Here is a 189,387-nt window from a genome sequence, read left to right on the forward strand (position 1 = left end):
AAACGCTGATGATCCTCCGGCGTTTCAATTCGCTCGGCCAACCAGCGCACCGGGTAGTGGGACAACTGTTTGCGATAGGTGAGCGCCTGATGAAAAGGGGTTTTCTCCACATCCACTTTGATGATGGATGCCATACGCAACAAAGGTTCCCATTCGGGCTTGAACTCAAAATCGTCCAGCGCAAAACTGAATCCGCGCTGGTGCCAACGCCGAACCGCTTCGATCACTTGCGCGTCCGGGTCGATACGCTCCACCAATTCCACCACGACCCGACCCGGGTCAATGGGCAGAAACGCACCGGAACACAAAAAGCTGCGGGACACGTTGATAAAAGCCGGGGCCTTGTAGCGCTTGATCTGATCGCTGACGCCCGTACAGAAGTTGAACAACAGTTCGTTGGTCGCGTTGCGCTCACCGACATCAAAGGCGGTCTGGCCCTCATCGTTTCGATACAGCAGCTCCACACCGGCCACTGCATTCTCTCGGTCGTATATGGGCTGCGCGGCCAGAAGAACATTCAGTTCACTGTCGGAATCGTCTGCCGGCAAGTCGGGGCCATTCGCCATTGGGAAACTCTAATGTAATCGTTGTCTTGACGATGTGAGTATACGTGCCAGACCCACCCCTGTCGCCCCGGTGTCGGTAAGTTTAACAGGGGTGCCCTCGAGGTGCCCCGGACCACCCAGCACGACTAGATCGTCACGGTGATCTTGCCAAAATGTTGGCCCGACTGTTCATACCGAAAGGCGTCAGCGATATCTTCCAGAGCAAATGATCGGTCAATCACTGGCTTGAAGCTGAGCACTTCCAGCGCCCGGACCATGGCCTGCTGATCGGCGCGACTGCCCACAATCAGGCCCTGCAACCGGGCCTGCTTCGCCATCAGCCGTGCGGTCGGAATATCCCCGGCCACGCCAGTCAGCACACCGATCAAAGCAATATGCCCGCCAATCGCTACCGCGTTAATGGATTGCGGCAGGGTTCCCGGACCACCCACTTCGATGATGTGGTCGGCGCCGTGACCGTCGGTGAGCTTGCGCACCGTTTTGCCCCACTCGGGATCGTTCCGGTAGTTGATCACATGATCGGCACCGAGGGCCTTGAGCTTTTCCAGCTTGGCATCGGAGGACGACGTTGCAATCACCTGCGCTCCCATGGCCTTGGCCATCTGCACCGCAAAGATCGATACCCCGCCCGTGCCCAGGGTGAGCACCGTCTCGCCCGCTTTCAAGCCACCATCGACGACCAGAGCGCGCCAGGCCGTGAGGCCGGCAGTGGTCAGGGTCGCCGCTTCTTCGTGGCTGTAGCCCTTGGGGGCCAGGGTGAAATAGTGCGCCGGGCGCACCACCGACTCCCGGGCATAACCGTCAATGCCGTCGCCGGGGGTGGTGGAGAAGTCACCAATACGGGGTGGACCCGAGAGCCACTGAGGAAAGAAGGTGGACACCACATGATCGCCCGGTTGGAACTCGGTGACCTCCGGCCCCACGGCATCCACCACTCCCGCGCCGTCGGACATGGGGATACGGCCATCCTCGGTGGGAATGATGCCGGTGACCACGCTCAGGTCGTGAAAGTTGAGGGAGCTGGCGTGCAGGCGCACGCGGATTTCACCCGGGCCGGGATCGCTCGGGTCCGGGCGGTTTTGAAGTTCCAGAGATTCGAGCGTGGCAGGGTTGCGTACCGCGATGGTTTTCATGGGGCACTCCTTCGATTTGAAATGAATGATCCCAGTGTAGCGTATGGGGAGGTGGGTGTGGTTGGGAGATGGAGGAAGTGTTGGGTGACGGCGGATGCGGCCTTTGGCCTTATCCGCCCTACGGGTACCTCGGAGCCAGGCGTAGGGCGGATAAGCCGAAGGCGCATCCGCCGTTACCGTAAGTGAACCTACGCCGTGACAGCTTCGGCTTTCGCCGTTGCCGCCGCATCATCTTCCTCTTCCACCGAACTGCGAATCAGGTGATCAAAGGCACTCAACGCGGCCGTTGCACCGGCGCCCATGGAAATCACGATCTGCTTGTACGGCACCGTGGTGGCATCCCCCGCGGCAAACACGCCGGGCATGGAAGTCGCACCGCGGGCGTCGATCTCGATTTCACCAAAGCGGTTCAACGCCAGGTCGCTGCCCTTGAGCCATTCAGTGTTGGGCACCAGGCCGATCTGGACAAACACCCCGGCCAACTCAATGGTCTGGCTCGCGCCGGTGAGACGGTCGGTGTAAGTGATGCCGTTGACCTTGTTGCCATCGCCGTTGATCTCTGTGGTCTGGGCACTGGTGATGATGGTCACATTCGGCATGGATCGCGCCTTGCGCTGCAATACCTCATCCGCCTTGAGCGTGTCGGCATATTCGAACACGGTCACATGCTCGACAATGCCCGCCAGGTCAATAGCTGCTTCGACGCCGGAATTACCGCCGCCAATCACCCCGACATGCTTGCCTTTAAAGAAGGGGCCATCACAGTGCGGGCAATAAGCGACGCCCTTGTTCCGGTACTTGGCTTCGCCGGGCACGCCCAGCTCGCGCCAACGGGCACCGGTGGCCAACACCACGGATTTGCTCGACAGAGTCACGCCGCTTTCCAGTTCCAGATCAATCATCTTGTGCCGGGCGATGCTCGCCGCACGCTGTTCGGTGATGATGTCCACGCCATATTCCTTGACGTGCTGCTCCAATCCGGCGGACAGTTTCGGACCCTCGGTATAGGGCACCGAGATAAAGTTTTCAATGCCCATGGTATCCATCACCTGGCCACCAAAACGCTCGGCCAGCAGAGCGGTGCGCACGCCCTTGCGAGCCGCGTAAACGGCCGCGGCGGCACCGGCGGGGCCACCACCGACGATCAATACATCATAGGGATCGCGCTCACTCAGCGCAGCGGCTTTCCGATCGGCCGCGCCGGTGTCCAGCTTGTTGACGATCTCTTCCAGGGTCATACGGCCCTGACCGAAGTGCTCGCCATTGAGATAGACAGCGGGCACCGCCATCACCTGGCGCTCTTCCACTTCCTCCTGAAACAGACCGCCATCGATCATCTCGTGGGTGATGTTCGGGTTCAGGGTCGCCATCAGGTTCAGGGCCTGAACCACATCCGGGCAGTTTTGGCAGGACAGGGAAATGTAAGTTTCAAAATGGAACTCGCCTTCCAACTGACGCACTTGTTCCAGCACCTCGGGGTCGGCCTTGGACGGATGACCGCCGGCCTGAAGCAGCGCCAATACCAGCGAAGTAAATTCGTGCCCCATGGGAATACCCGCGAAGCTTACCCGGGGTTCTTCACCGGCGGGGGCAATCGCCATGGCCGGACGGCGCTTGCCGTTACCGGGTTGCTGTTCAATTTTGGCGGACAGCTCGGCGATTTCACTCGCCAGGCTTTCCAGCTCGGAAGACTTGGGGGTTTCATTACCGGACACACGAATCTCGATCGGATTGACGATCTTCTGCAAGTAGGTGTCCAGTTGCTGTTTCAGCGTTGCATCCAACATCAGTGTGTCCTTAAAAAATTCGGTCTAACGGATTCGGTAAAAAAGGGCCCATCCGAAGATGGGCCTAAGGCGTGATTAAGCAATGATCAAACAATGAACGGGTCGGGATTAAATCTTGCCGACCAGATCCAGTGACGGAGCCAGAGTCTCCTCACCTTCTTTCCACTTGGCGGGGCACACTTCGCCCGGGTGAGCGGCGATGTACTGGGCGGCTTTGATCTTACGCAGCAGCTCGGACGCATCGCGGCCGATACCACCTGCAGTAATCTCCACGATCTGGATCTTGCCCTGGGGGTCGATCACAAAAGTACCGCGATCGGCGATGCCTTCCTCTTCAATCAGCACGTTGAAGTTGCGGCTGATCTGACCGGTCGGGTCGGCGATCATCGGAAACTGGAGCTTGCCGATGGTTTCGGAGGAGTCGTGCCACGCCTTATGGGTGAAGTGGGTGTCGGTGGACACCGAGTAGATCTCGACACCCAGCTTCTGGAATTCAGCGTAGTTGTCCGCCAGGTCGCCCAGCTCCGTGGGGCACACAAAGGTGAAGTCGGCGGGGTAAAAGAAGAATACGGCCCACTTACCCTTCACATCATCATCAGAAACCTTGACGAACTCACCGTTGTGGTAAGCCTGGGCGTGAAAGGGTTTCAGGTCGGATTCAATATAGCGAGACATTCAAAGCTCCTCGTTGAGTGGATTTAAGGGAAAACCTAATACGAGGCTTATGCTATTAAAAAATGTCTTTTAATAGAAATTCTATATATTAATGAGTGTGATAGCTATTGGCAATATGGGTTTAATAGTTAATAAATATGGCTTTGTGTCGCCCTGGTTACGGCGGATGCGCTGCGCTTATCCGCCCTACGCGACCTGCCGTGCTACCCGCATTCTGCGCGGCCATGTAACCTGCCGAAGTTGGCGTAGGGCGGATAAGGGCGAAGCCCGCATCCGCCGTAACCACACGTTGGGCAACCACGAACAAGCCTTCAACTCCGAAAAACATCCGACCACCCTACCCCCATTGGCTGACTCCCCTTCAAACCACGGAGCCGCTACACTGTGGCAATAGCCACAGTCACGGAGTCGTTCATGGTTCGCAGTCCCGTTCTGGTGATCAATTCAGGCAGTTCATCGCTAAAATTCTCGGTGTTTGATATGCACACGGGCCGCGAAGTCCTCGCCGGTCTGGCCGAGCGGTTGGGATCACCGGAGGCGCTGATGAGCTGGCAAGGCGAGGGCGCCAAACAGCACCGGGCGATTCCGGACCAGGGCCATGACGGTGCCTTGCGCGAGGTGCATTCGCTGCTGGATGACGTCGGCACCCTGGTCGCCATCGGTCACCGGGTGGTTCACGGCGGCGAAGCGTTTTCCGGCTCGGTGGTCATTGATGAGGCGGTCATTGAGGGGATCGAGGGTTGCGCCAGCCTTGCGCCACTGCACAACCCGGCCAACCTGCTGGGTATCCGGGCCATGCAGCGACTCTACCCGTCGGTTCCCCAGGTGGCGGTGTTCGATACCGCCTTTCACCAGAGCCTTGCGCCCGAAGCCTATCTCTACGCCATCCCCATTCGCCTGTACCGGGAGCAGCGCGTGCGCCGCTACGGCTTTCACGGCACCAGCCATCAATACGTAGCGGGCGAAGCGGTTCACCGCCTGGAACTCGACCCGCAGGATCACGGCCTGATTACCGCCCACCTGGGCAATGGCTGCAGCGCCGCCGCCATCCACAATGGTCGGTCGGTAGACACCACCATGGGCATGACCCCGCTCGAAGGGCTGGTGATGGGCACCCGTAGCGGGGATGTGGACCCGGGCCTGCATGAATTTCTGGCCGAAAAGCTGGGGCTGACACTGGCGGAAATCACCGCCATGCTCAACCGGGAAAGCGGGCTGCTGGGCCTGTCGGCCCTGTCCAACGATATGCGCACTCTCACTGAAGCGGCCCAGTCCGGCAACGGCGATGCCCAGCGGGCCATTGAGGTGTTCTGTTTCCGGTTGGCGCGGCAGATCGGTGCGCTCGCCGCGAGCCTGCCAAGATTGGATGCGCTGGTCTTTACCGGGGGCATTGGCGAAAACGCCGCCCCGGTGCGCGAGCAGGTACTGAAACGCCTGCCCCTGTTCGGCTTTGAATGTGATACTGCCCTTAACAGGCAGCACGGCGACGACCGGGGCCGCATCAACGCCCCAGGCACCACCACCGCGGTGGTCATTCCCACCCGCGAAGAGTGGATGATCGCCAACGATGCTTTTCAACTCACTCATCTGTCATCAGGCGTGGGGTAACCGCTGTGCAGCACACCTTTTTCATTACCGCCACTGGCGTCGGTACCGGCCTGACCTCCGTGTCCCTGGGTCTGGTTCGGGCACTGGATCAGCTCGGCGTCAAAGTCGCCTTCTGCAAGCCCATTGCCCAGCGCTCCGGTAACGATCGCGGGCCCGAGCGCTCCACCCATATGGCCCAGGCCACACTGGGCCTCAAGCCAGCCGAGCCGCTGCGCCTGAGCGATGCCCAACAGAAGCTCGCCCAGGGCGATGCCGATGCGTTTATGGAAGACGTCATTCAGGTATATCAGCAATCCGCGGGCGATGCCGAAGTGGTGATTGTGGAGGGGCTGGTGCCGCTGGCGGACAACAACTACATCGATCGACTGAACCAGGACATGGCCAAGGCGCTGGATGCCGATATCATCCTGGTGGCCGCCAAAAACGCCGACAGCACGGCACAGCTGAACGAGCGCATCAAAATGGCGGCCAGCCTGTTCGGCGGCTTCAACAATCCCCGGTTACTCGGCTGCGTCCTGAACAAGGTGGGTGCGCCGGACCTGGAGTACCAACAGGTGGTGGCCACCGAGGAGCCTACCAGCGAAGAGCCGGAGAACATCGGACTGGAGCGCATCATTGCCTCGCTTCCGGTGTTCTCCCAGCAGCACTTCCGCTGCCTGGGCGCGATTCGCTGGCAACCCCACCTGGTGGCACCCCGCACCCGGGATGTGTGTGATTACCTCAATGCCGAAATCATCAACGAAGGGCAACTGCTCGAGCGCAGGGTGCAGAACATCACCGTCTGCGCACGCACCATGAAAAACATGCTGCAGACCCTCAAGGCCGGCACCCTGGTGGTGATTCCGGGGGACCGGGAAGACATTCTGGTGGCCAGCTGCATGGCCGCCCTGAACGGGGTGCCACTGGCGGGCATTCTGCTTACCGGCAGCCTGCATCCCGACCCGAACGTCATGGCGCTGTGTCAGGCCGCCCTGAAAACCGGCCTGCCAGTACTGCTGGTGGGCGGCAACACCTTCAAGGTGGCGCAACAACTGAACAGCATGAACACCGAAGTACCGCCGGACGATATCGAACGCATCAACAATGTGATGGACAGCACCGCCGCCGACCTGGATGCCCGCTGGCTGATTGAGCGGACCCATGTCCGGCTGGAAAAGCGACTGTCCCCTCCGGCCTTCCGCTATCAACTGGTGCAGCGTGCCCGCGCCAACCCCAAGCGCATTGTGCTCCCGGAGGGCGACGAGCCGCGCACGGTTCAGGCCGCCGCCCTCTGTCACCAGAAAGGCATCGCCCGCTGCGTACTGCTCGGCAAAACGGATGAAGTACACCGCGTGGCGGCCAGCTACAACGTGGTGCTGCCCGAGGATATCGAGATCATCGACCCCGAAACCGTGTACCGCCATTACGTGGCACCCATGGTGACCCTGCGCAAACACAAGGGGCTGACCGAGCCCATGGCCGAGGCCATGCTGGAAGATACCGTGGTGCTGGCCACCATGATGCTCGCCCAAGGCGATGTCGACGGCCTGGTCTCCGGTGCGGTGCACACCACGGCGAACACCATCCGCCCCGCGTTGCAGTTGATCAAAACCAAACCCGACGCAGCGCTGGTGTCCTCCATCTTTTTCATGCTGTTGCCAGATCAGCCGGTCATTTACGGCGACTGCGCCGTCAACCCGGACCCCAACGCCGAAGAGCTGGCCGATATCGCCATCCAGTCTGGCGACTCAGCGATCGCCTTCGGTATTGAGCCGCGCATCGCCATGATCAGTTATTCCACCGGCAAATCCGGCTCCGGCAGCGACGTGGAAAAAGTGCGCGAGGCCACCCGCCTCGCTCGGGAAAAACGCCCCGACCTAGTGATCGACGGCCCCCTGCAGTACGACGCCGCCAGCGTGCCCTCGGTGGCCAAGAGCAAAGCCCCGGACAGCCCGGTGGCGGGCAAGGCCAACGTGTTCATTTTTCCCGACCTCAACACCGGCAACACCACCTACAAGGCGGTCCAGCGCAGCGCCAACCTGGTGAGCATCGGCCCCATGCTCCAGGGCCTGCGCAAACCGGTGAACGACCTGTCCCGGGGGGCCTCGGTGGACGACATTGTGTACACCATCGCCCTGACCGCCATTCAGGCCAGCGCCTGATTCCGCCAGCCTGGCGTCCCGCCCCGGCAAATCCGCTTGGGCTGGGCGCCCGTATCCGGTAGACTGCGCTCCTTTTGCGCCCTCCCTACCGCGCTTGCGGCGCCCACACCTCCCAGTTGGACCCCTTTGTGATCTCTACCGCCAATATTACGATGCAGTTCGGGGCCAAGCCCCTGTTCGAGAACGTCTCGGTCAAATTCAACAACGGCAACCGCTACGGCCTGATCGGCGCCAACGGCTGCGGCAAATCCACCTTCATGAAAATTCTCGGCCGCGACCTGGAGCCCTCCGGCGGCCAGGTGATGCTGGAGCCCAATGTGCGCATGGGCATGCTGCGCCAGGATCAGTTCGCCTTTGAGGAATACACGGTGCTGGATACCGTAATCATGGGCCACACCGAACTGTGGAAGGTGAAAGCCGAGCGCGATCGCATTTACAGCCTGCCGGAAATGAGCGAAGACGACGGCATGAAGGTGGCGGAACTGGAAGTGCAGTTCGCCGAGCTGGACGGCTACACCGCCGAAGCCCGCGCCGGAGAGCTGCTGCTGGGCCTGGAAATTCCGGAAGAACAGCACACCGGCCCCATGAGCGCCATCGCCCCCGGCTGGAAGCTGCGGGTGCTGCTCGCCCAGGCACTGTTCTCCGATCCCGACGTGTTGCTGCTGGATGAACCTACCAACAACCTGGACATCAACACCATCCGTTGGCTGGAAGGCATTCTGACCCAGCGCAACAGCACCATCATCATCATTTCCCACGACCGGCATTTCCTGAACAGTGTCTGCACCCATATGGCGGACCTGGATTTCGGCGAGCTGCGCATTTATCCGGGCAACTACGACGACTACATGATCGCCTCCACCGCCGCTCGCGAACGGCTGCACAACGAAAACGCCAAGAAGAAAACCCAGATCGCCGATCTGCAGTCCTTCGTCAGCCGGTTTTCTGCCAACGCCTCGAAAGCCAAGCAGGCCACCTCGCGGGCCAAGCAACTGGAAAAGATCAAACTGGAAGACATTCCACCCTCGAGCCGGGTCAGCCCGTTTATCCGCTTTTCCCAGGACAAGAAGCTGCACCGTCTGGCGGTGGTCATGGAAAAAGCCAACAAAGCTTTTGACAAGCCACTGTTCGAAGATCTGAGCCTGAGTATTGAAGCGGGCGAAAAGGTCGCGATCATCGGCCCCAACGGAGCAGGGAAAACCACACTACTGCGCTGCCTGTACGGAGACGTATCTGCCGACTCGGGCACCATCAAGTGGGCCGAACAGGCCGACGTGGGCTATGTGGCACAGGACCACTCCGATGATTTTGCCTACGAGGCAACACTGTTTGAATGGATGCAACAGTGGACCACCGGTGATGAACAGGTGGTGCGCGGCGCCCTGGGGCGCATGCTGTTTTCCAACGACGACGTGAAAAAATCGGTAAAGGTGATTTCCGGTGGTGAACAGGGTCGGATGCTGTTCGGCAAACTGACCCTGCTCAACCCCAACGTCATGCTGATGGACGAACCCACCAACCACCTGGATATGGAATCCATTGAGGCGCTGAACCTGGCGTTGGAGAATTATCCGGGAACGCTGATTTTTGTCAGCCATGATCGGGAATTTGTGTCTTCACTGGCGACCCGGATTATCGATATGAAGCCGGATGGACTGGTGGACTTCCACGGCTCCTATGAAGAGTATCTGCGCAGTCAGGGATTGTAGGGCACCCACGCGGTGCCACCGCATCCATCAAAAAGAGCACTCCAGAATATTATCCTCGCGCCTTATAGCGATACAGTATAAACAGGACGTAACTCGCCGTCTGAAGCATGATATAACGTTGCCCAAGACGGCAGTCTTCCGGTTGAATACAGACACACCCTACCTGAGGGAATCAGGCAATAAAAAAACGGATGAAAGTGCATTTTCATTCACTCTCAATAATGAATATACACCACAAAAGGATCTGGCCATGCTGATCAAGCTACCCTGCATCAAACTACTTTGCGCAAGCCTGTTTCTTCTGGCAAGCCACACCAGCTTTGCCGACAATGACAGTATCACCCAAGCTTTGCGACATGAGGTTCGCACGGAAGAGAACAAAGCACGGGATTCAGCGCGCAAGCCCGAACAGGTACTGACGTTCTTTGAAGTTACGCCGCAAAGTACCGTCGTTGAAGTGTGGCCGGGCTCTGGCTGGTATACCGAGATCCTGGCGCCATTATTGGAGAAAGAAGGCAAACTTTACGCTGCCCACTTCTCTGACGAGTTCAGTCTTCTGGACGCCGAATATATGCAGAAAGCACGGAGTGAATACCAGGAAAAACTTGAGTCGCACCCGGTTTACGACAATGTGATACTCACCGAGTTTGCCCCACTGGCCGATATCGCTATTGCGCCGCCAGCGAGCGCTGATGTGGTGCTCTCTGTTCGCAACCAGCTTTATGTATTTGAAGGCGAGAAATCAATGAATCACGCCTTGGCCAACTTTTATCAGGCGCTCAAACCCGGCGGAGTATTGGGAGTTGTGGCGCCGCGCCTGCCAGACGACTCATTGGATACGGATTGGGAGAAATCAGGCTACGTCCCCGAGCAACTATGGTTAACTTTGGCCGAGAAAACCGGATTCAGCTTTGAAGGCAAAAACGACCTGCTGCTAAACCCGAAGGATACTGCCGATCATCCGCAAGGAATCTGGTCTTTACCTCCCTCCTTGATGGGAGATGAAAAAGACAAAGAAAAGTATCTGTCCATCGGCGAAGCCAACCGGATGGTGCTGAAGTTCAGAAAGCCAAGCAATTAGAAGGTCGGAGTTTGTAATCCCGCAGGGCACCCATTGGGTTCCGCTACTCGGATTTATGCCTACGCCCCAAACCGGGAAAACGGGCTTCGCACCGCATTGCCTTCTGAACCGCTGTCTCATCAACATCCTTGACGCGCAGGCGCACCGTTTCCATCAACCGGAGACCGCTGCCGTACATCAGAGCAGCGGGCAGGAAATAGTCCGCATTGATAGCGTCGAACAGCCGGCCAACCTTATCCTCTGTCAACACAACCGGAAGCTTTCGAGGCCGCTGACTCTTCACGAACGTCAAATTGCCCGAGTGCGGTCGATCCAGTATCTCCTTGTAGAGAAAGCATAACGCATTCAATACCAACCCCTGCGTGCTTCCAGCAAGCTCGCGCTACAATACCAAATGGTCAAGAAATGCCTCTACCTCAGCATCCCCCATGGTTTCGGGGTGTCGCTTCTGGTGAAAAAGAATAAAGCGTCTGATCCAGTGTATGTAAGTTTCAATGGTGCGCTTGGCATACCGGCGACGCATCATTTCATCGCTGACTTTTTGTAGAAAAGGAGAATGGCGCACTAAACATCCTGTAATTGATTGTCAACTGGTTATCCAACCAGTATGGTTCCATATAATATCGCACACGAGGAAATTTTCCGCATTTTATGCTACCGTTTTTATTGCTATACGTTCTAAGTCATGAGTGACGCGACCTGTAGAGCATGATATAAAAACAGCCAAATGTGATAGACGGAAAGTTTCCGGGTTTAAATAGGGAAATTTTCCGTCTAACAATACTGTTAGCACTACTTAGTAAAAATCGGAGAGAACAATGATAGAAGCACTATACGGAATCGAATTTGTTTCAAACTCGAATGATGGTGGTTTTGGGGTTGCCGTACTTGAAACAGGGAGAGTTTTTGGGGGAGACTCATCATTTGTCTTTATAGGCTCATATGAATCCAGCAACGGAAATGTTACAGCCAGAATAAAGTGCACGAATGATAGAAAGCTGCTCCAGTCTATTTTTGGGGATATTAACGAATTTAATTTGGAACTCTCGGGAACTCCGGACAAAGAGCATAAAGAGTTCATCTTGCAGGGGCACATGGTTGAAAATCCGTCTATGAAAATAGGTGTAAAATTGACTCGTAGGGCCGAGCTCCCATAATCGCTAACAAGCAAATTATGTTCGCGCGTTACACGCGCCGGACGCCCTCCTGCGTCAGGCTCCGCATATTTGGACGTTAGTTGAATCATGAAACGTATAGTATTTCTGAGTTTTACCTTCATTCTGGCTTTGGGTTGCTACTCAACACGGCTAAACCCATACCAGGTTTGGTCGTCGCTAGAAACGCCCGCCGCTTTTAGTGAGAGTGAGCTATGGGTATTTGTCGTCCTCGATAAGAACGGTGCCATAAAGCAAAGGCTTACATTGAAATTCGCTGACGCAGTCGCTGAGACCTGTGCTTCGGATGAGTGGAAGAAAGTCGAAATTGTTGATGAGCACCCTCAAAGAAGCGGTAGTTTTTTGGGGGAGCCCGCATACTACCTAAACGGGGCAGCCCTAATAGTCGACTTGTCTGCCAACTTATGTGACGCAGGTTATGAATTGAAAGGGCAGCTTACAGAGGTTGGCATCCATGGCGAGCATTACCCTGTCAGTATGTTTGGTGGTGAAATACAAGGTAGTTTTTATGGGGTGCCGGTCAATGACAACTAACAAAAACAGTCAAGGCGACGCCAAAAAACGGCGCGCTTGCTGTTGGCGTTAATTGCACGTCAAAATTACTAGTAACTTTACAGCGAGGAGAAGACTATGGAACAACAAGCAGCAGGTAGCCCAGTCGTTACGTTGGTAATGTATCTCGTACTTTCAGTGGCGCTTGCAGTAGTAGCGAACCTACTAGCTCGGGAAAAGGGTCGTAATGTGACGCTTTGGACCATTCTGGCGGTAGTCCCAGTTGTAAACTTTTGGTGCATAGCATTCTTTGTCGGGGCAGCAAACTTGCGTCTTGAGCGGAAAATAGACAAACTATTAGAGTTAAGAGGAAAAGGCAATTAACAAGGCGTGCCAATACACCGCCGCAAGCGGCGGTGGGACGCTCGTAAACTCGCGCCCTTGCACGCGGCGTTAGCGACCCGAGTTCCCCAAGAAAAGTAGACACCTAATCCCCACTTAACGGAGGGTGTCATTATGACCAAGAAGACGAAGAACAAGTACAATCACTACACCGAGGATTTCCGGCGTGAGGCGGTTCGCCGCGCCGATGATCCCAACACCAGTGCCGCCGAGGTAGCGAAAGAGCTCGGTATTCACCCCGGCCAGATCTATAACTGGCGTCGGCAGTATAAACGCCTGTCCGATAAGCAGTTCAATAGCGTCCAGGGGGTGGATTACTCCATGAAAGAGAGCGAAGAGGTTCGCAAGTTAAAGCGACAAGTGGCGGATCTGAAAGAGGAGAACGAGTTCCTAAAAAAGGCGACGGCGTACTTCTCCAAAGACAAGTGGTGAGGTACGCTTTCATTGAGTCGCTTCGAGGGCAGCACACGGTCCAGAAGATGTGTCGTTGGGCGCGTGTTAGCCGCTCTGGCTACTACAAGTGGCGCTCTCGGGCGCCCAGCGCGCGCGAGCTGAGACGATTGAACGCGGAGCGAATGCTCACCGCCTTGTTCAACCGCTTTAAAGCGCGCTACGGCTCGCCGAGAATGACGGTGGAGCTTAACGAGAGCGGCTTTCCCATCAGTGAGAACACGGTGGCTAAATTGATGGAAAAACAAGGGCTTAAAGCAAGGAACGGAAAGGGCTACAAGTACTTTCCTGATGTGCTGGCCAGGAACCACGTCAGTGACAACCTGCTCAGGCGCAATTTCTCCGCCAGCAAGCCTAATGAGAAATGGGTGTCGGATATCACTTACATCAAAGTCGAAAAAGGCTTCGTGTACTTGGCGGTTATCATGGACCTGTTCTCGCGCAAGATTATCGGCTGGTCACTCGATACCACCATGACCAATCAGCTCATCATGGATGCCTTTAGAATGGCCGTAGCCTCACGAAAGGTCGAACCTGGGCTGATATTGCACTCCGACAGAGGGGTTCAGTACCGGTCAGGCGAATACCAGGCGCTCTTGCTGAACGAGGGTATTCGCCCTAGCATGAGTCGCAAAGGCAACTGCTGGGACAACGCCGCAATGGAGTCGTTCTTCGCTCGGTTCAAAGTTGAAGCGCTATACGCCGAAGATATCAGCACTAAACAGGAGGCGTATTCCTGCGTTTTTGATTACATTGAGCTATTCTACAATAGCCACCGGCGACACAGCTCATTGGGCTACAGAAGCCCAAGGGCTTATGAGAATGAGTATGCACAGATGTGCGCTTAAATCAGTGTCCACTTTTGGTGGGGAAGATCACGACGAAAACATGGAAGATTTATGATTCTTACGTTTATTATTGTGGTGCCGATATTAGGGATAATTTTGTGGGTATTCTTTCGCACTTCTCCTGCCACAAACAACGCCCAGCGCCTCCGCCTTGTGAACGCCTTCATTGTGGTTCTGGCCATTCTTGGCTCTATAGCTGTTACGTTGTGGGTTCGTATTAGCATGGCTGGCACGGGAGACGCCCCTTGGTGGCCTGTCATATCGTTTCTGTACTGCGCCGTTCTCACCCCCTCGGTTATTGTTCTAGGCGCTCTTATTAGAAACTTTGTAATTTTTCGGTCAAGGTAATTGATCGTGTTTTGGATATTATTGAAAGCTAGTGCGCCAGCCAGAGCCGCTTTGGTCTTTACGGTAAAATGTGCCCTAGCGTCAAGTTTGAAGTGCGATAGAAGTAGCTAAGCATAGTATAACTCCGAGGGTGAACGATATTGATGACGCTTGCGGGGACGGGAGTTCAACTCGTTGGCAATATGATCGCATTGTTGTTGAGTTAAGTGCTCCATGGACGTTCCTTTAGGGATATATTGTCGAATCAGACCATTGACGTTTTCGTTGCTTCCCCTTTCCCAGGAGTGGTAAGGATTCGCAAAGTAGAACTTGACCGAGCTGTGCGCCTCAATGTTCTTGTACTGATGCAACTCGGTGCCGTTGTCGGCGATGATAGTCTTGAAAAGCAGGGGGTCTCGACTGATCAACCGCTTGGTCTTTTTATTCAAGGAACGTGTAGACCGATCTTGAAGCTTTCCAATCATGAGAAATCCGGTTTTACGTTCCACCAAGGTGACAATACAGTCGGTTGACCCTTTACCCATGACGGTGTCGATCTCCCAGTGACCCTTATAGCGGCGGGTTTCTACAGTTCTAGGTCGTTCTGTAATGTGACGCTTGTCAGCCAGTCGACCCCTGTTGTCGTAGGCTTTGTAGCGCTTTCGACGAACCTTGGGAGATTGACGAAGATGTGTCCAAAGGTTGCCGCCGTTGGCCTTGTCACGCCAGATGTACAGGTAAATTGTTTCATGGGAGAAGCAGGGCTGGTTCAAGCGACGAAGATAACCCGTAATCTGCTCGGGACTGTACTTCTTCCTAAGTAGCTTGCGGACCACTTTGAAGTCGTCGTCAGAGTAGTGACTGTTTCGTCTTGAACGCCTCCTCCTGGCGATTGTGCGGCGCTGAGCCTTGCTGGGCCGGTAGGCCCCATCAATATGAAAGCAACGGTTTCGGTCCAGCTCGCGATAAAGAGTGCTTCGGTGCCGACCCATGTGATCGGCAATCTTTTGCATGGAGAGGCCTTGTAATTTCAGTGTGGAAAGGACTACCCTTTCCTCTGAGGTAAGCTGTTGGTATTTCATAGGCTTTTTCAACTTCTTGGCGGGAGTGAAAAAAGACTGATACTACAGCTTGCCTCTCTTATTTTGTAGATTGTCGCACTTAGTATATGAATTCGGGGAGCTTAACAAGTCACAGCACCGGACGCTCGCAAGCTCGCGCCGGTGTGCTCAGCGTTAAGCCTACAAAGGAATATCAAGCATTGAGTAAGTACGTCGGCTGTATTATCAATGAGCTCGATGAATCAGATAGGATTGGCGACGATTTTGAATTGTTCGTGATTTCACTAAGAATTGATGATTCTGGTGCAATCACATCAACTGAATCTATAGATCCAATCGGTAAAATCGGCTTCGATATCGAGAATGAAGAGTGCCTTTTCTATGTGAAGCCTGGCGAAGAGGCTGTGAAAATTTCCGAGGCATATGCGGAAATAGAAACGATAGATTCTGGGTTTTCACTGGCAGCGGCATTAGAGCAGGAGTTTGATGACTCTTGGGTAAGAATAGATAATCCAGTGATTGGATTTGGGGAAAATGTTGATGAAAAGCGATTCTTCATCGTGTGCAGGGCTTAACAAGCGGGAGAAATCGCTCCCTGCGGTCGCTGGGACAGCCAAAACGCTGCGCTTGTTGGTCTGCCCTTGTGCCGGGCGCTAACTGTAGACCGCTAATGAAGCTAGATATTTTCGGAAAACAGGAAATGGAGGTCGTTCGTCATAATGGTGAGTGGTTAGCTTTCTATTGTGGAAATGAGGGCAAGAAGAGGAAGGCTCAGGGGGTCATTATTCCCGAATCGTTGAGCGAGCGTGAAGTTGTTGACTACATTGATGATCTTTTTCATGAGTGGGCGACGCCGGATAAATCATCAGTTAAGGTTATTTCTGAAGTATAGACAAGTGATGTGCAATCCTGAGAGCGCGCTACAGTTAATCAACCAAGGCAGCGGAAAATCAGATGGAAGCAAGGCCGTTCAAAGAAATCGACAGGGCCCAGGTAATTGAGCTGTGGAAGACCTGCGGTCTTACTCGCCCCTGGAATGATCCTGACAAAGATATATCTAGAAAACTCGCAGTACAGCCCGAGCTATTCTTCGTTGGCGAGATAGAAGGCAAAATAATCGCCTCTGTCATGGCGGGGTACGACGGGCATCGCGGTTCCATCTACTATTTGGCCGTATCGCCACAGCACCAAGGCCGAGGATTTGGAGCGGCGTTAATGCAGAAAGCGGAAGTCGCCCTCTTGGCAATGGGCTGTCCAAAGCTCAATATCCTCGTTCGAAGCTCCAATGAGGCGGTTCTCGCCTTCTACAACCGGCTTGGCTATGCCGCTGACGATGTTGTCTGCATTGGCAAAAGATTGATACCCGATACGTAAACAAACTGTAAAACGGCGATCGTCTTTACGCAGCGGCGGGATTTTCGCTTCATGCACACTTCGCTATGACTATTGGTCGTAATGGCCCCCAATAGCAAAAATATAGACATAGTCATCGTCAAACTTGTAAATCACACGATCCTTATGGGAGATTCGCCGGGACCAGAAGCCGGACAGGCTGTGCTTTAGTTGTTCAAGCTTTCCCCCGCCCGTTGCCGGGTCGGCGCGGAGCATTTCTTTTAGCTGCTTGCAAAGTGCCTTGTGCAACTTTTTGTCCTTCTCCCGGAGCTGCTCATAGGTAACCCAGGTACAGCCTTCAAAGACGAGTGATCTCATTGATTTCCTCGTCCTTGGGGGTATATCCAGTGCCTTGGGTATGGGTAGCGGCAGACTCTGCCAGTTGGCGCATCAGGCTGCTGCTCTGAAGCACATACAGGGTTTCTTGCTCACGCTCCCAATCGTCGGCGCTCATCACCACGAACGCTTCGCCGGAGCGCCGAGTTACTTTCAGCGGGGTATGATTGCTAACTGCCTGTTCTACAAAGGCTTTCAGGTTGTCTCTGAACCTGTTTACACTCACAGAGTCCATATGGCTCACCTCAAACGTACGGAAATACCGTACATTATAGGAGCGCAATCCGCAGCAACCAAGAATGTTTGCCACGGCAAGCTATGGTCGAAAAACCCATGCGTCGCTTGTGCTCCCACAGAATTACTGCCTATTGAGGCCTTTGTGCTGCTGGAACCGGGGTAGCAAAACGATAAAATATGACCCATAATAAGCCCTATTTATAGGTCATATTTTGGTGATTTATGCGTCAGATTCTTGCTGATTTCTCCGTAAGTATCTCAGAATTAAAGAAAAATCCGTCTGCACTGCTCTCTCAGGCTAGTGGTTCAGCGATCGCCGTTCTGAACCACAACAAGCCTGCGGCCTACCTGATCCCTGCGGAGACTTACGAGGCCATGATGGATATGATTGAGGATTACGAGCTAGCCAAGCTTGTCGAGGAGCGTCTAGGGGATAAGGACCAAGCTGTATCGGTGTCGTTGGATGACCTATAAGCTCAAGTTCTTACCGGTTGCGCTAAAAGAATGGGAGAAATTGGGAGCTTCGGTCAAAAGCCAGTTTAAGAAGAAGCTGGCGGCCAGGCTGGAAAATCCAAGAGTGCCAGCGGATAAACTAAGCGGTTACGAGTCGGTTTATAAGATCAAGCTTCGTTCGGCTGGGTATCGGCTGGCTTACGAAGTGGTTGACGATGAATTGCTTGTGTACGTTCTGGCTGTAGGAAAACGGGATAAAGGTAAAGTTTATTCCGTGCTCAAAGTACGAAAGTAAGTTGTACCAATAAAACCGCCTAACAAGGTTTGGCTTTAATCCGCCGCGAGTTGCGGCAACCGCACTACCGCATCCCCCACCGTCATCCGGCCGCCTTGAATAATCCGGGCACAGAGTCCCCCATAGCCAAACATCGCTGCAGCGCCCCCTGCGCCCAGGGCTTCGTCCATTCGGGAACAGGGGTGACAGAGGGCGGTGGTTTCCAGTACGGCTTCGCCAATCTGTAGGCGCTGGTGGCGCAGCAGGTTCATGTTCATTCCGGAGATCACCAGGTTGCGCCGTAATAGCGCCGGGTCGATCTCGGAGTGGCCGGTATGACGAGCGATGGCCTCGATAAATTCGCGGCTTATCAGGGTCACCTGGCGAGAGGAGCCCGGGGTTTTGCTCATGCGGTGATCGCCTTCCAGGCCCAGCCCCTCTACCGCCCGGGCGCTGTCCACCACGTGGATGTCGCCTCGCCGCTTACTGCGCAGGCCGATCCATTCGAGCCGCCCCTCTGGCAGGCTTTGGCACAACTTGTCGAGTAAGCGGGTTTGGGCTGTCATATTGTCACCGGGATGCGTTACGGGTTCAGGCCACTAAAGAAGTTTTTGGCGTTGGTCGCCAGGGACTCCAGGTGGTAGCCGCCTTCCTGTATCACCAGGGTGGGCAGGTTCATGGCGTTGATGCCTTCGCCCATGTGCCGGAAGCCTTCGCTGCTGACCGAGACTTTGGCCTGCGGGTCTTCGTGGTACACGTCGAAGCCCAGAGCGACGATCAGTACGTCCGGCTCGTACAGGCGGATGGCGTCGGCGGCGTCGGCCAGTTTTTCGAAGAAGGTGGACTCGGGGGAGCCGTGGGGCATCGGCATGTTGATGTTGTAGCCATAGCCGGGGCCCGCGCCCCGCTCGTCTTCATAGCCGCTCACCACCGGGTAGAAGTTGGTGGGGTCGCCATGGATGGAGATGTAGAGCACGTCGTCCCGATCGTAGAAGATTTCCTGTATGCCCTGGCCGTGGTGCATGTCCGGGTCCAGGATGGCGACTTTGTCGTAATGGTCCAGCAGGGCTTCGGCGGCGATGGCGGCGTTGTTCAGGTAGCAGAAGCCACCGGCGGCGTCGCGGCGGGCGTGGTGGCCGGGCGGGCGGCAGAGGGCGTAGGCCCGCTGCTGTCCGGTAAGAAGCTCATCGGCGGCGGACAGGGCGCTCTGGGCGGACCAGTAGGCGGCCTCCCAGGTGTGGGGGCCGATGGGGCAGCTACCGTCGGCCTGATAGCGGGCACATTCCGCCAGGATACCGCGCATGGGGTTCGGTGAACGGACGAAGATGTTGGACATGACTTCCCCGCCCCAGTCTTCCGGCCAACGCCGGTGGGCGGACTCAAGAAAGCGCAGGTAGCCCAGGTCGTGCACCCGATTGATCACATCCATGCCGTGATCGGTGGCCTGTTCCGGCCGGACGCCCAGGGCTTCCAGGCCCTTGACCAGCTCCGGGGTGCGCTCGGGCAGCTCTTGAGGCGGGCGCATCTGGCCGCGGGTCAGATAGGATTGCGGGGCGTGTTTGTCCTGGGACGGATGAAAAAACGCTTTCATGGTCTCTCCTGTCTCCGGTGATCGTGTGTGTTTGCCTCTGTTGAGACTAGCACATACCGGGCCGGGTTCACCCTGGCTTTGCCCACGGACCCAGGTGCGCTAGACTAGCGGCATGAATCGCCACTTGTTCCGTCATTGGTTGTTTGCGCTACTGCTGTTTCTGGCAGGACCGCTGGGCGCCTCGCATCCGCCGATGATGGCCGAGACGGCGCCCGAACCCTGCCATGACACCATGGAGATGGCGATGGCCGACGGTGGTGCCATCCACAGTCATTCAGAGCATGACTCTACGCACCACACGGCCGCCCCGGATCACGACTGCGACAGCCAGTGCGCCTGCTGCCCCGGCTCCTGCTCCGGTTTTGTCGCCCTGACGGCGCAAGCGGTCACGCCAATCTCAACCCCGAACCACTTCCTCTCTTCAGCCACCGACGCCGTGCCCACGCGCGCGCCGCTAGAACTGCTCCGCCCGCCCAAATTCGCCTGACCACAGGATAGGTGCGCCTGACGATCGCACCCCCTTGGCCCTCCGCGGCCGTTTTTCTGTTGTGGTATTACCTTGTGGACAGGTGTTATGAACAAATCCGTATTTTTTGTGGCGCTGCTTGGGGCCTTTGCCCTGGGTGTCGGCAGTCAGTGGCTTTGGCCCGAGCCTTCGGACAACGCCGAACAATCAAAGACTAGCGACGAGAAGGAGCCCCTTTACTGGGTGGCCCCCATGGATGACAGCTATCGCCGGGACGGGCCGGGCAAATCCCCCATGGGCATGGATCTGGTGCCGGTGTATGAGGAGGATCAGAAACGCGCGCCCGGCGATGTCCGGATTGATCCGGCGGTTGCCCAGAACCTCGGGCTGACGCTGGCGGAAGCGACCCACGCGCCGGTGGGCCAGACCATTGAAACGGTCGGACTGGTGGAGGTGAACCAGCAACAGGTGCAGCACTTTCACGTGCGCGCCTCAGGCTGGATTACCGAGCTGGCTGTGGCCACCGAGGGCGACCCGGTCAAAGCCGGTGAAAAACTGTTTGAGTTTTACTCGCCGGAAATCATCAACCTGCAACGGGAATACCTGCAAAGCCTGAGAGACCAGCTTCCGGGACGGGCGGAGGGCTCCCTGTCTCAGATGCGCGCCAAAGGCGTGAGCGAGCGGGAAATCGAGCGACTGAAACGCGAACGCAGCGTACGGGAGAAGCTGCGCTACTACGCGAGCCGGGACGGCTATGTGGTGCAGCTCGGTGTGCGTGAGGGCAACTTTGTGGACCTGCCGCAGAACCTGATGTCCATTGGCAGCCTTGAAGACATCTGGGTCAATGTCGAGCTGTATGAGGCCGATGCGGGTCGTATCACCACCGGCCAGCCGGTCACCCTGACCACCGCCAGCTATCCCGGTGAAACCTGGGAGGGCACCGTCTCCTACCTCTACCCCACCCTGAACAGCGACACTCGCACGCTGCGCGCCCGCCTGGAATTTGCCAACGAGGAGGGTCGGCTCAAACCGGGCATGTTTGTCCGCGCCCGGATCGAACCCGAGGACGAGCAGGCCGTGCTATCCATTCCCCGCAGCGCCCTGATTCGCACCGGCGCCGGAACCCGCGTAGTGCGGGAAGTGGAACCGGAGGTGTATCGCTCGGTACCGGTGAAGGTTGGACAGGTCGGCCGCGAGCGCGCCGAAATTCTGGAGGGTTTGCGCCACGGGGATCGCGTGGTTGAAGACGGCGTGTTCCTGATCGATTCCGAGTCCAGCCGCGAAGCGGATTTGGGCCGAATCGAAACCCGAACACCAGAAAGGGACGCAATGGATCACGGAGACATGGACCACGGTGAAATGAACCAAGACGATATGGATCATGAAGAGATGGACCATTCCGAAATGGATCACGACACCATGAACCACGACAGTGAAGATCAAGACGCGCAGAACTCTCATGAGCATCACGACCACGGAGGAAGCGCGCCATGATTGCCGCGATCATTCGCTGGTCCATTCACAATCGTCTGCTGGTGGTACTGGCCACCTTGATGCTGTTGGGCTGGGGGCTCTACTCGGTGCGCAACACACCGGTAGATGCCATCCCAGACCTGTCCGATGTGCAGGTGATTGTCAAAACCTCCTACCCCGGGCAGGCGCCCCAGGTGGTGCAGGACCAGGTGACCTACCCGCTCACCACCGCGCTTCTGTCCGTCCCCAAAACCCAGACCGTGCGGGGCTTTTCCTTCTACGGTGACTCTTACGTTTATGTGATTTTTGAGGAAGGTACGGACCTCTACTGGGCCCGCTCCCGGGTGTTGGAGTATCTGAATCAGGCCGCCCAGGATTTACCCGAGGGCGCTCGCCCCGAACTCGGCCCGGACGCCACCGGGGTGGGCTGGGTATTCAACTATGCGCTGGTCGACCGCACCGGCCAGCACAACCTGGCGGAACTCACCACGCTGCAGAACTGGTTTCTGAAATACGAGTTGCAGGCGCTGGATGGCGTATCCGAGATTGCCACCATTGGCGGCATGAACCGGCAATATCAGGTGGAGGTCGACCCGCAGAAGCTGCGCGCCTATAACCTGCCACTGCAACAGGTGCACGCCGCCATCGTCAACGGCAATGCCGAAACCGGCGCGTCAGTCATCGAAATGGCCGAGGCGGAGTATATGGTGCGCGCCACCGGTTATGTGCAGAGCATAGAAGACCTGGCGCAGATTCCGCTGGGCACCAACGAGCGGGGAACCCCGCTGCAGTTGAAAGACGTCGCCACCATCCAACTCGGCCCGGAAATGCGTCGGGGCATTGCCGAGCTGAACGGCGAAGGCGAGGTGGTGGGTGGCATCGTGGTGATGCGCTCGGGCGAAAACGCGGCGGAGGTGATTGACCGGGTGAAGGCCCGGCTGGATGAACTGAAGCCCAGTCTGCCCGACGGCGTGGAGGTGGTCACCACCTACGACCGCTCGCAACTGATTCGCAATGCGGTGAGCAACCTGTACGAAAAGCTCGGTCAGGAACTACTGGTAGTGGTCCTGATCTGCGCCCTGTTTCTGTTTCACCTGCGCTCATCCCTGGTGGTGGTGTTCAGCCTGCCGCTTGGCATTCTCATCGCGATGATCGTAATGCAGATCCAGGGCATCAATGCCAACATCATGTCCCTCGGCGGCATTGCCATCGCCATTGGTGCCATGGTCGATGGCGCGGTGGTGATGATCGAAAATTTTCACAAGCACCTGGAGCGCCACAAAGGCGAGCTGAGCAACGAACAACGCTGGCAACTGGCGGCCCGCTCGGCATCGGAAGTGGGCCCGGCCCTGTTTTTCTCGTTGCTGATCATTACCCTGAGTTTTCTGCCGGTATTCGCCCTGGAGGCCCAGGAAGGGCGGATGTTCTCCCCGCTGGCCTTTACCAAAACCTACGCCATGGCGGCCGCCGCCGGATTGGCCATTACCCTGGTGCCGGTATTGCTCGGTTACTGTGTGCGCGGGCGCATCCTGCCCGAGCGGAAAAACCCGATCAACCGGGTGCTGATCGCAGGCTATCAACCGCTGCTGCGCGGCGTGTTGCGCTTTCCCAAAACGACACTGCTGATCGCCCTGGCGATCATGGTCATCGGACTCTGGCCCGCACAGAAACTCGGCACGGAATTTATGCCCACGCTGGATGAAGGCGACCTGATGTATATGCCCACCACCTACGCGGGCGTGTCCATTGGCGAGGCGCGGCAAATTCTGCAGCAGACCGACAAGCTGATCAAAACCCTGCCGGAAGTGGAGACGGTGTTCGGCAAAATCGGTCGGGCCGATACCGCCACGGATCCGGCCCCGCTGACGATGATCGAGACGGTGATTCAGTTCAAGCCCAGAGACCAGTGGCGGCCCGGCGTCACCCCGGAATCCCTGCGCGCCGAGCTGGATCAGTTGATCGACTTTCCGGGCCTGACCAATGCCTGGGTAATGCCGATCAAAACCCGGATCGATATGCTCGCCACCGGCATCAAAACACCGGTGGGGGTAAAAATTGCGGGGCCGGACCTGTCGGTGATTGAACAGCTTGGTCGGGAGCTGGAAACCGTGATTGGCGAGGTACCCGGTGCGAGCTCCGTGTACGCGGAACGCGTGGCCGGGGGGCGCTATCTGACCGTGGATATCGACCGCGCCAGCGCCGCCCGTTACGGGCTGAATATCGCCGATGTGCAGTCGGTAATCCGCACCGCCGTGGGCGGTGCCAATATCACCGAAACCGTCGAAGGACTGGAGCGCTACCCGGTCAACCTGCGCTATCCCCAAGCCTATCGTGACTCGCCGGAGGCGCTGGCCAATTTACCCATTGTCACCCCCAATGGAACCCACATTCCTTTGAGCGAGGTCGCCCGTGTGACCATCGAAGATGGACCGCCCGCTATCAAGAGCGAGAATGCCCGGCTGAACGGTTGGGTGTTTGTCGACATCACCGAGCGGGATCTGGGCTCCTTTGTGGCCGACGCGCAAGCGGCGGTGAACGAGCACATTGAGTTGCCCCCCGGCTACTCGCTGCGCTGGGCCGGTCAGTACGAATACATGGCGCGCGCTCAGGAAAAACTGGCGCTGGTGATGCCGATTACCCTGGGCGTGATTGTGTTGCTGCTGTACTTGAACTTCCGACGCTTCAGCGAAGTGGCGATGATCCTCATGACATTACCGTTCGGGTTGCTGGGCGGCGTCTGGTTGCTGCTGGCGTTGGGCTATGACCTGTCGGTCGCGGTGGCCATGGGTTTTATCGCCCTGGCCGGGGTGGCGGTGGAAATTGGCGTATTGATGCTGGTGTATCTGAACCTGGAGTATCAGGCCGCCGAGGAGCGCTGCAAGGAGGCCGGTCGGCCCTTCACCCGCGCGGACCTACAGCAGGCGGTGATGGAAGGGGCCGGGCTGCGCCTTCGGCCGATTGTTATGACCGCCGCCACGCTGTTCGCGGGCCTGCTACCCATCATGCTCGGCGGCGGCACCGGTTCGGAGGTGATGCAGCGCATCGCCGCGCCGATGGTGGGCGGCACCTTCACGACACTGATCCTGACCTTGTTGGTGCTACCGGTCATCTATTACCTGTGGCGCTCGGTGGGTAAGCCGGCGACTTGATCGCCGGCTTAGCTGCGCAGAATGCTCTGGATCGTCGTAAACAATAACGCCGTCAAGAGCAGAAAGCTGTAAGCAGTGGCAGTGAGTAAAAATTTAAGAACCGATTTCCACCATCCCTGACGATAAAACGTTTTGTGGCTCAGTAGCAGGTAGAGAGGCACCGACCAGAACAGCAGGCTACTGAGCACACTCAATGCCTCGGGCACCACAGGCCAGGCCGCGATGGCACCCTCAAGCATGGCCAAGCCCACCACCACCACAGCCAATTGCAACCCGAAGCTGTGGGTGTGGAGGGCAAGTATCAGGTGCTCCATATAATAGTGATGTCGTCGCCAGTAAATCAATTTCAGAACCAGGGCAAACAGCGGTAATAGCAAGAACATTACCTGGGGAGCAAGGGAAAAAAACTGATTGATGCCGATCTGAGGGTTCTCGGCAATACGACCAAAATTATATTCGAGTCGGCGATTGATTTCGTCGCTGACCAAGGGCAGCTCAAAGTGCACATCCCGGCCCGGTATGGGTGGCGCAACCAGACCGCTCCTCGATTCTGACCCCTCACCCGAGGCTCTCTCGGTCGTCTCCTCCGGTGGATTCAAGTTGATCGAATCCACCGGTATCGCCTGAGCGAACACCAGAAAAGCCACAATGGAGGTAAAGATGTACAGGCGCAGCGGCGGAACATATGGGGCTCGGTGCCCCTGAACGTAACGCAGACTCAGAAACCCCGGGCGGACCCACAGTGGCCACAAGGTCCGCCAGAGACGATTGTCCCAGTTGGTGAACTCCCCCAGGAACTCGGTGATGAGTCCGAAGGCGCTGCGTACATAATTCTTGTTGTCCTGCCCACAGCGATGGCAATAATCGCCCTGAAGCGGCGTATCGCAATTGGCGCAGAGCGAAGGCTGAGTCATGTCATCCCTGTCGGCCATTGCGCTAAGCCACCACCCGGTCGCGCCCTTCAAGCTTGGCTTGATACAGTTTTCGATCCGCGCTCTCAATAAATTCCGCCAGCTCACACTCGTGATCGGGAATAATACTGGCGACGCCGACGCTGATGGAAACCAACTGACTGGCATCGGAAGCGGCGTGGGGAATCTGCAACTTCAAAATGGCCTGGCGGCATCGGTCGGCCACCGCATGAGCGGCCTTTCCATCCGTTTCCGGGAGCACCAGCATGAATTCCTCGCCACCGAACCGGGCCAGGAAATCCCGGGGGCGGGAAGCCACAGTATCCAGGGTCTGGGCAATCGACCTCAAGCAGTCATCGCCCTGCAGGTGTCCGTACCGATCGTTGTACTGTTTGAAATAATCGATGTCGATCAGCAATACCGACAGCGGCTGGCAGTTGCGCCGGGCATTCAACCACTCGACATCGAGAATGGAGTCAAGCATGCGCCGATTGGCCACGCCGGTCAGGCCGTCCTGGTAAGACAGCGTCTCCAGCTCTTTCTGCAGTTTGATCAGTTCCTGCTCGGTTTTCTTGCGCTCACTGATATCGAACATGAAGCCGATCAGCGCTTCCACCTCGCCTTGCTCATTGCGGGCGACATGGACCACGTCCCGAATCCAGACGTAGTCGCCGTCTTTGGTCAGTGCCCGGTAGTCCGCCTCATGGTCCACACCGGACTGGGACTGACTCACACAAAAGTTCACCACCCAGTCCCGATCTTCCGGGTGCATCCGGGTCGCCCAGTCCTCTACGCTGACCCAGCTTTCCGGCGTCCAGCCCAGGAGCGCTTCAATCTGGGGGCCGATGTAGGCGAATTTCATGGTCGCCCAGTCGATTTTCCAGGGGATGGCCTTGGTGGATTCAAGCAGGGTTTTATAGACCGCGCTATCAGTTGCGTCGGAAATGGGGGAGCTCATGAATAGGTGGCCCGGTGCTGGTTGGTCAAAGCCGCTCCTCTGCCGGGAGCGATCACGCTGCCTCAATATACTCCGAACCGCCGGGGCGGCCAACACCCGCCCACCTGACTACACCTCGAAATGGGCCACTTTGCGCGACAACTGCTGAGCCAGCTCGGACAGCTCCCGACTGGACCCCGCTACCTGATCGGCGCCAGCGGAGGACGCCAGGGTCGCTTCGCTGATCCGGTTGATGTTCTGATTGACGCCCTCGGCCACCTGACTCTGCTCCTCGGCGGCGCTGGCAATCTGGTGGTTCATATCGGTGATGGATACCACCTCCTGACGAATGGTGGACAGGGCGCTCTCGGCCTCCCGGGTTTTTATCACGGTTTTCTGGGCCAATTGATGGCTGGTTTCCATCACCTCCACCGCGTCTCCGGCCCCGGTCTGCAGGGTGCCGATCATCTCCCGAATCTCCCGGGTCGAGGCCTGGGTGCGGGTTGCCAGCGAGCGCACCTCATCGGCAACCACCGCAAAACCCCGGCCGTGCTCGCCGGCGCGGGCCGCTTCGATGGCCGCATTCAGGGCCAGCAGATTGGTCTGCTCGGCGATGCCGTTGATCACATCGATGATTTTTTCAATATCGCCACTCTGGGTCGATACCGTCTGCACTTTGCTCACCGCGTCTTCGAGGGTCTGCGCCAACTGCTCAATGGCGGAAGCGGTTTCCTGCACCGTCTGATTGCCCGTATTCACTTCCCGGTCAGCGCTCTGGGTGGCGTTTGAGGCATTGGCCGCGCTGCGGGAGATCTCCACCACCGAAGCACTGAGCTGATTGATGGCGGCGGCCATCTGCTCGGTCTCCGAGGACTGCAGGCGCACCTGCTCGCTGTTGTCATCCGAAGTCCGGGTCAGCTCTTCCGACGAGCGGGCCAGGGTTTCCGCCGCCGTACGGACATCGGTAATCACGCCGGCGAGCCGGCGCAGCGTTTTGTTGATATTGGCCATGACGCTATTGGGGTAGCGAGAGTTTTCGGTCACGGTCAGTTGCCCAGAGGCGAAGGCTTCGATCACCTCGGACAGGGCTTCCGGCTCGGCCCCCAGCGTGGCTTTGATGTTCCGGATGATCACCACGGCCACCACCGCCCCGACGATCAACGCCAGAAGCAGAAACGCCACCATGACCTTGGCAAAATCACCGGCCACCGCCTGCACATGATCCACGTCTCGGCGGATATCCGCTTCCTGATAGTCAATAAACGCATTCACCCGAGCCAGCCATTCGGTATAGGCCGCCGAGACGTCGGACAACAGAAACTGGCGGGCCGCCTCGATGTTGCCGGCCTGGCGCAGGGCGATCAACTCAGAGGTCAGGCTCAGGGTTTCCTGCTCGATCGTCTGGATCCGGTCCAGCAGGCGCTGCTCTTGATCCGTCACGTTCTGGGTGTCGAAGAGCGCGTCCATCTGCCGGGCCGAGTCCTGATAAAAGGCATCCAGTTCACGCACGTCCTGCAAGTGAGCCTGCAGGGCGCGGTCGTTCTCGACCAGCACGGCATCGCGAATGGCGATGGCCCGGTCGTGGACGCTGCCCCGGAAATTGATGGCAAACCGTTGCTTCTGGGAGGCCCCCTCGTTGACAGCGGACAGGGTCCGGTCCATGACGGTCACCCGCTGGATCCCCAGAACGGTGACCACGGTAAACAGTAAAAGAATCAGTCCGAAACCCGAGCCGAGGCGCTGGGCGATGGTGAGCGATCTAGCCATGATAAGTACTCTGTATGCGGGGGTTTGCCCCGGAAATGTCCTTGGCTCTACGGCCAAGTGTTAATTTTCTCGACAGAGTACGTGTCAGCGTGTCGCATAGATCAACATTGCGATCAATGGACTGAGAATTGTTGGATTACGCGCGTTGCGCTAATCCAACCTACTCAAGTTGTGACGCTATGGTTTCCAGTGATTGCTGTAGTGCGTGAGCGAAGGCCTGGGGCTGCTCGAACTGGGGGAAGTGGTGGGTGCCCGGCAGGACGGTTTCCTGCACGTAGGGCGCACAGCGCTTTTGCGCCGCCTCGGAAATGTGCTCACCGTTCAGCGCCACAATGGGCCCTTTGATAGCGGCAAAAGCCGCGTCCGGGGACCAGCGCAACAGGTTGTGCCAGATGGGCAGTAGGCGCTCCGGGTCACCCGCGGCCATTCGGGCTTTGATCCACTCGCGGATTTCAGGGTCCAGCTCCACCACCGTGGTATTGTCCACCAGCCCGGCCATGGCACCGCGAAAATCCGCCTTGAAGGGCTCTTCAATGAAGGCAATGGTCTCGGCATCCATATCCCCATAGGGCAGCCCGAAACTGTCCACCAATACCACGCCCACCGGTCCGGACCAGCGCCGGGCCGCTTCCAGCGCCACACAACCGCCCATGGAGTGGCCCACCAGTATCAGTCGGCGGGCGCCCTTCTGATCAGCCACCTCGGTTACGGCTTTGGCCAGGCCCTCGATCGTCCAGTCATCCCAGGGTTTATCCTGCGCCTCGCCGTGGCCGGGCAGATCCAGTGCCAGGCAGTGACGATCCTGGGGCATGGTAGCCAGCGTTTGCGCCCAATCGGTGCGCTGGCAGCTCCAGCCGTGAATCAGGATGACCAGGGGTTCGCCCTGGCCCTGCTCGGTCACACAATCGTCATGGTGGTCGGACATGGTTGGCTTCTCGTTGGAATGAGTCGTGCTTGAATTAGTCATTGCAGGTTGGCGTATTTCAACGCAGACTTGTTTAAAATAAGCGAAAATCGCGCCAGAGTCGATGATTTGATCTCCCGCTGCCCGCCACATCCTCTGGCGGCGGCCTTACGGAACCACGGTGCCATGCCAGACGATACACTGCGGAAACGCTTTGCTGAGCATAACGAACAACTCCTGGGAACCCTTTACGGCAGTGCGCTGAGCAACGGCCAGTGGGGGCCGTTTCTCAAGCGGATGATCGATTTGACCGGGTCCCGCTCGGCCCGCTTACTGCTGTTGAATCAGGGCGCGAATACCGTTCAGCGCAGCATCAAGGTCAACATCGACGATAGTGCGCACCAGCGCTATGTGGAACACTTCGTCAATTTGTGCCCCTGGCGCACCGAGCTGGGAGAGAAGCCAACCGGGCAGTTGTATTCCACCTACCTCGATTTCAGTTGCCGACAGCCGACGTTTTACCAGACCGAATTCTTCAACGACTGGGCCAGAGGCCTGGATATTCATCACGGCGTGTGCGGCACGGTCTACAGCACCGAGCAGCATAAGGTGCAACTGTTGATTCAACGCACCGGCGGGCAGGGGTATTACTCCCGGGAAGAGACCAACCTGATCAACAGCGTACTGCCCCATATGCGCCAGGCACTGCGGCTCAGCGCCCAAATGGCCGACCGAGAGGCGCGCCTGACGTCGGCCCTGAATGCCGCCCAGAGTCACCCGCTGCCGTTCATTCTGTTCAACGCGAGCGGCCAGATCCGCTATCTCTCGCCTCAATTGGAGCAGGCCGCCCCGATGGGACTGCGCTTCACCTCGGACGGCGTTGAATTCACCGACCCGAATCTGAATCCGCCTTTCAAAGCGGCTCTGCAGCGCCTGACCGGCCAGGCGGCCCACTGCCAGAGCCTGGAGTGGCGCTTTGAGGTGCCCCGCCCCCACTGCCCGCCCCTGTATTGTCTGTTGACGCCGGTGTTTCCCGGCGCCGAACCCGATCTGCCGTTCTGGCAGACCGATATCCACGCCGCGCTCTATATCCGGGACCCATTGGCTCAGACCGGCCGACGCCACCAGCAGTTGGTGACCGCCTATGGCCTGACCGACACCGAGGCCAGGCTGGCTCTGGATATCGCCCTGGGGCTGGAGCTGAAAGCCATTGCCACCCGGGACCAGCGCTCGATTCACACCCTGAGAAGTCAGTTGAAATCCGTGTTCCACAAAACCGGCTGTTGCCGACAGAGCCAGTTGGCGGCCATGGTCAACCAGCTGCCGGGCCGATAGCCCGGCAGTGGCCCTGGTGCCACTTTTGCCCAACCCTGTGATATATTCATTCCCGACCCGGCATTTGGCCCCACACCCAGCGCCGGGTTTGCCATGTAACGGCAATCGCACACAGAGCCATAACAACAGAGGCCGGTAACAGGCCCGGGACTTTCGGTGTATGAAAGACGACAAGCCCACCTCGTTCGATATTGCCTATCGGGCCGGGGTTTCCCAATCCACAGTGTCACGCGCCCTGCGCGACAGCCCGTTGGTCAACGAGGCCACCCGCAAGCGGGTCCAGGCGATTGCCCGGGAGCTGAACTACAAGGTCGACAAAAACGCCCGCAACCTGCGCTCCAAGCAGACCCGGACCATCGCCCTGCTGCTGTGTGAAGATCAGGGTATTGGCGACTCCATGATCAACCCTTTCTTCCTGTCCATGCTGGGCAGCATTACCCGCGCCTGCGCCAACCGCCAGTACGACCTGCTGGTGTCCTTTCAGCAGATGAGTGATGACTGGCACGCGGATTTTGAAGACGCCCACCGGGCCGACGGAATCATTTTCCTGGGGTATGGCGATTACGTGACCTACGTGGAAAAGCTGATCCACCTGAACGAAGCGGGCGCCCACTACATTACCTGGGGGCCGGTACTGCCAGGCCAGCCGGGCATGTCCATTGGCTGTGACAATTACAATGGTGCCTACAAGGCCACCAAACACCTGTTGCAGCTCGGTCGGAAACGGATCGCGTTTATTGGGGATGCCAGCGAGCACTCCCCCGAGTTCCGGCGCCGCTATGAGGGCCACGCCCGGGCACTGAAGGAATTCGGGATTGAGCTGGACCCGGCGCTTCAGGTCGCGGCGGAAACCTCGGAAACCGACGGTAAGGCGGGCATTGAAACCCTGCGAGCGCGGGGCGTGGAATTCGATGCGGTATTTGGTGCGAGCGACCTGATCGCCATCGGGGCGATTCAGGGAATTGAGGCCGCCGGTCTGATCGTACCGGATGATATTGCGGTGGTGGGCTTTGATGACATTCCCACCGCCTCCTACACCCATCCGCCATTGACCACGGTGCAACAGAACACCCGACTGGCGGGCGAGCTGCTGGTAGACAACCTGCTGAAGATGATCGACGGTGAGAAACCGGAATCTTTCCTGCTGCCCACCGACCTGATCGTGCGAGGCTCCTGCGGCGCCCCCAAATCGAATTAAACCGTAGGCCGGATTAAACCGTTGGTCGGATTAGCCTCGCAGAGGCGTAATCCGACACTCCCCGACCAGCTCAACTAGAACGCCTGCAACTCCACCAGACGCTCAGCCAACTGGGCGTTATTCACCTCACCATCAAACAGCAACACTCGCACACCATTCCCTGGCACACCCAGGGTAAGCTGATCGCGGACGTCGAACCGCTCACCGGTATCCGCATCGCGCCACTCACCCTCGTTCAACCAGCGATCGACACTGATGCTGGCGGCGGCGTCACCCTTGTTCAGAAGCACCAGCGCGGTCTGCGCCTGATGTTCATCCTGATACACGCGCAGGAAGGAGGCGGTGTCACCGTCGAACTCCAGGTTCGCCTGCAGACCTTTCTGCAGCGCCACGGATTCCTGACGGATATGGGCGATGTGACTCAGGTTCTCCGCAATCGGGTGCTGCTTTGCCTGGTCGATTCCCGCTTCGCCAAAGTAGTTGCGGTTACCCTCATGCTCTTTGGTCCCGGGCATAAAACCAATTTCCGAGCCGTAGTAGATGGAGGGAATACCCCGTGAGGTAAACAGCCAGTTATTGGCATTGATGTACGCCTTGGTGTCCCCGTCCATACGCCGGATATCGTGGTTTTCATAGAAGGACACCAGCTCGTAGGGGTTGTGGTACGGGCTGTCCTCCAGATGCAGGTAGCTGAGAATGTCCGAGTAATCGCTCTCGGGGTTTTCAAACACCTTGGTCAGGGTTTCCTGAGCCGGGAAGTCCAGCAGGCTCAGGCCACCGTTCTCGGGCTGAGTATGTTCACCCAGAAACTCCGCGTCGAACACAAAGCTTTCGCCGAACATGAAAAAGTCCGGGTGCTCCTCGCGAATCCGATCGGTAAACTCCTTCCAGAATTCATGCGGTTTATGCCGCAATGTATCGATACGGAAGGCCGCCGCACCCTGATCAATCCACTGCAGGTAAGCACCGACCACGTAGTCCATAACCGCCGGATTATCCGCATCGAACTTACCCAACTGAGCCAGATCCTTCTCCCGCTCATAAAACGCGTGTAGCGGATTGTTCGGATTCAACTGTTCCGGCTCCAGGTTCTCGTGGTCGGCAATCAGCTCTCCATTGGGGCCGTAGACCTCGCCGAACATCGGCTGATCCTCTTCCATGGAATAAGCCGGCGAGCTGTGATTGGCCACAATATCGAGCACCACTTTCATGTCGTGTTCTTCCCGCAAACGACGGGTCAGGTCGGCAAAGGTCAGTCCCTCGGACTCCCAGTGCTCATCCACTTTGTAGAAGTTAGTGCCCCAATAGCCATGAAAGCCGGTTTTCCCGCCGTCTCCCGGTTGGGCAAAGCCCACCGGATCACCGCCGTTAAAGGCCTGATTGGGGTTATCGACAATCGGGGAGATCCACAGCGCGGTGACACCCAGCGACTTCAGGTACTCCGCGTTATCAAGGATGCCTTTGAAGTCCCCGCCCAGATAACCGACGTTGGCCTCTTTGCCATCCGGCCCCGGCATGGGCACATCAAAGGTGGGAAACTCGCCACCCTGATCTTCGTGGTTGTTGGCCGGGTCGCCATCCACAAAGCGGTCGGTCAGCAGAAAATAGATGGCCTCCTCGGCAAAGGCCTCCTGGGTGCCGTAGTAATGCGGCCGCTCTTCGGTGGAGGTAGAGGCACAGGCGGCCAGTGCCACCGAAGTGACGAGAATACTCAAACGGGTTGTCAGTGCGCGCGTCATGCGTCGACTCCTTCATCATTCACAATCAGGGTAGCGGCGGCGGCCACCAGAAACGATACGCCACCGGCCACGAGCACCCAGATGGCCTCGCCGCCGAACAGCTTGTTCAATATCAGCCCCAGCAGGCTGCCGGCAATAATCTGCGGGATGACAATAAAGAAATTGAAGATCCCCATATAGACGCCCATTTTGTGCGCCGGCAGCGAGCAGGAGAGAATCGCGTAGGGCATGGACAGGATGGACGCCCAGGCAAACCCGACCCCGATCATGGACACCAACAGCCAGACCGGATCGCGGATGATCACGAATGAAATCAGGCCCGCCGCGCCCAAGCACAGGTTCACGATATGCGCCCCCTTGCGGCCCAACTTTCTCGCCAGCACCGGAATCACGATCGCCGCCAGAGCCGCAAAACCATTATAGGCACCGAACAGAACCCCCACCCAGTCGGCGCCGTCGTTATACAGTTTGGAGGAAGTGTCGAGCGTTTCGTAGTGATAACTGGTCACCGCACTGGTGGCGTAGATCCACATGGAAAACAACGCAAACCAGGAAAAGAACTGGACAACCGCCAACTGGGCCATGGTTTTGGGCATATGAAACAGGTCGTGCGCCACCTGATAGACACCGTTCCCGGTTTTTCCCCTGGAGAGCATATAACCGGCCACCAATTGCAGTACACCGACGCCGCCCAGAAGCCCGGCCAGAACAATCACCTCTTTCTGTAAACCGAAGGCATACACCGCAATGGCCACCAGAGCGCCAGCCGCCACAAAAGCCGATCCCCAGGCGCCGTAAGAGGCGGCAGAACGGGTTTCAACCTCTGCTGGTGCGGCCTGCTTTTGCTGCGCTTTGAATTCCTCAAACGCCGCCAGCTCTTCCGGGCTGTATTCACGAGTTTTGAACACGGTCCAGAGCACCGCCAGCAACAGGATGGCGCCACCGATCCAGAACGAATAGATGACCGAATCCGGAATGATGCCGGGCTCGGCGGTATTACTGATGCCCAACCAGTTGGTCATGATCCAGGGCAGGAAAGACGCCACCACAGCGCCGATACCGATAAAAAAGCTCTGCATGGCAAAGCCTTTGGTGCGCTGTTTGTCCGGCAACATATCGCCGACAAAGGCTCGAAAGGGTTCCATGGAAATATTGATCGACGCATCGAGTATCCAGAGCATGCCGGCGGCAACCCACAGCGTTGGGGAGTGCGGCATGTACAGCAACGCAAGGCTCGCGAAAATGGCGCCGAACAGAAAATAGGGACGGCGGCGGCCCAGCCGGTTCCAGGTCTTGTCACTCATGTACCCGATGATCGGCTGCACCAGCAGGCCGGTTACCGGCGCCGCCAGCCAAAGAAAGGCCAGGTCATCAATGGGGGCACCGAGGGTCTGAAAGATACGGCTGACATTGGCGTTCTGCAGGGCAAAACCAAACTGGATGCCCAGAAATCCGAAACTCATGTTCCAGATCTGCCAAAAGGTAAGTTGCGGTTTTTGATTCATGTCGATCACTTGTTATCTGTTATCGGGTGCCTTCTAGCTTAGCATGTTCACACCCATGGGAAGCCAGCCGTTCAAATTAAGGAAGCAGGCCCGACGCGGCAATAGGCTGCATACGTATTCATCCCGATCTGTCCCTTTTTTGAGCGTTTTTTCGGTCCGACAGACAATGCATACGTATGTAGCGTATTGCTGACGATTCCGGCGCTAACGTATATTGGCTCAACACTGAAAAAGGCCGGGCATTCGACGATCCCGCCCACATAACGAACACAATAATGTGTCAGGGCTTCTCGCTATGAACTTTTTACTGACTTTTGCAAACGGCTCCTACCGACCGGGCCGGCGTGAACTTTCCGCGGAGGTAACCCATGCAAACTAACCCATGGTGGCGTGGTGCCGTCATTTACCAGGTGTACCCCCGCAGCCTGATGGACAGCAATGCCGACGGCATTGGTGACATTCCGGGCATCATCGACAAGCTCGACTACATTGCCAGCCTCGGGGTGGACGCCATCTGGGTATCCCCTTTCTTCAAGTCACCCATGAAAGATTTTGGCTACGACATCAGCGACTACCGGGATATCGACCCCATCTTTGGCAACCTGGACGATTTTGACCGCCTGATCGAACAGGCCCACGCCAAAGGGATCAAGATCATCATCGATCAGGTGCTGAGCCATACCTCTGACCAGCACGCCTGGTTTGAAGAGAGTCGCCAATGCCGGAACAACCCGAAAGCCGATTGGTATGTCTGGGCCGATCCGCGAGAGGATGGCACGCCGCCGAATAACTGGCTGTCCATCTTTGGCGGCTGCGCCTGGGAGTGGGAGCCGCGCCGCGAGCAATACTATCTGCACAACTTCCTGAAAAGTCAGCCCGATCTGAACTTCCACAACCCGGAAGTGCAGGCGGAGATTCTCGATGAAATCGAATTCTGGCTGAAAAAAGGCGTTGACGGTCTGCGCCTGGATGCGATCACGTTCTGCTTTCACGATCAGCAGCTGCGCGATAACCCCGCCAAACCCAAAGAGGAGCGCAAAGGCCGCGGCTTTTCCGAGGACAACCCCTACGCCTTTCAGTATCACTGGTACAACAACGATCGTCCGGAAAACCTGCAGTTTCTGGAGTCAGTGCGCTCCCTTATGGACCGCTACCCGGGCTCGGTCACCCTGGGGGAGATTTCCTCCGAAGACTCTCTCGCCACCATGGCCGAATATACCAAGGGCGACAAACGACTGCACACCACCTACAGCTTTGAGCTGCTGGTGGAGAAATTCAGCACTCAGTACATCCGGGAAACCGTGGAAACCCTGGAATCTCGACTGGGTGGAGGTTGGCCGTGCTGGTCCATTGGTAACCACGACGTGCGCCGAGTAATGACTCGTTGGGGCGGCACCGAGAAGCCCGATGCGCTGGCCAAACTGTTCAATGCCATGATGCTATCCCTGCGCGGCAGCGCCTGCAGCTATCAGGGCGAGGAGCTGGGTCTGACCGAAGCCGACATTCAGCAACACGAACTGCAGGACCCCTACGGCATCACCTTCTGGCCACGCTTCAAGGGGCGCGATGGTTGCCGAACCCCCATGCCCTGGCAGCGTGAGCAGCACCAGGCCGGTTTCTCCGCCGCTGAGACCACCTGGCTCCCGATTCCCCAGGAACACAAAGCCCGGGCGGTGGATGTGCAGGACGACGCCCCGGAATCGGTGCTGAACGCCTACCGCACCTTTATCCAGTGGCGCAAGGACCAGCCAGCGCTGCGTTTGGGCGACATTGCGTTTCTGGACGCACCGGAAGGCCAGATGCTGTTTACCCGGCACCATGATGACCAGTCGCTTCTGGTCGCCATGAACTTTACTGATCGGGAAACCACTCTGGAACTGGGCGATTTGTCCGTCGGTGCGGAATTGGAGGGACACGGTTTCAGTGGCGCACGAATTGAGGGTCAACAGGTCATCCTACCGGCCTACGGCGCGGGGTTTTTCCAGCTGACCCCATAAGCCTGCAAGACGGTGAAACTCGCTAAAATGCTACGCACAGCACTCAGCGCCGACTATTTTAAGGTAGTCGGCGTTTTTTATGGGGGTATCCAAACACCCCACGCCCATGCGCATTCCCTAAATGGATTCACTCTGCATACGTATTCAATTGGCTGGCGGCGGAATTCCGGGTTTGAATACGTATGCAATGAATTGCCCGCCTATACCCGATGGGATAGCCTGAGTTTCAGCAGGAAATTAGCGGAACATCGCTGGAACTGGAACCGCCCGCGCTGAAATCATCAGTGACTGGCACCAACGTTTTATCACTGCTCAACCATAATAACCTATGAAAGGGGATTGTTAGATGATGAACACCAAGAAGCTTATTCTGCCTTCCGTGATCGGCTGCCTCGCCGCCGGAATGACCGTTGCTCCCGCCTATGCCCAGGATCAAGAAGCCGGCATGCTCGAGGAAGTGGTGGTAACCGGTATTCGCCGCAGCCTCATGAACTCCATCGCCATCAAAGAGAACTCCTCTTCCATTGTGGAAGTGGTCTCCGCCGAAGACATCGGTAAACTGCCCGATACCAGCATCGCCGAATCACTGGCACGCCTGCCCGGTCTGGCCGGTGAGCGGGTCAACGGCCGCACCAGCGGTATTTCCGTGCGCGGCTTCAACGAGGACTACGTCGCGACCACCATGAACGGTCGTGAGTTGCTCGGCATCGGTGACAACCGTGGCGTTGAGTACGATCTGTACCCCTCCGAAATCATTTCCGACGCCGTTGTCTACAAAACCATGCAGGCGGACCTGGTAAACCAGGGCCTCGGTGGTGTCGTCGACCTGCGCACTCTGCGTCCGCTGGAAAACGACCGCATCATCAGCTTTAACGGTAACTACGAAGTGAACGGCATGGAGTCCGCCAACCCGGACTACGATGACACCGGTCATCGCCTGGCCTTCACCTACTCGGACACCTTTGCTGACGACACCATGGGCTTCGCCTTGACATTGGCCTCCATGGAGTCTCCCAGCCAGGAAGAGAACGTCCGCATCTGGGGTTACCCCGAGATCGAGCAGGGTTTCATCTTCGGCGGTCATGACTCCTACGTTCGCTCTGCCACCATGGAGCGCGACACCGTTTCCAGCGTATTCCAGTGGGAGCCCAACGAAGACCTGAGCGTTACTGTTGATGCCCTGTTCATCGACTTCCTGGAATCCAAAGTCTTCCGTGGCTTTGAAGAGGGTGGCCCGGTCTGGAGTGGTGCCAACTACACCGCCGGTGACGTTGAAGATGGCCTGGTCATGAATGGTCAGTTCGACGGTTTCCACAGCGTGATCCGCAACGACGGTGAAGACAAAGAGGGCGAGCTTTACACCTTCGGCTTCAACGCTGAATACCAGATCAATGACACCTGGTCAGCCGAACTGGATTTCGCCACCAGCGAATCCACCAAAGACCTGATCAATATCGAAAGCTACTCCGGCACCGGTCGCGCAGGCACCACCCAGCAGGGTGACCCGGCGGCTCGCGCCTGGCAGCAGGTGTCTCCCGAAGGTGTCATGTTCAGCGACCACCCCACCATCGACATGCCTGACTACACTGATCCGGCAGCCATTCGCCTGGCTGGTCCGCAGGCCTGGGGTGGCGCCATTGCCCAGCGCGTCGGCGGCAAAGACAATGCGCAGGACGGCTTCGTCAACTATCCGAAGTTTGAAGAAGAGCTGGACACTCTGCGTCTGTCCACCACCGCAGCAATCAACGGTGACTTCTTCCAGAGCGTTGAGCTGGGCCTGAACTACTCCGATCGCACCAAGAGCAAGCTCAACTACGGTGCCTTCCTGGTCGCTCCGGGCTTTGACGCCGATGAAGCGCGTGAAGATCAGACCGCCCTGTCATTCACTGACGCGGCGCTTGAGCCTTACTATGTCGGCACGACCAACCTGAGCTTCCTCGGCCTGGGCGGCATGGTGGCCTACGACGGCGTGGGCATGTACCGCGACGGCGTTTACACTGAAATCGATGCGACCGAATTTGAAACCGCTCGTCTGGGTGATACCTACACGGTCACTGAAGAAGTGGTTACCGCTTACGCGAAGGCCGACTTCGAAACCGGCATCCTCTCCGGTAACTTCGGTGTCCAGATCATCGATACCGACCAGAGCTCTAACGGTTTCGCCAGTGTTTCGCGTGAAGACGAAGACACCGGTCTGGTCAGCGTAGTCGCCACCCCGGTCAGCGGCGGTGATGACTACCTGAAGATCCTTCCGAGTCTGAACATGAACTTCCAGATGACGGACAACCAGATCGTTCGCTTCGCGACCTCCAAGACCCTGTCGCGTGCCCGTATGGACGACATGCGCGCAAACAACACCATCAACTTCAGCTTTGATAACGGCCGTCGCGAAAGCGCCGATCCCGAATTCAGCGCCTGGAGCGGCTCTGGTGGTAACCCGAACCTGCGTCCGCTCGAAGCGGTTCAGACTGACCTGTCCTATGAGTACTACTTCACTAACGACGGTTATGTGGCGGCTTCCTGGTTCTACAAGGATCTGCTCAACTGGCACATCAGCCAGGACGTGATCACCGACTTCGAGCCCTACTTCATCGAAGGCTATCACGATGCCGGTGTGGACAACTTCCAGTCTTTCCAGGGTCCGACTACCTCTATCGCCGAACTGGGTAAAGGCAAGGTGGAAGGTATCGAACTGCAGGGCAGCTTGCCGTTCTACACCTTCAGCGAAGCGCTGGACGGCTTCGGTCTCATTGCCGCGGCGACCTTCCTCGACGGCGCCATCGAGTATGACGGTGAACAGCAGGAAATCCCCGGTCTGTCCGAAGAGTCCTATCAGCTGACCGTTTACTACGAGAAGAACGGCTTCGAGTTCCGCGTCAGTGGTCGCAAGCGTGACGAGTTCCTGACCGAAACCCGCGGTCTCAGCCTGGCGCTGACTCCGACCACGGACCAGGGCTCTGAATTGTGGGACGCACAGATCGGCTATGACTTCGGTGCCGGTGGTTTCGACTCACTCGACGGCCTGAGCGTCACCCTGCAAGCGCAGAACCTGACCGACGAAGAGACCGTAGCAGCGGCAGACGATGATCCGCGCCGGATCACGTCTTACCAGACCTTCGGTGCTAACTACCTGCTCGGTGTGAACTACCAGTTCTAATCAGGGCATGAAGGAAAGCCCCTGCTATAGTGAAGAGCTGTAGCAGGGGCTTTTTTTTGGCTGGAGATAAAGACGTGAATCATTCCATAAAAAACGTACTGATTGTGGGCGGAGGCTCATCCGGCTGGATGGCAGCCGCGGTGCTGGCCCGGTTTTTCAGCAACCAGATACAGATTCAATTGGTGGAATCGAGCGAAATCGGCACCGTGGGTGTTGGCGAAGCCACGATTCCCCCCATAAGAACCTTCAATGACGTATTGGGTATAAAGGAAGCCGACTTCCTGAAACAGACCATGGGCACCATCAAGCTCGGCATTCAGTTTGAGAACTGGAACCAACCGGGCGATAGCTATATGCACGCCTTCGGTGAAATCGGGCGCAACCTCGGCATTGCCGGTTTCCATCACTATTGGCTGAAAGCCCGACAGGCCGGTGTGGCCGAAGACTTCTGGCGTTACTCGCTCAACGAGCAGGCCGCTCGGCATAACCGCTTTGCTCCCATGGAAACCATTCCCGGCACTCAGTTTCCGGGGCTTACCCATGCGTATCACCTTGATGCCGGACTGTACGCACAGATGTTGCGCGCCTACAGCGAAAAGCTCGGCGTCAAGCGCATTGACGGCAAAATTCAGGCGGTCGACAAGGATTCCGAGTCCGGCGATATCGCCGCCGTTCAGCTCGAATCCGGTGAACGCCTGGAAGCGGATCTGTTTATCGACTGCTCGGGTTTTCGCGCACTGCTCATCGGTGAAGCGCTGGACGTCGACTTCGAGGACTGGAGCCACTGGTTGCCCTGTGATCGCGCTCTTGCGGTTCCCAGCGAGGCAGCAGAAACCATCACGCCGTATACCCGGGCCATCGCCCACGAGGGCGGCTGGCAATGGCGAATCCCACTTCAGCATCGCACGGGTAACGGCCTGGTCTACAGCCACCGCCACCTGAGTGACGACGAGGCGACGCATACCCTGTTGTCCAACCTGGACACCCCCGCCCTGGCGGACCCTCGCCCCATCCGTTTCAAAACCGGACGCCGGGTTCAGCAGTGGTGCCAGAACGTCGTGTCCCTGGGCCTGTCCAGCGGCTTTCTCGAGCCTCTGGAATCCACCAGCCTACACTTGGTTCAACAGGGGCTGACCCGCCTGATCAAACTGTTCCCCCGCAACGGCATACAGCCGAGCGATATTGAAGAATACAACCGGCAGTCACAGATCGAGTTCGAAAAAATCCGGGACTTCATCATTCTGCACTACCACCTGAACAGCAAACCCGACAGCCCGTTCTGGCGCATGTGCCGTGAAGCGCCCAAGCCGGAATCACTGCTTCGGCGCATTGACCTGTTTGCCGGTTCGGGAAGGGTGTTTCGCGAACAGGACGAGCTGTTCAGTGAAACCGCCTGGGAGCAGGTCATGATCGGCCAGGGCATTACGCCACAGGACTATCACCCACTGGTGGACAACCTTGAAGATCATCAACTGCGCGAGTTTATGAATTCCTGGCAGCGGATAGTCGACAAAACCGTCGCCCAGATGCCCTCCCACAACGACTTTATTGCCTCTCTCAAGTAGTGGATACCTCATCATGATACGTCTGACATTATTCCTCACCCTGCTCCTTGGAATACCCGCCGCGCTTGCCGATCCCATTGACCGCATCGATCCGCCGTTCTGGTGGGCGGGCATGCACAATCCCAACGTACAGCTGATGATTCACGGAGACCGGATTGCTCAGTGGTCCGTGAGCCTGGAGCATTCTCAGGTTACAGTGACCGAAGTACACCGCGTCGAAAGTGAGAACTACCTGTTTGTCGATCTTGACGTTCGCAGCGCCTTTCAGGGCGGGACTGTCACCCTGCAGTTTGCCCATGAAAACGGCGACAACTTTCAGCATGACTATGCGTTCCACAGCCGCCGAAAAGAGTCCGCCGACCGAAACGGCTTCAACACCACCGATGCCATTTATCTGATTACCCCGGATCGCTTTGCCAATGGCAACCTGAGCAATGACACCGTCCCCGAGCTCAAAGAGGCCGCGAACCGGGACAGCAGCGTCGGCCGCCACGGCGGTGACCTGGACGGCATGATCCAGCATCTGGATTACATTGCGGACATGGGCTTTACCGCCATCTGGCCAACCCCCATGCTGGTAAATGATCAGCCCGAGTATTCCTACCACGGCTATTCCATTACCGATTTCTACCGGGTAGACCCGCGCTTTGGTGACAATGAGGACTATCGCCAGCTCAGCCTGCAAGGCAAAGCCAAAGGCGTCGGTCTGATTCAGGATATGATTCTCAACCACATCGGGTCGGGCCATTGGTGGATGGACGACCTGCCCACCAACGACTGGCTCAACTTTCAGGGCGAATTCGTCCCCACGACCCATTACCGGACCAGCGTTCAGGACCCTTACGCGGCCGACATCGATAAACAGGAATTTGCCAACGGCTGGTTTGTGAAATCCATGCCGGACCTGAACCAGCGCAACCCACTGGTCGCCAATTACCTGATTCAGAACAGCCTCTGGTGGATCGAGTACGCCGATCTCTACGGCATCCGTACCGATACCTATTCCTACTCCGACAAGGATTTCCTGACCGAGTGGACCCGCCGCATTATGGCGGAATACCCCAACTTCAATATTGTCGGTGAGGAGTGGAGCACCAATCCCAATGTGGTGTCCTATTGGCAGCGCGGCAAAGACAATAAAGACGGTTATGTGTCCTATCTTCCCAGCGTAATGGATTTCCCCATGTACGACGCCCTGCGCACCGCACTGACGGAAGACGAAGCGTGGAATCGCGGGTTGATTCGTGTTTACGAAACCCTGGCGGATGACAACCTCTACGCGGACCCGATGAGTCTGGTCATTTTTGCCGAGAACCACGATACCAGCCGACTGTACAGCCTGATTGATGAGGACGTCGAGCGGTTCAATATCGCCATGACCTTGCTGGCCACCATGCGCGGGACCCCTCAATTCTTTTACGGCTCGGAAGTGCTCGCCACCAGCCCGAAGACCCGGGACGACGGCGCCGTGCGCAGTGACTTTCCCGGCGGTTGGGCCGGAGATACACGCAATGGGTTCACCGGCGAAGGTCTGACGGATACCCAACGCTCTGCACAGGAATACCTTCGTCAGTTACTCAACTGGCGGCAGGAACAGGAAGCCATTCACCACGGCGACCTTCTGCACTATGCCCCTCACGATGGCGTTTATGTGTTTGTCCGCTACACCGAGGAACAGCGCATTCTGGTGGCGATCAATCACACCGGGGAAACCCGCCAGCTCTCCAACGAGCGTTACGCACAGGCCATTGATGGTCACTTTTCAGGTACCGATGCCCTGAGCGGCGAAACCCTGTCCCTGGATAACGACCTGACACTCGAGCCAATGAGCGCCCGAATTCTGGAATTACATTGAGGGACCACAATACTGAGCGCGCTTGAGAGGCGCACCCAGCGGACTGGCGGGGGGTGCAATCCGCTGGGCTCCCGAGATCACTGATTCGCTAGTTGATCTCAAAGATAAACCGCAGCGGAATATCCAGCCGGGCGCGCCACGCCGCTTCACTGTGGGGCGCGCCATCAAAGCGAAGACTCTGCCAGTCTGCACCACGCCGATAGCCTTTGGCCGCCATGATCCGGTCCATGTCCCGCTGATAGGGACCGTAGGCCGCATCCAGCGTTTCAGTGCCGTGATCGAAGTACCAACGGTGGACGCCCGGCTCCGGCAGATGGGTTTCAAGATACCGGACCACGGCACCGTCGCCGGCGGGCCAATGGCTCGACAGGCAGGCCGCGGCGCCAAAGACCTCCGGGTACTCGGCAACGGCATAGGCCGACAGCAAGCCCCCCATGCTGGAGCCCATGATGGCGGTATGCTTGAGGTCCGTTTTGGTCGCATAGTGCCGGTCGATAAACGGCTTCACTTCTTCAACGAGGAAACGCAGATAAGCATCGGCCCGCAACGCTGACTGCGCCACATCCGGAACACCGTGAATGCCCATGGACACCGCGCCTTGAGTCTGCGCCTGTTCAGGCATGTATTCGGCAAATCGCTCCGGCGTGTTCCAGATGGCCACTACAATCGGAAGCGGGATATCAAACTCATCCGACAGACGCGCCAGGGTTTCATCCAGCCCCCATTCCTCACCGCCGTAAGATTCATCCGCTCGAAGCAGGTTCTGACCGTCCTGCGCGTAGATGACCGGATAACGTCGGTTCGTTTGCGGGTCATACCCTGGCGGCAGCCAGACATCGACCGTGCGTGCGGGAACCTGGTCGGACGGAAAGGCTTCATAACGATGAAGCGTCCCGAACGAAAGATCGTCATCAATCAGCCGGTGCTCGGGCGCGGCGGACACGCACCCGGTCAGTAGCATTACAAAGCACCAGAGCGGTAAAAATACTTTCATAAGCGACCTGATATTTATCAAAAGGAATTATGGCAATGGGCCATTTTTAGAACCAAATGCGGTAACGCCGGTTCAAGGCACCCGAAGGATAACTCGAAATCCCCGCCGCGCAGAAAATGCATACGTATTCATAACGGTCCGACAACCTGCATACGTATGCAAGCTATTGAGCAGTCCGTCGCCCCGTTCTACGATGAATTCATGGTTTGGGAACTCTCCTTCCTTGCCAGCCCGGGATCACTCCCGGGCCGCTTTTTGAAACCTTACGGTTTTACCCTACTCTCTCATTGCTTTGTGTTGGGAAACTTTGGCGCAGTCTACTGCGCCTTTTTTTTACCCGGCCTTTCGTGCTGTCGATCCTGTCCGGTCGGGTACCAATAAACATAACAGTAACCAGTAAGCTTGGAGATACAATAATGAACGATAATACCCGCAACGGCCGGGCTATGCCCCGGTGGTTAATGCATAGCGCACGCGCCCTACCCGTGCTCGCTCTGGCGATCGGCGCTCAAGCCGACCATACCCCAGACCCCTCAAGTGTCAGCATCCCGGGTGATCTCAACCCCGCGATGGGCTGCCCGGGCGAGTGGCAACCGGACTGTACCGATGCCGCCCTTGACGCAGGCGCGGATGGTATCTGGCGCGGCAGCTTCACGCTTCCGGCCGGGGATTACGAATACAAGGCCGCCATCAATGGCGGGTGGGATGAAAACTACGGTGCGAATGCCACCTCTGGCGGTGACAACATTGCACTGAGTGTGTCTGAAGAGCAGGACGTCCGTTTTTACTACAGCCACGAGAGCCATTGGGTCGCCGATAGTGTCAATGACGTCATCGCGACCGCGGTGGGCGACTTCCAACAAGCATTGGGCTGCGAAAGCAATTGGGCGCCGGACTGCATGATTGCCTGGGTTCAGGACATCAACAACACCGGTATCTATCAATACACCACCACTGACATTCCGGCCGGCAATTACGAGGCAAAAATCGCCCTGAACGAGACCTGGACTGAAAGTTATGGCGTAGACGGTGGCAATGTGCCTTTTACCGTTGAGGCGGACGGCGACGAAGTCACCTTTACCTACAACAGTCTGGACAACAGCGTGTACGTGGGCGATGTGATTTCCGCTGGTGACCTGAGTCAATCCAAGGCCTACTGGCTGAACGAGAACACCATTGCCTTCGCGGTCACACCGGACGCCAATGTCCAACTGCACTTCGATGCTCAGGCGGACATGACCAGCAGCCCCGAGGGCGTTTCTGGCGGCGAAGCCATCACGCTGACCCACGATGCCAATGGCATGAGTGATGCGCTGGCCGAAAAATTCCCCCACCTGGCCAACTACCCCGTGTTCACCATTGCCGAGGCGGACCTCGAACAGATCGGTGACATTCTGAAAGGGCAGATCGCCGTGTCGGCCAGCAACGAAGACGGCAGCCTGGTCGATGCCACCGGCGTGCAGATTCCGGGCGTGCTGGATGACCTGTACACCTACGATGGCGACCTGGGCCCGGTGTATGACGGCGATGTTCCCAGTGTGCATCTGTGGGCACCGACCGCCCAGAACGTCACCTTCCTTCTGTACCCCGACAGCCACACGGATACCGCGCCCACCGAGCTCCCCATGACGTTCAACGCGGAGACCGGCGTGTGGAGTATCACCGGCGATGCGAACTGGGATCGGCAGTACTATCAATTCGACGTGGAAGTGTACGTCCCGCAGACCGGAAACATTGAAACCAACCGCGTCACCGACCCGTACACCCTGAGCGCCAGCACCAACGGTCAGCGCAGCCAGTTGGTCAATCTCAACGATGACGATCTCAAGCCCGAAGGCTGGGATACTCTGGCAAAGCCGACCTTCACCGCCCCCGAAGATATGGTGGTGTACGAAGTGCATGTGCGCGACTTCAGTGTTAGCGACAGTGAGGTGCCGGAAGATTATCGCGGCAAGTTCAAGGCCTTCACCGTCGCGGACAGCCTGGGCATGACTCACCTGAAGTCCCTTCAGGAAGTCGGCCTGAGCCACGTGCACCTGTTGCCCGTCAATGACTGTGCCACCATCGAGGAAGATCCGGCCGATCAGGCCACACTTCAAGACGACCTGTCCCAGTACGCACCGGACAGCACTGAGCAGCAGGCGGCAGTCAATGCGATTCGCGGCAGCGATGCCTTCAACTGGTGTTACGACCCGCACCACTTCAACCTTCCGGAAGGCAGCTACGCCACCGATCCGGATGGCGTGGCCCGCATTGTCGAATTCCGCGAAATGGTCCAGGCGCTGAACGAAGCCGGACTGCGGGTGGTGGTCGATGTGGTCTACAACCACACCAGCCAATCCGGCCTGGGGGCCAAATCCGTTCTGGATAAAGTGGTACCCGGTTATTACCACCGCCTGAACAGCAGCGGCAACATCGAGCGCAGCACCTGCTGCGAGAACACCGCCTCCGAGCACGCCATGATGGAAAAATTCATGGTGGACTCACTGATGACCTGGGCTGAACTGTACAAAGTCGACAGCTTCCGCTTTGACCTGATGGGCCACCACAGCAAAGCCAACATTCTCAAGGTCAAGGAGCAGCTGGCCACACTGACCGAGGAAGAACACGGTGTGAACGGTGAGCATATTTATCTGTACGGCGAAGGCTGGAATTTCGGTGAAGTGGCCGACAATGCGCGCTTTGAGCAGGCCACCCAGATCAATATGGCCGGCACCGGTGTGGGCACCTTCAACGATCGCTTCCGCGACGCGGTACGCGGCGGCAGCCCGTTTGACAGCGGCGTCAATCATGTCATCAACCAGAGCTTCATCAACGGTCTGTATTACGATCCCAATGCCGAAAATGACGGTAGCGCCGATGAACTGGAGCGGTTGATGACCAGCACCGACCGCATCCGCATTGGTCTGGCCGGCAGTCTGAAAGACTTTGCGTTTATCGATTGGCAGGGCAACGAGGTGACCGGTGATTACGGCGCGGCCGTGGGCTACACTCTGGACCCGCAAGAGTCGATCAATTATATCGAGAAGCACGATAACGAAACCCTGTTCGACATCAACCAGTACAAGATCCCGCTGGATCGTACGCCGGAAGATCGGGTACGGGTGCACAACATGGGTACCAGCCTGGCGTTGCTCGCTCAGGGCGTTCCGTTCGTGCAGGCCGGCCAGGAGCTGATGCGCTCCAAGTCCATGGATCGCGACAGCTACGATTCCGGCGACTGGTTCAATCTGCTGGACTACAGTTATCAACAGAACGGCTGGGGCCGTGGCCTGCCGCCGGCCCACTCCACAGAGGCGAGCTGGGATACGATTCAGCCCCGGCTGGCGGATGAGACTCTGGCGGTGGACGAGGCGCATATCCTGAGCAGCCTGGCGCACTTCAAAGAAATGCTGGCCATCCGTCACAGTTCAAAACTGTTCCGCCTGGAAACCGGCGCTGCGATTAACGAACAGGTGAGTTTCCACAACACCGGCGCCGAGCAGAAGCCGGCACTGGTCGCCATGCACATTGCCGATGGCAGCGATGACGTCGACCCGGAGCGGGAGGCGGTGATGGTATTGTTCAATGCCCATGTGGACGCTCAGACGTTGAGCTCCGAGGACTGGGCCGACGCTGAATGGGAACTGCATCCGCTGCAGCAGGCGTCCGACGATGAGACGGCTCAGGGCGCTACCTTTGATGCCGACACTGGAACCTTTACGGTGCCCGCACGGACCACCGCGGTGTTCCAGATTGCCCAGGCCGATACCGGCGACGATGACGACACCGACGGCGGCAATGACGACGATACCGATGGGGACAGCGAAGCTCCCGAACCGGATCGCGGCAGCAGCGGCAGTGCCAATGCCGGATTGCTGTTGATGTTGCTGGCGCTCGCCGGGATTCGCCTGGTATCCCGCCGGAGCTGATCTGACGACGCTAAAAAAAATCCGGGGGTGACACCACCCCCGGATTTTTTTTGGCTTACACTCCCGGTGATCAGTCGCAGATGTCGCCGGTCACTTCAGGGGTTTCAGCACTGCCGGTACCCTGGAAGCCAAACTCCACCGAGCTTCCCGGCGCAATACTCGCATTCCAGCTCATATTGCTCGCGGTGTACGGGCCCGACCCCGACAGTTCGGCACTCCAACCATTGGTCACCTGGGTGTTGCCGCTGTAATCCCAGGACACTTCCCAACCGTTGATGGTCTCGGAACCGTTATTGGTAATCACAATACCGGCCACGAAACCGGAGCCCCAGTCGCTATTGATGACGTACTCGCAAGTAGCGCCGCCGTTTCCGTTGTCACCACCGTCACCATTGTCGCCATCGTCCGCTTCGTCCACCTGCAGGAAGGCGCCGCTGTAGGCGGACGGCACTTGCGCGTACACACGGTTTTCCGTGGCGCTCTGAGCCGGCTCGACGTCACCGTCATCGTTCAGCACACCAACCCGTACATCGGTGTTTTCCCCATTGACGGCCTGAGCGAGCTCATAGGTCCAGACGGCGGCGTCACCATTGTCGACCACAAACGGTGTGCTCGGCAGGTAAACATCCGTCCCCTCATTGGTCACCAGACGCAACTGCACTTCGTCGCCCGCACTGAGCGTTTGCGCCGCGTTGGTCAGCGGTGCCACATCTTCCCAACTGGTGCCGGTGGAGGGTACGTGGGTGAAGCTGAAGGCGTCGGTGTCCGAACCATCGGCATTGCTGACCTGAACCCGGACGGTCACGTCGCTCTCAGACTGCGGCTCGGCCAGAGTCAGTACCGTGCTGGCGTCCGAAGTACTGCTCAGGGAGTACAGAGCGCTGTTGCTGGCTTCGACGCTCCAGTTATAGCTGAGGTTGCTGCCGGATGAGCCAGAGGCACTGAGCTGAATCTCGCCGGCACCTGCAAACACGCTGTTTGCCGGCGAAGCGGTCAGATCAGCCACGACCGGATCCGGTTGCGGATCGCCCCCGTTGTCACCATCGAACTGCACGTCAATACAGCCGTGGAAGCGCTCGTAGGTATAGTAGTTACGCCCCCATTCCCCGTAGATCACATGCCGCCCGGTACGCTCCGGCACCACACATTCGGTATGGAACAGCGAGCTGCCCTTCTCCGGTGTAATGTTCGGCGTGGCGCCGGGGTTGGTATCGTCATAGCCGGTGAGATCACAGAAAGGCTCACTCTCAAAGTCGTCCCAGGTCAGCGGCTTGCCCACCTCGTACTGGAAGTCCGGCTTGGTGATGTAGTAAACGAATTCTTCGGTGTCATCAAAGTGCGGGCCCCAGGAAATGTCCCAGGTGATGGTCAGAGGCCCGGGGCTGATTTCATTGGTGGGCCAGTCAATGGGCTTGTCCCACGGGGTGGCGCCGCCCTGCCAGGTCTCACTGTCGAAGCCACAGACATTGTCCGGCAACGGAGACACACCTTTACGACCCAGATCGTGAGTGAGCACACTCATGAACTGGTAACCGCCCTGGAAATCACCTTCAAATGCTTCAGCACAGGCACTGCCCGCCGGAGCTGTATCAGGTTTGGTGATGGCGCCACAGGTCCAGTTGCGTGACGCCGGCTCCGACATCACGCCATGCCCCATCACACTGGCGGACAACATCAGGGTAAATGAACCGAATAACAACGATTGGTACCGCATAGATAATCCCTCTTATAGTCAATTATTAAATAACGATTTCGGGTACAACAATCCCACAAAGCCTCACGGCTTTGGCGCCGAAACGGGTTGGGATCGCGGGTAGCTTCGTGTTTTTGGCGGGAAAAAAATATGAAGCCGGACACATCTCATACAACCCGTGACCGACATTTCAACAAGTGGGCACAAAAGTCCACAGGCCAACGAGGCTGGCATAAAACTCAACCCATCATCCGGCACGACAGGGGCGCGCTAAAGGCTTTACAATTTCCCGAGCCCAGACCACCGAGAGAGGTACTCGCTTGCCAACATCCTACAACGACTGGCAACCACTGCTGGACGACGTTCGCCGCTGCACCCTGTGTGCCCCCTCGCTCCCCCTGGGGCCCCGGCCGGTCCTGCAGTTTCACCCGGACGCCCGTATTCTGGTGGCCGCTCAGGCGCCCGGACGGCGGGTGCACGACACCGGGCTGCCGTTCAATGACCCCAGTGGCGACCGGCTCCGGGACTGGATGGGCATCGACCGCGAAACCTTTTACGACCCCACCCAACTGGCCATCATCCCCATGGGCTTCTGCTACCCGGGCAAGGGCCGCTCCGGCGACCTGCCGCCGAGACCTGAGTGCGCCCAGACCTGGCACCACCACCTGCTGGCGCAACTGCCCAACCTGGAACTGACCCTGGTGATCGGCCAATACGCCCACGCCTACCATCTGGGCAAGAGCCGGGAAACCCTGACCCGGCGGGTGGCCAACTGGCGGGACTACTGGCCCGATAAGCTGCCCATGCCCCACCCCAGCCCCAGAAACAACCTGTGGTTGCGGCGCAATCCGTGGTTTGAGGCGGAGGTGGTGCCGGCACTGCGGGCGCGGGTGTCCGACCTGTTACACCCATAACCATGGAAATTGGCGCTAAATTGCCTTAGCCTTGAACCCATTCGACGTGCGGAGTTCTAACCGCCTGAGTTACCGGCTTCATCATGATGAGGATTACCATGTTCGATCAACTTCGTCCGGACTTTTACCGTCAGACTCTCCGTGTCTTGAGCGGCTCGTTGCTCGCCCTGCTGCTCCTGAACACTTCCGCTATGGCCGAGACCGAGTCAGCCGCCGTTCCCATTATCAAAAGCCACGCCTTCGCCGCCCGGGGTGAGCCCAAATACGGACCTGATTTCGAGCACTTTGATTACGTCAACCCCGATGCACCCAAAGGGGGACAAATCGTTCTGGCCGAGATCGGCACCTACGACAATTTCAATCGCTATGCCCAACGGGGCGACCCGGCGGCCATGAGTGGCGATCTGTACGACCCGCTGATGGTCTCCAGTGATGATGAAATTGGAGTCTATTACCCGCTGATCGCCGAAAGCCTCGAATACCCCGAGGACTACGCCTGGGTGATTTTCAATATCAATCCGGAGGCCCGGGATCAGGCCGGGAAACCGATCACCGCCAAGGATGTGGCTTTCACGTTTGACAAGCTGATGGACCAGGGCGTGCCCTTTGTCAAAAACCATTACAAGAATGTGATTCGGGCAGAAGTACTGGACGAGCACCGGGTGAAGTTTCATTTTGAAAGCCCCAGCCGGGAAGATATACAGAACCTCGTGGATTTGCCGGTATTCCCCGCTCATTACTGGCAGGATCGGGATCTGTCCGAGCCGCTGGACAAGCCACCAGTGGGCAGTGGCCCCTATCGCATCAGCGAGTACAAAATGGGCCAGAGCGTCACCTATGAGCTGGTAGACGATTATTGGGCGGCCGATCTGCCCAGCCGCAAGGGCCTCAACAACTTCAAAACCATGCGCTACGACTACTACCGGGACACCAATGTCGCCCTGGAGGCCTTCAAGGCGGGTGAATACGACTTCCGCCAGGAGAATGTGGCCAAGCAGTGGGCCGAAGATTACGACGTGGCGGCAGTGACCCGCGGGGATATTCAGCGAGACGAGCTGGCTCACGATATTCCCCAGCCCGCCCAGGGGTTTGTCTTCAATATCCAACGCGAGCTGTTTGCCGACCGACGCGTCCGTCAGGCGATCAACTATGCGCTGGATTTCGAATGGATGAACAAGAACCTGTTCTACGATCAGTATCAACGCACCTACAGCTTTTTCCAGAATACGCCCTACATGGCTGAGGGCGAGCCTTCGGAACGGGAAATGAGTATTCTGGAGCCGTTCCGTGATCAGCTCCCGGAAGAGGTGTTCGGCAAGGTATGGGTGCCCAACCAGACCGATGGCTCGGGCAATATCCGCCCGGCGCTGCGCAAAGCCATGGCGCTGCTCAAGGACGCCGGCTGGGAGCTGAAAGACGGCAAAATGGTGCACGGGGAGAGTGGTAAACCGTTTGAATTTGAACTGCTGATTTACTCCTCTACGGGCGAGCGAATCGGTCTTCCATTCAAGCGCAACCTGGAACGTCTGGGCATTACCATGAACCTGCGTCAAGTCGATAGTACCCAGTTTCTGAACCGATTGCGCTCCCGGGATTACGATATGATTTTCCAGGGCTACCGGGCCAATCCCTACCCGCACCCGAATATGCGCATTACCTGGCATTCCGACTATGTGGACTCCACCTACAATCAGGCGGGCGTTCAGGACCCGGTAATTGATGCCCTGATACGAGGCATCGAAGAAAACCAGCAGAACGACGATAGGCTGCTGGCCTACGGCCACGCCTTTGATCGGGTGGCACGCTGGAATTTCTATTTGGTTCCCCACTGGCATTCCAGCTATTTCCGCATTGCCTACTGGAATCAGTTCGATCGGCCGGAAAAGCGGCCCGAGTATGCCATCGGCCTGAGTACCTGGTGGTTCGACGACGAAAAAGCGAAGAAACTCACACGCTAGTGCGTCGTTCAACGCGGAGTAAGCTGTTGTGACCGCCTACATCATTCGCCGGCTGCTGTTGGTTGTACCCACTCTGCTGGCCATCATCACGCTCAATTTTTTTATCGTTCAAGCCGCCCCCGGGGGGCCGGTCGAGCAGATGCTGGCCAGCGCGCTGAATGTTCAGGGTACAGACCTGGATCGTGTTAGCGGCGCCGCATCGGGCGAGGTGGCCCAGAACTCTGGAGATAGCCGGGGGGCCCGAGGCTTGAACCCGGAGGTGATCGCCGAAATCGAACGGCAGTTCGGGTTCGACAAGCCGCTCTGGGAGCGTTACGTCATCATGCTCAAGAACTATCTGGTGTTTGACTTCGGTGACAGCCTGTTTCGGGCCCGCTCGGTGATTGAGCTGGTCATCGAACGCTTACCGGTCTCTCTGTCACTGGGGCTGTGGAGCACGCTATTGATCTATGCCATCTCCATTCCGCTGGGCATCCGCAAAGCCGTGCGACATCACTCCCGGTTTGATGTCTGGACCAGTTGGGTGGTGGTCATCGGCAACGCCATCCCGAGCTTCCTGTTTGCCATTCTGTTGATCATCCTGTTTGCCGGCGGCTCCTACTTCAACTGGTTTCCACTGCGTGGCCTGGTGTCGGAGAACTTTGACGAACTGCTCTGGTACCAGAAAATCCTCGATTACTTCTGGCATATGGCATTGCCCGTGCTCGCCTTGACCATCGGTGGTTTCGCCAGCCTGACGATGCTGACCAAGAACTCGTTTCTGGATGAAATCAATAAGCAGTACGTCATGACGGCCAAAGCCAAAGGTGCGACCGAAAAACGTATTCTGTACAAGCACGTATTCCGCAATGCCATGCTGATTGTGATCGCCGGATTCCCGGCCACTTTTATCAGTATGTTTTTTGCTGGATCACTGCTGATTGAGGTGATTTTCTCCCTGGAGGGTCTGGGCCTGCTCGGGTTTGAGTCCACCCTGCAGCGGGACTATCCGGTAATGTTCGGCACCCTCTATATTTTTGGCCTGCTGGGTCTGCTGATCGGGATTATCAGTGACCTGGCGTACACCTGGGTGGACCCCCGCATTGATTTTGAATCCCGTTAGGAGTTGCGCTTGACCATGACCCCACTCAATCAAGAGCGCTGGCATCGGTTTCGCAACAACCGGCGCGGCAACTGGAGCCTGTGGATTTTTCTGGCACTGTTTGCCGTAAGCCTGCTGTCCGACCTGATTGCCAATGAAAAGCCCATCCTCATCAGTTTTCAGGACGAGCTGTATTTTCCGCTGTTGAACGACTACACCGAACTGGAATTTGGCGGTGACTTCGCCGTCAACGCCGATTACCGGGATCCCTACATCGCCGGTTTGATCAACGACGGAGGCTGGATGCTCTGGCCCCCGATCCGTTTCAACTACCGCACTATCAACTACGACCTGCCCACCCCGGCGCCCAGCCCTCCGACCGGTGAAAACTGGCTCGGCACCGACGATCAAGGAAGGGACGTAGTTGCCCGTCTGTTGTACGGCTTTCGCATCTCCGTGGTATTCGGTCTGATCCTGACCGTACTGACCTCCATTGTCGGCATTGCCGCCGGCGCCGTGCAGGGTTTTTACGGGGGAAAAGTTGATCTGTTCGGGCAGCGCCTGCTGGAGGTCTGGTCCAGTGTGCCAACACTGTTCGTGCTGATCATCATTGCCAGTTTTGTCCCACCCAGTTTCTGGATTCTGCTCGGCATTTTGCTGTTGTTCGGCTGGATGGCGCTGGTAGGCGTGGTGCGCGCGGAGTTTCTGCGAGCCCGTAATTTTGACTACGTACAGGCGGCCCGGGCACTTGGGGTATCGGATCGCGCCCTGATGTTCCGGCATTTGCTGCCCAACGCCATGGTGGCCACGGTCACCTTCCTGCCGTTCATCATGGTTGGCTCGATCACCAGTTTGACCGCGCTGGATTTTCTCGGCTTTGGCCTGCCACCCGGCTCGCCCTCTCTGGGCGAAATGGTCAGCCAGGGGAAAAACAATCTGCACGCCCCCTGGATCGGGCTTTCGGTGTTTGTCGTGCTGTCCGTGTTGCTCACCCTGCTGGTGTTCGTCGGCGAAGCCGCTCGCGATGCCCTCGACCCCAATCGGACCCGGTGACGCCATGACCGAAATACTACTGAATATTGACCGACTGTCCGTCCAGTTCCGCACCGGAGATGCCTATAAAACCGTCGTCTCCGGCGTCAGCCTCGCCATTGCCAAAGGCGAAACGCTTGCGCTGGTGGGGGAAAGCGGCTCCGGCAAATCCGTTACCGCTCAATCCATTCTCCGGTTGCTGCCGGAGCACAGCGCCCGCTACACCGATGGCGCCGTCTATTTTGAAGGTCGGGATTTGCTGCGCCTGGAAGAACGGGACCTTCGCCCGATTCGCGGCGCGCGCATCAGTATGATTTTCCAGGAGCCGATGACCAGCCTCAGCCCGCTGCACAGCATCGAAAAGCAGCTGGCCGAAGCCCTGTTTCTGCATAACGGCACTGCCCGCAAGAATGCCCGCCCCACGGTGTTGAAGTGGTTGCATCGGGTCGGCCTGCGCAATCCCGAGCAACGACTCGATGCCCTGCCTCACGAACTCAGTGGCGGTGAACGCCAACGGGTGATGATCGCCATGGCCCTGATCAACGAGCCGGACCTGCTGATCGCCGATGAGCCCACCACGGCGCTGGATGTCACCATTCAGGCCCAGGTGTTGAAGCTGATTCAGGATCTGCAGCAAGAACTGAATATGGCGGTACTGTTCATCACTCACGATCTGGCCATTGTCCGCCAGCTCGCGGACCGGGTCGCGATCATGCAATCGGGTGAAGTGGTGGAAACCGGACCCACCCGGGACGTCTTTCAACAACCCAAACATGAGTACACCCGACGGCTGCTCGACGCCGAGCCAAGAGGCGAGCCCGAACCGGTTCCCGATGATGCCCCGACGATTTTAAGCGCCGATCAGATGCGCGTCTGGTTCCCCATGACCCGCGGCGTTTTCAAACGTGTGTATGATCACGTCAAAGCGGTGGACGATATCAGCCTGTCGATTCGCGCCGGGGAAACCCTGGGCATTGTGGGTGAAAGTGGCTCCGGAAAAACCACGCTGGGCCGCGCCCTGCTGAGGCTGATCGGTAGCCGTGGCGATATCTGGTTCAATGAGGAAGGCGAGCAGCGCTTCAATCTCAACGCTCTGGACCACAAGGCGATGCGACCACTGCGCCGACGCCTGCAGATTATTTTTCAGGACCCCTACGGCAGCCTGAGTCCGCGCATGTCGGTCAGTCAGATCATCGCCGAAGGTCTGCGGGTACACACCTCAATGAACGCCGACGAGCTGGACCGCGAGGTGGTACGCGCCATGGAGGCAGTACAGCTGGACCCCGCGACTCGCCACCGCTACCCGGGGGAGTTTTCCGGCGGCCAGCGCCAGCGCATTGCCATTGCCCGGGCGCTGATACTCGACCCCAAGTTACTGATTCTGGATGAACCCACCTCGGCGCTCGACCGCTCGGTCCAGAAAGACATTATTGATCTTTTACGCCGCTTGCAGCGCGAGCGACGCCTGAGTTACCTCTTTGTCAGTCACGACCTGAGTGTGGTGCGGGCCCTGAGTCATCGGGTAATGATCATGAAAGCCGGCAAGATGATTGAATCAGGCGATGCAAAAACCGTATTCGAAGCACCCAAAACCGAATACACTCGCCAATTAATGGCGGCAATCCCCACGCTTTGAGCCACCCGGGAACACCCGGGATCGACAAACGTCCAAGAACAAGGCGCTATCTATAGGGAGAGGCGGTTATGTCTGAACAGATCGAGAAAAACATCCACTGCCCGTATTGCGATGAAGTGATCACCCTGTTGATCGATCCGTCGATCAGCGAGCAGTCTTATGTGGAGGACTGCCAGGTATGCTGTCAGCCCATCAATGTGGATGTGGTGATTGATGAGACCGAGGCGGTGGAGGTGTACGCGCGGCAGGAGAATGAGTGAAGGGGAGGAGCTTTCGGTGCTGCCTCGGCTTGGGTAACGGCGGATGCGTTTCGCTTCGACGCGCCGGTTTGGGTAACGGCGGATGCGCCTGCGGCTTATCCGCCCTACGGCCGAGCGCAGCGGTATAGATTCGCGTAGGGCGGATAAGGGCGAAGCCCGCATCCGCCGTTACCACAACCGAAACACCTTACGACCCTTTGGACTTGAACTGCTCCATGATGTTACCCAACATATCCACCGGCAGCGGGAACACAATGGTGGAATTTTTCTCGCCCGCAATATCGATCAAGGTCTGTAGATAACGCAGCGTCATCGCGTTGGGGTTCCTGGACAGCTCCACCGCCGCATCGGTCAGCTTGGCCGCCGCCTGGGATTCACCCTCGGCGTGAATGATTTTCGCACGACGGGAGCGCTCGGCCTCAGCCTGACGGGCAATCGCCCGGATCATGCTCTCATCCAGGTCGACGTGTTTGATTTCCACGTTGCTGACCTTGATACCCCAGGTATCGGAGCTCTGGTCCAGAATTTCCTGAATATCCTGGTTCAGCTTGTCACGTTCGGAGAGCATTTCATCCAGCTCGTGTTTACCCAGTACCGAGCGCAGCGTGGTTTGGGCCAACTGACTTACGGCTTCGTAGTAATGCTCCACATTGATGATCGCCTTCTCCGGATCAACCACTCGAAAGTAAACCACTGCATTCACCTTCACCGAGACGTTGTCCCGGCTGATCACGTCCTGACTCGGCACGTCCATTACAATGGTACGCAAGTCCACCTTCTCCATGGTCTGGATGAAAGGAATGATGATTACCAGACCGGGGCCTTTGACCTTCTGAAAGCGACCCAACATGAAGACCACGCCCCGTTCATACTCGCGTAGAATGCGAATCGCATAGGCGAGCAGTAACACCACAAACGTGATGAGTAGACCAAAGAAATATTCGTATAACATAGGGTATCTCCGTTCTTGGATAAAAGTGCCAGCCGCCCTTTACTGACCGGTAGGGCGTACCCTCAAGTGCAAACCGTCCTGCGACACCACCTCCACCGTGTCGCCAGGTTTCAGCGGTTGATCGCTGGACACCGTCCAGAACTCGCCATCAATACGAACCGTTGCATGCTCTTCACCTACCTGGGTAACGTCGGCAACCCGACCCTCCATGGCGTGGCTGACATCCTTGCGCGGCATCCGCAAGCTACGACCGACCATGGTGACAATGCCCAGCACAACCAGTGATCCCACGGCGGCCACCGCACCCACAATTTCATAGGACACTTCCATACCCGGCACGTCGGTATCCACCAGCATGATGGAACCCATCACCAGAGCGATCACTCCGCCTATACCGAGCACCCCGAAGCTGGGCAGAAACGCTTCCGCCAGTATGAGTATGCCCCCGAGTACGATCAGCGCCAGCCCCGCATAATTCACCGGCAACACCTGCAGCGCATAGAGCCCAAGCAGCAGACAGATGATGCCGACCACACCGGGCACCAGGGCGCCCGGGTTATAACCTTCCAGTATCAGCCCATAGACCCCGATCAACAGCAGAATCGAGGCAATCTGCGGATTGGTGATTATGCCCAGTAACTCACTGCGCCAATCCGGCGCATAACTCACTATGGGCAGATCCGCCGTCTGAAGGGTGAAGGGGCCGCTTTCCAATTGGACCTCGCGGCCATCGAGTTGCGCCAGAAGATCCTCGCGGTTGTCGGCCACCAGATCGATCACGTTCTGCTCCAGGGCTTCGCTGGCGGTCAGGCTCACCGCGTCGCGCACGGCTTTTTCAGCCCAGTCGGCGTTACGGTCATAGCGCTCCGCCAGGCCACGGATAAAGGCCACCGAGTCATTGATCACCTTGCGCTCCATGGCGCTGCCGGGCTGTGGCGACGCATCCGGGGACGACTCCCCGGATTCCTGATCACCCTCATTGCCCGATTCCTGCTCGCCGCTGGGCGGTGTCGGCAGGCCACCCATCTGCACCGGGGTGGCCGCCCCCAGGCTGGTGGAGGGGGTCATGGCGGCGACATGGCTACCGTAAAGAATATAGGTGCCGGCACTGGCGGCGCGGGCACCGGCAGGGTGAACGTAGGTGATGACCGGCAGGGGGGCGGCGAGAATGCCTTTGATCATGTCGCGGGTCGCGGCGTCCAGGCCGCCGGGGGTGTCCATGCGGATCAGCACGGCGTGGGCGCCGGCTTCATGGGCGGTGTCGATGGAGCGCAGGATGTAGTCTTTGGTGGCGGGTCCGATGGGCCCGTCAATGGTGAGTTCGGCCACATGGGGGCCTCCGGACGACGTATCGTCCGTTTCCTGGGCCTGCAGGCCGAGGGCGCCCAGCATCAGCAGGGCCAGCCAGAGCAGCAGCCCCGGCCGTAGTAAGGTAAAACCGCGTCGATTCCATCTCATGGGTTGCCACCTCCACCTATGAGATTAGCAGAGATTCAGCGTCACCCAAACAATACGGTGGGGGTAGGAGGCAGGATCAGTTTGTTGTGTCGGTTTGGGTGACCGTGGATGCGGGCTTCGGTCTTATCGCGCCCGACGCGAGCTATGGATATTGCATTGATTTTGGTAACGGCGGATGCGCTTCGCTTATCCGCCCTACGCAGATTTATACCGCTGCGCTCGGCCGTAGGGCGGATAAGCCGAAGGCGCATCCGCCGAAACCGAAGTCAATGTAACACCCACAAGGTCCTTAGGGCGGATCGGTCCGACGTATCGGAGCGAAGCGCATCCGCCGTTACCCCACAAGTTACGCGGGGTTATCGATGGTGCCGTTACAAATTGGCTGGAACGCCGTCAGTCGATCCATCATGGCGGCATTGCCCAGGCCATTGCGGGGGAACTTGTCCGCGTCTCCAAAGCGGCTCTGCTCACCGTGCAACGCCATGTAGTTGAGCACCACGGTTTCCACCAGCAGGTTGACGTTGTTGGCCGCCGGGGTGGAGGCGGTTTCCACGTCGCCGCTGGGACGCATGTAGCCGATCTGCTGATGCGCCTCCGGCCCGCCATTGGATTCAAGCAGCTGGGGGCGACCATTCGGGTTGTACACCAGGAAGAAGGACGCGGCGGTCTGTTGGTTATCACCGGTCCAGACGCCCTTGCCACGGCCCTCCGGTGAATCGTCGATCATGCCGTTGCTGAATACCGAGCCATCGCTGAACACATACACCATGATCGGCACGCCTTTACGGGCGGCGTATTCCAGGCAGGCGCCGATGCAGCGCCCGGCGCGCAGGTCGCGGATTTCGCCCGTGGCCCGGTCGCCGGTGTGGTAATCGTAGCCACCCATGGTGACGGTGCCCGCGCCCGCGCGGCCCTCCACCACCAGCTTCATCACCGAAGCGGTTTTGCGGAACTCCCGATCACTCATGAATTCGGCTTCCGAGAAAATACCGTTGGGACCGATGATATCCGGGTCCGCTTCCGGGTCGATGGAGGCCGGGTCGCCGAAGCGGGCCGCCAGATCGGCGCTTTTCACGTAGCCACAACTCAGAAGTTCCTTGAGCTGTTCATCCTCGGTGGTGCCAAAATTCAGGTTGTTCAGCCGCGCCCGGCTCATGCGGGTCATGGATTCCATCACCCGCACGGTGTCTTCCTGGCTGAGCATGTTGACCAGGTCCCCGGTATCCACCAGACCGGTGACATCACTGGGCTGGTCCACCTTGGTGGGGCGCACCTCCGGGTTGATCAGGGAGGCGGGCGCCAGGGAGTTGCCACCGGAGTCGTTGGCCCGTGAGCCGATCAGGGCCAGCAGCTCGCCGTTGGCGCCGGCGCGGTTGATGCCGTACATGGGGTTGTGGGGGTTATTACCCGTGTCGTTTTCTGAGCGGGCGGGAATCACGCAACCGTTGACCAACTCCGTGCGGGCGCCGGCCCGTTCCAGAATGCCGGCGAGCATCTGGCTGTCACTGTGAAACGCCAGGCCCAGGTCGGTGTTCACAAAATCCTCGGTGGAAGACTGGGGGGTCATGTCCCCCGGCAGGCCCTGCTTGCTGTAGCCGGCCGTGCTGAGGAAATCCAACTGGCCACCCGGGCCGCCCACCAGTACGTTGGAGCCCGCCATATTGGCGCCCCCGGCCAAGTCAAAGCAGATAAACGGAATCTTGCCCGCTCCGGTACTGGCGATCCCGCAGTCCTGGCGCAGCTGCTCGATGTCGTTGGCCAGGTTCACCTCTTGGGCGAGGGCGGAATTGACAATCAGCCCGCTCAACGAGCCACCGACGATGGTACCGGCCCCGGCTTTGAAGCCGTGGGAAATCAGCTCCCGCCGGGTCATGGGTCGGTGGTGACCGTCCAGCAGCAGGGGCGCATCCGGGTGCAGAGGAGCCTGTCGTTTAGCCATAATGGTTCGCCTTGTTGCTCCGGGTTGGGTCGAGATCAATGTTCATCAATAACGGTTCCTGAAAGCCGGTTACTGCACCAGCGTCAGCGCACTGCCCAATGTCGCCGCGCACAGGGCGGTAACGATGGTACGGCTGCGCTCGGCATCACCGCCGCTGACCGCCATCCGATCAATCAGATCATTCATTTCCGTGCGCAGAACCACCGGGTCCGCCTGGCTGGCCAGCGACTGGCCTTCAATTTCGGCGGCGAGCAGATGTTTCAATAACGGCTCGATCACCGCCGACCGACCGTCGGTATCAAAGGCACCACTGACACCGGCGCTGAAATCAAATCCGGCGTAATAGTCGCTGCGCTTGTCGCTGTCTGCGGTCAAAGCCGAACAGTAGACCACGGCCAGTTGGGTCACCCCCATCTGGTGCGCAGCGACAAAGCCGTCCACCTGCGGGGCGGTGGGCAATTGCTGGCGGACTTTTTCATAGGTGCCGACCACCGAGGCGGTGGTAGCCGGGATACCCGTGGCGGTAGACAGGGTGGCGTTGATTGCGGCAAAGGAGCGCAGACCGAGGCGTGGTTGATCCTCGATCACAGCGGGACTGCCCGGTGCTGGCGGCTCGGCTTCGACGCGAACAAACTCGTGCTCGCCCAACTGATCGAAGGTCAGGAAAAACTGATCACTGTCCGGCCCCTGCTGCAGCTCAATGACCGCACCCTGACCTGACAGCGGTTGGCGTCCCTCGACAAACGCCTCGGAACTGAGTTCGGTATCCAGGGCGGCAAATACCTGACCGGTCGGAGCCTCTCGACCATTGACGCCAACGCGTATGCCTTTGATCGGGGTGGGCGGTACGGTCACGTCATCATCCAGAGTCAGGAAAAAGGGCTCGGCAAACAGGTAACCGTAGTCGTCAAACTGCTGAACTTCAAAAGCGATGTACGCCGTTTGCGGATCCAGGCCGATTTTATCCGACACATCGAACAACAGATAAAACAGTGCGCCGACGCCCACCTCAAAATTGGTCCCGATCGCCTCGGGCGACAGGGCGCGATTATGGATGGCCAGGAGGCGGATGCTGCCGCTCCAGGCGTAGTCGCTGCCGGACACTTCGTTGCCGAGCACCAACGCGAAGGTTTCACTCCACTCTTCCAGCGCGGCGCCCGCCAGTGGATCTCCGTCATTGGTAAACTCACCATTCACATAAAGGCGCCGACCGTTGACCGGATCGAAAGTGGCCACCACATGTTGCAAGGTGGCCTGCAGACGTTCGTCGGCATCGTTGGTGGACAGGGCAGGCAGACCATTGACATCCGTTTCGCTGCTGCGATTGAGAAAATCGTAGTTGTAGAGCGTCTGGCCCAGAGTAAAATTGCGCACATCGTTGCTACCGGAGTAGCTGACAATGCGGGCGGTATCCGCACCGCCGTCCCCCTGGGTCACATTATCGGGAATCACCCAGGCTTCGATACTGTACTCACCAGTGGCGGTGAGCAGGTCGTGCAGCTTGCGGCTACCACTGGTGGCCGCCTGGGCCTTTCCGTCATTGCCGCTGCTGTTCAGGCGAAGCCCCCAGGAGCTCATCCACTGCACATCACCACTGAGATTGAGGTTGGCGGCGGGTTCGACACCACTGGTGTCGTAGGCGATGGGACCCTGTCCGGTTTTGAACTCGTACTTGGCAATAATGTGGGTGTCGATCCGTCCGCCGCTGCTGGCGACGATGCCGTTACCGAGACTGAGCGCCCGACTGACCACCAGATCCGGATTGATTTCTGTTTCAGGAATGCTGTCGGCGAACTCGGCGATGGCCGCGGTCATGGCATTGGCATCGCTCTGGCAGTCGTCACTCCAGCAGTTATGGCCCTCGTTCCCCAGTCGTTGCACCAGTCGGGAATCGGCCGGATCATCCAGGCGCATACGGGTGCGCGCCGCTTCGAAAGAGAGAGATACCGAGCTGCTGGCCAGGTAGGGCTGCTGTGCCGTGGGCGCGCTGCGTGTGTGACACTCGCTGCAGTATTCGGTCAACAACGGATAGACCGTGCTGGCAAAAGCGCCAGGTTCGGCAGGCATGATTTTACTGCTCCCCACGGCCTGATCATCCGGCGCCTCAAAGACCACCCGAGTACTGACCGAACCGGAGGCACTGGCCCAGGCCTCTACGTATCCCTCGATGATGTCGGCACAGGCGTCGGCGCTGGCCTGCCAACAGTTGTGGCCTTCGGCGACCTTGGTCACCAGACGAGAATTGGCGGGTTGTTCCAGGTCGATGTAATCATTGATATCCGCATAGGCCAAATTGATATCGTCCGAGCGCACAAAGGTGGGTTCCTGTCCGCCGGTGCCATGGCAACTGCCACAGCGGTTTTCCACCGCTAGTGGATCCCACACCGACAGTTTGAACTGCTGCACATCATCGGTCTGCGGCGCCGGGCCGTCGTAGGTGGCCGCCGGGGGTTCCTGATTGGGGTCAACATTCTGTTGGACGTCGCTGCCACTATCGGAGCCACAGCCTGCCAACAGGAATAGAAATCCGAGGATGATTGGAGAGTGCTTTATCAGGCTCATCATCACTCTCCCTTGCAGTAGTCAGCGGTGTCGATAAACGCGCGGCGCAGATCGAATCCGGCGTTGGCCAAGTTGGCGGTGGCGGTGTCGATCAACTGGTGATCCTCGGGGCTACCCGGTTGGCGCAGGCACACCTGACGAAAGACTTTTTCCACCTGACAGCTGGCAAACGCTTCACTGTGGGCCAGCTCCATGCCCATGCTCTTGGCGCCCTCACCGCTACCCGGCAGGGCATCGCTCCAGCCCAGCACCCGGTTGTTGCCTTTACGCCAGTAGTTGTCCCACTGGTCATCCATGGTCACATAGCCGTAACGGAAGGTATTGGCATTGATGTGGTACTTGGGCACCACGCGGGTGCCGGTTTCCGCTTCGGTTTCACCTTCGCGGTTGTAGGTCAGTCGGCCGTCCTCACCCTCGGGATCGGCGTCGGCATCATAGTCCCAGTTGTAATAGGCATAGGCCTGGGCCAGAGGATCCATGCCGTTATGACAGCCCATGCAGTTATTCAGGAAGACCCGACTGTCCCCTCCGGGGCTGCGACTGACATCCTGACGGATGCGGTCCGGGGTCAGGCTGGTGTCGTGCACCTGCTCCAGATCCCGGCACAGGTGATTGAGTAACGTGAAGCGGAACATGGCACGGTTGGTGCCCGCGTAAAAGAAGGCGCGCGCTGCGGCTCGACTGGTCATCACCCCGGCGGTCGCCTCGGCGGGCAGACCGTTGACATCCGACTGGGTGCGCTTGACCAGTACTTCCGGGTCGCCCAGCGGCAGGCCCTGGGTTTCCAGTGCCTCGTAATGCTGATTGTCGTCATTGGCATAGGCGGGCAATCCGCTGGCGCTTCCGACGTACAGAACGTTGTCGTAGAGCAGACCGCGAATGTCTTCCCCGTCGCGCACCATGCCGATAAAGGTGGCGGTGTAGTCGTTGAGCGGTGCAAACACGCTCTGATCCCGATTGGTCCAGGGCGTGGCCATGTTTTTCAGGGTGACGCTGTAAAAATGCTCATTGTCCATCGCCAACTCAACCGCAGCGTCGACGTCTCCCTCAGCGATCAGGTCGGCCATTTGCAACAGCACGCTTTCGCTGGGCGGCACGCCGGCAATCCGGTTGTGAATCTGCAGCGCCTGCTCCCGGGGGCCGGCCTGCGCCGCGACGCCAACCAGAATCAGCATCAGACAGAAAACGGAGCGCAGACGCATGACGCCGCGTAACGGAAGTTGGCGGGTGCTGTTCACGGTTATTCCCCAAGGCCATTGGTGCTTATCCGCCAGACCGGGCCACATTGGCCGGCGGGAGTCTGGTGGTTTTTGTGTAACATTTGACGCGCGTTCCAGACCATTATAGGGATGATACCGACCAGTTCCTGTGCGGGCTTAGCCACGGGTTTTGATAAGTGGGTCACACTTCCGGCATTCAATGCCGTTTTTTGGCACTGGATCCCATTCCGTCGGCCCCGAAAGCCCTGATAATGGCGCTTTTGCTCCGGGACATCCGTCATGACACTCCGTGCCATCACACGTTCGACATTGCTGCCGCTGCTGGCGCTGGGGCTCACTGCCTGTGGCGGTGGCGTGGGTGACCCGGTAGGGCCCGGCGAGGACAGCGGCGGCGGTCAGACACCGGACCCGGTGGTGGTGGATTTTCCGATTGTCTATGTGCTGCGCCCGGTACCCCGGGATGAAGACTCCGAGGAAATTCTGGCTGAGGTACTGACCGAGCCGGCCCGGTTTAACGCTGGCGCCCGACTGTACTTCCAGGACCGGGCCACCGCGACGGCGGGCCGGCGGGAGCTGACCGCCGGGCTGTTCGATGAGGAGGCGCTTTACGATGTAAAGGACATTGCCCCCCACCCGGATGGGGACCGCTTCCTGTTTGCCCTGCGGGCGCCGGAGATCGAAGACGCGGATGACGACGAGCAACCCACCTGGAATATCTGGGAATACGATCTGAACACCGAGTCCCTACGCCGGGTGATCAGCTCCGATCTGAGTGCCGAGGCAGGTCAGGACGTCAGCCCGCAGTATCTGCCCGATGACCGCATCCTGTTCAGCTCCACCCGCCAGAGCCGCAGCCGGGCGGTGCTGCTTGACGACGGCAAACCCCAATTCGCGGCCCAGACCGAAAACGACAATCAGGATGCCCTGGTGCTCCACGTGATGGATGCGGACGGGCGCAATATCGACCAGATCAGCTACAACCAGAGCCACGACCTGCAGCCGCTGATCGACGCCGACGGCCGGGTGCTGTTCACCCGCTGGGATGGTTTCGCGCAAAACCGGCTGAGCTTCTATCAGCTCAACCCCGATGGAACGGGCCTGGCGCCGCGCTACGGTTACCACAGTCTGGCCGGCAGTGAGGCACCCGCCCTCTTCTCGACCCAATTGACACTGGGCGGTCAATTGCTGGCCATTGCCAAGCCACAAGACGAGCTGCTGGGCGGAGACCTGGTGCGGGTGGATGTGGCCAACCATGTCGAGAATGATCAGACGCTGGACGGTGTCGAGGGCGGCCCGGCCCAGAGGTCACTCGCCGATCGACCCATTCCCCTGAACGGCGATATCTCCCGCGCCGGGCTCTACCACGCGGCCTATCCCATGCAGGATGGTAGTGAGCGCTTACTGGTCAGTTGGAGCCCCTGCCGGGTGTCCGTGCCCGAACCCGAGCAGGAGGATGGCGTCCGGATTCGCCCCTGTACCGACGAATGGCTGAACATCGAGGGTAGCGAACCCGCCCCACCGCTGTTCGGCCTGTGGGTGTTTGACCCGGAGGGCCCCACTCAGCAACCGGTGGTGCTGCCGGAAGAAGACCAGATGGTCACCGACCCCATCGCCCTGGAGCCCCGCCCCCGGCCCGGCTTTCAGGAGCCCCTGGTGGGCGAGTCCAACTGGGTCAGTGAAGGCGTCGGGGTACTGCATATTCAGAGTGTGTACGACCTGGACGGCGAGGCGAGCGTCGATATCGACGCGCTGATGGACCCGGCCCAGACCACGGCTGAGGAGCGACCGGCCCGCTTCCTGCGACTGCTGAAAGCCGTCTCCAGCCCGGACAACGATACCCTGAACGACCAGGACGGCGAGGTGTTCGGCAACCGCTTCAACCAGAACCGGGGCCTGCTGGAAATTCTCGGCTATGTGCCCATCGAGCCCGACGGGTCGGTAATGACCAAGGTGCCCGCGGATATCGCTTTCAGTTTCGATATCGTCGATGCCGAGGGCACCCGGATCATGCCCCCGCACCGCAACTGGTTGCAATTACGTCCCGGGGAGCAACGCAATTGTCAGGGCTGTCACAGCGCCGATAGTGAAGTCCCCCACGGCCACCCCGAACGCGGGCCGCTACCCGCTTATACTGGCGCGGATACCGAGGGCCTCCCCTTTCCCAATACCCGGCGCACGGATCGATTTGACACCCCGGTGTTTCCCGAGCTGGAGCAGACCATGGCCGAGTTCGACGCGGCCATCGCCTTCACCTGCAGCAACCCCGATGATCCCGCCACCTGCAGCCCCAGAGGTCCCCGAAATCCGGACGTGAATATCCGCTACACCGACATCTGGACCGACCCGGCGGTGCGCGAGCCCGACCCGGATCACCAGCGCCTGTACAGCGCCCTGGCGGCGGACGATTACCGTGAGTACGCCAATGGCGAAAACCCTGACGAAGGCCTGACCGTCTCGGCCACTTACCCGCCCACCAGCGAAGGCTGCCAGACCCAATGGACCGCGTTGTGCCGGGTGGTGATCAATTATGAAAACCATATTCAGAACCTGTGGGAGCGTCAGCGGCTGCTGACCGAGGAAAACGACGAGGGTCAGGCGACGTTGGTCCTGGATGAATTCTATGAGCCCGTGGACCACACCTGTGTGGGCTGTCACACCCGTTTCGACGCCGACGATGCGCCTCGGGTCCCCGCCGGCCAGTTGGAGCTGACCCGCAATGCGGCAGGCAACGGTCAGATGACGTCTTACCTTGAGCTACTCAATGGTGACGATGAGGTGACGCTGGTCGATGGCGCGGTGGTCGATCTGTTGGTGGAAACCGGGGAGTTTGAAACCGATGAGGAGGGTGAGCTGGTATTGGATGACGACGGCAACCCGATTCCGATTATGACCACGGTGCCGGTACAAGCGCCATTATCCCGAGGCGGAGCCGCTGCCAGCGCCGCGTTCTTTGCCCGTTTTGAACAGACGAACGACCTGACCGATCCCGACGCGGTGGATCACCGTGGTATGCTCAACCCCAATGAACTCCGACTCCTGCGGGAATGGCTCGACACCGGCGCCCGCTATTACAATAACCCTTTTGACCGGGCGCGACAGGACGACGAATGAGGGACTTGGTTTTTTTGCACGGGCTTGAACCTTCTGGTTTAGCTTCACGTCCGGTCAGGGGCGGGGTATACCCTTCCAGGACTCGCTGTAAATACATCCCTGTACGCTCGGGATCGCGAATCCCGCGCTCTACGGTCCTGGAAGGGTATACCCCGCCCCTGACCTCCTCACTCTGTAGAAAACTCGGGAGGAGCACCGCCCAAAGTCACTGGAGAGAGAGGGGTGAGCTACAGAGCACTGAGGGCCGATGTGGGGTGAAGCGTTTCAAGACCCTCACCCGCGGGACTAGCGGTGAGGAGCGTACAGGGATGTATTTACAGCGAGTCTTGAAACGCTTCACCCCACAGCGGACCGGACGTTCAGCCATCACCGCAGGCATAAAAACATTCCTTATTGCGATGCTGACTTTACTCAGCGCACTGACAACCGCCGACGACCCGACAGTAACCGTCGCCACCACTTATATCGACGTTCATACCGGCCCCGGCAAAGGGTATCCGATCTTTCATATCGTCGAAAAAGACGAAGCCATCACCCTGGAAAAACGCCGCACCGACTGGATCAAAATCACCACCCGGCGCGGCAAAACCGGCTGGATACACGCCGACAGCCTCGCCAACACCTTCGATGGTAACGGCCAGGCCCCCGACATTCGTGCACCCAGTCGCGAGGACTATGGCGAGCGGCGTTGGGAACTTGGCTTTGCCGGGGGAGACTTTGATGGGGCCGACTCCCTCGGACTCAACCTCGGGTTTCGCTTTACCGAACACCTCACCGCCGACCTGCGTCTCGGGCAAAACACCGGGCAGTTTTCTGACAGCCGGATTGCCAGTGTCGGGTTGATGCACCAGCCCTTTCCCGACTGGTGGGTCTCGCCCTATTTCCGGCTGGGTACCGGGCAGATCCGTATTCAACCGAGTGCGACGCTGGTGGAAGCCGAGGACCGGGAAGACAATCTGTTTCAGACCAGCCTGGGTGCTTACGTCTACCTGACCCGGCGCTTTTTCCTGCGCCTGGAAATGACCCAACATCAGATACTCACCAGCCGCGACACCAACGAAGAGGTTAACGAATGGCAACTGGGTTTCAACGTCTACTTCTGACACTCGCCCTGGCGAGCACGGCACCGCTGGCCCTCGCTCAAGACGGGCCGCTGGGTGATATTGTCGGCCCGGACGAGGAGCGCCGGCGGATCAGTGAGCGCGACCTGGACACCGAGAATTTCGAGCTGGGTGTGTTCTACGGGCTGATGAGCGTGGAGGATTTCGGCAGCAATCCCGTGGCCGGGGTCAGCCTGAGCTATCATGTCACCGAAGCGATTTTCCTGCAGGCCAACGCCGCCCAAACCGAAACCCGGGAAACCAGCTATGAATTGCTGAGCGGTGCGGTGGAGCTGCTCACCGAAGACCAGCGGGACTACACCTATTACAATCTTTCCCTGGGTTACAATTTCCTGCCGGGGCAGATTTATCTCACGGAAAACTGGAGCTTCAACACCAGCGCCTATGTCATCGGCGGCGCGGGCAATACCGAGTTCGCCGGGCAGGATTACTTTACCTACAACCTGGGCGCCGGTTTCAAACTGTACACCACCGACTGGCTGGCTCTGGATCTGGGCATGCGCGGCCACGTGTTTACCCACGAGCTGTTCGGCCGGGAAGTGGAAGTCAATAATCTGGAGGCACGTCTGGGCGTGTCGCTGTTTTTCTAATCATGATGATCAGGTTTTAAGAGAGGAATTGAGCCATGAGATTGACGCACTATTTGCTGGTTGCCCTGTTCGGTTTCGCGGCCTCGGCTTATGCCGAGAAAGCGCCGGACTTCACCCTGAAAAGCGACAGCGGCGACAACGTCCGGCTGGAAGAGCAGCGTGGCAAGGTGGTGATGATCAACTTCTGGGCCTCCTGGTGCGCGCCCTGCCGCAAGGAGATGCCGCTGCTGGAAGAGCTACACGATCGCTACGAGCAGGCCGGCTTCACCCTGTTCGGCGTCAACGTCGAGCAGAACCCCAAAGCCGCGCAGAAATTCCTGGATGACGTGGGCGTCACCTTCCCGATTCTGTACGACCCCGACAGCACCGCCAGCCGCGCTTACCAGGTGAGCGCCATGCCCACCACTGTGATGGTGGATCGCGATGGCAATGTGCGTTACGTCAATCGCGGCTACAAAGACGGTGATGAAGCCAAGTACCGCGACCAGATCCGGGAGTTGATTCGCGAATGAAGCCCCTTCGCTACAGCCTCGCGCTCACCGTCTGCGCACTGCTCGGTGCCTGCAGTGTGCAGCCCTGGGTACAACCCTACGAACGCCAGAAGCTCGCCGACCCGATCATGAGCTTTGATCGCGACCCGGCCTCCAGCAGTTATCTGGGGCATGTGCACGACGCCCGGGAGGCCGGTCGTGGCGCTGATGGCAGTGCGGGAGGCGGCTGTGGCTGCAACTGATCGATCGCGCACGCGGGTAAGGCACTGGCTGGCGCTGCTGGTTGTCGGGTGTTTTGCCGGCACCGCCGGGGCGTCCGTACTGCCCGAAGAGCGCATCGATGTTCTGTATCACAGCTACGATGGGGGCGGCGTCAAGATTGACGGGCCTTCGGTGTTGGTGCGCAAAAGCATTGGCGAATCGGTCTCGGTGTCCGGTAAGTATTACGTCGATACCGTCAGCGGCGCGTCCATTGATGTGGAAGCCGCCGGGGTGGACGTCAACTCCGCCGCCAGTCCCTACGCCGAAGAGCGTACCGAGTACAACGCCGGTATCGACTATCTGAACGACCGCACCTTGATCAGCGCCGGCTACGCTACCAGCCAGGAAAATGATTACGACGCGGAAACCGTCAGCTTTGGTATCACCCAAACTTTTTTTGGCGACCTGACCACCGTCAGCCTCACCACCAGCTACGGCGACGATGTGATCGGTCGCAACGATCGACCGGACTTTGAAGAGCATCTGGAGCGCCGCCGCTACGGACTGACCCTGACCCAGATTCTGCGCACCGACCTGATTGCCGCGTTCAGTTATGAAGCGGTCATTGACGAGGGTTTTCTGAACAATGCGTATCGGCAGGTGCGCTACCGGGACTCAAGTAGCGCCCGCGGCTACAGCTATCAACCGGAAGTCTATCCCAACACCCGCAACAGCGACGCCTTCGGTCTCCGGGCCATTTACCACCTGCCCAACCGCCGCTCCGCTCTACGCGTAGAGTACCGATACTTTCAGGACAACTGGGCGATCGAAGCCCACACCGGTGAGCTGCGCTACACCCACAGTCACGACGACAACTGGCTATTTGAATTGAAGCTGCGCCACTACGACCAGACCGGCGCGGACTTTTACTCGGATCTATACGACTTCCGCGACGCCCAGAACTACCTGGCCCGCGATAAGGAAATGGGGCCCTTCAGCTCCAATACGATTGGCTTGGGTGCCACCTATAATTTACCGCGCTTCGCCATCCCGGGTTTTGAACGCAGCAGCATCAACCTCTATTGGGACCACATCCGTTTTGACTACGAAGACTTTCGCGATGTCCGGGTTTCCCCCGACGAATACGCCGCCGGGGAAGAACCGCTGTATCAGTTTGATGCCAACGTGATCCGGTTTTATCTATCCTTCTGGTTTTAACATTGCCAGCGTTTTGGCATATTACGCTGGCGCTTAAAACCGGACTGTCGCTTCGACACCGAAACCGTCCAGCTCTCCGATATCCTGATAAAAACCGGAGAGACTCCACCGATCGGTAAAGAATTTCCTGATCCTCAGTTGATTCCCATTGATGAACTTTGGTCCACTTCCAACCCCTTCGGACCGCTGGTAACCAACACTCAACGTTCGGTCAATATAGTAATCCACCGCAAGCGCCAAACGATCCTGACCAAAGTCATCATAGTCGTAATTCGCCTGAACGGCTAACGATGGGCCAAAGTGATCAAAAACGTACTTGGCATTCAGGTTCCAGTTCTCATCCAGCTCCTGATCTTCATAAAAGGTACTGTAAACCAACAGCCCCTCAACCGGCGTCAGGCCCAGCGATGCGTTCCAGGTCGTGTCACTGGAAAAAGGAGAGTCCGAGTCATAGTCAAAGCGACGGGCCGTCAGGCCAACATAAAAAAGGTCGCCCGGAACATACAATTCCGCACTGATATCGGTTCTATCGGTCGTAGCATTCGTGCCGAGTATGGTGTAACTGCCAAAGTCGTCAACAATCTCCCGGTCCTGGGATGAGCGGTCAATACGGGAGTGCCGGACACTTAAATTACTTTCGCGCTCCAGGAATGCGGCTTCCGCCAGAGGATGATCGCGGGTCTCAACGGGTGAAAAATAGTAGGTTCCCGAGACAGAGACATTATCGATATCCGTTGTTGGGGTGTCTATTTGATTGTAGTGCCCACTGAGTTCCCACTGATATTCATCGGCAAGGGCACCAACGGTGGGGAGAAGAAGCGCGGCCGGGAGGATACATCTCGTTATTTTTGACGTACGTTTAATCATAAAAAATCTCCATAAATCGCATTTCATCGATCTGGCAAATACTCCTGATGCCATATCCTGTAAAACCCCTGTACTCCTGGGGCGTCAGATTAGTGTACGCAAAAGATCGGTAAGTTCCACAGCGTCGCCATGCATTAACATAACTTTTCTGCGACATTCGGCGATAAAGCGGCCTTGTGCGACAAGCAGGCAAGGCCGCCACGCCGACCTTACTTGCCTCTGGGACCGATAAACAACCAGATGATAAAACCGAGGAAGGGAAGGAACAGCAGGACCAGAATCCAGATGAGCTTGGCGGTGCTCGACTCCTTGCTCTGGGCCACCTGCAATAGGGCGTAGATCACGCACACGAGCAGAATAAGACCCAGAATACCGGTAATCTCAATGGACATAGAGGCGCTCCTTTGTTGATTTGGTGGCGCTTGGATGGATGCCGAGACGCCTGTGGTCAGCGACCTTATCTCGGCAAGAAATCGAAAGTATAGTTCACTTGCGTCACGGTCACATCGGCATCGGGGAAGGTGATCAGCAGAATTCGGGCCAGCAGGCGCTGTTCAAGTTCTTCACTGTTCAATTCACTGGACTCGATCCGCGCTTCGGAGATTTCCCCGCTGGGCTCGATGACCATACGCACCACCAGTTTACCCTGCAGGAGCGGATCCTGGCGCAGGGCGCGGTTGTAGATGGCAAAGATGGCGCCCATGTGCTGATCGATGACCTGACGGATTTCCTCGTCGCTGCGAGCGGCCAGCTCTCTCGGGCCGCTCGCAGCGGCTTCCGCCTCGGCGGCTGCCAGCGCTTCGGCCTCATCGCTGACCCGGGTGGATTCCCGGGCGGCCAGCTCCCCACCGCCGGTATCCCGGCTGAGTTGATCGGTATCGATGCCACCGCTGTCCTCGGCGACCTGCCCTTCCAGGCGGTTGCGTTCGGGCCGCTCGGCCTCGGACTGACCCTCGGACAGGGCGGCCTGCTCGACCTTACGGGTATCCAGGGTATTGCGCATGGCGGCCAGAGCGTCCCGATGTTGCATCAGGCCACTGCGAGCGGCGGTTTCCCGGGCCTCTTCCACCCGGGCAGGGGGCGGTGGCTCAGGTTGAGGCTCGGGTTCCGGCAGGGGTTCGGGCTCAGGCTCCGGTTCTGTCTCTTCCGGCTCGGGTTCGGGCTCCGGTTCCGGCTCGGGCTCAGGAGGCGGTGGCGGCTCCTCTTTTTCCAGTATCACCCGGGCCAGTTGCGGTGGCAGCTCCGGTGCCTCGTCCCGGCTGGGCTCTGGCAAGGGCACGAACGGAATCACCAGCCCGAGAATGAGCAACAGTATGATCAGCCCGCGCAGAATTCGCCGGTAGCGCTGATCGTCCTCGGCGCTGGATTCCCAGGGCAGCTCGGTGTTGGGGCTCGGATATCGGGTCATATCAGCCCTCGGCCTCCGAGGCGATCTGGTCGACCGCCAGAGCGATATCGCGATAGTCCGAGGCGGCGCAGGTGGCCATCACTTTTTTCAGCAGTTTATAGGGAATGCCTTTATCCCCCATGATGGTGATCGGTCGGCCGATCTGCGCCTCGGCCTCCGTCAGCGGTCGGGCACGCTCGGCGCGCAGGGCCAACTCTTCCGATAAACCGGGGATCTCTTCGTCCTGCTGCGCCAGAACATCGGCCACGGACGCCACCGGTCGACCGTTTACCAGAATCTGCTCATCCCCCACCACCAGCAGCAGACTTTCATCCGGTTGCTGGTCCGCCACCGAGGCGGGCAACTCGATATTTTTATCCCGGCTGAGCACTTCCACCTCGGAGGAGTTGACCAGCAGGAAGAACACCAGAATGGTGAAGATGTCCATCAGGGACACCAGATTAAGCTTGGGCAACTGACTCAGGCGACGGTGGTGCCGGGCCATCCGGCGGGCGCGCATGGACTGCTTCATTCGCTCGCCTCCTGTGCGGGGGCATCGCCCAGGGAAATGACCGGGAAGAGTTCCGCGTTCACTACCGATGCGGCCACTACCGCCCTGAAGGATCGGGCGGTGTCCATCGCACTGACCAGCGTCTGATAGGGACTATCGGGCTCGGACAGAATGACAATATCGTTTTTGTCGATGCCCTGATTCTTGAGCGTCTGTTTCACCTGCTGGAGCAATTCCGACAGGGCGGGCAGGTCCGGCTCACCGTCTTGATGAGGCACCCGCTCGACGGGAGCACCGGCGGGGAAGTTCACCTGGAAATAATCGTCACGAATAATCAGTTCAATCTGCTTATTGGGCTCGTCGGTTTCGCTCGCTTCGCTGCTGGCACTTTTGGGCAGTTGCAAATCCAGTACGGTGATGCGGGCGAATACCATGCTCATCAACAACACCGGCACCAATATGATCATCAGATTCATAAAGGAGGTGATGTCGAGTTCGGCTTCTTCTCTGTGTCGATGGCGCCGTCGATGAAACATCGCGCTTGCTGTCCTTTAACCGGGTAAGAAGGCCGCGAGGACGGCGTCAGGCTTGTGCCGATGGTTCAGAACCGGGCTTACCGCTCGCCCGCTGAGCCGTGCCCACCCCCATCAGGTTCAGGCATTTGACGCCCGCCATTTCGAGACTGTCGATGATCTCGGTGGTTTTGGTCTGCAGGGTGGCGTGAAACAGCAACAGGGGAATGGCCGACATAAGGCCAAAGGCGGTGGTGTTCATGGCCACAGAAATACTGGCCGAGAGCAGGTTGGCTTTTTCCGCCGGGTCGGCATCGGCCACCGCAGTGAAGGCGGCGATCAGACCGATGATGGTGCCGAGCAGGCCAAGCAGGGTGGCGATATTGGCCAGAGTCGCCAGATAGGGCGTGCGCTTTTCCAGACGGGGCATGGCTTCCATGACCCCCTCTTCCATCGCCAGCTCAATGTCGTCGCGACGCTGGGACTGGCTCATCCGGGCGACGCCCGCACTGATGATCCGGGCAATGGGGGCTCGGGAGGTCTGGCCGAGTTTCATCACGCCGGCGTAATCGCGCTTTTTCAGCAGTGGCATCAGTTGCTGAAAGGCCTTGCGGTTGGCGGACTTGGCGTGAGTCAGGTAGAGCCAGCGCTCCAGCGCCACGGCCACCCCAACCACCAGCACCAGTGCAATGGGATACATGAAGGGGCCGCCGTTCTGGAAAAAACGCAGCACGGTAGTGATAAATTCCATGGGTATTGCCCTCAAAATGCAAACGCGACGTCGCCCGTATAGAACGACGGATGTTTATAAAGCCTGCTATGTTTTTTGAATATATTTTTTGAAATAGTGTTGAGACGGGCAAACCCGCCTGACGCGTTGATCATTATGCCGACTTGGCCGCAGCGAAACTGTGAAGCAGGTTGGTTTTTGGGAGGATTCCGCTGCCGTTCAGTCGGCGATTTCGACCGTCTCTTCCCGCTGACGCAAGGTGCGCTGCAATTCATCCCGTTCGACGTGACCGAAGACGCTCTCCAGTTGCCGCTCCAGGGGGTCATAGTCCGGCTCAGGACTTTCCGGAGTCTGCCAGGGCACCACGTGAAAAACCTGGGGCTGCTCGCGGTTGCCGGTCACCCGGGATTCCAGCTCGATCACCGGCCCGGCGTCCCGCTCAGTGTCGGTTTCACTGTCTTGCGCCCAAAGCGACGCGGATAACCCCGCCAGCAGCAAGAAAAACAGCCCTCGAGTCCAATGGTTCATTGTGCCTCCTCCGCGGCCAGGCGCCGCTCCAGATCCACGATCCAGCCCGCCACCCGACGGTCCGGTTCATCCTGACGCTGCTGGTAGGCGCGGTAGTGCAATAGCGCCTGTTCACCTTCGCCCCGATACAGGTCCAGCAAGATCCCCAGGTTCAGGTGGCTTTGGGCGTGAAACGGCCAGACCGTCAGCGCCTGCCGATAGGACTGCTCGGCGGCCTCGAAATCACCGGCCTCACGCTGCAACAGGGCCAGCTGGTTGTAGGCGTCCAGGTTATTGGGATTGATCGACAGGGCCTGCTCAAGGGCGGCCTTGGCCTCCGCTACCCGACCCTGTTCACTGTGAATTTTCGCCAGGTTGACCCAGGGGCCGGACAGTGCGGGATACTGCTCGGTCATCGCACTCAGCAGCTGCTGTGCCTGTGCGTCATCGCCCTGGGCCATGGCCGCCAGAGCCCGGTCGAAGTCCGCCCGGGCCTGAGCGCTGACACTCACCGCCATCTGTTCGTAAGGGTTGGGGGTTACCGGGCCTTGGGGCAGCGCCGATGGCGCCGATGCCTCGGTTGACACGTCCACCTCCGCCTCCGGCTCCGATTGGGGCGCCGTGGCACAGGCGGTCAGCCCCAGAAAGGCACACAGCATAGCCAGCCTCCGCACAGCATTCAGATCAGTAAATCCCACGGCTGACCTCCGCCACCTGTTCTTCCTTGCCATAGCGGGCCGGCAGTATCTGAGCCAGGGCTTCGAAGCTCTCTTTGACCCACAGGTCGTAAACGCCGCGCTGGGTGCGTCGGGCATTGATTTCGTAGAGCTCGATGGCTTTTTCCTCGAAGGGATAGGCCTGCTCTTCCAGTAGAATGTCGTACTGCTCCAATTCCAGCACCCCCAGACCTTCCGGGCGTTCGGAGTCCATCAGATCACGCCCCAGTTGATGGTAGATGGCCGCCATGCGATGACTGGCTCGGGTACTGAATTCCGCCACCCCGTAGTCCAAAATGGCCTCCTGATCCTTCAGTGCGCGCTCCAGTGCCGCCTGTTTGCGCTCCAGGCTCGGCCCCAGAGGCAGGCGCAGTTTGATTTGACTGAACGCATTGAAACTCGACTCCGCCAGTTCGCTGGCGGCGAAGGCGGCAAGGTAGTTGGAGCGACCGTCCCCCGACTGATGACCATCCACCAATCGACGCAACCAGAACGCGCGTTTGTCCGCCTCACCGGTTTCCCGGTAGAGCTCGGTCATCTGGTACTCCGCCTCGCGCCGGTCGGCCGCCGGTTGCGGATAGTTGTGCGCATAGCGTCGAAAGGCGTCGATCGCTTCACTACGTTCCCCCGCACGCTGGTATAGCTCAGCGGCCAGGTAGAGAGACTCGCGCTGCAGCTCGGGATCGTCGCTGATCTGCTCCACGCGGCGCAGCTCGGCGGCGGCCGCCAGCCAGTTTTCCCCGGCCTGATAGACCCTGGCCAGACGCACCGGAATCTGCGCCTGACGGGGGCTGTCGGGATAGGCCGCCCGGAACGTCTCCAGGGCCTGTTGCGCCTCGGGCCAGCGCTCGAGCTGCATCAGGTAGTGCGCGGTATCGAACTGGGCCTGCGCGGCCACGTCGGTGTTGGGCAGCGTCTGGGGAATTTCCGTGAGCAGTGCCACCGCCCCTGAGACATCGTCGGCATCCAACCGCTGGCGGGCGCGCTGGTACATGCTGGCGGCAATACGCTCGCGCACCTCGGCCCGGCTGGGCGTGCCGGCCATCATTTCGGCACTACCTTCGTCAGTCTCGGGCCAGCGCTCAAGCACCTGCCAGTAGGCCCGCTCCGCAGCGGCAAACTGCCCCAGATCGAACTGACTGTGGCCGAGTACCAGCCAGGCGCTGAACTGCTCGTCAGGACTGGCCGGCGGCTGCCAATCAAGCAGTCTCTGCGCCAGGGCGGCGGCGCTATTGAGCTCGCCGCGCTCAAGCTGTCCGCGGGCCAGGTGACCGAGCACCCCGGTCGCTCGCGGGTCGTCGGCATACTGATCCGCAAACTGCTGGCCCACCTCCAACCGCCGGGCCCACCAGTGATCGGTCTCCGGCCCGGCGCGGCGCTCCAGTTCATCGGCGAGCAACACCGCCGCGTAGCCGGCCTCGCGACCGTACTCCGGGTCCCGGTGGTCAAACGCCACCCGGCGGTAGTGCTCCAACGCTTCGGGCCACTGCCCGGCGGCATTGAGGGCTTCGGCCAGCAGAAAGCGCTGCTCCGGTACGGCCGGATCGTCGGGGAAACTGGCCACGAACTCCCGGTACCAGGTGGCGGCATGGGCAAACGCCTGACGGGTCCGCTCTTCCCCGGCACTTTCGTCCGCCAGGCGTTGGGCTCGGGCGTGCTGAAAGTTGGCCAGCGCTGGCAGAAACTCGCGCAGTGACTCTTCGACCAATGCCCCCGGCTGACCGCCGCGGCTGAACCAGTAGGCACTGAGCAGCCCGTAACGGCGCACAAACTCCTGTTGGCCGGCGCGCACCAAGGTGGGGTAGCGTCCCTCCCGGTAGGTGTCAATCTGGGCCAGGGTGAAGCCCGGCGCCAGATCGCTGTCGGGGTTTTCGGCCACGTACCGTCCGTAGGTGTCGGCGGCGTCGCGCACCCGCTCCTGCTCGCGGTAGGTTTCCGCCAGGCGTTGATAGAGCCGGTGCTCATAGGGGCGGGCGCCGATCCGGCGCTCCAGCTCACCAATGCTGTCAGGCCCCTCGAGGTAGGCGAAGGACAGGGCCATGGCGCGCAGGGCATCGCCCGCCACTTCGGCCTGGGCACCACTGAGTTGCGCCCAGGCCCGATCCAGTTGTGCCGCGTCATCCGCCGGCAGGAGCAGATGATCCAGGACGCCGGCGAAACTCACCAGTGCCTCGGGGTAACCCCCCTGCTTGAACTGGGCCCAGGCGCGCATGTAAAGGGCGTTCTGACCGAACTCGGGAACCGCGCCCACATCCGGCAGCAGCTCGCGGTAAAGTGCCTCGGACGCCGCGTAATCCCCTTGCGAGAAGGCCCGCTCGGCGCGGCGGAATTGGGCCTCGGCGTAGTAGCGCGATTCGGGGAACTGCTCGGCAAGCGCCACCAGTGTCCGATTCGCTTCCTCCATACGGCCATCCAGCGCGTAGGCTTTGGCCAGTTGGTAGTAAAGATGATCCGGGGAGGCCGGCGGTTCGATGCCGTCCTCCGCCCAGCGGCCTTCACGGTAATCGCTCAGCAGGGCCCGGTAGCGCTCGATCGGCTCGCCAAATTGCGGCTCGGCACTGTCCGAACGTGCCAACGCCGCTTCGCTGCGGGCCATCGCCAGATCCGCCAGACGCCAGCGAATGTCCAGTTGCAGCGCGGGCTCCTGCGCCACCGCCAACGCCCGTTCGTAACGCTGGGCAATGCGCTCGGCAGACTCCGGGGTAAGCGCTTCGGACCCCGGCAGCCGGGCCTCGGGCAAAGCCTCCAGGCCACCGTGCGGATTCCCGGAATTCACGCAACCTGCCATCAGGGCCAGGGCACTGATCAGGCCCAGGGCTCTCAGGACGCAACTCACGGTGCACCTCCCTGTTCGCGCAGCGCGCGATCCTGCAGTCGGGCGGCGCCCAGTCGCACGCGGGAAAGGTATTGCGTCAAACGGTTTTCGTGTTGTTCCAGGTGCGTCTGCAGGTTGTCCGCGAGCTGTTCGGCCTGACGCTGCTGCGCCTCATCAAGGCGTTGCTGCTGGTGCGCAATCGCCTCGGTCTGCTCGGCGATGCGGGCCAGTGCCGGTTCAATATCCGGGTTGTCCGCAATCACGGTGCGGACCCGGTCTTGCCGGGTGCGCAACTGCGCCAGGGCCCGGTCCAGGTCCCGCTGCTGTTTGCGCACCCGCCACAGATGGTCTGGATAGTCCTGAGCGGCACGCCAGAGCAATATACCCCGGTACAGCGCCAGTCGGTCCCGGGTTTCCCGGGGGTTCTCCAACTCGCCCGCCGCCGTCAGCCGATCGGCCCGCTCACGCGCCGCCTCGACGCGCTCGTATAGGCGGCGGGTTTCGTCATCCGCCAGGGCCAGATAATCCGACCGGGCCTCGATGTCCGACAAGCGGGCGACCAGAGGGGCACGTCGTTCACGCAACTGCCCGATCTGGGCCCAGAGTTGGCGTCGCGCGACCTCGGCCTGGCGGTCAGTGCGCAGGGCACGCTTGTTCCGCAACAGTTGCCCGTAGTGGGCCAGCTTCTCGGGCCAGCCCGCCAACAGTTGCGCTTGATCTCGCAGATCACTGAGCGCCTGTACCTGACTCTGAAACGGACTCTGATTGACCCAGTCGGACAGATAGGGATCGGCGCTGGCGGCAACGGTGGATTCGGTCAGTGTCAGCCAGTTTTCACGGCCCTCCAGGTATAACGTGTCCCAGGGGTCGGTCGCCGCCAGTTGGCGGCGCAGGTAGGTGGGGGTCAGTTGTTGCCGGAGCTGATCTACCTGGGCAAGCTCTTCCTCCAGACGCGCATCGGCCCGATCGTAAGCATCCAGCGCCGCCTGGGGGGCGTCGAGCTGGGTGTAGGCGTAGGGGAGGGCCACCAACGCCTCCTGGGCCGCGCTACCGGTAAGTGAATGCTCACTCAGAGCCTGCCAGGCGCGGACCGCGCGGGCGGGTTCCCCCCGCTCCAGGGCCGCCCAGCCATAGCCCAGCAGTGCCTGGTCCGCATCCTCGCGGGTCAGGCGCACCTGATCAAAGGCCTGCTCGGCGCGCTCGAAATCCTGTTCCAGCAGCGCCGTAAACCCCAGGGCGGTAAAGGCCCGATCGCGCAGGGTCAGGTATTCGGCTTTGTGACGCTCTTGGCGGGGGACTTCCTCCACCAACACCTGGTAGTAGTGCCGGGCCTGCTCCCGATCACCGGTCCGGGCGAAAGCGCCGCCGAGGTTGTAGAGCACCACCGGGGCCCATTCACCCAACTGGTCCCACAACGTCTCAGGGTCCACGGGCTCGGGCTCACCGATGCGCAGGCGCCACTGCCACTCAAGTGCACGACGCTCCCGGGCTAGATCCGGGTCGAGGGCATCACCCACTCGCGCCCAGGCATCGGTGGCCTGCGCCCAGTCGCCCCGCAGATAGTGAAGCTTACCCAGATAGAAACGTGCCGCGTCGCGCTGCTTCGGGCGGCCCGACAAGGCGGACTCCAGCAGATGCTCGGCACTGGCCGACATGCCGAAGGCCATACGGATGGCACCCTCGTGGACCGCCCCCCGGTCAAGCCCGAGGTCCCCCTGCTTTCGGGCCACCATCAGCTCGCTCAGGGCCGGCAGGTAATCGTTCTGATAGTAGTGATAGCGAGCCACGCCTTCACGCAGCTCGGCCTGGCCCCAGGTAACCGGAGCCAGGCCGAGCAGGGCAAACGACAGTGGCAGCGCCCAATGCCTCATTGCAGCGCCCACTCCTCAATGGCAAAAACCGGCTGCAATTTGCGCTCGGAGTCCACGATTTTCAGTTCCAGCACCAGCGGCTCCTGACCTTTTTCCACCAGCAGATCGGCGCCGCGTTTGTAATCCCGTCCGTCGGGCCCAATGCCGGTAAACACCGCACTGATCTCATGCTCGCCCGAGTTCAGGTTGCCCAGATAGAGCCTCTGAACGCCACCCCGATATAAGGCGTCACGCTGGGCCTCGGTATACAACTGAGCGGCCACCGGCTCGCCGTCGACCTGCAGGCGCACCCCGTCCAGATGAAAGAATTCCCCGAGATCCACCGACAGGTACACCGCCAATTGGCTCGATGCCGGATAGAGCAATTCTTCTTCCAGAATCAGCAGGTCGCGGTTGAGGTTGAGGGTGTCCTCCTTGAGCTGCTCCAGATCGGCCTCAAGGTAACTCTGAGCCCAGGCCAGGGGGACGGCCAATAAAAGGACCACACAAAGTCCGACTAGCCGCCGTACCGGACGGAAGAAATGGGATGACATTGGAAGGCTCTCCTGACGGAAACGTGCGAGTTCTGGCGCAGCATACAACGGCTTATTATTCTAGTGGCACCAGTGCGCTGGAATTGTGACGGCGCGCACACTTGGCCCATCCTAGTCTTCCGGGTCAACCAGCCCGTCGCTGTAATGCACTCGACCGTCGTCGGTGATCACAATGGCTTCGAATTCCGGCTGCCGGTTGATCAGCGCCAGACCCGCCTCCAGACCGAGAACAAATACGCTGGTTGAGAGCGCATCGGTGTCCATGGCCCGGGGACCCAGCACCGTCGCACTGATGATGCCCCGGGCCGAGGTGCCGGTGCGAGGATTGAGAATATGGTGAATGCGCTCGCCCTGCGCATCCACGAAGTAACGCTCGTAATCGCCGGAGGTGGAAATCGCTTCGTCGCTCAGGGGTACCACAATGGCGACATCCTCGGGCGCACGGGGATTTTTGATCCCCACTCGCCAGGGGCGACCACGATGATCGCCCATCAGGCGGGTATCGCCACCGGCGCTGATGCTGGCGTGCTTCACACCCCGTACACGTAACAACTCAATGGCCCGGTCCACACCGTAGCCCTTGGCGATGCCACCCAGATCGACATACAGCTTGGGATGGCCGAACCAGACGGTGTTCTTCTCCCGGTTCAGGTGAATGCGTCGATAGTCGATGGCCGCCAGCAGCGCTTTGCGGGTCGCGTCATCGGGCTGGCGCCCCGAGCGGTAGTCGTAGAGACGCCCGACCGAGCCGAAGGTCACATCGAATGCGCCGTCGGTCAGCTCGCCGTACTGCATGGACTGGTGCAACAGCTCGGTGAGCTCGGAACTGATGGACAGGGGATTTTGGGCACTGGCTATGGGCGCCTCGCGATTAAGCCGGGACAATTCACTGTCCGGTTTGTAGGGGCTGAAGTGGCGGTCGATACGACGCAGTTCGTTCATCACCGCGGCCAGGGCGGCCCGCCCCTGCTCAGGGTCGTCGTGCCAAAGGCGGGCCACCACCTCGGTGCCCATGATGGCCTGCTGGTCGCTGTACCACTCGGCGGTGCTGGGCGAGCTGACCAGAGCCAGGAGCCCCAGCACCATGAACCTGAGAGCGATGACGACCGGGAGGTGGGGCATCATCCTGGACCGCCGTCAGAACTGCAGGTCGACGTGGTAGCGGTTGCCCTCTTGGTGGTCGAGCACCATGGGCAGCCATTCGCGCGCCTGGATCTGGTCGCTGAAAGCGCCGGTCAATTCCAGCTCGCCTTCCACAAAAATACCACCGGCCAGAGGCAGCCGGGTTTCCACTTCCAGGTCGATCGGGCCGTCGAGGTCAAACACATCCGCCACCAGCGCATCGCGCTCGGCATCGTAGCGGGCCTCGGCGGCAAAGCTGCCGAGTGTCACCCAGGTGCCGTCGGCCTGAACCCGCGCGCCGGTCCAGCTGAGGTTGCCCTGCAGTTCGGACAGGCGCCCGGCCTTCATACGCATGGTTTGAATATTGGCGGCGAGCTGCCCCTGAATCGGCACCGGAACCCCCGCCTGAACCAGGCTGGCCGGCGCATCGACGCTGGTGTCGCTGACCCGGACCGAGCCGCCCAGTCCAGCGCAGACCCGCCCGTCGATGTTCTGGTTTTCCAGGGTGGCGCTGACATCGGCGCAGGGAGTCAGGGTCAGCAGGGACCAGGGACTGAGCTCCCAGCGCAGCGCACCCAGTGAGTAGTGCCGATTGTCGATCTCGATACTGGCCATGCGCGCCTGCCCCGACCAGACGGTGCCCTGCACGCCGCTGAGTCCGAGGGTATTGCCCTGGGTCATGAAGTAGGCGGCCCAGGTCGCGGGGATGCGGGTCAGGGCGAACAGCAGGGTCAGGACGATCAGCAGGAGCATCCAGCGGATCGGGGGAATGAATTTTGACAGGGTGTCCCACATAGCGTTGTCGTTATCTCAGTTTTTTTGCAATCGAATATTGACGGTCACGCGACCCTGTTCACTGGTCCCGGCCATGGAGAAGTCCACCACGGAGACGCCATGCTGGTACTCCATGTCGTAGAGCCATTGGATAAACCGGTCGTAGGGCACGTCGTCCAGGCGCACTCTGACCTGGCCCCCGGTACCCGGCTGGAAACCACTCATGCTCAGGTTGTTGGCCCGCAGGCTACTGTCCACCAGGGCACTGAGGTTACTGTCGTTCGCCCGATCACTTTGAGCATTACTGCGCGCCTGTTCAATCTGGGCGGCCAGCAACTCCACTCGCCCGAGTGACTGACTCACGGCCCGGTTGGCATTGAGCTGGCGCTCTTTCCAGTCCGCCATGGGTACCAGCACCGCTTTCCATAACAGGTACAGCACTACGGCCACGCCGCCAATCAGAAGAATGGTCTGCTCGCGCCGGTTGTACCGGGAGAGCCAATCAAATACCGCTTTCATGGGCGACCTCCGGTGACTTTCAGGCGAGCCGTGTGACTGTCGCCCTGAGCGCTGGCGCTGAGTAGTTCGGCTTGCAACCCTCGGGTCTGAATATCGCCGCGCAAGGACTCAATGGCGTTGAAGGTGTCGGCTCGGACATTAAGGCTCAACTCACCACTGCGGGCCGCATAGGACACCGCACTGAGAGTGACCCCGCCGGATTCCGCCAGTGCCGGGAACAGATCCCCCAAAAATGGCGTCACCCGGCCAGTGGCACTGGCCGGCTGCAGCTCGGTCAACTGCTGACGCAGCTGCCGTTCGGCGTCCACCAGATTGCCCGGGCCCGCCACCGAACGGTACACCTGCTCGATGTCCCGGCGGATCTCGATATTCTCCGCTTCCAGTTGATTCACCTGATAAACCGTCACTCCCACATACAGGACAAGGCAAGCCGCGGCCGCCACAACCACGCCCTGCCAGGAACGCCACCAGCGCTCGATCGGCAGTCGCTGGGAGAACTCACCCTGACACAGATCCACGCGGCCGGTTTCGGCAAAGTCCAACTGCCAGAAAGGCACCACGGCCTGTTCGTCAATACGGTCCTGGAGTTCATCTGGCAACAGCGCTTTCAAAGTGACCAGTTCCGCATCGGTCTCTGCCCGCAGGTTGAGCCGGGGCAGGTTATCCACCCGGTTCTGGGCGGTGAGCAGCATCTGCAGGCTCAGGCGTGCCTGTTCCCGATCAAGGCTAAAGCCCAGGTTGGGGGCGTACCGCACCAATAGCTGATCGCCCTGCATCTGCAGGGTCCAGTAGGGATACTGCTCGGACAGGTCGGTCTCTGGTGGCAAGGGCAGCATCAACGGCAGGGGCCAGGTGCGCTGAACCTCGATATGATACTCGCCCAGACGATCGAACAACTGGCGCAACCAGGATTGCTCGACATAGGCGGCAATGGCACGCCCTTCACGTACCGGACCGAGCGCGAAATGAAACTGCTCAATGTCGCCAATCACACTCTCTTCAAGCTGGAAGGGCAAAAGCCGGCGCAGATGCTTTTTTTCGGCTTCCGCGTATTCCAGCTCGCGGGTGACCACCTGGTTTCCCGGCACCAGCAACCAGACACTGTGATGCCCCTCCCCGAGCATCGCCCCCAGGGTATCGAGATCCCCCGAGGCGGCGCTGTCGAGCAACGGTTGCCCGTCGGCATCGAGCCAGCACCAGCGAAACGGGTCCTGGGCGCGGTTGGTGTAAAGCACAAGTTGGTTGGCCATAAGCGCTATCGTTGTGGTTCCGTTATCGGACGGCTGATCCCGTCTGTAAATTGATTGGGCGAATACCCACGCCCGTCAGTACACATCTGTGCGACGCACCACGTTCAGCTCGTCATTCGAACGCTGCAGGATACTGCGCATCGCCCGGCGCTGCTCCACCAGTGAGGCGATCGTATTGACCGCAAAGTGACTGGTGCTCACCGACAGGGTTCCGGTTTCCGGCGTCACCCCCAGGCTGGCCCAAACACTGTCACCCCGGAAGCTGTTGACGTCCGGGTAAAAACCTTCCGCCGGCCAGCCCTGACGGAGCAGATCGACCTGGGACTGACTGAGCGGCAGCAGGTCCTCGGTGCTGTTGACAGTCCGCAGCACACGGTCGGACATCGTGTTGACGTTGGTCGGCAATCCCGCCGGCAACACCGTCAGGTGCGGCCGCAACAGCTCCATCAGGTCCGGCGTGATATGCCGCACCAGACGCAGCTCCTCCACACTGGCAAAGCTCCGGTTGGCCGGCAAGTATTCCGGGTCCAGCCCCAGATAGTAATCACCCTCGGCGCCGCCGAAGCCGCTCACTTCGTTATCACCGTCCATCCAGTCCACCACCGACTCGAGTATGGCGATCGCCTCATCGGGGTTCAACGGCACCCCCTCCTCATCAAACGTCTGCAGCAGACGAATGAAGCGCCGCTGCATTTCCGTGTAGCGCTCCGGGTCATTGTGGGCCCGCTGGGAGTTCAGGTTGCCATCCCCGAGGTCATTCAAGTTGATGCGACTCTGAGCGTCGGTAATCGACACAAACAACCAGACGCCGCCCAGCTCCACCGGGGTTTCGCCGCCCCAACCTTCTTCCGGATAATCAACGGCCGGGTCCGGATCCAGTTCCAGCACATAGCGGGCCACGGTCTCCGCCGCCAGCAGATAGGAGCGCGCCTGGGCCCCGTGCCAGCGACTCTCGGCCTTGGCCAGGCCCAACTGATACTCGCCGGTGAACTTCACCGCGAGCCCGGCCACCACGCTGACGATCAGCAGGGCCATGATCAGCACGGCGCCGCGCTCAGAACTGGGTAATTTCAAACAGGCGTTCACTGACACCGACGCCCTCCATTTCTATGCGCACCAGAACCGCCAGGGGCAACTCCGCCGGGTTGCCCCCGACCTGATCCGGGTCGGGCCAGGCCTCGGCCCAGTCCCGCAAGTAATCGTCACCATCCAGAGCGCTGCGTCCAGAGCGGGCCAGCAGCGCCTGGGACAGGAAGCGGAGCTCCACACTCGTCACCCCGTCCAACAGTCGCTGTCGAAGCGCCTGTTCTTCAAAATCATACTCATCGAAGGGCCGGTTGCGGACCGGCCGATAATCCCGCCACAGCGTTCCCTCTTCGAGGCGGTAACTGACTTCCTGCAGGTCACTGCGCAACCGTTCCATCGGATTCAACCAGGAGTGGCGGGTAAAGAGCATCAACCGCTCCTCCTGACCGATCCCCCCAAACGGATCGGCGGCAAACGGATTGCGTAGCCCGGTGGGGCCCCCCGGCTCCGGCGCCAGAATATGGCGCAGGTCCGCGCTGATGATCTGCCAGGCCCGGTCCAGTCGGTTAATGCCCTCCATGACTTCCCGGCTGCGCTCGGCACCGCGACTGGCCGAATCCAGGGCCTGGTACGCCATGGTCGCAATGGCCGCCGCGATCGCCAGCGCCACCATCATCTCCAGCAGGGTAAAACCCCGCTGACGGACCCGATACCGTTTAGGGCTCAGCATTGAAAATCCCTTCCAGACGGGCCAACACATTGTCCGGATCGGTCTGTGGCGATACCGCAATTTCAATCTGTCGAAACGCGGCCATCTCGCCGTATTCGCCCACCTCCAGAGCCTCATTGCTCAGTTCCCAGCGCCACTCCCGGCCCGCCAGGGTCACTTCCCCCTGGTCCTGATCCGGCAGAGTGAAATCATCCAGCCAGTTACTCTGCAGGTGCAGCCGGGTCATCTCGTTTTCGGCCACCCAGAACGCCAGGGTTTTGTTCCGGATCGCGGCGGTACCATCCAACTGGGACATCACCAGCATCAGGAAGGCCGGCAGAGCCACCGCAACCACCACCAGAGCCACCATCACTTCAATGAGGGTGAAACCTTTCGACCGCCTGATAGTCCCCGAGACCCGACGTATCACCGGTCCTCCCACTCGCGCGCTTCTTCGCGGTTCAACCAGGTCAGATCTCCCATCATCGACACTTCCACCCGCTGGGTTTCGCTATCGTCGAACTGCGCTGGCATGATCGCCATTTCGTAGGGCGTGGCCTCACCGCTCGGGTAAAACACCAACACCGGGCGCTGCGGATCCTGACGGGGATCGTACTGCCACTGCTCCCCTTCCGAGCGGACCTCCAACTGGAAGTCCTCGGGCAGACAATCACCCCGAAGGTTTTCGCTCACCGGGCTCCAGGCCTGATCCCGGAAGCGCTGCCAGTGATAGCACCAGCGCTGGCGAGTGGTGCCCTCGCTGGTCCTCGGCTCCCAGAACAGGCCGATGATTTCCTGGTTGAGTACGGTCTGCTCTGAAACGAAACGTGCCTCCAACATAAACTGCTCGGTCGTTTCTTCGGCCCGCGAGGCGCTGTCATCACCCCCGATAGAGAGTGACGCCATGGCCACAGCGATGCCGATAATCATCACCACCACCATGATTTCCACCAACGTAAAACCCCGCTGGTGGTTCATCGGGCAAGGGCGATTCATCAATCGTTCTGGACGCTCTCGTCCCAGACGCTGATATCCGCATTCTGGTCCTGGCCGCCGCTGACGCCGTCGGCTCCCAGAGTGTAAATATCGTACTCGCGGGTTTCGCCCGGGCTCAGATATTGATAGGGCGAACCCCAGGGATCCTGCGGCAATTCATCCAGGTAACCGCCCTGCTTCCAGTTGCGCGGCTCGGGGGCCATGGTCGGGCGCTGCACCAGGGCTTCGAGCCCCTGCTCGGTGCTGGGGTAGACATAGTTATCGATGCGGTACAGTTTCAGCGCGGTCTGAATCGCCTTGAAATCAGCCTGCACTTTCTGCAGACGCGCTTCGTCGGCACGGTTCAGTACCGCCGGCGCGACGATGCTGGCCAGCAGCCCGATGATGATGACCACCACCATGATTTCAATCAGGCTGAAGCCGCTCTGACGGCCAAGGCCTTTAAGGTTCCGGTTCATAGGTGTGACTCCCACTGTGTTATTGAAGGTCTCGGATCAGATGAGACTGTTCATTTCAAAAATCGGCTGCAGAATGGCCATCACGATCAGGCAGACGGCGCCGCCCATAAACACCACCGTCGCCGGCTCGAGCAGCCCCATGGCCACTCCGAGCATCATCTCCAGCTCGCGCTCTTGATCCTGAGCGGCGTTCTCGAGCTGCTCGGGCAGGGTGCCGTTGGCTTCACCGCTGGCCACCAGTTGCACCAGCAGCGGCGGAAAGAAACCGGCATTTTCCATCGCCCGGTGCAGACTGGTCCCTTCCTGAACATCTTCGGCGACCGCTTCACAGGCTTCCTGCATGATCTTGTTGGTCATCACCTGCCCGGCAATCCGCAGCGCCTGCAGCAGCGGTACGCCACTGGAGGACAACAGGGCCAGGGTCGCCGCAAAGCGGGCCGAGTTGATCTGCCGGATCAGGTTGCCCATGACCGGCAGCTTCAATTTGATTTCATGCCAGCGCCGCAGTCGCGCCTCATTGCGCAGCAGGCGCCGGAACCCGACCACCAGGCCGATCAACGCCAACAGGGTGTAGTGCCCATAGTTGAGGATGAAATCACTGCTGGCAATCAGAAACTGGGTCAATGCCGGCAGTTCCCGCTCCCCCTGCTGGAACACGCTGACCAGCTTGGGCACCACAAACGCCATCAGGGCCACAATGACCGTGATACTGATAAACAACAGAACCAGCGGATAGATCATGGCCATTTTCAGCCGCTGCTGAATCTGCTGGTTGCTCTGGGTGTATTCCGCCAGACGCTCCAGCACCGGAGCCAGATAACCGGAGCTCTCCCCGGCTTTGACCAGCGCGCAGTACATGGTATCGAAGGCGCCGGGCACTTCCGCCAAGGCCTTGGCCAGACTGAACCCTTCAAGCACCTTAGTGCGCACCTGGAGGATGATCTGTTTGTTATTCGGTTTCTGCTGTTGCTTGGCGGTGGCCTGCAGGGCTTCATCCAGGGGCAATCCGGACTTCACCAGAGAGGCCAGCTGCCGGGTGATCAGGCTCAGATCCCGGGCGTTCATCTTACTGCGCCAGCGCTGGCGCAGCCCCGCCAGACCCGGCTCGCCTTTGGTGGCTCGACGCCCACCAGTGACGCTACTGACGTCCAGGGGCTTGAGTCGCTTGGCGCGCAGCTGACTGCGCACCTGGCGCTCGGAGTCCCCCTCGAGAATGCCTTTGACCGTTTTACCGGCCTCATTCAATGCTTGATAACTGTAGGCACCCATGGCGTATCGTCTCGCGGTTACGTCGGCTAGCTGGCGGTGGTGACCCGGAGCACTTCCTCCAGGCTGGTCACCCCGTCGAGCACGCACTGGCGACCATCATCACTGATGGACGGACTGTTCTTGCGCGCCTCGGCGATCAGTTCGTGTTCACCGGCCTGTTCGTGGATCAGGTGACGCATCCGCTCATTGATTTCAATCAGCTCGTAGATCCCTTTACGGCCCCGATAACCCATGTTGTTGCACTGTTTGCAGCCCACCGGTTTGTAGATGGTGGCCCCCTCAGGCAAGTTCATCAGTTCCCGCTCTGCCTGATCGGCCTGGTGGGGCTCACGGCAGGCCTGACACAGTTTGCGCACCAGGCGCTGGGCCATGACCACTTCGAGACTGGAGGCCAGCAGGAAGGGCTCAACGCCCATGTCTTTCAGGCGCATCACCGCACCGATGGCGGTATTGGTGTGCAGGGTGGAAAGCACCAGGTGACCGGTCAGACTGGCCTGGATGGCGATTTCGGCGGTCTCGCCGTCGCGGATCTCACCCACCATCACCACGTCCGGGTCCTGACGCAGAATCGCGCGCAGCCCTCGGGCAAAGGTCATATCGACCTTGGAGTTGACCTGGGTCTGGCCGATCCCCGGCAAGAGGTATTCCACCGGGTCCTCAATGGTCAGGATATTGCGGCTGCGGGTATTGATGTGGCTCAGGCCCGCGTACAGGGTGGTGGTTTTACCCGAACCGGTCGGGCCGGTCACCAGAATGATGCCGTGGGGCTTGAGCAGGGCTTTGGCCAGCCGGTCGCGCACAAAGGGCGGCATGGCCAGCTGGTCCAGGGTCAGTTGCCCGGCCGCCTGGTCGAGCAGCCGCAATACAATCCGTTCGCCGTGGGCCGAGGGAATGGTGGACACCCGAATATCCACGGCGTGACCCGCCAGGCGCACGGTAATCCGGCCATCCTGGGGCAGGCGCTTCTCGGCAATATCCAGGCGCGCCATGACCTTCAGGCGCGATACCAGTACCGGGGCCAACTCGGCCTTGGGGGACAGGATTTCACTCAGCACCCCATCAATCCGGAAGCGCACCGACACCCGATCTTCAAACGGTTCCAGGTGAATATCCGAGGCGCCCTCGCGAACCGCCTGGGACAGGATGGCATTGATCAAGCGGATGATCGGGGCATCGTCATTGCCTGCCAGCAGGTCGGTCCGATCGGCCAGGTCCTCGGCCATGGACGACAGGTCGTACTCGGCCCCCAGATCCTCGGCCGCCTGTTGCGCGGCGCCATCGCCGCTCTGATAAACCTGGGTGAGACGCCGCTGAAAATCTTCGGTGGGAATTTCTTTCAGGCGAAATTCGGTTCCAAGGTATCGTTGCAGTTCGAGCAATACATTGAGATTGAGCCCGGGACGATAGAGCAGGGTGGCTTCGGTTTCTTCCTCGTCCAGCATCACCCCATGAGTGGAGGCAAAGGAAAAGGGCAGACGCGCGTGGGCCGCGTCCTCACCGGCGCTGGCGGCCTGAACCTCCTCTTCCTCCGGCAGCTGCGGTGAAGCGTTGTTCTCTTCAAACTCTTCCAGCATCGACTCTACCGCCACAGATTACTCCTCGACCCCGTCGGCCTGATCATCCTCACGCTCCTCGCTCATCATGCGAATGCGTTCGGCATCGTCGACCTTTTCTTGCCATTCGGGCAGCATCGGAATGTCGTCAGTGCTGAACAGCATGCCACCTGCGCGGCGACGGTTTTCCTGCTGTTCCCGCAGCGCTTTGTACTTCTCCGCGGTGGCGCCTTTAAGCAGCTGGTCATCCGCGATCACCGTCGCGCGAATGAACACCAGCAGATTGGTCTTCGACAGGGAGTCCACCTGATTGCGGAACAGGCGGCCCATGATCGGCACATCGCCCAGGAAGGGGACTTTCTGCACCGAGGTCTGAATTTCCTCTTCGATCAACCCGCCCAGAACCACGGTTTCACCGTTCCCCGCCAACACCTGGGTTTCCAGTTTGCGCTGGTTAGTGATCGGGCCATCAGAGTTGTTCAGGTTGGACAGGCTGGACACCTCCTGGGAAATATCCAGCACCACACTGTCCCCCGCGTTCACATGCGGGGTCACTTCAAGAAGAATACCCACGTCGCGACGCTCAATGGTCCGAAAGGGGTTTCCGGGATTGCTGTTACCGCCCGTCGAGGCATAGGAGCCGGTGGCGAAGGGCACGTTCTGGCCCACGGAAATGGACGCCGTGTGGTTATCAGTGGTCAGCAGGTTGGGCGTCGAGAGAATGTTGGTGGAGCTGTTTTCCTGCAGCATATTGAGAATGCCCAGGAAATCGGTGCGCTCACCCAACCGGCCAATACCGAATACCTGGCCCTGAGTGCTAGACAGGGCACCCGCCAGACTGACCAGCCCTTCGTCGCTGTCGTCCAACGCGCCCTGGCCGAGATCGCCCAACTGACCGCTGCCGGTGGTGGAGCTGCCGAAGCCGCGTTTGTCATCCCGGTACATCCACTGGATGCCCAGCTCACGACCATCAGTGTCTTCCACTTCTACAATGATTGCTTCGACCAGCACCTGGGCGCGACGAATATCGAGGCTATCTATCACCGCCAGCAATGACTCCATGGTATCGCTGTTGGCGGTGATCAGCAGGGAGTTGGTGTCCTCGTCCGCCTGGACATTGGTCTCCTGGCGGCGGGCGTTGTTGTTAGCACCTTCTTCCGAACGGGCGATGTTCTGCATCACGCCGTTGAGCACTTGGGCCACATTTTCCGCTTTCGCGTACTTGAGATAGACCACTCGAACATTACTGTCTTTGGTGCGCGGCCGGTCCAGGCGCTCCACCAGTTGGCGAATGCGTTCGCGCTGGAGATCATCGCCGTGCACCAGTACCGCGTTGATCCGGTTGTCCGGCACCACGGTGAGTTCGGATTGACCGCCGTCTCCGGCACCGGGCTTTTCAATCTGGGTCACGGCGCGGGCCACGTCTTCGGCCAGCGCAAACTCCAGCTCGATCAGCTCGGTTTCCACCACAGAGGACTGATCAATCTGGGAAATGATTTCTTTCAACCGAAGGATATTGGAGCGGGTGTCGGTGACGATGATGGCATTGCTGGGATCGTAGGCGGACAGGTGACCGTGCTGGGGAACCAGCGGGCGAAGGGTGGGCAGAACCTTGGAGGCACTGATATTTTCCAGCTTCAACACCTGGGTCACGTAAGTGTCATCCCCGAGTGGATTGGAGCCCAGGTCCGTGGGGACCGGCAACGACCGGGCGTCCCGGTTGGGAACGATACGCACCACATTGCCATTCTCAACGGCGGTGAATCCCTGCACATCCATCATGGACAGAAACAGCTCGTACAGCTCTTCTTTATTGACCGCATCCTGGGAAATGACCCGCACCTGCCCCCGCACTTTGGGGTCCACCAGGATGGTCTTGCCGGTGGCATCCGCAACGAATTTGATCACTTCCTGGATATCGGTGTCCTTGAAGTTCACCGTCCAGGTCTGTTGCGCCCAGGCATTGAGACTGACGCAGAACAAAACCGCTGCTAGAGTTCCTGTCAGACGTTGCACACACACTTTCACTGGTCTTCCTCGCTGTTATTCGAGCTCGATGTCGATTGAGACTTCCTGGCCATCCCGGTCAATCAGAAGGCTGGCGGAACGGGCATCACCCATTTCGCGATAAATTTCCATGACGCGCTGCGGGCTGGTGAGTTCCACCCCATTGACCGCCTTGACCACGTCGTCGGCCTGCAGGCCAAGTGAATCAAACAGTTGCCGATCCCGACCGGGACGGATCTTGTACCCGACGATCTGACCGTTCTCCCGGTGAATACTCATGGACACCACGTCGGACAGAGACTGGCTGCCGACCCGTGCGGCAACCTCATCGGCGGCTTCTTCAAGCTCCTCCTGCGGTGCCTCGCCGGCATCCTCGGGCGTTTCCGCCGGGGTATCGTAAACCGGCTCATCCTCGCCCTCCCAACTGCGCCCCGGGGTATCGGGCACCGGCTGGTTGGCGGCGAGGTTGCTGCTCCAGTCGTCGTCGGTATAGAGCCACAGGGATTCGTAGCGTCCGGCGTTGTTCAGGATCACCCGCAGGGGCAGTACCTTTTCCAGGGTCACGCTGCCTCGCACCGGCAACTCGTCACCGGGCGCATATATCGCCTGGTCTTTGCCATCGGCAATGATCGCACGGGCAGCGGTCTCGTCATTACTGCCCATCACGCCCCGCAGTACCAGCTTAAGGTCGGTATCTACCGCCTGATCCTCAATACTGGGGCCGCTCGCGGGACCCGCGGCTTCCCCGTCCAGCGCGTCGGGTTCCTCGCCGACCGAGGCCTCGCCAAAGATATTGAGTGAAGCCAGCGCCGCGATATCCACGGCTCTGGCCGAGCCGCCACTGCGCTCGGAGGTCACCGCATTCGGCGCCACTTGCGCTTTGGGAATCTCCGGCGCCGGTATCAGTACCCACAGCAGTTGGGCCAGGGTGTAGCTGAGCCACAGGACAATGAGAAATTTGGCACCAAAACGCCAGACACCGGACGGCACCCGAGCCAGCCATACGCCACCCTGACGCAGCCACTCGGCCAGTCGTTCACTGCGCCAGTCGGTCCCTGCGGATGCCGACGGATTGTGTTGCCTTTCTGTGTTCGACAATTGACTACTCCACGCACGCTCGAACGCGCTACCACTGGCGATCTGCCCGCGCCACGATGGTTTTATTCTTATCCGGCCACGACCACGGATTGTACCCCAGATCAGTCAGGCCCGGAAAAAGACGCCAAAGCGCAAGAGGCCTTGTAACCGATGGTTATGACACTATTATGCCAAGGTAAATTCCGCTCGCGGAAAAAACGCTCGGCGAGCATACCGTCTCTGCCCCGGAATTGAAACCGAAACCCCTCCGGAATCGCGACCAGGGTCACGTTTGGCGGGGTCTGCCGGCCATTCCCGGGTCGCTACTCAGAGACCGGGGCCCGGTACAGCAAATCCCACACACCATGCCCCAGACGGGCACCGCGCTGTTCAAATTTGGTGATGGGGCGGTAGTCGGGACGCTCCGCGTATTGCCCCGGCGCCACCGCATTGGTGAATCCCGGAGCCGCCTCCATCACCGCCTGCATATGCTCGGCGTAATTCTGCCAGTCCGTCGCCAGATGAAAAACACCGCCGGGCTTGAGCTTGGTGCGCACCTTTTCGACAAAGGCCGGCTGCACGATGCGCCGTTTATGATGTTTCTTTTTGTGCCAAGGATCGGGGAAATACAGTTGAAAGCGATCGATGCTGCCCTCCGGGATGCAATCATCCAGCACATCAATGGCGTCCGCCATATACACCCGGAGGTTATCCAGCCCGGCATCGGCGGCACCTTTGATGAGTCGCCCCACGCCGGGCGGATGCACCTCGATGCCGATAAAGTCTTTGTCCGGCTCCTGCTGTGCCATGGCCAGCAGGGAATCGCCCATCCCAAAACCGATTTCCAGCACCCGAGGGGCCACGCGGCCAAAAGTGGCCTCCAGATCCAGTCGTCCATGGTGAAGGCTCAGCCCGTAACGGGGCCAGCAATCGTCAAAGGCCGCCCGCTGCCCCTCGGTAATCCGCCCGGCCCGAATCACGTAGCTTCGAATGGCCTTGGGTTTGTACTCCGGGCGAATCATCAGCCGGCTGTCATCTTGTTCAGTCATGAATTCCACTATCGTCGAATGAGTTGAGGCTTCCCAGGTCGCCTCAGGTTTTCAGGGCCCGAATGCCCACCGCCAGCAACAGGACCCAGCCCACCATGAAACACAGGCCACCCAGAGGCGTCACCGGCCCCAGCCAGCGCGGACCGCCCAGAGCCAACCCATAGAGGCTACCGGAGAACAGCAACACCCCCAGGACAAAGGTCCAACCGGCGGTCAGCAGGGAGAGCGTCGGGCCGAACCAGCGCAGCAGCGCAACCACCGCCAGCAGCGCCAGAGCGTGGTACATCTGATACTGAACCCCGGTCTCAAACGCCGACAGGGCGGACGCCGGTAGCCGGGCTTTCAGCCCGTGGGCGGCGAAGGCGCCGAGCATGACCGATAGCAGACCAAACAACGCGGCCAACACCAAAAACACAGCCGCCATAGCGCACCGCTCCCCATAAAAAGTTCAGTTACACAAAAAAGCCGCGCGAGGCGCGGCTTTTTCGAGGGCCATTGGCGGCGCTTGATCAGGCAGCCAGTATGGCAGTTTTCACCTTCTTCATGGCGTTCTTTTCCAACTGACGGATGCGCTCGGCGGATACGCCGTACTCATCGGCCAGCTCGTGCAGGGTGGCCTTGCTTTCGCTCAGCCAGCGCCGCTGCAGAATCGCCCGGCTTCGATCGTCCAGGGTTTCCAGCGCCTTCTCCAAGTTGTTGACGCTGTTTTCCTCCCAGTTGGCGTCTTCCAACTGGGTGGCGGGATCGTACCGCTTGTCTTCGAGGTAGTGGACCGGGGCCACGTAGTGGCTGTCGTCATCGTCTTCTTCACCAGCATCGAAGGCCGCATCGTAAGAGGAAAGACGTCCTTCCATCTCACGCACGTGCTTGACGTCTACGCCCAGATCCTCGGCCACCGCTTCGGCTTCATCGTTGTTCAGCCACGCCAGACGCTTCTTGGCACCGCGCAGGTTGAAGAACAGCTTGCGCTGGGCCTTGGTGGTGGCCACTTTCACAATGCGCCAGTTGCGCAGAATGAACTCGTGAATCTCCGCCTTGATCCAGTGCACCGCAAAGGACACCAGACGAACGCCCTTCTCCGGGTTGAAGCGCTTGACCGCCTTCATCAGGCCGACGTTGCCCTCCTGGATCAGATCCCCCAGGGGCAGGCCGTAACCGTTGTAAGAGCGAGCGATGTGTACCACAAAGCGCAGGTGCGACATCACCAGATGACGCGCCGCTTCGAGGTTGCCATTGTAGTACAGGTCCTCCGCCAGCTTCTGCTCCTCTTCCGCGGCCAAAACCGGGAAGGCGCTGACAGCCTGAACGTAGGCATTTAGGTTTCCACCGGGGGACAGTACCCCGGCCGGCATCAGGCCAGTGCTCATTCACTTACCTCCTGAGAATTTGACCGTTGAGTGTAGCACTGCAGGGTTAGACTGCCAAGCCCTGAAAAGTTCCCTTGCCTTAGCATAAAAACCTTACGAATCAGTGGGTTAGGGTAAATATAGAGGTTTGGGGTGACGGCGGATGCGGGTTATGCCGCTGCGCTCGGACCCTGCGGGTAACGGCGGATGCGCTTCGCTTATCCGCCCTACGGCCGAGCGCAGCGGTATAAATCCGCGTAGGGCGGATAAGCGAAGCGCATCCGCCGTAACCACGCCCTTTCACTGAATACGTCAACGCGGCTCTATCTGGATCAAATGCCGCGCCACCGCCAGCCAGGCCCCCACCAACCCGAGCAGGCCGGACAGCAGCACCAACTGCAGGCTCTGGGTCAGATCCAGCCCCTGTAGGCGGAAATCACTCTGATACAGGTCCGCCAACCGGGCCACCGGCCCGGACAGCCACCACAGCCCCAACGCCAACAACACCAGCGCCAGAATGCCGCCACCGAGGCCGTACCAGAAGCCGGTATACAGGAAGGGGCGGCGCACAAACGCATCGGTGCCACCCACCAGCTTGACCACCAGAATCTCGTCCCGGCGGTTCTCGATGGCCAGGCGGATGGTATTGCCCACCGCCAGCAGCACCCCCAGGGCCAGTAGCGCCGCCAGAGCTAGCACCACCCGCTGGCCGAGCACCATCATTTCCTGCAGGCGCTTGACCCAGGCCATATCCAGGCGCGCTTCGGCCACGATGGCCTGCCCGGACAGGTGATCCCGCAGCTCGGTGAGCGCCTCCGGGTCATTGGTGGCCGGACGCACCAGCAGCACATCCGGCAACGGGTTCTCATCCAGCCCCTCCAGCACCCGACCGAGGCCGGAATAGGACTTGAACTCCTCCAGTGCCGCACTGGGTGGCACATGCTCCACCTGGTCCACCCGCGCATCCTCGTTCAGCGAGGTACGCAGCGCGTCAATCGCCTCCGGCCGGGAATCCCGCACGAGAAAAACCGACATCTGCCCGGAATCCTGCCAGCTGTAGCCCAGATTCTGGACGTTGCTCAACACCAGATACAGCGCGGCGGGCAGGGCCACGGCGACGGCCACCACCAGCCAGGTGAGCAGGCTCTGCAGGGGCGTGCGAAACAGCCGCTGCAGACTCTCCACCGCGGTGGTGCTGTGGTGGGCCTGCCAGGAATCCAGCCGGTCGGTCAGGCGGGTGCGACTCTGGCTCGCACCCTGACTGCGCGGCTTCGCCGCCGGAGCGGCGGTTTTACGGGCAGTGGGTCGACGGGGGCTCACGGCAGGACTCCATCGTGTGCCACCTGACCGCCGGAGAGGCCGAGCACCCGTTTGTTCATGCGCTTGAGCAGGGCCAGATCGTGACTGGCGATCATCACCGTCACACCCACTTCGTTGAACTGCTCGAACAGGTTCATGATATCCGCAGACAGCTCCGGGTCCAGGTTACCGGTCGGTTCATCCGCCAGCAGCAGCGGCGGCTTGTTGACCACGGCCCGGGCAATGCCCACCCGCTGTTGTTCACCGCCGGAGAGCATGATCGGGTTGTGCCGTTCCTTGCTAAGCAGCCCCACCTTGTCCAGCGCCGCACGCACCCGACGTCCGACTTCCGAGGCCTGATAGCCGGCAATCTGCAGGGGCAGGGCGACGTTATCGAACACCGTGCGGTCGAACAGCAATTGGTGGTTCTGAAAAACCACGCCCACCTTGCGGCGGAAGTAGGGAATATGTCGGCGGGACAGCCGGTTGAGGTTGCGATCATCGATGAACACCTGCCCCTGGGTGGGGCGCTCCATCAGCATGATCAGCTTCATCAGGGTACTTTTACCCGCCCCGGAGTGACCGGTGAGAAACAGCATCTCCCCCCGGGCCACGTCGAAGCTGACCCGGGAGAGGGCATCCTGGCCGCTGCCGTAGCGTTTGCTGACGTTATCGAACCGAATCACGCGGTCACTCTCCTCGGTCAGCCGCGCTGTTCGCCAAACAGGGCATTGACGAACGGCTCGGCGGCGAAGGGTTGCAGATCATCCACCCCCTCGCCGACGCCGATAAAGCGCACCGGCAAATTGAATTCCTTGCTGAGCGCGAAAATCACACCGCCCTTGGCGGTGCCATCAAGTTTGGTCAGCACCAGCCCGGTGACGCCGGCGGACTGAATGAATTCCCGCGCCTGACTGACGGCGTTCTGGCCGGTGCCGGCGTCGAGCACCAGAAGCACTTCGTGAGGGGCGGTCTCATCAATTTTGGCCATGACCCGTTTGACCTTGGCCAGCTCGTCCATCAGGTGGCTTTTGTTATGCAGTCGACCGGCGGTATCGGCAATCAGCACGTCGGTGCCGCGGGCCTTGGCGGCCTGCAGCGCGTCGAACACCACCGAGGCACTGTCCGCCCCGGTGTGCTGGGCGATCACCGGCACATTATTGCGCTCGCCCCAAACCTGGAGCTGCTCAACCGCGGCCGCCCGGAAGGTATCCCCGGCGGCGAGCATGACTTTTTTGTCCTGGTTTTGCAGATGTTTGGCCAGCTTGCCGATGGTGGTGGTTTTACCCACGCCGTTCACACCCACCACCAGAATCACATAGGGGGTTCTGGATGAGTCAACCACCAGGGGCGACTCCACCGGCGCCAGCAATTCCGACAACTGCTCGCGCAGGGCCTTGAACAGGGACTCGGGGTCATTCAACTGCTTGCGAGCGACCCGGTCAGTCAGGTTGTCGATGATGTCGGTGGTGGCCTCATAGCCCACATCGGCCACCAGCAATTGGGATTCGATTTCTTCCAGCAGCTCATCGTCGATGGTCTTGCTGCCCAGAATCAGATTCCCCAGCCCCTCGGAAAAGTGGCTGCTGGTGCGGCTCAGGCCGGCCTTGATACGGGCGAACAGGCCTTTTTTGGGCTTGGGGTCTTCCGGGGTGTCGCGGGCCGGGTCGGACGCAGCCTGTAGGGGCTCAGCCTCTCCAGACTTTCCAGACTCTGCAGGCTCTCTAGACGCTGAGGGCTCTTCAGTCGCTGATGGCTCTACCGACTCAGGCGCCTCCGGTGACGATGCCTCGGATGAGGGTTCCTGGCCTTCGGACGCCTCGGGCGTAGGCTTCTTGCGTTTGAAAAACAACATAAGCGAACGGGTCTACCTTTAAGGAACGGGCGGAAAGGCGCTATCCTACCACTTCTACCCGGTTCAGAGAGAGGCCCCATTGACCCGCACCCGAAAAGCGCCCCAGCGAAGCGTGACCCAATCCGCAAAACCCACCCCGGGCAGCCAGCCCCTGCGCATTATTGGCGGTCAATGGCGGGGCCGCAAGCTTACCTTTCCAGCGGTGGACGGTTTGCGCCCGACCGGCGACCGGATTCGCGAAACGCTGTTCAACTGGCTGGCCCCCTTCCTGCCCGGCGCCCACTGTCTGGACCTGTTTGCCGGCTCCGGCGCCCTGGGGTTTGAAGCCCTGTCCCGGGGCGCCGATGAAGCCCTGCTCCTGGAGCGAGACCCCAGTGCCGCCGCTCAGTTGCGCGAGAATCTCAAGACGCTGAAAACTACCGCCGGCGAGGTGATTCAGGCCGACAGTATCGAGTGGCTCACTACCGCGCCGGCCACGCCGTTTGATGTGGTCTTTGTCGACCCGCCGTTTCAACACGACCTCTGGCAGATCAGCATCGACCGCCTGGCCGAGGGCGGCTGGCTGACGCCGGATGCTGCGGTCTATATCGAGTCGGAACCGGACACCCCCATCGTCGTCCCCGAACACTGGCACTTGCACCGGGACAAAACCAGCGGACAGGTGCGCTATCGGCTATATTTCGTAGACCGCTGACCGGCACGCACCGGAAACTGGCGCCCCGGGGGCAAATTCATTACCATCACCGCCTTTGATGACCGCAACCAAGAGACTTCCCATGCGCACAGTGGTTTATCCCGGCACTTTCGACCCGATTACCAATGGCCATATCGACCTGGTGGAGCGGGCCTGCCGATTGTTTGATCGGGTGATTATCGGTGTCGCGGAAAGTCCGCGTAAGCGCCCACTGTTCAGCCTGAACGAGCGCGTCTCCCTGGCCCGGGACACCCTCAGCCACCTGAGCAACGTCGAGGTGTGCGGTTTCGATTCACTACTGGTGGATTTTGTCCACGAGAAAAAGGCCCAGGCCGTGCTGCGCGGTTTACGTGCGGTCTCCGATTTCGAATACGAGTTCCAGTTGGCCAATATGAATCGCGCCCTGGAACCCAACATGGAAAGCCTGTTTCTGACGCCCGCCGAACATCTGTCTTTTATCTCCTCATCCATTGTGAGGGAAATTGCCAGCCTCAACGGCGACGTCAGCAAGTTTGTTCCCCACCAGGTTGAAACGGCACTGGCCCACAAGTTCGGCCACAAACCCCACCACTGAGCATGATCCGCGACTCGCTTTTCGGTCGCCGCCACTGGGTCATCGCCACGGCGGTGTTCTGCTGTTTTCTCTGGGGTAGTGCCTATCCCGCGATCAAAACCGGCTACCAGTTGATGGCCATGGCGGCCACCGACACCGCCTCCCAGATGCTGTTTGCCGGCTACCGGTTTCTCGGCTCCGGCGTCATTCTGCTGGTATTGGCGGCCCTGATGGGCAAGTCCCTGTGGCGCTTCTCCGCCCGCGAGTGGGGTCAGCTCGCTCTGCTAGGGCTGCTGCAGACCACGCTTCAGTATGTGTTTTTCTACATTGGCCTGGCCCACGCCACGGGCGTCAAAGCGGCGATCATGAATTCCACCGGCACCTTCTTTACGGTGCTGCTCGCGCATTTCATTTACCGCAACGACAAGCTCAGTACCGGCCGAAGCCTCGGCTGTCTGATCGGCTTTGCGGGGGTGGTACTGATCAACCTGGGGCAGGGCCCCCTGGACTTTGATGTCACCCTGCTGGGCGAGGGTTTTATCGCCATCGCGGCCCTGGTGCTGTCGATCTCCCTGATGTACGGCAAGCGCTTGTCCCAACACATCGACCCGATGGTCATGACCGCGCAACAGTTGACCATCGGCGGCGTGGTTCTGATTGGTATTGGGTTGAGCGGCGGTGGAGATATTCCCCGGCTTACTGCCACCAGCGGGGTGCTGTTTTTCTATCTGATGGCACTGTCCGCCGCGGCCTTTGCGCTGTGGAGCTTCCTGCTCAAGCACAACCCCGTGGGGCAGGTGATTCCCTTCCAGTTTCTGATTCCGATCTTCGGCGCGGGCCTCTCGGCGCTGTTTCTCGGGGAAACCATCCTGGCGTGGAAAAACCTGCTGGCATTGATATTGGTGTGCGGGGGGATCTGGTTGGTGACGCGGCCAGCGTCACCTCTTTCGACGGCCACTCCATTGGGCTCTTCACGGGAAAGATCACAGAAGCTCTGACCACTCTCCTTGCTGCGTCGCTCTGAGAATAACCTGATTTGTTGTTGACACCCGAAAAATTAGGAGCCGGGCCTGTGGCTTACTGGAGCCGCTACTCCGCTTTCAGGGTCCATAGCATACATTGTGGACACTCCCATTCTCGTCAACCCAAAATATATCAAGCGCCTACCTGTATCGTACTCGAGGTATCGAGGAGTCACCGTGATGACATCCTGAAACCCTAATTGAATAAGGCGACTTTGCCGCGCTCCAGATTCAAGGTCGACGACAATAAAACGCTCTTCTGAGAGAAGATTCGGTAACACATAAGCCTCGCCTCCTGATTCCTCGACCTCCATGTTCAACGGTGAAGACTGAATTTGCCGCTCGTCGAGGCCCACACTCGTTGCAGCCGGAGATAAAACCTCGGCAACAACACCATCGTCATGCCATCGAACACTGGAGACATCGCTGTCCAGTGCGCCATTCCTTACCACAAGCAATTGCTCACCAGCAGAGTCCCAAGCCAACAACGCGGGGTAGTCCACTGCTCCCGCTCCGGTGTTCTGATTGGTAACTTCGTGGCGATCCCCTGTCTCTATATCGACAGACAATACGGTGCGAGCATGGTTATTCGCAACCATCAGCTCACCATCTCGTCCCAAAACGATGTCGGCTGGATGCTCCAGTTCCGGCCCGTCCCCCCTTTCCGCCCCAGACAGCAGCTCGCGACGACCATCCTCCATACTGACCCGATACAGTATCGGCTCCAGTGCGTCATCTTCCGGGCTACTCGCCAAGTAAAAGAATCCGTTCTCAAAGTCACAAACCATTTCAGTCAATGCCATTTGCCGGACGCCTTGCGACTCATCGGAAAAGTCTGTAAGCGATTCACCCCGGTTACCCGTTATCAGGTTGATAGGAATAATCTCTGTTAGGCTGGCACTGCCACCGTCGGTCAAGACCCAAAGCACCTTCCCGTCATCATCTACACACAGGGAAACAGGAGTTCCGAAAGATCGACCAGTGCCTATCCGGTGACCACCCTGCATAGTCAGTTCGGCCGCAACTGTTGTAATTCGGCCCTCAGAGTCCTTCGCCCTCACCCGGAGCTCGGTGCTTTCAAGGCCATCGGGCAATACCGCTTCACCCACTCTCCAACGGCCATCACTCTCCACTGTCGCTGGATATTCACCTACCGCCGTTATCACTACGACCGACTCGACATCGGCGCCCGCCATTCCAGAGACCGTACCAAGTGCTGGAATGGTTCCTCTAGAGTACAAGGTCTGTTTTGGAGGGAAGTGTAACGCGAGCTCAGGAGCATTTTCGGGAGTAATCGTCACTGAAACTGAATCGTCACTCGTAGCGCCATCACTGTCCGTCACACTGAGAGAAAACGTCAAGACCCGCTCTGTCATCGTGGAAGGCGCCTCGAAAGACGCCTGTGCCTGATCAGCATTTGCCAGATCTACAGCGTCACCACCAGTCTGAACCCACTGGTACTGGATAATTTCTCCGTCTACATCACTAACTTCGGGCGACAACACTACCTCTGACGTCCCTTTCACAGAAAAGTCTGTACCTGCATCCACTTCTGGAGCGTCATTCACGCGGTGTACGGTTACCATGAGCGTATCAGATGCTTCACGCCCAGATTCATCCTCAATGGTAATGAGAATTCCGTACTGTACTTGGTCCTCCACACCAACATCGGGACCAGTAAATGAGTAGTGCATCTCCTCGTAGTCAATAACCTGCAGAGACATTTTCAACCCTGAGGAGGGCGGTGAGAAAGTTCTGCCCGTAATCGCACCTTGAGCATTACTATAATTTACTTGGAACTCAACAGTCTCTCCCTCATCAATGGTTAAATTCGGCCCCATATCCACAGCGAACGATTCGGACCCTGAGGGGCCTTTATCTTTATTCGAGGGAGAAGCTCCGCCGGACGAGCCACCACCACAGGCGGAAAGAACCAAGGAGAGTATAATAACGACTGATTGCTTCATGGACGCCCGAAGGACGTCGCTCCCGAAAATTGCATCCATAACACCACTCTTATTTGTTGTTAACGGCATCCCTAACACCATGCTAATAAGACCCGAAAAGGTTTACATCTTAACCTACCAACATATATTCTAAATGACTAGATCATAAAAACAACAATGCTTGAACTTGTCTTGTGATCACCGTCACAGAATTGGTCACTACATTACTCATCTGCAGATACCACCAACCGATCTGAAGCCTCCAAATGGTTAAGCAGGACACGGTAAAACCCACAGACCTGCTCTGCGTAAAAACACCAGTATTCGTGCTGAATAAGAACCGCAGCCGAGGAGTGGACGTGGCGCTGAAGTGCTTCCAGCTCTGCATCAAGCTGCTGCCTGACCTGGCTGACCGCCTCCAACATGGACGCCGGATGATGGTCGTTCTCCTTGGCCCAAGCAGCCAATGGCCCTGTAGGATAATTAGGCACCATCTCAAAGCGGCAGATCCGGCGTTTTACAGCTTGAACCAATGACATAATCACTCCCTGTGATCGACCCTAGCGGCGAAATTGACGGGTTGGCTGCCGCAAGAACGCCAAGCGGGTTTTGTTGTTCGGGTTATCGCAAACGGCCTGATAGTAACGGTGGATTTGGCGACAGTGACCGAGCAGATCAATCAGGGACCCGTCTATTGTCGGATCTACCTGCCGAACTGGCATACTGGGCTCACCAAGGGTAGGGCGGACCGACCAAGCCCCCTCCAGCTCCCGACTTAGGTCTCGCTCGACTTCTTCAAGCTTCGCCAAAATCAACTTGTCGCACTGCTGTTCGGCCCAGTCAGCGAATTGGGGGAGTACGTCTCCCTCGGGAGAGTGACAAATAAACTCCAACCGGGCTCTAATCAGGTTGTTATTCAGCATAGGCGCTCCATGTCCCACAAAATCGCTCGGATTATTGCTCCGTTAGCGGAGCAATAATGGCGGATATTCCTGAGAAAATCAAGCTCCGAAGTCGGAGCAGTTTATGAATATCATTGGCCCTCAGGTCCATCACCTTCGCGAAGAACAAAATCTGACACAAGCTGAGCTGGTAGCCCGTTGCAACCTGCTCGGCTGGGATATCAGTCGGGGGACTCTGGCCAAAATTGAGGCGCGGGTTCGGCGGGTGACAGATCAAGAAGTTCTTCTATTATCCCAAGCTCTCAAAGTCCCTGTAGAGCAGCTTTTTAGCTCAGTCTGATGAACACACTCTTGACCGACGTAAGAGAAATCGGGACCGCAAACTGTAGCCATATGAACAAACTTCAATCTCCCTTTATACCCTGCTTTATTTCCTCTCGAACCCGCTCCATTCTCTTTTTCTGCCGCCTCTCTCCAAGCTTAAAGAAGCAGTAAAAAACACCTATAAGAACCGGCGCGGACACAACGAACGCGAGGGCGGACACATAGTTCCACCGAACCAGGCTTACACTGTGGTAGGTATCTAACCCCTCCCCAATGTAAACCTTGTAAGCTACCCTTAGGGTAAACCCCAAGATAACAATACTCACCAGAATCCAGTAGAGCTTTTTATACTTGAGAAACTGATCCATACACAGACTCGAAAGATATCAATCCATAAACGTTTATCAACGTCTCTCGAAATGAATTTTCATGCAGCAATTCAACAATCCCAAGCTTTTTCGTCAGGGATTTCGCACTCAACAATATAATTGTACTCAGACTTTGCACTCATATCGCCCCCTTCCCACGCTTCCTTAAAGTAACTCGCCGCCTTAACAAGATCCTTTTCTATACCAACTGTCTCATATCCGTTCTTATAAATGTAACCCAGGTCTTTTAATGCGTCTGGATATTTCAGCCCAGCCGCTCGCCTAAGCCAAGCGATAGAGTAACCGCGTGCGCCTTGTATGCCATAAATATTGGCCAATAAATTAAAATTCTTATAAAGCCGATACATAGCACCAGGGTCACCACTTTTCGCTTCTGGATAATCATCTTCAATGGCTTCAAGGTAGTCAGAATAAACACCTTCCCTATGCTCACTCGTCATTATATCCATGAGCTCGCCATAAGACTCTTCACTCGAATCCGGAAAACATACAGAGGGAGCAACTAGAAATGCAACAAACACCGCATAGTAAATATTAATCATGAAAACCCTCAAAGCAATATCAACTCAACCTAAGCTTATAGTTGCCAAACTCTTAATCTATCTTGTTTAAGGAGGAGGAAAACAGTAGCCCCAAAAAAAGAGGCGATTAATGCCGCCGTGACCCATTCGCTATCGTCTCTGAGAATCGTTCGATCAGCACCAGATATCGCGACATTCCGGGTGACTCAGTTAAGGCATTTTCATCAGAAGAGATCTAATGATAATGATCCCCTTCTCTTCTGACATTACCTGTCTTGGCGACCCCCCTTCCAAAGCTGGTATTTTTTTATCCACCCAATGAATCGCCCTTTCTTTATTACACCCCAATTTCCACACGACTACTTTCGCTATATCTTTGGGAACTCCTGTCTTAGTGAGTGCTGACAGGTCAGCACAGTCAACGGAGAAGGAACTTGAAAAGTCTTCCCACTCACTATCACCTGAATAATCATATTCTAAGCTAGATAACGTCATTTTTAATCACTGTTTAATATTACGATATTTGACCCTGCTTTATCGCGAGCTGAAGGCGCCAATATACCATCATAACCCTGCTCTTTAGCCCACTTTCCTAAAGTATGTGTCACGCTATAACTATCGGATATCAGATCTTCCAACTTGACACCTAAAGACTCTCTAACTCCGGAGTCTGTCAAATCTAAAACATTATTCAAAGAGATTTCCGAAGTAGTCGGAACTTTGCCTTCCTCTGCACCGTAATGCTTGACTTCTTGATAAGCAGTTCTCTCGGAAGTTCCTCCATAAACGCCCGGTTGGCCAGGTTCAGTATAACGATGATTAGCATTAACGTTCCCTGGATGAGCATCCCACGTAGTTTCTATTCTCTCTGGATAGTCAAATCGGTAAACCTCACCACTAAAACTTTTACCCGCCGGAGGTTCTATCTTTTCCAAACTCTCCATGCCGCCATCCAGGCGGTGTGGAGCGGACACCTTCGCCACCTTCCCGGCCGGCACCGGAACCATCCCCGCAATCTCAAGCCCTAGCTCCAGATCGCTGGCCGTTTGAGTCCTTCCCGCACTATAGTGGTCGCCCTGAAGCGCGTCCAGCCGGGCGTTGATGATGGCGTCCTCTCGTCGGTCTTTGATGTCACCTAGCGTCGTCGCCGGGTCTGCCACCAGTTTCAGGGTGCTGGCCGAAATGGCCTCCCCGGCCTCCATTGGGTTTTCAATGGCGTACGCCAAACCCGTCAGCACATTGCCTGCCACTTCCCCAACACCGGCGGCTTCGCCCTTGGCGTAGTCCAGATTGTCCTGCAGAGTATTATCGGTGCCCAAGTTCTGCTCGTAGAACCGGCTCTGTAGCGACAGGTCGTTGGTCAACCCTTCGCCGCTGTGGGTGCGACTCTGGTATAGACCGTTGTGGTTGTCGCTATAGTCCGTCAGGTATTGCTGGATGGACTCCGGCGTGTCGTCAAAGACTGGTTCCTCCCCGACGGCGTAGGGAACGTCCGAGTCGTTGTTCGGGCGGTAGCGCTCTCCCTGACCTTGCAGTGCCTCACCGAGGTAGGCCAGGGCGTCGGTGTCACTGTCTCGGCCTGACTGGTCAAAGCGTTCGCTCCAGCTTTGGTCCACGTGACTGAGCAGCTCTTCGGCCATGCGCTTTTCCGCGTCCCGTTCACTGATGCCCAGGGCTTCGGCCATTTGGGGTGCGGTATCCTGGATGGCCAGCATTTCTGGTGCCAGGAGCTGCCGGTTATCCACCCACGCACTGCCCACCTGATCGGCCCGCTGGGTGCCCTGAAATACGGTTTGGCTATTGCCCAGATCGGTGTAGAAGGTGTCACCGGCGGTGGCATCCAACCCGTCTTCGTATAGGCCATCCACCCGGCTGGACAGGTGCTCCCCAAACAGTTGGGCCTGGGTTTCTTGGGTGGCGTCATTGGCGGCGCCGGTCTGTAAGGTGAAGGTTTCCAGTACCTCGTGACCCAGGGTGTTGACCTGCTCTTTTTTGCCATCACCGGCGGTGGCGTTGAGGAAGATGTTGCCGTACTCGGCATGGCCTTCTTCCAGCACGGTGGCGCCACGGGTGTCCTGAAGGGCATTGAACGCCAAGGCGGTGCTGTCAGTGGCGTCGCCGTCGTAGTGGACGATGTCGGTCAGGTCGATGCCGAACTTGTTCTGGGCCAGGTGGCCGAGGTCTCGAACGGCCTGGGCGTAGGCCTCCGGGTCGTCACTTGCCAGCCCTTCGCGGATGTGGGCGAAGTCCGGATTGCGCGCCAGGTCGTTTTTCAGCTGGGTGCCTTTGGCGGTCTGGTCCAGGGTGCTCCACAGATCGGTGATGCCAAGATTCTGCTCGGTGGCCACGGCCGAGACGGTCCGGCCGGTATCGCCCAGAGCGTCGGTGGCGTTTTCTCCGACCTGGCCCCAGGCATCGGGACTGACGGTGCTGGTCAGGTTTTTGCCCCACTGGTTGAGCGTATTGTCCTCACCGGTTTCCTTCAGGCCCTTGAGGCTCTCCACGCTGGTGGTGCTGGCATAGACGTCGGTGGTCTCATCCTGGTCTTTGAGGATTTCCTGGGCGGTGTCGATGTCGCGGTTGAGGTCGCTCAGGTCCTGGTCCGGGTTGTCTCGGACAGTGATGTTGCCCTCGCCGATGGTGGCCCGGGTGATCTGCTGGCGATCTTTATCCCGGCTGGTGAAATCGAGGGTGGCGCTGTCGCCCTCAAAACTCTCCGGGGCGCTGGTCTGGGCGTTGGCGCCCGCGTTGCCGCCGGTGCCAAAACCGACGCTGGCGTAGTCGCTGTTTTCCCGGTCGTGGTCCTCGAAATCGGTATAGCCGAGCGTGCCGGTATCGAGATTGAGGTTGCCGCCATCGGAGCCATCGTCTTTGATGTTGGCGATCAGGGCACCGTCCACCTGGGTGTGGCCGTCCACCTGAATGTTGACGCTCTCCGAGCCGATCAGGCTGGTCTGGTTGCTGACCCAGGCGGTGGAGCCCTCGGTCTCGCCCTGGCCGACGTTGGCGCCGCCACTGACGCCCGCGCCTACGGTAATGCTGCCGCTGTAGTCCTCCCGGCGGCCGTCGGCGCTGCCGGTGTCCTGCACGGAGGCGACGGTGAGGTCGCCGCCGACGCTGACGTTCAGGTGCTTGGCCTCGGCGTTGGCTCCATTGATGGTGGTGTCGTTGCCGCTGGTAAGGTTGATGGCGTTACCGGCGGTAAGCTGACTGTTGGTGTGCTGGGTGGCCTCGCGGTTCAGGCGGTCGCGGCCGCCGGCGGCCTGGGCGGTCGAGGTCTCAAGCGTAAGGGAGAAGAGAACAGTAGCCCAAAAGGAAAGACGTTTAATGCCGCTGCGACCCATTCTCTTTCGTCCCTGAGAATCGTTCGATCAGCGCCAGAGTATCGCGACATTCCGGGTGATTCAGTAACGTCTGATAGTAGACTTTCACCTGATCGGCATAAAAGCACCAGTATCCGTGCTGGATAAGAACAGCGGCCGACGAGTGACCGTGGCGCTGAAGCGCTTCCAGCTCTGCCTCAAGCTGCTGCCTGACCTGGTTGACCGTCTCCAACATTGCCGCCGGAGGATGGCCGTTCTCCTCCGCCCAAACAGCCAATGGCCCGATAGGAAAATTGGGCACCATCTCAAAGCGGCAGATCTGGCATTTTACGGCTTGAACCAATGACATACTCACTCCCTGTGATCGACCCTAGCGGCGGAACTGACGGGTTGGCTGCCGTAAAAACGCCAAGCGGGTTTTATTGTTTGGGTTATCGCAGACGGCTTGGTAGTAACGGTGGATTTGGCGACAGTGACCGAGCAGATCAATCAGGGACCCGTCTTTTGTGGGGTCTACCTGCCGAGCTGGCGTGCTGAGCTCACCAAGGGTAGGGCGGACCGACCAAGCCCCCTCCAGCTCCCGACTTAGGTCTCGCTCGACTTCTTCAAGCTTCGCCAAAATCAACTTGTCGCACTGGTGTTCGGCCCAGTCGGCAAACCGCGGGAGTACGTCGCCTTCGAGGGAGAGGCGGGTCAGCTCCAGGCAGGATCTCACAGAGTCCTTGTTTAGCATGGCATCCTCTAATTGGCAGGAAATCCGATTCATCGGCCAATGATTCTAATGATTACAAAGTAATCTTTGCAAGTCAACAGAAAAGATTTCATTGTATTCGCCGAAATCATCCTGTCTGGTTCTATATTTTGGTCTGTTTTACCGCATGAAAAAGAAAGATGCCGTTATCACCGTCCGTGTCGAGGCTGAGGTCAGCCAGGTTATTCAACGTCTGGCGGAGGAGGATGACCGAACCGTGGCCTGGATGACTCGCAAGCTTATTCTGGAAGCTCTTGAGAAGCGTGGATTATTGGACGTCAAATCTATGTGAAGAAAACCAAAATAAACTTCAAAGCCCCACCTGAATCAATTCATTTGGTAGTGAACGGTAATTTCGTTACTTACCAATATTTCTACACCTAGAATTTCCCCCTCGACTTTTTTTTCATCTCTAAGGTTCAGGGCTTTTCTAAAAGCGTCAGGATTCTTTCTATCATGAATTGAAAAAGCCACAGTTTTATCAATCAAAGTCTGTATGCACTGATTTCTTAATAAATCATTTTTGAAATTAAAATAATTTACAACAATCTCATGATCCCCCCAAACCCCACCAACTTTCCTCGATTCAGACCTATACGTGGAATAATTTTCAATCAATTTTTTTGAATCACCAAGCAAAACAATGGAGTTTACTCCTATACTTGAAACATATACTTTTGGAAAATCTTTAGGAATACTAGTCATTCTTCTATAACCTCAATGACCCATTGATTGATGATGTTAGAATTATTCACGCGATCTTGTGCGGGGTTTACGACTATTTCCGGAGCGCCGCTTGGCAAGTGATTGCCTGGCCCCCTAAATAGATCATTTCCGACTAAGGGGCTTGCGGGGCTCACTTCATCGCTAAGACCGATCTGTCTAATCACCGATCCCGAATCCAACTGCTCCGTTAAACCAAGCCCTTCCTGCAAACTATCTAGCTGATCTCTATGCACTCGAATCACACCACCTTTTTGAGGAAAAGAGCCGAGTATTTCTTCAAATGCCTGCGCATCTGTCAAAAAAGTAAAGCCTCCTTCAGGGCCATTTACAGGATTTGGATTCCCAAGAGTTCCAGTTGGAAAATCTAGCTCCGACTGCGCGTCAGTTATGTTGTACCCTTTTCCATCCTGAAGAAGCGCTTCCTATCGTTAAGGAACGGTAAAACCCACACACCTGGTCCGCATAGAAGCACCAGTATTCGTTCTGGATCAGGACGGCCGGGGAGACAGTGTCACTACGCTCAAGAGCCTCCAATTCAGCGCCGAGTTCCTGCTTGACCTGACGAACAGCCTCCAGCATTGCCGCAGGGTTATGACCGTTCTCCTCAGCCCAGGTGGCCAGTTCCCCTATGGGATAGTTGGGAACCATTTCAAAGCGGCAGATACGGCGTTTTACGGCGTGAACCAATGACATAACCACTCCCTGTGATGGAGCCTACCGGCGAAACCGACGAGCCGGTTGGCGCAAGAACGCCAAGCGTTCCCTGTTACTCGGGTTATCGCACACGGCCTGATAGTAGCGGCGAACCTGACGGCAATGGCCCAATAAATCAATCAGGGAGCCGTCAACCGCCGGACTTACCTGCCGAACTGGCTCCCGGCGAAGGCCAGAATCGGCGCGAGCTGCCCACGAAGCCTCCAACTCCTGGCGCAGCTCCTGCTCAACCTCGTCCAAATTCGTCAAAATCAGCCTATCGCTCTAATGACAAAAAGATTTTGCAATTTCATTTTTTAAAATTTTTGACCTGAATCGTTCCATCGGAAATATCAACCGAATAGTCTACGCCGTTCCAGTTTCCAGCAATCAACTCCCCATCCCTACCCAATGATATTGATGTAAACGGCTTATCTTTCTCTGTTCCATGCGGACTTTCCTCAATTTGCCATAGGATTTTTCCACGATCTAGAGCAAATACGTTTCGGTTATAAGTATCACCTACATCCGGCTCTACTCGAACAATCAGCAAGCCTTGTACCTCAAGACATTGTGCCGCGGAACGTGATAGATCTATCACTTTTCCTCCCACGAGCGATAAAATCCCACGCAGACCACTATCTAATTCGCTCACTGCTCAATTCTCACCGTATTTTTGAATGCTGATTCAGGCAACTTCTGAAGAATCTCATACTGGACAGTATTGCCCACTCCTTCAAAGACAGGATTTACCCTTTCCAACTTTACTCTCGTGCAGAGATAGATATCATAATAGGAACTCCAGTTTCAGCTAGAGAACTGATGGATAGCCGCGCTTAAGCTCTACCTAGTTAGTTTCTTTACCTACCTAATTGATGAACACTTTTCAATGATTTTTTTCATCAAACCATCATCATTCAAACCTATGCGTATAGCGCAGCCGAGTCCATCCTGATATATAGCTGTTGCCTCACCAAATGGAAAGCTTATATCTGCCATACCGGAGTATGGATACTGCTGGATTCCGGTGACTTCCGCACCCAATTTTTTATGGATCAGATCAAGAAATTTATCAAATCCATCTTCAGAATCATACTCACGGAACACAATAAAGGTTCCGTTTGGCTTATTCATCTGGAGGATTTTATCACCGACTTTAATCATTTCTTGGCCCATCTCCTATGAAATTGAACTGGGTATTGACTGACTCTCTGGACTTCTGGGAGGAGTTAATAATGCTATTCCAAAGATCATCACCCAAATATTTCATTGATTTGATCGTAACTAGCTCATCCCAAGTCAAGTTGGGCTCATTCATTCGCAAATAATCAGCTGTTTCTTGGTCAGCCATAAGATTCCTTGCAATGGATCGTAGCTCATTTCGGATTTCAAAGGCTTGCTTGGCCTGATATTCAAGTGGTTTACTAGTATCCAGCTGGCTCGGTATTTCCATCTCTTTTGAAAGATACCAGGCTCTTGCCTCTCTATTGGTTCACGAGCGTCGTCTGAAACGCACCTAAACTGAGATTTACTAGAACCTTTTTAGAAAGACCTCCCTTCATATAGAGATGGTCTCAGGGCTACATCTTTAGCAAACTTATCTAAATAAGTTTTCCCGTGTTTTCTATAGTCTAAAACCTCTTCGTCATTCAATTTAATCCTCATCTCGTAACCCGCTACGCAACCGCACATAACCCCAACATATTTTTCCCCGTCTTCATTCTCAAATAGACGGTACATATTTTGGCGATCAATATAAATATCATTTTCCAGCATTATTTCAGGCCCGTATTAGAAATTGTCAGCTCTTTAAGTTTTACCGAATCAATCATTACCTCTTGAGGAACCTGGTCAATCACAATTTCCGGGAGTCCTCCACTTGTATAGCCACCCCATTTGAACTGCTCATTTGCACCTCTCTCTAGTCCAGAAGGGAGTCTGGCGTTATGAAGCAGTGGGTTATGTATATCAATCCGAATTATTTCTTCATTCCAGTACTTCTCCGGAATCCCGAGTTTCTGCTTGACAAGCGTCAGGTCACCGTTTGCATCGGATAAAATTTTATCCATTGTGGCTTTAGTAGTAATAAATTGCCCTGACGGATCTCCAATCAATTCTTGGCCAGAAAAAAGATCTATCATATGCACTTTTTGGAACCAGAAAAGAGCCTCCATCCCTAAACTCATCGAGATGCAAACGCACTCCCGCTCTATTATCTGAGAGCCATGGACTTGTAGAGGAATCGCCCAAGCCCTGAAGCTTAAGGGAGTCAGCGCTATCTGACATCTTTCCAAGCTTCCCCACCTTCCCAGCCGGCACCGGCACCATCCCCGCAATCTCCAGCCCCAATTCCAGATCGCTGGCCGTTTGTGTCCTTCCCGCACTATAGTGGTCGCCCTGAAGCGCGTCCAGCCGGGCGTTGATGATGGCGTCCTCTCGTCGGTCTTTGATGTCACCTAGCGTCGTCGCCGGGTCTGCCACCAGTTTCAGGGTGCTGGCCGAAATGGCCTCCCCGGCCTCCATTGGGTTTTCAATGGCGTACGCCAAACCCGTCAGCACATTGCCTGCCACTTCCCCAACACCGGCGGCTTCGCCCTTGGCGTAGTCCAGATTGTCCTGCAGAGTTTTATCGGTGCCCAAGTTCTGCTCGTAGAACCGGCTCTGCAGCGACAGGTCGTTGGTCAGCCCTTCGGCGCTTAATTACGTCCTCTGACTCGGAAAATAATCCCACATAGATTTAGAGTGCTCAACCAACCTATCTTTATAAAAAAGATTACATAATTCCACTCCTTTTTCAGGGAAGAAATCTTCTAAAACCCTGCTTAGAACGTACCCTACATCTTGATATCCTTCCACTTTATTCGGATGATTCTTTCTCATAGATCTCATCAAAAAATCGAATATTTTTCTTCTGGCAGAGGAACTTGTCTCAATATTTGATAAAAGGACACCCAGTTCCCCTTGTGAATCTTTGAAATCCGAAATCACAAATTCAACAGTTTTCATTGCATCCAAAATTTTTCAGGATCTCCCCACGGCTGACTCATTCTTCACCTCCAGTTGAGTCGTTATTAGATTTACTATCTTTCCCCGAGGTCGTGGTTTTGTTTTCAAACCTACCAATACCCACAGGTACCAAGGTGGTTTTACCACTAGGTATCACCACTTGCTCTCCTCCTCCGGAACCGTATTGAGGATTTGCTCTGATCTCACCAAGAGCCGCCGGTGTAGGGCAACAACTTCGAAAGTTTCGTATTGCTGCCTAATAGTGGGTTGATATAGCTCATTATGAGGAACCTGAAGAGATTCGTGAATATGGCCGGGACTATCACCATAATTCGTTAATGTATCATCAGTGAAAAAGAATGGGCTGTCGCCACCCGGTGTCAACTGATGCACTTTTGCCCCTGGAAGAAGCGTAAAGCTATTATATTCGTCAACTCCCGGAAAGGCTCCTTGTCCTTGCTGAGCTCTGGCAAATTCAGATGGATCAGTTCCATTTTTGGAGATTCCCCTAGATAAAGTACTTCGCGCACTCCCCGGCAACCCACCAAACAAAGTCCCCACAAGATCCGGCGATATATGCACCGTAGTCGCCAGGAAAGGAGAACCGGTGGTGTCCAGTGTCGCATTACCCGCATTTTGCATCTGCTCGTCGATGGGCGCAAACACCTGACCGATAGTATCGAAGGTGTGCCGTGTACCATCAAGCTTGGGCGTGTAGCCATAGTTGGCCATAAAGGCATCGATTGTTTGAGCACCTGCCTCCCGACCTTTGAAGGGGGTGACGGCCAATCCACCCACGCCGGCCACACTCATGGTGTAGGCATTCCACCCCAGGATGCCGGCGGTTTCCGCTGCTACCAGCGGGAACTCCGCCGCTTGCCGGCCGGAGGTGGTCACGCTGTCCACCCAGGCGTCGTGATCGGCGATCAACGGTTCGCGCCATTCAGGATACGCCGCCAGGTGTTCGCGTTCGGAGGCAGACCCCAGTTCGGGGGCCGTCAGTTCATCAAAGCGCTGGTTACTTGCCCCCAGAGCGGTGTAATACTGATCGTCCGTGTTGCTCCATACGTCATCCAATGTGCCGTTCAAGGCATTGATATAGGCGTCGGATTCTTCTACCAGCGCCAGTTCCGTCGCCTGCCGTTGTGAGCGCTCTTCCAGCTCGGCGGCGAACTGCTGCTCCAGATCGGCGTCCATATAGACCGGTACGCCATCCACGTCAGCGGCGGCGATGTCGCCGTTCTGGTCGAGGTAGAGCTGGAGGCTGTCGGGGACTTCGCCGTCGTTCTGTTCGGTCAGCTCCCGAACAATCTGGTCGCGCAACTGTTGGTTTTTGGCATCCAGTTCGGGTGGTAGCTCGCCGGTGACCCCCAGGGTTTTCTGGGCCTGTTCCCAACCGGACTTCAGCTCGTCGGCATTACCGAGTTGTGCGGCGTTGTCGGCCAAGGCCTTGTAGCTATCGGTGTCCGCGATGCTGCCAATGTTGCTGGCCCATTGGTTGGGCGTATTGTCCTCACCGGTTTCTGTCAGGCCCTTGAGGCTTCCCACACTGTTGGTGCTGGCGTAAACGTCGGTGGTTTCATCCTGGTCTTTGAGGATTTCCTGGGCGGTGTCGATATCGCGGTTCAGGTCGCTCAGGTCCTGGTCCGGGTTGTCTCGGCCGGTGATGTGGCCTTCACCATAGATATCCAAATGCTTGATCAATACAATAAATGGCTACAACCCTAGCCGACCCAACATTTCATTCTCCCTCTTTAAGTAATCTTCTTTAAACGGAAGCTCAGAATAGCCTTCAGCTTTTAATACACTTAGATTTCTCGAAAGAAACCCTAGGAGCTGTTTCACCTGCATACCCAGGTACATGAGAACCTCTTCACTATTCAGTTCTATATCTTCACTTCCACCACTAACACCGTAAGCACCCTTAAACTCTTCAAGCCTATCTATGTCAGCCGTTAAGCATTCAGGCTCCAACAATTTTCTCAGAACCAGAACTGAGTATTTATTGCCATTCTGATCAATTACCTTTGATGTAATTGAAGGCATGTAATACCTTTCCACAGATATCTCAACAAAGGTATTTCCCAACGAGAAAATGGAACGATGCTTTTCATCACGTAACAGGCTAATTCCAAGTTGGTGAAACTTTTCTGTATACGAACTTAGTATACTTCCATATGGCTCTTTCATTTAACGTAACCTCAGTCTTTAACCATCTTTCCGGAAACTTCGTCATACCGATATCCGCTATCAATAAGATACTCAATTTCTCGTCCAAACCCTGTCAAGGAGCCATCATCCCTATATAGGACATCAGCCTTTGGTTCTGTTGCCAAGATTATTTCGTCACCGCGATTTACAGCAATATCAAGAAAAGGTTTATTAACTTCCTCCCAAAACTGACTAGGTGATTTGAACATTTCATCTGGAACATTAAGAACATTAAACCCACCCGGCTTAGGATCGAAGTTTGTTGTTTTCGGGTACTCCAACTGCGTATTTATTATATTATCCATGTCCTCAACATAGTTCCCGAGAATGGTAGTGGTCTTATCCGGTACAGGTTGAATTACTACACCACTCGTCGTGCTTACCCTCTCTGGTATATTTCCAAAATCACTTTTTAAGCTCTTTGGAACCCTACCCAAGTTCCCCATCTTTCCCGCAGGCACCGGCACCATTCCCGCGATCTCAAGCCCCAGTTCCAGATCGCTGGCCGTTTGTGTCCTTCCCGCACTATAGTGGTCGCCCTGAAGCGCGTCCAGCCGGGCGTTGATGATGGCGTCCTCTCGTCGGTCTTTGATGTCACCTAGCGTCGTCGCCGGGTCTGCCACCAGTTTCAGGGTGCTGGCCGAAATGGCCTCCCCGGCCTCCATTGGGTTTTCAATGGCGTACGCCAAACCCGTCAGCACATTGCCTGCCACTTCCCCAACACCGGCGGCTTCGCCCTTGGCGTAGTCCAGATTGTCCTGCAGAGTATTATCGGTGCCCAAGTTCTGCTCGTAGAACCGGCTCTGTAGCGACAGGTCGTTGGTCAACCCTTCGCCGCTGTGGGTGCGACTCTGGTATAGACCGTTGTGGTTGTCGCTATAGTCCGTCAGGTATTGCTGGATGGACTCCGGCGTGTCGTCAAAGACTGGTTCCTCCCCGACGGCGTAGGGAACGTCCGAGTCGTTGTTCGGGCGGTAGCGCTCTCCCTGACCTTGCAGTGCCTCACCGAGGTAGGCCAGGGCGTCGGTGTCACTGTCTCGGCCTGACTGGTCAAAGCGTTCGCTCCAGCTTTGGTCCACGTGACTGAGCAGCTCTTCGGCCATGCGCTTTTCCGCGTCCCGTTCACTGATGCCCAGGGCTTCGGCCATTTGGGGTGCGGTATCCTGGATGGCCAGCATTTCTGGTGCCAGGAGCTGCCGGTTATCCACCCACGCACTGCCCACCTGATCGGCCCGCTGGGTGCCCTGAAATACGGTTTGGCTATTGCCCAGATCGGTGTAGAAGGTGTCACCGGCGGTGGCATCCAACCCGTCTTCGTATAGGCCATCCACCCGGCTGGACAGGTGCTCCCCAAACAGTTGGGCCTGGGTTTCTTGGGTGGCGTCATTGGCGGCGCCGGTCTGTAAGGTGAAGGTTTCCAGTACCTCGTGACCCAGGGTGTTGACCTGCTCTTTTTTGCCATCACCGGCGGTGGCGTTGAGGAAGATGTTGCCGTACTCGGCATGGCCTTCTTCCAGCACGGTGGCGCCACGGGTGTCCTGAAGGGCATTGAACGCCAAGGCGGTGCTGTCAGTGGCGTCGCCGTCGTAGTGGACGATGTCGGTCAGGTCGATGCCGAACTTGTTCTGGGCCAGGTGGCCGAGGTCTCGAACGGCCTGGGCGTAGGCCTCCGGGTCGTCACTTGCCAGCCCTTCGCGGATGTGGGCGAAGTCCGGATTGCGCGCCAGGTCGTTTTTCAGCTGGGTGCCTTTGGCGGTCTGGTCCAGGGTGCTCCACAGATCGGTGATGCCAAGATTCTGCTCGGTGGCCACGGCCGAGACGGTCCGGCCGGTATCGCCCAGAGCGTCGGTGGCGTTTTCTCCGACCTGGCCCCAGGCATCGGGACTGACGGTGCTGGTCAGGTTTTTGCCCCACTGGTTGAGCGTATTGTCCTCACCGGTTTCCTTCAGGCCCTTGAGGCTCTCCACGCTGGTGGTGCTGGCATAGACGTCGGTGGTCTCATCCTGGTCTTTGAGGATTTCCTGGGCGGTGTCGATGTCGCGGTTGAGGTCGCTCAGGTCCTGGTCCGGGTTGTCTCGGACAGTGATGTTGCCCTCGCCGATGGTGGCCCGGGTGATCTGCTGGCGATCTTTATCCCGGCTGGTGAAATCGAGGGTGGCGCTGTCGCCCTCAAAACTCTCCGGGGCGCTGGTCTGGGCGTTGGCGCCCGCGTTGCCGCCGGTGCCAAAACCGACGCTGGCGTAGTCGCTGTTTTCCCGGTCGTGGTCCTCGAAATCGGTATAGCCGAGCGTGCCGGTATCGAGATTGAGGTTGCCGCCATCGGAGCCATCGTCTTTGATGTTGGCGATCAGGGCACCGTCCACCTGGGTGTGGCCGTCCACCTGAATGTTGACGCTCTCCGAGCCGATCAGGCTGGTCTGGTTGCTGACCCAGGCGGTGGAGCCCTCGGTCTCGCCCTGGCCGACGTTGGCGCCGCCACTGACGCCCGCGCCGACGGTGATGCTGCCGCTGTAGTCTTCCCGGCGACCGTCGGCGCTGCCGGTGTCTTGCACGGAGGCGACGGTGAGGTCGCCACCGACGTTGACGTTCAGGTGCTTGGCCTCGGCGTTGGCACCGGTAATGGTGGTGTCGTTGCCGCTGGTGAGGTTGATGGCGTTACCGGCGGTGAGCTGGCTGTTGGTGTGCTGGGTGGCCTCGCGGTTCAGGCGGTCGCGGCCGCCGGCGGCCTGGGCGGTAAAGCCAGCGCCATTGCTACCGAAGTTGACACCGACACCGCCGCTTTCATGGTCGGAGTCGCTGGCGGTGTTTTGGGTGTGGGTGCCGGCCAGCAGGTCGATGTTGTTGCCGGCGGTCACATCGATGTTCTCGCCGGCGCTGAAGTCGCTGCCCCGGACGAGGACGTCGTTATCGGCGGTCAGGGCGATGGAGCCACCGGCGGTGAGCTGGTTGCCGACTTGCCCGGTGGTCTGGGTGGACTGCTCGCTGTCGGCCTTGGCGTAGCCAGCGGTGAGGCTGGCGTTGGTGGTACTGGCCTGGAGGGTGGCGCCGGTCTGCTTGAAGTCGGTGCTGTGTTGTTGCTCGCCACTGGTATTGGCCGGCAGCAGGACGACGTCGGTGCCGCTGATCTGAATGTCATTGCCGGCGTCCAGTTCGACGCCGGTCAGTTCGGCGCGATTGCCGGCCGCCACGTCGATGTTGCCACCGGCGCTGATGCGGCTGGCACGGGCGCCCTGGGTGTGCTGTTCGCTGGCGGTCTCGGTGGTGGTTTTACCCAGGTGGGCGCTGGCACTGGGTTGGGCATTGTTCAGGGCGTCGGCGGCGCGCAGTACGCCGCTGACCTTGCTGACGGTGTTGTCGCCCTGGCCCAGGTTTTCCAGGGCATCTTTGGCCTGGCCCAGGTTGTGGTTGAGAGTGAGGCCCAGGCCATCGCGCGTGGTGCGCTGGCCCTGTTCGGTGCTGGTGTCGGTTTGCCCGGCGCGGATAAGGACGTTGTTGTCGGCCGTTAACCGGGCATCGTTCCCGGCGGCGACGTCGCTGCCTTCGATGATCAGATCGTTGGCGGCGTGGGCGGTGACATTGTTGCCCGCCACCAGGGTGCTACCCTGGCCGCGCACCTGAGTGACCTCCGAGCTGGTGCGTTCGCGCTGGTTGCCGACAAAGGCGTTCACGCTATTGTCGTCGGCCTCCAGGCTGGCGGTGGGGGAGCGCTTCTGGGTGGCCTGGTAGTCGCGGCGGGATTCCATGCCTTCGCGGAGGGTGAGGCTGCCGGAGTCGTCCAGCACACCGGCCTGAGCCTGCAAGTCGTTGCCGGCGGCCACCTGGCTGCCGACGATGTCGGTGTTGCGGCCAGAGACCAGGGTGGCGTCATTGGCGGCGGCCAGTTCGCTGCCGGCATAGCCGGTTTCGCTCTGGACGCTCCAGTCGCGGCGGCTTTTGAGGCCGCTCCAGTCCTGCTTTCGGCTCTGACTGGCGGTGTGGCGGGTTTCTTCGGCGCCTTCAATGGTGATATCGCGCTGGGCGCCCACCACCAGATCGCCCCCGGCCACCAACTGGCCCGATTCGATCTGAACGTCGCGGCTCTGCTTGAGGGCAATTTGGCCTTCGTCGGTGAGGCGACTGTTGACGGTGATGTTGCCACCGGCCTGAACGCGGGTGCCCACCACGTCGGTGGTTTCGCTGTACTCGGAGCGGCTTTTGCGGCGCCCCAGGGAGCCTTCGTAGGAGGACTCCAGTTCCTCGGTGCGGGTGTTAGTGACCGAGAGCAGGCGGGTGTCCCGCTCGGCGTGCAGGTCGATATTCTCGCCCGCCTCCAGGCTGGCAGCACGGGAGGTGAGGTCGCGGCCGGCCGACAGCGCCAAATCGCCTCCTGCGCTCAGGTTCGTGACTTCATGGCCGGTTTCGGTGGTGCGGGTAATGTGGCTGCGTTTGCTGCTGACCCGCCCATCCATATCCGCGCTACGGGTTTCCAGGGCGTCGAGGGTAATGTCGCGCTCGGCCCGCAGGCGGGCGTCGCCGCCGGCGGTCAGGTCGCTGGCGGTGAGCTCGATGTCCCGACCGGCGCTCATGTGCAGGTTGCCGCCGGCGCGGATGTCGGCCCGCCCGGCCATGCTGACAATGTCACCGGCCCGACCCGTGCGGCGCTCGGTGGCCGAGCGGCTGATGATATCGCCCTCTTCGGCAATCAGGGTCAGGTCGCTACCGGCCTGGATGCGACCGCCTTCGCCGTCGGTCTGGACCACGGAGACGATGTGGCTCTTGGCGCGAGCGACCAGGTCGCCCCGGGCTTCCAGGCTGGACCGGTTTTCTATCTGACCTTCCAGTGCCCGCAGGGTGAGGTCGTTGGCGCTGATGCGCCCGCTAAGCGCCTGAATATTGCCGGTGCGGGCAATCAGGTTCATGTCGCCACCCCGGCTTTCGATCACCGCCTCGCGCAGGTCATCCACCCGTTCGTGGGTGATGCGGCCGGCGTCGATGGTGATGTCGCTGCCACCCGTGATGCGCCCGACGTTGCTGAAATCCCGCTCGGTGCGCAGCGCGACCTGGCCGTCCGCGGCGATGGTGCCATCGTTGTTGAAGCCACCATCGGCGTTGATCTGCACCTGGGCGCCGGCGATGACCGCACCCCCGCCATTGAATTCGGTACCGTTTGCCGTAGTAGCGTAGTACACCGGCACCAGTACCTGTTGGCCGTCGACTTCCTGCTCTTCCAGCCAGACGATGTCCTGGGTGAGGCGGGAGGCCTGCTCGGCGGTGAGGGCCACACCAGGACGGAGTTCCAGGTCCTCACTGGCGGCAAGGGCGTTGTCCATCAGGTATTGGAACTGCGCTTCGTCGGACTCGAAGGCCACGCCGTCGGTGTTGGTGAGGAAACGGCGCCCCCGCGTACTCCAGATGGCCTCACGTACCAGGTCGGTTTCGTAGAAGCCATCGCCCAGGCGCTTGCTCAGGTCGGCCGGGTCAACGCCCAACCGCTCCAGCAGGTAGTCGGAGGAGAGAAACTCAAGGTAGTCGGTCAACAGCGGGTTGGTTTCTACCAGATAGTTGGCCGAGGGCTCCGGGCTGATCACGAACAGGCTGCCATCCTGCGGGAGGCTGATGTTATCCGCCGGGTTGTAGATCTCGGCCAGCTCGATGTCCTCTCCGCTGGCGACCGGCGCGGGCGGCGGCTCGGGAGGCTGGACGGGCTGAGGATTATTGTCCTCGGTCGCGTCCGGAACGGAATCCCGCTGGCCGCCTTCAGCCAACTCCGGCGTTTGAGTTTCGGGGGCATCGGGACGGTTCGCGTCCGAACCGGCGCCCGTGTCGGTCAGTGAGCTCGAGTCACGGTTGGATGATTCGACCTGTACGCCATCCCGTTGACTGCCTTCTACCTCCAGGGACTCGCCGTTGCTGGCGATCTGTTCACCAGAGCGCCCCTGGCCCTCGAAGCTGTCCTGGGCACTGCCGCTGGTGACCGTTTGTGCTTGGGTGCTGTTTACTTCATCAGCTGTGACGTCAGCCCCTTGGTGGGTCGCTTGGGTAACGTCCCCACGACCACTTTCAATGGCTTCGGCGGACGCGCCGCTGGTGGCGGCGGTGGCATTGTAGTTGTCGGATTCGACCGAGGCGTCCAGGTTGGCTGCTGACTGCTGCTCAACGGCGGCCCCCGAGCGTGCCTGCACCGAACCGGGTGAGGCCGTGTCCGCTTCCTCGTTCAGTATGTTGGATTCGTGGTCGTATCCTTCACGAATTGTGACGTTGTCGACCTGGCCAGTGAAATCACCCAGGATGACGCCGCCGGCGAGGATTTCGGAGGCGTAGCTGTCGTAGAGTTCGTAAAAGTAATTTACGGTGTGGGCGTCTTCGTTATCCCCCTCGCCCACGGGGAAGGAGACTTCCTTGAATTCATTGTAGATTTCATAGGCCTCATTGGCCAAGTTATTACCATTAAATACAATGTTGCCACCCGACATCATTTGACTGGCGGAGTTGGTAATGTTACTCGCCGAAATGTTGAGATCTCCCCCCGCACTCAACAGAGCCGGTTCGGAAAAATCCACCGACTCTACCGTTGTCGAGTAACGGTGGAAACTGTAGTAACTGCCTCCCCCGCCATAGGTTTCGCTGAAATGGCTTTCTTTGTAGGTAACGTTCGTTCTAGCCCGCTTGTTGATGAGTTGATTCGCTTCTATTCGGACATCGCCGTTGCGGCTTTCCAGACGGCCTGACAAATTCTGAACGGTGGATGCTTTCAATTCCATGTCGCCGATGGCATACAGATCGGCATTGTTATGGTTACTGAACGTAACACCACGCTCGCCCGCGAGGGTTCCATTGAGCAGAAGTGTGTCGCCGGAAAACATCAGTTTATAGTTATCAACAGTGGTAAACGTCCCCTCGAGGTGTTGACCGGCCACGACCGTCTCATGATTTCGGAGGGTTCCTCCCGATAGGTCCACCACCTTACGGGAACCAATAACGCCGTAGTTGGCGACATTACCGAATTCGATTTCCAAGCGCTCGTCACCGGTTAAGGTACCGCTGGTGCCATTCTCGAACAGTCCGCCGCCCGTGACATTCCGAATCGACAGGGTATCAGCGGCTTCGACGGTGCCCCGGTTGCTGAAAAAACCATCAATATTCAGGTACAGGCTGCCTTCGGCGGACACCTTGCTGCCGGCTTGGATATTGAGATTATCCGCGGTGTTAATGGTGAGGTCACGCTTGGCTTTCAGCTCACCGTCACCAAATGAAAAGCTGTCCAGCGAGAGCGTGAGGTCCATTAAAGATTCGAGGCTCCCTCCCGTATTGCTTAGACCATTCAAGTCCAGGGTTGCGGGGCCCTTGCTGTGGAGCACGCCATTGTCGTTATCCAGTTCGACTCCGGACATTATCAGACTGTCGGTTCCCGTTGCGATCATTGTGCCAAAGCGGTTTTCAACCTTGGCATTGGCATCCGATCCGGTCAGTTCAATATGGCTTGCGCTGATCAATGACGGCGGCATCGTGTCCGTGCCGTTGTTCAGGAGCGCATCAAGGCCGGTAAACAACACACGGCCGTTGGAACTCAGAAGGGCCCCCTGGGGATTTCCTTCCGCATCACTACGGCCGACCAGGGTGCTGTTATCCACCCGTGGTGCGGTGATCATCAGGTTGCCTGTGCCGCTGTGGGCCAGTTCACCATCAACATTCAGTAATGAGTCACCCACCTGAAGAAACTGCTCACTCGCTCCGCCATTCAAGTACAGCGAACCCGAGGTGTTATCCAGGGTGGTTGTGGCGGTCAGTCGATTCTCGCCATTGCCATAAGCACTGATGGCCCCCTCCTGGTTGTCGATAGAATTGGCGCTGAGCTGGAGGGTCTGGTTGCTGCTGATGACACTGCCCTGATTGTTGAGCGCGCCAATGGTGGACAGACTCAGGTTGCCTCCCGACGCCATGGTCGCCTTGGCACCGTCTGTTGCCTGTGTGCTGAGTATTTCAGCGGCGGATAGCGTCAGGCTACCGACACTTTGAATGGCACCACCGCGATTGAGCAGCTGCCCATCGCTGGTGACCGACAAGTCGTGAGCGTCGCCCTGCAGAATATCGCCCTTCGAATTATCCAGACTTTGAGCCTGGAGCGATGCCGACCCACCGGCGCTTTGAATCAACCCCGCCTGATTGGTCAATGCGCCGCCTGCGACCAAGGTGAGCGCCTCGCTTTCACCGGCGAGCCCGAGCGCCGTAATTTTGCCACCCTCATCATTATCGAGATGTTCTGTGGTGCTCAGGCTCACCTGACCGGCCTGTACCGTACCGCTCTGGTTTTCCAGTGCATTGGCTTGCAAGCCAATGCGCTCGGCGGCAAACAATACACCCGCTCGGTTACTGAATGCGTCCTGGACCTCGACGTCCATGGATCCGGCGCTGCCAAGTTCGCCATTGTCATTGTCGACGGCGCCGCTCACGTCGAGGCGCAAGGCACCTTGTCCGGCATGGTTGATGACGCCGCCCGCTTCCGTATTGACACGAGCATTGATCAGGCTGCCCAGGGTCAGCGTCAGGCGTTCGCCATTGGTCAACAACAGACCATCCGTATTGTTCAGCGATTGACGAACGGTCAGTGCGCTGTCCGCCGCGCCCGCGCTGAACAGGGAGCCTTGAGTGTTATCGAACTGTTCCGCTTCCAGAGTGAGGTTTTCGGCGGTATCGATGAGGCCCTGATCGCGGTTATCCAGCGCTCCGGACATAGACAGTGTCATGCCTCCAAGGCTCTGTAGTGTGCCCGCGGCGCTGTTGTCGAGATTGGCCGCGGTGAGACTGAGGGCACCGTTGGAAAGAGTTGCTCCGCCCTGGTTGTTCCAGTCGTTGTCGCTGATCAGTTGGAGCATGCCGTCGCCGGCATGGATCAACCGCCCCCCCTGGTTCATAAATTCAGCGGCGTGGAGCTGGACATTCGATGCATTGGTTTCTATTCTTCCGCCGCGGTTATCAATAACCAGCGGTGTACCCAGGTCCGAACCGAGCGTCAGTTGAGCGCCGGTCTGCGCATAGGCACGAAGCTGACCACCATCACTGTTGGTGATCGATTCCTGAATGTTCAGTGCCAGTTGTTCTGCTTCCAGCAGGGCGTTGTCGGTATTACTCAGGCGATCCGCCGTGAGGGTGATGCGTTCGCCCAGTATTGTGCCGGCGCTGCGACTGATCAGCTCGGGCGCCGTCAGTTGCAGCTCGGAGGCGGACGCCAGCTCGCCGCCGTCATTGTCCAGCTGTTGCGCCACGGTGATTGCCAGCCGGTCTCCGGAGTGGTGCAGGGTTCCCTGATTGACCACGCGGTCGGCAGTCAGATCAAAATGGCCGGCATTACTGAGAATGGTTCCAGCGTTATTGAGGTCGCCGGTAAAGGTCCATGCAACGTCTCCGGCACCGGCACTGAACAATTCACCGTCCTGGTTACTCAGACTGTCACCGGAGAGCATGAGGCGACTGCCAGCGCTGACCAATCCCTGATCATTGGTCAGTGTGCCCTCTGCCACACTCACTGCCATATCGCGTCGCGCAATCACCTCGCCGTTCTGATTGTCCAGTGCACTGGCGTTTGCAGTAATCGAACCGTCGGTAACGATCAGCCCTTCACGGTTGCTCAGGCCGCCCTCGTCGGCAGATAGATCAAGTGTTCCATTGGCCAGGTGCAGGAGACGTCCGCCGTCGTTTACCAGTGCCGCCGATTCAATGGCGGCGCTATCGGCATTGGTCTGCAATGTGCCACTCTGATTATCGATCGTTCCGGCTGCCGTGAGTCTGAGTTCGGCGCTGCCTGTTTCGCTCATCGCCGATATCAATCCGCGGTGCTCGCCCGAAGTGTCGTTGATCAGATCACCGGAGAGCTGTATATCCAGACGTTCGCCCGACAGGGTGCCGCCCGTGTTGTCGAGACGCGCCAGTAAGGCCGCTATCTCTGGTGCGTAAATAAGACCCAGCTGATTGTCCAGCTGTGCCCCGCCATTCAACATCAGGCGTGTGTTGCTGATCAGCTCGCCGGCGCTGTTGTCCAACTGGTCGGACACGTTGAGATGCAGCACGCCTTGACCGGCGTGATGAATCTGGCCGGCCTGCCCTTCGAGCGCCTGATTGATCAGCTCATCGACGTGAACGGTGAACTGTTCGGCATTGCTGACGGCTCGCCCGCCGGAGTTATCAAACCTGGTCGCGTTAAGGGTGCTATCCGCTTCACCCGCGGCGGACAGAACGCCGGCACGGTTGATAACGTCGTTTGCTTCAATGCTGAATGATTCGGCGCTATCGATTTCGCCCCGCTCGTTGTTCAGTTGCCCGCCAATCTGCAGATCAAGGTGGTGCTCCGATACCAGGCTACCCGCTGTGTTATCGAGTCGTCCGGTGGCTAAAGAAAGGGCGCCATCCGAGTCGATCCGGCCGCCCCGGTTATCCACCTCCCGCAGGTCCAGACTCAACGTCCCGGTGCCGGTGTGCAGCAGCAGCCCTTCCTGATTGACCAGCTTGCCACCGACCGTAATGGCCCAGTCGGTGCCGGCGCCGCGTATCACGCTGCCTCTGTTGGTCAGGCTGCCACCCACCTGAATCGACAATGAGTCCGCTTCGCCGCTCAGCGCCGAAATCAGTGCCTGGGTATTGTTTTCGGTGCCGACATGCACCCCGTTATCCAGGCTCCCGGTTAACGCAAGCTCGAGAATGTCCGCTTCCAGAACCCCGCCCGAGTTGATCAGATCCCCAGCACTTATCGCCAGGGTTTGTGAGGCCAATACCCCCAGCGTATTGTCTATTGTCAGATCACTGGGTACGGCGCTCTCCAGACTCAAGGCACCGGCGCTGAGCACCTCTCCCTGTCTGTTATTCAGTTCCTTATCGACTTCCAGGGACAGGGTATTGCCGTTGTGCTGAATCAGGCCCGCCAGGCCGGCCTCATCAGCGCCATTGTCCAGGATTTCGGCTGAGAGGGTGAGTTGGTCCGCGTTGCTCAGGAGCTTCCCGCCCCGATTGTCGAAGAGGGTGTCGACGGTGAGTTCACTGGCTTCCGTTCCCGCACTCAGCAGGGTGCCGGACCGGTTATCGATGGAAGCGGCCTGAACGGTCAAACCGGCGCTGGTATCAATCAGCCCCTGACGGTTATCCAGGTGGCCGGTCTGTTCCGCCCCCGTCAGGTTCAGCGACACTGAGTCCCTGGCGAGTAATTGGCCCGACTGGTTATTGATACGGCCGGACGCGACGCGCAAGGCGGCGTTGGTATTCACCCATCCACTTTGATTGTCCAGCTCCTCCTGAAGATCAAGCTGTAAAGCGCCGGAACCACCGTGCAGAATGCGTCCGGATTCGTTGCGCAACGACCGAGCGGCGATAACCATTTCATCGGCGGAACTCTGCAGGCTGCCACCGGTATTATTCAGCGTTTCTCTTACGCTCAAGGAAAACCCGTTCAAGGCGGTAATGAGACCAGCCACCTCGTCCTGCTTTCCGTTGACCAGGGAGTCGGAGAGCGCCATAAACAGATCTTCCGCTTCGATCAACCCTCCGGTGTTGTCCAGGCCAGTGCCGCTCCAGGTCAGTTGCGGTGCGTAAAACTCCCCTTGGCGGTTAGTCACATCGGCAACGGAAAGATCAATACGAGCGTTACTGAGCACCGATCCTTTGTCATTAATCAACGATCCGGCATCGTCGTCTCTTATGATCAGCGCACTCGCACCGGCGTGACGAATCACGCCCTCGGTGTTGTCCGTTGCCGTTGAAGTGAGGGAAAGCGTGTCGGCATTGCTCTGAATAAGGCCGCGTCGATTATTCAGGCTGGCGCTTGTTATGTGACTGTTTTCCGTCCCGGATGCAGACAGGGTTCCGTCCACGTTATTGAAGTGGCCCGTATTCAGAGTCACCGTCTCGACGGTATCCAGCATTCCGCGTTCATTGGCGAATGTGGCGTCGACGTCCAAATGAGCCTGACTGGCGGCGATCAAGCCATCCGTGTTGTTCAGCGTTGTCGTGCTGACATTTAACGATCCGTTTGATTCAATAGAGCCTTCTTCGTTGTCCAGATCCGTAGCACTGCCCAAGCGCAATTCGCCTTCTCCCAAGTGCAGGATCTTGCCGCCCTGATTTAACAAGGAGGAAGCCTGCAACTGAGCGCTTTCGGCATTGGTCTGAATACGACCGCCCGTATTGTTCAGCACGCCGGTCGAGGCGATGTTCAACGCATCGGGATCAGTCGCCAAGACGCTGATCAGGCCGTTATCGGTATTGACCAGGTCGCTCAGCAGTGCCAGCGCCAACGTATCGGACTCAATGACGCCACCCCGGTTTAACAGGGTGCCACCATCGACTATTAAGCCCGACCCTATCAGTTCCCCCTGGGAGTTATCGATCTCACTGGCGTTTAACCGTGCCTGGGAGCCCGCCGTAATACGGCCACCGGCATTGTCCAGATTATGAGAAGTGATTCGTATGTCCGACTCGCTATACAGCTCCCCGCCCTGATTATTGAGTCGTCCCGAAACAGTCAGCTCCAGAGCATCACTGGCGCCTAGCCAACCGTCCGTGTTATCCCAATCAGAAGTCGTTATGCGTAGGCCCTGACCAGCATCAATCACACCATCACGGTTACTTCCAGACAAGCCCGAAATCACCACCTGGTTGGACGTGATATGCCCCGCGGTGTTGTCCAAAAGGCCGGAGTCAAGATTTACACGGTTCCCTGCCGTCACTTTACCGGCGGCGTTCGAGAGCTCATTGCCAGCCGATACGTCGACCGAGTCGGTCGCCTGAATCAGGCCTTCGTTGTTATTGATATCCGTAGCCTGTGCGAGGATAGCTCCCTGTCCGATCAGTGCCCCCCGGGTGTTATTGATCGACTCGACCACCTGTATCCGGGCGTCACCCTCGCCTCCGTGCCAGATCAGGCCGTCGCGGTTGTCCAGCGCAGTCGCGCTCATTGTAAACTGACCGTTGGCGAATTGAACCTCACCAAACTGGTTGTCAAGCCGGCCATCGACTTCAATGGTCGACGCTGTACCGGACGATCCCAGCGCACGGATTAACGCCGGCGCTTCCGAAACGCCGGTATTGTTCAGGTCTCCGGAGATGCTAAGTGCCAAGCTATCGGCCTCAACCAGACCTTGATGATTGCCGAAATTCCCGGTCACGACTGACAGCGCTTTTGAGAATAGCTCCCCAAACGCGTTGTCCACTTCGGTCGCGGACAGACTCAGTGCCTGATTTGCACTGATTTCGCCCCGTTGATTGCTAAGGCCATTATCAATGACCAGCGTTAACGGTTGTGCACCGGACTGGTTGATCAGGCCGGCATCATTGTTCAGAGAACCCGCTGTAATGTTCAGTTCGCCGTCAAGGCTGTAGATCGATCCGCTGTTGATCAGGCTGTCCTCAACGGCGATTGCGAGCCCACCTTCGCCTTTCGCCGCCAAAGCCCCCTCGATATTGCGAAGTTCTCCGGCCTGCAGCGACAACTCGTTGTCGGACACCAGTGCGCCGTCAGTGTTTTCTACCGACCCCAGCACTGTCATGTTCAAACGATTCTGAGCGTGCAGTTTTCCACCGTTGTTGTTCATATCCTCGGTGACTGTCACGAGAATATCATTGGCATTGAGGCTCGCTTGAGTGTTATCCCATCTCGTCACGTCCACATCAATTCGATCGCTGCCCAGGGCGCCCTGCGTATTATCAAAGTCGACCGCCGTCACACCAAGGAGTTGATCGGCCCACAAGGTTCCCTTTTGGTTGTTGAAGCCATTGATTGAAGACAGACGTAAGGTGTGTTCCGCACCGATGTATCCGGAGTCGTTGTCAATGGTGCCCGCAGACAGATCAATGGACCCGGCACTGGCAAGGTAACCATTCTGATTGAGGAAGCTGTTTTCGATATTGAGCTCAAACAAGCCTTCTCCGAGATGGGAAATTTGACCGTCCCGGTTGTCCAGCTGATTGAGATTCAGGGTCAGACTATGATCTGAGAAGGCGGTCGCCGACCCACGGTTGTCAAGATCGCCGGAAACGTCGAGGCTTTGCCCTTCGCTCCCGCCAATGGTGCCACCACTGTTGCTGAGGCTGCCGCCTACATCCAGCGCAAGCGCCCCCTCGGACTCGATACGACCATCGGCGTTATTCAGCCGATCGGTTACCGTCACGGTCGCTGCCTCTCCGCCATGGACAAGACCAGCCGAGTTATTCAGATCCTGTGTAGTCAGGGTCAGCTCATCGTAGACGCTGGTAATAACACCACCGGCGTTATCGGTTTCGCCCGACACCTGTATTCCAAGCGCTTCGTCAGCGATGATTCTGGCACCGTCCCGGTTGTCCAGATGACTTGCTTCGAGCTCTACCGTACCCTCACTTTGGATCAGGGCCTGATCACCGGTGTTGCCCAGGTCCCCTCCCAACAGTTTCAGGGTGTCGGAGGACACAATAGACCCAGAATTTTCCAGACGGTCTGCCGACATCAATAGCAGCCCGTTTCCTGAAGATTCACCTGTGTCGCTATAGCCGGCGGCGACGGCACCGGAGTTGTTGATACGCTCCGCCCTGAGATCAACCTCTGAGCGACCTAATACTTGATCGCCCGACAGCGTTAACTGCGATCCAGACTGGACATCAATCCGGTCGGCACTCAGATTGCCGGTAGACACGACATCGGCAGGACTGGCAATCCGGAGCCGGTTCTGGCTGAACAGATTATTGACTTCCACCTTGCCCGATTGGTCAATGACCAGATTACCCGCGTCAGTGGCCATATCTCCCGCCAGCCGGACCCCAACGCCATGTTCCGTACCCAAAAGCGTAATTGCGTTGGCGTACATTCCGCCGAGAGCGGAAGAATCCAGGGCAAAATCCGGCTCATCGCCTTCAGCCTGAATGGGGTCGACGCCGCCGGATGCATAATCGATCTGGTTAGCTCCAGTGAGCATACGCAACCGGTCTGCATGAATGTCGGCATTGATTTCCGCAGATCGTGCCAGAATGTCCACGTAGTCGACATTGCTTGCGTTCAGCCCCTCCCCAATGATGGACACATCGCCGCGAGTGACGCGGATTGCACTGAGTGATCCGTCTTTCATCTCCGGCCGGCCGGTCGCGAGTGTTACCTTGGGGGTATTGACGAAACCGCAGCCGTCACAGGTAATACCCCACTGATTAGCCAATACATATTCGGCCTGATCACCGGCGATTTCAGTAAAGCCTTCCAACTGACTGCGGTGGCCTCCGGTCACTTCGTTCAGAATAATATCGGCTGTTCCTTCCCGGAGGTTGCGGTTACCGGCGATATAGCCACCCAGTTGGGTATTCACTTCGCTTCGGCTGTTGTTGAGAATGATGCCTTCTTCCGGCACATCAAACCGACTGAATTTGTTATGCGAAACCCCCGCCTTTGAGGCCGCGGCAATGTTCACAATGTCGACACCGTTCTGAGCACGGTCCAACTCGGCTCTGTGTTCGGCATTGGCATTACTGTCTACAATGACTTCGGCACTGGCCGCGAGAGGTTGTCCCACCATGCAGAGCGAGACCGCCCATACAATGAGACGATTGGCGTAGCTGTTGATTCGTTTCATGACGTTGCTTCCATTACCAACTGGCCTTCATGGTCACTGAAAATCCAAAATCCTGGTTGTCTTTGCGCTCAAACCGCTCCGGGGCCTTTACCGGCTCGCTGTAGAACAGCTCCAGATTGATGTATCGGCCGCTGGCGCGCACCCCGACGGTGACGCCCGCCAGGGTTTCACCGCCCGACACTCGCCCCACATCTAGGCCTAAATAGGGAGAAACTGAATAGCGCGAAAAGCGTGTTGAAGGGAAATAGGTCTGACTGATTTCATTGCGCCAGTAGCCACCATTTGCGCCACTGACGCCATCCTGCTCAAAGCCCCTTACGGTGTAGCGACTACCCAATGAGAGACTTTCGGCACTGTAGAGTGAGTCCTCTGAGTATTGGGCGCTGAAGCGACTACTCCATTGAGTGTTATTGCCAGGAATCGGAACGGGCGCCCGGTACGAAACGTTGACATTCAGTTTTTCGAACGACTCGGTATAAAAGCTGCTGACTTCACCGGACAGGTTGTTATCCAACCCTTTCACGTAAGAAGCCGCCAGCAACAAAGTCGAACCCTGTTGAAAGTACCGCTCATGGTTAAGCGTCAGCTCGGCTGCCCGGTATCTGACACTGCTGGTTTCCAGGCGCACGTCTTCGAGGTAGTTATTGTTTTCCTGCTGCTTTAGCAGGAGTTCTGCTGAGGTTTTACTGCTCTGGCTTCTGTGCAGCGTTCGCTCGAGAGTGAAGCGGTGTGCCTGACTGTCACCGGAGGAGCGGAAAGTGCGCGAGGATCCCTCCACCAGGGTCAGATAATCAAACTGATTGCCACCGATAGAGACCAACCAGTGTCCGTAGGGTATGGAGGTGTGATAGCCATAGCTTTCACTGGACTGTTCTGCGCGGTCGCCCTCGATATTGCGCTGATAGTTCAGGTTAAGGTAATCGCCATAGCCGGTCAGGTTGTTCAGGCTGACGTTAACGAGACCCTGACGACGACCGGTAGACTCCTGCCCACTGTTATTGACACCAACGTCGACGTTGGCCCACTGATCCTGATCGACTTTGAGCACGACCACCGTGCCGCCCACCTGGTCTCCGGGGGCGAACTCCACGGTCGCGCGAACACCGGCCAGACGGTTGATTTGATCAAGCGCCTGCTCAATGGCTCGCAGGTTCAGGATATCGCCCTCTGCGGAAGGTAGCAGGGTTGTCGCTATACGCTGTGGGGCGCCCTGAACGTCAAGCGCCTCGATACGCCCCTCAACGACCTGCACTACAAACAGGCCGCCGGAGAGATCCTGGGGAGGCAGATAGGCTCGGCTGGTGACATAGCCCGCTTCCAGGTAGGCCTGGGTGATGGTGCGCACCAGATGATTGATGTCGGTTCGGGTCAGGCATCGGTCCTGGTAAGGAGACGCCCATTGATCCTGTTGTTCTTGGTCGAATCGAGTGACCCCTTTGAGCTGGACGACCTCGACAGAGAAGCACTCCTCGCCAGCGGAGTCACGCTCCATTTCAGGCGATTCGTGTAATTCGAACGGAATAAACGTGTGTTCTCGTTGCTGGGCGCGACGCTCCTGTCGCAGTGCGTCCTGACGCTGGCGTTCCAGCTCCTGCAAACGATTGGAGGTATCTGCGGCTCCCTCCTGGGCAGCTAATTCGCCACCGACACCGCATAGTAACGCGATGATGAATGCCGACGCGAGTACGCGTCCCCACGGCATAGAACTGTCCCTGACCACCTTTGACCGACTCCCCGCCCTGTTTGATTATTGGTGCTTCCTACGGTTTACCTGAATCAATCAGACCCCTTAATGTCCAATCGATTATATGTCGCACGTATCATCAGGATCTTACCTGTTCCTGAGGGTGGGGGAGAAATAACAACGAGCTATAACGCTTAAAATGTGAACTCAACCGTTTTTACTGTGTGACAGGAGTCGCATTATTGAGCTATTAACGCTGGCAATCGGTGCAATACACCGTCGTCCGGTTGTTCATCCGGATTTCTTTCAGCGCCTTACCACACTGCCTGCAGGGCTCGGCGCCTCGGCCATACACAAGCAACTGCTGTTTGAAATAGCCCGGCTGCCCATCACCACCGACGAAGTCTCTGAGCGTGGTGCCGCCCTGATCAATGGATCGCTGCAATACAAACCGGATCTGCTCGACCAGCCCTTCGCTCTGCTGACGGGTCAGTGTTGACGCCTTGCGGATCGGCTTGATGCCCGCCATATACAGCGCTTCATTGGCGTAGATGTTTCCCACCCCCACGACGGTTTTACTGTCCATCAGAAACTGCTTGATGGGAACCCGGCGCTTGCGGCTGCGCTGGAATAAGTACTCAGGCGTAAAATCCTCTCCCAGCGGTTCCGGCCCGAGGCTTGCCAGCAGGCTGTGCTCGTAGGGATCCGATGCTACCCAGAGCAGGCAACCAAAGCGGCGCGGGTCACAGTAGCGCAGCACACGGTTGCCAAAGGCGATATCGAAGTGATCGTGAAAGCGCGGCGGCTCATCGGGTTTTACGATGCGCAGACTGCCGGACATGCCCAGGTGAATCAGCGCCGTGCCACTGTCGAACCCCAGCAGCAGGTACTTCCCCCGACGGCCGACCTCGCGCAGTCGCTTGCCCTGTATTGCCGCCGCGAGCGGTTCGGATACCGGCCAGCGCAGCTTGGGCTGACGGATGGCGACCTCGGTAACGGTTCGGCCTTCGATGTGGGGAGCGATGCCCCGGCGGGTGGTTTCGACTTCGGGTAGTTCGGGCATAGTGTCCTGGGTACTGCTTTTTTGAGGGGAGCTTACTATAGCACGCTCGGCGGTAGCGTTAATCGACGGTGGTTTTATGCCACGACATGCGTGACCTGCGGTTGGGTAACGGCGGATGCGGCTGCGCCTTATCCGCCCTACGCGGCCCACCGGTGTGGGGCGCCGCATGGGCGCCTTACTCGGTGGGGGGCTGGCTGAAGATGCAGGTGAAGGTGCTGCCCACGCCCACTTCGCTGCTGATCTGCAGCTCGCCGTCGTGGCGCAGCAGGACGTGTTTGACGATGGCCAGGCCCAGGCCGGTGCCACCGGTGCCGCTGTTGCGACTCTGTTCCACACGGTAGAAGCGTTGGGTCAGGTGCGGAATGTGCTTGCTGTCGAAACCCGGGCCGTTGTCCTGCACGGAGAAAAAGATCTGCCGGTGCGCCTGCCACAAGCGCATGGCAATCTTGCCACCGGCCGGAGTGTATTTCACGGCATTGGTAACCAGGTTGGAGAAGGCACTGTGCAGTTCTTTTTCGTTGCCCATAAGCTGCAAGTCGGGCGACTCGCATTTCAGTGAAATTTCATGCCCCCGTTCGCCACTGAGTGCCGTGGCCTCGGAGCGAATCGCTTGCAGTAACGGTTCCAACTTCACCGGCTTGTGGTTGTAACCCGACTCCGTGGTTTCCAGTTTGGACAAGGTAATCAAGTCGTTGATCAACAGCGACATGCGCTTTGATTGCTGCTGCATCTGATCCAGCGCCCGCCGCCATGGCGGCGTCAGATCGGTACCGCTGTCCGACAGGGTTTCCAGGTAGCCACTGATGACGGTCAGCGGGGTGCGCAGCTCGTGGCTGACGTTGGCCACAAAGTCCTGACGCATCTGTTCCAGCTTATGCAGTTGAGTCACATCACGCACCACGATCAGTCGTTCGTTGCGGCCAAAGCGGGTGATCTGAAACTGCAGACGCTTGGAGGTGAAACGCGGCGAGGGAATTTCCAGCGGCTCGCTGTAGCTGCCCTCTTCGAAGTAATTCACAAACTTGGGGTGGCGAATGAAGTTGATGACCGATTTGCCCTGATCACTGCTGTGAAACCCGAGCAGTCTTTGGGCAGAGGGATTCCACCAGTCCAGACAGCCGCGCCAGTCGAGCACAATCACGCCATCGCGCAGCGCCGCGCTGGTTTCCTGAACACGGTTGATGACCGCCTGCAGGCTGTTTTTCTCCTGCACCTGACGGCGTTGCAGGTGATAAATATTGTCGAACAGGTCGCCCCAGATGCCGCTCGATTCCGGTGGCGACTCATCGTTGTTGCGCAGCAACCATTTATTCAGCCGGCGGATCTGCCACACCATCCAGGAGACGTACAGCAGACTGCCCGCCAGTAGTGCCCACACCACATGGTCGAACCAAAAGCCGACCAGGGCGCACAGGGAAAGGATTATCAGCAGGCGCCGAACTTCGACGCTGTAACCACGCAGCAAAATAACCGGCCTCTTCAGGGAGCCAATGCACAGGCCCCGCGATTCAACGGATGTTCAGGAATCAACCTGCCTGGGTCGAAAACCGGTAGCCGGTGCCGCGTACGGTCTGCACCAGATTCTCGTGGTCGTCTATGGCCAGAGCCTTGCGCAGGCGCCGGATGTGGACATCCACCGTGCGCTCCTCCACATAGACATTGCCACCCCAGACATGATCGAGCAACTGGCTGCGAGTATAAGCTCTTTCCTGGTGCGTCAGGAAGAACTCCAGTAAACGATACTCGGTCGGGCCAATATCTACCGGCCGGTTGTTGATGGTGACCCGGTGGCTGGCGGGGTCCAGGCACAGCCCCTGAACCCGGATGGGATTACCGTTGACCTGAGGGTCGGCCCGGCGCAATACCGCCTTGAGGCGCGCCACCAGCTCCCGGGGAGAGAAAGGCTTGGTGATGTAGTCGTCGGCGCCGACCTCCAGCCCCTGGATCTTGTTATCTTCCTCACCCTTGGCGGTGAGCATGATGATCGGAACTTCCGCGGTCACTTCCTCGCGCTTGAGCCGGCGGGCCAGCTCAATGCCACTGGTGCCGGGCATCATCCAGTCCAGCAGCACCAGGTCGGGCCGCTCGTCGACGATCAGCTCCAGCGCCTCCTGGGCATTGCTGGCTTCAAGACACTCGTAATCCGCCATCTCCAGGGCCACCCGGAGCATGTCGCGAATTGCGGCTTCGTCGTCAACTATGAGAATCCTGCGCCCTGCCATAATACCTGCCTGTCATCAGTGAACGATCGGGACGGCGGCATGACGCCGGCGCCCCGAGGTTGGAAATCAACCTTCGCGCCAGCGTATTTAATAAACTCAGTGTTACACAATTATGACAAAGCGGAAATGAATAAGGTTATTGTGACACCATGAAGTCAATCACGATGCCCGCAAAAATGACAAAGCCCACCCAATTGTTGTTCAGAAAGGCTCGAAAACAGGGGTCCCGTTCCCGAAAGCGGATCAGGTACTGGTGGTAGCCAAAGAGCCCGGCCGCCGCGACCAGCCCCAGATAATAGGGAACACCCAGCTCAAAGCGTCCGCCCACCATCACCAGCGCGTACAGGGTCAACCCCTGCAGCACCGCCACCATGGCCCGGTCCAGGTCGCCAAACAGCACGGCCGTGGACTTGATGCCCACCTTGAGGTCATCGTCCCGATCCACCATGGCATAGAGGGTGTCGTACACCACCGTCCAGAGCAGCACGGCGGTGTACAGCAGCCATACATCCGTGCCCAGACTGCCCCGCTGGGCGGCAAACGCCATGGGAATCGCCCAGGCAAACGCCGCCCCGAGCACCACCTGGGGCAAGTGGGTGTAGCGCTTCATGAAGGGGTAGCAAAAGGCCAGGGCGACCCCGCCCAGGGAGAGCTTCACGGTGAACGCGTCGGTGAACAGCACCAGGACAAAGGCCAGCAGACAGAGCCCCACAAATAGACTGAGCGCTTCCCGTTCCGAGACTTCGCCGGTGGCCATGGGACGGGCTTTGGTCCGTTTAACATGACCATCGAAATGCCGATCGGCATAGTCATTGATCACGCAACCGGCCGAGCGCATGACAAACACCCCCAGCACGAAGATGACCAGCAGATCCCAGTCCGGCACGCCGCCGGCCGCCAGCCAGAGTGCCCAGAGGGTAGGCCAGAGCAACAGAAAACTGCCGATGGGACGGTTCAACCGGGTCAGGCGCAGATAGGCGGACAGCCTCCCGCGCCAATCGATTCGGGACGAACTCGAGCCGCCACGACGGCGGGGGCTTTGAGCTGACGGTCGTTTCATAGACTCACACGCTCCACAAAGGCGGGCAAAAACACTTCACTGACCAGCAGCGGACGCCCCTCCAGGCGAAAGACGGACCGCCTCCCCCAGAGGGTCTCACCCCGCTGCAATGACGGCGGCACGTAGCGCTGGCCGGGCTTCAACCGGCTGATTTCCATCGGCTCGCGCTCCAGGTCCGGCTGACGGAACAGAAAGCCCCCCAGGGGCCGGGTGTTCAATTGACGCAACTGGCGCAACCGCCCCTTGAGACTGCTCAGGGGCAGCAGGCTGCGGGCAAATACCCAGGATTCGCCTTTGCCCATCAGGATGACTTCCCGCACCAACACCCAGCGACCGGGGCCGACCCCCAGACAGCGGCGCTCGGACACATCCGGCCGGGCCAACCCCTGGCGCAACACGCGGACCCGGAACTCCCCCTGACTGAACACCATCAGCTTGGCCGTCAGAGAGCCCTGATCCAACAGCCAGGGCCTGAGAGCCACCGGCCAGTCGCCCTGTCGACCCTGGCGGGCCGGATGCCAGCGCGGCGCCTGCAGGCCCGGCGCAAATCCTCCGGCCGCCGGGCGAGTGGCCGGTAATACTGGAATGTCCTGTGTCAAAAATGCCTCCCACTGGCATGGCGTTCGCCGTGGCTAGCCGGCGCTGCATAAGCTCACATCGGCGGCTATTCTAACAGCTTCCCTCAGCGCTGCAGACGGCGGGCGACTTTACCCGGCCGGCCGGGATTGCTTTAATGGCCGATCCTTTATACCGATAAGAGTCCGCTATGACCCTGACCAAACGCATTCTGCTCGCCATGATTCTCGGTGTCGGCACGGGGGTGCTGATTCACCTGATCGCACCCTCCGAGGATCATTTTCTGCGCGCCTGGCTGGCCCGGGGTCTGTTCGATGGCATCGGCCAGGTGTTTATCGCCTCCCTGACCCTGTTGGTGGTTCCGCTGGTATTCGTCTCTCTGGTGTGCGGTAGCGCCGCGCTGGGAGGGCACAGCCGCATGGGCGCCATGGCGATCAAGACCATTGGCCTCTACCTGGCCACCACAGCGGTGGCCATTACCCTCGCCCTGGGCATTGGGCAACTGGTGAAACCGGGGGAAGGCATTGATATGCCCGGTGAAGTGGAAGAGTTTCAAGTCGCCGACAAGCCGTCCTTGAAAGATACCCTGGTGGGTATCTTTCCCAGCAACCCGGTGGAGGCCATGGCCGAGGGCAATATGCTGCAGGTGATCGTCTTTGCCCTGCTGCTCGGCATCGCCATCTCCCGCAGTGAGCACAAAGCCTCCCACTACATGCAGGAATTTTTCGGGCACCTGAACACGGTGGTCCTGAAACTGGTGATGATTCTGATGCACCTGGCGCCCTACGGTGTCTTCTGTCTGCTCGCCAAACTGTTTGCCGACCTGGGCTGGAGCGCCATCGCCGACCTGGCCCTGTACTTCTTTACCCTGCTGTTTGTGCTGCTCCTGCAGGGACTGGGGGTTTACAGCCTGTTGCTCAAACTGCTCACGGGGCTGAGTCCGGCGATTTTTCTGCGCAAGATGCGCTCGGTGATGGTGTTCGGTTTCAGTACCGCCTCCAGCAACGCGACCATACCCGTGACCCTGCGCACCGTGGAACAGGACCTCGGGGTGGACAACCGGGTGGCGTCTTTCTCCGTGCCGCTGGGGGCCACCATCAATATGGATGGCACCGCCATCATGCAGGGCGTTGCGACAGCGTTTATCGCCCAGGTGTACGGTATCGATATTGGCCTGATGGGTTATCTGATGGTGGTGCTGACCGCGACCCTGGCGTCGATCGGGACCGCCGGGGTGCCCGGCGTCGGGATGATCACCCTGGCGATGGTATTACAGCAGGCTGGCCTGCCGGTGGAGGGCGTCGCGCTGATCATCGGGGTGGACCGGCTGCTGGATATGGTGCGTACCGCGGTCAATGTGACCGGTGATGCGATGGTGTCGACGGTGGTGGCGAACAGCGAAAAGCTGCTCGACCGGAAGCAGTTCGAGCGCCCGATCTCCAACGAGGAGTGACGCTCACGACTCAATCAGGAGGCAAACCACGTCCGAATGGAATCGGGCAGGGGCCGGGATTTGCCATCGGCGCCGACCCAGACCACCTTGGAGTGGGCTTCGGCGCAGGGCTGTTCGAGGTTGTCGGTGGTATAGAGCCTGTAATAGGCCACAAAACTGGAGCGGCCCGGCTCCGCCGCGTAGCAGTCGATACGCAGGATCGCCGGGTAGACCACCGGGCGCAGAAAGGTACAGCCGACGGTCACCACCACCGGGTAGCTGTCCGCCGCCAGCGTGATCCCGGCCCGGGACAACCACTGGAAACGGGCCTCTTCGCAATAGCGCAGATACAGCGTGTTGTTGACGTGCCCGAAGGCATCCATATCCCCCCAACGCAGGGGAATATCACAGGAAAAGTTGGGTTTTTCGGGTAACTTGTCGGCTTTCATCCGGCGTATCTCCGTCCCTGAATCACGCTTCAATGCGCGCCTTGAACGACACGCTGATTTCCCCCAGCTCACCGAACTGGACCCGCACCGGCTCTTCCATCGGCGCCTCGAGCACCCCGGCATAGGAGCCGGTAATAACGATCTCACCGGCTTTCATGCCCTTCCCCCGGCTGCGCAGGAACTCCACCAACCAATACAGCGGCGCCCGAGGCCGGGTGTTGGGGTGGCGCCCCTGGTGGTGCTCGGGCCCCGCGCTGCGGGTGTGCAGTGTGATGGGCAGCTCGCTCGCTTCCAGCGCCAACTCCGGGTCCACTTCCGGGCCGATGAACAGTCCCTGATTCAGCAGGCCGTCAGCGAGCATCTCGGGAAACGCCGCCTCGGCCGGATCGGCGTAGCGGCTGTGAATTAACTCGAGGACCAGGTGAGTGTGGGCAATGGCCTGATCCACTTCGCTATCGCTGTAGGGGTAATCTCTGGGCGGCAGGTCCCGGCCCAGCACAAAAGCCAACTCCGGCTCAATCCGCGCAAAGCCCTCCGGCGCCCACACGGAAACCGGCACGCCCCGGTGAATGTCCTCCGCGTGAATCGGTGCCACCACCAGGCGGCCCGGCGGTGGCTCGAGGCATTTCCAGCCACCGATCTCAGCTCCCAGATCCCGGGTGACCTCGGCCTGAATGGCGAGGGCAGACTCAAGATCCTCGGGGCGACAGTCCCTGGGCAGGCGTTCCGCCTGAACACCACTGCGACGTCGTTCTGCCAGAATACGGGCCGCCTTGGCGATCCCTGACGGGTTCAACATAGCGTCTTCTCTCGACTGAAGGAGCCACCTTGGTGATTGGCCCCGCGCTAACGATGGTGGCGACGGCGGTTAGCGGGGGCTGAGCTGTAAAGCAATGTGGTCCAGATCGTCCAGGGACTCCATCACGTTAATGACTGTGGCCTGGGCCTTGTCCGGATCGAGGTGCAGATCGGCGAACACCGAGGCCGGGATTTCCAGCTTCGGCCCCAGACCCACACCCTGCTGAAGCAATAATCGCTCGGCGACATAAATCAGTTTGGCGTACTGGTGGTGCTCGCCCTGATAGCGGGGATTGTTCTGGTGGCGCAAGGCAACGACCACTTCGTCCGGCATGGACCAGAGCGACATCAGGGTGCTGGCGAGCTGCTCGCGGGTCACGCCCAACAGGTGCCGCTCGATCGGCTGGTGTGTACTGTGGGGATTGGCTTCGGTCATCCGGCAGTACTGGCTGAAGTAGGGAGGAAACAGCTCTGCCAGAATCAGGAAGCCGAAGTTGTGCAGCAGGCCGGACAGATAAGCCATGCCAAAGGTGGGCCGCTGCTCTCGGGGAATGGCGGTTACCAGGCCTTCAATGGTGGCTGCCATGTACACCGACTTCTGCCAGTACCCCAGATACCCCTCCGGACCGTCTTTGGGCATGCTCAGGCTTCGTCCCAGGGCGAGCCCCAGTGCCAGGTTGAGCACCATATCAAAGCCCAGCACCCGGACGATGGCATCGTGGATGGATTTGATTTTGCCGGGGGCGGAGTAGTAGGGCGACGCCGCCCAGCTCACCACCTGAGCGGCCAGACTCGGGTCGGTTTCCACCACCTGGGCCAGGTCGCTGATGTCGGCGTTGGGGTCCACCCGCAGGTTGATGATCCGCTGCGCCGTTTCGGACAGCGGCGGCAGCTCCAGGGTTTCCTCCAGGCGCTGCCGGATGCGAAGTTGCGTAAAGTTGCGCACCGCACCGAGAATCTGTTCCTCGTCCCGCTCCGCACTGATATCCACTTCCAGTGGGTCCAGGGGCGTGGCGATATCACAGATGATGGCGTCTTCAAGAACCTGCTGAAAATCATCCCGGTTGATGTGCAACAACTGGGTATCGTCACCGGAGTCGAGCAGCAGGCTTTCCCGGCGCAGCAACTGTTTGTCCACCAGCGTTGGAAGACCGGCCAGTTTGGGCAGCGCGGGCACCGACTGCAGGCTGTAGGTATCACAGAACTGACGCACCGCATCCTGGTTGGTCGCCCGAAGCTCCCGATCCATCTGCCGATTGACGGCGTTCAGATCGAGCAGCGTGTCGGCGGAAATCACTGCGAGGATGCGACCTTTTTCATCTTCCAGAAGAACCGCTTTGGCGGCCCCGACATTGCGCAGATGCTGGTCGTGCCACAGCGGTTGGTTGTTGGCATCCACCGGGGCGGTGGCCAGGTCATAGTGAATATTTTGGCTGTTCAGCAACGATTCGACGCTGGTGGGTAGCGGCACGTTTGACTCCTTTTTGTTCAACAGACGCCCGTTCTTGATCTGGCTCGGCCAGTGTCGCCGAAAATTACGACTCCAATGTGACGTTCAGTGTGTAAGAAGCCGGGCGCTTGATCAAGCGTTTTATGCACAGGTTCTGTTTATTGAAGCCCGCCAGACGCGGGCTGTATCTGTTATTCAGTTTAGTCGATGTCCACCGCGCCGATGTCGACTGGTGCACAGTTTGGCATCTCACACCTGAAAATATCGTCGGTTATCCCCCAGCCAGCGTTCCATGATGGCATTGCACAGCGCCGGGTGCCGACCGAGCAGTTGTTGGGCGCCCGCCTGGACCCGGGGCAACAGATCGGCATCGCGCTGCAGATCCGCAATCCGGAACTGCATCTCCCCGGTCTGCCGGGTGCCCAGCACCTCACCGGGGCCGCGCAATTCCAGATCCCGCTCGGCAATCACAAAACCATCGCTGGAATCGCGCATCACCGCCAGGCGCTCCCGGCTCTGGCGCGAGAGCGGCGAGCCGTACAATAAAACGCAGTGACTGGCCTCGGAGCCTCGCCCCACCCGACCGCGCAACTGATGCAACTGGGCCAGGCCGAGTCGTTCGGGATTTTCGATGATCATCAAACTGGCGTTGGGCACATCCACACCCACCTCGATCACCGTGGTGGCCACCAGCAGATCCAGCTCCGCCGCCTTGAACGCCGCCATCACCGCCTCTTTTTCCTTGGCCTTGAGCCGACCGTGCACCAGCCCTACCCGCAGGTGCGGCAGGGCAGCCGCCAGGTTCTCCGCGGTGGCTTCCGCCGCCTGGGCGGCCAAAGTTTCGGATTCCTCAATCAGCGTACAGACCCAATAAGCCTGACGGCCCTGCTCACAGGCACGGCTGACCCGTTCGATCACTTCCGGACGACGCTGCTCGCTGATCACCACCGTGGTCACCGGCGTGCGGCCCGGGGGCAGCTCATCAATCACCGAGGTATCCAGATCGGCGTAGGCGCTCATCGCCAGTGTCCGGGGGATGGGTGTGGCGGTCATGATCAACTGATGGGGACGCAGCCCGGTGCGACTGCCTTTCTGGCGCAACTCGAGGCGCTGGTGCACCCCGAAGCGATGCTGCTCGTCGATAATCACCAGCCCGAGATTGGCAAATTCGACCTCCTCCTGAAACAACGCATGGGTGCCCACCACCACCCTGGCTTCGCCGCTGGCCAGGCGGGACAACTGCTCCCGACGCCGGGCGGCGGTCAGCCGGCCGGTCAGCCAGCCGAGCTCTATTCCCAAAGGCTCAAGCCAGGCGCCAAAGTTATTGCGGTGCTGCTCGGCCAGGATTTCCGTCGGCGCCATGATCGCCGCCTGATAGCCACTGGCCACGGCGGTCAGCGCCGCCAGGGCCGCCACCAGGGTTTTGCCCGAACCGACGTCCCCCTGAACCAGGCGCAACATGGGGATGGATTTGACCAGATCTTCGGCAATCTCCCGGCTGACCCGCTGCTGCGCGCCCGTGAGCTGAAAGGGCAGCTGGCTGAGAAACTGTTTGTGCAACGCCGGATCCGGGGCCAGCGAGGGCGCGCCCTCCGCCTGGGTCTGCTGACGCAGTACCAACAGGCTCAGGTGGTGAGCCAGCAGCTCTTCAAACGCCAGTCGCTGCTGGTAGGGATGGGTGCCGTCCATCAGCCGCGCCACATCCGCCCGCCGGGGCGGTGCGTGCAGGTAGCGCAGGGCATCGGCCAGGGGCACCTGATCCAGCTCCCGACGCAGATCCTCGGGCAGGAGCTCGGTCAGCGGGTGTCGATCGAGAAAGGTCAGGGCCTGGCTGGCCAGAGCGCGGATGCGCTGCTGGGTGAGTCCCTCGGTGGCGGGATAGACCGGAGTCAGCCGGTCATCCAGGGCCACGGCCTCGGCGCCGTCGAGAAATTCATACTCCGGATGATAGAACTCCAGGCCCGAGGCACCCCGACGGCTCTCGCCAAAGCAGCGCAGACGGGTACCCGGAGTCAGGCGCTGCTTCTGGGCGCCGGAGAAGTGATAAAACCGCAAGGTGGTGGTGCCCGAGCCGTCCTGCAGTCGGCAGACCAGGCTGCGGCGGCGTCCGTAGACCACATCCACCGCCCGAATCTCACCCTCAATCACGGCATTGACGTTGGGCTGCAGGGCCCCGATGGGGGTCACCCGGGTGCGGTCCAGGTAGCGCAGCGGCAAATGAAACAGCAGATCCTGAAGGGTGTTGATCCCCAGCTTGCCAAGCTTTTCCGCCAACTTGCCACCGACGCCTTTCAGGGCGGTGACGGATACTTGATCCAGGTTGGCCGGGTCCTTGGTCACGCAGCGCTCCGGTTATTTGGCGTCGGCGAGCCGGCACATATTGATGGCTTTGCGCAGCGCCTCAATGGCTTTGTAGCGGGGAAAACTGGCCCGCCAGGCCAGGGCCACGGTGCGACTCGGTGCCGGCTGGGTGAAGGGACGCGTCACCAACATGTTGTTGGAGTAGTTGGCCGTGACCGCCGCGGACATCGGCAGAATGGTGATCCCCAACCCGGAGGCCACCATATGGCGCAGGGTTTCCAGAGAGCTGCCCTCGGCGGCGGTGCGGATGCGGCTGTGGGGGTCGTCCATGGACGACTGCAGGTTCGGGCAGGTGGCCAGCACCTGATCCCGGAAGCAGTGTCCCTCGCCGAGCAGCAGGACATTTTCGGCGTCCAGCTCGTCGGGGTGGATCGCCTCCTTTTCGGCCAGCGGATGATCGTGGGGCATCAACACGACAAAGGGCTCGTCGAACAGCGGCTGGGTCACCACGTCCGCCTCGGTAAAGGGCAGGGCCACGATGATCACGTCCAGCTCGCCTTTGCGCAATTTCTGGCGCAGTGTCGCGGTGTACCCTTCTTCCACGTACAGCGGCATTTTGCTGGCAATCTTCTGCAGTTCAGGGATAAAGTGCGGCAACAGGTAGGGGCCAATAGTAAAAATGGCCCCCACATGCAGGGGGCTGCTCAGTTGGTCCTTGCCGGCGTTGGCGATATCCTTGATGGCGGCGGTCTGCTCCAGCACCAGATTGGCCTGGGCGACGATCTTCTCCCCCAGAGGTGTGGCCTGGACCCGGGACTTGGACCGCTCAAACAGGGCAACCCCCAGCTCTTCCTCCAGTTTCTTGACCGCGATGCTGAGGGTCGGCTGACTGACAAAACAGCGCTCGGCCGCGCGACCGAAATGCTGTTCCTGAGCGAGGGTTACGATATAGCGCAGTTCTGTTAAGGTCATGCTGATCCCGTAGTAGCTCTGACGCCCGGCGGAACCGCCCGGCACTCCGATAATCTGACCACAAGTTTGCCCTGTTATGATCGAAGACGCAAAGGTAAATAGCCAGAAACTATTGATCGTCGGTTGCGGCGATCTCGGCCGTCGCCTGGCGGAGCGCATGGCGCCCCTGGGGTACCGGGTCACCGGTCTGCGCCGCCAGCCTCCCGCCGACACCGGGAGCCTGCATTACCAGGCGGTGGATACCGCCGATGCGGCCGCCTTTGAGCGGGTTCTGGCCGAGGACTTTGACGTGATTGTGGTGACCATGACCCCTTCGGAGCGCGGCGATGAAGGCTACCGCCGGGCCTATGTGCAGACCTGCGAGCACCTGATGGCCGGGCTGAACGCCACCGGAGCCTCACCGCGTCTGATTCTGTACGTGTCCAGCACCGGTGTCTATGGCCAGAGCGACGGTGAGTGGGTGGATGAGCAAAGCCCAACCCAGCCAAGCCGCGCCAGCGGCGAGCGTCTGCTGGAAGCGGAACAGATTATTGCCCGGAGTGGTTTCGAGCACTGCATTGTGCGCTTCAGTGGCATTTACGGCCCCGGCCGGGACCGCATGCAGACGCTGGTGCGCCAGGGCCGGGCCACCCTGAGCGGCCGCTACACCAACCGCATCCACGCCGATGATTGCGCCGGGGTGATGGCGCACCTGATTGAACGCCATCGCCAGGGATGCCCCATAGAATCACTGTATCTGGCGAGCGACGACGAGCCCGCCCCCATGGCGGAGGTGGTCAACTGGCTGGCCATGCAGATGAAAGTGGATCAGGCGCGCTTTGCTCCGGATGACGGCGGCCTCGGCAAGCGCTGCGACAATCGTAGGCTCAGAGCCAGCGGATACGAATTCCGGTATCCGAGTTACCGCAACGGGTACGAGATGTTGCTCAGTGAGTACCGGTAGGATTACAGGAAAAACAGTCCGGTTACCGTGCCGTACATGACAAACGCCGCCAGAGGAATGTATCCGGCGAGCGTCGCGAGCTCCACTCCCTGTGGCAGCGCAGGTCGCCACAGGTTGATCAGCAGGTACGCCGGAAAATAGTAGCGCGGGTCCACCATCGGGTGGGCCACCACCGCCAGGGGCGCAATGAGCAACAACCAGTAGCAGCGCCGATCCGGGTAGGGCATGACCACCAGCGTCAGCGCCATCCAGGCCATGGGCACAAACAGCAGCCCACGCAGCCACAGATACTCCTCCAGCAGATGCAGCCAGCCGTTGTGCACAAAGAAGGTGTAGTGCGTGCGGTTATAACCGTGCTCGTTCGCGTAAAAGCTCATATAAAACGCGAACGCCGCCAGCAGCCCCCCCGACACCCAGGGGCGCCGCAACAGGCGGACAATGCGGGGCAACTGCTGAAGACACAGGGGCAGAAACAGCAACCAGGCACAGAACAGAAAGCCGCAGAGGTTACTGAGGTTGAAGCGCATCATTGGGTGGCTGCCACTGTCCCCGATCGCCACACCACCGTTGATCAGCACAAAACCGATGAACGCGGCAAACAGCGCCAGAAAAACCGCCCCCCGCAGCAGCGCATCCCGAAGCACCGCACGCCAGGCGAAAGGACGACTCAGCGTCAGGTGTTCCGTGGACATATACAGGTAGGCCAGCCCCAGCCAGATGATGGCATCCTGGCGGATCAGCACCGCGCCGAAACCAAACAGGCCTGCCAGCCAGGGCCTGCGTTCAAGCACCGCCAGAAAACTGAGCGCAATAAGCAGCAGTGCCTACAGGTCGGTGTAGACCAGAAAGTAATAGGGAAATATCAGCGGTGCGAACAATAGTTGCGCGGTGCGGGCCGAGGCGGTGGCGGGCCGATAACGGCGCACCATGCGGTAAAACACCGGCAATAGGCACAGCGCCACCAGCAGGTTGACCAGGCGCAGCAGATAATCGTGGTAATAACCGATCAGGTTCATCACCGAGGCGATGATCTGGTGATAGAAGGTGGGCGTGGTGATGGTGTCAAAGGGCTCGTTGCCCCCGACGTAGTAGTGCCAGATCTGATGCGCGTGGAAGCCCTCGTCCGAGGCCGGCCCACCCAGTACGCAGGAGGCCGCGTAGCCAAAAACCGCTCCGGCCCAGACAAGCAGCCAGAGCGCACCGCGGTTCGCCCCGGCGTCTGCCGTCACTGGGCGTGCTCCACAGCCTCCGGAGTGCCCTGGAGCACCTCGAGGAAGTCGGCGCCAAAGCGCTCCAGCTTGCTGTCCCCCACACCGCTGACATCGAGCAGCTCACCCGGGGTCTGGGGACGTCGCTCCAACATATCCCGCAAGGTCACATCGTGAAAAATGACGTAGGGAGGCACCCCGTGCTCTTCCGCCAGCCGGCGCCGGCAGGCCCGCAGGGCTTCCCACAAAGGACGATCCGCCTCGGTAATATCGGCATCGGGGCGACGGGCGGTGCGGGTGCTGGTCGGCTTGCGGGTACGGATATCCCGGCGCAGGTGCACCCGCTGCTCGCCGCGCAGGATCGGCCGGCAACTCTCAGTCAGCTGCAGCCCGCCAAAGCCTTCAGGGTCCACATCCAGATAACCGGCCGCGACCAGTTGGCGCAACACGGCCCGCCACTCATCGGCGCTCATGTCCTGGCCAATCCCGTAGGTGGACAACTTGTCGTGCCCCTGGGTCAACACTTTCTCATTGCTGCTGCCCCGCAGCACATCGACGATATGGGTGGCGCCGAAGCGTTGGCCGGTGCGGTACACGCAGGACAGCGCCTTCTGCACCGCCTCGGTGGCGTCCCAGGTCTGGGGCGGGGTCAGGCAGGTGTCGCAATTGCCGCAGGGCTCATCCAGTGCATCGCCAAAATAGCGCAGCAGAATCTGCCGTCGGCAACTGGTGACTTCACACAGGCCCAGCATGGCGCTCAGGCGCTGCTGCTCCTGACGTTTGAACTGGTCATTGCCCTCGGACGCGCCCATCATCTGACGCAGCTTGACCACATCCTCCAACCCGTACAGCAGCAGGGCCGTGGCGGGCTGGCCATCGCGGCCGGCCCGGCCGGTTTCCTGATAGTAGGCTTCGATACTTTTGGGCAGATCCAGGTGGGCGACAAAGCGCACATCGGGCTTATCAATGCCCATGCCGAAGGCGATGGTGGCCACCATGATGATGCCGTCCTCGCGCAGGAATCGGCTCTGGTGGGTTTCCCGCAGATTACCCGGCAAGCCCGCGTGGTACGGCAGGGCGTTAAACCCTTCTTTCTGCAACCACTCGGCGGTCTGTTCCACTTTTTTGCGGGACAGACAGTAGACGATGCCCGCCTGCTGGGGGTACTCGTCTTTGAGAAAACCCAGCAATTGGCGGCGCGGATTGTCTTTCTGCTGAATCCGGTACTGAATGTTGGGTCGATCAAAGCCGACAATGAATTGCCGGGCCTCACTCAGCTGCAACCGCTCAATGATCTCCTCCCGGGTGCGCATATCCGCGGTGGCGGTCAGGGCGATGCGCGGTACCTGGGGGAATTCGTTGTGCAGCAGATCCAGACGCAGGTAGTCGGCCCGAAAATCGTGCCCCCACTGGGCCACGCAGTGGGCCTCATCAATCGCAAACAGGGCGATGTTGGCCTGGTGCAGAAGATCAAGGGTGCGCGGCTGGATGAGTCGTTCCGGGGCGATGTAGAGCAGGTCGAGTTCGCCGCTGAGCAGGGCCCGCTCGGTGTCCACTACATCGGGCCAGGCGAGGGTGGAGTTCAGAAAACCGGCGCGCACGCCCAGCTCCCGCAGAGCGGTCACCTGGTCTTGCATCAGGGCGATCAGGGGGGAGATGACGATACCGGTGCCGGGCCGGGCGAGGGCGGGGATCTGATAACAGAGGGATTTGCCACCGCCGGTGGGCATGAGCACGAGGGCGTCCTGGCCTTCGATAACGGCGTTGACGATGCGCTCCTGTTGGCCGCGAAAGTCGTGATAGCCGAAGACGTGCTGAAGAATGTCCTGAGGGTTCTGCATGGCGGGCAGTATACGGGGCGATCCCCAACAACGCCAGATGTGCGGGGTACTTCGAACGGAGCAGCTCGCAAGTAGGTTGGATTAGCGACAGCGTAATCCAACAGAATAGCATTGCACTTAATGGGCTCGCACTCCGATTGAAATGCTGCGGGAGGGTATACCTGTCCAAGACACGGACTCAGCGCATCTCCACACGAAGCCTATCGGTTTGCATCACGTTCGGGCCAAGAAGGGGAAGCCCTTTCAAGACACGCCGTAAACCCATCCCTGGGGGCTCGACGCGCGGAGTCCCTCCGCTTACGGTCTTGAAAGGGCTTCCCCTCCTTGGCCCTAAGTGCCATATCTACCTTTCGCATGCTCATACAATTGCTTTGGGAAGGTGCTAGTTCCCGGAACGTTACGTTGGCAGCGCGGAGGCTGGGTAACCCCTTGTGAGACCGTCGCCTGCCTGGACGGCAGGCGACCGAGCCCCCATGGATGGGTTCACGGCGTGTCTCACAAGGGGTTACCCAGGCGGAGCACTACGATTCAGCGCTCACCCTCCAACACTAACCGAAACGAAACGGTGCTATTCACAAACAGCTCCACTGACATCGGGAACTTGCGCGGAGCCGCTGCCGCCCTTGTTCACCTGGAAGCCGAACTCCACGGACTGGCCCGGTTGCAGGGTGCCGTTCCAGCCCAGATCGGTGGCGGTATAAGGGTTGCTGCCAGAAACCTGTGCGTTCCAACTGTTGGTGACCGACGAGCCATCCGAATACTCCCAGTTCACCGACCAGCCATTGATCGCCTGGGCTCCCGTGTTGCTGATCAGAATAGCCGCAGTGTAGCCCGTGCTCCACTCATTGCTGATCTGATACTCACACTGGGCCAGGCCACCATTATCGGAACTTGAACTCGAGCTGGAAGACTCACTGCTCTCGGATTCGCTGCTGCTCTGACTGCTCTGCGAACTGGAGCTGGATGAAGAGCTGCTGTCGTCACCGACAATGCCATAGGGGTCCGGCTGGGACTCGCAGGTGCTCGGCGCGATGCAGCTCTGGTTATCCTCCCAGCCCCAACCGCTCTGGGTCTGCTCGCACAGCGGGTATAGCGTGCCGTACCAGTTGCACTGTTGCCCTGCGGGTTCGGAAGACGAGGAGCTGGACGACGAACTGCTGGAGGTGCTACTGGAACTCGACTCGCTGCTCGACGAACTGGAGGATGAACTGCTGGACGACGAGCTCGAGGAAGAACTGGATGAATTGCCCCCTTCGGCGTAATCATCGTGGAAGGCGAGCACCCAGGCCAGCGCACTGTTCCAGTTGATGGTGATCTCGTTGGTGGACCAGGCGTCGATATCATCCAGGTAACACGTCGCCGGAGCCGATTCGCAGCCGCTCAGGGCATTGCGGGAAACGTCGTCTTCCAGTCCGTAATTCGGGCCGCCGGCCAATGCACCGGGCGGTAGCCACGGATAGCTGCCATCAAGAGCGCCGGCCCAGAACCGGTGGTGCGGTTCGGTCAAGGCATCTTCGCCGTGCCCGGAGACAAACGAGAACGACAGGGTATTGCGACCGAAGAGGTAATCAATCCCCGAACCCACACCGTGAGCATACTGATCGTCTCCGGTGAAGTCGTAGGCCAGCCCCAACAGGAACAGCTTGTTGGCGATCACATTGTTCGACCCCCAATAGTATTCCTCATCAGTATTGGGCACCCGATAGCCGGTGTTGGCGATGGTGATCAGATGCGTGTCAGCCACCGACTGGATGTACTGTCGCGCATCGCTGCGCAGACTGGCGGTGTGCTCGGCCGGCACCGTGGCAAGCGACATGACCCCGGGCAGTTCCGTATCGGGCCAGCCCCAGTCGATACGCTCCAGTTCATAGTTCTGCAGCGTGGGCAGGTAACGGCTGTCGCCCGTGGTGATGTACAGTTCCGCCGCCGCCCAGTAGAACTCATCGGCGGGTTCGTCGTCGCCGTAGGCACCACCACCGTTGTCGTAACCGCTGGTGTAGACATCCCCCGGATTCGCCTCGGCGGCGTCCCAGGCGCGCTCGGCGGCGGTCAGGCAACGATCGGAGAATTCACTGTCGATGTCGGCCCAAATACGGGCACATTGCGCCGCCGTTGCCGCCAGGTTCAGGGTGGCGGTCACACTCGGTGGTACCAGGGCCCGGGCACTGCTGTCTTCGTGCGGTGCCAAAGGCAGACCGGTCCAACCAACATCATGCATTTTGTGGTGCGCCATACCGGCTTTGGCTTCACCCTGGGGCACCTGCATGGACAGCAGGAACTCCATTTGCCAACGCACCTCGTCGAGCAGATCGGGGGTACCGTTACCGCTCTCGGGAATGTTCATCGTGCCGTCGGCAAAGCGATCCAGGTTGCCGCCCAGGTGCAGAGCGCGCTCATACATATTGAGCAGCTTCCAGGCAGAGATGCCGCCATTGACCACATACTTGCCGTGATCGCCCGCGTCATACCAGCCCTTGGTCACATCGAGGGAATAGTTACAGGTACCTTCCCAACAGGGCACATCGTAATCGCCCTGATTCACGCCCTGGTTCAGATGGCCGGCCGGACGGGACCAGCGGGCATCGGCCGCGTAGCTGGTGTTGCCACCGCCGGTGTACTGGGTTTCGATCTCGATGCCGCTGCGGTTGTGGTAAAAATATTTCAGCGAGTCGTATAAAGGGCCGGTAAAGTTATCGGCCGAAATGGAGAACGGGTAGCTCTCATCACCGTCGATCATCAGCACATAGCCGTCGCCTTCCACCGTGACATCGGAAAAGCCCAGATGGTGTACGTGATCACCGGACGCCGGGTCCTGGCCGACCGGCACGGTTGTGCCTTCGGCGACCAATGAGCCGTTCTGATACAGACGCCAGGCTTTGCCTACCGTGCTGTCACTGACATAGGTCGCGACTTTTTCGCCGTTGGGCAGATAACCCACCTGGTTGACCCGGGGGTTACCGACGTCGGCGAATGCCTGGGAAGCCGTTGCCAAAAGTACCGCGCTGGCCAGGGTGTTACGAGCCACGGTGAACCGTGACGATTGCCGATTTGAAGCTGTTACCTTCATGGTTATTATCTCCGATTATTGTTGGCGGTTCAGTTCCATTGCAGTAACGACTCGGGGGCGACGCGCTGATGTAACTCACGCACCTCCCTGCCCTCGAGGTCCATCGTGCGCACAGACAAAGTACGCGCATCGAGTGTCTCGGCGAATAAAAAACCGATGCGACGCCCGTCCGGGGAAAACACCGGCGCACCATGTCGGCCTTCGCCCTGAGTGAGCTGACGGGCATTGCCCGACCGGTCACTGAGAAAAATCTGCATGCTGCCTTCGTACACCTGTTCGCGCTGCGCCTCGTCGTAATGGAAATCAAAATCCACCAGCGCGGCATAGAGCAGAGCTTCACCGTCCGCCGACCATTGCACCGGGTTCTGTACGTGATGCTCCGGGTTGGATAGACGCCGACGCTGCCCGGTCTTCAGGTCATACAGATATAACCGGCGGGCACGATCCGGGCTGTTGACGATGTAGGCCACGGCGGAGCCATCGGGGGACCAGCTCACCCCGGTAATGACCGAGCCGCGCTCTTCTGGCTGCAGGTCCGGCAGCTCGGGATCACGCTTCCCCGGGGCCGCGACAAACTCCAGGCGCGATCGACCGGGATCAAACACCACCACCGCAAGAGCACGTCCGTCGGGAGCCCAGGCGTAGTCGAGAATGTCCCGGGCCTGAGTAACCGGAGTCGCGCCGCGCGCATTGAGCTCGACTACTTCCAGTGCGGCGTTCCCGGGCCGGGCGTGAATGTAGGCCACCGCCTCCCCGGTCGGGCTGAAGCGGGGCGTTACCGCACTATCGTCAGTGTCACTGATGAGCTCGGGCTCGGCATTGCCGGGGTCGAGCAGGAAGATCTGCAAGCGTTCGCGATCTTTGTCCAGATGAATCTGATCGCGACCGTGACGGTTGGACATAAACACCAGCGTTCCCTGCGACGACCAGTGCGGTTGTAAATCCCGCCAGCGCTCGCTGACCAGCACCGGTTCGCTTTTCCCGGTCGGGGACACCCGCTGCAACTGGGTCACCGGGCCCATCTTTTTCTGTACAAACGTCAGTTGGCCGGCCACTGTGGCCGACGCGTGGGATGTGGTCTGACAGCCCGTCAGGCCAGTCAGCACCAGAATCAGTGCAGCGAGTGCGCACTGAAACCAAGGGGAATATTGAAACCGTAAACTTTCAGTACTCATGCAATAACGCTCAATCAAAGCCTGGCTGATTGTTGGCTGGCAAACAGAAGCGAGACGCCTCTATTGCGATTCGTACATCGGGAAGCACACCACCGCCCGAAGGCAGTGGTGTGCGACCGGCGGCGAAAGGGGGGGGAACACCGCCGGTCAATTTCACCTGTTTCCGCGCAACATCAATCCAGCGGCGGATAGGCGTTCTGCAGGTACAGCTCGAAGGCCTCCGGGAACCAACGACCGGCATGCGGTGCATTGGGCAATGCTCCGGTGGGAACCCCGGCGTCTTCGTTGTTTTCATTGGGGTTACACATGCCATCGTGCTGCTTGGCCGGATCGTTCGGATCTGGCTCGAAATCCGGATCGGAGATACCGTCGGATTCACCCTGCGGTTTCACCCAGACATAGGCGTCGATGCCCGGAGCCGGGTTGGCCTGGGGACGCTCGCCCACACCACCGGGCTGGTTACACCAGTTCCCGCGATGGTGACGACGGTCGATGCGCGACTCATCCACATAGGTATCCAGATCCGTGCTGGACGACACGCCCGTGGGACGATCCGGTCCACCCCAACCGTTACGGCCGGTGTCGATCAACATACCGATGTCACTCGGGAAGCCCTGTTGGATCATCGACTGACGCCAGTCCTGCGCGAATTCGATTTCCCCGAAGTAGGGGTTCCATTCATAGAAGGAACTGGAGCGAACCGGCTGACCACCCACCTGCAGGCTGGGGTCGGGCAGATACGGCTCTTCCAGCGGCGTGTAGTTGGCCGAGTTGGTGACAAAGCCCGCGATGCTGTCCACACCTTTGTCAGTGCCTTTGATGGTATTACCGATAAGCTGAACGGCCTCGCTGAAGTTGTCGCTCCAGCCCAGCCAACCGCTGTGGGCAATATCAACATAGGAATACACATTGGGCAGGGTGCTCAACTCATTGAGCGCATGCTGAATGCCATCCTGGTAACCACCGGGTCCGGCCGCTTCCTGACAGTCGGGTTCATCCAGGTTGGTGACCAGATTGGGCAGGGAGTCGACTTCCACAATGGCGACGATGTGCAGGTCGCTGTATTGCGGCTGACCCAGGAGTTGCACGATTGGGGCAATATAGTCCTGCTGATAGATTTCGAAACCGTTCTCCGAAATCCGCAGCTCGCCGTTGGACGCCAGCGCGGCACAATCACGATTGGGCAGGTTGTACACCACAAACATGAAGGTGTCCGCACCCTGATTGACCGCTTCATCCAGGTGGCCTTTCAGGCCGATACCGTCGGTGATCGCACCAATGCGATCCATCCACACGGCGGTATTTTCAAAGGCAATGGCCTCGCCACCGGGTTCCGCCAGCGCTTTTGCAGACCAGACCGGATCGACGTACAGGGTGGTGCCGTCAAATGGGTTGTCGACACGCGTGTAATTGCCATCGGAAGATGAGCTGCTGGAGGACGAACTGCTCTCGCTGGAGCTGCTGTCACTGCTTGAAGATTCAGAGCTGGAGGAGTCCGAACTGGACGACTCGCTGCTCGATGAGGAGGAGCTCGACGATGAAGAAGAGCTGCTGCTCCCGTCGCCTTCAATCACCCCATAGGGGTCCGGTTGCGCCTCACAGGTGCTGCGGGCGATACAGCTTTCATTGTTTTCCCAGCCCCAACCACTGTCGGTGGTTTCGCACAGGGAGTAAGTCGTGCCGTACCAGTTGCACTGCTGCCCCACGCCGCCCGGGTCACTGCTTGAGGACGCGCTGCTGTCACTCGACGAGGACTCGGAGCTCGAGCTGGAAGACGAACTACCGTCCTCACAGAGCGCGCCCTCCAACGTCGGCTGTTCCGCCGCGCCCCCGTTTTTGTCCACCTGAAAACCGAAGCTGACACTCTGCCCCGGCTGGAGCGTGCCATTCCAGCCCATATCACTGGCGGTATAGGGATTGCTTCCAGAGAACTGGGCGTTCCAGCCGTTGGTCATGCGGTTGGCGTCAAACGTCCAACTCACATCCCATCCGCTGACGGCGCTGGCACCGTCATTGGTCAGGGTGACCTCGGCGGTGTAGCCGTTATCCCATTCGTTATTGACCGAGTAGGCGCATTCGGCTGACGCGCCGTGACTGGCGGCGGCAATAGCCAACCCCAGCAACGCCAGACCACTGCCTTTTTTTACTGTCGTTATCATTGTATTGGATCTCCTTAAAACGTACTTGGAAAGTTAAGTACTGCGTCGCAGATGCCACCACCTCCCGGTGAGTCCGCCGACGACCTTTCGCCGACGGTAGTCGTTTCCCTGACAGGCCAGGAAGCGCGGGCGATCGCACCGACCCGCGCAATTCAAGCTCAGGCGACGCCCTGCAACCCGCGCCGCCCGACTAATCCGTTCAGTCACACAGCGGGCCCGACAGGCTGGGCACTTGGGCATCCGCGCCCCCCTTGTTGACCTGAAAGCCAAACTCGATGGTCTGTCCGGGTTGCAGGACACCATTCCAGTCGAGGTTGGCTGCCGAGTAGGGGTTATTACCGGACAGCTCCGCGTTCCAACTGTTGGTGATACGTGAGCCGTCGCTGTACTCCCAGCTCACTGACCATCCGTCCACGGGCTGCGTACCGGAGTTGGTCAACCGGATGGCACCGGTATACCCCGAACTCCATTCATTGGTGATCTGATACTCGCAATCTCCAGCACCTGGCTGTGCGCTGCTGGACGATGAATGACTGCTGGAACTGCTGCTTGAAATACTGGAGCTTGAGGATGAGGAACTTGAGGAGGCGTCGCTACTGGACGATGAGCTTTGACCTTCGTAGACCGTCGCGGTCTGGGCCGTCTGGCGCAGTCCGTTACTGCTGTTGATCAGAAAATCGCCCCAGGAAGACAGGTTGTCAACATCCCAGTTCAACGTGATATCCAGCGAGGCAACTTCGCTGCTGTTACCCGACCAGGACCACCCCAGATAGCCAATGCCATAGTCTTCGGCCACGGACAGAACCGACGCTTCATCAACCTCATTGCCGTAGTGATCCGCCCCGAATTCACCCACAATCAGCGGTAAATTATGGGTGGACAAGAATGTGGACACATAATTCTCAATAGTGGAACGGTCCTGGTACACCTCGTACATGTGAACGCTGAACAACGTGTTATTGCGCTCATCCGCGGCGGCCACGGTGGAGGCGTTATCGCGCATCACACCCTGCCAGTCCTGTCCCCAGTTCGCCGCATCCACCAGCAGTGTGTGGGTCAGGCCGGCTTCGCGCAGGCGCTGGATAGCGTCGACATGCTGATCCACCCAGGTACTCGCAGCCACCCCGTTTCCGAATGGCTCGTTGGCGATATTGATGATGACGTAATCTTCCTGCCCCTCAAGTACCGGAGCGATGTCGAGCCAATAGTCGACAACATTTTCCAGCGTTCCCGCACTGTCCTGCTCGCCAGAACCGGTGGCGTCATGCACCTCCAGTACCGCAATCAGCTCGTTGTCTTTACACCATTCAATCACCTGCGCCACATCGGCGGCACTGTTGCGCGTCCACTGCTGGCCATCGGACAACACTATACGGACGGTGTTGGCGTTGACGCTGGCGATATCGGACAGCGCCTGCTCGGTGCGACCGGTAAACCAGGTGTGAGGGTGGTTCACTCCGCGCATGATGAACGGATTGCCATTGCCATCCAGCAGTTGGGTTCCCGATACCTGAAATCCTGCCTGTACACCGATTGCAGCCGACAGGGCACTGGCACCCAAAGCGGCGCACGCGAGGGTTTTCTTGATAGCGTTCATGGTTCTTGCCTCTTTCTTTTATGAAATGGAGCAACGTTAAAACCCGAGTGTTTGAAACGTTCGGGTCTAAATTGCTTTCAACGTTACCCAAGCGTGAACCGGTCGCACCTATTGTCGTCCCGGACGGCGGCGCGTTTTATTGTTTTATGATTTTCGGTGACCGAACGCGTCTCTTTATCGAATGCTTTGCAACGCGTTTTGTCTCCGAGCCGGCGACACCCTAAAGTACTTTTTGACCATAAGACAATCCTGAAAACGCGATCGTGGCGCGTAATAGCGTGTGCTGTGTCACGAATCAAAAATGTCAACGTCGAGGCGGGGTATGGATCACAGAAGCACTGTCGTTTCAATCAAAAATGATGCGATTGAGTGCAACTGTTTCCTAATAAATAACATTTTCCGTTATTTGAATTTTTGCTAACAGCTGTGGGAAAGGTGGTTTAATCCGACACAAAAAAAGCCGGCACAGAGGCCGGCTAAGTCAAAACGTTTTTTTCAGATGCCTTTCAGCACCGCAAGGCTCTATGGAACCGGATCAATCGGCACAAACTGACTGTAAAGGCCATTGACGTCAAAGACAGCGATGGAGAACTCGTAGATTCCGTCTGCAAGATTCAGTTCATGAGACGTGGCGTACGCATCGTTCACCACAACCGACTGAGACTCACCATCGGCGCCCTGCTGGTAGCGGATTTCATAGCCGCCAATTTCATTCAGCTCCAGGTAGCTACCATTTTCGCGCTGATCCGGGGTCGTCCACTCCAGGATCACGCCGTCACCCACAACCTGCTCACTGTTGGTGGTGACCACCAGCGTGGTGCTGTTTTCGGACCAGTTGCCCGCCGCATCACCCGCGCGCACCGAATACTGATAGGTGGTTCCTGAGGACAGGCCCGTGTCGGTGTAGCTGGTCTCGGGCGCCAACAGTTCCGTGATTCGGGCGCCATCGCGATACACCTCATAGCTCATCACCGCTTCGTTATCAGTGGATTCCGACCAGGACAGGGTCACGTAAGAGGTGCCAACCGCGGTATCGTTCAGTGAACCCGGCACCGTGGGTGCCGTCGTATCCACCGTTTCCTCTTCAGTGGGTTCTTCCTCGCCGGTAGAACCATCACCGGTGGAGCCATCATCAGAGCCGGTGTCGGTATCAGAGCCAGTGTCGGTCTCGGAGCCGGTACCGTCATCAGTGGAGCCATCGGTGCCATCGGACGGTGAGTCGGCGCTGTCGACCGGATAACCGAACACCTGCATTTCCCACAGTGAGTGACCCCAGGATGTCGCCCGGGCCAGGCCCATCATGCGTACATAGCGACCGTGACCGTCGACGACGAGCTCATCGGTACCGCCATTGCCATCGACAATGTGCTCGACCGTTGTCCAACTTTGGCCATCGTAGGACGTCTGAATCTGGTATTCACTGGAATACGCCGTTTCCCAGTCAAGGTTAATTCCGGTGATCTGATGCGCCTCGCCCAGATCAACCTGCAGCCAGGCGGTATCACCGTAAACGCTGGCCCAACGCGTACTGCCGCTACCGTCAAAAGCATTTTCCGGCGCGTAAGCATCCCGCTCGGTGGACGAGGCGGTTGCCGGACGTCCCTCGGACACCAGTTGCGGTTCCGGTGCAACGTAGGGTTCCGCTCCATATACCTCAAGTTCCCACAGCGAAATGCCCCACTGGGTGGCGCGCTGTACGCTCTGAATGCGGACGTAGCGACCGGTTGCGCTCAGCTCAACAACGTCCTCACCACCATCGCTGTTCGTGACCGACTGGACCGTCTGCCAGTCGTTGGCGTCCGCCGACACTTGAATATCGTAGTCTTCGGCGTGCGCCACTTCCCAGCGAAGAATCAGGGAGGAGAGATCATAGGTCGCGCCAAGATCCACGGCGATCCACTGATCTTCGCCGTACTCGCTGGCCCAACGCGAATTCATGTCGCCGTCGACCGCCTCTTCGGGCAGCCGGCTGCTGTTCTCGGAAGAGGAGGCGAACATCGTCTGGTTTAACGCCAGATTCGCGCCGTCCCCTGAGGTGGTTTCGGAATCGGTTGTGGATTCAGGTTCAGTTTCGGGCTCGGGCTCGGGCTCGGGCTCGGGCTCAACACCGTAAACTTCCAGCTCCCACAGGGATACACCCCACTTGGTGGCACGCTTGACGCTTTCGACACGAACATAGCGCGCGGACCGGGTCATGGCGAAACTGTCGACACCGCCGTTGCTGCTGGTTACGGCGCTGACGGTTTCCCAATTGCTGCCGTCCAGCGAAACCTCAAGATTGTACTGCTCGGGATAGGCCGTTTCCCATTGAAGTATCACGGAAGAAATGTCGTAAACACTCTCCAGGTCAACAATGATCCAGTTGCCATCGGAAAAATCGCTGCTCCAGCGAGTACCGACATTGCCATCGACGGCAAACTCGGCATCACGATTTCTGTTCTGGGAGGAGGAGGCGGACACCGGCTTGTCCAGGGCCAGATTTGACGGCGCGGCAGCCACCGCGCCATAGGCGGGGGCCAGCAGTGCGGCGGCCAATACGGCAGAAGCAATGTATTTCATTGAATACCTCGAAAGTGTTGATTGCTACCGCTCACTTTCGAGGTGCGTTGCGTCAGGTGCGGCCGGACATACTCCCGCCGTCACCTTCCGCACTTCGGAAGGAAGCGATAACCCAGTTACTGATGCAACCCATGGAGCTATTCATAAATGGAATCCATCCGACCGTTAAATAGCTTTGAAAGAGAACGAGTGGCCCGGGAGCCATTCGCGTTGGTGGCAAGAATAGGGATCATTTTTCGTCTGTCAATCGACGGAAGGAGTTCACAATTTCAGAAATCTTTGCGGGGCGATATGCATTGATAGCGAGTGATCAACCACAGCGTAAAATAGGTTGAGCTGCTAACCAATTAGCATCGCTCATGTGATGAAAGTCCGCACCCGGAAGGACACAGGCCCAGATCGTCGTTTTAATAAACAGGTGTATAACCGGGAGTTTGGATGTTGCTTACGGACGGGGGAACCGCGTCGCACTTTTACCGGTAAACCATCGGGCGGTGGCGTCTCAAAAATGTGAACTGTTATATAAAGACATGCTTGACATTTCTTTTCCTGATAAGAAAACAAGGCATCAGGTCGCCATTTCAAGACCATTTGGCGATAAAAACACTCGTTCTATAATTAAAAAATTGAATAAAACGGAAAAAATCTTCGGCTTTCCTGCTTGAAACCCCGATTTTTGTGGTTTGGCGCGACAACCTCCGAGATGGGCACCGTCGAACGATCGCCGCCACCCTCATCATGGCTTGATTTTATAGCCGGTTTTGAAGAGCCACGCGATGACCCCGAGACAGAGCAGCATAAACACCAGAATCATGGTGAGACTCAGCCCGACTCCCACATCGGACACGCCATAAAAACTCCAGCGGAAACCGCTGACCAGGTACACGACCGGATTGAACAGGGTAATGGTCTGCCAAAGCGGAGGCAGCATGTTGATGGAATAGAAGCTGCCACCGAGAAACGCCAAAGGAGTGATCACCATCATGGGAACGATCTGCAGCTGCTCAAAGCTCTCCGCTACCACACCGATGATGAACCCCAGCAGGCTGAAGCTCAGCGATGTCAGAATCAGAAACGCCAGCATCCAGAAGGGATGCTCGATGGAGTAGTCCACAAACACCCTCGCGGTCAGCAGGATGATCACGCCCAGGATGATGGACTTGGTGGCCGCCGCGCCCACGTAACCAATGACAATCTCCAGAGCGGAAACGGGGGCGGACAGTATCTCGTAGATGGTGCCGGTGAACTTCGGCATATAAATACCGAACGATGCGTTGGAGGTGCTTTCGTTCAACACCGTCAGCATGATCAGCCCCGGAATGATGTAGGCACCGTAGCTGACGCCGTCGATCTCTACCATGCGCGAGCCGATCGCAGCCCCGAATACCACAAAGTAAAGCGAGGTGGACAACACCGGCGAGGCAATACTCTGCATGAGGGTGCGCCAGGCCCGCGCCAGTTCAAACAGATAGATCGCCCGAATCGCATACCCGTTCATGCGCGCTCCTCCACGAGGCTGACAAAAATATCTTCCAGTGAGCTCTGGGACGTGTGCAGGTCCCGATAATCAATATTGAGTTCGGCCAGTTGCCGTAACAGCCGGGCAACCGCCACCGGATCACCCTGCGCATCGTAGGTATAGGTCAGTTGATAACCATCATCGGACAAGGTGGTCTGTTCCGCAGGCAGAGCGGTCGGCACCTGATGCAGGGGTTCACTGAGCTGAAGGGTCAGCTGTTTCTGTCCGAGCTTCTGCATCAGCGCGGCTTTTTCATCCACCAGGATGATCTCGCCGCGCTGGATGACCCCCACCCGATCGGCCATATCTTCGGCTTCTTCAATATAGTGGGTGGTGAGAATGATCGTCACGCCGCTGTCGCGCAGTTGACGGATCATCCGCCACATATCCCGGCGCAACTCGACGTCCACACCGGCGGTGGGCTCATCGAGAAACAGAATACGCGGCTCATAGGCCAGGGCCTTGGCGATCAGAACCCGACGCTTCATGCCACCGGAGAGCGCCATGATCCGGCTGTCTTTTTTATCCCACAGTGACAGATCTTTCAGTAACTGCTCCAGGAACGCATCATTGGGTGGCTTGCCAAACAGGCCCCGGCTGAATCTGACCGTGCTCCATACGGTTTCAAAAATATTCACTGCCAATTCTTGCGGCACCAGGCCTATTTTCTGACGGGCCGCCCGGTACTCTTTCACGATATCGTGGCCATCGGCCAACACTCGACCGCTGGTCGGATTGACGATGCCACAGATGATGCTGATCAGCGTGGTTTTACCGGCGCCATTGGGCCCGAGTAACGCGAAAATTTCGCCGGGGTTGATGTCCAGACTGACATCCGTCAGCGCCTGAAAGCCCGATCCGTATACCTTGCTCAGGCCCTGAACTGAGATTATCGGTTGCACAAGTACTCCTGATGGTTTCCCTGGTAAGTCGCCAGTGTACGGGGTAACGCCGGCCAGAACTACGCCCCGACCACCTCTTCCTGCAGGGGCACCCAGATCTGGATACCGCCCCACCCGGTGCGAAAATCAAACTCGGCGCCATAGCGTTCCAGGAGCAGGGGGCCATTGCGACGCTGGGGGCTTAAATTGAGCCCCGGCAGGCTATGGGCAAAAATGGTGTGCAGGGCCGGGCGCAACTCCGACACATGATCCCGGTGCAGAAACACCGCATAGCGCTGCGCCGGCACCGTCAGGCGATCCCAGTCATCATTGATTCTCTGGAAACCGGGCACTTCCACCGCGGTCATATAGTCGAAACCATCCGGCGAGTCGGCCGCGGGTAATAACACGCCATAACTGTGTTTATCGGTCTGATCCGGAATCCAGCCCCGGTAGGGCGAAAACTTCTCCCAGAACCCCGGAATCGCGGTCGATGGTAATCCCTGGATTTTTCGCCTCAGCCCCACCAGCCGAAATCCTGACAGCGACTCCACTCCCAGCAGCCCGGGAACGGCCGTAGCGGGCGCCTTGAAAAAATGCATACCTGTCATGGATGAGTCCCCTTCATTGTCATCGATGTTGTCGTCTGCCCCCCCCACAGATCGACAGCCCGTTACCGAAGCCATGGAATTTACCGGACAAATACGACATTATTTGACGTACATCGCCTCCACAATGACGACGAACCAAAATTGAGGGGTCAGCCCCATGGCGAATACCGCGACACGCCTGTTCAATCTGATTGCTTATCTGCAGCGCCACCCCAACAGCTCAGCCTCACAGTTGGCCGAAGCACTGGATGTTTCGGCGCGCACCGTTCAGCGCTATATCGTCATGCTCGAGGACATGGGTATTCCGGTGTACGCTGAGCGCGGTGCCCAGGGCGGCTATTCCCTGGTGCGCGGTTACCGCATGCCACCACTGATGCTCTCGCCGGAAGAAGCCGTTGCGGTACACCTGGGGACTGGGCTGATTGAGTACGTGTGGGGCAAGCTGTTCCGGGGGGCGGCATTGAGCGCCATGACCAAAATCGAAAACGTCCTGCCGGAAGAACAACTGCAAGAAATCGCCTGGGCTCGTGGCAACCTCATCACCCAGGGCATTCCGCGGATCAACCCCAATCTCGATATGGAACAACTGGAGACTCTCTACCAGGCCGTTCGGCAGGGTTTTCAGGTGCGGATTCTGTATCAGGGAAAACAACAGCCCGCCCCTCAATGGCGGACCATTGAGCCCTATGTCCTGGTCTACAGTTGGGGCCAACAGTATTGCATCGCCTATTGCCGGTTGCGCCAGGCCATGAGGTCCTTTCGGGTCGACCGGATTCAGGCCATGGAGCGGCTCACCGAGACGTTCAACAAGCCACCCGAATTTGACCCGGCTCAGTACCTGGACGAGCACTTTGAAGGTCAGTCGTCCTACGAAGTGCGGCTGTTTTTCTCCGCCGAAACCGCCAGCGTGGCGCAGGACTACCGCTGCTGCTGGGAAAGCTTCGAGGAGCGCCCCGATGGATCGGTGGTGGCGGGCTTCCGCGCCAGCGACCTGGACACCGCGACCCGCCGTGTCATGTGTTTTTTACCGGACGCGCGGGTGCTCGGCCCCACAGAGCTCAGGCACCGAATTGCCTCGACCAGCCGGGCCATTGCCGAACAGTACGAACCGGATACTGCCATGGCGCGCTGACTGCCATGGCGCACGGAAGAGCGCGCTAGACCTGAAGCTGGCGAATCGGACGCACCTCAACGCTGCCCACCCGCGCCGGAGGAATACCGGCGGCGATGGTGATCGCTTCATTGAGATCCTTGGCGTCGATCATATAAAAACCCGCCAACTGCTCTTTGGTTTCAGCAAAGGGCCCGTCGGTGATACTCACCTGCTCGCCACGTACTCGCACGGTGGTCGCGGTGGCAACCGGCTCCAGCGCCTCGCCGGCCAGCATATGACCACGCTCGGCGAGGCTCTGAGCGTAGGCGTGGCACTCGGTATCTTCCGGGCTGTCGGGCAGACCGTGGAGATCCTGTTCATCACTGTACACAAGACAAAGGTATTTCATGGGACGTTTCCATTTTCAGGGCTAGACGTTAGGTGGCAACCCGCGTGATTACACCGTCGGGCACCGTTCAGCTACCAGTGATCAGTCGTTTCCGGCCCGGTGAATTCGACACCGGGTGAACGCTCCACTCCGAAATCCCGGCTGTTGTTATTGCAGTGCCTTCAGACGCCCCTGGAGGTAGCGTCGCTCCGGCTCCTGCTGAACCAGCGCCAGGGCCTCGCCATAGGCCTCCCGGGCCTCCCGGTCGCGCCCCAGTTTCGCCAACAGGTGCGCCCGGGCGGCGGGCAACAGGTGGTAGCCCGCTAGCGCGCCCTGATCACGCAACTGATCCATCAATGCCAGGCCCGCCGACCAGCCGTCGCGCATGGCAACGGCGGCGGCCCGATTCAGCGCCACCACGGGCGAGGGCGACACCTGCAGCAACAGGTCGTACAGGCCGACGATCTCCACCCAATCGGTCGCCTCCCAACTTGGCGCTTCGGCGTGGAGCGCCGCGATGGCCGCCTGCAGCGCGTAGGGGCCCGCCGGGCCCTCGCTCAATGCTCGACGAACCAGCCTCGCGCCCTGTTCAATAACGTCGACGTCCCAGCGACTGCGGTCCTGATCCTCGAGCAGGATCAAGTCACCATCGGGGGTTGTCCGGGTTTTCCGGCGGGCGTGATGGACCAGCATCAGCCCCAGCAACCCGTGCACCTCCGGGTCCGGCAGAAGCTCCTGGAGCAGATACCCGAGGCGGATAGCCTCCTCGCTCAGGTCCCGACGCTGAATCTCGGGCCCAGCGGTGGCTGAGTAACCCTCATTGAATACCAGGTAAATGACCTGCAATACCGCCTGCAACCGGTCCGGCAACGCCGTCGGGCCCGGCACCTCGTAGGGTATCTTCGCAGCCTGGATCTTGCGTTTGGCACGCACAATGCGCTGCGCCAGGGTCGAGGTGGTGGTGAGGTAGGCCCTGGCGATCTCCTCCGTGCTCAAGTCACAGACCTCCCGCAGGGTTAAGGCGATTTGGGCGTCGGGGGACAGACTGGGGTGACAACAGGTAAAGATCAGGCGCAGGCGGTCGTCTTCAATCCGGTCATCATCGGTAAGCAGGTCGCGCTCGGTCTGCTGATACAGGGTATCGGCAATCGCCTGCTGAGACTCGTCAAAGCGGGCTCGTCGACGCAGCTGATCAATCGCCTTGAAGCGGCCCGTGGACACCAACCAGGCGCGCGGGTTATCGGGAACTCCCTCATTAGGCCACTGGGTCGCCGCCGCCATAAAGGCGTCATGCAACGCTTCCTCGGCCAGATCAAAGCTCCCCAGCAGCCGGATCAGCGTGGCCAGTACCCGGCGCGACTCCCGCTGATACACCTCGGCGAGCTGTTGCTGGCTGGAACCCTGATCAAGCATGCTGCCCCTACCGACGTCCGCTCACCGACCTCAGAAACGATAGTCCCATTGCAGGGTGTAGGTTTCAAAACGGTAGTCATCGGTTTTGACCAACTGGCGATATTCGATATTGAAGTTCAACCGCTTGTTCACAAACCAGCCCATACCAATGCCATAGGATGTGCCCGACAGAGAGTCGTCAGCCTGGGTGCCGGTATTGCCCTGCCAGCGCGTTACCTGGGTATCCAGCTCTGCGTAGCCCAGCAATCCATACAGCCGAGCTACCTCATTGGTGATTTCCGGGCGGTAGTACAGGGCCGAGTAGGTCTTTACCTCGCGTTCGATCTCGCTCAGGCTGGCATCGGTTGCCTGCTCAGCCAGAAAATAATCCGAGCTGATGTCCCGGTCGTCCTTCAGTCCCGCACCCAGTCGAGCCTCGAGCCCCAACAGGCCGTTGTACTTGTATCCCGCCGAAAATTCGACCACCGGCATCTCGGCTTCATCGTAGGGGGTGCGGGCGTCTCCGGTGACCACCCCGCCACCAATACCGGCATAGAAACCCCGGTGGTTATCCGCAAGCGCGGGGACGGCCAACAGCACCAGTGCGGCGCCAATACTCCAAGCGGTTTTCATAAGCAGCTCCCTGAGGTGGGCGTTATCGGTCATTGTCACTTGGCGGGAAGTATCGCACAGCGGCGCGGGGGATCAACGGTCGGGGGACGATTTTCGAACCGGATTCACGTTTCAGTGGCGCAATTCCTACCCCTGAAACGACAGAACCCGGCACAGGGGCCGGGTTCTGATCGGAACGAAGCACAAAATCGCTTACTTGATTTTGCCTTCTTTGTAGACCACGTGCTTGCGGGCAACGGGGTCGAACTTTTTGATTTCCATTTTTTCGGGCATGTTCCGCTTGTTCTTGTCGGTGGTGTAGAAGTGACCGGTGCCCGCGGTGGAGTTCAAACGAATCTTATCGCGCATGGGAATTCTCCTTTAAACTTGTTCGCCGCGAGCGCGCAGATCGGTCAGTACGGCGTCAATGCCGCGCTTGTCGATTACACGCATACCTTTGGAGGAAACCTTCAGCTTCACAAAACGCTTCTCGGATTCCACCCAAAAACGGTGAGAATGCAGATTGGGCAAAAAACGACGCTTGGTGTGGTTTTTTGCGTGAGATACATTGTTTCCAGTAACGGGACGCTTGCCGGTTACCTGACATACCTTGGACATGGTCTTGCCTCGTCGTATTCAGCGCGCTGCGCTGCGGGTTGGTTGCTGCCACACCACAGCCCAGCACGGGGTGTTTTTGTAGCCTGATTCGATCAATTTGCGGCCCGGGGACACGAGGTCCGGGGGCGGCTCCTGGCGCTATGGCCGGCTACCCAGCCGCATAAGGGCGCGTTTTATACCAAAACCGACGAGCAATAGCAATGTTTTCTCCCGATTTTGGTGTTTTTTTAGTCAACACCTAGGAGCGTGCTTCACGTCCGGTCCGGTGTCGGCTGTACTGTTTCTGGACACGCCGTACATACGTCCCTGTAGGCTCGGATCGCGGGTCCCCCGCTCTACGGTCCAGAAACAGTACAGCCGACACCGGCCCTCAGTGCCAAACATCATGCTATCGAACTTTACCCACCCAAAGCCTTTTATGGGCACTGAGGCCGTGAGCGGGGTATACCATTTGGAGACTCTCTGAGGCATGGATGCCGATGAGAAGCCCCCATGGACGGGTTCACGGCGGGTCTCCAAATGGTATACCCCGCTCATGGCCGGACCTGGAAGCAATCGCTTAGAGCGGTTAGAGCCGTATTCGCGGCGTGCCTCAAAGGAACCCTCCGTCCCGCAGCACTACAATACAGAGCGGCAGTAATACTCGAGGGATCACAACCAACCGCGCTCGGCGAACGAGACGACTTCACCGTCGCCGACCACCATGTGGTCCAGCACTCGCACCCCCACCAGATCCAGCGCCTCCCGCAAGCGCTCGGTGATCCGGCGGTCCGCCTGGCTCGGTTCTGCCACGCCGGAGGGGTGGTTGTGAGCCAGAATCACAGCGGCCGCGTTGTGAGTAAGTGCTCGCTTTACCACCTCTCTCGGGTAAACACTTGCGCCATCAATCGTGCCCTGAAACAACTCATCAAAGGCCCGGAGTCGGTGCTGGTTGTCCAGAAACAGCACCGCGAACACCTCGTGCGGGCGATGGCGAAGCTGGGCGCTGAGGTACTGGCGGACCAGATCCGGGCTGGTCAGGGAATCGCCCGCCTCCAGGCTGGCGGATAAATGGCGGCGCGCCATTTCCAGTACGGCCTGTAACTGGGCAAACTTGGCGCTGCCCAGGCCCTGGCCCCGGCAGAACGCGGCCTGCGAGGCCTCCAATAAAGGGCGCAGGCCACCGAATTCGGCCAAGAGCTCCCGCGCCAGGTCCACAGCGGATTTGCCGGCGCAGCCGGTACGCAGAAAGATGGCCAGCAGTTCGGCGTCGGAGAGGGCGGCGGGGCCGCGGCTGAGCAGTTTTTCCCGGGGGCGTTCGGCCTCGGGCCATTGGGCAATGGACATGATGGGACTCCCTGTCTTGAAACGTCTGACTTCTGAAATCGTCTGGAAATGCGTCGTCCTAGTGATTCGGGGCTAGAGAATGGTATCTTAGCCGGTTCAAGTCAAGCTGTCAGACCTCCACAGACCGGATCGCCATGAGTTCACTGACCAACAAACGTATTCTGTTAGGTGTCACCGGCGGCATTGCCGCCTATAAGAGTGCCGAACTGGTGCGCCGCCTAAAGGAGCGGGGCGCGGACGTGCGCGTGGTGATGACCGCTTCGGCGCGCGAATTCATGACCCCGCTGACCTTTCAGGCGCTGTCGGGCAATCCGGTGCATACCGATCTGCTCGATCCGGCGGCCGAGGCGGCCATGGGGCATATTGAGCTGGCCCGCTGGGCGGACCGGATTCTGGTGGCGCCAGCCAGCGCCAACTTCATGTCTCGCCTGGCCGAGGGCAGGGGCGATGACCTGCTGACCACCCTCTGCCTTGCGACCCGGGAGCCCATCATTCTGGCACCGGCCATGAATCAGGGTATGTGGCAGAATCCGGCGACGCAGGCGAATCTGGAGACCCTAAAAGGGCGCGGTATTCACTTGCTCGGTCCCGGCGACGGCAGCCAGGCCTGTGGTGAAGTCGGCCCCGGCCGGATGCTCGAACCCGACACGCTGGCGGAGGCCATGGCAGCCCAGTTTGCCACCGGGCAGCTGGCGGGTCGCCACGTGGTGATCACCGCCGGCCCCACCCGGGAAGCCATCGACCCGGTGCGCTACCTGAGCAACCACAGCTCTGGCAAAATGGGCTACGCTTTAGCCGAAGCGGCTGTTGAAGCAGGCGCCCGGGTGACGCTGATCAGTGGCCCCACCGGATTGCCGACCCCCGAGCGCGTCACCCGCATCGACGTGACCAGCGCCCTCGAGATGCTTGAGGCCAGCCTGGCGCAGGCACCTCAGTGCGATCTGTTTATCGGTGCGGCCGCCGTGGCGGATTACCGCCCGGCCGACTATCAACGGCAGAAAATGAAAAAAGGCGATGAGGACACACTGCAGATTACGCTGACCAAAAACCCGGACATTATTGCCGCCGTTGCCCAGACAGAAAACCGGCCCATCACCATAGGCTTTGCCGCCGAGAGCGAACAGCTGCTCGAATACGCCCGCGGCAAACGGGAGCGCAAGGGGCTGGATGCGATCATTGCCAATGACATCAGCCGCGAGGGGCTGGGTTTTAACAGTGATGACAACGCGGTCACCCTGATCGATGCCGAGCGTGAGCTGGCCCTGGGCCCGATGAGCAAAACCCGGCTGGCCCGCGCCCTGATCGCTGAGCTCAGCCGATATACCCGCTGACTGACGACAACCATTCCAGAGACCGACAACGGGAATCCGATACCGTGGCGAACCGAACTTCCAAGGAACAACGACAAAAGCAGGCACGTCTGGCGCGCCAGAAGCTGATTGGCGCTTTGGTGCTGGGGGTACTCGTGCTGAACGGCCTGCTGGGTTACTGGCTGTACGGCATTCTGGTAACGGATGTTCAGGATCGTCGACTCGAGGCGGCGGTGCAGGCTCAGACCGAGCAGCGTGCGCAGCCACTGCAGGACTATATTCGGGAGCTGCGCCAACGCGTGGCGGCACTGGCGGCAGAACCGGCCACCGCTGCAGCGCTTCAGGGCTCAACGGAGGTCCGACAGTCAGCGGCAGAAGCGATTGCCGCGCGCATTGAGCACAGCATGGCCGCACGCCTGATTCCGGTGGGCAGCGCTCGGGTCGAACGCGACCACCCCGCCCCCATCCGATTTGCCGAGCTCGACCTGATCCGCCGGGCGGAGCGCCGTGACAATCACCTACCGGAGCTGGCCAAAGTGGATCAACAGTGGCAGTTGCACGTCATTGAACCCATCCCGCCGTCCGCCGACGAGCCCGTGGAGGGAACCCTCCTGGTCACACTCAATGACACCGGCTGGCGCTCACTACTGGATGCCGCCAGTAAAAGCCTGGGGCGCACCGAGCTGCACCAACAGATTCCGGGCAGCAATCCCCTGGCGGTCTATCTGAGCGGTCAGGGGGAGGGCGGCGCCAAGCACTCCGTCGCCATCCCCAATAGCCACTGGCGCCTGAGCTTCACGGCCTCGCCCGAGCTGGTGGCCCAGACCCGCGAGCTTCCGACGCTCTGGCTGCTGGTCCTGTCCACCACCACCATCGGCGGATTGCTGCTGGCCTGGTTCAGTGGCCATATGATTGAGCGCCGACAGCGCCAGAGCGCCCGTCCCATTCAGGTGCCCGGCGCCGCGCGCTCGGGCGGCAAAAACGCCGACGCGCAGGACGAGCACGGCGAAGAAGAAATCGGCATGATCAACACGTTGTACCAGAACCAGGACATTCTGGATCTGGATGTCAGCGACGAGGACGAGGACATTCTCGCCCTGGACCAGGCGCCCACCAAAACCGCCGCCGCCGACGCGACCCAGGCGGGCCAGTCAGGCCCGAGCATCCCCGAGGGGATTTTCCGCTCCTACGACATTCGCGGTCTGGCCGATACCGAAATCACCCCGGAGCTGGCCGAGCATATCGGGCGGGCGCTGGGCAGCGAGGCGCTGGATCACGGCGAAACCGATATGGTGCTCGCCCGGGACGGCCGGACGCACAGCCCGGTATTGGCCGAAGCCCTGCGCAGCGGGATTGCGAGCACCGGTTGCAACGTGATTGATCTGGGCACAGTCCCCACCCCCCTGATGTACTTCGCCACCCATCACCTGAGCGAAACCAGCAGCGGCGTCATGGTCACCGCCAGCCATAACCCCGGTAGCTACAACGGTTTCAAAATGATCATCAACGGGGTCACCCTGGCCGATGATGCGGTACTGGATGTACGCTCGCGGATTCAGCGCCAGCACTACCACCAGGGCGAAGGGGAGACCCGCAGCCACGACATCATCACCGACTATATCGAACGCATTTTCTCCGACGTCGCGCTGGTCGGTGCCGTGTCGCTGGTGATCGACGCGGGCAACGCGGTCCCCGGTGTGGTCGCGCCCCGGCTGTTCGAAGAGCTGGGCTGCGATGTGACACCGCTGTACTGCGACCTGGACGGGACCTTCCCCAATCACGACCCGGACCCGACTCAGGAAGCCAACCTTCAGGACCTTATCGCCAAGGTACAGGAGGTCGGTGCCGATCTCGGCGCGGCCCTCGATGGCGACGGCGATCGCCTGATCGTGGTCACCCCCCAGGGGCGGATCATCTGGCCGGACCAACTGTTGATGCTCTTTGCCCGGGACGTGCTCGGACGCAACCCCGGGGCCGATGTGCTGTTCGATGTGAAGTGCTCCCGCCAGCTGAACCAGTTGGTGACCAGCTATGGCGGTCGGCCGATCATGTGGAAAACCGGCCACTCCCACATGAAGTCGAAGATGATCGAAACCGGCGCGCTGATCGGCGGCGAGTATTCCGGTCACATTTTCATCAAGGACCGCTGGTACGGGTTCGATGACGGTTTGTACACCCTGGCGCGCCTGCTGGAAATCATCACCTTGCGCGATCAACCCATAGACGATATCTTCGCCGCCTTTCCGATTCTGCCCTCCACCCCGGAGCTGAAAATTCCGGTGCAGGACGACCAGAAATTCGCCCTGGTGGAACGGTTGATTGCCGAGGGCGACTTCCAGAGCGGCAAGCCGAGCACCATTGACGGGCTGCGGGTGGACTTTGCCAAAGGCTGGGGGTTGGTCAGAGCCTCTAACACCTCCGCGGCCCTGACCCTGCGCTTTGAAGGCGAAACCGAGGAAGCGCTGAACAAAATTCAGCAACTGTTTAAACGCGAGCTGTTGAAAATCGACAGCCAGCTTCAGATCGACTTTTAACCAACGTACCCTCAACAAGGTACTTTTAAACAACGGACCCCGCTATGTCACTGAACCGCACCCAGGCCATGAACGTGGCTCAGGTACTGACCGAGGCGCTGCCCTACATTCAGCGCTTTACCGGCAAGACCATCGTGATCAAATTTGGCGGCAACGCCATGGTGGACGAAGAACTGCAGAACAGTTTTGCCCGGGATATCGTGCTGATGAAACTGGTGGGCATGAACCCCATCGTGGTCCATGGCGGCGGGCCCCAGATTGGCGATCTGCTCAAGCAGCTCAACATCGAATCCGAGTTTGTCGATGGCATGCGGGTGACTGACAGTAAAACCATGGACGTGGTGGAAATGGTGCTCGGTGGCACCGTGAACAAACAGATCGTCAGCCTGATCAATCACAACGGCGGCCACGCCATCGGCATTACCGGTAAGGACGGGCAACTGATCCGAGCCAAAAAGCTCTCAGCCAAGCGCCAGACGCCGGATATGCAGGCGCCGGAAATCATCGACATCGGTCACGTGGGCGAGGTTGCCAGTATCAATACTTCGGTGATCGATATGCTGATCAACAGTGACTTCATTCCAGTGATTGCCCCGATCGGGGTGGGCGATGACGGCGCGTCCTACAATATCAATGCTGACCTGGTGGCCGGTAAAATTGCCGAGGTATTGCAGGCCGAGAAGCTGATGCTGCTGACCAACGTGGCCGGCCTGCAGGACAAGAATGGCGAAGTATTGACCGGGCTGACCACGCAGCAGGTGGACGGCCTGATCGCTGACGGGACCATTTACGGCGGCATGCTGCCCAAAATCGGCTGCGCGCTGGATGCGGTGAAAAGCGGCGTGAACAGTGCCCACATCATTGATGGACGGGTCGCCCACGCGGTATTGCTGGAGATCTTCACCGACGCTGGCGTCGGCACGCTGATCACCAACAAGGCGCAGCAAGCCACTCAGTAACGCGCCCGAAGGCCGCGCTGATCACCGAAAATCGGAGGCGATGGGGCAAGCCCCGCATCCTGTGCTAGGATATCCCCGTCGCCTGAAACGTCCTGAGGCCGCGCCGAAGGATCCACCCCTGACAACCTATGGACCGCCATGAGCAAGCCCACCGCCAAATCCTCCCGCCGCCAACAGATTCTGGAGTCTCTGGCTCACATGCTGGAAGCCAGCCCCGGTGCCCGTATCACCACGGCCGCCCTGGCTCGGGAAGTGGGCGTCTCCGAAGCGGCGCTGTACCGCCACTTCCCCAGCAAGTCCAAGATGTTTGAAGGGTTGATCGAGTTTATCGAAGACACGATTTTCACCCGCATCTCCCTGATCCTGTCGGAGGAGCCGGCCGCTTTGCGCCGGTGCGAGAAGATTCTGCTACTGCTGCTGACCTTCACCGAACGCAACCCCGGCATCACCCGGTTGCTCACCGGCGACGCCCTGACCGGCGAAACCGAACGGCTTCGGCTGCGCGTGGCCCAGCTATTTGAGCGGGTGGAAACCCAGTTGAAGCAGGTGTTGAGAGAAGCGGAATTGCGAGAGGGGTTACGGCCCAATTTGCCCTTGTCGGCCGCCGCCAATCTGTTGATGGCCTGCGCCGATGGGCGGATCACCCAGTTTGTGCGCAGTCAGTTCCGGCGCCCACCGACCGAGCACTGGGCCGAACAGTGGCCGGTACTGGTGAGCGGCCTGATGCGCGAACAGGTTCCGGCCTGATTCGCGCCTCGGGGGTTCAGCGGCGGCCCTCAGCCGCCCGGATCTCGGCGAATGCCTCAATGTCCTGATCAAACTTGTCCGCCACCTCGTCGTACTCCTCCTGGCGATGACGGATCTGCGCCTGTATTTCCTGCACTTCGGTTTTCAACGTCCCCCGATTGACCAGTACCGACTCGGGCACCTCCTGGCCACTGCGCTCCAGACGCGCCGCCCGACTCTCCAGGTCCCGAATCTGCAAGCGCACATTGCTCAGGTTGCTCTCCAGAATACTGATATTGCCCTGCAGCTCCGCCAGACTGCGCCGTTTCGCGTCCTCGATATCCTTGACCGTGCTGTACCGGCGCTTCAGTTCCTGCTCGTAGGCCTCACGCGCCTGTCGGGCCTGCCGCTCGCGGGCCTCGGCTTCCAACTCTTCATCGCTGGGCGCGGGGGGCACGGTTTTAAGCACCTCCCCGTACATGGACACGACTTCGTAACCTCTCGGGACGTACTTGGGTGGGATGCGATCTTCCAGCACCTGCACGCCTTCATCGTTGGTGTATCGGTAGTACACTTTCTCTTGCGCCTGGGCCAGCGACGCCAGACCCAGGAGGCAGGATACCGAGAACCACAACACTGATTTACGCATAACGCCCTCGTTGCTCCATCGCGCTTGGGAGCGGATTCTGATTACACGCCGTACTCGGCGCGATAGGCCTCAATGGCCGCCACTACCTCTGGGCGGGCTTTGTCCGCTTTCAGGTAGGCCACCACATCGTCCAGATTGACAATACTGATCACCGGAATGCCGTACTGCTGCTCCACTTCCTGGATCGCCGACAGGGAGCCCTTGCCGCGCTCCTGACGGTTAAGACCAATCAACACCCCCGCCGGTTCAGCGCCCGCCGAACGAATCAGTTTCATGGACTCACCCACGGCGGTTCCCGCAGTAATCACATCGTCCACAATGAGCACCCGACCGTCCAGCGGTGCGCCCACCAGAGAGCCGCCCTCGCCGTGGTCCTTGGCCTCCTTGCGGTTGAACGCGTAGGGCAGATCCCGGTCGTGGTGGTCGGCCAGCGCCACGGCGGTGGTGGTGGCCAGGGGAATCCCTTTGTAGGCCGGGCCGAAGATCAGGTCCACTTCAACGCCAGAGGCCATCAGCGCCGCCGCGTAGCAACGCCCCAGCCTCGCCAGTGCCCGACCGGTCTGAAACTTGCCGGCGTTAAAAAAATACGGGCTGACCCGGCCGGATTTGAGGGTAAACTCGCCAAAGCCCAGGGCCTGGTGCTCAATGGCCAACTCAATAAAGTCGCGCTGGTAGTTCTCCATGCAAAACTCTCAAAAGTACGCTAGATTGAAAAAGAATAACGGCTGACACTGCAAGGGCTCGCCATCAACCACCGGTCACGCCCGTGCCCCCAATTATAACCATCGAGGGACCGCCTGCACTGCCCAGCCGTTCACTGGTCCCGAACTAAAGTGCGGAAATGGCCTCCAAACGGCTGAATTCCGGGGTTTTTCTGTCACTAATTAACACAAAGATAACAAGCTCGGGTATCATACACAGTCCGTTAACAAGGGGCTAATATGAGAGTTATCAGTCTTAGCGTCGATGGTATTTTCCAGGCGGCTCAGCGCGGTCTGTTTGACTGGCTGGACAGCCAGGACGCAGACGTCATCTGTCTGCAGGATCTGCGCGCACTGGAATATGAACTGGAAGACAAGCCGGTATTTCAACTGGACGGTTATTTCAGCTACTTCTTCGACTCCGGGACACCGCACTACAACGGCGTGGCCATCTACACCCGCAAGCAGCCCAAGGCCCTGATTTTTGGCCTGGGGTTCTCGTCCGGCGTGGATATGGAAGGTCGTTACCTGCAGATTGACTACGAACAGCTGAGCATTGGCTCAATGCTGGCGCCCAGTGCTACCTCGGAAATGGAATCCCAGGAAGTGAAGATCAAGTTCTTCGACGACCTGCAGGCCCATCTGGACAAGATTACCCGCAAGCGCCGCGAGTTCATCTTCTGCGGCAACTGGGCCATGGCGCACACCCCCCGGGATGTGACCAACCCGGAGAAAAATGAGCACGAATCCGGCTTTCTGCCCCACGAACGGCAGTGGCTGAGCCAGGTGTTCAACCAGATCGGCTATGTGGATGCCTTTCGCAAGGCCAACAAGGACCCGGACGAATACAGTTGGTGGCCCAGCAGCAAAATCAATGAGGGCGAGGGTTGGCGCACCGATATGCAGATCGTGTCAGCGCCCATTGGCCAGCGGGTCGAGCATGCGGCCATTTACAAGATTCAGCAGTTCTCCAGCCACCTGCCGGTGATTGTGGATTACGATATCGAGCTTTGATGCGTTCGGGTGGGGTAGCGGCGGATGGGGTAACGGCGGATGCGCCTTCGCTTATCCGCCCTACGCAACCCTCGGTTGCATCCATCGCAATCCGGTCCGGGTTACTCCGCCAACGCCGCCTGCTGCAACCGATTCAACTCCCCAATCCCTTTCTTCGCCAACGCCATCATGGCTCCAAACTCGGCTTCGGTAAACGGCTCGGCTTCGGCGGTGCCCTGGATTTCGATGATGCCACCGTCATCGCCCATGACCACATTCATATCGGTATCCGCACTGGAGTCCTCGGGATAATCCAGATCCAGCACCGGCACGCCCTTATAAATGCCTACGGACACCGAGGCAATGGCGCGCTTGAGCGGACTGTCCTTCACCAACCCCTTCTCCTGCAGAAACGTCACCGCATCGGCCAACGCCACCCAGGCGCCGGTAATGGAAGCGGTACGGGTGCCGCCATCGGCCTGAATCACATCGCAGTCGAGCTGGATGGTGTTCTCGCCCAGCGCGTCGAGATCAATCGCCGCACGCAGGGAGCGGCCGATCAGGCGCTGGATTTCCACCGTGCGCCCCCCTTGCTTGCCACGGGCCGCTTCGCGATTCATCCGCGAGCCGGTGGAGCGGGGCAGCATACCGTACTCGGCGGTCAGCCAGCCCTGGCCCTTGCCGCGCAGGAAAGGCGGCACGCCCTCGACCACGCTCGCGGTGCAGATCACCTTGGTGTCCCCAAATTCCACCAGCACCGAACCCTCGGCGTGCTTGGTGTAACGGCGGGTCAGGCGCACATCGCGCAACTGGTCGGGCTGGCGGCCACTGGGGCGCTGAACGGTCGTCTCGGTCATGATCGGAGTCCTGTACTGTCAAAGGGTTTGAAAAAGTCGTCTGTGGTAACATCGCCGGTTTAATGGGAGCGAAGCCTACCAGCTCCGCCCCCACAGTGTCACCGCCGCATTCAGACAGAGGATCGCCCATGCCACGCAGTATGACCGGTTTTGCCCGCACATCGCAGCAGTTCGACTGGGGCACACTCACCTGGGAGATCCGCAGCGTCAACCACCGCTACCTGGAGCCGGCCTTCCGTCTGCCCGACGATCTGCGCGAAATCGAGCCCCATCTGCGCGAGCGCATCCGCAAGAGCCTGCACCGGGGCAAGCTGGAGATGAGCCTGACCGTGCAGAAGGAAGAGGGCGCCGACCAGGCTCTGGGCATCAACCTGCCCAGAGTCCGCCAGCTCGCCGAAGCGGCGCACACCATCGGCAACGAGCTGCACGATGCCGCACCGATCAACCCGCTGGAGGTGTTGCGCTGGCCCGGCGTCTTGCAACAGGCCGAACTCAATCGCGACACCCTGATTGAAGCCGCCCTGGCGCTGTTTGACCAGACTCTGAAACAACTGCTGGAACATCGCACCCGGGAAGGCGGCGAGCTGGTGCAGTTCATTCACCAGCGGCTGGACAGCATCAGCGCCGAAGTGGTGAAACTGCGCGAGCGGTTACCGGAAATACTGACCGCCCAACGCGAAAAACTGCAGAGTAAAATCGAAGCACTGAAGGTCGACCTGGACCCGGAACGCCTGGAGCAGGAGATTACCCTGCTGGCACAGAAGGCCGACGTGGACGAAGAGCTGGATCGCCTCGACACCCACGTCGCCGAGGTGAAGCACACCCTGACCCAGAAAAACTCCCTGGGCCGCCGGCTGGACTTTCTGATGCAGGAGCTGAACCGCGAGGCGAATACGCTTTCGTCAAAAGCCATTGTGGCGGACACCACTCAATCGGCGGTGGAGCTTAAGGTATTGATCGAGCAAATGCGGGAGCAGATCCAGAATATTGAGTGACCTTACCGCAGTCTGGTAATACCGCGCGAGCGGACGTTGCGTCCGGTGAAAGTCAGGCCCCAAAAAAATCCTCAGCGAACACACACCCGATTTCGCCCCTGATGCTTGGCATTGTAAAGCGCCCGGTCGGCGCGCCCATAGAGCAGGCTTTTGGTGTCGTGCGGGCAGACTTCGGTAATACCGAAACTCATGGTGACTTCACCGTAACGACCGCCATACTGCGCCACCAGTTCGCGCTTGCGCTCGGCGACCCTGATCGCCTGTTCCGCTGTAGTGCTCGGAAGAATAAGCGCAAACTCCTCACCGCCCATGCGCACCAGCGTATCAATTTCCCTCAGCCCCTGATGCAGGCACTGAGCAACATCCTTCAGCACCCGATCGCCCGCGTCGTGACCAAAGCGGTCGTTGATTCGTTTAAAGAGGTCAATGTCCGTGAGAACGAGTGCAAAAGGCGTGCGCGTGCGGTGGAACAGCGCCAGCTGTGCCTCTATCTGTCGATCGTAAACCCGGCGATTGGCCAGGCCGGTGAGCGGGTCTTGTGTTGCCATCAACTCCAGTTTTGCGTTGAGCTCGGAAAGCTGCTCCTGGCGCTGCTCCAGTTCATGGGCGAGCGCCTGTACCTGCTCCAGAGCCAGGGCCTTTTCTTCCGTCGCCTGCTCCGCTGTCTTGCGCGCCTGCTGCAGTTGTTCCTCGACCAGGTTGCGTCGCTGCATGGGCAGCAGCAGTAACTGATACCCCGGTTCATCCCCGGCTACCGAGGATGCACTGAGCAGCACCGGTAGCGGTTGCCCGGAAGCGTTGGTAAAGGTCAGGGTCATTTCCTCGGCGTGGCCGTGCAAGCGCAGCGCCGGTAACACATGCCCCAGATAGTAGATTCTGGAACCACCGGTCATCCGGCTCTCTGGCGCATGCCCCACCAACTCAGTCTCGGCCCGGCCCAGCCAATCGCAGAGCGTGCGATTGACGGCGGTCACGATGTTGGCCTCGTCGAGAACGATAAGGCCTCCCGGCAGGCGGTCTATGTCAGGCTGCACCCTGGGCGCCCTCAATCACGGCACGGGCCACCGCCCCAGGGTTGCTGACCTGAGGGTAGTGCCCCGTGGCGTCGAGCCGCCGGATGATTCCTTTGGGGAGCGCCCATTCGAGGTATTCGATCACTGCGGTCGGGACAATCACGTCCTGCTCGCAGTACAGCACCAATGTGGGTACCTGAACGTGCGGTAGCTGAGTGCGTATGTCACAGAGAAAAGTGGTTTCGGCAAAACGCCGGGACATGGCCGGATCGGCATTGAGAAAACTCTCACGCAACTGCTCGGCGAGGGCGGGGCGGTCACCGTTGGCCATGACGATCGGTGCCAGATAACCGGCCCACTCGAAGTGATTGCGCTCCATCAGGTCCAGCAGCTCACCCACGTCTTCGGCCTCAAACCCACCGATATAATCCGGCGGATCATTGATGTAGCGGGGTGAAGGCCCGATGGCAATAATCTGGCGAAACAGCTCCGGCTCGGCCATCGACGCCAGCCAGCCAATGGCACCGCTGACCGAGTGCCCGACCAGAATGGGCCGCCGCTTCAGGCCGAGGGCCTGCACCAGCTCGACCAGATCCTCGGCATAAGCCGAGAGGTCGGCGTAACGCTCAGCGTCGAACGCGCTTCGGTCGGAGCGGCCGCAACCGATGTGATCAAACAGCACCACCGGATACTCCCGGGCCAGGACGTCCGCCACCGGCGCCCAGATCTGCTGATCACAGCCAAAACCGTGAGCAAGAATCAGCGTCGGTCGATCGGTTGAGTCGGGGGCAGGCCCCAACCATGAAGCCTGGTGTCGCCTGAGAATGTCGGCAGATAGCATGAGTACCTCGGTCTGGGGCCTCCGGCCCGATACCTCTTCAAGATAGCTCATAGTAGCAGGGGCTGCCGCTTATGCGGACCACTTTTAATGGTTTTTGTGCCAACCTCCGATCGCGCAATGGCAGATCAGTCAGCGGCGCGCTGCCGCAGTCGTTGCCACTCCTCATCCAGGGTGTTGTCCGGCAAGGTCTCTCCCGCGCGACGATACCAGTACCCTGCATTGCCCAGGTCGCCCTCTTCGCGATGCAGGTAGCCGTGAATCAGGCAGGAGAGAGGGTCATCTTGAGCCTGCACCAGGTCGTGAGCGCCGTGCCAATCCCCCTCGCGGGCCAGTTCCAGTGCTTTGAGTTGAGTATTCACACGTAAGTCTCCTCGGACGGTTCGTAACAATACTCCGCAAGGATACCGCATCCCGCACTTGAGGCTCCACGCTGGCGTAAGCGCTTGAGGGGCGTTTCAGAATCATGGCTGCCCAACAACGCACCTGTTCACGATATTCACCGCTGGCCTGTAGTGGACGGCAAGGAGACCCGGTGGCGCTCCCACGTAGGGGGCGTGGCCCGGCTCCTGTTGACCGAGGAATAGCCTTCGCTCACAATTCCGGAACCGACCAGGAGACCGAACTGTGAGCGACAACGTCATAGCCTTCAAACGGCCCAGCGCCAAAGAAAAGCACAAGGGTAAAACCTTGTGCCGCAGTGGCTTTCATAAGTGGAAGGTGGTTACCGAGCAGAAGTTTGATGTCAAGCAGGGGAAGTTGGTTACTCTCTACGAGTGCACTCGGTGCGGAAAACGAAAAACAGCGGCCCATTGATAATAGGCCGATGATCGTTTAATGCTCGCATTGGACTTAACGATAACTGAACGACTCGCCATCAACGGCGCGACTTGCAGTAATGATTAATAAATTCCTGATGGGTTGGAAGCTTGTTTACCGCATCGGAAATTGTTTTACGAGTATTGCTCAGGTGACCCACCATCTCCTCATCCGACATGGTGCTAAATATCGAGTGATAGCGTTTCGGCATAATACCTTGGCCTAGCATTACGTGTAACCAGGAGCTAAGCCTGAACAGTTCATTCTCACCCAGAAAAACCAGAGCGTTTTCTTTAAACAGCTCAAGACGATGGGATAGCGACTCTGGAATATCCATGTGCTTGCAATAGCGCCAGAACTCGCTATCTTCGCGAGATGTAGCGTGGTAGTGCAGTATAATAAAGTCACGAACATTTTCCAGCTCAGCAATATTTTGCTTGTTATATTCATCAATGACTGGCTGGGTAACTCCATTGAAAGGAAACATCCGCATCAAACGAATGATTCCGATCATGAACATATAGATACTGGTGGACTCCAGAGGTTCAACAAAACCACTTGACAGTCCGAGTGCAACACAATTCTTGGTCCAGAAGACTTTACGTCGCCCGGTCTTATATTTTATTACCCTGGGCTCAGTTCTGACCTCGCCTTGAACGTTATTCAAAAGGTGCTGCGTTGCTTCATCGCCCGACATGAACTTACTACAGAAAACATTGCCATTTCCCACTCGATGCTGCAATGGTATTTGCCATTGCCAGCCGGCTTTGTGAGCCGTACAGGTAACGTAAGGTCGAGGCGACTCAACCGACTCGGTTTGAACAGCAATGGCACTGTCACACGGCAACCAGTGCGTCCAATCTTCATAAGGCACTTTCAACGTTTTATCGATCAACAGGCCGGTAAATCCCGTACAATCAATAAACAGATCGCCTTCTACCACTTCGCCGGACTCCAACTGAAGCGCTTTAATGTCACCATTCACGTGTTGCTGCACGTGTTGAATTTTTCCCTCTACACGTTTGGCCCCTAACTTTTCACTGAACTGTCGTAAAAACTGGGCGTAACGGGTGGCGTCCAAATGATAGGCGAAATTAAGGCTGCCTTTCTTCGAGATGGCAAATTTATTGGCTTTGGCTGCCTGTGCGGCTAAGCTATAATCTTCAAATTCAGCATGTATGCCTTTGCTCTTTCCATACAGCCAAAAGTTCTGAAAATCAGCAAGGTAACTACTTTGGCCCGTGGCGCCAAAAGGATGAAAATACTGCTCACCCACCTGCCCCCAGTTCTTGAACTCAATACCGAGCTTAAATACCGCCTCAGTAGAACGCATAAACTCTTGTTCATCAATACCGAGCAGTCTATGAAATGCTCTCATGGGTGGAATTGTCGCCTCACCCACACCAACCGTACCAATTTGATCGGACTCAACCAAAACCACGTCGATCAGTTTCCCGAGCTGGTGGGCCAATGCTGCAGCAGCCACCCAGCCAGCAGTACCGCCGCCAGCTATTACCACTCTTTTTACACTAGTATTTTGCAACGCTAACCACCCACATCACCAACAGGCTTCAACAATTTATCGGTTAAGTTTATTTAGCAGAAAAGCGCGCAACATCCGGGCTTTAGCTGAGTCAATTTCACCAAGATATCCACGCGCCTCCTCAGGTAAATGAGCGCCTGCCCGGTCCGGGTCACCGAAGATGTAATAATCGAAGATATGTTTCCAAGCTTGTTTTTCGTGCTCGGGTTTATCACGCAAGCTCAACAGTGCGTGGTACAACACATTCATTGCTGGGCCCATATGTTTGGCGGAGTCACTCCACCAATAATTGATCAGGACATTAAAGCGACTTTGGGACTCCACTTGATGCCACCACATACTTGGCAGATACAAGGCATCGCCGGGCTCTAGATCAGCAACCTGCCCGTGCTCTATTGCTTCGGCAAAATTGGGGTATTGTTCGAAATCCGGATTATCGAAATCAACCATGCTTAACGCCTGCCCCCCAGGAGTGGGAGTCAAGGGTCCTGGGTAGAGATTGGCTATTTGATCAGGTGGAAAGAGTGTAAACCGACGCTTGCCCACTGCACAGCACGCTAGATTATCCGAGGCATCGTAGTGGCAGCAAGCGGTCGTACGGTTGCCAATCCAGATACTCGCCCGAACGTCTTCAATTGGGTAGCCCAAATCCGGCCTGGGAATTGCAATGTCATTTTCCGCCCTGAAACCAGGGAAGTGAGTATCAATAACGTTGGATGCAATGTAGTAAGAGGTTGGATTTTCCTCTGCAAAGCTTTTTTCTATAAGATCAAGAACTTCATCTATTGTCGTCTTTTTAATATCGTAATTAAGCTGTGTGCGTTGATCATTATAAAAGTAGCGCCCCTGGATTTCAGGTGGGCCGATACAGGCAAACGAAGGTCGGCCATTATAATATGACTTTAGATAGCGTATGGCGCTGCTGTCTGACTGCCGTCCTTCATCTACGAGCTTCCAATGTTTAACCAGACCTTTGATAACTACCGGATTTTTAGATGCTATGACGCTCTCGTCCAAGGATTCGCTTGAGTAGTCGGTAATAACAGCAGTTTTAGTGGCAATCGTTACCATAATATATCTTCATTAAGCTCAATTTGACCATTTTGACATCACCGCTCTCTGCCATTTTTGATTTCTATCAACTTCCGTATATTTGTCATAGAGGCAATTACAGCATAGGCCAAGGGGAGAAAACCACGCTTGCTCAGTTGCTCCAGTTTATCCCCACTAAGCGACGCGAGCTTCTCTTCATTTATAGTGTAGTTCCCGACGAGTTGACGTTTCTCACCGTTGTTCAAATCTATATCGATAGCGACCGGCTCAATCAAGCCTAATTCCGAGAAGGCACTAAACATAACGTCTTGAGTGGCGATACCTTCATGTATTACTTTCAGAACGCTCGTTATACGCTCCAAATATGGGCTAGTCCCGCCATGCTCTAAAAATAGCGGATATCCATCCTGCTCGCTCACTTTAGGGTGATCCAAATCTATATGGACCACAGGCGCGTCACTGGAGCCCTCATCTTGAGACTGCATGCCAATCAAAAATGGGCCTTTAGCTATTGCCGCAGGGATATAGTTTGCAGCCCAACCCGACCTACAAGTTGGATCCAAGTAAAGATTCTCTTCTTTATTGAACCCTAAAAGGGCGGTCGCTTGAAATGTTTTCGTTTCAGAGTTCTTCCTGATCAAAATAGGATATTCTTTTTGCAACTCGACAAACTCTGTCGGGAAAGCCAAAACGCTAGCAACGTTGTCTCCAAGCTCAGCGCTATAGCTTGGGATCACTTTCAAATCGTGATGGGATACATTGTTCAGAAATACGGGATTTGTCATGGTTTTCTTATTTGACCTTCAAGAAAATTGGGAAGCTTACTGAGCAGATAAAGAATAACAACAAAATCTAGCGAGTGAAATAAAAAAGCCGCTTTGCAGCGGCTTTTTTACTTATCAACGATAAGACTTCTAATTAAAATTTAGATCATTTTAGTTAGAAGGTATAGCGCGCACCTACAGTGTAACGCGGACCCAAGTCACGCAAATCCCACATCATCTCGTAGTTGCGGCCGTGAGAACGGCTGTCTTCGCCGGTGATGTTCAAGCCTTCGAAGGATACAAACAACCCATCGATGATCTCATAACTCACATTCACGTCAATTTGAGAATAGTCCTCAATATAGCGTGGGTTAGCGAAGGCCCCTCTGGACGTCTCGTTCAGGTACTTGTCACGCCAGTTATAAGCAATACGAGCCTGGAAGCCATAATTCTCGTACAAGCCTACCAGGTTTGCAGTATCGCTTAAACCTACCAGAGCGAACTGAGACTCATCCGGGGAACCCAGGTTATCGAAGCCTACATCTCCACGAACAAGCGTGTAGTTGGCCTGAACACCAAAGCCGGTATCACCAAAGAAGTGCTGTACCGCAAATTCAGCACCGTGAATTTTAGCTTCCCGAGCGTTGTTTGGCGTATTGGTTCTGAAGATAGTCTCAGGATCTTCCGGACGTGATCTCAGATCCCAGAGCCCGCCTGGCTGACCTGAGAGGAACTCGTTCTGCTCTTGGGTTGCCGCATAGTCAACATTGCCAAATTCATTGACCCAGGCGTCGTTGTAACTGCCGTTTTGGTCAATAAACTCATTGAAGACCATCATTCCGTGCAGGTTATCGTCGTTAAGCGCAAAGCCCCGGTCAGTCAGCTCTTCAGCCGCCTCTTGCGCCCGAGGACCACTGGTGACGTCACGAATGCCAAGCAACGGACGCTCTACCTGTTGGGAGCCGATAAAGTTGAACACATTTTTCTCAAAGAACCCAACTGACGCGTAGCTTGTATCGTCGTAATACCATTCCAGCGACAGGTCGAAGTTGGTCGACTCCAAGGGTAGCAGACCGGGGTTTGACGCGGACGCTGTAGGCCGTGCCCCCAAGTAGGTTGAACCACCGCCAGCTCCGAAGCTGTCTGCCGAAACACCCAGGTCACCCAGTCCCGCCCGAGCAATGGTTTTGCTGGTTGAGAAGCGACCAATCAAATCGTTGGTAATATTGAGGGTGAAATCGAAGCTCGGTAACAGGTTGTCATAGCTGGCCTCAGCTGAAACCAGGCTAGAGGGCTGCGAGGGGTCGACGTTAATCGCAACGTCGTTGTTGGATTCCCAAATAGTGACATAGCCCGCCGCCAGAGAGCTGGACTCTACGTCCGTGGTTTCATAGCGTAAACCAGCCAAAATATTGAACGGCATATCACCCAGGTCGCCGTTTACCGACACTTGGGCAAAAGCCGCTGTCATCTGCTCATTGACCAGATTGTCAGCCGATTGATTGAGCGGCGCCGGCAAGATATCAGAGTAACGTGGAATCTCATTCGTGGCATAGTCGTACAATTCGGCGGCGTTAGCCCTGAAGCCATAACCATCAAGCGGATTGAAGTCTTCAAATTCGCCTTGAATGTCAAAGGGCTCTACCAGATCGCCAAACTCCCCAGGATAAGCCCCCTCCCAGCCACCTAGGGCAACGTTGCTTGCCGTGTAGTTAAGCGTGTGAGACTCCATCTCGCGTGATTCAATACCAAAATCAATCGCGCCGTTGTCGAACTCATAGGTACCGTCAAGCTGAACCTGGGTGACGCTCATTTTTTGGTCGGCTTGGCGCAAATTGAGCATGGTTGAGCTGACATCACCGGGATCAACAACGCCGTTGTTGTTTGCATCATTTATGCTGTCATCATACTGGTTTTCAACAATAGGGAACTCTCGGCCAAACCACCATTCACGACCAACAACGACGGGTGCAGCCAGAGCCATACGTACCGAACCAGTACCGAAGGGCCCAGTACCGCGAGCGTGCATTTCTGAGTCGTGCACATCCAGGTCAAAGCTTAGCGCATCATTGACTTGATACTCGAGGTTTACACCAAATGATTCCAGAGTATCGGTTGTCTCTGCCCACTGCTGCTCATAGCCTTCATCGATACCACCGGCGTATGATTCACGAGCATAAATCATGGTGGCAATTTCCTGGTTGTCAAATTCAACCGCCTGGATATTGGCACCTTGCTGCATCCAGTTACCGGTTTGCCCCAGTGCTTCTTGAACTTCATTTTCGGCAAAGGTGTAATCAACGGTCGCCGTAAAATCTTCATTGGGCGCAAACTGTAGCGTTAGCTGCGCATTATCGCGGGTACGCTGGGTATCGGTAAACTCATACCGCAGATCAAAGAAACGGGAATACAGCTGACCTTCTTCTGGAGCATTTTCCACATCTACATCGGTGTTATTCCACGCTCTTTGTGGGGCATTAATGCTGTCCCACTCGTAGATACCCCAATCGTTGACGTTGGCACCAATGGTACCTGAGTCACGCTGCTGGTGACTTGCGCTTAGCGAAACACCCCAGGTAGCGTCGTCATTAGAATAACTGATCAGTGTGGACAGCTCTGGCGTAACGTCGTCGCCGACACGGTTGGTGGTGTCCATCATCGCCTTGCCACCAACAGTTGCGTTAAAACCGGGGTTGTCCAACGGCCGCGCTGTAAGAATGTTGATGGTGGCACCAATACCACCTGTGACAATCGATGCCTTACCGGTCTTATAAACTTCTACCCCGCTAACAGCCTCGGATGCCAGGTTACCAAAATCAAAGGATCTTGAACCGCCGCCTTCCCCGCGGTTGATGCCTGCCGTCGGCATGACACGACCATTCAAGGTCACCATATTATTACCCGCGCCAAAACCACGCACGGTCACTTCTGAACCTTCACCGTTTTCGCGACTGATAGAAACACCAGTGATGCGCTGTAATGATTCAGCCAGGTTGGTATCGGGGAACTTACCGATATCCTCCGCCGAAATAGCATCCACGACGCCGGTCGAATCACGCTTGATATCCATTGACTGCTCAAGCGAGGCACGGATACCCGTCACCACCACCTCTTCAAGCGCTGGCTCACCCTGCTGGGCGATTGCTCCGCCACTGAAGCCAGCCAAGGCCGATGAGGCCACAACTGAAGCTATCAGGCGTTTTTGAAAACTCTTACGATTGGGATTCAT

General features: G+C 58.5%; 161 protein-coding genes and 1 pseudogene (1 of these 162 only partly in view). 52 read left to right on the forward strand and 110 right to left on the reverse strand.

Annotation, left to right across the window (positions count from 1 at the left end):
- The 4 genes from N645_RS0110635 to ahpC form a co-directional block, all read right to left on the reverse strand.
- Window positions 1-566 carry the start of an EAL and HDOD domain-containing protein gene (locus N645_RS0110635; protein ID WP_024461494.1) on the reverse strand. 673 nt of this gene lie to the left of the window's left edge, so the window shows 566 of its 1,239 coding nt (coding positions 1-566); its start codon is at window positions 564-566; the stop codon falls past the left edge of the window.
- A 125-nt stretch (window positions 567-691) separates the two neighbouring features.
- A complete protein-coding gene (locus tag N645_RS0110640; RefSeq protein ID WP_024461495.1) occupies window positions 692-1,699 on the reverse strand; it encodes an NAD(P)-dependent alcohol dehydrogenase in 1,008 nt (335 codons plus the stop codon).
- Window positions 1,700-1,887: 188 nt separating this feature from the next.
- Window positions 1,888-3,486 (reverse strand): alkyl hydroperoxide reductase subunit F, encoded by a 1,599-nt coding sequence (gene ahpF, locus N645_RS0110645; protein WP_024461496.1) that lies wholly within the window; start codon window positions 3,484-3,486, stop codon window positions 1,888-1,890.
- Between the two features lie 108 nt (window positions 3,487-3,594).
- Window positions 3,595-4,161, reverse strand: a complete 567-nt coding sequence (gene ahpC, locus N645_RS0110650; RefSeq protein WP_024461497.1) for an alkyl hydroperoxide reductase subunit C — start codon at window positions 4,159-4,161, stop codon at window positions 3,595-3,597.
- A 414-nt stretch (window positions 4,162-4,575) separates the two neighbouring features.
- On the opposite strand from ahpC, the gene N645_RS0110655 reads away from it, so the two are divergent.
- From N645_RS0110655 to N645_RS0110670, 4 genes are all read left to right on the forward strand, one after another.
- A complete protein-coding gene (locus N645_RS0110655) occupies window positions 4,576-5,769 on the forward strand; it encodes an acetate/propionate family kinase (RefSeq protein WP_024461498.1) in 1,194 nt (397 codons plus the stop codon).
- Between the two features lie 5 nt (window positions 5,770-5,774).
- Window positions 5,775-7,910 (forward strand): phosphate acetyltransferase, encoded by a 2,136-nt coding sequence (gene pta / locus N645_RS0110660; protein ID WP_024461499.1) that lies wholly within the window; start codon window positions 5,775-5,777, stop codon window positions 7,908-7,910.
- A 128-nt stretch (window positions 7,911-8,038) separates the two neighbouring features.
- A complete protein-coding gene (locus N645_RS0110665) occupies window positions 8,039-9,619 on the forward strand; it encodes an ABC-F family ATPase (RefSeq protein ID WP_024461500.1) in 1,581 nt (526 codons plus the stop codon).
- 250 nt (window positions 9,620-9,869) lie between these two features.
- Window positions 9,870-10,700 carry a class I SAM-dependent methyltransferase gene (locus tag N645_RS0110670; RefSeq protein WP_024461501.1) on the forward strand — a complete coding sequence of 277 codons (831 nt, stop codon included), beginning with the start codon at window positions 9,870-9,872 and terminating at the stop codon, window positions 10,698-10,700.
- Window positions 10,701-11,082: 382 nt separating this feature from the next.
- On the opposite strand, the gene N645_RS18345 is transcribed toward N645_RS0110670, so the two are convergent.
- Window positions 11,083-11,265 carry a phage integrase N-terminal SAM-like domain-containing protein gene (locus tag N645_RS18345; RefSeq protein ID WP_024461503.1) on the reverse strand — a complete coding sequence of 61 codons (183 nt, stop codon included), beginning with the start codon at window positions 11,263-11,265 and terminating at the stop codon, window positions 11,083-11,085.
- Between the two features lie 253 nt (window positions 11,266-11,518).
- On the opposite strand from N645_RS18345, the gene N645_RS0110685 reads away from it, so the two are divergent.
- From N645_RS0110685 to N645_RS0110700, 5 genes are all read left to right on the forward strand, one after another.
- Entirely contained in the window at window positions 11,519-11,857 is a 339-nt protein-coding gene (locus tag N645_RS0110685) for a GrlR family regulatory protein (protein ID WP_024461504.1), read from the forward strand.
- Window positions 11,858-11,944: 87 nt separating this feature from the next.
- Window positions 11,945-12,409: a hypothetical protein gene (locus N645_RS0110690; protein ID WP_024461505.1), complete on the forward strand. Its 465-nt coding sequence runs from the start codon at window positions 11,945-11,947 to the stop codon at window positions 12,407-12,409.
- A 96-nt stretch (window positions 12,410-12,505) separates the two neighbouring features.
- Window positions 12,506-12,751 (forward strand): hypothetical protein, encoded by a 246-nt coding sequence (locus N645_RS18010; RefSeq protein WP_152521673.1) that lies wholly within the window; start codon window positions 12,506-12,508, stop codon window positions 12,749-12,751.
- Between the two features lie 132 nt (window positions 12,752-12,883).
- On the forward strand, window positions 12,884-13,201 hold the full coding sequence (locus tag N645_RS0110695; RefSeq protein ID WP_024461506.1) for a transposase: 318 nt from the start codon (window positions 12,884-12,886) through the stop codon (window positions 13,199-13,201).
- Complete coding sequence (locus tag N645_RS0110700; protein WP_024461507.1) at window positions 13,198-14,067, forward strand: IS3 family transposase; 870 nt, start codon at window positions 13,198-13,200, stop codon at window positions 14,065-14,067. The genes N645_RS0110695 and N645_RS0110700 overlap by 4 nt, the downstream gene beginning before the upstream one ends.
- A gap of 455 nt (window positions 14,068-14,522) precedes the next feature.
- On the opposite strand, the gene N645_RS16975 is transcribed toward N645_RS0110700, so the two are convergent.
- On the reverse strand, window positions 14,523-15,476 hold the full coding sequence (locus N645_RS16975; RefSeq protein ID WP_036160848.1) for an IS30 family transposase: 954 nt from the start codon (window positions 15,474-15,476) through the stop codon (window positions 14,523-14,525).
- Between the two features lie 179 nt (window positions 15,477-15,655).
- Here N645_RS16975 and N645_RS0110710 point away from each other — a divergent pair, with 179 nt between their 5' ends.
- From N645_RS0110710 to N645_RS0110720, 3 genes are all read left to right on the forward strand, one after another.
- Window positions 15,656-16,030 (forward strand): hypothetical protein, encoded by a 375-nt coding sequence (locus N645_RS0110710; protein ID WP_024461508.1) that lies wholly within the window; start codon window positions 15,656-15,658, stop codon window positions 16,028-16,030.
- A gap of 95 nt (window positions 16,031-16,125) precedes the next feature.
- Entirely contained in the window at window positions 16,126-16,347 is a 222-nt protein-coding gene (locus tag N645_RS0110715; RefSeq protein WP_024461509.1) for a hypothetical protein, read from the forward strand.
- Window positions 16,348-16,409: 62 nt separating this feature from the next.
- Window positions 16,410-16,829 carry a GNAT family acetyltransferase gene (locus N645_RS0110720; protein WP_024461510.1) on the forward strand — a complete coding sequence of 140 codons (420 nt, stop codon included), beginning with the start codon at window positions 16,410-16,412 and terminating at the stop codon, window positions 16,827-16,829.
- A gap of 69 nt (window positions 16,830-16,898) precedes the next feature.
- On the opposite strand, the gene N645_RS16980 is transcribed toward N645_RS0110720, so the two are convergent.
- Both N645_RS16980 and N645_RS0110730 read right to left on the reverse strand, forming a co-directional pair.
- Complete coding sequence (locus tag N645_RS16980; RefSeq protein ID WP_036160851.1) at window positions 16,899-17,165, reverse strand: Txe/YoeB family addiction module toxin; 267 nt, start codon at window positions 17,163-17,165, stop codon at window positions 16,899-16,901.
- Complete coding sequence (locus N645_RS0110730; protein ID WP_024461511.1) at window positions 17,146-17,418, reverse strand: type II toxin-antitoxin system Phd/YefM family antitoxin; 273 nt, start codon at window positions 17,416-17,418, stop codon at window positions 17,146-17,148. The genes N645_RS16980 and N645_RS0110730 overlap by 20 nt, the downstream gene beginning before the upstream one ends.
- Before the next feature lie 224 nt (window positions 17,419-17,642).
- On the opposite strand from N645_RS0110730, the gene N645_RS0110735 reads away from it, so the two are divergent.
- Window positions 17,643-17,894 (forward strand): type II toxin-antitoxin system Phd/YefM family antitoxin, encoded by a 252-nt coding sequence (locus tag N645_RS0110735; protein ID WP_024461512.1) that lies wholly within the window; start codon window positions 17,643-17,645, stop codon window positions 17,892-17,894.
- Window positions 17,884-18,168, forward strand: coding sequence for a type II toxin-antitoxin system RelE/ParE family toxin (locus N645_RS0110740; RefSeq protein ID WP_024461513.1), 285 nt, complete (start codon window positions 17,884-17,886; stop codon window positions 18,166-18,168). Before N645_RS0110735 ends, N645_RS0110740 begins: the two co-directional genes overlap by 11 nt.
- A gap of 35 nt (window positions 18,169-18,203) precedes the next feature.
- On the opposite strand, the gene N645_RS0110745 is transcribed toward N645_RS0110740, so the two are convergent.
- On the reverse strand, window positions 18,204-18,713 hold the full coding sequence (locus N645_RS0110745) for an MOSC domain-containing protein (RefSeq protein ID WP_024461514.1): 510 nt from the start codon (window positions 18,711-18,713) through the stop codon (window positions 18,204-18,206).
- Window positions 18,714-18,730: 17 nt separating this feature from the next.
- Window positions 18,731-19,738, reverse strand: a complete 1,008-nt coding sequence (locus N645_RS0110750; RefSeq protein WP_024461515.1) for a histone deacetylase family protein — start codon at window positions 19,736-19,738, stop codon at window positions 18,731-18,733.
- 112 nt (window positions 19,739-19,850) lie between these two features.
- On the opposite strand from N645_RS0110750, the gene N645_RS0110755 reads away from it, so the two are divergent.
- From N645_RS0110755 to N645_RS0110765, 3 genes are all read left to right on the forward strand, one after another.
- The gene (locus N645_RS0110755) at window positions 19,851-20,225 is read left to right on the forward strand and encodes a hypothetical protein (RefSeq protein WP_024461516.1); all 375 of its coding nucleotides are present in this window, start codon (window positions 19,851-19,853) and stop codon (window positions 20,223-20,225) included.
- Window positions 20,226-20,312: 87 nt separating this feature from the next.
- A complete protein-coding gene (locus N645_RS0110760; RefSeq protein ID WP_024461517.1) occupies window positions 20,313-21,698 on the forward strand; it encodes an efflux RND transporter periplasmic adaptor subunit in 1,386 nt (461 codons plus the stop codon).
- Window positions 21,695-24,826, forward strand: coding sequence for an efflux RND transporter permease subunit (locus N645_RS0110765; protein WP_024461518.1), 3,132 nt, complete (start codon window positions 21,695-21,697; stop codon window positions 24,824-24,826). Before N645_RS0110760 ends, N645_RS0110765 begins: the two co-directional genes overlap by 4 nt.
- Window positions 24,827-24,834: 8 nt before the next feature.
- Here N645_RS0110765 and N645_RS0110770 read toward each other — a convergent pair whose 3' ends face one another.
- The 4 genes from N645_RS0110770 to N645_RS0110785 form a co-directional block, all read right to left on the reverse strand.
- The gene (locus N645_RS0110770; protein ID WP_024461519.1) at window positions 24,835-25,740 is read right to left on the reverse strand and encodes a DUF3667 domain-containing protein; all 906 of its coding nucleotides are present in this window, start codon (window positions 25,738-25,740) and stop codon (window positions 24,835-24,837) included.
- 22 nt (window positions 25,741-25,762) lie between these two features.
- On the reverse strand, window positions 25,763-26,695 hold the full coding sequence (locus N645_RS0110775) for a sensor domain-containing diguanylate cyclase (RefSeq protein WP_024461520.1): 933 nt from the start codon (window positions 26,693-26,695) through the stop codon (window positions 25,763-25,765).
- Window positions 26,696-26,803: 108 nt separating this feature from the next.
- The gene (locus tag N645_RS0110780) at window positions 26,804-28,441 is read right to left on the reverse strand and encodes a methyl-accepting chemotaxis protein (protein WP_024461521.1); all 1,638 of its coding nucleotides are present in this window, start codon (window positions 28,439-28,441) and stop codon (window positions 26,804-26,806) included.
- Between the two features lie 160 nt (window positions 28,442-28,601).
- Window positions 28,602-29,366: an alpha/beta fold hydrolase gene (locus tag N645_RS0110785; protein WP_024461522.1), complete on the reverse strand. Its 765-nt coding sequence runs from the start codon at window positions 29,364-29,366 to the stop codon at window positions 28,602-28,604.
- A 165-nt stretch (window positions 29,367-29,531) separates the two neighbouring features.
- Between N645_RS0110785 and N645_RS0110790 the strand changes: the two genes are divergently transcribed.
- A complete protein-coding gene (locus tag N645_RS0110790; protein WP_024461523.1) occupies window positions 29,532-30,680 on the forward strand; it encodes a helix-turn-helix transcriptional regulator in 1,149 nt (382 codons plus the stop codon).
- A gap of 160 nt (window positions 30,681-30,840) precedes the next feature.
- On the forward strand, window positions 30,841-31,878 hold the full coding sequence (locus N645_RS0110795; protein ID WP_024461524.1) for a LacI family DNA-binding transcriptional regulator: 1,038 nt from the start codon (window positions 30,841-30,843) through the stop codon (window positions 31,876-31,878).
- 74 nt (window positions 31,879-31,952) lie between these two features.
- Here N645_RS0110795 and N645_RS0110800 read toward each other — a convergent pair whose 3' ends face one another.
- Both N645_RS0110800 and N645_RS0110805 read right to left on the reverse strand, forming a co-directional pair.
- A complete protein-coding gene (locus tag N645_RS0110800; protein WP_024461525.1) occupies window positions 31,953-33,617 on the reverse strand; it encodes an alpha-amylase family glycosyl hydrolase in 1,665 nt (554 codons plus the stop codon).
- Window positions 33,614-35,122, reverse strand: a complete 1,509-nt coding sequence (locus N645_RS0110805; protein WP_024461526.1) for an MFS transporter — start codon at window positions 35,120-35,122, stop codon at window positions 33,614-33,616. The genes N645_RS0110800 and N645_RS0110805 overlap by 4 nt, the downstream gene beginning before the upstream one ends.
- Before the next feature lie 368 nt (window positions 35,123-35,490).
- Between N645_RS0110805 and N645_RS0110810 the strand changes: the two genes are divergently transcribed.
- The 4 genes from N645_RS0110810 to N645_RS0110825 all read left to right on the forward strand — a co-directional run bounded on the left by N645_RS0110810 (window position 35,491) and on the right by N645_RS0110825 (window position 43,696).
- Window positions 35,491-37,119 carry an alpha-glucosidase family protein gene (locus tag N645_RS0110810; RefSeq protein WP_024461527.1) on the forward strand — a complete coding sequence of 543 codons (1,629 nt, stop codon included), beginning with the start codon at window positions 35,491-35,493 and terminating at the stop codon, window positions 37,117-37,119.
- 346 nt (window positions 37,120-37,465) lie between these two features.
- A complete protein-coding gene (locus tag N645_RS0110815) occupies window positions 37,466-40,276 on the forward strand; it encodes a TonB-dependent receptor (RefSeq protein WP_024461528.1) in 2,811 nt (936 codons plus the stop codon).
- Between the two features lie 74 nt (window positions 40,277-40,350).
- The gene (locus tag N645_RS0110820) at window positions 40,351-41,841 is read left to right on the forward strand and encodes a tryptophan halogenase family protein (RefSeq protein ID WP_024461529.1); all 1,491 of its coding nucleotides are present in this window, start codon (window positions 40,351-40,353) and stop codon (window positions 41,839-41,841) included.
- A 13-nt stretch (window positions 41,842-41,854) separates the two neighbouring features.
- Entirely contained in the window at window positions 41,855-43,696 is a 1,842-nt protein-coding gene (locus N645_RS0110825; protein WP_024461530.1) for a glycoside hydrolase family 13 protein, read from the forward strand.
- A gap of 88 nt (window positions 43,697-43,784) precedes the next feature.
- Here N645_RS0110825 and N645_RS0110830 read toward each other — a convergent pair whose 3' ends face one another.
- The gene (locus N645_RS0110830) at window positions 43,785-44,690 is read right to left on the reverse strand and encodes an alpha/beta hydrolase (protein ID WP_081666028.1); all 906 of its coding nucleotides are present in this window, start codon (window positions 44,688-44,690) and stop codon (window positions 43,785-43,787) included.
- A 461-nt stretch (window positions 44,691-45,151) separates the two neighbouring features.
- On the opposite strand from N645_RS0110830, the gene pulA reads away from it, so the two are divergent.
- The gene (gene pulA, locus N645_RS0110835; protein WP_152521688.1) at window positions 45,152-48,601 is read left to right on the forward strand and encodes a pullulanase-type alpha-1,6-glucosidase; all 3,450 of its coding nucleotides are present in this window, start codon (window positions 45,152-45,154) and stop codon (window positions 48,599-48,601) included.
- 70 nt (window positions 48,602-48,671) lie between these two features.
- Here pulA and N645_RS17500 read toward each other — a convergent pair whose 3' ends face one another.
- Window positions 48,672-50,315 (reverse strand): lytic polysaccharide monooxygenase, encoded by a 1,644-nt coding sequence (locus N645_RS17500; RefSeq protein ID WP_024461533.1) that lies wholly within the window; start codon window positions 50,313-50,315, stop codon window positions 48,672-48,674.
- A 299-nt stretch (window positions 50,316-50,614) separates the two neighbouring features.
- Between N645_RS17500 and N645_RS0110845 the strand changes: the two genes are divergently transcribed.
- From N645_RS0110845 to N645_RS0110870, 6 genes are all read left to right on the forward strand, one after another.
- On the forward strand, window positions 50,615-51,208 hold the full coding sequence (locus N645_RS0110845; RefSeq protein ID WP_024461534.1) for a uracil-DNA glycosylase family protein: 594 nt from the start codon (window positions 50,615-50,617) through the stop codon (window positions 51,206-51,208).
- A 98-nt stretch (window positions 51,209-51,306) separates the two neighbouring features.
- Complete coding sequence (locus N645_RS0110850; RefSeq protein ID WP_024461535.1) at window positions 51,307-53,166, forward strand: extracellular solute-binding protein; 1,860 nt, start codon at window positions 51,307-51,309, stop codon at window positions 53,164-53,166.
- Between the two features lie 28 nt (window positions 53,167-53,194).
- Window positions 53,195-54,268 (forward strand): microcin C ABC transporter permease YejB, encoded by a 1,074-nt coding sequence (locus N645_RS0110855; protein WP_024461536.1) that lies wholly within the window; start codon window positions 53,195-53,197, stop codon window positions 54,266-54,268.
- 9 nt (window positions 54,269-54,277) lie between these two features.
- Window positions 54,278-55,300: an ABC transporter permease gene (locus N645_RS0110860; protein ID WP_024461537.1), complete on the forward strand. Its 1,023-nt coding sequence runs from the start codon at window positions 54,278-54,280 to the stop codon at window positions 55,298-55,300.
- 4 nt (window positions 55,301-55,304) lie between these two features.
- On the forward strand, window positions 55,305-56,915 hold the full coding sequence (locus tag N645_RS0110865) for an ABC transporter ATP-binding protein (RefSeq protein ID WP_024461538.1): 1,611 nt from the start codon (window positions 55,305-55,307) through the stop codon (window positions 56,913-56,915).
- A 68-nt stretch (window positions 56,916-56,983) separates the two neighbouring features.
- A complete protein-coding gene (locus N645_RS0110870) occupies window positions 56,984-57,175 on the forward strand; it encodes a CPXCG motif-containing cysteine-rich protein (protein WP_024461539.1) in 192 nt (63 codons plus the stop codon).
- A 187-nt stretch (window positions 57,176-57,362) separates the two neighbouring features.
- Here N645_RS0110870 and N645_RS0110875 read toward each other — a convergent pair whose 3' ends face one another.
- The 5 genes from N645_RS0110875 to N645_RS0110895 form a co-directional block, all read right to left on the reverse strand.
- Entirely contained in the window at window positions 57,363-58,127 is a 765-nt protein-coding gene (locus N645_RS0110875) for a slipin family protein (RefSeq protein WP_024461540.1), read from the reverse strand.
- Between the two features lie 39 nt (window positions 58,128-58,166).
- The gene (locus tag N645_RS0110880; RefSeq protein WP_024461541.1) at window positions 58,167-59,585 is read right to left on the reverse strand and encodes a nodulation protein NfeD; all 1,419 of its coding nucleotides are present in this window, start codon (window positions 59,583-59,585) and stop codon (window positions 58,167-58,169) included.
- A gap of 346 nt (window positions 59,586-59,931) precedes the next feature.
- Window positions 59,932-61,524 carry a hypothetical protein gene (locus N645_RS0110885; RefSeq protein ID WP_024461542.1) on the reverse strand — a complete coding sequence of 531 codons (1,593 nt, stop codon included), beginning with the start codon at window positions 61,522-61,524 and terminating at the stop codon, window positions 59,932-59,934.
- Window positions 61,525-61,593: 69 nt separating this feature from the next.
- Window positions 61,594-64,086, reverse strand: coding sequence for a LamG domain-containing protein (locus N645_RS0110890; RefSeq protein WP_024461543.1), 2,493 nt, complete (start codon window positions 64,084-64,086; stop codon window positions 61,594-61,596).
- A 2-nt stretch (window positions 64,087-64,088) separates the two neighbouring features.
- Entirely contained in the window at window positions 64,089-65,288 is a 1,200-nt protein-coding gene (locus N645_RS0110895) for a hypothetical protein (protein ID WP_024461544.1), read from the reverse strand.
- Window positions 65,289-65,585: 297 nt separating this feature from the next.
- On the opposite strand from N645_RS0110895, the gene N645_RS0110905 reads away from it, so the two are divergent.
- The 6 genes from N645_RS0110905 (at window position 65,586) to N645_RS0110930 (ending at window position 72,038) form a co-directional block, all read left to right on the forward strand.
- Window positions 65,586-68,417 (forward strand): hypothetical protein, encoded by a 2,832-nt coding sequence (locus N645_RS0110905; protein ID WP_024461546.1) that lies wholly within the window; start codon window positions 65,586-65,588, stop codon window positions 68,415-68,417.
- 398 nt (window positions 68,418-68,815) lie between these two features.
- Entirely contained in the window at window positions 68,816-69,520 is a 705-nt protein-coding gene (locus tag N645_RS0110910; protein ID WP_081666063.1) for an SH3 domain-containing protein, read from the forward strand.
- Window positions 69,490-70,128 (forward strand): outer membrane beta-barrel domain-containing protein, encoded by a 639-nt coding sequence (locus N645_RS0110915; protein ID WP_024461548.1) that lies wholly within the window; start codon window positions 69,490-69,492, stop codon window positions 70,126-70,128. The genes N645_RS0110910 and N645_RS0110915 overlap by 31 nt, the downstream gene beginning before the upstream one ends.
- A gap of 35 nt (window positions 70,129-70,163) precedes the next feature.
- Window positions 70,164-70,640, forward strand: coding sequence for a TlpA disulfide reductase family protein (locus tag N645_RS16990; RefSeq protein WP_036160861.1), 477 nt, complete (start codon window positions 70,164-70,166; stop codon window positions 70,638-70,640).
- Complete coding sequence (locus N645_RS0110925; RefSeq protein WP_024461549.1) at window positions 70,637-70,861, forward strand: DUF4266 domain-containing protein; 225 nt, start codon at window positions 70,637-70,639, stop codon at window positions 70,859-70,861. The genes N645_RS16990 and N645_RS0110925 overlap by 4 nt, the downstream gene beginning before the upstream one ends.
- Entirely contained in the window at window positions 70,848-72,038 is a 1,191-nt protein-coding gene (locus tag N645_RS0110930; protein WP_024461550.1) for a DUF3570 domain-containing protein, read from the forward strand. Before N645_RS0110925 ends, N645_RS0110930 begins: the two co-directional genes overlap by 14 nt.
- Window positions 72,039-72,071: 33 nt before the next feature.
- Here the strand turns inward: N645_RS0110930 and N645_RS0110935 are convergent, their stop codons facing one another.
- The 30 genes from N645_RS0110935 to ftsY all read right to left on the reverse strand — a co-directional run bounded on the left by N645_RS0110935 (window position 72,072) and on the right by ftsY (window position 100,796).
- Window positions 72,072-72,905, reverse strand: a complete 834-nt coding sequence (locus N645_RS0110935) for a putative porin (RefSeq protein WP_024461551.1) — start codon at window positions 72,903-72,905, stop codon at window positions 72,072-72,074.
- A gap of 209 nt (window positions 72,906-73,114) precedes the next feature.
- Window positions 73,115-73,297: a PLDc N-terminal domain-containing protein gene (locus tag N645_RS0110940; RefSeq protein ID WP_024461552.1), complete on the reverse strand. Its 183-nt coding sequence runs from the start codon at window positions 73,295-73,297 to the stop codon at window positions 73,115-73,117.
- A 65-nt stretch (window positions 73,298-73,362) separates the two neighbouring features.
- Entirely contained in the window at window positions 73,363-74,313 is a 951-nt protein-coding gene (locus N645_RS0110945; protein WP_024461553.1) for an AgmX/PglI C-terminal domain-containing protein, read from the reverse strand.
- 1 nt (window position 74,314) lies between these two features.
- The gene (locus N645_RS0110950; protein WP_024461554.1) at window positions 74,315-74,824 is read right to left on the reverse strand and encodes a biopolymer transporter ExbD; all 510 of its coding nucleotides are present in this window, start codon (window positions 74,822-74,824) and stop codon (window positions 74,315-74,317) included.
- Window positions 74,821-75,339, reverse strand: a complete 519-nt coding sequence (locus tag N645_RS0110955; protein WP_024461555.1) for a biopolymer transporter ExbD — start codon at window positions 75,337-75,339, stop codon at window positions 74,821-74,823. Before N645_RS0110955 ends, N645_RS0110950 begins: the two co-directional genes overlap by 4 nt.
- A gap of 46 nt (window positions 75,340-75,385) precedes the next feature.
- Window positions 75,386-76,066, reverse strand: coding sequence for a MotA/TolQ/ExbB proton channel family protein (locus tag N645_RS0110960; protein WP_036160864.1), 681 nt, complete (start codon window positions 76,064-76,066; stop codon window positions 75,386-75,388).
- Between the two features lie 198 nt (window positions 76,067-76,264).
- Entirely contained in the window at window positions 76,265-76,573 is a 309-nt protein-coding gene (locus N645_RS16995; RefSeq protein ID WP_024461557.1) for a hypothetical protein, read from the reverse strand.
- Window positions 76,570-77,211 (reverse strand): tetratricopeptide repeat protein, encoded by a 642-nt coding sequence (locus N645_RS0110970; protein ID WP_036160866.1) that lies wholly within the window; start codon window positions 77,209-77,211, stop codon window positions 76,570-76,572. Before N645_RS0110970 ends, N645_RS16995 begins: the two co-directional genes overlap by 4 nt.
- Window positions 77,212-77,236: 25 nt before the next feature.
- The gene (locus tag N645_RS0110975; RefSeq protein WP_024461559.1) at window positions 77,237-80,104 is read right to left on the reverse strand and encodes a tetratricopeptide repeat protein; all 2,868 of its coding nucleotides are present in this window, start codon (window positions 80,102-80,104) and stop codon (window positions 77,237-77,239) included.
- The gene (locus tag N645_RS0110980; RefSeq protein ID WP_024461560.1) at window positions 80,101-81,954 is read right to left on the reverse strand and encodes a tetratricopeptide repeat protein; all 1,854 of its coding nucleotides are present in this window, start codon (window positions 81,952-81,954) and stop codon (window positions 80,101-80,103) included. Before N645_RS0110980 ends, N645_RS0110975 begins: the two co-directional genes overlap by 4 nt.
- The gene (locus N645_RS0110985) at window positions 81,951-82,487 is read right to left on the reverse strand and encodes a hypothetical protein (protein ID WP_051174426.1); all 537 of its coding nucleotides are present in this window, start codon (window positions 82,485-82,487) and stop codon (window positions 81,951-81,953) included. The genes N645_RS0110980 and N645_RS0110985 overlap by 4 nt, the downstream gene beginning before the upstream one ends.
- Before the next feature lie 111 nt (window positions 82,488-82,598).
- Window positions 82,599-83,612, reverse strand: coding sequence for an FAD:protein FMN transferase (locus tag N645_RS0110990; RefSeq protein WP_024461562.1), 1,014 nt, complete (start codon window positions 83,610-83,612; stop codon window positions 82,599-82,601).
- A gap of 12 nt (window positions 83,613-83,624) precedes the next feature.
- Window positions 83,625-84,404: a type II secretion system protein N gene (locus N645_RS17505; RefSeq protein WP_024461563.1), complete on the reverse strand. Its 780-nt coding sequence runs from the start codon at window positions 84,402-84,404 to the stop codon at window positions 83,625-83,627.
- Window positions 84,405-84,419: 15 nt separating this feature from the next.
- Complete coding sequence (gene gspM / locus N645_RS0111000; protein ID WP_024461564.1) at window positions 84,420-84,902, reverse strand: type II secretion system protein GspM; 483 nt, start codon at window positions 84,900-84,902, stop codon at window positions 84,420-84,422.
- Window positions 84,899-86,152, reverse strand: coding sequence for a type II secretion system protein GspL (gene gspL / locus N645_RS0111005; RefSeq protein ID WP_024461565.1), 1,254 nt, complete (start codon window positions 86,150-86,152; stop codon window positions 84,899-84,901). Before gspL ends, gspM begins: the two co-directional genes overlap by 4 nt.
- Before the next feature lie 75 nt (window positions 86,153-86,227).
- Window positions 86,228-87,226 (reverse strand): type II secretion system minor pseudopilin GspK, encoded by a 999-nt coding sequence (gene gspK / locus N645_RS0111010; RefSeq protein ID WP_024461566.1) that lies wholly within the window; start codon window positions 87,224-87,226, stop codon window positions 86,228-86,230.
- Window positions 87,207-87,908 carry a type II secretion system minor pseudopilin GspJ gene (gene gspJ / locus N645_RS0111015; protein WP_024461567.1) on the reverse strand — a complete coding sequence of 234 codons (702 nt, stop codon included), beginning with the start codon at window positions 87,906-87,908 and terminating at the stop codon, window positions 87,207-87,209. Before gspJ ends, gspK begins: the two co-directional genes overlap by 20 nt.
- Window positions 87,895-88,260: a type II secretion system protein GspI gene (locus N645_RS17005; RefSeq protein ID WP_238559235.1), complete on the reverse strand. Its 366-nt coding sequence runs from the start codon at window positions 88,258-88,260 to the stop codon at window positions 87,895-87,897. Before N645_RS17005 ends, gspJ begins: the two co-directional genes overlap by 14 nt.
- Window positions 88,261-88,313: 53 nt before the next feature.
- Entirely contained in the window at window positions 88,314-88,883 is a 570-nt protein-coding gene (gene gspH / locus N645_RS0111025; RefSeq protein ID WP_081666033.1) for a type II secretion system minor pseudopilin GspH, read from the reverse strand.
- Window positions 88,883-89,341 carry a type II secretion system major pseudopilin GspG gene (gene gspG, locus N645_RS0111030; protein ID WP_024461570.1) on the reverse strand — a complete coding sequence of 153 codons (459 nt, stop codon included), beginning with the start codon at window positions 89,339-89,341 and terminating at the stop codon, window positions 88,883-88,885. Before gspG ends, gspH begins: the two co-directional genes overlap by 1 nt.
- Window positions 89,342-89,377: 36 nt before the next feature.
- Entirely contained in the window at window positions 89,378-90,610 is a 1,233-nt protein-coding gene (gene gspF, locus N645_RS0111035; protein ID WP_024461571.1) for a type II secretion system inner membrane protein GspF, read from the reverse strand.
- Window positions 90,611-90,636: 26 nt separating this feature from the next.
- Complete coding sequence (gspE, locus tag N645_RS0111040; protein WP_024461572.1) at window positions 90,637-92,184, reverse strand: type II secretion system ATPase GspE; 1,548 nt, start codon at window positions 92,182-92,184, stop codon at window positions 90,637-90,639.
- 18 nt (window positions 92,185-92,202) lie between these two features.
- Window positions 92,203-94,146 (reverse strand): type II secretion system secretin GspD, encoded by a 1,944-nt coding sequence (gene gspD, locus N645_RS0111045; protein ID WP_024461573.1) that lies wholly within the window; start codon window positions 94,144-94,146, stop codon window positions 92,203-92,205.
- Window positions 94,147-94,206: 60 nt separating this feature from the next.
- Window positions 94,207-95,268 carry a type II secretion system protein GspC gene (gene gspC / locus N645_RS0111050; RefSeq protein ID WP_024461574.1) on the reverse strand — a complete coding sequence of 354 codons (1,062 nt, stop codon included), beginning with the start codon at window positions 95,266-95,268 and terminating at the stop codon, window positions 94,207-94,209.
- 302 nt (window positions 95,269-95,570) lie between these two features.
- On the reverse strand, window positions 95,571-96,296 hold the full coding sequence (gene trmB / locus N645_RS0111055) for a tRNA (guanosine(46)-N7)-methyltransferase TrmB (RefSeq protein ID WP_238559236.1): 726 nt from the start codon (window positions 96,294-96,296) through the stop codon (window positions 95,571-95,573).
- A 43-nt stretch (window positions 96,297-96,339) separates the two neighbouring features.
- Window positions 96,340-96,720, reverse strand: coding sequence for a DUF423 domain-containing protein (locus N645_RS0111060; protein WP_024461576.1), 381 nt, complete (start codon window positions 96,718-96,720; stop codon window positions 96,340-96,342).
- A gap of 85 nt (window positions 96,721-96,805) precedes the next feature.
- Window positions 96,806-97,663 carry an RNA polymerase sigma factor RpoH gene (gene rpoH, locus N645_RS0111065; RefSeq protein ID WP_024461577.1) on the reverse strand — a complete coding sequence of 286 codons (858 nt, stop codon included), beginning with the start codon at window positions 97,661-97,663 and terminating at the stop codon, window positions 96,806-96,808.
- 291 nt (window positions 97,664-97,954) lie between these two features.
- Entirely contained in the window at window positions 97,955-98,962 is a 1,008-nt protein-coding gene (gene ftsX, locus N645_RS0111070) for a permease-like cell division protein FtsX (RefSeq protein WP_024461578.1), read from the reverse strand.
- On the reverse strand, window positions 98,959-99,627 hold the full coding sequence (gene ftsE / locus N645_RS0111075) for a cell division ATP-binding protein FtsE (protein ID WP_024461579.1): 669 nt from the start codon (window positions 99,625-99,627) through the stop codon (window positions 98,959-98,961). Before ftsE ends, ftsX begins: the two co-directional genes overlap by 4 nt.
- 17 nt (window positions 99,628-99,644) lie before the next feature.
- Window positions 99,645-100,796 (reverse strand): signal recognition particle-docking protein FtsY, encoded by a 1,152-nt coding sequence (ftsY, locus tag N645_RS0111080; protein ID WP_051174431.1) that lies wholly within the window; start codon window positions 100,794-100,796, stop codon window positions 99,645-99,647.
- Window positions 100,797-100,875: 79 nt separating this feature from the next.
- On the opposite strand from ftsY, the gene rsmD reads away from it, so the two are divergent.
- From rsmD to N645_RS0111095, 3 genes are all read left to right on the forward strand, one after another.
- Window positions 100,876-101,490: a 16S rRNA (guanine(966)-N(2))-methyltransferase RsmD gene (gene rsmD / locus N645_RS0111085; RefSeq protein ID WP_369755437.1), complete on the forward strand. Its 615-nt coding sequence runs from the start codon at window positions 100,876-100,878 to the stop codon at window positions 101,488-101,490.
- A gap of 82 nt (window positions 101,491-101,572) precedes the next feature.
- On the forward strand, window positions 101,573-102,064 hold the full coding sequence (gene coaD / locus N645_RS0111090; protein ID WP_024461582.1) for a pantetheine-phosphate adenylyltransferase: 492 nt from the start codon (window positions 101,573-101,575) through the stop codon (window positions 102,062-102,064).
- 2 nt (window positions 102,065-102,066) lie between these two features.
- Window positions 102,067-103,041, forward strand: a complete 975-nt coding sequence (locus N645_RS0111095) for a DMT family transporter (RefSeq protein ID WP_024461583.1) — start codon at window positions 102,067-102,069, stop codon at window positions 103,039-103,041.
- Between the two features lie 59 nt (window positions 103,042-103,100).
- Here N645_RS0111095 and N645_RS0111100 read toward each other — a convergent pair whose 3' ends face one another.
- Both N645_RS0111100 and N645_RS0111105 read right to left on the reverse strand, forming a co-directional pair.
- Window positions 103,101-105,071: a hypothetical protein gene (locus N645_RS0111100; protein WP_024461584.1), complete on the reverse strand. Its 1,971-nt coding sequence runs from the start codon at window positions 105,069-105,071 to the stop codon at window positions 103,101-103,103.
- A 164-nt stretch (window positions 105,072-105,235) separates the two neighbouring features.
- Complete coding sequence (locus tag N645_RS0111105) at window positions 105,236-105,550, reverse strand: hypothetical protein (protein ID WP_024461585.1); 315 nt, start codon at window positions 105,548-105,550, stop codon at window positions 105,236-105,238.
- 487 nt (window positions 105,551-106,037) lie between these two features.
- On the opposite strand from N645_RS0111105, the gene N645_RS0111115 reads away from it, so the two are divergent.
- Window positions 106,038-106,253 (forward strand): helix-turn-helix domain-containing protein, encoded by a 216-nt coding sequence (locus N645_RS0111115; RefSeq protein WP_024461587.1) that lies wholly within the window; start codon window positions 106,038-106,040, stop codon window positions 106,251-106,253.
- A gap of 64 nt (window positions 106,254-106,317) precedes the next feature.
- On the opposite strand, the gene N645_RS0111120 is transcribed toward N645_RS0111115, so the two are convergent.
- The 6 genes from N645_RS0111120 to N645_RS0111140 all read right to left on the reverse strand — a co-directional run bounded on the left by N645_RS0111120 (window position 106,318) and on the right by N645_RS0111140 (window position 111,185).
- A complete protein-coding gene (locus tag N645_RS0111120) occupies window positions 106,318-106,605 on the reverse strand; it encodes a hypothetical protein (RefSeq protein WP_024461588.1) in 288 nt (95 codons plus the stop codon).
- A gap of 71 nt (window positions 106,606-106,676) precedes the next feature.
- A complete protein-coding gene (locus N645_RS0111125) occupies window positions 106,677-107,168 on the reverse strand; it encodes a tetratricopeptide repeat protein (protein ID WP_024461589.1) in 492 nt (163 codons plus the stop codon).
- Window positions 107,169-107,357: 189 nt separating this feature from the next.
- Window positions 107,358-107,642, reverse strand: a complete 285-nt coding sequence (locus N645_RS18535; RefSeq protein WP_081666036.1) for an antitoxin Xre/MbcA/ParS toxin-binding domain-containing protein — start codon at window positions 107,640-107,642, stop codon at window positions 107,358-107,360.
- Window positions 107,643-107,644: 2 nt separating this feature from the next.
- On the reverse strand, window positions 107,645-110,491 hold the full coding sequence (locus N645_RS0111130) for a hemagglutinin repeat-containing protein (RefSeq protein ID WP_024461590.1): 2,847 nt from the start codon (window positions 110,489-110,491) through the stop codon (window positions 107,645-107,647).
- The gene (locus N645_RS0111135; RefSeq protein ID WP_024461591.1) at window positions 110,472-110,819 is read right to left on the reverse strand and encodes a hypothetical protein; all 348 of its coding nucleotides are present in this window, start codon (window positions 110,817-110,819) and stop codon (window positions 110,472-110,474) included. Before N645_RS0111135 ends, N645_RS0111130 begins: the two co-directional genes overlap by 20 nt.
- Window positions 110,820-110,840: 21 nt before the next feature.
- Window positions 110,841-111,185 carry a hypothetical protein gene (locus tag N645_RS0111140; RefSeq protein ID WP_238559237.1) on the reverse strand — a complete coding sequence of 115 codons (345 nt, stop codon included), beginning with the start codon at window positions 111,183-111,185 and terminating at the stop codon, window positions 110,841-110,843.
- Between the two features lie 163 nt (window positions 111,186-111,348).
- On the opposite strand from N645_RS0111140, the gene N645_RS18180 reads away from it, so the two are divergent.
- Window positions 111,349-111,513 (forward strand): hypothetical protein, encoded by a 165-nt coding sequence (locus tag N645_RS18180; protein ID WP_193744971.1) that lies wholly within the window; start codon window positions 111,349-111,351, stop codon window positions 111,511-111,513.
- A 35-nt stretch (window positions 111,514-111,548) separates the two neighbouring features.
- Here the strand turns inward: N645_RS18180 and N645_RS18015 are convergent, their stop codons facing one another.
- From N645_RS18015 to N645_RS0111220, 18 genes are all read right to left on the reverse strand, one after another.
- Window positions 111,549-111,926 (reverse strand): hypothetical protein, encoded by a 378-nt coding sequence (locus N645_RS18015; protein WP_152521677.1) that lies wholly within the window; start codon window positions 111,924-111,926, stop codon window positions 111,549-111,551.
- Complete coding sequence (locus N645_RS18020) at window positions 111,923-112,246, reverse strand: hypothetical protein (protein WP_152521678.1); 324 nt, start codon at window positions 112,244-112,246, stop codon at window positions 111,923-111,925. Before N645_RS18020 ends, N645_RS18015 begins: the two co-directional genes overlap by 4 nt.
- A gap of 82 nt (window positions 112,247-112,328) precedes the next feature.
- The gene (locus N645_RS0111150; RefSeq protein WP_024461593.1) at window positions 112,329-112,640 is read right to left on the reverse strand and encodes a hypothetical protein; all 312 of its coding nucleotides are present in this window, start codon (window positions 112,638-112,640) and stop codon (window positions 112,329-112,331) included.
- 310 nt (window positions 112,641-112,950) lie between these two features.
- Window positions 112,951-113,295, reverse strand: a complete 345-nt coding sequence (locus tag N645_RS17775) for a hypothetical protein (protein WP_152521679.1) — start codon at window positions 113,293-113,295, stop codon at window positions 112,951-112,953.
- Window positions 113,296-113,504: 209 nt separating this feature from the next.
- Window positions 113,505-113,804: a hypothetical protein gene (locus N645_RS0111155; RefSeq protein WP_024461594.1), complete on the reverse strand. Its 300-nt coding sequence runs from the start codon at window positions 113,802-113,804 to the stop codon at window positions 113,505-113,507.
- Window positions 113,797-113,991, reverse strand: coding sequence for a hypothetical protein (locus N645_RS18350; protein ID WP_238559238.1), 195 nt, complete (start codon window positions 113,989-113,991; stop codon window positions 113,797-113,799). The genes N645_RS0111155 and N645_RS18350 overlap by 8 nt, the downstream gene beginning before the upstream one ends.
- Before the next feature lie 424 nt (window positions 113,992-114,415).
- A complete protein-coding gene (locus N645_RS0111170; RefSeq protein ID WP_024461597.1) occupies window positions 114,416-114,709 on the reverse strand; it encodes a hypothetical protein in 294 nt (97 codons plus the stop codon).
- Window positions 114,710-114,716: 7 nt separating this feature from the next.
- Entirely contained in the window at window positions 114,717-115,280 is a 564-nt protein-coding gene (locus tag N645_RS0111175; protein WP_024461598.1) for a hypothetical protein, read from the reverse strand.
- 60 nt (window positions 115,281-115,340) lie between these two features.
- Window positions 115,341-115,646 (reverse strand): hypothetical protein, encoded by a 306-nt coding sequence (locus tag N645_RS18025; protein ID WP_152521681.1) that lies wholly within the window; start codon window positions 115,644-115,646, stop codon window positions 115,341-115,343.
- A gap of 153 nt (window positions 115,647-115,799) precedes the next feature.
- Window positions 115,800-117,338 carry a hypothetical protein gene (locus N645_RS0111180; RefSeq protein ID WP_024461599.1) on the reverse strand — a complete coding sequence of 513 codons (1,539 nt, stop codon included), beginning with the start codon at window positions 117,336-117,338 and terminating at the stop codon, window positions 115,800-115,802.
- Between the two features lie 24 nt (window positions 117,339-117,362).
- On the reverse strand, window positions 117,363-117,836 hold the full coding sequence (locus N645_RS0111185; protein ID WP_024461600.1) for a hypothetical protein: 474 nt from the start codon (window positions 117,834-117,836) through the stop codon (window positions 117,363-117,365).
- Between the two features lie 11 nt (window positions 117,837-117,847).
- On the reverse strand, window positions 117,848-133,408 hold the full coding sequence (locus N645_RS0111190; RefSeq protein ID WP_024461601.1) for a hemagglutinin repeat-containing protein: 15,561 nt from the start codon (window positions 133,406-133,408) through the stop codon (window positions 117,848-117,850).
- Between the two features lie 13 nt (window positions 133,409-133,421).
- Complete coding sequence (locus N645_RS0111195) at window positions 133,422-135,110, reverse strand: ShlB/FhaC/HecB family hemolysin secretion/activation protein (RefSeq protein ID WP_081666038.1); 1,689 nt, start codon at window positions 135,108-135,110, stop codon at window positions 133,422-133,424.
- A 232-nt stretch (window positions 135,111-135,342) separates the two neighbouring features.
- A complete protein-coding gene (mutM, locus tag N645_RS0111200) occupies window positions 135,343-136,155 on the reverse strand; it encodes a bifunctional DNA-formamidopyrimidine glycosylase/DNA-(apurinic or apyrimidinic site) lyase (protein WP_024461603.1) in 813 nt (270 codons plus the stop codon).
- 175 nt (window positions 136,156-136,330) lie between these two features.
- The gene (phoR, locus tag N645_RS0111205) at window positions 136,331-137,620 is read right to left on the reverse strand and encodes a phosphate regulon sensor histidine kinase PhoR (protein WP_024461604.1); all 1,290 of its coding nucleotides are present in this window, start codon (window positions 137,618-137,620) and stop codon (window positions 136,331-136,333) included.
- A gap of 61 nt (window positions 137,621-137,681) precedes the next feature.
- Complete coding sequence (phoB, locus tag N645_RS0111210; RefSeq protein WP_024461605.1) at window positions 137,682-138,377, reverse strand: phosphate regulon transcriptional regulator PhoB; 696 nt, start codon at window positions 138,375-138,377, stop codon at window positions 137,682-137,684.
- 136 nt (window positions 138,378-138,513) lie between these two features.
- Window positions 138,514-139,437 (reverse strand): 4-hydroxybenzoate octaprenyltransferase, encoded by a 924-nt coding sequence (ubiA, locus tag N645_RS0111215; RefSeq protein ID WP_024461606.1) that lies wholly within the window; start codon window positions 139,435-139,437, stop codon window positions 138,514-138,516.
- The gene (locus N645_RS0111220) at window positions 139,434-140,036 is read right to left on the reverse strand and encodes a chorismate lyase (RefSeq protein WP_024461607.1); all 603 of its coding nucleotides are present in this window, start codon (window positions 140,034-140,036) and stop codon (window positions 139,434-139,436) included. Before N645_RS0111220 ends, ubiA begins: the two co-directional genes overlap by 4 nt.
- 167 nt (window positions 140,037-140,203) lie before the next feature.
- Here N645_RS0111220 and N645_RS0111225 point away from each other — a divergent pair, with 167 nt between their 5' ends.
- Window positions 140,204-141,466, forward strand: coding sequence for a dicarboxylate/amino acid:cation symporter (locus N645_RS0111225; RefSeq protein ID WP_024461608.1), 1,263 nt, complete (start codon window positions 140,204-140,206; stop codon window positions 141,464-141,466).
- 14 nt (window positions 141,467-141,480) lie between these two features.
- On the opposite strand, the gene N645_RS0111230 is transcribed toward N645_RS0111225, so the two are convergent.
- The 5 genes from N645_RS0111230 to N645_RS0111250 all read right to left on the reverse strand — a co-directional run bounded on the left by N645_RS0111230 (window position 141,481) and on the right by N645_RS0111250 (window position 147,415).
- On the reverse strand, window positions 141,481-141,894 hold the full coding sequence (locus N645_RS0111230; RefSeq protein ID WP_024461609.1) for a thioesterase family protein: 414 nt from the start codon (window positions 141,892-141,894) through the stop codon (window positions 141,481-141,483).
- Window positions 141,895-141,916: 22 nt separating this feature from the next.
- Window positions 141,917-142,693, reverse strand: a complete 777-nt coding sequence (locus N645_RS0111235; RefSeq protein WP_024461610.1) for a fumarylacetoacetate hydrolase family protein — start codon at window positions 142,691-142,693, stop codon at window positions 141,917-141,919.
- A 69-nt stretch (window positions 142,694-142,762) separates the two neighbouring features.
- Window positions 142,763-144,163 carry an HDOD domain-containing protein gene (locus N645_RS0111240; RefSeq protein ID WP_024461611.1) on the reverse strand — a complete coding sequence of 467 codons (1,401 nt, stop codon included), beginning with the start codon at window positions 144,161-144,163 and terminating at the stop codon, window positions 142,763-142,765.
- A gap of 228 nt (window positions 144,164-144,391) precedes the next feature.
- A complete protein-coding gene (gene recG, locus N645_RS0111245; RefSeq protein ID WP_024461612.1) occupies window positions 144,392-146,482 on the reverse strand; it encodes an ATP-dependent DNA helicase RecG in 2,091 nt (696 codons plus the stop codon).
- 12 nt (window positions 146,483-146,494) lie between these two features.
- Complete coding sequence (locus tag N645_RS0111250) at window positions 146,495-147,415, reverse strand: hydrogen peroxide-inducible genes activator (RefSeq protein ID WP_024461613.1); 921 nt, start codon at window positions 147,413-147,415, stop codon at window positions 146,495-146,497.
- A 76-nt stretch (window positions 147,416-147,491) separates the two neighbouring features.
- Between N645_RS0111250 and N645_RS0111255 the strand changes: the two genes are divergently transcribed.
- Window positions 147,492-148,358: an SDR family oxidoreductase gene (locus N645_RS0111255; protein WP_024461614.1), complete on the forward strand. Its 867-nt coding sequence runs from the start codon at window positions 147,492-147,494 to the stop codon at window positions 148,356-148,358.
- 2 nt (window positions 148,359-148,360) lie between these two features.
- On the opposite strand, the pseudogene N645_RS18540 reads toward N645_RS0111255, so the two are convergent.
- The 7 genes and pseudogenes from N645_RS18540 to N645_RS17510 form a co-directional block, all read right to left on the reverse strand.
- Window positions 148,361-149,587, reverse strand: a pseudogene (locus N645_RS18540) (hypothetical protein).
- Window positions 149,584-151,407: a DNA helicase RecQ gene (gene recQ, locus N645_RS0111270; protein WP_024461617.1), complete on the reverse strand. Its 1,824-nt coding sequence runs from the start codon at window positions 151,405-151,407 to the stop codon at window positions 149,584-149,586. The pseudogene N645_RS18540 and the gene recQ overlap by 4 nt, the downstream one beginning before the upstream one ends.
- Window positions 151,408-151,975: 568 nt before the next feature.
- Complete coding sequence (locus tag N645_RS0111275) at window positions 151,976-154,474, reverse strand: glycoside hydrolase family 9 protein (RefSeq protein ID WP_051174433.1); 2,499 nt, start codon at window positions 154,472-154,474, stop codon at window positions 151,976-151,978.
- A gap of 29 nt (window positions 154,475-154,503) precedes the next feature.
- Complete coding sequence (locus N645_RS0111280; protein WP_024461619.1) at window positions 154,504-155,649, reverse strand: PD40 domain-containing protein; 1,146 nt, start codon at window positions 155,647-155,649, stop codon at window positions 154,504-154,506.
- 173 nt (window positions 155,650-155,822) lie between these two features.
- Window positions 155,823-157,808: a glycoside hydrolase family 6 protein gene (locus tag N645_RS17780; protein WP_024461620.1), complete on the reverse strand. Its 1,986-nt coding sequence runs from the start codon at window positions 157,806-157,808 to the stop codon at window positions 155,823-155,825.
- Window positions 157,809-158,007: 199 nt separating this feature from the next.
- Window positions 158,008-159,405: a cellulase family glycosylhydrolase gene (locus N645_RS0111290; protein ID WP_051174435.1), complete on the reverse strand. Its 1,398-nt coding sequence runs from the start codon at window positions 159,403-159,405 to the stop codon at window positions 158,008-158,010.
- A gap of 522 nt (window positions 159,406-159,927) precedes the next feature.
- On the reverse strand, window positions 159,928-161,964 hold the full coding sequence (locus N645_RS17510; RefSeq protein ID WP_024461622.1) for a discoidin domain-containing protein: 2,037 nt from the start codon (window positions 161,962-161,964) through the stop codon (window positions 159,928-159,930).
- A 434-nt stretch (window positions 161,965-162,398) separates the two neighbouring features.
- On the opposite strand from N645_RS17510, the gene N645_RS18185 reads away from it, so the two are divergent.
- Window positions 162,399-162,629 carry a hypothetical protein gene (locus N645_RS18185; RefSeq protein ID WP_193744972.1) on the forward strand — a complete coding sequence of 77 codons (231 nt, stop codon included), beginning with the start codon at window positions 162,399-162,401 and terminating at the stop codon, window positions 162,627-162,629.
- A 71-nt stretch (window positions 162,630-162,700) separates the two neighbouring features.
- Here the strand turns inward: N645_RS18185 and N645_RS0111300 are convergent, their stop codons facing one another.
- From N645_RS0111300 to N645_RS17020, 3 genes are read right to left on the reverse strand one after another with little or no spacing between them, the layout of a single operon-like run.
- A complete protein-coding gene (locus N645_RS0111300; protein ID WP_024461623.1) occupies window positions 162,701-163,462 on the reverse strand; it encodes an ABC transporter permease in 762 nt (253 codons plus the stop codon).
- Window positions 163,459-164,385 carry an ABC transporter ATP-binding protein gene (locus N645_RS0111305; RefSeq protein ID WP_024461624.1) on the reverse strand — a complete coding sequence of 309 codons (927 nt, stop codon included), beginning with the start codon at window positions 164,383-164,385 and terminating at the stop codon, window positions 163,459-163,461. Before N645_RS0111305 ends, N645_RS0111300 begins: the two co-directional genes overlap by 4 nt.
- A gap of 59 nt (window positions 164,386-164,444) precedes the next feature.
- A complete protein-coding gene (locus N645_RS17020; protein WP_193744973.1) occupies window positions 164,445-164,975 on the reverse strand; it encodes a GyrI-like domain-containing protein in 531 nt (176 codons plus the stop codon).
- A 157-nt stretch (window positions 164,976-165,132) separates the two neighbouring features.
- On the opposite strand from N645_RS17020, the gene N645_RS0111315 reads away from it, so the two are divergent.
- Window positions 165,133-166,107, forward strand: a complete 975-nt coding sequence (locus N645_RS0111315) for a YafY family protein (protein ID WP_024461626.1) — start codon at window positions 165,133-165,135, stop codon at window positions 166,105-166,107.
- Window positions 166,108-166,132: 25 nt separating this feature from the next.
- On the opposite strand, the gene N645_RS0111320 is transcribed toward N645_RS0111315, so the two are convergent.
- The 6 genes from N645_RS0111320 to radC form a co-directional block, all read right to left on the reverse strand.
- Window positions 166,133-166,477: a YciI family protein gene (locus tag N645_RS0111320; RefSeq protein WP_024461627.1), complete on the reverse strand. Its 345-nt coding sequence runs from the start codon at window positions 166,475-166,477 to the stop codon at window positions 166,133-166,135.
- Window positions 166,478-166,624: 147 nt separating this feature from the next.
- Window positions 166,625-167,869 (reverse strand): RNA polymerase sigma factor, encoded by a 1,245-nt coding sequence (locus N645_RS0111325; protein ID WP_024461628.1) that lies wholly within the window; start codon window positions 167,867-167,869, stop codon window positions 166,625-166,627.
- A gap of 30 nt (window positions 167,870-167,899) precedes the next feature.
- On the reverse strand, window positions 167,900-168,481 hold the full coding sequence (locus tag N645_RS0111330; RefSeq protein WP_024461629.1) for an outer membrane beta-barrel protein: 582 nt from the start codon (window positions 168,479-168,481) through the stop codon (window positions 167,900-167,902).
- A gap of 192 nt (window positions 168,482-168,673) precedes the next feature.
- On the reverse strand, window positions 168,674-168,829 hold the full coding sequence (rpmG, locus tag N645_RS0111335) for a 50S ribosomal protein L33 (RefSeq protein ID WP_024461630.1): 156 nt from the start codon (window positions 168,827-168,829) through the stop codon (window positions 168,674-168,676).
- Window positions 168,830-168,841: 12 nt separating this feature from the next.
- Window positions 168,842-169,078 (reverse strand): 50S ribosomal protein L28, encoded by a 237-nt coding sequence (gene rpmB, locus N645_RS0111340; protein ID WP_024461631.1) that lies wholly within the window; start codon window positions 169,076-169,078, stop codon window positions 168,842-168,844.
- Window positions 169,079-169,729: 651 nt separating this feature from the next.
- The gene (gene radC / locus N645_RS0111345; RefSeq protein WP_024461632.1) at window positions 169,730-170,404 is read right to left on the reverse strand and encodes a DNA repair protein RadC; all 675 of its coding nucleotides are present in this window, start codon (window positions 170,402-170,404) and stop codon (window positions 169,730-169,732) included.
- A 134-nt stretch (window positions 170,405-170,538) separates the two neighbouring features.
- On the opposite strand from radC, the gene coaBC reads away from it, so the two are divergent.
- The 4 genes from coaBC (at window position 170,539) to slmA (ending at window position 175,954) form a co-directional block, all read left to right on the forward strand.
- Window positions 170,539-171,735: a bifunctional phosphopantothenoylcysteine decarboxylase/phosphopantothenate--cysteine ligase CoaBC gene (coaBC, locus tag N645_RS0111350; RefSeq protein WP_024461633.1), complete on the forward strand. Its 1,197-nt coding sequence runs from the start codon at window positions 170,539-170,541 to the stop codon at window positions 171,733-171,735.
- A 44-nt stretch (window positions 171,736-171,779) separates the two neighbouring features.
- Window positions 171,780-174,248: a phosphomannomutase/phosphoglucomutase gene (locus N645_RS0111355; RefSeq protein WP_024461634.1), complete on the forward strand. Its 2,469-nt coding sequence runs from the start codon at window positions 171,780-171,782 to the stop codon at window positions 174,246-174,248.
- Window positions 174,249-174,292: 44 nt separating this feature from the next.
- Window positions 174,293-175,207, forward strand: a complete 915-nt coding sequence (gene argB, locus N645_RS0111360) for an acetylglutamate kinase (protein ID WP_024461635.1) — start codon at window positions 174,293-174,295, stop codon at window positions 175,205-175,207.
- A 138-nt stretch (window positions 175,208-175,345) separates the two neighbouring features.
- Window positions 175,346-175,954: a nucleoid occlusion factor SlmA gene (gene slmA / locus N645_RS0111365; RefSeq protein WP_024461636.1), complete on the forward strand. Its 609-nt coding sequence runs from the start codon at window positions 175,346-175,348 to the stop codon at window positions 175,952-175,954.
- A gap of 16 nt (window positions 175,955-175,970) precedes the next feature.
- Here the strand turns inward: slmA and N645_RS0111370 are convergent, their stop codons facing one another.
- Together N645_RS0111370 and pyrE are read right to left on the reverse strand one after the other, a co-directional pair.
- Entirely contained in the window at window positions 175,971-176,582 is a 612-nt protein-coding gene (locus tag N645_RS0111370; protein WP_024461637.1) for a hypothetical protein, read from the reverse strand.
- Between the two features lie 41 nt (window positions 176,583-176,623).
- On the reverse strand, window positions 176,624-177,265 hold the full coding sequence (pyrE, locus tag N645_RS0111375; protein WP_024461638.1) for an orotate phosphoribosyltransferase: 642 nt from the start codon (window positions 177,263-177,265) through the stop codon (window positions 176,624-176,626).
- A 258-nt stretch (window positions 177,266-177,523) separates the two neighbouring features.
- Here pyrE and N645_RS0111380 point away from each other — a divergent pair, with 258 nt between their 5' ends.
- Complete coding sequence (locus N645_RS0111380; RefSeq protein WP_024461639.1) at window positions 177,524-178,297, forward strand: exodeoxyribonuclease III; 774 nt, start codon at window positions 177,524-177,526, stop codon at window positions 178,295-178,297.
- A gap of 101 nt (window positions 178,298-178,398) precedes the next feature.
- Here N645_RS0111380 and rph read toward each other — a convergent pair whose 3' ends face one another.
- Window positions 178,399-179,133, reverse strand: a complete 735-nt coding sequence (gene rph / locus N645_RS0111385; RefSeq protein WP_024461640.1) for a ribonuclease PH — start codon at window positions 179,131-179,133, stop codon at window positions 178,399-178,401.
- A 128-nt stretch (window positions 179,134-179,261) separates the two neighbouring features.
- On the opposite strand from rph, the gene N645_RS0111390 reads away from it, so the two are divergent.
- Complete coding sequence (locus N645_RS0111390; protein WP_024461641.1) at window positions 179,262-180,128, forward strand: YicC/YloC family endoribonuclease; 867 nt, start codon at window positions 179,262-179,264, stop codon at window positions 180,126-180,128.
- A 71-nt stretch (window positions 180,129-180,199) separates the two neighbouring features.
- On the opposite strand, the gene N645_RS0111395 is transcribed toward N645_RS0111390, so the two are convergent.
- From N645_RS0111395 to N645_RS0111405, 3 genes are all read right to left on the reverse strand, one after another.
- A complete protein-coding gene (locus N645_RS0111395; RefSeq protein WP_024461642.1) occupies window positions 180,200-181,162 on the reverse strand; it encodes a GGDEF domain-containing protein in 963 nt (320 codons plus the stop codon).
- Complete coding sequence (locus N645_RS0111400) at window positions 181,152-181,982, reverse strand: alpha/beta fold hydrolase (protein WP_036160894.1); 831 nt, start codon at window positions 181,980-181,982, stop codon at window positions 181,152-181,154. The genes N645_RS0111395 and N645_RS0111400 overlap by 11 nt, the downstream gene beginning before the upstream one ends.
- A gap of 125 nt (window positions 181,983-182,107) precedes the next feature.
- Complete coding sequence (locus N645_RS0111405; RefSeq protein ID WP_024461644.1) at window positions 182,108-182,341, reverse strand: hypothetical protein; 234 nt, start codon at window positions 182,339-182,341, stop codon at window positions 182,108-182,110.
- 265 nt (window positions 182,342-182,606) lie between these two features.
- On the opposite strand from N645_RS0111405, the gene N645_RS0111410 reads away from it, so the two are divergent.
- The gene (locus N645_RS0111410) at window positions 182,607-182,795 is read left to right on the forward strand and encodes a hypothetical protein (protein ID WP_024461645.1); all 189 of its coding nucleotides are present in this window, start codon (window positions 182,607-182,609) and stop codon (window positions 182,793-182,795) included.
- 61 nt (window positions 182,796-182,856) lie between these two features.
- On the opposite strand, the gene N645_RS0111415 is transcribed toward N645_RS0111410, so the two are convergent.
- The 4 genes from N645_RS0111415 to N645_RS0111430 form a co-directional block, all read right to left on the reverse strand.
- Window positions 182,857-184,341 carry a tryptophan halogenase family protein gene (locus N645_RS0111415; RefSeq protein ID WP_024461646.1) on the reverse strand — a complete coding sequence of 495 codons (1,485 nt, stop codon included), beginning with the start codon at window positions 184,339-184,341 and terminating at the stop codon, window positions 182,857-182,859.
- A gap of 36 nt (window positions 184,342-184,377) precedes the next feature.
- Complete coding sequence (locus N645_RS0111420) at window positions 184,378-185,412, reverse strand: cupin-like domain-containing protein (protein ID WP_024461647.1); 1,035 nt, start codon at window positions 185,410-185,412, stop codon at window positions 184,378-184,380.
- 38 nt (window positions 185,413-185,450) lie between these two features.
- Window positions 185,451-186,179 (reverse strand): SapC family protein, encoded by a 729-nt coding sequence (locus N645_RS0111425; protein ID WP_024461648.1) that lies wholly within the window; start codon window positions 186,177-186,179, stop codon window positions 185,451-185,453.
- A gap of 154 nt (window positions 186,180-186,333) precedes the next feature.
- Window positions 186,334-189,387 (reverse strand): TonB-dependent receptor, encoded by a 3,054-nt coding sequence (locus N645_RS0111430; protein WP_024461649.1) that lies wholly within the window; start codon window positions 189,385-189,387, stop codon window positions 186,334-186,336.

This window comes from Marinimicrobium sp. LS-A18, assembly GCF_000463525.1.
Lineage (GTDB): Bacteria > Pseudomonadota > Gammaproteobacteria > Pseudomonadales > Cellvibrionaceae > Marinimicrobium > Marinimicrobium koreense.

Bases quoted from the DNA above. Each gene is read 5' to 3' on its own strand.
- N645_RS0110640 (WP_024461495.1), bottom strand. From the start codon at position 1,699: ATGAAAACCATCGCGGTACGCAACCCTGCCACGCTCGAATCTCTGGAA.
- ahpF (WP_024461496.1), bottom strand. From the start codon at position 3,486: ATGTTGGATGCAACGCTGAAACAGCAACTGGACACCTACTTGCAGAAG.
- ahpC (WP_024461497.1), bottom strand. From the start codon at position 4,161: ATGTCTCGCTATATTGAATCCGACCTGAAACCCTTTCACGCCCAGGCT.
- N645_RS0110655 (WP_024461498.1), top strand. From the start codon at position 4,576: ATGGTTCGCAGTCCCGTTCTGGTGATCAATTCAGGCAGTTCATCGCTA.
- N645_RS0110670 (WP_024461501.1), top strand. From the start codon at position 9,870: ATGCTGATCAAGCTACCCTGCATCAAACTACTTTGCGCAAGCCTGTTT.
- N645_RS0110685 (WP_024461504.1), top strand. From the start codon at position 11,519: ATGATAGAAGCACTATACGGAATCGAATTTGTTTCAAACTCGAATGAT.
- N645_RS0110690 (WP_024461505.1), top strand. From the start codon at position 11,945: ATGAAACGTATAGTATTTCTGAGTTTTACCTTCATTCTGGCTTTGGGT.
- N645_RS18010 (WP_152521673.1), top strand. From the start codon at position 12,506: ATGGAACAACAAGCAGCAGGTAGCCCAGTCGTTACGTTGGTAATGTAT.
- N645_RS0110695 (WP_024461506.1), top strand. From the start codon at position 12,884: ATGACCAAGAAGACGAAGAACAAGTACAATCACTACACCGAGGATTTC.
- N645_RS16975 (WP_036160848.1), bottom strand. From the start codon at position 15,476: ATGAAATACCAACAGCTTACCTCAGAGGAAAGGGTAGTCCTTTCCACA.
- N645_RS0110715 (WP_024461509.1), top strand. From the start codon at position 16,126: ATGAAGCTAGATATTTTCGGAAAACAGGAAATGGAGGTCGTTCGTCAT.
- N645_RS0110720 (WP_024461510.1), top strand. From the start codon at position 16,410: ATGGAAGCAAGGCCGTTCAAAGAAATCGACAGGGCCCAGGTAATTGAG.
- N645_RS16980 (WP_036160851.1), bottom strand. From the start codon at position 17,165: ATGAGATCACTCGTCTTTGAAGGCTGTACCTGGGTTACCTATGAGCAG.
- N645_RS0110730 (WP_024461511.1), bottom strand. From the start codon at position 17,418: ATGGACTCTGTGAGTGTAAACAGGTTCAGAGACAACCTGAAAGCCTTT.
- N645_RS0110735 (WP_024461512.1), top strand. From the start codon at position 17,643: ATGCGTCAGATTCTTGCTGATTTCTCCGTAAGTATCTCAGAATTAAAG.
- N645_RS0110740 (WP_024461513.1), top strand. From the start codon at position 17,884: ATGACCTATAAGCTCAAGTTCTTACCGGTTGCGCTAAAAGAATGGGAG.
- N645_RS0110745 (WP_024461514.1), bottom strand. From the start codon at position 18,713: ATGACAGCCCAAACCCGCTTACTCGACAAGTTGTGCCAAAGCCTGCCA.
- N645_RS0110750 (WP_024461515.1), bottom strand. From the start codon at position 19,738: ATGAAAGCGTTTTTTCATCCGTCCCAGGACAAACACGCCCCGCAATCC.
- N645_RS0110755 (WP_024461516.1), top strand. From the start codon at position 19,851: ATGAATCGCCACTTGTTCCGTCATTGGTTGTTTGCGCTACTGCTGTTT.
- N645_RS0110760 (WP_024461517.1), top strand. From the start codon at position 20,313: ATGAACAAATCCGTATTTTTTGTGGCGCTGCTTGGGGCCTTTGCCCTG.
- N645_RS0110765 (WP_024461518.1), top strand. From the start codon at position 21,695: ATGATTGCCGCGATCATTCGCTGGTCCATTCACAATCGTCTGCTGGTG.
- N645_RS0110770 (WP_024461519.1), bottom strand. From the start codon at position 25,740: ATGACTCAGCCTTCGCTCTGCGCCAATTGCGATACGCCGCTTCAGGGC.
- N645_RS0110775 (WP_024461520.1), bottom strand. From the start codon at position 26,695: ATGAGCTCCCCCATTTCCGACGCAACTGATAGCGCGGTCTATAAAACC.
- N645_RS0110780 (WP_024461521.1), bottom strand. From the start codon at position 28,441: ATGGCTAGATCGCTCACCATCGCCCAGCGCCTCGGCTCGGGTTTCGGA.
- N645_RS0110785 (WP_024461522.1), bottom strand. From the start codon at position 29,366: ATGTCCGACCACCATGACGATTGTGTGACCGAGCAGGGCCAGGGCGAA.
- N645_RS0110790 (WP_024461523.1), top strand. From the start codon at position 29,532: ATGCCAGACGATACACTGCGGAAACGCTTTGCTGAGCATAACGAACAA.
- N645_RS0110795 (WP_024461524.1), top strand. From the start codon at position 30,841: ATGAAAGACGACAAGCCCACCTCGTTCGATATTGCCTATCGGGCCGGG.
- N645_RS0110800 (WP_024461525.1), bottom strand. From the start codon at position 33,617: ATGACGCGCGCACTGACAACCCGTTTGAGTATTCTCGTCACTTCGGTG.
- N645_RS0110805 (WP_024461526.1), bottom strand. From the start codon at position 35,122: ATGAATCAAAAACCGCAACTTACCTTTTGGCAGATCTGGAACATGAGT.
- N645_RS0110810 (WP_024461527.1), top strand. From the start codon at position 35,491: ATGCAAACTAACCCATGGTGGCGTGGTGCCGTCATTTACCAGGTGTAC.
- N645_RS0110815 (WP_024461528.1), top strand. From the start codon at position 37,466: ATGATGAACACCAAGAAGCTTATTCTGCCTTCCGTGATCGGCTGCCTC.
- N645_RS0110825 (WP_024461530.1), top strand. From the start codon at position 41,855: ATGATACGTCTGACATTATTCCTCACCCTGCTCCTTGGAATACCCGCC.
- N645_RS0110830 (WP_081666028.1), bottom strand. From the start codon at position 44,690: ATGAAAGTATTTTTACCGCTCTGGTGCTTTGTAATGCTACTGACCGGG.
- pulA (WP_152521688.1), top strand. From the start codon at position 45,152: ATGCATAGCGCACGCGCCCTACCCGTGCTCGCTCTGGCGATCGGCGCT.
- N645_RS17500 (WP_024461533.1), bottom strand. From the start codon at position 50,315: ATGCGGTACCAATCGTTGTTATTCGGTTCATTTACCCTGATGTTGTCC.
- N645_RS0110850 (WP_024461535.1), top strand. From the start codon at position 51,307: ATGTTCGATCAACTTCGTCCGGACTTTTACCGTCAGACTCTCCGTGTC.
- N645_RS0110865 (WP_024461538.1), top strand. From the start codon at position 55,305: ATGACCGAAATACTACTGAATATTGACCGACTGTCCGTCCAGTTCCGC.
- N645_RS0110870 (WP_024461539.1), top strand. From the start codon at position 56,984: ATGTCTGAACAGATCGAGAAAAACATCCACTGCCCGTATTGCGATGAA.
- N645_RS0110875 (WP_024461540.1), bottom strand. From the start codon at position 58,127: ATGTTATACGAATATTTCTTTGGTCTACTCATCACGTTTGTGGTGTTA.
- N645_RS0110880 (WP_024461541.1), bottom strand. From the start codon at position 59,585: ATGAGATGGAATCGACGCGGTTTTACCTTACTACGGCCGGGGCTGCTG.
- N645_RS0110885 (WP_024461542.1), bottom strand. From the start codon at position 61,524: ATGGCTAAACGACAGGCTCCTCTGCACCCGGATGCGCCCCTGCTGCTG.
- N645_RS0110890 (WP_024461543.1), bottom strand. From the start codon at position 64,086: ATGAGCCTGATAAAGCACTCTCCAATCATCCTCGGATTTCTATTCCTG.
- N645_RS0110895 (WP_024461544.1), bottom strand. From the start codon at position 65,288: ATGCGTCTGCGCTCCGTTTTCTGTCTGATGCTGATTCTGGTTGGCGTC.
- N645_RS0110905 (WP_024461546.1), top strand. From the start codon at position 65,586: ATGACACTCCGTGCCATCACACGTTCGACATTGCTGCCGCTGCTGGCG.
- N645_RS0110910 (WP_081666063.1), top strand. From the start codon at position 68,816: ATGCTGACTTTACTCAGCGCACTGACAACCGCCGACGACCCGACAGTA.
- N645_RS0110915 (WP_024461548.1), top strand. From the start codon at position 69,490: ATGGCAACTGGGTTTCAACGTCTACTTCTGACACTCGCCCTGGCGAGC.
- N645_RS16990 (WP_036160861.1), top strand. From the start codon at position 70,164: ATGAGATTGACGCACTATTTGCTGGTTGCCCTGTTCGGTTTCGCGGCC.
- N645_RS0110925 (WP_024461549.1), top strand. From the start codon at position 70,637: ATGAAGCCCCTTCGCTACAGCCTCGCGCTCACCGTCTGCGCACTGCTC.
- N645_RS0110935 (WP_024461551.1), bottom strand. From the start codon at position 72,905: ATGATTAAACGTACGTCAAAAATAACGAGATGTATCCTCCCGGCCGCG.
- N645_RS0110940 (WP_024461552.1), bottom strand. From the start codon at position 73,297: ATGTCCATTGAGATTACCGGTATTCTGGGTCTTATTCTGCTCGTGTGC.
- N645_RS0110945 (WP_024461553.1), bottom strand. From the start codon at position 74,313: ATGACCCGATATCCGAGCCCCAACACCGAGCTGCCCTGGGAATCCAGC.
- N645_RS0110950 (WP_024461554.1), bottom strand. From the start codon at position 74,824: ATGAAGCAGTCCATGCGCGCCCGCCGGATGGCCCGGCACCACCGTCGC.
- N645_RS0110955 (WP_024461555.1), bottom strand. From the start codon at position 75,339: ATGTTTCATCGACGGCGCCATCGACACAGAGAAGAAGCCGAACTCGAC.
- N645_RS0110960 (WP_036160864.1), bottom strand. From the start codon at position 76,066: ATGGAATTTATCACTACCGTGCTGCGTTTTTTCCAGAACGGCGGCCCC.
- N645_RS16995 (WP_024461557.1), bottom strand. From the start codon at position 76,573: ATGAACCATTGGACTCGAGGGCTGTTTTTCTTGCTGCTGGCGGGGTTA.
- N645_RS0110970 (WP_036160866.1), bottom strand. From the start codon at position 77,211: ATGCTGTGTGCCTTTCTGGGGCTGACCGCCTGTGCCACGGCGCCCCAA.
- N645_RS0110980 (WP_024461560.1), bottom strand. From the start codon at position 81,954: ATGAGGCATTGGGCGCTGCCACTGTCGTTTGCCCTGCTCGGCCTGGCT.
- N645_RS0110985 (WP_051174426.1), bottom strand. From the start codon at position 82,487: ATGTCATCCCATTTCTTCCGTCCGGTACGGCGGCTAGTCGGACTTTGT.
- N645_RS0110990 (WP_024461562.1), bottom strand. From the start codon at position 83,612: ATGATGCCCCACCTCCCGGTCGTCATCGCTCTCAGGTTCATGGTGCTG.
- N645_RS17505 (WP_024461563.1), bottom strand. From the start codon at position 84,404: ATGTGGGACACCCTGTCAAAATTCATTCCCCCGATCCGCTGGATGCTC.
- gspM (WP_024461564.1), bottom strand. From the start codon at position 84,902: ATGAAAGCGGTATTTGATTGGCTCTCCCGGTACAACCGGCGCGAGCAG.
- gspL (WP_024461565.1), bottom strand. From the start codon at position 86,152: ATGGCCAACCAACTTGTGCTTTACACCAACCGCGCCCAGGACCCGTTT.
- gspJ (WP_024461567.1), bottom strand. From the start codon at position 87,908: ATGCTGAGCCCTAAACGGTATCGGGTCCGTCAGCGGGGTTTTACCCTG.
- gspH (WP_081666033.1), bottom strand. From the start codon at position 88,883: ATGAATCGCCCTTGCCCGATGAACCACCAGCGGGGTTTTACGTTGGTG.
- gspG (WP_024461570.1), bottom strand. From the start codon at position 89,341: ATGAACCGGAACCTTAAAGGCCTTGGCCGTCAGAGCGGCTTCAGCCTG.
- gspF (WP_024461571.1), bottom strand. From the start codon at position 90,610: ATGGGTGCCTACAGTTATCAAGCATTGAATGAGGCCGGTAAAACGGTC.
- gspE (WP_024461572.1), bottom strand. From the start codon at position 92,184: ATGCTGGAAGAGTTTGAAGAGAACAACGCTTCACCGCAGCTGCCGGAG.
- trmB (WP_238559236.1), bottom strand. From the start codon at position 96,296: ATGACTGAACAAGATGACAGCCGGCTGATGATTCGCCCGGAGTACAAA.
- N645_RS0111060 (WP_024461576.1), bottom strand. From the start codon at position 96,720: ATGGCGGCTGTGTTTTTGGTGTTGGCCGCGTTGTTTGGTCTGCTATCG.
- rpoH (WP_024461577.1), bottom strand. From the start codon at position 97,663: ATGAGCACTGGCCTGATGCCGGCCGGGGTACTGTCCCCCGGTGGAAAC.
- ftsY (WP_051174431.1), bottom strand. From the start codon at position 100,796: ATGTTGTTTTTCAAACGCAAGAAGCCTACGCCCGAGGCGTCCGAAGGC.
- coaD (WP_024461582.1), top strand. From the start codon at position 101,573: ATGCGCACAGTGGTTTATCCCGGCACTTTCGACCCGATTACCAATGGC.
- N645_RS0111095 (WP_024461583.1), top strand. From the start codon at position 102,067: ATGATCCGCGACTCGCTTTTCGGTCGCCGCCACTGGGTCATCGCCACG.
- N645_RS0111100 (WP_024461584.1), bottom strand. From the start codon at position 105,071: ATGGATGCAATTTTCGGGAGCGACGTCCTTCGGGCGTCCATGAAGCAA.
- N645_RS0111105 (WP_024461585.1), bottom strand. From the start codon at position 105,550: ATGTCATTGGTTCAAGCTGTAAAACGCCGGATCTGCCGCTTTGAGATG.
- N645_RS0111115 (WP_024461587.1), top strand. From the start codon at position 106,038: ATGAATATCATTGGCCCTCAGGTCCATCACCTTCGCGAAGAACAAAAT.
- N645_RS0111120 (WP_024461588.1), bottom strand. From the start codon at position 106,605: ATGGATCAGTTTCTCAAGTATAAAAAGCTCTACTGGATTCTGGTGAGT.
- N645_RS0111125 (WP_024461589.1), bottom strand. From the start codon at position 107,168: ATGATTAATATTTACTATGCGGTGTTTGTTGCATTTCTAGTTGCTCCC.
- N645_RS18535 (WP_081666036.1), bottom strand. From the start codon at position 107,642: ATGACGTTATCTAGCTTAGAATATGATTATTCAGGTGATAGTGAGTGG.
- N645_RS0111130 (WP_024461590.1), bottom strand. From the start codon at position 110,491: ATGGGTCGCAGCGGCATTAAACGTCTTTCCTTTTGGGCTACTGTTCTC.
- N645_RS0111135 (WP_024461591.1), bottom strand. From the start codon at position 110,819: ATGTCATTGGTTCAAGCCGTAAAATGCCAGATCTGCCGCTTTGAGATG.
- N645_RS18180 (WP_193744971.1), top strand. From the start codon at position 111,349: ATGAAAAAGAAAGATGCCGTTATCACCGTCCGTGTCGAGGCTGAGGTC.
- N645_RS18015 (WP_152521677.1), bottom strand. From the start codon at position 111,926: ATGACTAGTATTCCTAAAGATTTTCCAAAAGTATATGTTTCAAGTATA.
- N645_RS0111150 (WP_024461593.1), bottom strand. From the start codon at position 112,640: ATGTCATTGGTTCACGCCGTAAAACGCCGTATCTGCCGCTTTGAAATG.
- N645_RS0111155 (WP_024461594.1), bottom strand. From the start codon at position 113,804: ATGATTAAAGTCGGTGATAAAATCCTCCAGATGAATAAGCCAAACGGA.
- N645_RS18350 (WP_238559238.1), bottom strand. From the start codon at position 113,991: ATGGCTGACCAAGAAACAGCTGATTATTTGCGAATGAATGAGCCCAAC.
- N645_RS0111170 (WP_024461597.1), bottom strand. From the start codon at position 114,709: ATGGATAAAATTTTATCCGATGCAAACGGTGACCTGACGCTTGTCAAG.
- N645_RS18025 (WP_152521681.1), bottom strand. From the start codon at position 115,646: ATGAAAACTGTTGAATTTGTGATTTCGGATTTCAAAGATTCACAAGGG.
- N645_RS0111185 (WP_024461600.1), bottom strand. From the start codon at position 117,836: ATGAAAGAGCCATATGGAAGTATACTAAGTTCGTATACAGAAAAGTTT.
- N645_RS0111190 (WP_024461601.1), bottom strand. From the start codon at position 133,408: ATGAAACGAATCAACAGCTACGCCAATCGTCTCATTGTATGGGCGGTC.
- N645_RS0111195 (WP_081666038.1), bottom strand. From the start codon at position 135,110: ATGCCGTGGGGACGCGTACTCGCGTCGGCATTCATCATCGCGTTACTA.
- mutM (WP_024461603.1), bottom strand. From the start codon at position 136,155: ATGCCCGAACTACCCGAAGTCGAAACCACCCGCCGGGGCATCGCTCCC.
- phoB (WP_024461605.1), bottom strand. From the start codon at position 138,377: ATGGCAGGGCGCAGGATTCTCATAGTTGACGACGAAGCCGCAATTCGC.
- ubiA (WP_024461606.1), bottom strand. From the start codon at position 139,437: ATGAAACGACCGTCAGCTCAAAGCCCCCGCCGTCGTGGCGGCTCGAGT.
- N645_RS0111225 (WP_024461608.1), top strand. From the start codon at position 140,204: ATGACCCTGACCAAACGCATTCTGCTCGCCATGATTCTCGGTGTCGGC.
- N645_RS0111230 (WP_024461609.1), bottom strand. From the start codon at position 141,894: ATGAAAGCCGACAAGTTACCCGAAAAACCCAACTTTTCCTGTGATATT.
- N645_RS0111235 (WP_024461610.1), bottom strand. From the start codon at position 142,693: ATGTTGAACCCGTCAGGGATCGCCAAGGCGGCCCGTATTCTGGCAGAA.
- N645_RS0111250 (WP_024461613.1), bottom strand. From the start codon at position 147,415: ATGACCTTAACAGAACTGCGCTATATCGTAACCCTCGCTCAGGAACAG.
- N645_RS0111255 (WP_024461614.1), top strand. From the start codon at position 147,492: ATGATCGAAGACGCAAAGGTAAATAGCCAGAAACTATTGATCGTCGGT.
- recQ (WP_024461617.1), bottom strand. From the start codon at position 151,407: ATGCAGAACCCTCAGGACATTCTTCAGCACGTCTTCGGCTATCACGAC.
- N645_RS0111275 (WP_051174433.1), bottom strand. From the start codon at position 154,474: ATGAAGGTAACAGCTTCAAATCGGCAATCGTCACGGTTCACCGTGGCT.
- N645_RS0111280 (WP_024461619.1), bottom strand. From the start codon at position 155,649: ATGAGTACTGAAAGTTTACGGTTTCAATATTCCCCTTGGTTTCAGTGC.
- N645_RS17780 (WP_024461620.1), bottom strand. From the start codon at position 157,808: ATGATAACGACAGTAAAAAAAGGCAGTGGTCTGGCGTTGCTGGGGTTG.
- N645_RS0111290 (WP_051174435.1), bottom strand. From the start codon at position 159,405: ATGAACGCTATCAAGAAAACCCTCGCGTGCGCCGCTTTGGGTGCCAGT.
- N645_RS17510 (WP_024461622.1), bottom strand. From the start codon at position 161,964: ATGAAATACATTGCTTCTGCCGTATTGGCCGCCGCACTGCTGGCCCCC.
- N645_RS0111300 (WP_024461623.1), bottom strand. From the start codon at position 163,462: ATGAACGGGTATGCGATTCGGGCGATCTATCTGTTTGAACTGGCGCGG.
- N645_RS17020 (WP_193744973.1), bottom strand. From the start codon at position 164,975: ATGACAGGTATGCATTTTTTCAAGGCGCCCGCTACGGCCGTTCCCGGG.
- N645_RS0111315 (WP_024461626.1), top strand. From the start codon at position 165,133: ATGGCGAATACCGCGACACGCCTGTTCAATCTGATTGCTTATCTGCAG.
- N645_RS0111320 (WP_024461627.1), bottom strand. From the start codon at position 166,477: ATGAAATACCTTTGTCTTGTGTACAGTGATGAACAGGATCTCCACGGT.
- N645_RS0111325 (WP_024461628.1), bottom strand. From the start codon at position 167,869: ATGCTTGATCAGGGTTCCAGCCAGCAACAGCTCGCCGAGGTGTATCAG.
- N645_RS0111330 (WP_024461629.1), bottom strand. From the start codon at position 168,481: ATGAAAACCGCTTGGAGTATTGGCGCCGCACTGGTGCTGTTGGCCGTC.
- rpmG (WP_024461630.1), bottom strand. From the start codon at position 168,829: ATGCGCGATAAGATTCGTTTGAACTCCACCGCGGGCACCGGTCACTTC.
- rpmB (WP_024461631.1), bottom strand. From the start codon at position 169,078: ATGTCCAAGGTATGTCAGGTAACCGGCAAGCGTCCCGTTACTGGAAAC.
- radC (WP_024461632.1), bottom strand. From the start codon at position 170,404: ATGTCCATTGCCCAATGGCCCGAGGCCGAACGCCCCCGGGAAAAACTG.
- coaBC (WP_024461633.1), top strand. From the start codon at position 170,539: ATGAGTTCACTGACCAACAAACGTATTCTGTTAGGTGTCACCGGCGGC.
- argB (WP_024461635.1), top strand. From the start codon at position 174,293: ATGTCACTGAACCGCACCCAGGCCATGAACGTGGCTCAGGTACTGACC.
- slmA (WP_024461636.1), top strand. From the start codon at position 175,346: ATGAGCAAGCCCACCGCCAAATCCTCCCGCCGCCAACAGATTCTGGAG.
- N645_RS0111370 (WP_024461637.1), bottom strand. From the start codon at position 176,582: ATGCGTAAATCAGTGTTGTGGTTCTCGGTATCCTGCCTCCTGGGTCTG.
- pyrE (WP_024461638.1), bottom strand. From the start codon at position 177,265: ATGGAGAACTACCAGCGCGACTTTATTGAGTTGGCCATTGAGCACCAG.
- N645_RS0111380 (WP_024461639.1), top strand. From the start codon at position 177,524: ATGAGAGTTATCAGTCTTAGCGTCGATGGTATTTTCCAGGCGGCTCAG.
- rph (WP_024461640.1), bottom strand. From the start codon at position 179,133: ATGACCGAGACGACCGTTCAGCGCCCCAGTGGCCGCCAGCCCGACCAG.
- N645_RS0111390 (WP_024461641.1), top strand. From the start codon at position 179,262: ATGCCACGCAGTATGACCGGTTTTGCCCGCACATCGCAGCAGTTCGAC.
- N645_RS0111400 (WP_036160894.1), bottom strand. From the start codon at position 181,982: ATGCTATCTGCCGACATTCTCAGGCGACACCAGGCTTCATGGTTGGGG.
- N645_RS0111420 (WP_024461647.1), bottom strand. From the start codon at position 185,412: ATGGTAACGATTGCCACTAAAACTGCTGTTATTACCGACTACTCAAGC.
- N645_RS0111425 (WP_024461648.1), bottom strand. From the start codon at position 186,179: ATGACAAATCCCGTATTTCTGAACAATGTATCCCATCACGATTTGAAA.
- N645_RS0111430 (WP_024461649.1), bottom strand. From the start codon at position 189,387: ATGAATCCCAATCGTAAGAGTTTTCAAAAACGCCTGATAGCTTCAGTT.